Here is a 228,419-nt window from a genome sequence, read left to right as displayed (position 1 = left end):
AAATACCGCCGCCTGGCCGTTCAGCGGCAGCAGCAGCGCGATTTTATCGGCAGAGGCGGGCTTGTAGTTTTGCAGGTTAGCGAGCTGCGTCGGCAGCATTTTCGCCCCCGGATTTTGCGGGTAACGCGTCTGCCAGTCCTTCACGCCCGCCTGGAGCATTTTCGGATCGTTGCGGTTATCGAACCAGACGCGCTGCAGATCGAGCCAGCCCTGAAGCGTGTTTTCATCGGCGTTGATGACTAGCGCCTTCGCCTGATCCGCAGACATCTGCGACAGCGCCTGCCAGGTGGCGTCAATGTTTTTCTGTTTCGACGGACCCTGCAACAGCGGCTCCTGCGCAATCAGCGCACGTAGCAGTTCCAGCGACGGACGGCCCTGGCTGGCGTCGATTTTCGCCTGCCAGTAGCGGGCTTTCTGCTCGTCGTTCAGATCCGCCGGGCTGATTTTATCCAGCATCGCGATGGCACCCTGATAATCCTGCTGCGCCACTTTGATTTGCGCTTCCAGCAGCGACGCTTCGCGACGCTGGGCGTCCGTCAGGTTCTGCGGCAGCTCGCCGTAGAGCGTGATGGCGCGCTCGCGTTTGCCTTCGCCGAGCAGTGCACGTATGGCGAGTAATTGCCAGTTGGTCTTGCTATCATCACGGCTTTGTTCCATCTGGTGCAGATAAAAGCTGGAATCCGCTTTGGCTTCGCCCTGCATATGCGCAGTGCTTTGATCAGGCGTCTGCGTGCCGCAGCCTGCGAAAAACAGGGCTGCCAGCAGGACAGGCAGACAACGCGCGGCTTTAGAGCCGGAAAATTTAGAAGGTACCATACTGTATCCAGTGGGTTTTTCTGGTGAATGTTCAATTTTAAATCGGCAATACGGACGAAACAATGAAACAAAACGATTCGGCGCAGAATTCTCAGGGCCAGCTCTATATCGTCCCGACGCCTATCGGCAATCTCGGCGACATCACGCAACGCGCCCTGACAGTATTGCAGTCCGTCGATCTTATCGCCGCTGAGGATACCCGTCATACTGGTCTGTTGCTGCAACATTTTGCTATCAGCGCCCGGCTTTTTGCGCTGCACGACCATAACGAACAGCAAAAAGCGGAAACCCTGATAGCCAAACTGCGCGAGGGGCAAAATATCGCGCTGGTGTCCGACGCCGGTACGCCGCTGATTAACGACCCGGGTTACCATCTGGTGCGCGCCTGCCGCGAAGCCGGGCTGCGCGTGGTGCCGCTGCCGGGGCCGTGCGCCGCTATCGCTGCGCTTTCCGCCGCGGGCTTGCCCTCTGACCGCTTCTGCTATGAAGGCTTTTTACCGGCGAAATCCAAAGGCCGTCGCGACACGCTGAAGGCGCTGGAGCAGGAGCCGCGCACGCTGATTTTTTATGAGTCCACCCATCGTCTGCTGGAAAGCCTGGAAGATATGGTCGCCGTCTGGGGCGAGTCCCGTTACGTGGTGCTGGCGCGCGAACTGACCAAAACCTGGGAAACCATTAACGGCGCGCCGGTGGGCGAGCTGCTCGCCTGGGTGAAAGAGGATGAAAACCGCCGCAAGGGCGAGATGGTGCTCATCGTCGAGGGGCATAAAGCGCAGGAAGACGCGCTGCCGCCTGACGCGCTGCGTACGCTCGCGCTGCTGCAGGCCGAGCTACCGCTCAAAAAAGCTGCGGCGCTGGCGGCGGAAATCCACGGCGTGAAGAAGAACGCGCTCTACAAGTACGCGCTGGAGCAGCAGGCATAAACCTGCTTTGCGCCCGTTCGCCGTCGCGACTGTCAGCGCGACGGCCATAAACGCCCTGAATCACACGATTTTCAGTTCAACGCCCGTTTTCTTAAGCGACGTTTTGTCTTTGTCGCTGATGCCTTCGTCAGTGATGACACAGTCTATCTCGGCCATCGGCAACACCTGGTTAAATCCGCGACGGTTAAATTTGGTCGCGTCCAGGACGGCGATAACCTTATGGGCCGCCGCCGCCATCGCGCCGCTGACAGAATAGCCTTCGTTAAAGGTGGTGATGCCGTTAGTGGCGTCAATGCCATCAGCGCCGACAAACATCAGGTCGGCGCTGATGCCCTGCAGTGAGTGCTCCGCAATCGTGCCATGCATGGAGAGCGTTTTATGCCGCACCGTGCCGCCGCAAACCACCAGCGTAATATCTTTATTATTCGCGAGCGCGCAGGCAGCGGGCAGGCTGTTAGTGATGACCGTAATATTCGCCATCCTGGCCAGCTCGTGCGCAATGAGCAGGGTCGTGCTGCCGCTATCGAGAATGAGCGTCATCCCTTCGTTGATCATCGCAGCGGCGGCCTGCGCGATGCGTTTTTTAGGATCGCTCGCCAGCTGGTAGCGTTCTTCCAGCTTCACCTCCTGATTATCGCTTTCCGCAAGGTTGCTGCCGGGCTTCCCGGCGCCGCCGTGAAAGCGCGTCACCAGACCTTTTTCTTCCAGAAAGCGCAGGTCGGCGCGGATGGTGACCTCAGAAATGTCAAAAGCGTTCGAAAGATCCAGTACCATCACGCTACCTTGCGTATTAACCAGATCGAGAATTTTGTTCCTTCGCTCAAAAGAGTTCATATCGGTTTGCCTGATAATTGACTCCCGTCAGTGTAAACGAAGCAATGTGAAAGATGAACGCCGTATTTCGAAAGCAAATGTGAGCCAGCTCAGGTTGCTGGCTCATTGTGTCAGGCGAAGCGCAGCAGAATTTTGCCCTGCATCGGTGCGCCGTTGAGCGCCTGGACGGCGCTGACGAAGCTTTCCGCATCCCCCTGATGCGCAATCAGCGGACTGAGCGACAGCCGCTTTTCGGCAAGCAGTCGCGCGGCGGTTCGCCACTCTTCACCCGGCCAGGGCGCCGAATAGTTCATCCAGCTGCCGACCAGCGTCAGTTCATTACGTAAAATTTTGCCAAAAACCGTGGCGCAGAGCGTAAGGTCGTGATGGAGCGTCCCCACCAGCGCGACCTGCGCGCGCGGCCCGGCGATGTCGATGGCCAGTGATACCGTCTGCGGCGTGCCCGCGGTTTCCAGCACCAGTTGATCGAAGCGCTGCGTCTCCAGCGCGGCGGAAATGGCCTGTGCGGACATTTCCCGACTGTTCAGCACGCGATCGGCGCCGAGCGCGAGCGCCAGCCGGAGCTTTTCGGGATTAATATCAATGGCCGTCACGCTATTCGCGCCCAGCGCCTGCGCGCACTGCATCGCCAGCAGACCGATAGTGCCGGCGCCGACGATCACGACGTTTTTGCCTTCACACCCCTGGGCCTGGTGAAAAGCATGTAGCCCGACGGTAACAGGTTCGAGAAACGCGCCATCTTCAACCGACATCTCTGGCGGCAATCGAAAGAGGCTGGCGCGTCTGACCACAATATACTCGGCGTGGCCACCTTCGCTGCGGGAGCCGACAAACTGGTAGTGTCGGCATAGGGAAAAGTAACCGCGCGCGCATTCTTCACAGACAAAACAGGGCTGTAGCGGCACGCAGGCCACCGCATCGCCGGGCGAAAGATCGCTTACCGCGCTGCCGCAGCGCTCTACATAGCCGCTAAACTCATGGCCCAGCGTAATGGGATAGTAGTGCGCGCCGCCGGCGAAAATGCGGGGGATATCGGAGCCGCATAAACCCGAACAAACGACTTTCACCAGGACGTCGTCGTCCGCATTGATAGTGGGCATAGGGCGTTCTTCAACGCGTACGCTGCCCTCAGCATGAATTACCACTGATTTCATTGTTCCTCCAGAAATTGCAGGGGGAGCGGCGCTCCCCCGTGGTCATGAAACGCTCGGGCCTGCCTCGCTGACGGCGGCTTTTTCCACCGCGACGAACGCCCGCGCCCGACGCCACGTAAGCAGCACGCCGGTAAGATAAATGACGCCAATAACGACAAACCCCGTCACGTTCTGCCAGGTGCAGAGCTGGATCAGCAGCCAGGTCACCGGCGAGCCGCCCTGATCCATCGAGGCCACCAGCCCACCCGCTTTAAGCGCGCCCGCATTGGCGGCAAGTTGGGTATGCAGGCCGATAGTCTGTGTCGCTATCCAGAGCGTCATGCTCATGATGATGACGCCGGAGATTAGGGTGCGGAAAAGGTTCCCCTGGTGCACCGCGACCGCCATTGCCACAAAGAATCCGATGGTGGCCAGATCGCCAAATGGCAGCACCTGATTGCCCGGCACGACAACCGCAATCAGAATGGTTAAAGGAATAAAAATCAGACTGGCGGAAACCACCGAGGTGTGGCCCAGTAGCAGGGCCGGATCGAGACCAATCAGGAACTCCTGGCTGCCGAATTTCGCCTGCAGGCGCTTACGCGCCTGCTTCGCGATAGGCGTCAGGCCATCCATAATCGGTTTAATGACGCGCGGCATCAGGAGCATCACCGCCGCAGTTTTTACCGCCAGTTGCAGTACGCCTTTGACGTCATAACCTGCCAGCAGACCGATGACGAGCCCCATGACAAAGCCCACGGTGACCGGCTCGCCAAAAGGGCCGAACCGCTTCTGCACATCGTCGGCGCTAAAATGGATGCGATTAAGCCCCGGAATTTTATCAATAAGGGTATCTACCAGTACCGCGATGGGGCCGAGATAGGCGGACGTGCCGTGAGGGATGGCCATGCCTTCCAGACCAAAATAGTCGCGGGTATCTTTGGCAAACCAGTCGCCAAGCTTGTAGACAAAAGCGGCATGCGCCGCCACGCCCACAATGCCAATCCAGTAAGAGCCCGTGGCGAGATGCAACATGGCGCCGGTAAACGTCATATGCCAGATATTCCAGATATCGACATTCACTACGCGCGTCATGCGGGTCAACAGCATGGCGATGTTGACGAGAATCGCGATGGGGATCGCCACCAGCGCGATTTGCGACGCCCACGTCATGGGTGAAGATCCCGGCCAGCCCACGTCCACCACATGAAGGTTTATTTCGAAATGCTCCGCCATCGCCTTCGCCGCCGGGCCAATCGAATCCAGCATCAGGCCGATGACGAGCCCGATACCTACAAACCCGATGCCAATATGCAGGCCAGACCGGAAGCATTCGCCCGCTTTCATGCCGAGCAGCTTTGAGAAGATGATAATGACCACCGGCAGCATGACCGTGGGGCCGAGGTCGAGGATGTAACGCATGATTTCGCTAAACATGGCGTCACCCCATCAGGATCGTCAGGATTTTTTGCTGGAGCGCCTCAATGCCGACGCCAGAGACGAAGGGCATGCCGTGCACCACCGGAATATCACCAAATGTGCGTTCGACTTTTGCCGTGGTGCAGATAAGATCGGCGCCATCCATATAGGTTTCAATCTCGTTCACCCTGCACTGCACCAGATCCACTTCAATATGGTGCGCTTCGCACAGCTCTTTGATCTCTTCTGCCGCCATGGTCGATGTGGCGACCGCGCCGCCGCAGGCCACGATGATTTTTCGTTTCATAGGGTACTCCTTTTATTATCAGTAGATTATGAAGCCCGGGCGCAGGGTTCAGGCGCAAGGATGGTCTGCTCAAACCGCGTGGCCAGCTCCGCGTCGGGCGCCTGCAGCAGCGCGTCCAGCACCTCAGGGTCTTGCAACTTGCCGAATAAACGGCGCAGCAGCGTCAGCTGCGCCGCCGGGTTGTCGACTATCAGCGCGATGATGAGAGAGACGGCTACCTCGCCGTCATCGTCGGCGCGCTGGAACCACACCGGGGAATCCGGGCGGATCAGGTAAATGGCTGGCGACACGGCATGTCTCGCCTCGCAGTGCGGGATAGCGACCGCATGCCGCTCAAGCGCAATGCCCGTTGGGAAGGCCGCCTCCCGCTCCAGCAGCGCAGCGGGGTAAGTGTCGCGCACTACCCCTTTGGCCAGCATGGTTTCGCCAATGTGCGCCAGCGCATGCTGACAGCCGGAAAAGGCGATGCCGGTACGTACGAATAATTGGCTCATGGGTTCCTCTTTGTTAGTCGGCGTCAGGGGAGCAGCCGTAACGGTAGGCGCGCAGCACGTCCTGGATTTTGTCGATAATCAGGTCGTACGGCGTGGCTTTCAGCGTCCCGTCGTTCACGCTCTCAAACTGCCCCGGCAGAAACTGGCTGATAAGGCCGGGCGGGAGCGATATCTCTTCCAGATTGGCGATAAGCTTGCCCACGCTCTGGCTGATGCGCGGGTGCGGCCAGTAGTAGCGGATGCGATCGGAGAGGCTGAAGTGAATATCGACCATCGCCTGGCTCCAGGTGGGGCGGTAATACTTTTTCCAGTACGCCGGCTCGTTCAGCATCACTTCATCAATGACGTCCCGCACATGGCTGCGGCGCTCCGGCGGGATCAACGCCTCTTCCATCCAGGCCAGCCCAAAGAGGGCTTCGCGCAGCGCGAAGGTCAGCGCAGGCCCCACTTTCAGAATGGCGAAATGGTCATGGACCAGCGCCCGATACGCCTGGCGTGACTGGTAATCCGTTGAGTGGGCCTCGTACACCAGCGGCGTCTGGTTAATCCACGCGGAAAGCGCCTGCGCGGGCTGCGGCTGATAGTGAATGATCTGGGTATGATCGAACTCCACGCCGGGCTGCACCACCATCGCGATAACGCGTTCAAATGCCTCCTCCAGCCCCAGCCGGTAAAACGCCTCGCGGTGGGTTTCAAGCGTCAGCGAGGCATCCTCCACGCGCGTGACGTGTACGCTGCCGATCGTCGTGGCCTCGCCACCCGGCACGGGCACTTCCGTCCCGATGACATAGGTCAGCCGTTGCCGTTGCTCTGCGGTGGCGGCGCGCTCCGCCGCCTCGCAAAGCCGGGCTGCCCGCTCGGCCACCGTATGCGGTGCAAGCGGCACGGGATCGCCTTCGCAGGACATCGAGGCATCAAGATGAATTTTGCTAAAACCCGCCGCCACATACGCGGCGACCAGCACGACGGCTTTTTCGATTGCCGCTTCCGCGCTTTCGTTTTGCCAGCAGTTGGGGCCAAGGTGATCGCCGCCCAGAATAATGCGCTGGTGGGGGAAGCCGATCCGGTCTGCTATCTGCCAGACGAAATCGCGAAACTGATGGGGCTGCATACCGGTGTAGCCGCCAGACTGATTGACCTGGTTTGAGGTGGCTTCAATCAACACCTTTCTGTCGGTGTGAAGATCGAAACGCAGCGCCGCTTCTATTACCAGCGGGTGGGCGGAGCAGACGGAGCATATTCCAATAGGTTCTCCGGCTTTGTGTCGGGCTATCAAATCCTGCATATTCCCTCCATTTCATTTAATTTCATAAACTGTTTTTTGACTGACAAAGGGCGTATTTCGCTTTCGCGAGCGGCCTCGTAAAATTTTCGAAAATTGTCAGAAAGCGCTTAAGGCAGGAGGGAATGGGTAGCCCTGAACCGCCTGCGCGCTGTCTCAAAGCTTGCCTTCGCAGCCGCAACGATGAATGACCTGACGCACGACCTCTTTCATGGCGGCTTTCGCGGGCTGCATATAATGGCGGGGATCGCAGGCGTCGGGATGGTCGTGAAAATAGCGTTTAAGCCCGGTGGAAAAGGCCACTTTTAGCTCGGTTGCAACGTTAACTTTGCAAATGCCAAGAGAGATGGCTTTCTGTATATCGGCAGCGGATAACCCGGAGGCGCCATGCAGCACCAGCGGAACCTCAACCGCTGCCCGAATGGCGGCGAGTCTTGCAAAATCGAGCCTCGGCTCGGCGTGATAAAAACCGTGCGCGGTGCCTATCGCGACGGCAAGGGCGTCGATACCGGTCTGCTCAACGAAATCGCGGGCCTGCGCCGGGTCGGTGTACAGCGCGTCATTATCCCCGACGACCCTGTCGTCTTCCTGGCCGCCGAGCCGCCCCAGCTCTGCTTCAACGCTGGCATCATAGCGATGACAAAACGCTGTCACGCTTTTAACCAGCGCCACGTTTTCCTCAAAGGGGAGATGCGAGCCGTCAATCATGGCGGAGCGTGCGCCCGCCATGATTTTATTCTGGATATCCTGCAGCGTTTCATGGTGGTCGAGGTGAACCGCCAGCGGATGGTTATAGTGGCGCGCCATTTCGGCCGCGAGCGCGAGCAGATTGTCCGTTCCGGCACTGGCGAAGGTGCCCGGCGTACCTGCGACAATCAGCGGCGCGCGCATGTCGCTGGCCGTTTCTACCACCACTTGCAGCGTTTCAAGGTTATGAATATTAAAAGCCGGCACCGCATAGCCTTCGCGTTGCGCTTTAAGGAGCGAGTTCTTACTGGAAATAATAAACATTAATTACTCCTTTCTTTCGGAATGTTTTGATTGAAAGGAATGTATATATTATCGAAAGTTTCGGTTGTGATTTCGATCGCAAAAGGGATATTTCGAAGGGTATCGAAAGCGTTCGAAGGAAAAGTTGCGAGAGACGTTCTAAGAATGCGTGCTATGCGTGACAGAAGAGCATAAACCCTCTATACTCCGCGCCGAAGCTGACCAGACAGTCGCCGCTTCGTCGTCGTCCTTTCGGGGAGACGGGCGGAGGGGAGGAAAGTCCGGGCTCCATAGGGCAGGGTGCCAGGTAACGCCTGGGAGGCGCAAGCCTACGACCAGTGCAACAGAGAGCAAACCGCCGATGGCCCACGCAAGTGGGATCAGGTAAGGGTGAAAGGGTGCGGTAAGAGCGCACCGCGCGGCTGGCAACAGTTCGCGGCACGGTAAACTCCACCCGGAGCAAGGCCAAATAGGGGTTCATAAGGTACGGCCCGTACTGAACCCGGGTAGGCTGCTTGAGCCAGTGAGCGATTGCTGGCCTAGATGAATGACTGTCCACGACAGAACCCGGCTTACCGGTCAGCTTCACACTTTAGAAAACCCCGCTTCGGCGGGGTTTTTGCTTTTGGGGCGGGGCAAAGATGAATGACTGTCCACGACGCTTTCTATGACAAGCACGCGGCTTACCGGTCAGCTTCACACTTTAAAAAAACCGCTTCGGCGGGGTTTTTGCTTTTGGAGGGCAGGCGAATATGAATGACTGCCCACAAGGCGTTCTGTGAAAATAGTGCGGCTTAACGTTTGGTATCAGCAGGGAGGGTGAAAAGGTAAACGTGGAAAGGGAATATCAGGCTCAGAGACAGGCGAGCCATCTGGCCCGCCCGGAGAGCGTACGTCAGGCGGCTTCTTCCTCGGCCAGGCGTACTTCGGCTTCAGCGATAATGGCTTCCAGCTCGCTGAGCATGCAATCGTAGGTAAAATCTGGTTGCGCTCCGGCGCGTGTGTGCGCTTCCTGCGGGGCGGGTGTTACAGTCAACTTCGTGACTTTCTTTTGCTGTGTGATAGTACTCATTTTATGACTCCTGATGCAGCGATCTGCATCTTCTGTTACACCGGCAAATCTACCAGTAAAGCGCGCAGCGGCGAATCCGCAATAAGGGTTATGTTAGCCTCATCACGAATAAAGGCGCCGTCTCCGCAGGTTAATGCTTCTTTGTCTTCCGTTTCGGTCTTCACATGGACCGTACCGTGGATCGACTGTAAATAGGCGCGCGGCCCGTTCAGGGGCATACTCACTGATTCCCCTTCATTCAGCGCGATGTGCCACAGCCACACCTGCTGGCGCAGTTGCAGGCTGCCTTCCGCACCGTCTGGCGAGGCGAGAAGCTGGCGCGCCTGCGGGCCGACCGCGATTTTCTGCACCGTCCGGTTTTCGCGCTCCGGGCAGGCGTCGAGCCAGAGCTGCATCCGCGTCAGCGAATGGTCTTTACTCAGGTTAAGTTCGCTGTAGCTCACGCCCGGTTGGGTGGAGAGCAGCAGCGCCTCGCCCGCTTTCGCGCGCAGGTGGTTGCCTTCGCTGTCGCGGTATTCCGCTTCGCCGTCGAGGATCAGGTTGAGGATATCGACTTTCGGGTAGGTGCGCGGCTGGAACGCGGCGCCGGGCGCCAGCACTTCCTGGTTCAGTACGCGCAGTGAGGCGTAGCCCAGCAGTTTCGGATCGAAGTAGTGGCCAAAGGAAAAGGTATAGCGAGCCTGCAGCCATCCATAGTCAGCTTGCCCACACTGTTTGGCTGTTCTCGTAATAATCATAATTTTACCTCTCTTGACAGGCTTTTATGTTAAGGGTGTGGACGCTGCATTGTTAGCCAGTTAATCTGCTGGGTATATTCAAATTTCCTGAATGAGAACCTGATGGCTAAAGAAAGGGCATTGACGCTTGAGGCGCTGCGCGTGATGGACGCTATCGACCGGCGCGGCAGTTTCGCCGCCGCGGCCGACGAGCTGGGGCGCGTGCCGTCGGCGCTGAGCTACACCATGCAGAAGCTGGAAGAGGAGCTGGACGTGGTGCTGTTTGACCGCTCCGGGCACCGCACCAAGTTCACGAACGTCGGGCGTATGCTGCTGGAGCGCGGGCGTGTGTTGCTTGAGGCGGCCGATAAGCTCACCACGGATGCCGAAGCGCTGGCGCGCGGCTGGGAAACCCATCTGACTATCGTCGCCGAGGCGCTGGTGCCCACGCCGTGTTTGTTCCCGCTGGTGGATAAACTCGCCGCCAAAGCCAACACTCAACTCTCTTTCATTACCGAAGTGCTGGCAGGCGCGTGGGAGCGGCTGGAGCAGGGGCGCGCCGATATTGTCATCGCGCCGGACATGCACTTTCGCTCGTCATCGGAAATTAACTCCCGCAAGCTATATACGCTGATGAATGTCTATGTGGCCGCGCCGGATCACCCGATCCACGACGAGCCGGAGCCGCTGTCAGAGGTAACGCGCGTGAAGTATCGCGGCGTGGCGGTGGCGGATACCGCGCGCGAACGCCCGGTATTAACGGTGCAATTACTCGATAAACAGCCGAGGCTGACGGTGACGTCCATCGAAGATAAGCGCCAGGCGCTGCTCGCCGGGCTTGGCGTGGCGACGATGCCGTACCCGCTGGTGGAAAAGGACATCGCCGAAGGGCGGCTGCGCGTCGTCAGCCCGGAGTCCACCAGCGAAGTGGACATTATCATGGCCTGGCGGCGCGATAGCATGGGCGAGGCGAAAGCCTGGTGCCTGCGCGAAATCCCCAAACTCTTTAACGTGAAGCGTTAATCCGCCGGATGACGCCATTGCAGCGTGGCCGGAAGGTAGCGCTGCAGCGGCGTCGGTTCCTTGTCATCCACCAGTTGGGTGATCATCTCAAAGCAGTCCAGCGCCAGCTGACGGCAATCCTGCTGCACGGTGTCGATGCGTACCGACAGCGAATCATAGAGATAGTGATCGTCAAAGCTCGCCAGGTGGATATCGCTTTCCAGCAGACGATGCTGGCTCATGTAGCGCAGCACCCCTTCCAGCAGGCCGCAGGCGGCGGTAAACAACGCCTTTGGCGGGCGTCCCAGACGGGCGCACAGGGCGGCGAACATCTCATAGCCGCTGCTCGGATGATAATTGCCGTGAATAATCCACTCCGGGCGTAGCTCAACGCCTGCCCGCGCCAGCCCTTGCTTAAAGCCTTCCAGGCGGTCGCGGGTCGGCGACAGACGCGGCTGGCCGCCAAGAAAATAGAACTCATCCGGATGCTGCCGGGCGATGCGCTCCACCAGCTCGGCGGTTGGCGTAATGGAGTCGGTGATGACCAGCGGCAACTGGGTGTCATTCATATGACGGTCGAACAGCACTATCGGGAGCTGCTCGCTGAGCTTCACATAATCGCTGTCGCTCAACATGCTGGAAGCGACGATAAGCCCGTCGACCTGGCGCGACACCAGGTTATTGACCACCACGGTCTCCTGGCCCGGATTTTCATCGGTACAGGAGATAAGCAACTGGAGCCCCGCCTCGCGGCACAGGGTTTCCAGCTCGTAAGAAAACACCGCGAAACCGTAGTTGGTTATCTCCGGCACCACCAGGCCCAGCGTATGGCTACGGTTGTCGCGCAGCAGGCGGGCGTGGATGCTCGGCTGATAGTGGTGCTGCTGGGCGATAGCCAGAACGCGCTCGCGCGTCTCCTGCGCCACGCGCAGCTCTTTGCCTCGTCCATTGAGCACCAGGCTGGCGGTGGCTTTGGAAACCCCCGCCAGGGCGGCGATATCACTGATGGTAACGCGTTTGGTTTTTCGCACGGCTTCGGTTCGATGAGTGGTCAAACCCTCATTCTACCATGCAGGCGCGTAACGACCAGTAGCGTAGCCGGAGTTGCGCGTCGCCCTCAAAGCCAAGCTTCGCGCCGGCCGCCGGGAAATAGCGGCTGCTCATCACGCCTTCGCCGTCGTTAATGAAAATCTCGACGCTGGAGCGGTCGCACAAAATGTGCAGGCGGCGGGCGTCGCCCTGCCAGTAACGATGCATCCACTCGCTGCAGGCCAGGCTCCGGCGCGCCAGACGCAGACCGTCGCGCGTCCATTCCAGGCGCAGGGTATCGGCGAAATCGAGCGTCACCTCGCCCTGAGCCTCCAGCACCAGCTCCAGGCTTTCCGCCGCGAGCGAGGGGAGCGTGGCGGCCACGCCCTCCAGGCGCTGCTCCTCGCCGCGCAGGGCAGCGAGTTCGCGCGCCGGCTGCTGGCAGAGTTTGCCGTCGCGCAGCGTCAGTTCGCGCGGGCAGGTCATCTGGTGGATCCAGCCCTGCGCCACCGTCGGCTGCAACATCTCTTCGCCGTCCGGCACGCCCATCCAGCCGATGAGTAACCGGCGGCCATCGTCGGCCAGTGTGGTTTGCGGCGCGTAAAATTCAAAACCGGCGTCCAGCTCTACCAGCGGGCCGTGACGAAACTCCGGCTTGTCGTAGTCCAGATCGCCGCACAGGTACGCGCTCGGGTAGGTGTTGAGATAGCGTTTTTCTTCGCGCGTAACGCCCTGCGGGCAGCAGATCAGAATCGCTTTGCCGTCCAGCATGAAGAGATCCGGGCACTCCCACATATAACCCGCCTCGCCGAGCCCGCCGAGCGTGCTGCCAGCGATCTCGCCCAGGTTTTCCCAGTTCCACAGGTTGTCGGAGCGCAGCAGCAGGACTTTGCCCTGCAATGCCAGATCCTGCGCGCCCAGCACCATGTACCAGCGATCGCCGTGACGCCAGACTTTCGGGTCGCGCACGTGGCCGGTATAGCCGCCGGGCAGCGGCATCACCGGGCCGAGTTTGTCGAAACCGCCGTCGGCGTTCTGCACCGCCAGACACTGCCAGGCGGTGCGGGTGCCGTCGTCAAATTTCACGTTGCCGGTATAGCAGAGCGTCAGACGCCCGTTGTCATCCACCGCGCTGCCTGAATAACAGCCGCTGCGGTCATACTCTTCATCCGGCATCAGCGCCAGCGGCTCGTGTCGCCAGTGCGTCAGATCCGCCGAGCTCCAGTGTCCCCAGCACTTATGCTGGTGCTGGCAACCCAGCGCGTTCCACTGATAAAACAGGTGGTAACGCCCCTGAAAATGGATAAAACCGTTCGGATCGTTCATCAGGCCCGTGACCGGCGCCAGATGCCAGCGCGGGTAGTGGCGATCGCCAAGCGCGACCGGCAGGCCTTTCATCACGGCCTGTAAAATGGCAGGCAGCAGCGTGCGGATGGTCATTATTCAGCGTCCGTTTTGTATTTCCACAGGTAAGAGACCGCAAAGGCGATGCAGAAGGCGATGAGCATACCGATGGCATAGTTAAGCAGCGAGCTGGCCTGAACAATCGCCATGCCCGGAATACCGGTCAGACCGACCGCCGTCATGCCGACATGCGTCGAGACCACCCACGCGCCGCCCGCCGCGCCGCCGATAAGCCCGGAGATAAACGGTTTCACAAAGCGCAGGTTGACCCCGAAAATGGCCGCTTCGGTAATGCCGAGCAGCGCCGAAAACCCCGACGGCAGCGTAATCGCCTTCACTTTGGCGTCTTTGGTTTTGAACCACACCGCCAGACACGCGCCGCCCTGCGCCACGTTAGACATCGCCCAGATAGGCAGCAGGAAGTTAACGCCAATGGACGGGTTACCGAGCAGCCCCGCTTCAATCGCATGGAAGCTGTGATGCACGCCGGTAATCACAATCACCGAATAGAGCCCGCCGAACAGCAGCCCCGCGAGCCAGCCTGCGTGGGCAATCAGCGTGCTTAACACCAGCGAGATGCCGTCGCCGAGCGCGCGGCCCGCCGGGCCAATCACCAGCAGCGCCACGAAGCCGGAAATAATCACGGTAAAGAAGGGCGTCAGGATGAGATCCAGCGCGTCCGGGATAATCCGGCGCAGCTGTTTTTCAAGAATACTCATGAACCACACCGCCAGCAGGACCGGGAAAACGGTGCCCTGGTAGCCAATCATCGCGACCTCAATCCCGAAGAAGTTCATGGTGTGGAAGCCCGCCGCCACGCCCCAGGCGTTGGTGAGCGCCGGGTGCGTGAGAATGCCGCCAAGCGTCGCGCCCAGGTACGGGTTGCCGCCAAATTCCCGCGCGGCGGTAAAGCCAATCAGGATAGGCAGAATGATAAACGCCGCCGAGCTGCACATATCCAGCATGATATAGAGCGCGTTATCCGGGCTTACCCAGCCGTAGGTTTTCACCATGCCGAGCAGGCCCATCAGCAGGCCAGACGCCACAATCGCCGGAATAATCGGCACAAAGATGTTAGAGAGCAGACGGGCAATGCGCTGGAACGGGTTCAGTTTGCGGGCCGCCACGCTTGCGGCTTCCGATTTGCTCGATTCGCTGATCCCGGCGGCGGCGATAAACGCGGCATAGACTTTATTCACCACGCCGGTGCCGAAGATAATTTGCAGCTGGCCTGCGTTGCGAAAACAGCCTTTCACGCCTTCGACATTGCCGATGGCGGCGGTGTCGGCTTTGGCGTCATCCACCAGCACCAGCCGCAGGCGCGTGGCGCAGTGGGCGGCGCTGGCGATATTCTCTTTGCCGCCGAGCAGCGGCAGAAGCGAGCGGGCAATCTGTTCAAAGTCCATAACAACCTCAGTCTCGTGGTTTTTGTGTTGTCAGTAATACGCAGGCCCCCGCGTGGCAGGGGCCGTTATTATCAGAACCAGGTTTCCATCTGTACGCCGAAGTTCCATTCGCCGCCGGCGGTAAAGCCGCTGCTGCCGAAGGCATCATTACTGGCGTAGTTGTCCAGGCGATGATCCCAGTCCATCCAGGTGGCGAAGAGACGCAGCTCCGGACGCTTGAGGAATTCGCCCACGTCGCCTGCTTTCAGCGTCGGCGCGAAAGTCAGCTTATAGAAGTTGCCGCTGACCGCGTTGCGGGCGTTGTAGCCTTCCGGGCGCAGATCCATGTACTGGTAACTGCCTTCGTACTGCAGCTCAAAGTTCTGATTAATCTCCTGGATCACGCGCAGGTTGGCGGTCGCCCACTGGTAGCTGTCGCCTTTGACGTAGCGATCTTTACTGCTTTGCGCCAGCACCGCAGGCGCGATATGCCAGCCGCCGCCGAGCGGGGTCATGCCGTAGGTCGCCAGACGCCAGGTATCCGCCTGCGGCAGTAACGCGCCATCGGAGCCGATGGATTTCACTTCCGCGCCAAGACCGTGACCATACAGCAGCGCGGTTTTCGAGGAGCCTTCACGCAGGCCGTAGAAGCTGTCGTTATGCAGGCCGAGCAGCGCATGTACGCCATCTTCCGCCGCGTCTTTCTTCACGCGGTTACCCTCGATATCCACGCGGTCTTCGTTATCTTTGGCGCGCATCCCGCTCACCATCAGCTGTACCGGTCCGACGTAGTTGTTGAGCGTCAGGATATAGTTCTGCGCGGTGTTTTCGCTGTTCTCGATATCGCCGAAGGTGCGGCCATACAGCGAGAAGTTGCTGCGGGCGTTATCGCTCCAGCGCATGTCGTAGATACCCGCGCCCGTACCGGCGAGGAAGACCACGTCGGAGTCAATCCAGTGGATATCGAAGTTATCACGATCGAAGCGTTTACCGGCCCAGACGGTGGAATCTTTAAACGCGCCGGTGAACGTCGGCAGGTGGCCGAGTTCGGTAAACGCCTGGCGCACGTTGAGATCGCTGGTGGAGGCGGTCCAGTCGTTATAGCTGCGCTGACCGTCAGCCACCATCACTTTAAAGCGTGTGGTGGCGCCGTTCGCCAGCGTCTGTTTGTGCTCAAGATTCATCTCAAGGTAAGTGTCTGGCTCATTGCCCAGACGCCCGACGTGGCCGCCGGTTTCACCCGCAGGTGTGAAGGACGGGCCGCCCTGCGTTTTGGCGGCGGAATCGTTCATCAGCAGGCCGGAGCGGGCGTAGCCGTGGAATTCAAATCCGCTATTGTCAGCCGTTTGCGGGGCGGGCTGCGGCGCGGATTGCGCGGCGACGGGCTGAACCGGCGGCTGCGCTTTTTGCTGCGCGGCAAGCGCCTGCGCCTGGCGTTCGGCGGCTTCAGCACGGGTTTCCGCCGCGCTGGCGCGCTGTTCGGCGGCCTGAAGACGCTGTTCCAGCGCCGCGAGGCGCGCCTCAATGCTGGTCATATTGCTGTCGGCAAAGGCGGCGGGAGCGCCGGCCATTAAGCCAAGGGTAAGGGCAAGCGTACTTTTTTTAATCATGGTATGGCATCCCTGAGAAGGCGTTATCATCATTATGCAGACTTGCTAAACCGGTTTAGGCGGCAATCATAATCACGCCTTATTTTTACTGGCAATTAAATTAGCTAAACCGGTTTAGTGATTGTGATGCGGTTCGCAAAACGAGCCGCGGCGGCGGCTCACAGGATCAGGCGAGGTACGGTTGAAGAGCGTCAAGGCGGGGCAGCGCGGTCATCGCGCCTTTGGCGGTGGTGGCCAGCGCGCCGCAGGCCCGGGCTGCCGCGAGTACAGGCGCAAGCTGTGCGGCACCTTCCGGTAGGCCATGCGCCGCAAGGCTCCAGAGCAGCCCGGCAACGAAAGCGTCGCCCGCGCCGGTGGTATCGACGCACTCGACCGGCACCGCCGGGTAGTGATGCAGCGTGTCGTTAAAGCAGGCATCGACGCCTTCTGCGCCACGGGTGATCAGCAGTAGCGGGATCGCGTGGCGGCGCGCCAGCGCCAGGGCGCTCTCCTCATCATCGCGTCCGGCAATAAACGCCAGCTCTTCCAGCGAGAGTTTCACCACATCCGCCTGCGCCAGCGCGCGTTCCACGCACTCCCGCAGCTGTGCGGTATCGGGCCAGAGATCTTCACGGATATTCGGGTCGAAGCTCACAAACCCGCCCGCGCGCTTGATACGCGCCATCGCCTCAAAGGCGGTATCCCGCGAGGGCTGGGCGCAGAGCGCAATCGAGCAGACATGCAGCCACTCGCCTGCGCCGAACGGCGGTAAGTCGTCGGCGGTGAGAAACAGATCGGCGGACGGGCGCACCATGAAGGTAAACGAGCGTTCGCCGCAGTCATCCAGCGCCACTACAACCGTCGAGGTGCGGTGCGCTGGATCCTGATGCATGGCGCGGGTATCGACGTTTTCATGGCGGAGCGTCTGTGTCATAAACGCCCCGAACGGATCGCGCCCGACCCGGCCGATAAATCCGCTCGCGCCGCCGAGTCGCGCCACGCCGACCGCCACGTTGGCAGGCGCGCCGCCCGGGCATTGCAGTAACCGGCCATGGCCGTCAGGCAGCAGATCCACCACGGCATCCCCAAGGGCCCATACTTTTGCTGACATGCGTATCTCCTTCGATTCATCTTTCGCTAAACAATAGTTAAACCGGTTTAGCTAATCAACACTCTTTATGCGCTTATGGTGCTGCAAAGTGAAAGGAGGGCAGAAACGTGCCGCGCCGGAACGCGGCCAGAGGATCAGTGATGATGTTTCGGATCGGGGCCGTAGCGGTTCTCGCCGTGGGTGCCTTCCTGCGTGTTGAACGCGAGGATCATCAGCCAGCCGATAACCGGGATCAACAGGACAAACAGCCACCGGGCGGTACGATCGGTGTCATGCAGACGGCGGAACTGTACCGCCAGCGCGGGCAGCAGTACCACAAGCCCGTAAATCAGCGTGAGCAGCCCCTGCTCACCAATAATGCGCAGCCCGAGCATTGTATCGAGCGCCACCATCACGCCCGCGAGGATGAGATTTACCAGGGTGAACATCCAGTACTCTTTACGACGCGACCTGCCGGTAAAACCGAGGTAATTTTTAAACGCTTTTATGTACCAGTACATCTGTTCTCGCCTCCCTTGCCATCAATCACTTGTTTTTAAAGCGATCGCTTAACTAAATGCTAGCTGTCGGCAGGGGAAACGGCCTGGGGGAAAACGCAAAGTGTGAGCGCCGTCGGAACGGCGCATTTTTCAGAAGAGGCTTAGGGCGAAGCGGATTAGCGGAAACGCTCGTCGCGCCCGTGCGGCTCATTGAGATCCTGCCAGGGGCCGATGGAGATAATACCGGTCGGGTTAATGGTTTTGTGGCTGCAAAAATAGTGGTGGCGGATATGCCCGAAATCCACGGTGTCTGCGATGCCCGGCATCTGGTAAATCTCGCGCAGGAAGCCATGCAGGTTCAGGTAATCGCTGATGCGATGCTTATCGCATTTAAAGTGCGTGACGTAGACCGGGTCGAAACGCACCAGCGTCGTCCACAGACGAATATCGGCCTCGGTGAGCTGGTCGCCTGCGAGGTAACGCTGCTGACCGAGGATCTGCTCAAGCCGCGACAGCGAGGCGAACACCTGCTCCACCGCTTCGTCATAGGCCTGCTGGCTGGTGGCGAAACCCGCTTTATAGACGCCGTTGTTCACCGTGTCGTAGATCCAGCCGTTCAGCTCGTCGATTTCCGCACGCAACGCCTGAGGATAGTAATCGCCCGCACGGGCGCCCACCGCGTCGAAAGCGCTGTTGAGCATGCGAATGATATCGGCGGATTCGTTGCTGACGATGGTCTGGCGCTCTTTATCCCACAGCACCGGGACGGTGACGCGCCCGGAGTAGTGCGGGTCGGCCTGAAGGTACAACTGATAGAGAAAATCGTGCTGGTAAAGCGTGTCGCCGGTCGCCGCCGGGAAATCATCGGCGAAGGTCCAGCCGTTTTCCAGCATCAGCGGATGCACGACCGAAACGGAGATAAACGACTCCAGACCTTTCAGCGCGCGCAGGATAAGCGTGCGATGCGCCCAGGGGCAGGCGAGCGAGACATAGAGGTGGTAGCGGCCTTTTTGCGCCGCAAAGCCGCCTTCGCCCGTCGGGCCCGGTTCGCCGTCAGGAGTCACCCAGTTGCGATACGCCGCCGAGGTGCGTTTAAAGCGGCCGCCGGTGGATTTCGTGTCATACCAGGTGTCGTGCCAGACGCCGTCGATCAGTTGTCCCATGATGCTCTCCTGTCAGAGGTATCCCCTCAGTATGGCAAAAAGGCAGGCGGTGAGGGCCGCCTGCCGTGAAGTCAGTTACCAGTTCTTTTTCAGCAGACGATCCAGGCTGTAGGCGCCAGGACCCATCAGCGCCAGCAGCAGATAGCCGCCTGCGATAGAAAAGTTCTTCATAAACATAATCGAGTTCACGCCTTCCGCGAAGTTGCTGTGGAACAGGAACGCGGTCAGCAGCGTAAAGACAGCGGTGATCAGCGCTGTAGTGCGGGTCAGGAACCCAAAAACAATGGCCAGGCCGCCGCCAAACTCAAGCAGGACCACCAGCGGCAGGATAAAGCCCGGCACGCCCATCGCTTCCATATACTGCTGGGTTCCCGCATAACCGGTAATTTTGCCCCAGCCGGAGACGATAAACAGAATCGGCATCAGAATACGTGCCACCAGTACGCCAGCATCTTCGAATTTTTTCATTTTACTCTCCAGGAAACCCGCTTCATCACGAAAGGTTAATTATCGTTAAAGGTTTGCTTTGCGCGGGGTTATCCGCGTTCCGCCGTTGATGGAAAGCATCATAGGGCTGGCGTGATGGGAATGTAAGCAAGGAAAACTGGCAAACTTGTTCAAAAATAATGAAGAAAGAGGAGGGGATAAAAAAACGCCTCTCCGGGGAGAGGCGTCAGTGTCAGGGGAGCGGATGTTTCATGGTGGTTTTAATCAACCGCCAGGTGCTCCACGCGGCGAAACCGCGCTTGGCCCAGCGCAGCAGGAAGTTAGGATTCCTGATGCTCCAGATAGCCATCGCACTACTGCCGACCAGCGCCCAGGAGCGCAGACTGAGCAGCGTGTTCCAGCTACGATCGTAAGAGCCGGTGACGGCAAGCCATTCACGACGACCCGCGGCCATATCCAGCCGCTGCTGCTGGATTTGACTGAGCAGCAGCGCTTTGCGCTTTTCGCGCTCGGCTTTGCTCATGCTCATGACTTATCGTCCTCCAGCAACTGGCGGTCGTTAGCAAGCTCATGACGCGTATGGCGCAGAAGCGTCGACTGGCGCGATTTCTTAAGCGTCCAGATGCCGCCAATCAGCGCCAGCACAAACAGCGCGACGGTCGTGCCTATCATGACGTTAAGGCGATACTGCGGATCTACTGCCCAGATAAGCAGCACCATCAGACTCATCAGTCCAAAGGCGGCAAACAGCATCGTCAGGCCAGTCATCAGCAGCAGCTGAAAGAGATTCGCTTTCTCCTCTTCCAGCTCCACCACGGCGAGCCGTAAACGGGTTTCCACCATCTCCACAAGCACGGTGACGATACGTTGTCCGATGCCGAGAACGCTTTTACCCGGCCCTTGCGCGTGACGAGGCTCCGTCATAATCAGCGCCGCGTCAGGAGCACGCCCAGTACGACGCCGATGGCCGCACCGATACCCACGCCGGTCCACGGATTTTCACGCACGTAATCTTCTGCGCGCGCCGCCGCTTCGCGGGTCTGTTTGGCGATCACGTCACCGGTTTCGGTTAAGTGATAACGGGTGTCTTTCAGCGCGCGCTCTGCTTTATTGCGCAGTTTGCTCATCTCTTCCTTCGATTTGTCCCCGGAGGCGGTCAGCACCTCTTCCAGCGTATCGGCAAGCGATTTCAACTCAGCGCGCAGGTGGTCGGTATTTTCTTTTGACATAATGCTCTCCTGATAAGTGAGGGTTATCCATAAGCTCAGTAATCTTGAGCTTTCAACGCCTTAAGCTCTTGCTCGGCTTCAGCGAGCTTGTGGCGACGTTTGGCAATTTTATCCGCATCGCCTTTTTGCGACGCTTCATGCAATTCGGCGCGGCGTTCGGCCACTTCCGCCTGTTTCTGCGCCACTTTCTGTCGGTGTTCGGCGATAACATCGCCGTCGCGGCAGTTGGCGCGTACCTGACTTAGCGCTTTTTTCAGTCCGTCGATGCGTCCCTGGTTCTGGTGCAGTTCGGCGTAGCGGATCTCCTTTTCAATCTCCTGCGCTTTTTCTTCGCAGGGGGAGGCGGCAAGCACTGCGGCATTCCAGGAAAAAAGGGCTAAGGCCAGTACGGTGCGGTAATTCATGATTAAACCTTCCATTGTGTTGCGTAAGGCTTGCGGCCATACGCGATTCCGGTGTGTTGCGCGGACAGAACAATGGGTTGCGCTTACTCAAGCATAGTAAGTAATGGCGCAAACCCCAAAGTCCGTGAAAAGATTCAGATTCCTGGAAGGGTTAACCCAGGCGCTGGATATCGTGACGCAGGCGGGAGAGCCAGGCGGGAGTGAGGCTTTTTTCTTCCTGCTGGGCGATAACAAAACCGCGCGGCAGGGAGCGATAGAGCACTTTGCGCGCGGCTTCGCTCTGATCGCTGTTGTCGAATTTAATCAGCAGAATGTCATCCTGCGGCGTAATGCTTTTAAAGCGGATGCCGTTGGCGTCCAGATGGTGCCAGACGGAAAAGCCGTCCGGGATCGTCGCACCCTGCGACACCGCGCGGATCTCAAGCGTGGTTTCATGTTTTTGCAGCGCGGCCCAGCTCAGCAGCACCGCTGCCATTAGCGCGCCTGCCGCAAGCGTTAGCGTAAGACGACGAGAAAGCGCGCGCGTGAAGGCCATCCTTTAGCTCCGGTTTCCATGTTTTTTCTTCCATAACACCACCAGCGATCCGACCAGGCCGATAACCAGCAACACGACCGGCAGCAGCATCAGGCAGGACATCAGGGCGTCTTCATATTTAAGGAACACCGGCGTTTTGCCGAGCAGATAGCCAAGAGAGGTGAGGATAACCACCCACAGCAGGCCGCTCATCCAGTTAAAGAACTGGAAACGGGCGTTATTAAGACCAGAGAGCCCGGCAATAGTCGGCAGCAACGTGCGGACAAAGGCGATAAAACGGCCGAGCAGCAGCGCTGACAGCCCGTGTTTATGAAACAGGTGATGCGCCCGCTGGTGATAATGCGCGGGCAGATGCGAAAGCCAGTTCTGTACGATGCGCGTGTTGCCGAGCCAGCGCCCCTGGATATAGCTCACCCAGCAGCCGAGGCTGGCGGCGGCGGTTAACAGCAGCACCGTTTGCGGATACCCCAGCGCGCCTTTGGCAATCAGCACGCCCACCAGCACCAGCAGGCTGTCGCCCGGCAGAAACGCGGCGGGCAGCAGACCGTTTTCCAGAAACAGGATCATAAACAGCACAAAGTAGAGCATGCCGATCATGCCGGGGTTGGCCAGCGTTTCGAAGTCCTGGCTCCAGAGCGCGGTGAGTAATTGTGTCAAAAGTTCCATTCAGTGATCCTGGCACATCGGTTAAAGCCAATGGGGTAGAACAGATAGCATTGCGACATTTCTGAGGTATGAAGGACGTCAACAGCGCTCTGTGCGTTCCTGGCGCCGGCACGGCTCCATGTGCGATGAGTGAAGTAAGCAAGCGCTAACTTTTCACCAGGAAATGCGTCTAATTGTAACAAAGCTCTGCCTGATGCGTCACAGAAATCGTGCTTTGTTGAGGAATGATTTTGCTTTCCGGGCGTAAGGCTGGCGAGGGTATTTACACAGGCTGACACTATATATGGTTTGCTTACCCTCGCGGTAAGAAGAGGATTACTTTTCGCTGTTTGCCGCCGCGTCGAGGTGGACCACCGGATTTTCGGCAAAAAGGTAGCGGTCGGCGTTGAATTCAAAGTCGTCGCTGGTTTCGTTAAAGAGCATCTGTTTGGTATTCTCCAGATGCTGCCACATGGCGAGCTTCGCGCCGTGCGGGTCTTTGCGAATCAGGGCTTTAAGAATGTTATCGTGATCGTCGCACCAGTTATCGACCGTGCGTAAATCGATATGTTCGTGTAGTTTTTTCCAGTACGGGTTGTGAACGCGCTGAGTCCACATTTTTTCAACGATGGCGGCAAGAGCGGTATTCTGCGTGGCGAGCGCCACCTGAACGTGAAACAGGAGATCCCATTCGGAATCGCGGAAGAACTTCTCGTTACGCGCTTTCTCCTGGATCTCCATCAGCTTAATGATGTCTTGTTTGGTGACCTGGGTGGCGGCGAACTCGGCGATATTACTTTCAATGAGCTGGCGGGCCTGCAACAGCTCGAACGGGCCGTAGCTGGCGAATTCATACTCCTGCTCAGGCGCCGGGGCGCGATATTTCCCCTGGTTGGCTATCACATGGATGCCCGAGCCTTTGCGTACTTCAACATAGCCTTCGACTTCCAGCATGATGATGGCTTCGCGCACGACCGTGCGGCTGACGTTTTTTTCGTCGGCGATAAATCGCTCGGCAGGGAGTTTCTCACCTACCTGATAAACGCCTTCTTCAATGCGTTGCTTAAGCTCGGCGGCCAGTTGTTGATACAGACGACGCGGTTCTGCGATTTCCATGTGCGACTCCAGTGAACACGATACTGCTTAGATTTGTTATACCACTTTTCAGGTTTACCCTCCACTCGACGCCCATGAAAAAGCCGCCCGCAGGCGGCTTTCCAGAGGATTGATCAGTGTTGTGTGACGGGAGCGCCACTTCGCGTCTCTTGTTCCAGCTCGCTGGCCGGTTTATTTTTCAGCACCGTCCAGATAACCAGCGCGCCCATCAGGTCGAACACGGCCAGTACGGCGAACAGCGGGCTGAAGCCAATGGTATCGGCCAGCGCGCCGACCACCAGCGCAAACATTGTGCTCGCCGTCCACGCGGCCATACCGGTCAGGCCGTTGGCGGTCGCCACTTCATTACGCCCAAACACGTCAGAGGAGAGCGTAATCAGCGCGCCGGAGAGCGACTGGTGCGCGAACCCGCCGATGCACAGCAGGGCAATCGCCACATACGGGCTGGTGAACAGGCCGATCATGCCTGGGCCAATCATCAGCACCGCGCCCATCGTCACCACCATTTTACGGGAGACGATCAGGTTCACACCGAACCAGCGCTGGAACAGCGGAGGCAGATAGCCGCCGACGATACAGCCGAGATCCGCAAACAGCATCGGCATCCAGGCGAACATCGCGATCTCTTTCAGGTTAAAGCCGTACACTTTGAACATAAACAGCGGGATCCAGGCGTTGAACGTGCCCCATGCCGGTTCCGCCAGGAAGCGCGGCAGCGCGATGCCCCAGAACTGACGGGTGCGAACAATCTGCCACGGCGACATTTTTTTACCGTTGTTGGTCTGATGCTGCGCTTCCTGACCGCTAATAATGTAGTCACGTTCTTCTTCGGTCAGTTTTTTCTGGTCACGCGGGTGTTTGTAGAAAATCAGCCAGGCCATGGCCCAGGCGAAGCTCAGCACACCGGAAATAATGAACGCCAGTTCCCAGCTATGCATCACAATAGCCCACACCACCAGCGGCGGGGCAATCATGGCGCCAATAGACGAGCCCACGTTGAAATAGCCCACCGCGATAGAACGCTCTTTCGCCGGGAACCACTCGGAGCTGGCTTTCAGGCCCGCCGGGATCATCGCCGCTTCTGCAGCACCTACCGCGCCACGCGCCAGCGCCAGACCGCCCCAGCTGCCTGCCAGCGCGGTTGCGCCGCAGAACACCGCCCAGGTCACGGCGAAGAAGGCGTAGCCGATTTTCGTGCCGAGAATATCCAGCACATAGCCTGCTACCGGCTGCATGATGGTATAGGCCGCGGAATAGGCCGCGATAATATAAGAGTATTGCTGCGTGGAGATGTGCAGCTCTTCCATCAGGGTAGGCGCTGCGGCCGCCACGGTGTTACGGGTCAGATAGCCCAGCACGGTGCCCAGCGTCACCAGCGCAATCATGTACCATCGTAACCCTTTAATTTTACGCATTGGAAACCTCATCGTTTAATCGTTCGCCGCGCAGGCCGGCAGGTTGCCAGGCTTACACGGTACTCATTCAGTAACGGGAGGCGCGCCGGAAGTGTTATCGGTGCCGCCCACGCCTTGCCATACAGTATTTATGGAGCCAGGCCGGTATCCGTTCCGGCTAATGGGGTGAATCTCACCCCCTTAAAACATTCCGTGGGTTTATATGTTGCGACGGCAGAACGATAACTTGTCATACAGCTTTAAAAGTTGAGAGCCATCACAAAAGCATCTTTCTTTGTAAGGTTACGTCAGGCATGGCGCAAAGCCAGACGTGGCGCGGGCTGGGGCGGTGTTTACTTTGGAGAGGGAGGATTATTTGTGTGCTTTTATTGATCTGACTCACGAAAATAGCTTCGGTCACTAGAAATTGGTGTGATAACTTTGTCAGCATCATGCTAACGCATCTGAAATACTGGCTCAGAGGAAGCATAAAATGACCCCGTTCATGACTGAAGATTTCCTGCTCGACACCGAATTCGCCCGTCGTCTGTACCATGACTACGCTAAAGATCAGCCGATTTTCGACTATCACTGCCACCTTCCGCCGCAGCAGATTGCCGAAAATTACCGTTTTAAAAACCTGTATGACATCTGGCTGAAAGGCGACCACTACAAATGGCGCGCAATGCGTACCAACGGCGTGCCGGAGCGCCTGTGTACCGGCGATGCGAGCGATCGCGAAAAGTTTGACGCATGGGCCGCCACCGTGCCGCACACCATCGGCAATCCGCTGTATCACTGGACGCATCTGGAACTGCGCCGTCCGTTTGGCATCACCGGTAAGCTGCTGTCGCCGAAAACCGCCGACGAGATCTGGAACCAGTGCAACGATCTGCTGGCTCAGGACGCGTTCAGCGCCCGCGGTATCATGCAGCAGATGAATGTTAAAATGGTCGGCACCACTGACGATCCGATTGACTCGCTGGAGCATCACGCGACCGTCGCCAAAGACAGCAGCTTCAGCGTTAAAGTGCTGCCGAGCTGGCGCCCGGACAAAGCATTTAACATTGAACAGGCGACCTTCACCGACTACATGGCGAAGCTCGCGGAAGTGTCCGATACCGATATCCGCCGCTTCAGCGATCTGCAAACTGCGCTGACGAAACGTCTGGATCACTTCGCGGCCCACGGCTGTAAAGTGTCTGACCACGCGCTGGACGTGGTGCTGTTTGCTGACGCCAGCGAAAGCGAACTCGACAGCATCCTGGCGCGCCGTCTGGCGGGCGGGACGCTCAGCGAACAGGAAGTGGCGCAGTTCAAAACCGCGGTGCTGGTCTGGCTTGGCGCGGAATATGCCCGTCGCGGCTGGGTGCAGCAATACCACATCGGCGCGCTGCGTAATAACAACCAGCGTCAGTTCAAACTGCTGGGGCCGGATGTCGGTTTTGACTCCATCAACGACCGTCCGCTCGCCGAAGAGCTGTCAAAACTGCTGAGCAAACAGAACGAAGAGAATCTGCTGCCGAAAACCATTCTCTACTGCCTGAACCCGCGCGATAACGAAGTGCTGGGCACCATGATCGGCAACTTCCAGGGCGAAGGGATGCCAGGCAAGATGCAGTTCGGCTCCGGCTGGTGGTTTAACGATCAGAAAGATGGCATGGAGCGTCAGATGACCCAGCTCGCGCAGCTCGGCCTGCTGAGCCGCTTCGTGGGAATGCTGACCGACAGCCGCAGCTTCCTCTCCTATACCCGTCATGAATACTTCCGCCGCATTCTGTGCCAGATGATTGGCCGCTGGGTGGAAGCAGGCGAGGCGCCGGCGGATATCGAACTGTTGGGCGAGATGGTGAAAAACATCTGCTTCAACAATGCCCGCGACTACTTCGCCATTGAACTCAACTAAGGCCCTTTGAGGTTGATATGCAATACATCAGGATCCATTCGCAGGATAACGTTGCGGTAGCGCTGGCGGATCTGCCCGAAGGCTCGGTTATCGCCATTGACGGGTTATCCGTCATGCTGTTGCAGCCGGTGACGCGCGGCCATAAGTTCGCGCTGCTGCCCATCGCACAGGGAGAGAACGTTGTAAAATATGGCCTGCCGATTGGCCATGCGCTGGCGGATATCGCGCCGGGCGAACATATTCACTCCCATAATACCCGCACCAATCTCAGCGATCTGGATGAGTACAGCTATCAACCCGAAGCGCCTTACACGGGCGATCAGATGGGCGATCGCGAGGTGCAGATCTACCGCCGCGCCAGCGGCGAGGTGGGGATCCGCAATGAACTGTGGATCCTGCCGACCGTCGGCTGCGTCAACGGGATCGCGCGCCAGATCCAGAACCGTTTCCTGAAAGAGACGCACGACGCCGAAGGTACCGACGGCGTGTTTCTCTTCAGCCACACCTACGGCTGCTCGCAGCTGGGCGACGATCACATCAACACCCGCACCATGCTGCAAAACATGGTGCGCCACCCGAACGCCGGCGCGGTGCTGGTGATTGGTCTGGGCTGTGAGAACAACCAGGTGGACGCGTTTCGCGAAACGCTGGGCGATTTCGATCCGACGCGCGTGCATTTTATGGTTTGCCAGCACCAGGATGATGAAGTGGAAGCGGGGCTTGAGCACCTGCATGCGCTTTATGACGTAATGCGTCACGACAAGCGCGAGCCGGGCAAACTCAGCGAGCTGAAATTCGGGCTGGAATGCGGCGGTTCGGACGGGCTTTCGGGCATTACCGCGAACCCGATGCTTGGCCGTTTCTCGGATTATGTCATAGCCAATGGCGGCACCACGGTACTGACCGAAGTGCCGGAGATGTTCGGCGCGGAGCGCATTCTGATGAGCCACTGCCGCGACGAAGCGACGTTTGAGAAAACCGTCACCATGGTGAACGACTTCAAACAGTACTTTATCGCGCATAACCAGCCGATTTACGAAAACCCGTCGCCGGGCAACAAAGCGGGCGGCATCACTACGCTTGAAGAGAAATCGCTTGGCTGCACCCAGAAGGCCGGCGCAAGCCAGGTGGTGGATGTTCTGCGCTACGGCGAGCGCCTGCATACGCCGGGCCTTAACCTGCTGAGCGCGCCGGGCAACGACGCCGTGGCCACCAGCGCGCTGGCGGGCGCGGGCTGTCATATGGTGCTGTTCAGCACCGGACGCGGCACGCCCTACGGCGGTTTCGTGCCGACGGTGAAAATCGCCACCAACAGTGAGCTGGCGGCGAAAAAACCGCACTGGATAGACTTCGACGCCGGTCAGTTGCTGCACGGCACCGCGATGCCGCAGCTGCTGGAAAAGTTTGTCGACAGCATTGTCGATATCGCTTCGGGCAAACAGACCTGCAACGAGAAAAACGACTTCCGCGAACTGGCTATCTTTAAGAGCGGCGTGACGCTGTAGGCCCCGGACAACGTAATCATCAGACGGCGTTTCATTTATGAAGCGCCGTTTCTTTTTGAGAGGAACGCTTTATGACCGCGTATTGGCTTGCCCAGGGCGTTGGGGTCATCGCCTTTCTGATTGGCATCACCACCTTTTTTAACCGCGACGAGCGGCGCTTCAAGCTGCAACTGGCGCTCTACAGCGCCGTCATTGGGGCGCATTTTTTCCTGATGGGCGCGACGCCTGCGGGGATGAGCGCGGAGCTGAACGCGCTGCGCACGGTGATTTCGCTACGTACCCGCAGCCTGTGGATCATGACGCTGTTTATCGTGCTCACGCTGACGCTAGGCCTGGTGAAACTGCATCACCCCATCGAGCTGTTACCGATTATCGGCACCGTCGCCAGCACCTGGGCGCTGTTTCGCTGCACCGGGCTGACCACCCGCTGCGTGATGTGGTGCTCCACGGCCTGCTGGGTCACGCATAATTTCTGGATTGGTTCGATCGGCGGCACGCTGATTGAAGGCAGCTTTCTCATCATCAACGGGCTTAACATTGTTCGGTTCTGGCAGATGCAAAAGCGGGGAATCGATCCGTTTAAGGTCGAAAAAGAGATAGTGCAGAAGCGGTAAAACCCGGCGGCCCGCAGACCGCCGGTATGTCATCAGTTACGCAGCGCGTGGCTCGCGAGGCGCGCATCTTCCGCCTGGCACGCGGCCGCGGTAAAGAGCACGTCGGTGGAGGAGTTCAGCGCGGTTTCGCACGAGTCCTGCAACACGCCGATGATAAAGCCCACCGCGACCACCTGCATGGCGATATCGTTCGGAATGCCGAACATATTGCACGCCAGCGGGATCAGCAGCAGCGAACCGCCCGCTACGCCCGATGCGCCGCAGGCGCACAGCGACGCCACCACGCTGAGCAGCAGCGCGGTCGGCACATCCACCGCAATACCCAGCGTATGCACCGCCGCAAGCGCCAGCACCGTAATCGTAATCGCCGCGCCCGCCATGTTGATGGTCGCGCCCAGCGGGATCGACACGGAATAGGTATCGCGATCCAGGTTCAGTTTCTCGCACAGCGCCATGTTGACCGGAATATTCGCCGCCGAGCTGCGGGTAAAGAACGCGGTCACGCCGCTTTCACGCAGGCAGGCGAACACCAGCGGGTAGGGGTTACGGCGGATTTTCGCAAAAACAATCAGCGGGTTAATGACCAGCGCCACCAGCAACATACAGCCGACCAGCACCACCAGCAGTTGCGCGTAGCCCCACAGGGTATCAAAGCCGGTGGTGGCGAGCGTGGACGCGACCAGACCGAAAATACCGACGGGCGCGAAGCGGATCACCAGCTTCACCATAAAGGTGACGGCATCCGACATATCATTCACCAGATTTTTGGTGGTTTCATTGCCGTGACGCAGCGCGAAGCCGAGGCCCACGGCCCAGACCAGAATGCCGATATAGTTGCCTTTCAGCAGCGCATCCACCGGGTTCGCGACCATGCTGAGCAGCAGGTCGCGCAGCACGCCGACAATGCCGGTCGGCGGCGTGATATCCGTCGCGCCGGAGACCAGATGCAGCGTGGAAGGGAAGAGAAAGCTGAACAGCACGGCGGTCAGTGCCGCGGAAAACGTACCCAGCAGATAGAGCCAGAGGATCGGGCGGATATTGGTTCTCTGCCCGTGTTTATGGTTGGCGATCGACGCCATTACCAGCATCAGCACCAGTACCGGCGCCACGGCTTTCAGCGCGCCGACGAACAGCGTGCCGAGCAGACCGACCGCGATAGCCGCGGGTTTGGAAAGCCAGGCCAGCAGAATACCGAGCACCAGTCCCACCAGAATCTGTTTTACCAGACTGCCCTGTGCCAGGCGGTGCAGCAGGCCGCCGCCCTGAGATTGCGTAGTCATACTATTTCCTTCAGAAGTGATGTGGTTGCATCCCGTGCCGTGTTCTGTGCCACGTTGCATCAGGATGTAACAAAAGTTTGCACAGATGAGTATAAGGATTTGGCTACAGGGAGGAAGGGGATAGTGCTGGATTTTCTGAATTGCTCCCGTTTTTTAACTATCCATTAACGTTATTGTGACAAAATCAGCAAATCCGTCATCGGGCGCGTTGCAAAAGCGCGGGCGATAGGCAGCCCATATAAAAACGCCGCCCGCAGGAGCGCGGGCGGCGTCAAAGGCATGGCGACAAAACCTTATTCCGCCAACTTTTTCTTGTCGTTGCGATGGTTAACCCAGGCGTTAATCACAAGCGTTGTGGCAAGAATGCCGCCCACCACGCCGAGCGAAATCGCGATCGGGATGTGGTAGAAATCGACAATCAGCATCTTGATGCCGATAAACACCAGGATAATCGACAGACCATATTTCAGCATCGAGAAGCGCTCCGCCACGCCCGCCAGCAGGAAGTACATAGCGCGCAGGCCGAGGATCGCGAACAGGTTAGAGGTCAGCACGATAAACGGGTCGGTGGTGACCGCGAAAATCGCCGGGATGCTGTCCACCGCGAAAATCACGTCGCTCAGCTCCACCATGATCAGCACCAGCAGCAGCGGTGTGGCGTAGAGCAGGCCGTTTTTACGCACAAAAAAGTGCTCGTTCTCGATGCTGTCCGTCATGCGCAGATGCCCGCGCAGCCAGCGCACCAGCGGTTTATCGCCGATCCCGCCTTCGTCTTCTTTCGCCAGCGCCATCTTCACGCCGGTAAAGAGCAGGAACGCGCCGAACACATAGAGCAGCCATTCGAACTGCGTAATAAGCCAGCTGCCGGCGAAAATCATAATGGTGCGCAGCACGATAGCGCCCAGCACGCCGTAAATGAGCACCCGACGCTGGAGCGCAGGCGGCACGGCGAAATAGCTAAAGAGCATCAGCCAGACGAAGACGTTATCCACCGCCAGGGCTTTTTCGATGAGATAACCGGTCAGGAAGGCGAGCGCCTGGGTGTCTGCCACTTCACGCCCGGCGGTGCCGGTGAGATACCACCAGAAGGCAGCGTTAAAGAGCAGGGACAGCGAAACCCAGACGACAGACCAGACGGCCGCCTGCTTCATGGTCATAGCGTGCGCGCCGCGACGCCCCTGAAGCAGAAGGTCGATAGCCAGCATAATCGCCACGATGACGGCGAAGCCGCCCCACAGCAAGGGAGTGCCGACAGTATTCATAAGCAAAATCCTCTAAAACAAAAACGGCTAACGTCAGAAGACGTCAGCCGCTTTGCTTAAGAGCACCGCATAGACCTCGCCTTCCGGCAAGGTCTCACTTACAGCCGCCGCGTTATCGTTGCGCAGTCTGTGCTGCGGATAACGGGTTGGCTGCCCGACGACCGGATGCATGGCACCGTAATGACGACCGTCGGCAATGAAGTTACTCCCCTTTGCAAGTAACAAAATATTACAAGGCATTTATGTGGTCAATGACTTGCCGGGGCGCTTTTACAAAGCTTTACGCCGGGAGCGGCACGCTCACGTCATCCGCCGGGAATGTCACTCCCGTCTGGGCGCGAATTTCAGTCAGCAGTTTCGCCGTCGTGCGGCTGACCGCAAGACCCGGATGATTGACTTCGTGGGTCTCAACCAGACGCGCAAAGGTTTCGGCTTCATAAAGCATCGTATTGATGTGCTGCGGCAGCGTCAGCTCCTGCGGTTTGCCGCCGCGCGGAATAAAGGTGATGCGCTGGCATTCGGAGAGCTTTTCAATCACCAGCGAGCCCGCCTCGCCCTGAATTTCGCTCGGCAGCGTCGAGTCGCTCACTTTGGAGTGCAGCAGCGTGACGTCAAAATCGCCATAGTTCATCTGGACCACGCCGTGCGCGTCCACGCCGCTTGCCAGCAGGCTGGCGGTGGCTTTCACCTCATGCGGTTCGCCCCACAGCGCGACGGCGCTGGCGAGCGTATAGAAACCAATATCCATGATGGAGCCGTTAGAAAACGCCGGGTTAAACGTATTCGGGTTTTCGCCGTTGAGATAACGCGGGTAACGCGACGAATACTGGCAGTAGTTAAACAGCACTTTGCGAAGCGCGCCCACTTTCGGCAGCGCCTGTTGCAGCGCGATGAAATTCGGCAGGCTGGCGGTTTTAAACGCCTCAAACAGCACGACCTGGTTTTCGCGCGCGCAGGCGATGGCCGCTTCCACTTCCCGCAAGTTAGAGGCCAGCGGCTTTTCGCAAATCACATGCTTTTTATGGTTCAGGAACAGGCAGGACTGGGAAAAGTGCAGGGCGTTGGGGCTGGCGAGATAGACCGCGTCGATGGCGTCGCTTTGCGCCAGCGCCTCCAGCGAGGTGAAGAGATGCTCCACCGGGTAATCACTGGCGAACGCCTGCGCCTGTTCAAGGCTGCGGGAGTAGATCGCGGTAAGGGTAAATTTGCCCGTCTCGTGGGCGGCATCGACAAACTGGCGGGTGATCCAGTTCGTTCCAACAACGGCGAAACGTATCATAAGGGCGTGTCTTCTCCGGCAGTGAATATCTTTTCAGAGTAACACGCGAAAATGACAAAACCAGTGCGCGCGGGCGCAGATTGTTAGGGTGTGGCCGCGTAAATATTGCAGCCGCGCGGCGCGTCTTTCGGACCTATCGCCACAGTAGGGCCGAGGAAGTGCGGCTCGCGGCGCAACAGGCGGGCATCAAGCAGCGCACGCACGCGGGCGAACCGCTCGCGCAGCAGCGTATATTGCGTATGACGAAAGGCCGGATCTTCGGCGTTAAACCCGATGGCGTCGATGCCGTAATGCTGCGCCAGGTAGATAGCGCGCTGATTGTGGAACGCCTGCGAGATTATGGTAATGCGGTTTTCCTGAAACACCTGCCGGGCGCGCACCACGGAATCGAGGGTCGAAAATCCGGCATAGTCGCAAAAAATCGCGGCGGCGGGCACGCCGTGACGGTTGAGCGCTTCGGCCATCGCCGTCGGCTCATCGTAATCGGCACGGCTGTTATCGCCGCTCACCAGCAGCCACGAGACTTTCCCGGCGTGGTAGAGCGCGGCGGCGGCTTCAATACGGCGGTTGAAAAAGCGGTTGTCAGGACGCGCGCCCAGCACCAGTCCTACTTTGCGGGCTGGCGTATTGCCGACCGTGTCATATAACCTGCCTGAGGCGGCGTGCGTGACCGCGCGGTCGGCAGCGAAAATGGCCACCGCCGACAGCGCAATAACGGCCAGGAGAAGCATGGCGACGAGGGTAAAGCCGCGTTTCCAGCGAGTGAGAAGTTTCACGTTGCGTCCTTGCAAAAACTGAGGTTAAGCCGTCTGCCCGCCGCTTTGCGCCAGCGCAAGCTGGGTCAGCCACAGGCGGGTGTCGAATTCGAGCTGATGATACTGCGGTTCCATATGGCAGCACAGCTGATAAAAGGCTTTGTTATGTTCCTTTTCTTTAATATGCGCGAGCTCATGCACCACAATCATCCGCAGAAAATCCTCCGGCGCCTGGCGAAACACCGTAGCGACGCGGATCTCCGCCTTGGCCTTTAGCTTGCCGCCCTGCACGCGGGAAATCGCGGTATGCAGCCCAAGCGCGTGTTTCATGACGTGGATTTTATTGTCATACGCCACTTTATTGAGCGGTGGGGCGCTGCGCAGATAGCGGTTTTTCAGTCCCTGCGCATAGTCATAAAGCGCTTTGTCCGTGGTTATCAGATGCTTGTGCGGATAGCGCTTCTCAAGCACTTCGCCGAGGCGGTTCTGGTCAATCAGCGTGCGCACCTGGGCAAGCAGCGATTCCGGGTAGCCCTGGAGATACGTCAGTGTGGTCATCACGGCCTCAGCGGGTGAAAAAAAGGTTTACTCAGGGGTGTAATTAAGGGATAAAACGCGCGGATTTTACCATTCGGGAGGGCCGATGAGCCAGGTGGAGTTACTCAATCAAACACTGACGCTGCAGCGTTTTCCGCCAATGCCGGAAGAGACGCCGCTGCAGGCCTGGGAAGCGGCGGATGAATATTTGCTGCAACAGGTCGAACAGCCCTCCGGTCCGGTACTGATTTTCAACGACAGTTTCGGCGCGCTCGCCTGTGCGCTGGCGGATGTTCGCCCGGTCAGCGTCAACGATTCGTTCATCGCCCACCAGGCCACGCGCCACAACCTGCGCCTGAACGATATCGACGAATCCTGGGTAGCCCTGCAGGACAGCCTGAGCCCGCTGCCCGCCGCACCGGAGCTGGTGCTGATGAAGATCCCGAAACAGCTCGCGCTGCTGGAGCAGCAACTGCGAGCGCTGCGTCAGGTAGTGACGCCGCAGACGCGCATTATCGCGGGCGGCAAAGCGCGCGATATTCACACCTCGACGCTGGCGCTGTTTGAAAAAATCCTGGGGCCGACGACCACGACGCTCGCCTGGAAAAAGGCGCGTCTGATCCATTGCGCCTTCAGCGCCCCGGCGCTTGCCGACGCGCCTGAGACATTAAGCTGGAAGCTCGACGGCACGCCGTGGACGATTCATAACCACGCCAGCGTGTTTTCCCGCGCGAATCTCGACATCGGCGCGCGCTTCTTTATGCAGCATCTGCCGGAAGCGGTGGAAGGCGAGATGGTGGATCTCGGCTGCGGTAACGGCGTGATCGGCCTGACGCTGCTGGCGCAGAATCCACAGGCGCGGGTGCGGTTTGTCGACGAGTCTTACATGGCGGTGGCTTCAAGCCGTCTGAATGTTGAAACCAATCTGCCGGACGCGCTGGATCGCTGCGAGTTTCAGGTGAATAACGCGCTGACGGGCGTGGAGCCGGAAAGCTTCCACGCGGTGCTCTGCAACCCGCCGTTCCATCAGCAGCACGCCATCACCGATCATATCGCCTGGCAGATGTTCCAGGACGCCCGCCGTTGCCTGAAGTGGGGCGGCGAGCTGCGCATCGTCGGCAATCGTCATCTCGATTATTTCCGCAAGCTGAAGAAGATTTTCGGTAACTGCACGACCGTCGCGACCAACAATAAGTTTGTAGTATTGAAAGCGGTGAAGCTGCGCAAAAGCCGCTGAGAAAGGCGGTTAGTGCGGGTTTGCGGGCTGGTGGGTGCGCTTCGCTTACCCACCCTACATAATATGAATGGGCCTGGATCGTAGGGCGGGTAAGCGCAGCGCACCCGCCATCACACCATAGCGCACCCGCGATCAGGTTTTCTCTTAGATCTCCAGCGCCAGCTGCGTGCCCTGGGCGATGGCGCGGCGGGCGTCGAGCTCCAGGGCCACGTCGCAGCCGCCAATCAAATGCACCGGCTTGCCCATCGCGCGCAGCGGGGCCGCCAGCGCCTGCTGCGGCTCCTGGCCTGCGCAGATAATCACGTTATCCACCTCCAGCAACTGTGGTTCGCCGTTGATCAACACATGCAACCCGCGATCGTCGATGCGCTGATAACTCACCGCCGGGATCATCTTCACGCCGCGCGCCAGAAGCGTCGCGCGATGGATCCATCCGGTCGTTTTGCCAAGCCCGTCGCCGGGTTTCCCGGCGCGGCGTTGCAGCATCACAATCTGGCGCGGGCTTTTCGGCAACATCGGCCCTTCCGGGCGCAGGCCGCCGGGCGCGTTCAGGCTGGTGTCGATGCCCCATTCCACGCAAAATTCGGCGATATTCTGGCTGGTGGCTTCGCCCGGCTGGCTTAAATACATCGCGGTATCAAACCCGATACCGCCGCAGCCGATAATCGCCACCCGCTGGCCGACCGGCGCTTTATCGCGCAGCACGTCGAGATAAGTCAGCACGCTCGGGTGATCAATGCCTGCAATATCCGGCACGCGCGGCACAATGCCTGTCGCGAGCGCCACCTCGTCAAATTCCGCCAGCATCGCGGCGTCGGCCCGTGTGTTGAGCGCGAGCGTCACGCCGGTGACGGTCAGCATCCGGCGGAAATAGCGCAGCGTCTCGTAAAACTCCTCTTTACCGGGGATCTGCCTGGCGATAGTAAACTGCCCGCCAATCTCCGCGCTGGCGTCAAATAGCGTCACCGCGTGGCCGCGCTGCGCGGCGTTCACCGCAAAGGCGAGCCCGGCGGGGCCAGCGCCCACCACCGCCAGCCGTTTCGGCGTGCGCGCAGGCACAGAAACCATCTCCGTTTCATGGCAGGCGCGCGGGTTCACCAGGCATGACGTGATTTTGCCCGCGAAAATCTGATCGAGGCACGCCTGGTTGCAGCCGATGCAGGTGTTAATTTCCGCCTCGCGCCCGCTCGCGGCTTTGGAGAGCAGTTCGGCATCGGCCAGAAACGGCCGCGCCATGGAAACCATATCGGCATCGCCCGCCGCGAGAATCGCCTCCGCCACGTGCGGATCGTTAATGCGGTTAGTTGTCACCAGCGGCAGGGTGGTTTGCCCGCGCAGCTTGCGCGTCACCCAGGTAAACGCGCCGCGCGGCACCGGCGTGGCGATAGTCGGAATGCGCGCCTCATGCCAGCCGATGCCGGTATTCAGCAGCGTAGCGCCCGCCGCTTCAATGGCGCGGGCAAGCTGTACGGTTTCGGCGAAAGTTGACCCGCCCTCGACGAGATCCAGCATAGAAAGACGATAAATAATGATGAAATCCAGGCCCACGCGCTCGCGTACCGCGCGCACCACCTGAACGGCGAAGCGCATCCGGCGTGCGTAGTCGCCGCCCCATTCATCCTCACGCTGGTTGGTGCGCGCCGCCAGAAACTGGTTTATCAGATAACCTTCCGAACCCATGATCTCCACGCCGTCGTAACCGGCCTCGCGCGCCAGCGACGCGCACTGCGCGAAATCGTCAATCAGCGCGAGTATCTCGTCGTGGGTTAGTTCATGCGGCGCGAAGCGGTTGATCGGCGCCTGTAAAGGCGACGGCGCGACGGGGTGAGGCTGATAGCTGTAGCGCCCGGTATGCAAAATTTGCAGCGCGATTTTGCCGCCTTCGCGATGCACCGCGTCGGTGATCACGCGATGATGAGGAAGTTGATGCGCGTCGTTAAGCACCGCGCCGCCCTGAATCGCCACGCCAGCGGGCGACGGCGCCACGCCGCCGGTGACGATCAGCGCCACGCCGTGACGGGCGCGCTCGGCATAAAAGGCCGCGAGCCGCCGCGCGCCGTCCGGATGCTCCTCAAGCCCGGTATGCATCGAGCCCATCAGGACGCGGTTTTTAAGCGTGGTGAAGCCCAGATCGAGCGGGGCGAACAGCGACGGGTAGCTCATAATTGCACTCATCCAGTGTAAAATAATTGTTATGTGGTCGGATGAGTTAATGATTAAGCGATCAACGGCCAAAAGGGAAAGAGACAATCTGCTGATTGTGATGGCAATCAAATTTCAGGCGAGAGTGAAAAGGCGCCGCGCCTTCGCCGGACGAGAGCGAAGACGCGCTGCCTGAGGGTTAGCTTTCGGTGGCGACCGCCGTATCGCTGTGGGCGATGCTGAGCGTCTCAAGCGCCGTACGCGCGGCGGCAAGCACCTGCTCGCACTGCTCAACGGTCAGCGTGAGCGGCGGCTCGATGCGGATCGTTTTGGCGTTGTTGAGCGTGCCCGCCACCAGTATGTGCTGACGGAACATTTCGCTCGCGAAGCGGTAGCCGGTTTCGTTATCGACAAACTCAATGGCCATCAGCATCCCACGACCGCGCGCCTCCTGCACCAGATGCGGGTATTCACGCGCCAGCTGGCGGAAGCCGTCCAGCAACATGTCGCCTTTCTGCTCCGCCTGGGCGGGCAGGTTTTCCTCCAGCAGCACATGAATGGTGGCGAGCGCCGCCGCGCAGGCGAGCGGGTTGCCGCCAAACGTGGTGGTGTGCAGGAACGGGTTGTCGAACAGTACCGAAAACACTTCTTCCGTCGCGACCGTCGCGCCAATCGGCATCACGCCGCCGCCAAGCGCTTTGGCAAGACAGAGAATGTCCGGCTGCACGTTTTCATGCTCGCAGGCGAACATTTTGCCGGTGCGGCCCATGCCGGTCTGCACCTCGTCGAGGATAAGCAGCGCGCCGTATTCATCGCAGAGCTTGCGCACGGCCGGCAGGTAGCCCGGCGGCGGCAGGATCACGCCGCCTTCCCCCTGAATAGGCTCCAGGATCACGGCCGCCACGTCATCGCCGGTTTTCTTGCATTCACTCAGCAGCTCGCGCAGCGCGTCGATATTGCCGAACGGCACATGGCGAAAGCCTGGCAGCAACGGCATAAACGGTTTGCGAAACGCCGCTTTCGCGGTGGCGGAGAGCGCGCCGAGCGATTTGCCGTGGAAGGCGCCGCTGGCGGCCACGAAGGTGAATTTGCCGCGCGGCGACTGATACGCTTTGGCAAGCTTAATCGCCGCCTCGACCGATTCCGTTCCGCTGTTGCAAAAGAAGCTGTACTTGAGTTTGCCAGGCGTCAGCGCGGCGAGGGTTTTGGCGAGCATCGCTCTTAGCGGGTCGAGCAGCTCCTGACTGTGCAGAGGCTGTTTCGCAAGCTGATTTTCTACGGCGGATACAACAACTGGATTACGGTGCCCCACGTTAAAAATGCCAAATCCACCCAGGCAATCAAGGAACTCCTGTCCCTGGGTGTCGACAAGCGTATTAAGCCCTCCCGCCTGCCACTCTACGGCTCCGTAATCCCCGCCAGCGGTGACTGATTTTCGATACTCTAAGAATCCTGGGTTTACATGCTGCTGGAAGTAATCATGCACCTCCTGGTTAAGTGCTTTCATCTCCTCATGCGTCAGCGTGCGCTTTTCGATGAGATTCAGTGCGTGCGCGGTACAGGCAAGAGCCGAGGCGCTGTTAGGTAACCTGTTCAAAATGTGCCCCTTTGGATCGCGTATCACATGATACCGATATTAAGTATTGCAGCCTTTGCGCCACATCGCCGCAGGCCCTGAAAATCGGGATAAACCGCTGTGAAGCGCCGGGAGACGCGGCACGAAATCATTCCTAAAAAACCATTGCGGCGCTTAATGCTGCCGCCCGCGAGCGGGTTAGAGAGGTGAAAAGCGGTGTTGCACCCTGACAGGGCAGCGGTGCGCGGTAGTGGCGCATCTGCGCGCAGATATTTCAACGCAGACGTTTCTGTATATAATTCACAGAAAATATATTTTCGTGAGGTAATCACGCTATTTACTGATTTGCCGCCAGGTTATTTTCCATGCGCCTCTTTATTCTGGCGCATATGCCTGATAACCGGGGCGGTTGTTGTTTTATGAGGTCAGCATGGATTTGCACCAGATAGATTTATCGTTAAAAGAATTAAATTATGCTGTTAAATTACATTATGAATGGACCGGCAAATTCTTAGAGCTCGTATTATTAGGAAACGAGCCAGATAACACGTTTATGCATCCGCAATCCCATCTTTATTGTCGTTTCTGTCAGTGGATGACGGCCCATCAGAATATCGCTTTCCGTTACCTTCATTTCGCGAAAGCGATTAGCGAAACGCATAAAGCGATGCATGATAAAGCCCGATACTTAATAAACGCGATTGCCAGTAACCAGGTGGATTCCGCAGCGTTATATGCCTACCACGAGGCGCAACAACAGTTTGTGGCCAGCATTGATGATTACCGCCAGCAGCTCATTTCTCTGCGTAACCGGCACGATACGCTTACCGGTCTGCCGCTGCGCCAGCTGCTGTATGAAGATTTCGAGTTCCTGCACGCCCACGCGCGCGAACAGACGCTGTGGCTGCTGATTATCGATATCGACCGTTTTAAAAAAGTGAATGATACCTACGGGCATAACGCGGGTGACGACGTGCTGCGCGAGGTGGCGCAACGGTTTAAAAACGAAGCGCGTTGCTGCGAACAGGTGTATCGCTTCGGCGGGGAGGAGTTCATTGCGCTTCTGGAGTCTCATACGCAGGAAGAGGCGCGCGAAGCTGGCGTGCGGCTGTGTAGGTGCCCAGGCCAGCTTCCGCTTACGCTTGATGGCGAGACGCTGAACGTTACCGTGACGGGCGGCCTGACGTGCGTACGGCGCAATGAAACACTGCATGAGGCAATTGGTCGCGCGGACGATGCCATGTATTTCGGCAAAAATAACGGACGCAACCGCTGTATTCTGGCGCGCGCCGACGGCACGCTGGAAACGCTAAAGTAACGCGTATTAATTATTCACCATGGTAAATAATTGCGGATATAAATTATCGGCGTGATGCAGAAAGAAATGATGGGTAAATGCATAAATTGCGAGCTGAATCGTATTTAACAGCTAAAGATAATTTATATATCGCCGACATAACAAGGCAGAAAAAAGATTAACAATTGGATAACCTGCCTAAGGACGTCGTTATGTCTTCTCAGCCGTTCGTTACGCAGCGTGAAGTTACGCTCGCTAACGACACCACGCTTATGTCTACCACCGATCTGCAAAGTTATATTACCCATGCCAACGACGCTTTCGTCGAGGTGAGCGGGTATACGCTTGAGGAACTGACCGGCAGCCCGCACAACATGGTGCGCCACCCGGATATGCCGAAAGCGGCTTTTGCCGATATGTGGTACACGCTGAAGCAGGGCGAGCCCTGGACCGGCATCGTGAAAAACCGCTGCAAGAACGGCGATCACTATTGGGTGCGCGCCAACGTCGCGCCGATGGTGCGCAGCGGGAAAATTACCGGCTTTATGTCGATTCGCACCAAAGCCAGCGCGGAAGAGATAGCCGCGGTCGAACCACTCTATAAAGCGCTGCGCGAGGGGCGTAAACCGCGGCGTCTGTTTAAAGGACTGGTGCTGCGCAACGGCGTGTGGGGCAAACTCCCGACGCTGCCGTTACGCTGGCGCCTGCGCGGCGTGATGGCCGCGCTGTTTGTGGCCTGGACCGCGGTCATGGCCTGTACCGGCACGCCCCTGCTGGCCCCGACGCTTATGGCTGCGGTGATGCTGCTGCTTGGCGGCGCGGTGCTGGAGTGGCAGATTGTTCGCCCGCTTGAAAACGTGGCGCGTCAGGCGCTGCGCATTGCGACAGGCGAGTCGCAAAGCATCGCGCATATCAACCGCGTCGATGAGGTCGGCGTGACGCTGCGCGCCATCGGGCAACTGGGACTGATGTGTCGCTGGCTGATGAATGATGTTTCAGGCCAGGTCAGCAATGTACGCAGCGGCAGCGAAACGCTGGCGCGCGGCAATGAGGATCTTAACGAGCGCACCCGTCAGACGGTGGTTAACGTGCAACAAACCGTCACTACCATGAACCAGATGGCGGCATCGGTGCAAAACAACTCCGCCACGGCGGCGGCGGCGGATAAGCTCTCCAGCGAGGCGAGCGACGCGGCGCGTCTCGGCGGGCAGACAATGCAAACCGTGGTCCAGACCATGGATGAGATTGCCGACAGCACGCAGCGCATCGGCTCCATCACGGCGCTTATTAATGACATCGCGTTTCAGACCAACATTCTGGCGCTCAACGCCGCCGTCGAAGCGGCGCGCGCGGGCGAGCAGGGCAAAGGTTTTGCCGTTGTGGCGGGCGAAGTGCGCCATCTGGCGAACCGCAGCGCGAACGCCGCTAACGATATCCGTAAACTCATTGATGCCAGCGCCAGCAAGGTGGCGTCCGGTACGGTGCAGGTGCATGACGCGGGCCGCACCATGCAGGATATCGTCAACCAGGTGGAGAATGTGACGCGCCTGCTGGGGCAGATAAGCCAGGCGACCACCGAGCAGGCCGACGGGCTGTCCGATCTCACCCGCGCCGTGGCGGAACTGGACGCCATCACCCGCAAGAACGCGGCGCTGGTCGATGAAGGCGCGCAGGTTTCGTCGATGGTAAAATACCGTGCTGGCCGCCTTCAGGATGCGGTGACGGTATTGCATTAATTTCGGTTAAAGGCGGCGCCATGCCGCCTTTCTCTTTTTGCTTCACGCTTCTTCTTCACGCCACAAATTTATCAATTTGTGCCCTTTCAGGTGTTCCGCTTATTTGTTGTCTTAATGTTAAAATCAAATTAAATAAATGTATTTAATTTAACCCCTTCATTTTAAATTGTTTTTCCCATCTTCCTGAACCCACACAAAAAGTGTTTCCGCTTCGCTGTAATTAATTGCGCAATTAAGTGATCTGGCGCACATTTGGCCGATCAATAGCCGCATATTAATAGCCATAGGCTATTGTTTTTGGGGTTTATAAAAGAAAAAAACGATCAAACTCATAAAGTTACAAAAGGGCCTGACGATAACGACTTTTGTCGATCCCCGCAGGTTCGGCGGATCACGTTATCCATCGCTGCGATTTCCGTTTCGTCAGCGCAAAATAACCCGTTCAACGGAGTGAATATGTCCATCCGCGATATTAAAATTCGCACAAAGCTTATTTTCGCTTTTGCTTTTTTATTGTTTTGCTACTTATCAGCGCCGGTTTATCACTCGGCAGTCTGAGCCAGGCCAATAATAATATTCAGCAGGTTATCGCTGAGGATTATCCCACTACCGTAAAAGCCAATCAGCTTATCGAAAATTTCCAGAGCTTCGTCAGTACGCAGCAATTAATGCTGATGGACGAGAACCAGCGCTGGACGCAGCAGTCCGAGGCGCAGCTTAGCGCCATCAGCGGGCGTATTAGCGCCTTGCTTGCCGATTTGAATAAAACGCTGACCGACGACGCCTCGCGTCAGGCGCTGGCGCAAATCGCCGACGTGCGTAAGCAGTATCTGGCCTCGCGCTTTCGCATTCTCGATGCGGTAAAACGCAACGATCGCAACGCGGCGCTGGAGGAGATGATGTCCACCACGGTAACGCTTCAGAATGAATATAAATCGCGGGTACAGGCGCTGATTAAAATTCAGGACAACCATATGCGCGAGGCGGGCGTGACGGTGGCGAAAGATTTCAGCGGCAACCGCGCGCTGACCATCGGCCTGACGCTGCTATGCGTGGTGCTGGGCTCGCTGATGGGCTGGCTTATCGTGCGCGCCATTACGCGTCCTCTCGACCAGGCGGTGCGCTTTGCCGGCGCGATTGCTGAAGGCGATCTCACCCGCTCGGTGGAGGTACAGGCGCGCGATGAAACCGGCGTGTTGCTGCATGCGCTGATGGATATGAAACAGCGGCTGCAGGCGATTGTGCAGGAGGTGCAGTACAGCGCGGAAAGCATCTCCAGCGCGGCGTCGCAGATTGTCGCGGGCAACCAGGATCTGGCGGCGCGCACCGAAGAGCAGGCCAGCTCCGTAGAGCAGACGGCCGCCTCGATGGAGCAGATCACCTCGACGGTGAAAAACACCGCCGATAATACCAGTGAGGCGACGCGGCTGTCGTCTGACGCCGCCGGTGTGGTGAAGCGCAACGGCGAGATGATGCAGCAGGTGACGGACAAAATGCGCGTCATTCGCGGCACGTCTGACCGGATGTCAGACATCATCAACCTGATCGATTCCATCGCGTTTCAGACCAATATTCTGGCGCTTAACGCCGCCGTGGAAGCGGCGCGCGCGGGCGAACATGGCCGCGGTTTCGCGGTAGTCGCAGGCGAAGTGCGCCAGCTGGCGCAGAAAAGCGCCTCATCGGCGAGCGAGATCCGCGCGCTGATAGAGGACTCGACCGGTCAGACGCGCGAAGGCATGGAGCTGGTAGAAAAAGCGAGCGGTCTGCTGCATGGCATGGTCGCGAACGTTAGCGAAATGGACACGATCCTGCGTGAAATTGCACAGGCGAGCCGTGAACAGACTGACGGTATCTCGCAGATCAACAGCGCCATCGGCATGATTGACACCACCACGCAGCAGAACTCCGCGCTGGTGGAGGAATCGGTCGCGGCGGCCTCGTCGCTTAATGACCAGGCGCACCACCTGAAAGAGATGATTAAAGTGTTCCGTCTCAGCGCCTGATAACACAACGGCGGTGGCCTGCCGCCGCCGTTGCCGTTAATCGAGCTGGGAGATAGCCAACGCCGCGCGGTCTATGATGCCGATAATCTGCTTTAACGTCTCCGGGCTGATTTCCGCCTGATTCACCTTCAAATCCAGCACCGCTTTCATGTTATCGAGCGCCCGTTTCATCTGCGGATCTTTACGCAGCTTGTGCCCGATGGCGCGCGCCCGCATCCGCGCCTGAATGTGATCCAGCGCCTCGCGGTTTTCCAGAAGCCACGCGCGGCCTGCGTCGGTAATCGCGATTTTCTTCCGACCGCTTTCTTCTTCGCGCAGCACGACAAACCCCTGCGCCTCCAGCGCATCGAGCGTCGGGTAGACCACGCCTGGGCTCGGCGCGTAATGGCCTGCGGTCAGCGTTTCGATGGCTTTGATAAGTTCGTAACCGTGGCTCGCGCCAGCGCACAGGATATCCAGCATGACGAGACGCAGTTCGCCATTGCCGAAAAAGCGCGGGCGGCGATGGCCTTCCGGCCCGTGGCGGCCTTCGCGGCGAGGGGATGAAGCGTGGCGGTCGTCTGAACGCATAAGGGATCTCCGGGTTAAACAGATATATCTTAACTATATCTTTTTTATGGCTGGATGTCTTTTCTAACAGCGATAGAAATACAGGTCATTGATTATAAAAAGATAAAATCCATAATGTTGCGCGATGTGCGGTTTTTGTTCAGGCTATCGAAAAATCGCTTGCCATTTCCGTTGTTGGCAATCATTATCATTTACGACTATTTAGATATATCTAATTTACCGTTTACGTTGGCAGGTTAATGATGAATCAGACCACTCAATTTCCGCAGCGCGTGCGTAACGCGCTGCGTTTTCGCGAAATTACCGTGCTGAAAAGCGAGCGCATCAGCGGCTTTCAGCGCCTTGTGTTTGGCGGCGACGCGCTGGCGGGCTTCAGTTCGCGCGGCTTCGACGACCATATCAAAGTGTTTTTCCCGCAGGACGGCGCGCCATTTGTGCCGCCTGACGTCACCGATGACGGCATCGTCTGGGCAGGCGACGTGCGCCCGCCGTCACGCGATTACACGCCGCTGTTTGACGAGGCGCGCCAGCAGTTAACTATCGATTTTTACGTGCATGAATCTGGCGTGGCGAGCGACTGGGCCGTTGCGGCAAAACCTGGCGATACGCTCTGCATCGGCGGACCGCGCGGTTCGTTAGTGGTGCCGGAAGATTACGCCTGGCAGCTCTACGTGTGCGATGAGTCCGGGATGCCTGCGCTGCGCCGCCGTCTTGAGGCGCTCCGCGCGCAGGCGAAACCGGTGCAGGTGAACGCTATCGTGACGGTGAGGGATGAAGCGCTGAAAGGCTATCTGTCGCACCTCGGCGACTTTAACCTTCAGTGGGTGGTCGGTCATGACGTGCAGGCGGTGGAAGAGAAACTGGCCGCGCTGACGGTGCCGCAGGACGATTATTACCTCTGGATAACCGGCGAAGGAAAAGTCGTTAAACGCTTAAGCGAACCGTTTGAAGGGCGCGTGAACCCTCAGCTGATGCGCGCCGCGGCGTACTGGCACAGCAAGTAATCGCGTAGATCGGCAAAGAAGGGGGCTGGCGTTTTTTTCCGCAGAATAACCCTTCTTTTTTTGTCACTTCCGGACGTATAATCGCCGCCCTTTGTCGATCTTTTGCCTTTTTCCGGAAGCACTATGAGTTCCCTGAGCCTGATCCAGCCGGATCGCGATCTGTTCTCCTGGCCCCAGTACTGGGCGGCCTGCTTTGGGCCTGCGCCCTTTTTACCGATGTCGCGCGAGGAGATGGACCAGCTTGGCTGGGACAGCTGCGATATTATTCTCGTCACCGGCGATGCCTACGTCGATCACCCGAGCTTCGGCATGGCTATTTGCGGCCGTATGCTGGAGGCGCAGGGCTTTCGCGTCGGGATCATCGCGCAGCCGGACTGGAGCAGCAAAGACGACTTCATGCGCCTTGGCAAACCGAACCTGTTTTTCGGCGTGACCGCCGGGAATATGGATTCGATGATCAACCGCTACACGGCGGATCGCAAACTGCGCCACGACGACGCCTACACGCCGGATAACGAAGCCGGAAAACGCCCCGATCGCGCGACGCTGGTCTATACCCAGCGCTGTAAAGAGGCCTGGCGCGACGTGCCGGTCATCCTGGGCGGCATTGAGGCGAGCCTGCGCCGCACCGCGCATTACGATTACTGGTCTGACACCGTGCGCCGCTCGGTGCTGGTGGATGCCAAAGCCGACATGCTGATTTTCGGCAACGGCGAGCGTCCGCTGGTGGAAGTGGCGCATCGTCTGGCGATGGGCGAGCCTATCGCCACGATCCGGGACGTGCGTAATACGGCAATCATGCTGAAAGAAGCCCTGCCGGGCTGGACGGGCGTGGATTCCACGCGTCTCGACACGCCGGGGCGCATTGATCCGATCCCGCATCCGTATGGCGACGATCTGCCGTGCGCTGACGGCAACAAACCGGAAAAGCCCGAAGTGAAAACCGTCACCGTTCAGCCGCCGCGCCCGAAGCCGTGGGAGAAAACCTACGTGCTGCTGCCGTCGTATGAAAAAGTGAAGGGTGACAAAGTACTTTACGCGCACGCCTCGCGCATTCTGCACCACGAAACCAACCCCGGCTGCGCCCGCGCGCTGATGCAAAAGCATGGCGATCGTTATATCTGGATTAACCCGCCTGCGATCCCGCTCTCGACCGAAGAGATGGACAGCGTGTTTGCGCTGCCGTATCAGCGCGTGCCGCACCCGGTGTACGGCAAAAAGCGCATTCCGGCCTGGGAAATGATCCGCTTCTCGGTGAACATTATGCGCGGCTGCTTCGGCGGCTGTTCGTTCTGCTCCATTACCGAACATGAAGGGCGCATTATCCAGAGCCGCTCGGAAGACTCGATCATTAATGAGATAGAAGCGATCCGCGACGCGGTGCCGGGCTTTACCGGCGTGATTTCCGATCTCGGTGGGCCGACGGCCAATATGTATATGCTGCGCTGCACTTCGCCGCGCGCCGAGCAGACCTGCCGTCGCCTGTCGTGCGTCTACCCGGAGATCTGCCCGCATATGGATACCGATCACACGCCGACGATCAACCTCTACCGCCGCGCGCGCGATCTCAAGGGCATCAAGAAGATCCTGATCGCCTCCGGCGTGCGGTACGATTTGGCGGTAGAAGATCCGCGTTATATCAAAGAGCTGGCGACACACCATGTCGGCGGTTATCTGAAGATTGCCCCGGAGCATACCGAAGAGGGGCCGCTCTCAAAAATGATGAAGCCGGGCATGGGCAGCTATGACCGCTTTAAAGAACTGTTCGATACCTATTCAAAACAGGCGGGCAAAGAGCAGTACCTGATCCCGTACTTTATCTCCGCGCACCCCGGCACGCGCGATGAAGATATGGTGAACCTGGCGCTGTGGCTGAAAGCGCGCCGTTTCCGGCTCGATCAGGTGCAGAACTTCTATCCGTCGCCGCTCGCCAACTCGACCACCATGTATTACACCGGCAAAAACCCGCTCGGCAAAATCGGCTACAAAAGTGAAGACGTGGTGGTGCCGAAAGGCGATCGCCAGCGCCGCCTGCACAAGGCGCTGCTGCGCTATCACGATCCGGCCAACTGGCCCGTTATTCGCGAGGCGCTGGAGGCGATGGGTAAAAAGCATCTGATTGGCTCGCGCAGCGACTGCTTAGTGCCCGCGCCGACCACCGATGAGATGCGCGCGGCGAAACGGCAGTATCGGCACACGCAGCCCGCGCTGACCAAACACACCCCGGTGAGCCATCAGCGCCAGGGCCTGCCGAAAACGAAGAAAACGGCGCGCTGAGCCCATAAAAAAAGCACCGCTCGCGGTGCTTTTTCTTTATGTCAGGGCTGCGTTTAGCGACGAACGGCGATCGCTTCGATTTCGATTTTCACGTCTTTCGGCAGACGCGCCACTTCGACGCAGGAGCGCGCCGGGAAAGTCGCGTTATGCTCGGTGAAAAACGCTTCGTAAGTGGCGTTAACGGTGGCGAAGTCGTTCAGATCTTTGACGAATACCGTGGTTTTCACGATATCGCCGACTTTCAGGCCAGCGGCTTCGATAATCGCTTTCACGTTATCCAGCGACTGGCGCGCCTGGGCGGCGATGTCGTCCGGCACGCTGCCGGATTTCGGGTCAACCGGGATCTGACCGGAGGTGATAACCATGTTGCCCAGATCGACAGCCTGAACGTAAGGACCGATAGCGGCAGGGGCATTTTCCGTGGCGATAGTGCGGGACATAATTTCTCCTGAAGTTAACAGCGGTAAGGCTCCCGCTCATTATAGGGAGCCGCAAGGCCATTGCCAGCCACAATTAATCCGCCAGCACGACGTGACGCGCGAACTCTTTCTCACAATATTTGCACTTCAGCTGCACCGCGTCGCCGCGCGTTTTCACAGCAAAGCTGGAGGCGACCGGCTCGGTACGGCTGATGCAGTTGCCGTTCGGGCAGACCAGCACATTATCGATACGATCCGGCAGGCTCGGCTTGCTCTTGCCTACCACTTCGTAATCGTCGATGCGGTTTACCGTCGCCTGCGGCGCGTAGAGCGCGAGCTGATTGACCTGCTCGTCCGTCAGGAAGGTGTTTTCAATCTTGATTAAATCTTTGCGGCCCATTTCGCCGGAGGGCAGGTTAAGGCCGATGGTAATGCGCTGATCCGTTTCGGTAAGCTTAAACAGGGAAAGCAGCTTGAAGCCGACCTGCGCCGGAATATGGTCAATCACCGTGCCGCGGCGAATGGCTTCTACCTGAAGTTTATTGTCATGGGTCATGAGCTTCTCCTTACAGAGCTAAATCGCGATTCAGTACCAGCGCCAGCAGCGCCTGACGGGCGAAAATACCGTTGCCCGCCTGCTGGAAATACCAGGCGTGGGGCGTTCTATCCACGTCGGTAGTGATTTCATCAATGCGCGGCAGCGGGTGCAGCACTTTCATGTTGTCGCGCGCGCCCTGAAGATCGGCGGCGCGCAGCACAAACTGGGCCTTCACGTTGGCGTATTCCGACGGGTCGAGACGCTCTTTCTGCACGCGGGTCATGTAGAGAATATCCACTTCCTGGACCACGTCGTCGATGGCGCTGTGCAGGCTCCACGGAATGCCTTTTTCATCCAGCATATCGAGAATGTATTGCGGCATCGCCAGCGCGTCCGGGGCGATAAAGCAGAAGCGGTTGCCGTTGAACTTCGCCAGCGCCTGCGCGAGCGAATGCACCGTGCGGCCATATTTCAGGTCACCCACCATCGCGATGGTGAGGTTCTCAAGGCGTCCCTGCGTCTCCTGGATGGTAAAGAGATCCAGCAGCGTCTGGGTTGGGTGCTGGTTGGCCCCGTCGCCCGCGTTCAGCACCGGCACGCCGCCGGAAAACTCGGTCGCCAGACGCGCCGCGCCCTCCTGCGGGTGGCGCATCACGATGGCGTCCACATAGGTGCTGATGACAGAAATGGTGTCCGCCAGCGTTTCGCCTTTTTTGCCAAGGGACGTGTTACTGCTGTCGGAGAAGCCGACCACCGCCGCGCCCAGACGGTGCATGGAGGTCTCAAACGACAGGCGGGTGCGGGTCGAGGCTTCGAAGAAGCAGCTGGCGATCACTTTGTGCTTCAGAAGCTCCGGCTGCGGGTTCGCTTTCAGCTTCGCCGCCGTCTCCAGCACCAGCTCAAGCTCGGCGCGGCTGAGATCGTTGATGGAAATAATATGTTTTTGATAAAGCGGATTAGCCATTTTTGTCTCCTCTTTAGGCCGGCGGACAAACGCTGGACAAAAAAAAGCCCCTCATTGAGGGGCTTTTAACAGCAATTCGGGAACGGAAAGAGCAACGGCCTGGCCGTCAGCTTTCTGACGACGCGGTAAGACAAAATGTCGAACACACTGGACCATGCTTCCCTCCGGCAAATTGCCCGGCATTATACGCATGTGCGTTTAGCTGACAAGCAGGAAATGCACACTTTGCGCTCAGGAATCGATTGCTGTGAATATTAATGCATTAGAAGTAAATAATTAATACGCTTGTGAACCAGCGCGGTGCGCTTCACATCGCGCGGCGCTATCCAGACAATACTGCTACCCGCCACCACGCCTAATACCTCCGGCAAAGCGTGATAATCCAGCACTTTCGCCACCGCGCGGCCATAGCCCGCCACCGTATGAACAAGGATAAATTCGCTGTTATGTTCAACGCTCACCACCATTTCCGCGATCGAGCGTGCGGCGTCCGGCGCGGGCTGTAATAGCGGATTCAGGGAATAAATTTTTTGTCCTTTGGCGTTGCGGATTTTAATTACGCCGAGCAGTTTCAGCAGGCGTGAGACGGAGGACTGGCTGATATTGTCGAACCCCTGGCGCTGCATGTCGCGCCGGATCTCCTCCTGAGAGCAGTAGGTTTTGTTGCTGATGAGCCGCTGGCATACCGTCATTTGCTCCTGCTCTTTTCCGGAATAATCACCGTAATCCTTCATGGACAGTCACTCCTTACGTTGATGAAAGTTGAAGAAAAACGATATGGTTTTCCCGGCCCGCGTCCAGGGGGAAAACGTAATAACCTGACAATTTACGGGCTTTTGCTGAAATGATCGGCGTTTTATGCGGCGCAACGCCCTGGCTGACCGCGCCGCAACGCCATGTCAGGCTAAAACAGCGCGCCAAGACTGAGGGCGGCCATGTTCAGCACCGTCAGGATCAGTATGAGCGGCGCAACCCATTTCAGATAACGCACATAAGGTACGCGAGCGATAGCCAGGCCGCCCATCACCACGGCTGAGGTGGGCGTAATCAGATTCACGATCCCGGAGGCGGACTGATAGGCGGTGACCACCAGATCGCGCCCTACATGGGCGAAATCCGCGAGCGGCGCCATGATAGGCATCGTCAGCACGGCAAGGCCGGATGACGACGGCACCAGGAACGAGAGCACCACTTCAATCCAGTACGTCACGTTGATAAACACCGTGGTGGACAGCCCGGATACCAGGTTTTCCGCGCTGTGCAGAATCGTGTGGGTGATCATGCCGTTATCCATTACCACCACAATACCGCGCGCGATACCGATAATGAGCGCCACGCCGAGCAGATCCCGCGCGCCGTCGATAAAGGTGCTGGTGAACGCTTCTTCGCTCATGCGCGCCACCACGCCGGTGATAATCGCGGCGGCGAGGAACACGCCGGAAATCTCACCCATCCACCAGCCGCGCACCGCCACGCCGTAAATCATCACCGCAAACGAGGCGGCGAAAATGATCAGGATGATTTTGCGCGTCATGGTGAAGGGGAGCATGTCGGCAGAGCGGTTGCCGAGAAAGTGCGCGCGGTTGGCTTCCCACTGGTCCGCCACCACGGAGAGTGACGGGTCCTGACGCACGCGACGGGCGTAACGCATCACCCACAGCACGCAGATAACCCAGCCGATAACCAACAGCGCCACGCGCAGCCAGATGCCGCTGGTGAACGGAATACCGGCGGCGTTGGCGGCAATCACCGTTGCGAAGGGGTTAATGGTGGAGCCGAGCGTGCCGATGCCCGCGCCCAGCAACACCGTGGCGGCGGCGACCAGCGGGTCGAAGCGCGCGGCCATCATGACCGGCACCAGCAGGGTATAAAACGGCAGCGACTCTTCCGCCATGCCGTAGATGGTGCCGCCCGCGGCGAACAGCGCCATCAATATCGGGATCATCCACTCTTCTTTGCCGTGTAACCGCTCCGTCACGCGCTCGATCCCGGCGTCGATGGCCCCGGTTTTATTCACCACGCCCAGAAAGCCGCCGATGATCAGCACAAACAGCGCCACGTCGATGGCCCCTGCGGTATAGGTCACGTGGTTGTAAAGGCCATCCACCGGGGCCAGCAGAATGGCGGTAATGCCCTGCGGATGCGCCTCGACGGGGGCGTAAGTGCCCGCGACCGGCACCTCTTTGCCGAGCGTGTCGTTCATCGCCATCTGGTATTTCCCGGCAGGCACTACCCAGGTGAGCGCCGCCACCAGCGCGATAAGCACAAACAAAATCGTATAAGCGGAAGGAAATTTGAACCTGTGCATGAGGGTATCTCCGAAGCGGCGGGCGCACCGGCGGCGCGCCCGCAAAGATTATTCGCCAAGCGTCGCCACCATCACGGCTTTGATGGTGTGCATACGGTTCTCCGCCTCATCAAACACAATGGAGCAGGGGGACTCGAACACGTCATCCGTCACTTCCAGCCCTTTCAGGCCATAAGCGACTTCGATTTCGCGGCCGACGGTGGTGTGCTCGTTATGAAACGCCGGCAGGCAGTGCATAAATTTGACGTTCGGATTGCCGGTCGCTTTCACCACCGCCTGATTGATCTGGTAGGGTTTCATCAACGCGACGCGCTCGGCCCACGCTTCTTTCGGCTCGCCCATCGATACCCAGACGTCGGTGTAGAGGAAATCCACACCGTCCACGCCTTCGTCCACATGCTCCGTAAGAATGATGCGCGCGCCGGTCTCAGCGGCGAGTGCGCGGCATTGTTCGACCAGCGCCTCTTCCGGCCAGAAGGCTTTCGGCGCCACCAGGCGGATCTCCATGCCCATTTTCGCCGCGCCTACCATCAGCGAGTTGCCCATGTTGTTGCGCGCGTCGCCAAGATACGCAAAGCGGATCTGCGGAAGCGTTTTGCCTGGCGAGTGCTCCAGCATGGTCATCAGGTCGGCCAGGATTTGCGTCGGATGAAATTCATTGGTCAGCCCGTTCCATACCGGCACGCCCGCGAATTTGGCAAGCTCCTCAACGATCTCCTGGCCGTAGCCGCGATATTCGATGCCGTCATACATGCGTCCCAGCACGCGGGCGGTATCTTTCATTGACTCTTTATGACCAATCTGCGAGCCGCTCGGCCCGAGGTATGTCACCTGCGCGCCCTGGTCAAATGCGCCGACTTCAAACGCGCAGCGGGTGCGGGTGGAGGTTTTTTCGAAAATCAGCGCGATGTTTTTGCCCACCAGCGTTTTCTTCTCGCGCCCGGCCTTTTTATCGGCTTTCAGCTGCATGGCCAGATCGATGAGGTACTGGATCTCCGCCGGGGTGTAGTCGAGCAGTTTCAGGAAGTTGCGGTTTTTCAGGTTGATAGTCATGGTTAAATCCTTTTTGCATTAAAGCGGTGAGAAAACTTACTGGCGAATCAACGTGCCTTTATCGCCCGCGAGGATGGCCGGGCCGTCGCCCAGCGCGCCGATCCCTGCGATGCCGCCGCACTGCTCAACGAAGGCGCAGCACGCGGCCACTTTCGGCCCCATGGAGCCTGCATCGAAGTGCAGCTCCGCCAGCTGCGAGGGCGTTACGTGGGTCATGGGGCGCTGGGTCGGCTTACCCCAGTGGACATACACCGCGTCGGCGTCCGTCAGGATCAGCAGCGCGTCGGCGTGCAGCTGGCGCGCCAGCAGCGCGGCCGAGAGATCTTTATCGATAACCGCCTCGATGCCGTGGTAACCGTCGGCTTTATCCACCACCGGCACGCCGCCGCCGCCGTTGCAAATCACCAGATGGTCGCGCTCGATAAGCGCTTTGATGGCGTCGCTCTCGACAATCCGCTGCGGCTGAGGCGAAGGCACCACGCGACGGAAATAAGGCCCGTCGGCTTTCATCGTCCAGCCTTTCTCCGCGGCGAGCTGGTCCGCCTGGGCTTTGTCATATACCGGGCCGATGTATTTGGTCGGGTTCTTAAACGCCGGGTCAGCGTCATCCACCGCCACCTGCGTCAGCAGCACGCTGACTTCGCGATCCGGCAGCTGGTTTTTCAGCGACTGCTGTAACAGGTAACCAATCATTCCCTGACTTTCGGCGCCCAGAATGTCGAGCGGATAAGGCGTGACGTTCAGATAGGCGCTGTTTTGCAGCGCCAGCAGCCCGACCTGCGGGCCATTGCCGTGCACCAGCACCACGCGCCACTGGCGGGTGAGCTGAGCAATGGTGTGGGCCGCCAGTTCGACGTTATGACGCTGAATATCGGCCTCCAGCGGTTCGCCGCGTTTCAGCAGCGCGTTGCCGCCAAGGGCCACGACCAGCGTGGGTTTCATTTCCATGGGGTTCTCCTTAAATGCCGTCGCGTTCCAGCGGGCAGCTCATGCAGCGCGCGCCGCCGCGTCCGCGGCCCAGCTCGTCGCCAGGAATCGGCAGCACGGTGATGCCGGCCTTGTCATATTTCTCGTTGGTCCAGGTGTTGCGCTCATAGCCGATCACTACGCCTGGGCGCACGGTCAGCACGTTGTTGGCGTCGTTCCACTGCTCGCGCTCGGCTTCAAACGCATCGCCGCCGGTGGTGATGAGCCGTATCTGGTCGATGCCGAGCGCCTGCTCCAGGGCGTATACCAGCGTTTTTTCTTCGGTACGTGCGATGCCGCCGTGCCCGTCCGGCGTTAAGGTCCAGCACTTCACGTCAGGGCGTACGACTTCCGGATAAACGGAGAAAGTGTCGATATCGATATGCGTCATCACGGTATCGAGGTGCATACAGGAGCGGTGTTTCGGCAATTCAACGGCAATAACGCGCGTCGCCTGCTGGTGTTTAAACAGGGCGCTCGCGAGGAATTCCACACCCTGCGGCGTGGTGCGCTCAGACATGCCGATTAATACCGCGCCGCGGCCAATCACTAATACATCGCCGCCTTCCAGCGTCGCGTGGTCATAATTAATATTCTGATCGCCGAAATATTTAATAAACTCGCCATCGGCGAAGGCCGGATGCCAGCGATAAATCGCGCGCAGATTATTGGTTTCGCGCTGGCGGGCCTGTTTCGCCATTGGGTTAATCGACACGCCGTTATATATCCAGCAGGATGTGTCACGGGTAAATAAATGGTTGGGCAACGGCTCCATAATAAAATCATTGGCGCCGTGCGTGTCCACGACCATATTATGAATGGAGGCCGGGATTTCGCTGAAGGTCAGGCCGCCGCTTAAACGCCGCGCCAGCTCACGGTGCGGCAGATCGGCAAGCCAGCCGCGGACATCCGAGGCAAAAGAGGGGCCGAGGCGGTATTCAGACACCTGTGTCTCCAGCAACCAGTCTTTGGCGGCCGGGATATCCAGCGTGCGCGTCAGGAGATCCGTCAGCAATAATACTTCTACGCCCTGGTCGCGCAGCGTACGGGCGAAAATATCGTGTTCTTCACCGGCGCGTTCTACGGATAATACATCATCGAAAAGTAATTCCTGGCAATTAGACGGCGTCAGTCTTTTCAGGCTTAAATTAGGGCGGTGCAACATGACGCTGCGTAATTGTCCAATTTCCGATCCCACGTAATGCTTTTCCATATTTATTCCTTCGCTAATTTTCAGAATAAAAACGGCGGCATTATGCGAAAGGTTTTCGCATAACGAGTTACCGTGCAGATTGAATTCGAAATTAATAGTAATGGAGTGCGGGGTTTATTGTGTGATGAATATCACGGGCGACGCGGTGATTTTACTATTCCGCCATAATGATGATTTATTTCATGGAAAGTTTAATTAATTTGTCGGGGGTTATGAATCGCTACGCAGAAAACACGGCGCTTATGCAGCGTTGTTAAGAATCTGTTTTTGGACAACAAATACACAAATAATTAAATTATTGATATTAAATGCTTTTATTTGGTCCGTAATATGGTTATGCATTTATGGTGCGCGATTATTTTGAATTGCTGAAAATAAAGCAAATAACTATGACGTAACCATGCCTGTTTGTGAGGTAAGTAAAACGTGATTCCCCTGTCTTTTTTCAGATAAACACTGGTAAAACAGTGGGATATAGCGAAGCTGTAAGTGGTATTCGCCAGGGTTATGCATAAAAGATGCATAAACGCCTGATGGGTATTAACAAGCCGGTAACGCTTCGTTCGATAACCATGCGCCAGAACAGCTTTTACCCATAAACCAGTGGCGCGCCGGCGGAATTACTCGTATAACACGACAAAATGAAACGCTGTTTTATATAAGGAGCTGGCATGATTATCGGTAACATTCACGCGTTGGGCGAATGGCTGCCTGCGCCGTTTCGCGAGGCGATTGAGCAGGTGAAGCAGCAGGTGACGGCGCAGACCGCGCCGGGCAAGTACGATCTGGATGGCGATCGCCTTTTTTTTCTGCTCTCAGAAGATACGACGGAGCCGCTGGCGGAACGCCGCGCCGAATATCACGCGCGTTATCTGGACATTCAGATTGTCCTGTCGGGCCGCGAAGGGATGACCTTCAGCACGTTGCCGCCGGGCGCGCCGGACACCGACTGGCTGGCGGATAAAGATATCGCGTTCCTGCCCGAAGGCGCACAGGAGAAAACCGTGGTGCTGGAAGAGGGCGATTTCGTGATTTTCTGGCCAGGCGAGGTGCATAAGCCGCTGTGCGCGGTGGGCGACCCGGCCCCGGTGCGCAAAGTCGTCGTGAAGATGTTGATGGCGTGAGTGGCTTGTAGATGGGTAGGGTGGGCACCCACCATCCAGTCATCCGGCAAGGCGGGTGCGCGATGCTTACCCGCCCTACGGTGAGCGTGGTTCTGTCGTTTCGTAGGGTGGGTAAGCGAAGCGCAGCCACCAATCGACCATCCGACCATCCGGCAAGGCGGGTGCGCGATGCTTACCCGCCCTACGGTGAGCGTTGTTCTGTCGTTTCGTAGGGTGGGTAAGCGAAGCGCAGCCACCAGTCGACCATCCGACCATCCGGCAAGGCGGGTGCGCGATGCTTACCCGCCCTACAGTCAGCGTTGTTCTGTCGTTTCGTAGGGTGGGTAAGCGCAGCGCACCCACCAACCCCGCGAGCTTACTCAGAGAGCGTCGCCACCATCACTGCTTTGATCGTATGCATCCGGTTTTCCGCCTGATCGAACACGATACTGTGGGTCGACTCAAACACCTCGTCGGTCACTTCCATGCCGCCTTTCAGGCCATACTCCTGCGCCATCTGCTTGCCGAGCGTGGTCTGGTCGTCGTGAAACGCCGGCAGGCAGTGCAGAAATTTCACGTTCGGGTTGCCGGTCTGCGCCAGCATCTGGCTGTTAACCTGATACGGCCGCAGCAGCGCGATACGCTCTGCCCACTTCTCTTTGGCTTCGCCCATCGACACCCAGACATCGGTATAAATGAAATCCGCGCCCTTCACGCCCGCGGCGATATCTTCGGTCAGCGTGATCCGCCCGCCGGTCTCTTTGGCCAGCGCCTGGCATTCGGTCACAAGCTTCGCGGCAGGCCAGCAGCTCTCTGGGGCGACAAGCCGTAAATCCAGCCCCATCAGCGCGGCGGCTTCTAACATTGAGTTGCCCATGTTGTTGCGCGCATCACCCGCGTACACCAGCGTCATCTCGTTAAACGCTTTGCCCGGCAGATGTTCCTGCATGGTGAGCAGATCCGCCAGTAATTGCGTCGGGTGAAACTCATCGGTCAGGCCGTTCCACACCGGCACACCGGCGAACTGCGCCAATGTTTCGACGATCTCCTGGCCAAAACCGCGATACTGAATGCCGTCGTACATGCGGCCCAGCACGCGGGCGGTATCTTTAATTGATTCTTTATGCCCAATCTGACTGCCGCTTGGCCCGAGATAAGTGACGCGCGCGCCCTGGTCATATGCGGCAACTTCGAAAGAGCATCGTGTGCGGGTTGAGTCTTTTTCGAAGATGAGCGCAATGTTTTTTCCGGTAAGCTTTTGAACTTCAACGCCGTTTTTTTTATCGTTTTTAAGCTTCGCCGAAAGCTCCAGCAACATGCGGATTTGAGCGGGCGTAAAATCGAGCAGTTTTAAAAACGATTTCTGGTACAACGCAGACATGATCCCCTCGCTGGCTGACGCCACTTATTGAATTAATATTCAACATATATGTATGAATATTCATTTGCAACCCCCGGTGTTAAAACTTTGCGGTGAAAGGTGGAGGCATTCCCGCGGGTGTGTGAAAATAGAAGGTATCTGCCACACACTGAGGAACGAGCCATGGCAAACCCGGAATTACTGGAAGAGCAGCGCGAAGAGACGCGTCTGATTATTGAAGAGCTGCTTGAAGATGGCAGCGATCCTGAGGCGCTGTACACTATTGAACACCACTTTTCGGCAGACGATTTCGACACGCTGGAGAAACTGGCGGTAGAAGTGTTCAAGCTTGGCTACGAAGTGACAGACCCGGAAGAGCTGGAGCTGGAAGAGGGCGGTGAAACCGTTATCTGCTGCGACGCGCTGAGCGAGTGCGCGCTGAATGCCGAGCTTATCGACGCTCAGGTCGAACAACTGATGAACATGGCGGAGAAGTTTAACGTCGAATATGACGGCTGGGGCACTTACTTTGAAGACCCGGACGGTGAAGGCGAAGACGAAGACGACGAAGGCATGGATGAAGACGACGACGGCGTTCGTCACTAAGTCGCACTTTGCGGCAGCGCGATGCTGCCGCATTTCAGGAACCCCGCATGAATTACGACGCACTCCTCCTCCCCGTTAAAAATTTCCTTCACTGCGCCACCCCGCAAGCCTGGATAGATGAAGCCAGAGCGCCGGAAAACTTACCGCTGCTGCTGACCGACCACATGATCTGCGAGCTGAAAGCCGCGCAAACCGCGATGCTGCTCATTCGCCGCTATGTCGCGGATAAAAGCGGCTCTGACGAATTGCTCGGCTGGCTACAGCCCTATGAAGATTTCACCTATCGTGAAGGCCCGGAGCCCGATTTCCTGGCGCTGCATAAGCGCATCGGTAAAAGCGTGATGCCGCATACCGACGATCCGTGGGGCCAGGCGCTCATCGACAGCATGGTGCTGCTCATCAAAGAAGAATTACACCACTTCTGGCAGGTGCGCGAAGTGATGCAGGCGCGTAACATCCCGTATGTCAAAATCACCGCCAGCCGCTATGCGCGCGGGATGCGGCGCGAAATGCGCACGTATGAGCCTGCGACGCTGGTCGACAAGCTGATTTGCGGGGCGTATATCGAAGCCCGCTCGTGCGAGCGTTTCGCGGCGCTGGCGCCATATCTGGACGATGACCTGCAGAAGTTTTACCTGTCGCTGCTGCGCTCGGAAGCGCGTCACTATCAGGATTACCTCACGCTGGCGCAGCAGATTTCGCCGGACGACATCGCGCCGCGGGTGCAGGCGCTGGGCGAGGCGGAAGCGCGGCTGATTAATCAGCCTGATGCGGAATTCCGTTTCCACAGCGGCGTACCGGCGCACGCGTAAAGCGTTGGGCGTTATAAAAACTATCAATACCGAAGGGATAAAGGATGAACTGGAATCATGTCATGCTCTCCGCGCTGGTGGGCATCGTGCTCGCCGTGGTGGCATCAACGCTCTATAAAAAGGGCAAAGTGAATAAACTCGCTGCCATCGCGATTTTTGTCGTCGGCATCGTGCTGTGGAATATCGCGGATATCGCCTGGCTGAAAAGCGGTCAGACTTCGCCGGAGCAGGGCTTTGACGAGGCGTTTAACAGCATGCCGCTGTATAAGCTGATTAAAGAAAACGATCCGGCTTTCTATGCGCGCATGCGTGGTCAGGCGCTGGACATGGCGAAGCAAGGCAAAACGCAGCAGGATATTATCGACACGATGCAGGCGAATATGGCCGGGCTTGAGATGCAACGCATTCAGTTCGCGCCGGATGATGACGTGGTGGCGTATATGCGCGTCAATATGAAACAGACCCGTGAGATGCAGCAGCACAGCGATGACGCCTGTTTCCGCTTCCTGATGCCGCAAGTAAAAGGCGGTGTAAACCCGATCCAGATGTTATCGAAAGAGGTCATCGCGGAGCGTATGGATGTCGAAATGAAGCTGCTGTCGGCAAGCTACGGACCGAATACGCATAAGGTGACGCCGGAAGAGCAGAAACTGGCTGAAGAGTCGCTGGCCCCGATTGGTCAGGCGCTGGCGGCGAAATATGGCGACACGATTGAGGTCTTTACCGATCCGCAAAAAGGCGTCGGACAGGAAAAGCAGGTCTGCAATATGGTGCAGGAGCTCTGGCATAACGTGCTGGCGCTGCCGCCGGAAAAAGCCGGGCCGGCTATTCGCGTCTCCATGCAACAATAATAAAAAAAGCCGGGTTAGCCCGGCTTTTTTATTTCAGGATTTCACGCCTTCAGAGCGTTTTTAACATCCGTACTTCGCAATCCACATGACCCGTCGCGCCGAGCGGCTCGGAAATATGCGCAAAGCCTAAGCGCTCATACAGCGCAATCGCCTCTTTTAAAAAGGCGGTGGTTTCGAGATAGCAGCGGCGATAGCCCTGCGCGCGAGCGAAATCCATGGCCTGTAACGCCAGCTTTTTCGCAAGCCCCCTGCCGCGCGCCACGGGCAGAAAATACATTTTTTGCAGTTCGCAGATGTCCGTTTCGCTACCGACCAGCGGTGCGATACCGCCGCCGCCTACCACTTCGCCGTCCAGTTCAATCACCCAGTACGCATAGCCAGGTTTGCTGTATTGCGTATAAAGCACGTCGAGATTCGGATCCGCGACGGTGTAGCCCTTATCCGCAGTCAGCCCGCATTCTGCGGAGACCTGGCGGATCACCCGGGCGACAGCGGCGTTATCCGCCGCCGTCATCCGGCGCATAATAATGTCTACTGGCGCCTCAACATTCATCATTTGCTCTGATGTCATCTGTTCAACATAGTGTTGTGCTTAATACCACTACAAGAAGAGTGACGCAAGCCCAGGAATATTGGCTGCTATTATTCTTCTCCGGGCTTTATTACACTAAAGTACGCACTGAATTAACCCTAAAATATTAATGGTTATAACGGCGCTTTTTTCTTTTTTATAGAATAAGGATTGTTATGTCAGACGATAATAAATTCCTGGCAGGGAATAAGACACACGCATTCTCGTTTCAGGGCAGCGGCGGCGGTTATTTCCCCGTCTGGCTGGTCAACATACTGTTAACGGTGTTCACTGCCGGGCTGTTTTTGCCCTGGGCGATGGTGCGCGCGCGCCGTTATTTTTATGAAAATACTGAACTGGCAGGCGCCCGTTTTTCTTACCATGCCACAGGCGGCGCGATTTTTGTCGGCTGGATCTGTCTCGCCATTCTCTATGCCGTGTTCGTGATTAATATCGCTTTTGAAAATACCTTTTTAACCGTCTGCATGGTGCTGCTGTTTATCGCGTTTGCGCCGTTCCTCATTATGCAGGGCCTGCGCTATCAGCTGCTGATGACGAAGCTTAACGGCCTGCGTTTTAGTTTTAAAGCCAGCCCCCTGCGCGCCTGGTGGGTGATGCTCGGCTGCCCGCTGCTGATTGCGATTCTGGTGTTTATCGTGCTTTCTCTCGTTATGACCCTTGCCGGCTCCAGCGGTAGCATGACCGGCATTATTGTGGCTATCGTGCTGGCGGTTGTGGTGAGCCTTGGCGGTACCGCGCTGATGCAGGGCATTTATGCCGCGCAGTGGTACGGGCTGCTGGTCAATAACCTGCAATACGGCAAACACCGTTTCGCCATCAACCTGAACGTAAAAACCTGCACCTTCATTTATCTCAAGGCGATGCTGCTGTTTGTGCCGTTTATCGTTATCGTGATGGTGATGGTAGTCCCCATGATGACCCAGATTTTGCAGCAAAGCCTGTACGGCGCGGGAAGCGAAGAAGCGATGCTGAGCGCTGGCTTGTCCATGATCTCCACCGTGGTAATGGCTTATATGGTTTATCTTGTCGGCATACTGGTCTGCTTTAGTTTCGCGTTCGTTAAAGTGCGTAACTACGCTTATCAGCAGATGTCTCTGGAAGGCGGTATTACCTTCCGCTCCACCGTGAGTGTCGGTACGTTCGTCTGGCTGATCCTGAGTAACTTCATGGTCTGCGGTATCACCTTTGGTCTGGCGTGGCCGTGGGCAAAAGTGCGTCTGACCCGTTACCTGCTGGAAAACACCCATGTTGACGGCGAGCTGGATAACCTGGCGCTGGTCGATCACGACGAGCAGCCGCGTAACGATCCGGCAAGCGTGCTGGGCCGTGGTTTCTCCATTCTGCCTTTCGCACTCTGAAAATGAGCTCCGGGCTACGGCCCGGTAAAAGCATAACGGCGCTCAGATGAGCGCCGTTTTTTTTGCGAAACGCAGACATAAAAAAAGCCGGGTCGCCCCGGCTTTTTATTTAACATGACTTACAGCGCGCTAATGACGCCCTGCTGTTCTATCAGTTTGGCTTTCGCCTCGTGATAGCCCGCCAGTTTTTCGCGCTCTTTCGCGATAACCGCTTCCGGCGCGCGGGCCACAAAGCCTTCGTTGCCGAGTTTGCTTTCGATGCGGCCGATCTCGCCTTCGATTTTGGCCACTTCTTTCGCCAGACGCGCCAGCTCGGCGTCTTTATCAATCAGCCCCGCCATCGGGATCAGCAGCTCGGCGCCGTCGATGATTTTGGTCACCGACACCGGGCCTTTGTCATCGGCAGGCAGCACGGTAATGCTCTCAAGGCGCGCCAGCGTCTGCAGGAAGCCGCGGTTGTCGTTAACACGACGCTGCGCGTCCTGGCTGCAACCACGCAGCAGCAATTCAAGCGGTTTGCCCGGCGCGATGTTCATCTCGGCGCGAATATTACGCACGGCGACGATCGCCTGCTTCAGCCACTCGGTATCCGCCAGCGCCGCGTCGTCCACGCGGGACGCGTCAAACGCCGGGAACGGCTGGAGCATAATGGTGTCGGCGTCGATACCGGCAATCACTTTCACGCGCTGCCAGATGGTTTCCGTGATAAACGGAATGATCGGGTGCGCCAGACGCAGCAGACCTTCCAGCACGGTCACCAGCGTGTTGCGGGTGCCGCGCAGCTCGGCTTCCGAACCGCCGTTCATGACCGGCTTGGTCAGCTCCAGATACCAGTCGCAGAACTGGTTCCAGGTGAACTCGTACAGAATGCCCGCCGCGATATCGAAGCGGAAGTTATCCAGCGCCTCGCGGTACGCTTTCACCGTCTGGTTGAATTCCGCCAGAATCCAGCGATCCGCCAGCGACAGCACTTTCTCGCCGCCGTTGAAGCCGCAATCCTGATCTTCGGTATTCATCAGCACGAAACGGCTGGCGTTCCACAGCTTGTTGCAGAAGTTGCGGTAGCCTTCCAGGCGCTTCATGTCCCAGTTGATGTCGCGACCGGTGGAGGCCAGCGCGGCGAGCGTAAAGCGCAGGGCGTCGGTGCCGTGCGGCTCGATGCCTTCCGGGAACTGCTTCTCGGTGCGCTTGCGGATTTTCTCCGCCAGCTGCGGCTGCATCATGTTGCCGGTGCGTTTCTCCAGCAGCGCGTCCAGGGTGATGCCGTCAACCATATCCAGCGGGTCAATCACGTTGCCCTTGGATTTGGACATCTTCTGGCCTTCGTCGTCGCGGATAAGACCAGTCATGTAGACGGTCTTAAACGGCACCTGCGGCTTGCCGTTTTCATCTTTGATGAAGTGCATGGTCATCATGATCATGCGGGCAATCCAGAAGAAGATGATATCGAAGCCGGAGACCATGACGCTGGTCGGGTGGAACTGACGCAGCGCGTCGGTGTTTTCCGGCCAGCCGAGGGTCGAGAACGTCCAGAGCGCGGAGGAGAACCAGGTATCCAGCACGTCGTCGTCCTGGCGCAGCGCGACGTCCGCGGACAGGTTATTTTCCTGACGCACTTCTTCTTCGCTGCGGCCTACATAGACGTTGCCTTCGGCATCGTACCAGGCCGGGATACGGTGGCCCCACCAGAGCTGACGGGAGATACACCAGTCCTGAATATCGCGCATCCAGGAGAAGTACATGTTTTCGTACTGTTTCGGCACAAACTGGATATCGCCGTTTTCTACCGCTTCCACCGCCGGTTTCGCCAGCACGTCCGCGCGGACATACCACTGGTCGGTCAGCATCGGTTCGATAACCACGCCGCCGCGATCGCCGTAAGGGACGGTCAGATCGTGCGGTTTGATCTCCTGGAGCAGGCCGAGTTCATCCACCGCCGCCACGATCGCTTTACGCGCGGCGAAGCGCTCCATTTTCTGGAACTGCGCCGGGATCTCGTTTGAGTAAACGTCGGATTCGTTGCCTTTGGTGTCATAGACTTCCGCGCTTTCACGGATATCGCCGTCGAAAGTCAGGATGTTGATCATTGGCAGCTGATGACGACGACCCACGTCGTAGTCGTTGAAATCGTGCGCCGGCGTTATCTTCACGCAGCCAGTGCCTTTTTCCATATCGGCGTGTTCGTCGCCGACGATCGGGATGCGGCGGTTAACCAGCGGCAGCACGACATATTTGCCGATCAGATCTTTATAACGAGGATCTTCCGGGTTTACGGCAACGCCGGTATCGCCCAGCAGGGTTTCCGGACGCGTGGTGGCGACGACCAGGTAATCTTTGCCGTCGGCGGTTTTCGCGCCGTCCGCCAGCGGATAGCGGATATGCCACATGGAGCCTTTCGACTCGCGGTTTTCCACTTCCAGGTCAGAGATGGCGGTACGCAGTTTCGGGTCCCAGTTCACGAGACGCTTGCCGCGATAGATCAGATCTTCTTTATAAAGACGGACGAACACCTCTTTCACTGCGTTGGAGAGGCCTTCATCCATGGTGAAGCGCTCGCGCTCCCAGTCCACCGAGTTACCCAGACGACGCATCTGGCGCGTGATGGTGCCGCCGGATTCCGCTTTCCACTCCCAGATTTTCTCGATAAAGGCGTCGCGGCCGTAGTCGTGGCGGGTTTTGCCTTCTTCAGCGGCGATTTTGCGCTCGACGACCATCTGGGTCGCGATACCGGCGTGGTCGGTGCCGACCTGCCACAGGGTGTTTTTACCCTGCATGCGCTGGTAGCGGATCATGGTGTCCATGATGGTTTGCTGGAAGGCGTGACCCATATGCAAACTGCCAGTGACGTTCGGCGGCGGGATCATGATGCAGAAGCTTTCCTGGCTCTCGTCGCCGTTGGGTTTGAAATAGCCCTGCTGCTCCCAGTGCTCGTAAAGCGGCTGTTCGATATCTTGGGGGTTATATGTCTTTTCCATTTCTACTGTGTCGTTCCGGGCGCCGTGAAGGTGGCCGTGGTCAAGTGGAAACCGGCGGCGCGATAGGCTTTGTAGCGTTCGCGCGCCAGTTGTTTCTGGGATTCGTCGTAAGGTACGAAGTCTACCACTTCATAGAAAGCAGTGGCAAAAGCTGCGAATTCCGGCAGCAGGCTTATCAGGAGCTCCCGCGGGCTGCTGCCGCGTTTTTGCGGCCAGGCGATCTCCACCGGCGCGCCGCCGCGCGGCCCTTCGCCCGCGAGATTATGCGGCACGAAGCTGTCGGGGTCGCGCTTCCAGAGCGCTTCGTCGATGCGGGTCGCCTGGGCTTCGTCGACGCAGGCAATCAGGATGCGTTTCCCTGCGCGCCAGCGCGCTGCGGCAACATCGCACACCAGTTGTTCGACGGCGTTCAGGCCATCCACGGTGTCGTCGTTGTCCAGCAGGTAAAACGTTGCGTTCTTCATAAGCGATACCCGTGGTCTTTCACGTTGCCTCGTTGTTGGCTGCAAGCGTCGCCCTGGTTCGGGAAGGGCGAGTCTTTTTATCGGAATGGCGGGTTTTTGTAGGGTGGGTAAGCAAAGCGCACCCACCGTCAGTCAGCGCGTCGGGCGATGCCCCCTCTCCAGCGGAGAGAGGGAAAAGCCTTACTCTTCGCCGTTAAACCCGGCGCGGTTCAACAGGAACTGCGAGAGCAACGCGACCGGGCGACCGGTGGCGCCCTTGGCTTTGCCGGAGCGCCATGCGGTACCGGCGATATCCAGGTGCGCCCAGTTATATTTGCGCGTGAAGCGCGACAGGAAGCACCCGGCGGTGATAGCCCCGCCAGGACGACCGCCGATATTCGCCATATCCGCGAAATTCGACTCCAGCTGCTCCTGGAACTCGTCCGCCAGCGGCAGACGCCACGCACGGTCGCCCGCCTGCTCGGACGCGCCGATAAGCTCATGCGCGAGCGGATTGTGGTTCGACATCAGGCCGGTAATGTGATGGCCCAGCGCAATCACGCAGGCGCCGGTAAGGGTCGCCACGTCGATGACTACTTCCGGATCGAAGCGCTCCACATACGTCAGCACATCGCACAGCACCAGACGGCCTTCGGCGTCGGTGTTCAGCACTTCCACGGTCTGGCCGGACATCGTCGTCAGCACGTCGCCCGGACGATACGCGCGTCCGCCAGGCATGTTTTCACAGCCCGCCAGAATGCCAGTTACGTTCACCGGCAGGTTCAGCTCGGCCACCATGCGCATCACGCCATATACCGCCGCCGCGCCGCACATGTCATATTTCATCTCGTCCATCCCTTCGGACGGTTTAATCGAGATGCCGCCGGAGTCAAAGGTCAGCCCTTTGCCCACCAGCACAATCGGCCGGGCGTCCGGCTCGCTGCTGCCTTTATATTCAATCACCGACATCAGCGATTCATTCTGCGAGCCTTCGCCGACCGCGAGGTAGGAGTGCATCCCCAGCTCTTTCATCTGCTGCTCGCCAATCACGCGGGTGACGACGTTTTTGCTGAAGGAATCCGCCAGCTGGCGCGCCTGAGAGGCGAGGTACGCGGCGTTACAGATGTTCGGCGGCATATTGCCCAGATCTTTAGCGGCTTTAATGCCGGAGGCGATCGCCAGACCGTGCTGGATAGCGCGCTCGCCGCTGGTGAGTTCACGGCGGGTAGGCACGTTGAACACCATTTTGCGCAGCGGACGGCGCGGCTCGCTCTTATTCGTCTTCAGTTGATCGAAGCTATAGAGCGTCTCTTTCGCCGTTTCTACCGCCTGGCGCACTTTCCAGTACGTGTTGCGGCCTTTGACGTGCAGCTCGGTCAGGAAGCAGACCGCTTCCATGGAGCCGGTATCATTCAGAGTATTGATGGTTTTCTGAATCACCTGCTTATACTGACGTTCATCCAGCTCGCGCTCTTTGCCGCAGCCGATCAGAAGGATACGTTCTGACAACACATTTGGAACGTGATGAAGCAACAAGGTCTGGCCCGGTTTGCCCTCCAGCTCACCGCGACGCAGCAGGGCGCTGATATAGCCGTCGCTGATTTTATCGAGTTGTTCGGCGATGGGAGAGAGACGGCGCGGTTCGAAAACGCCTACGACAATGCAGGCACTGCGCTGTTTTTCCGGGCTCCCGCTTTTTACACTGAACTCCATGCACTACGCTCCTGAATCTTAAAGACAACGGCGGCGGCTACAGATAGAATTGACCACTTCGTAACTCTTGCTCCGCTGTTGCGATGACTTCGTGTTAATCTTAACGAATGTTGTTTTGGTTTCGGCTCGTCGGCAACGCTTGAAGCGCGAAGCCGTTAAGATATGTAATCTTAGCGATCTTTTCGACGACTCAAGAGAATAAATGACGTTTAAGCCATGAAACAAGCGATTTTCCTGCAAAAAGACTCGTATTCACAGGCGTATTTAATGTGATAATCATAAGATATCTGGTTCGGGAGACGCTCAAAAGCCAACTGGCGATTTTGTTCATCCTGCTGCTGATCTTCTTCTGCCAGAAGCTGGTGAGAATTCTTGGCGCGGCGGTGGACGGCGATATTCCGACAAACCTCGTGCTCGCGCTCCTTGGCCTGGGCGTGCCCGAAATGGCGCAGCTCATCCTGCCGTTAAGCCTGTTCCTCGCGCTATTGATGACGCTTGGCAGGCTCTATACCGAAAGTGAAATCACCGTCATGCACGCCTGCGGGCTGAGTAAAGCGGTGCTGGTGAAAGCCGCGATGGTTCTCGCGCTGCTGACCGGCATTATCGCTGCGGTGAATGTGATGTGGGCGGGCCCCTGGTCGTCGCGCCATCAGGACGAAGTGCTCGCGGAGGCGAAAGCCAACCCCGGCATGGCGGCGCTCGCGCAGGGCCAGTTCCAGCAGGCGACCGACGGTAACGCGGTGCTGTTCATCGAAAGCGTGGACGGCAGCAAATTCAAAGATGTGTTCCTGGCGCAGCTGCGCCCGAAAGGCAACGCGCGTCCTTCTGTGGTCGTCGCCGACTCCGGCGAACTCTCGCAGCGTAAGGATGGCTCACAGGTGGTGACGCTCAACCAGGGCACCCGCTTTGAGGGCACCGCGATGCTGCGCGATTTCCGCATCACCGACTTTAAAGATTACCAGGCGATTATCGGTCATCAGGCCGTGGCGCTGGACCCGGACGACGCCGAGCAGATGGACATGCAAACGCTCTGGCAGGCCGATTCCAAATCGGCGCGCGCCGAATTCCACTGGCGTCTGACGCTGGTGTTCGCGGTGATTGTGATGGCGCTAATGGTCGTGCCGCTCTCGGTGGTGAACCCGCGTCAGGGCCGCGTGCTCTCGATGCTGCCCGCGATGCTGTTGTACCTTATTTTCTTCCTGCTCCAGACCTCGCTGCGCTCCAACGGCGCGAAAGGCAAGCTTGATCCGCTGATCTGGATGTGGGCTGTTAACCTGCTTTATCTGGCGCTGGCCGTGGCGCTGAACCTGTGGGACACGGTGCCGGTGCGCCGCATCCGCGCCCGCTTTGCTCGTCGGGGAGTGATCGATGCTGGGATTTAGCGTTCTCGACCGGTACATCGGCAGAACAATTTTCAACACCATAATGATGACGCTGTTCATGCTGGTGTCGCTGTCAGGCATTATCAAATTCGTCGATCAGCTGAAAAAGACCGGCGAAGGCAGCTACACCGCGCTTGGCGCGGGAACATACACGCTGCTGAGCGTGCCGAAAGATATCCAGATCTTCTTCCCGATGGCCGCGCTGCTTGGCGCGTTGCTGGGCTTAGGGATGCTGGCGCAACGCAGCGAGTTGGTCGTCATGCAGGCGTCCGGTTTTACCCGTATGCAGGTCGCCGCCTCCGTCATGAAAACCGCCATTCCGCTGGTCATCTTCACGATGGCTATCGGCGAATGGGTGGCCCCGCAGGGCGAACAGATGGCCCGTAACCTGCGTGCGCAGCAGATGTATGGCGGTTCGCTGCTCTCAACCCAGCAGGGGATGTGGGCGAAAGATGGCAGCAACTTTGTTTATATCGAGCGCGTGAAGGGTGAAAACGAGCTGGGCGGTATCAGCATCTACGCTTTTAATGATAAGCGCCGTCTGGAGTCGGTACGCTACGCCGCCAGCGCGAAGTTTGACGCTGAGCATAAGCTATGGCGCCTGTCGCAGGTGGATGAGTCAAACCTCAAAAACCCGCAGCAGATCACCGGCTCCCAGACGTTGACCGGCACCTGGAAAACCAACCTGACGCCCGATAAGCTCGGCGTCGTGGCGCTGGATCCGGATGCCTTGTCGATTAGCGGCCTGCGTAATTACGTCACGTATCTGAAGGCGAGCGGCCAGGACGCCAGCCGTTATCAGCTCAATATGTGGAGCAAAATCCTCCAGCCGCTGTCCGTCGCGGTCATGATGCTGATGGCGCTGTCATTTATCTTCGGGCCGCTGCGCAGCGTGCCGATGGGCGTGCGCGTTGTGACGGGCATCAGCTTCGGCTTTATCTTCTACGTGCTGGACCAAATCTTCGGGCCGCTGAGCCTGGTGTATGGCATTCCGCCGATTATCGGCGCGCTGCTGCCAAGCGCCAGCTTCTTCCTGATAAGCCTCTGGCTGTTGATGAAACGCGCCTGACGCCTGCCGCATTCCCCCGCAAGGGGGAATGCGGTTCCTCTCTTTTCACGTTTGCAGGAAGCCATGAAAAGATTCGCCTCGCTGTTACTCCTTTTCTTCGCCCATCTCGCTTTTTTGCCTGAGGCACTGCTCCTGATTTTGATAGTGGGTGCTTACTTTTATTTTCGCGATCCACTGCCGTGGCTGGCCTTCGAAGGCGGCATGTTCGCCGTGCTGGGGCTGCTTTTCGCGCTGCTCGCGCGTCACACAGACCGCCGCAGTCTGGCGGTGGGCATCGTGACGGCAGGCTCCCCACAGGAGAAAGACGCCGACGATGTGTTGCGCCTGTTTTCGCTCGGCGAACACCTCCTTTTTGCGATAGCCAGCGCCACGCTGCCGTATTTCATCCTGAGTTTTTTCATCTTCGACGGGCGCGTCGCCTTCTGGCTGCACACCGCCTTTCTGGCAGCCGTGTTAGTGGGCGTTCACTTTGCTGGCCGCTGGCTGGATCGCCTGCAAAAGCGGCGCGGCTACGGCGAATACGGGCTCTGACCGCCGCGTGCCTGCGAAACGGCTATGCTTTGCATACCGTTCACTGATTCGCAGGAAACCATGTCCAGATTCTTTTTTGACGACCGTAAAAGCCTTATCAACGACGCTGTCGACGGGTTAATCCTCACTGCCCGCCACCAGAACCTCACCCGCCTTGATATCGACCCGGCTATCCGCATCGTGGCCCGCCGCGACTGGGATAAAAGCAAAGTGGCGGTAATCTCCGGCGGCGGCTCCGGCCACGAGCCCGCGCACGCGGGCTTTGTGGGTAAGGGAATGCTCACTGCCGCCGTCTGCGGCGATCTCTTTGCCTCGCCGAGCGTGGACGCCGTGCTGAACGCCATTGTGGCGGTAACCGGCGACCGCGGCTGCCTGCTCATCGTGAAAAACTACACCGGCGACCGTCTGAACTTTGGCCTGGCGGCAGAGAAAGCCAGGCGCCATGGGCTGAAAGTGGAGATGGTGATTGTGTCCGACGATGTGGCGCTGCCGGATAACAAGCAGCCGCGCGGCATCGCCGGCACGGCGCTGGTGCATAAAATCGCCGGTTTCGCCGCCGAGCAGGGCAAATCGTTAAGCGACGTGCGCGCGCTGGCGCAGCAGGCGAGCGACGCGGTGAAAAGCCTCGGCGTGGCGCTACAGACCTGTAGCCTGCCGGGAAGCACCGAAGACGGGCGCATTAAACAGGGCGAGGCGGAGCTGGGGCTCGGCATTCACGGCGAGCCCGGCGCCAGCACCATCAACACCCAGAACAGTCGGGAAATTGTGGCGACGCTGGTGGAGCGCCTGATGGCGCAGGTGCCCGCCGACGCGCGGCTCGCGGTGCTGATTAACAATCTCGGCGGCACGTCTGCGCTGGAGATGGCGCTGCTGACCCGCGAGCTGTCGCGCTCGGCCCTGAAAGACCGTATCGACTGGCTTATCGGCCCCGCGCCGCTCGTGAGCGCGCTCGACATGAAAGGCTTTTCGCTCTCCGTATTGCCGCTGAATGATAACGTCGTACAGGCGCTGAACGCGCCGGTGGAGACTGTGGGCTGGCTGCCGCCGGTGGCGTTTGGCGAGCCGCACGCGCAGTCGCTGCCGCTGGTGCGTGACAGCGTTGAGGCCACGCCTTCTGACAACCCGCACGTGCGCACGCTCCTGGATCGCGCCACGGCTGCGCTTATCGCGCTGGAGGCGCGCCTGAACGCGCTCGATGCGAAAGTGGGCGACGGCGATACCGGCTCCACCTTCGCCGAAGGCGCGCGGGATATCGCGCAGAAGCTTGCCAATAACCAGTTGCCGCTGAACGACGCCGCCGCGCTGTTGCAGCTTATCGGCGAGCGGCTGGCGACGGTGATGGGCGGCTCAAGCGGCGTGCTGATGTCGATTTTCTTTACCGCCGCCGGGCAAAAGGTGGCCGATAGCGCCGCGTTGCCCGACGCGCTGCTGGCGGGCCTGGCGCGGATGAAGCATTACGGCGGCGCGGCGCCTGGCGACCGGACGCTGATCGACGCCCTGCAACCGGCGCTGGAAGCGCTGAAAAACGCGGGGATTGCCGCTGCCGCGCAGGCCGCGGAGCAGGGCGCAAAAGCCACCGCGCAGATGGGCAAAGCCAGAGCCGGACGCTCGTCCTACGTAGGGAGCGATAACCTTGAAGGGGTGGAAGACCCGGGCGCCGTGGCGGTCGCAGGCGTGTTTAAGGCGATAACGCAGGGCGGGTGAGTTTTAGCATGTGAGGTTTGATGTTAAGGCAGGCGTGAGGTTTGACGTTAAGGCGGGTGCGCTTCGCTTACCCGCCCTACAAAACCCTTATCCCGTTGTAAGGTGGGTAAGCGCAGCGCACCCACCATATCACCGACCGTTTACGTAGGGTGGGTAAGCTTGCGCACCCACCACCACAATACCCACTTCCCCACCAGAATCAGGGGCATAGCCTTACGCCTCGCTATGCTACCATTCCGCCTCTTCCCCCTTAAAAAAGCGATGAGCGGCCATATCTGACGGCGGCCTGCATTTTGACGGATCATTTCGCCTGAGGACACATCATGAAAGACGCCTGGCTTGCCGCCTGCGATACCACCATTCAGACCTTCGTTCGCGACTCCACGCGCCTTGAGCCAGGCGAGCTCAGCGTGGTGCCTGTCGACTACATCGATTTTCACTACCAGATAAGCCTGCGGCTGATTTTTAACGTCCGTACCGACACGGCAAGCCAGGCGGGGCAGGTTTCCGCGGGCCTGAATATCGATGTCTGCCACTCGCGCCCGGAGTATGAGCGCGCCTTACAGGCGCAGACCAGCGCCATCCTCGCCCGCGACAAAACGCTGGATGACGCGCGGGCATCGTTGCTCTCGCGGCCTTATGGCGACTGGCAGAATGAAGAGGTCGTCTACCTTCACCCGATGCAGGTCTGCCTCACGGAAAACTGTAATAACTGCCACGGCAGCGGCTCGGTAAACTGCGGCCAGTGCCACGGCTCCGGGAAAACCTCCTGCTATGGCTGCGGCGGCAGCGGCCAGGTGATGCGCCAGCGCAGCTATTACGATAGTTACACTAAACAAAACCGTACCGAAAACTACTACGAGAGCTGCCCCACCTGTTACGGCGGTAGGGTGACCTGCAGCAGCTGCGGCGGCTCCGGCAACAAACAGTGCTCGCCGTGTAGCGGCACAGGGATTATTTCACACATCACCTCGCTGAAAGCGACCGCCACGCCGGACTACCAGCTCGTCTACCCGCAGGCGGACGTGCCGGAGTATATCCGCGAAGGGTTATACAAAGCGGGCGTACCGTCGCTCGGCCGCTATGGCCCGGTTGCGCTGACGTACAACGATGTGGATTACGCACGCCGCGACGTGCATGTCATGTATGACGCGAACGTCCCCTTTGGCCGGCTGGAAAGCCCGCTGCCGGAAGCAGGCGAGGAGCCCATTCGCTGGATCCTCTATGGCGTGACGCCGCACATTCTCGACGCCGGGCACGTTTTGCAGGCGCTGCTCAAAAACGATCTCGATATGCTGGTGCGCCAGGCGACGCCGGGGAAACGGCGCAACCCGTTTGTGGGCGGCGCCAGCCGCAAAACGGTGCAGACATTTATGGAGTCGGAAGCGCACCAGGCGATGCTTATCGAACATAGCCGCGGCAAGCGGGGCGACGCGCTGCGTGAATCGCTCAACCGCGCCTTCGCCACGCCATATCTTAACGAGGCGATCGCAAGCCTGGGGAGCCTCGTCAGCGCGGTGCAGCGCTGGTCGCTGGCGAAGTGGAGTCTTTTTACCGCGCTGGTGATGTATCTGCTGTTGCCGGTAGTAACGACCTGGCAGCGGCAGGGAATGATGAACTTCGATACCGGGCGCATTTACCTGACGGCCCCCGTCCATATCAATGACGTGTGGAACGTGCAGGCGGGGCTGCAGGGGATTGCTTTGGTGCATGGCATACCGATGCTATGCATCGCGCTGGTCGGGACGCTGATGGGTTACCTGTGGCGACGCCGCTGGCTCCGTCGCCAGTTCGGCAAACCGCTCGCCGCGTGGGGCAAACAGCAAGGGCGGTTGCGCAGCCGCTGGCTGCTCGGCTCGGTGCTCGCTATCGTTATCGCCACCGCGCTGCTGCTGGTCGCCCCGGTCTGGATCTCGCAAGACGAGATGCTCTATGGCGTGGTGCCGGTGCATGAGGTGATTCAGAAAGTGGTGGAGTTGAGGCAGTAAACGCATTGCGGACGCCGGTGGATTAATGGCGGGTGCGCGCTGCTTACCCGCCCTACGGTGAGCCCAGGGTTTTGTCGGGTGGGTAAGCGCAGCGCACCCGCCATCTCAAACGATCAAAAAAGGCGCCTCACGGCGCCTTTGCTTTTTACGCTTACCGATCAGAAATCTGCTTTCAGCACCACGCGGTAACGCGCTTTGCCGTCGCGCACATGTTGCAGCGCCTCGTTGATGCGCGACATCGGGAACTCTTCGGTCTGCGGCGCCACTTTGGCGCGTGCCGCCAGCTTCATCAGCGAGCGCAGCTCGTGCGGCGAGCCTGTCGCGGAGCCGGATACGCTGCGGTCGCCCGCAATCAGCGAGAACGCCGGGACTTCGAACGGCTTCATCACTGCGCCGACGGTATGGAAATTCCCGCCCCAGGCCAGCGCCTGGAAGTACGGGATCCAGTCGAGCGACACATTCACCGTGTTGATAATCAGATCGAACTGACCGGCCAGCGCCTGCAGCGCTTGCGGATCGCGGCTGTTCACCACTTTGTCCGCGCCCATCGCCAGGATCTCTTGCTCTTTCGACGGGTTCGAGCTGAACGCCGTCACTTCGCAGCCCATCGCGCGCAGCAGCTTGATAGCGATATGGCCGAGACCGCCGATGCCGATCACGCCGACGCGGCTGGTGGCGGTAATGTGATGCTTCAGCAGCGGTTTGAACACCGTAATGCCGCCGCACAGCAGCGGACCGGCGGACGCGGCGTCGATGCCTTCCGGCATCGGGATCACCCACTGCCAGTTCGCGCGAATTTTATCGGCGAAGCCGCCGCGGTTCAGGATCGTCGGCACGCTGCCGTGCTGACAGTTCACCTGATTGCCGCTGATACAGGCGTCGCAATGTTCGCAGCTTGACGCCGTCCAGCCGATACCGACGCGCTGGCCCACTTTCAGGCCCTTGTTCTGCGCGCTGCCGCCCAGCGCACTGACGCGGCCAATCACCTCGTGGCCCGCAATCAGCGGATACGTCGACATACCCCATTCGTTATCGATCATCGAGAGATCGGAGTGACAGATGCCGCAATACTCAACCTCAACCTCCACATCCTCAGGCTTCAGCTCGCCTGCGTCGTACTCATAGAGCTCAAGCTCTGCGCCAGCGTCGTGCGCGGCGTAACTTTTGATGATGGTCATCGCGGTTTCCTTTGTTGTGGACACTGACAAGGAGTGTAGAGCATTACGCTACCCCGGCGCAGCCCCGCCCGGCCCTGACCGCTCATATCGTTAACATCCGAACGATTAAGCGGGACTATTTCCAATGTCATGGGCCATTTTCCCGCGCCAGCGCCCGCCATCCGGCGAATATGTCGCCGGTTTCCCGCCCGGTAATGTGACTCCTGCGAATTCGCATCGCGACGTTCTTACACACTCACAGGAGTAAGCATTATGGATTCTCAATTCATTGGATCGGTCATTAATGCGCTGCCGCTGGAGCACATGATTGGCGGGCCGCTGCAGGCCATGATCAAAGCGCAGGTGCAGGCCAGCAAAGCGTATGCCGACTTCCTGCTTTCCGTCTGTATTAAAGACGGTAAGGCGGAGGCGGTGCAGTTCGACTACGACGAAACCGTGGTCGATGAAAAAGGCGTGATTCAGGGCGTGGTGAAAAAAACCATGCGCATCCCGCTGCTGGCGGCGATTTCTCACCCGAACATCAGCATCGAAGAAGGGACCATCGACTTCGAGCTGGAAGTCTCCCAGAGCGAATCCAGCAACAGCGAAACCGCGGCGGATGCGTCGCTGGAAGCGTCTGTGGGCTGGGGCCCGTTCAGCGTGAAAATCAGCGGGCGCGTCTCGCATAAAGCGCAGCAAACCCGCTCCACCGATACCCGCGCGAAATACAGCATCCACACCCAGGTGAAACGCCAGCCGCCGCCGGAAGCGCTGATGCGCGTGATCGACTTCCTGACCGATGCGGCCACGCGCCCGGCTATTTTGCCGTCCGAAGCCAAAAAGCTGGATGACAAAACGCTCGACGCCTACCCCGTCACGCCGGTCGCCCCGGCGACGCCTGCGGGAAATAACAACACTGCCCCCAACCGGGTGCCCTGATAGCTAACCCTGAGGCTGCGTTGCAGCCTCATTTCTCACGGAGCGCACTATGTCACTGAAAGACTGGATACGCGGCAACCGGGAAACGGGGGCGGGAGGCGGTCAGGCGTCATCAGGCACAGCGCCCACTCAGGGCACCGCCGCGGTGGATTCGCCGGACGATGCGGCGCTGAACCGCGCCGCCGCGCCGGATATCACTCCGCCGGACCCGGTTCCGCCTGGCCCTCCGCCAGGCGGAGGCACGCCGCCGCCGTCAGGGCCGTCGCCGCGCGGTATGCCCATCACGCTTGCGGATATCACCCGCGGGATGCAGCACGCGGCGACCTCCGCGAACCAGCTCATCGCGCATCAGTATATGCAGGCGCTGGATCCGTTCTTCGAGCACAGCGACGACGGACGGCTGGTGCCGAAAGTCATTGAGATGGAGCTCGACGACAACCACCACTTCAAACTCCCGCTGGTGGCGCTTTCGACGCCGCGCGGGCTGATGCTCGAAAAAATGAAAGTGTTCCTGACGGTGCGCACGGATGCGGTGGAACAGCAAAGCGCGCCGGCAGGCGTTTCTGATGAGGCGGTAGGGCGTTTTCACGTCAGCATGTCGCCGCAAAGCCGGGATAACCACGGGCGCGACAGCGACCACGTGGATATCGAAATGCAGTTCACCGTTCTGGAGCCGCCTGAAAGCGTGATGCGCCTGATTGAGGAATACACCAATCAGGTTCTCCCTAAACCGACAGACAGGAGTAACGACAATGGCTAATATCCCCACCAATACCGGCATACCCGGCGTGGAATTAATTAAATCCTTTGAAGGGCTGCGTCTGGATAAATACCAGGACGCCGTCGGCAAATGGACCATCGGCTACGGCCATCTTATTTTGCCGAATGAAAATTTTACCCGCGCCTTAACGCTTCAGGAGGCGGAAGATCTCCTGCGCGCCGATTTAGGCATGACCGAGCGCGGTATTCGCCAGATGGTGAAAGTGGATCTCAACCAGAACCAGTTTGACGCGCTGGTGAGCTTCGCCTTTAACGTCGGCCTTGGCAATCTGCAAAGCAGCACGCTGTTGCGATTACTGAATCAGGGCAGTTATCGCGAGGCGGCGGATCAGCTTTTACGCTGGAATAAAGCGGGCGGTAACGTGCTCGCCGGATTAACCCGTCGCCGCGAAGCCGAGCGCCTTTTATTTCTGACCGCCCTCTGACGCGCTTATTTAAGGAATAACTTATGAAACGTTTTAAATACATGCCGTTCGGCATGGGGCTTGCTGTATGCCTTTTTGCGTTACCGGGTTATGCCAGCCTGCCGGAATGCGATGTGGTGGTGAATAACGCGAATCAGGAACTGGTGGCGCAAAATAAAAAGCCCGTTAAGGATGTCACTAAACTCACCGGGTTATTACGCACGCTCAATAAAGACGACGTGCTGCCCCGTGAATATATGACGCGCGACGAGGCGCGAAAGCTTGGCTGGAGCGGCAACCCGCAGGATTCACTGTGGAACGTCTGGGCGCTCAATAAAAAGCAGCTGGGCGGGGATCGCTACACCGGCGCGCCGCTGCCGGAGTCGGGCGTGTGGTACACCGCCGATATCGACAGCGTGCGGGGCATCAGCAGCGGTCGGCATCTTATCTTCAGCGCGCAGAGTATGACGCGCTATCTCTCGACGGATAACGATGCCAGCGCGGTTGTACTTCCTCCCTGCCAGTAACCGCCGCGGCCTCAGCGCCTTGCGCGCCGGGGCCGCTTTTCCGAGGTGCCGTTATGGCGGATCAAAACATTCATGAGCTGTTAAGCCAGTGTCTCGCCGCGCTCGCCGGATTGTTTGGCGGGCTGAGCGTGTCGTTCTTCTGGCAGCCTAAAAAACTGCATCAGCATGGCCGACTGGCGGCGGGGGTGATTATCGGCGCCATTAGCGTCAGCACCACGTTTACGCTGGGTGGGTTTATTTCGCACTGGCTGGGGATGAACTTCCGGGACAGCGATATCGCCATGGGGATCGGGTATTTCGTCGGCGCGCTGAGCGTCGGGATGATCGCCTGGGTCGCTAACTTTTTTAACCGTCGCGAAGGCCACGACATTTTGCAGGTGGCGGGCGAGCTTAAGCGCGTCGCCCGCGGCGTGGCGAAACGCGCGCCCGCGCGTAAACGCTCGCCCCGACGCCCGAAATCAGGAGAAACATAATGCCATCGATAAAATTACTGTTCTGGGCCGTGACGCTAATTGATATCACCGTGGCGATTGTGATTTTTATCAGCGCGCTAAACACAAGAATGTTGTTAATTCCGCTGTGGTATCGGCTCGGGTTATTAGTCGCCGCATTTGGTTTCGCGGCCCAGAGTGGGCTTAATTTGCCGTATTTACTGCTGGATAAAAATATTATGGCGCAGACCTTGCCCTTCTGGATATTAAAAGACATGGGCGTTGGACTGGTGGCGATTTATTATTTCTGGAGCGTCATGATAAGCCGTAAAACAACGACGCCTCCGCCAGGGCGTAAAAAAGCTATCACACCTGCCCGCAAAAAATCCCCGCCCCGTTCGCCCCGTAAAAAGACCACGCCATAACCGTATCCCGGAATAGCTAAACAGGTTATTCCGGGAAATGGCCCAGGCTAAACGCCGCTGATTTCCTGCCACCCGGCGAATATTCCTGATGCCCACCTGAATTTATTTTAATCCTGCGAGTTCGCATTCCCTTTTATTTACGTGCAGGAGAGAGATATGTTCACTATTAATCTGGTTTCAGGTATGACCAAAACCCGCGTCATGTCCGGCGCTTTTGCCGCCACGTTAATGGCGTTTTCTTTTAGTAGCTGGGCCCTGAGTGGTCCCGCATGTAATTTCCCGCAGCCGGGGGAGAGGCTGCCTGGGCAGCCGCGCAGGATAATGCGGGCGGGCATCTGGTGCAGTGCCACATCGGGCAGAATCAGGCATGGCTTACGCAGCGCGTTAATGGCGGCCAGCCTGGATGCCAGCAGACGGCGACCGCGTCGGCCTGGCTTTCGGCGCAGGCGATGTGGACGCAGGTGGGGGGCGACATTCAGGCGTTCTGCGCACGACAGACACTGAATCAGAACCGCTTTGTGATTAATACTCAGATGAATGGCAATGGCGCGGCCAACGTTGGCCTGGGCGTTAATAACAACGGCGCGTTTAATATTGCCAATAACCGTACCGCGATTACCGTCATGCAAAATGTGAACGGGCAGTGGCATGTATTAACCAGCTATCCGCAGTAAATAAACAGGGGCATTGTGCAGCGCATAATGCCCCTTAATCATTGGTAAAAACTCATCGTGTGTAGACAGTCAACAAATCAACAGAGCGTTATTCATCCCCGGAATACAACATGGCCGCCTGGGTGCGATTAGTGACGTTAAGACGCCGGAATATCGACTCCAGATGGGCCTTCACCGTGCCAGCGCTGATGTTAAGATGGCGGCTGATCTGCTTGTTCGATTCCCCCGCCGCCAGCAGCTTAAGGATTTCACGCTGGCGCTCGCTCAGCCGCGCCAGCGTGCCGGGCCCGCTGTCCAGCAGCGAAATACTCTCCTGCGGGAAGCACAACATCCCCATTGCGGCGGCGCGCAGCGTCTGGACGATCGCTTCCGGCGGCGAATCGCGCCGTACAAACGCCGCCACATGATGACGCAGAAACAGCCGCAGCAGCGCAGGCTGGCACTGATTTACCAGCAGCACGACCGGAAGGGCCGGGTGACGCTGCGCTAAATCATCCAGCAAATCAATGTTTACGCTTTTGCCTGCATCACCGTCCAGTAAAATCAACGAGGCCGGAAAATAACCGAGTGTAGTATTAATCTCATCCGGATTATTTAATCCGCAGATGGTTATTTCTGGAATAAACTGCTTCAACACCGATGCCATTCCTTCAATAAATATTGATTGCTTATCAACCATTAACACATTCATTGTGAATCTCCATGCAGTAGCGCTCGTTGGGGAGTCTATTAGCAGAAAGAGTATTCAATGAGACGAAAAAAATAAAAGAGGCTATTTGCCCTAGGTCTTTTTGCCGATGGCATCAATGGCATAATTAAAAAGGGTAAAAATAATTAAAGAAATATCATATATAGAGCGGCACGGTTTTTTGTCTGTTTATTTGTGGCTGATTTTTATAGAAAGATAAAAAGGGTATTTAACGATTTATCTGTTATTAACCAAACCGGATGCGCTTGCTTAAAGACTGCGGCATTATTCAGCTCGTCGGGACATTGATCCCGGCATGTGAATAGCGTCACAACCTGAATATGAAATGCGTTTTAGCGCTTTACAAGCAACCCATTCAGCCACTGCTCGCGGCGCTCCGGGCGTTTGTCCTGCGTTACCCATAACGCCTGCGGCGACAGTTCAGGAAAGGCGGCCAGCAGCGTCGTCAGGCGCGCTTCGTTCATATCGGTAAAACGCCGGCCCTGCTGTTCGCGCTCGCCCTCGCCATATTTAAATGAGAGATACCAGATGCCGCCGGGCTTCAGCGCGGCCGACAGCTTTTGCATGGCAGCGGGCAGTTCATCATGGGAGAGATGCAGCAGCGACGCGCAGCACCAGATACCGTCGTAGCGTTCCACTGCATCAAGATCGCTAAAGGTCATCTCCTTTACCGGCAGGCCGCTGTGCGCCCGCGCCAGCGCGACCAGTTCGCCGCAGGCGTCGAACGCCTCGACCTCATAACCCATCTGACGGAACGCGAGCGCATCGCGCCCGGAGCCGCAACCCGCGTCCAGAACGCGCCCACCTGCAGGCAGGTGCGGGGTGAATGCGTCATATAACGAGGACATATCGACCGCGACGGTGCCCTCGAAAAACTCATGCGCGTGGGCCTGGTAATAATTTTGCGTCATCAGAAAATCAACTCCTGTTGCTGCTCGGGCGCCCACTGTTGCAGGCGGTTCGCAAAGGCGGCGTTCCAGGCGTCCTGCAGGAAGGTTTTACGCTGGCGCTCATTATTACCCGTCTGGTTAATGATTGCCTCATGCAGCGGCAGGCGGCTGTTAATAAAATATTCGTTACGGGCATGCAGCCGTGCCAGTAGCGCAAGCGTCGGGACGCGGGCGGATTTACCGTTTTCGCCGCGGTTACAGCTGCGACACGCAAGCACCAGATTCCAGACGCCGTTGAGATTCACGCCCGGCAGTTGAGCGGCAAGCGGCAGAAAGTGATCGACATCAGCAAGCGTCGGGTGGTGTTTCTCAAGGCTGATGGGCGCGTTGCAGTAAAAACAGTGGCCCTTCTGGTAGCCGTTCAGGCTGTTGCGACAGCTCGTCAGCGCGATGCGCGATGCGCTTAAGCGGGTGAAGAGGGTTTCCTGCTCGGGATCGTAATGGACATCCAGCAACTGCGGCGGCAGGTTCATCTGCCAGGCTTTTTCGACCAACCGCCAGCGGGCGTCTGTTTCATGCGTAAGATTCGCGAACTGCGTGGTTTCCGTGAGGCGATAAAAGTCATCGGTGAGGCGGATGGAAGGGAGAGCGGGCGATGCACTATGCTGAAATTTTCAGCATTCGACAGGGCAGTGCAAGGGCGCTGCTTGCATGGCGGGCCCTGACAGGTATAATCGCAACGTTTTCCGCATCCCTTCCGTGCCGGAGTGGCGAAATCGGTAGACGCAGTTGATTCAAAATCAACCGTAGAAATACGTGCCGGTTCGAGTCCGGCCTTCGGCACCATACGATGCAATCAAGTCGCCCAAGAGCGGCTTTTTTTGTGTCTGGAATTCGGGCAAATTAAACCTTCAGTGAACAACATTCAGTATAAATCTATCTTTCTAGTCTCTTACGACTATGGAACCGAATATAGATTTATTTGATCATAATGGCATACCGACAGCCATCTTTGTTAGATCGGATTTTTGGTAAAAGTTGACTGTATTTACAACACCGCTTCCTTCTGCATAACAATTTTCTTTTATTTTACAATAAGTTATTGGTACCTGTAAAAAAAGGCATATGGTGCTCAATTGTTACCTTCTATAGAATAAGGATATTCTTTAATTAGAGAACATGAAGTTATGAGCGCAATCACATTACGTAAAGCGTTGGGTGTCCTTGCTAAGTCATCTTCGTATTCCGTTACAACAGAGACTCATCGACAAAAGGACGTGTTTGATGATCTCAAAGAACAACTGTTTGTTAAACAAGAAATTGAAGTAGAACTACAGCGTCATCTGGATAGCGCTAAGCCCGGTGAGATCATTTTTCTATGTGGTAGTAGTGGCGATGGTAAGTCGGAAATACTTACGCGTTGTAAGTCAGACCCACGTTATCAGCAACGGTTCACTTTTCATCTGGATGCAACGCATAGCTTTGCTCCTCAGCAAACGGCTATCGACGCCCTTAATTGTTTGTTTAGCAAGCATCATCAGCAATCATCTCCTTTGCTCGTGGGGATTAATACCGGGATGCTTGCTAACTTTGCCAGAGAAGGCGCTGAGTGCCATCAGGCGCTGCGTTTAGTAATTGACAAATTTCTGGCGAAACAACAGGAGTGCAATGGGCCTATTTGTCTTAGCGATTGTACGTTTTTTGATTTTGAACATTACCAAAAGTTCAAGTTTGACGCAGAGCACGAATACTCCCCTTTTATCAAACAATTGTTAAATCACTTAACAAGTAACGATGACCAAAACTTGTTTTATACAATTTACCAACGCGATGAATCGCTTGGTAATGATTTAAAAATCATTGCTAACTTTAAAATGCTGTGTATGCCCGGCGTTCAGCATGTTTTGATTACTCAGCTGTTTAAAGCCAGGTTAATAAAAGATCAATTTGTCACTACAAGAGCATTGCTGGATTTTGTACATCACTTACTTACCGGACCAGGGTACCTTTTTGATAATCTTTTCAATAGCGTTGAAAATGATTTAATAAAAAAGATCTCTGATTTTGACCCTGCCAGACTACATACATACGAAATTGATCAATTTATTCTGCGCTATGAGCTTGGCTTAGTTGATCCTGAACTGGATGCTTTTTTGGGAACACTTAAGCAATTACATCTTACGTTTGAGCGCCAAAGTGTTAAGCCGGGAGATGCAGCCTCATTAATCCGACTCTTCTGGCTTTTACAGCATGAGTCGTTAGGGAATAATTATCACCATAAATTTTTGGCATTTTTTAAAGAGTCATTATTCGAGCATTATTCAGAGATTTGGCATCTGCATAAAAACTACACAGCAGATCTGGAACAAAAAAGACTGCTTAACCGGTTTTATTCTTTCGAACTCATAGCGGGTATCCAGCGCTATGCAAACCGTAAAGCGCCAGAGTTGAGTAAGCATAAAGAAGAATTTTTTTTGGGGGAGTTTGGCGGGGTAAAAATAACTGCGCCGGTAGCGCTGAAGCCTGACTGGGACGCTATCCGTAGTAAACATACTGCTCATCCTACTGGCTTCGATGTTCATTTAAAAGTGGGTGAAGATCCATTACCTCCCATCCGTATCGGGCTTAATCTATTCGAATTATTGAAAAAGTTAAATAATGGTTATCGTCCGAATAAATACGATAAAAATGCTATTGTTCTATTAGACGGAATTATTGAGTTAGTTTCTGATAAGATCAAGCTCAGTACTGAGATAAGATTTTATGATGGTATGCGGCGAGTATATAGTGCAAGATTGGATGACGATATGATCTCTATTAGCGGAATGGAGGGGTAACAGAATGTATCCTATTTCAGAGATCTTGGAAGTAAGGAAAAATAATCCACAACCCAGTTATCTTCCTATACGAAATAAAAATAATAATATTAACTGGCAAATAGTGACCGGTTTGGTATTAAGTTATTCTTTGAAACATAAAATTGAAGAGTCTTACGGGATTGAACAATTCAGAGATGATTGCAAAGCCCATTTTGAAAAAATAATCGACGAACCAGACTTCTGGGCCGTCTTGGAACGAATGTATTTTTCGAACCACGATATTTTTCGTGTTTCTCCTATTTTTTTATTTTTTCAATCCCAGTTTAACAATGAAAGAATAAACTCTGGTTCAGCAGCCGATAAGCGTCTTGGTGCTCTCTTCGCTAATTTAATGGGGGATTTTAATCTCAACTATCCAATGCCGGATAAGCTGAATTTTATCGAAAAGCAACTTTTGAATAAGCTTGATGAAAAGGTATATGAGTTTTCTGGTGAAAGTCCATTTACCAAAGAACAATCTTATCTTCCCTTTATTGCGAAATGTTTTCAGTCCGATTTGGCATTTCTAGCGGAATATCCACAATATCTTCTACAGGAACTAGCCAATACTTTGCGATTGTATGCTTTTAGCTGGTGCGCTCAACTTGCGCTCAATCTGGACAATTGGCAAAAGGGGGAGCCGCAAAGCAAATCACTTTTTTTCATCCTTGACTCGGAAAAAGCCAGTGCAGAACGGGAAGGTGTGCAAACCTATGGTTATAAGCTTTTTGCTCGGCATAGTAAAAATCTTTTCCCGATGCTGTCTGCGCTGGAAGTTTTACAGTGGAATGATAAAAAGCACAAAGGGCAACCCAAACGCCCGCTATGGCAGGTTTATCAAGATTGTCTCAATTACTCAGATTCATCAAAGGTACTAAATTCGCTTAACAATTACTTGCAGGAGTTTATTGTCGAGCGCGAACTTCAGGTTTGCGAACGAGCTGCAAACTTGGATGAGGCCTTTAAGCAGCTAAAATCAGTTGCTGTTGGACAGTTTCAGAATAAAAAGTCTGATAGAGCAAGAGTGAACCGAGACTACATTAATGAGCTTGAGAGCCAGATTTGCACTGACTTCATTCAGGTCCGTGGTCGGGCAGGGAAAGTGCTGGTGCTGAATCAGGATCGTCTTCTGTTACTGACCAATCTCACCGTAGGCAAAAATGACAAACTCCGCCTGCACGAGCTGCTGCGTGGTTTTGAACAGCGCGGTTTTTATCTGGATAACCAGTCGGCGCAAACGTTGGTGGCGTTTTATGAACGCATGGGAAATGTAGAGCGAATGAGTGATAGTGGAGACGCCGTGTATGTCCGTAAAACAGTATGAAACCTATCTGGCAGAAACCTTTATTGAATGGGTAGGTGGCATCATTCAGCCCGGCGAGCGCTACCAGTTCAAATCTCCCGATCCCGATAATGCCCTAAAACTATGGGAAGCATTCCTCTCTCTGGCGGACGGCCATCAGTTGGAAATTGCGCCAGGGCAATATATTGATTGCCTCCCCTGCAAGGGTGTTCAGCTTATTCCTGTACTGCACGGAGCCGAGGCTCCAGCATTCACAGAAAACTACATTTCTCATTTGCGCGATGAAGTTGCAGGGCGCAGCGGCGTTTTTGCCCAAACAGCGCTGTTGATTATTCACAACAGTATGCTCGATACCCTGATTAACAGCACGAAAGACGTAGCGGCACCAGATGCTATCTGGTACCCGCAAACTTTCAGTCATCAGTTGGAAAAGCTTATTACTACTGGTAGTAACCGTTCGGAATTGTCCCGTTGTTTGCTGGAGGATCAACTGGCGACGGTACTGGATGAAGGGGCGACTGTATTTGGTTTCTCGTCGCTGTATCGCTTGCTGGATGATGGCAATCTGGATTTCTCTGAGCTTCATCTGTTTAAAGATGATGAACTACTGAACTATAGCCAGAAGCAGCTACGCACCCGACTGAATGAAAACCGGAAATTATATCGCCAGATAGAAGATAGTATTGAACGCTACAGTGGACAGCTGGAGAATGTGCTACCTGAGTTTAGTTCAAAATTCATTCAGGAGCATTTTTACGATAAAGATGACTGGCGTGAGCTCGATTTCTCCGACTACAGGAAAGAGAAAGAACAGAATAGTGAACAAAAACTGGTGCTGGAGAACGTCTCTGTCGAAAACGGTGAGGTTTGGCAACGGGCGAAAAGCGCCAGTAAGGCAGGCAAACGAGACATCAGCCTGCTGGTGCAGGTGCAGCCTGGGCAATCAAAGGCTGAACTGGAGTTCAGTTTCCAGGGTAATGATCTTCAGGATAACCAGATAAAGATTGCCCATAATCGCCAGTTAAAGAATGCATCTTTCTGGCGCACCAGCCGGGCGGGCGGCAAGACTTCCCGCATTATGGCGTCGGTGCCTTTTGATGGGCATCCCTGCTTCTTTAGTCTCGAACTGACCAACCGCAATAATTCAGCCGAAGAGTATAAATTTCGCCTGTTGTTGGTCGAGCAGGGACAATTCTGGTTAAACGATATTCAGCACTGCTACCGCGTTGAGCCAGGTAAAGATCAAATAACCCTGCAACTGGAAGATAACACGCTGCGTATTGCCGAGTCTGGCAACTTGATCTGTACGTTGGATGACGAGAGTGAAGATATCGACTGCCAGCATTATGCTCTTGTGAATTTTGAGACGCTGGCAAATCAAAGTGACCTGGTTCAGTTTGCGCTCGTGTCCGGTGATTCCCGTCTGTCGTTTAACATCGAGGGGCCGGGAGCAGAAGAAGGGCTAACGTTGCCGTTGCTTTTTGACCAAAGTCGTTTCAATAAATTGTTCAAAGAAGAGGGCAATGCAACCTGGAACCGACTAAAAGGGCGCATCATACTCGATAATACTGAACACAACGTCGTCGGTGTACGCCAGCAGTTGTTGATACTGGAAGCCTCATTAATTGAACAACGTCTGCTGGGTAAGGGAAGTGACGATAGTGAGTTTGCGCTGGGTGAACTTCTTGCAAGTTACCCCGATCTCCATAACGCCTATGAGCAGTTATTTGCCTACTATCATCGTCGTAACACCCTACCGAGTCTGGTGTCGTGGTCAGCGGAATATCGCACACTGGTCAGCTACATTGTTACTACGTTTGAACAGTCACTCCAGCAAATCGGCCTGAGCAGAGCGCTGACAGCGCACGAGAAACGTCTTCTGCATCTGGGGATTTGCCGCAATGATAGACATGAGCGTCTCTCTCCACTGCACCCATTAGTGCTGGCCTACCATCTACAACTGGCAGAAACTATCGTTGCGGAGTCAGAACAGCACGATTCGGCTTCATTTGCCACACTACCGCCGATCACTCTTGATCGCTTGATGGTTTCCGGGTTAATGCCGTTTGTTTACCACAGTGAGCATGAATATGCGCAACTACAGCCGGTGGAGGAAAACCGCTTCTGGATTGATGTGGTTCCTCAGCGGCAGGTCAGCCATGACTACGTTAAACGTCTGGTAAAAGACAAACTCAATGAGTTCACAGACGCGTATGCCCGGTTGTTCCAGAGCGCTGAAAACAGTGCGTTGATTATCAATGCCATTAATCAAGGGAATGCCAAAGAACTATTTCTGGGATTAGTAGAATATTTTAAGCAAGAAAAAGAGCGCGCTATTTCGGTTCATGTGAACTGCTACGATGAACGTTTGCTACCCAATATGTTCGATCACTTTGCCGAAAGTGGTAGCTATGAGCAGCTTAAAAACGATCTCGATCTGAACAGCGGCGTATGGCGGGCGGAAGCCGATATGTTGATTGACCTGCTGCGTAGCCGGTTAACGTTCAGCAAATTTGTTCTGCCGTCAGAAAGAGACAAGCTGGCCTATGCACATCTGGCATTTTTCACCAATACAGCACCTGTGGATTGCCGCCAGATCCGCATTGAAGATGCGTCCAGCGGGGTATTGTGTCATGGGTTGATCGCTGGGGAAGGTGCCGAAACGCAGGGGGATGCTTACTTTACCGCGTTTGGACTGCGTGATGTGGATACTGAGCCCTACAGCACCCTGCGTCTTGCCCGACTAATCGGCTGTCTGTGGCAACCCGCACGTCAAAGCAACAGCCAGTATCATGGACAAGGGATCGGCCTGGCTGTGAGCGGCAATTTTAAACAGCTGCTCAATTACTCCTACAATAGCGCGCTCTGGACCACCATTATTGATCCAAAAGTCACCCTCGACTTTTTCACCAGTCAGAAAGATGTGGTGCTTATCCACTATTCTGACCAGTACACCAGTTGCGCAGGCTACGATGCCGTCACCGTCACGAAGCAGGTTGATTTGTTCCTGCGGTTGCTCCAGACCGGAAGCCAGTCAGGGCAACCTGCTGTTGATAGTCAGCATCTGCTGGCTGAATTTAACGCCTTTAATGGCGAATGGCTGCTGAAAATGCTGCGCTCTAGTGAAAGGGAGCGTAAAGAGAAACACGGCATTATAGGCGCGTACAAATTTGTGCAATCCATGCTGCACCAGTCCGATATTTGCTGGATTCCGCTATCGGTGGCCGAAATGATTCGCGTGTCCGGCAATGTCGGGCTGAAAATGAAAGAGACTGATTTATCGAGAAATTTACAGGGTTATCGTAAAGGTGCGATCTCTGATGATGTGCTCTTTGTGGGATTCAAAGAAGACCGCCTCTATCTGTTGCCGCTGGAAGTTAAAACCGGGGCGCGACCGGACTACAGCTATGCAGGCCAACAGGCTCGTGAGTTGAAACGCTACTTACAGCAGGACATTCTGGAACCACAAACGCTGGCATCACAATTGTACCGGGCGCTCTTTATTCGTCAGGTGCTGATGCAGGTGGAGAAACTGCGTCTGTACGGTGTGCTGGACAGCGACAAACTGGCTCCCTTACTGGAACGACGTGAATGGTGGTTAACGGGCGACTATCAGTTAGGTGAGTTGGCCGACTATGTGGACGGCTTCGTCGTGGCACATGTGGACAGTGCAACCTGCTTCGATCTCTCTTTTAAAGAGACAGCGGAGAATATCTTACAGATTGAGATCCCTTATTCACTGTTGCCTTCGCTAATTTCTGCGCAGGGGAATGAACCACCGCTGGCGGAACGTTACCGGGTGCCGGAAAAATATCGGCTTAAGCCAGAGAGTGATGCCACTCCGTCACAATCCGAAGTCGTGGTAGAAGTCACAATGCCCGCTACTGCACGGTCCATTTCGGAACCGGAGTCGTTACAGCCTACTGTACCGGTGGCGACTTCTGATATTAGCGATACTCCATTACAGATCCTGTTTGGTCATGATGCTGTGCGTCAGAGCCCGCTACATTGGGAGCCAACCAACACCGCCAAGTTCATGAATACCAATACCGGCATTATTGGAACGATGGGCACCGGTAAAACCCAGTTTACTAAATCGCTGGTCACACAGTTGATGCGTAATCAGTCCTGTAACGTTGATGGTAAACCTATCGGTTTGCTGATCTTCGACTACAAATCAGACTATGTGGATGAGGCTTTTCTTGATGCAACGGGTGCTAAAAAGTACAAGTTATTTAAGCTGCCTTACAACCCCTTATCTCTGTTTGGCGACACGCCAATGCTACCAATCCATACTGCTGGTGGACTATCGGAAACGATGGCGAAAGCCTATGGGCTGGGCCATAAACAGCAGCTCAAATTAGAAAATCTGATTTTAGAATGCTACGAAGCGGCAGGTATTTCGCCGGAAGATCCGGCAACATGGTCAAGAACTGCGCCGACGATTGAAGATGTATGGCAGCGCTTCCTTGATCAGGAGAAGGTTGAAGAAGATTCGCTTTACGCAGCACTTTCTAAACTGGCGCGTTACAAGATATTCGAAACCATCCCGGAGAAAATGACCAGCTTGTACGAATTGATTGACGGCGTCACCGTAATCGAACTGGCTGGTTACCCGCCAGAAGTGCAAAACCTGGTAGTCGCGCTCACGCTGGATCTGTTTTACGCTCAGATGCAAAAGCGCGGTAAACCGGTGGTGCGGGGGGATTATCGTCAGCTCACTAAAATGATTCTGGTGGACGAAGCCGATAACTTTATGCGTCAGGACTTTTCCAGCTTGCGTAAGATCCTTAAAGAAGGCCGTGAGTATGGCGTCGGTGCGATCCTCTCAACGCAGGAGATTACTCACTTTAAGACGGGGGAAAATAATTATGCCTCCTATATTTTAACGTGGGTAATCCATCGCGTTTCTGAGATTAGGAACGCGGATATCAAGGCGGTATTTAACGTTGATGATAAAGGTGAGCAGGAGTCTTTGATGGGGCAGATTCGGCAACTTGAGAAGCATTTTAGCCTTTATGTCGACGGGGATAAAAAAGTTAAAAAAATGCGCGATAGAGCATTTTGGGAATTGACATTATAGTGTTTGTAATTTTATAACTGGGTTGGTGAATATGTCTAAGAATAATCTTGTTCATTGGAGTAATTTGGTAAAAGATATTCGTGAGTTATATCCAAGGATTATTCAGCCAAAGTTTATATTTATATCCTTTGTAACTTTGGCTGTATCAACATGTGGTATATGGATTGGTCCTTTTTTTTTAAAAGATAACTCACAGTTAGGATTTTCAATTTTTTCATTTATTATCACTACTCTAGGAGTGTTAGCCGCTGAGCGATTGTCTAAAGATGATGAGAAAGATAATGTCATGACATTATCAGAAAGGCATCGTAAGCAAGTTATGATGTCATTCTCTATTTTTTTATGGTTTATATCATTCGTTTTTTCATTTTATGGGCTTAAGAACAATATAAATTTCATGTTGATTTTATCATTTGCTATAACTTTATTGTTGTGGCTTTCCATTACAGTCGTTAAACCCGATTTCACATTCCCTGTAACTCCAGATTCGATAGTATCTAGTGAGTTAACAAATGTAACAGTTGACGATGAACCTGGTGAGGGACTTTGATATGTCTGGACCTATAAAAATAAATGCTATTAAAGTAACTCAACCATATGGTGATTTTTTTCAGACAGTAATGTCTGCGGAGGATCTTTTAAAATGTATTTATGTAAATCAAGCTGAAGTTGATGATGGGGAAATCTCTGGAGTACAAAGAAAAGAATCGATGCCGAGGGCATTAGATATAGCAAAATTCATTGACTCTGATGAAGCTGCGTTCCCAAATTCTATTATTTTATCAGTAAATCATAATGATAATGATATTCCTGCAGCAGAAGATGAAAAATGGAAATTTGAGCAAATTGAAGGTGATTTATATAGCATAATAATTCCTAATATTAATCTTAGATTATGTTCTGTAATTGATGGTCAACATAGGTTACTGGGTTTTCGTTATGCTGAAAATAAACGAATAAAACTGCCTTGCTCAATTTATGACTCATTACCGCCATCCAATCAGGCAACTATATTTTCAACTATAAATTTCAACCAACAAAAAGTACCAAAAAGCTTAGCCTATAGACTATTTGGCTATTCATTAGATGATATATCGAGAGAGTATTGGCCTCCTGATTTGCTTGCGGTTTATTTTAGTGAAAAATTCAATAAAAACAGTGAATACCCCTTCTATCAAAGATTGAAAAATAGGGTGTTACATGAAGTCACTGCTGATGATTGGTCCATCTCATCATCAGTGTTTATTGATGGAGTTTTATCACTGATATCTAAAAACCCGAGGGCTGACAGATATACAATTAATGCCATATATTCAAGCGAAAAGGAAAAAGGACGTAAGAGACTCTTGGATACAAGCTCTAAAGATAATAGTCCATTGAGAGGTTTTTATATAAAAAATAATGACAAAGCAATTGAGCAAATACTCATTATTTTTTTTAGTACGGTCAAAGAACATTTCTGGACAGAAAAGTGTATTAATGAAGGTACCGTTCTTGTCCGTACAATTGGAATTTCGGCATTGTTTAAGTTTCTTCGTGCAAGATTGATAAGTATGTCGAAGATAGATATGGAGAATATTGAAAAGCTATGCTTTGCAATAAAAGAAATAGACCCGAGTGAATTTACTGATAATAATAAGTATACATCTACAACTGTAGGTCAGGGAAAGGTATATAGCTATTTAAATGAAAATGTAAAATTATAAACCATTAATCCAATCCACCTTCATATTTGAAGGTGGATTGGTCTTTATTAAATTAACATATTGATTTTACAAAACTCATTATACTTTTATGATTTCTGAGGGGAGCAATTCCATCTTCGACATGTGCAGCCCAAGCCTTAATCAGCATCTTCTGTTCCATCTGTGGATAAAGCATCTTCAGCACTAATTCCGTAGCTTGCAATGTTTCCCCAAGCCACGTAATTTTATCCAGCACTAGCGAACCATCCAGCTTCTTACTATCCCGTTCAGGCGAATAGCGAAACTCACTCTCAACCGAGCGGAAAAATGCCAGTCGAGCCGCGACATTGGGCGTAATTCCAGTATATCCCTTTAACTTCTTGAGCTGGTCTTCAGTCTGACGGCTAAGCACCATTCGATTTGGGAGCATTAGACAGCCTCCTTAGTTAGTTCCCAGAAATAACCGGGTTTCAGCGCAGATGATTTGGTATGTGCATTAAATACAATCTCGTAAGCATGAGAAATATCATCACGTAGTCGATCGACGAAATAACGCTCATCCACTTCAGTATCGGTTGATAGCAGCACAACCTGATGGCTGGCCTCCGGGAAATAATGATTAATCAACTTATCCCGGTGCTGAGAATCCAGACGCCCTAACGGCGTATCAATAATCACCGGGAAATCACGCCCAGAGGTTTTTGCCAACGCCTCAAGAATGGCAATCGCATAAATTTGTTTTTCACCCGCAGAAAGCAGCTTGCGATTAATCACAGAACCCTTTTCATCCACCAGTTCAACATCAAATGTCTGTGGATTTATGTGCGCATTAAGCTGTAAATCCTCTTTACGAGCCAGCTTGTGGTAGGCAATTTCAAAGTTAGCAGATAATTTTTTCACTCGTGCCTGCGTTAGTACATCGCTGTAGTAATCAAGCAGGTTAATGGTTTCCTGCGCATTTTTAAATGCGCTGCTCAAACCATGTTGGCTACGGGTGATGTCATGTGCTTTCTGTACCTGACGAACGCAGTCCAGTTGCTGCTGTTTCGTCCGTTTAGCCTCTTCCAGCAGTGAGCGGTATTTTTGCCGCTGTTTTTCACGCTTATGGTCGAGCTCGCGTAATGCTGCAAAGAGATCCATTAATTGCTCGTCTTCCGGGGCACGGGCAATATTAGCAGCGGCCTGCTCCAGTTGTTGTTCAATATCCGCTAATTGTTGGCGGTACATATCAAAACGCTGCCATGCTTTTTTGCTGTCTTGCTCAATGGACTGCTGGAGCATACCGGCTTCACGTTCAGAAATATCAAACAGCAAATCACCTTTTGGTTTGGCTGCCATATATGCGTCCAAATTATTGGTAATCGCTTCGGTAGCAATGGCTCTGGTACTGCTCTCACTACTGGAACGGAACGCGATATCATTTTTGAGTTGAGTTAAAAATTGATTTAACTCCGTCTCAAAATTTTTCGCCTGCTTGATCTGCGCTTCGTTGGCAATTTTTTCCAGCAATCGCGACAACGTATCAGGCGCTAACGCATAGGGCAACGATCCATCGCATTCCTGTCGTAACGCTTTTTCCAGACGTTCTTTTTCTTTTAACAGCGTTTCAACTTTCTGTTTTTCATGTGCTTTGGTCTGGGCAAATGCGCCGCCCTGCGCATTTAACAATCCCTCATGGCGAATAATGTCCTGGGATAAAAATTCAATCCGCGAATTGACGAAATCGGCCTCTTCCAGCAATTTCTCTGCCTGACCGGCAAGCGTTTTAATCTTTGTCTCAAGCGCTTCAACCTGCTGTTGCTGGGAGCCACCTAACTGCGCGTTTTGCTGGCGTTTGACAAAAATCATCAGGTCATTTTGCAGTCTGGCGATCAGATCCAGTCCTAACAAACGACGCACTGCTGTACGCAGAATATTGCCGGATTCATCTTCCGCCAGCTCAGCGATCTTCTCTCCATCAAAAAAGAAAAGATCGGCCACACCGTGAGGAATTAATTCATTCAAAAACCCTTGGCACTGATCATAACTGAGTTCACTACGCGGTTGTCCATCCTGCTGCAAAGAGAGACGATCTTTCTTTCCTTTCTTCCAGCTACGCGTGACGGTGAATTCAGTCTCATGACCGTTTTGGTTGTAGGTAAAGGTCAGTTCTACAGCAGCTTCATCCGGACGCTCTGCTGTATACGTCCCGTTGTGCACCAGGGCTCCGAGTTGTTCAACATACTCCTGCTGCTGCATTGCCGAGCCAAACGCTAAACGTCCATACAGTGCCAGTCGAATTGCCGACAAAATAGATGTTTTCCCTGCACCATTTAAACCACCAAATAGAACAATCGGGCGAGGGTTTACTTCATGCGGACGCTTTCTGGGAGCCAGATCGATGGTGTGTGTGCCGCAAAATACGCGAAAATTATGTAATACTAGTTGCTTAATGAGCACGTTCATTTTCCTCATCGATAAGCACAGACGATTCGCCCGCATCGATAATTCTGCGCTGTAAAGTCTGGAGTTCAGCTTCTAGCTTATCCACCTCGTCCTGATGAATATCCCGATCGTTGCGTTTTTGCAGCGATGCTTGTTGCTGCTGGATCTCTTCCAGACTGCCCCAGTCCTGCTTCAAAATTGTGCCGAGCTTGTCAAAAATCCCCTGACGACGACTTAATCCTTCCATCGAGGTTTCCAGCTCAATCAGTTTCATCACCATTTCAGGTACTACGTCGAACCCTTGCGTTATCTGCGCCAGCAAATCAGCATCGCTGGCATCAAAGCGCGACTGATCGTCAACCACCCAATTCAGATCCTGCTGATATACCTCACGGTAAATCCCCGGCAATGTGTCGTGCCAGTCTGGCTCGTTAGGATCTTTCAACCACTCCTGACGGATAGCGTGCAGCTCCGGCTGGGTAATTAACGTAATCGTGTGGCCCTGGGCGTTTAAATCACGCTCAATTTCCAGTAAGTCTTTTAACCACTGCTGGCGGTATTTGAGCCAGTAGGGGCCAGGAACATGCTTACGCTCAGCACTGCGATCTTCGCCGTCTTTAGCGTACTGATAGCTCACCTTACCGGTGCGGCGTTTATAGTTGCGATAGGTGTCTTTATTCACCGGATCGGTGGTGAACGCCAGCAGATCACGATATTTCAGCAATGGCGACATCCACTCTTCGCCATTTTTGATGAGACTTTCCATCGCTTTATCTTTGGTGACTACGGTACAGGTCCAGCAGCCAAAGCGAGAGTTCCCGCAAGAGGGGGTACTTTCGTCGATCACCAGGGGACACTCACCCTGTGCGGAAGAGTCCATATACAGCGTCCACAGAGGACGGTTGTTTCCGCCCCACGGGCTTTCCCATTCGTCGATATCTTCAGGAGCATAGCGGAACGCGCCGCGCAGCAGTTTCCAGACATCTTCTACATCCCAAGTATCAATAGGGGTATAGATAAACGCATTTGCCAGCGTGGTATGCCGGGCCAGGCGTGAGCCATCAATTTTGTGCTTTGCGATGACCTGCGCACGGGAGGCACTCTCGCTACTACGTGAGCCGAGGACAACAATCACTTCATCGAACTGGCTAACCTTATCTTTAATAAAGTCGCTCACCGGATTGATTTTCATACGCTCGGTACACCAACGGAAACTCCGGGTTGGAGCCGGATAACCTTTCCCCAGTAAATTGACCCAGAAGGTTTCATTAGTTTTAGGCGTTACCGCATGTTGAGTGATCGGCAGGCCATTACGCTTTGCGCCTGCTTCAATCTGCAACATTGTTTTTTTAATTAAATCTACTACCACTGGCGTTTCCACCAGCGTATCGGATGACACCACAAAAACATCTTTGCTGCGCATTTCCGGGGGCAGGCCGAGCAGGGCCAGATACACCAGCGTGATCACGGCGGAAGAATCTTTCCCGCCGCTATAGCCAATTACCCATGGACGCTTATCCGCACAATAAATTCTTTGAACCTCAGCAACATATTCGGCCAGAGGGCGTCCAGCGAACTGCTCCTGATTAATAAAATCTTCGTATTCGGCCAAATCGTAGGCCTGCACTAATTTACTCATGAGACAACCACTTGAGCTTCGAGCTCCTGTTCTTCAGGAGTGAGAGGAAGGGAGAGTGCGATTTTTAACGCATTGCAGGTGAGCTGGATCGCTGTACTGGTTTTACTCAGCTTACCGTGCTGCATCGCACGTTTGATCAGTTCTGGGTTGTTTCTACGCCAGTTAAAGGTTTTGAGCTCAGCGATTTTGTCCGGCCATTGCTCAGGATAATCCGTAAGCAGGGTATATCCCAGTTGTCCGAGCGCCTGCAAACCGATGCCATGAGCATGGACATAGTCCTGCCGTAGCTGAACCGGTGAAACTTCCTTTTTCGCTGCTAACTGCCAGTCCGGCATTACTTGATAAATAGCTTGCCAGTAACGTGTTGCTACTTGGGTACATTCTTCAAAATTGCCCTCTTTAGGATCTTTGCCCAACAACGCACGGGTAGCTTGTTTGATGCTGCTTAGCGTAAATAATTTATTTGACCGCTGACTGATACCTGATTTTTCCAGCTCCGTCATCCCAACGAAAGGCTCAACAGACATCGCCAGATAACGCGCCAGATTTGAACTGGCATCACGATGATCGTATAACGACGCCAGCGAAGGGCTGGGACGAATGGCGTATTTGTTCAGGTCGGCGAACATCTGTTGACTACGCTTTAAGCCTTCATCCACAAAAAACAACACTGGAATATTATCCTGTCCCAGCTCTGGACGAGCATCTAAAGCATCTTCAATTGCTTTACGGCGATGTTGACCGTCATTAATCAGAATTTGCGCATCCATTGGTACACATAATGTTCCCAGATTATTCGAGCCGGGGAACTCATCAAACTGGACGTCTACAGCAATAGAGGCTGTAAGCGCAGAGAACACATAATCTTTTGGATTTTCCAGAAGGTACCGCACCATTTCAGGGATACGAGATTTATTCAGTATGCGCTGCGCGCGCAGTTCAGGAGGTACGTCATTTTCATCAAAGCTAAAGATCTTTGGAATGATACGCATCGGGCATGTGGCAATATAGAAAGGGCGGCCTGCCTGAATGCCACGTATAGCTGGAAAAGAGTAGCAATAATCTGCATCAACACTAGCCATGCTTTGATCCGTATAAAAATTTAATCAGTGAAATTACGTGATATTTTACGTAACAAGTAGAAGGATTAACAGCTTTTTTAACGTAAAAAATTGCGTACAAGATTCCAATATTTCACATTTGACTAGTGCATTGTCACTCCCGACGCCGTATCAACTCACTCCGCTCAACCATTACACCATCTTTACAATACCTGCTCGGCCAGATGACGGAAGGGTGAACGCCTAGCGCTTCAGCGATTAAATATTCACCTTTAGGCCAGGGGCGGGTAAGCGCATTGGCGAGCGTCGAAGAACCCAGCCCTGAAGCGCGTGAAAGCGCCGTGAGTGAAGTGCCTTTTTTACGTAGGGCCGCAATGATGTCTGCCGGATGCCAGTCTGTCGTCATGATTCCCTCCTGACGAGTTTGTATGAATGATTACGTTATAAAGTGATGCTACGTTATTCGTAGTTGATTTTAAACGGCCAAAACTACGTAATTCGTAGCTTTGCGATCGAGCACAATGTTCTCTGCAACCGTTACGAAGCGCGAACACGGCGTCTTGCTACGTTTATCGTAGTATCGCGATGACTCTAAAACTACGACTATCGTAGTTATGAGCGAAACCACTAATACCCCAACTGTCTTTTGCAAACGCCTGAAAACGGCGCGTGAAGCGAAGGGCCTTTCTCAGAAGAAGCTTGGCATCCTGGCCGGGATAGATGAGTTCGTCGCGAGTGCGCGTATCAACCGCTACGAAAAGGGCGTTCATCAGGCAAGTATCGAAATCGCACGCAAACTGGCGGACGCTTTAGCGGTTCCACTGGCTTACTTTTACACTGAAGACGATGAGCTTGCAGAGTTGTTGCTCCGCTGGAAGCAGTTGGATCAAGACGTTAAAAATGCCATCCTGAGTCATATTAAATAATATTTTTCATTTAAATTAACGCAACCCTTAATTAATTATCTGAAAATAAAAACTTCAGATTTAATCTAATCAATATAATTTTTATTTGACTAATAAGGGGTTGCGAGTTTTTATAATAGTTCTTTTACTGAATCAACTAATCGCTCACCCGTTTCTTGCTTCTCTTGTCTGGTAAATACTAAATGCAAAATCATATTTGCGTTTCAGGGGCAAGACGATGCAAAACGATGTTGAAGGGTCATTACGGCTGATGACGCTTGGTGAAATTGCGATGGCGAAGCGTGTGTTTGGTCACAGTATTGTGTATAGCCGGGTATGGATACATTGTGATAGTTATTTACCTTTTGGGTTGCAGAGTACCAGGTTTGCAATGACGCCAAATGGTGAATTGTGGTTCAGAAAAGAGAAATATGCAGCCGATTACTCAGACACATCGGTTACTCCAGGCTCTAAGCACTTATTTATTCATGAGATGGGACATGTCTGGCAGCACCAGACCGGCAGGTGGGTTAGATTGCGCGGGTCGCTCAGCTGGGCTGCTGATTATACGTACAGACTTGATAAAGAGAAAATTACAGACTATACCCTCGAACAGCAGGCAGCAATTATCGCAGATTATTGGTTTTTATTAACCTACGGAATAAAGGTATGGCGTGATAATCAAGGACCCAATCTATTAGGGAATTACAGGGGAGTAGACTCTTTAAAAGATGTTCCAATGCTTTATAGAAAAATTATTTATGGACGAGTGTAGGATGAATAAATATACGTTACTTGCAATGGTGTTTCTGTTAACTGGCTGCCCGGGTCCGATGGATCCTATCCCTTTTGAGGAAGCTGCACAGGTCAGACTGGTCAGCAATCAGGTATGTATTACCACTCCAGCCAGCACGGGTGAAAAGATATTTTCTGTACATATAAGCAACGGTATCGGGCAGGAGATATATAAAACTTTCGGTCGTTATGCGCAGCAACCTGTCGTCGTCCAGGGGAAGTGCCTTCCCGCCTTTGGCTTTGAGTTTAAGCCTGGCAACAGGTATGCGGCTTTTTATCAAATAGAAAAGAACACTACTGAGCCGGGCAAGACGTATGTTGTAAGATTCTCACTGGAGCAGGATGAGAAGGGTAGTTTGAGGTTGACACCATATGGTCGAAATAACTGATTAACTGTTGAGAGTCTCTTACCGCTGTGATTTTCTCTTCGCACCACTATATATTCAGGGTAGCCAGTCAGATTAAAAACATGGCCAGGCGGTTATTCACCATGGACAGCGCACCGGGTGATGGTTCGCAATATCGCGCCTTTTATTGGCCGGACTATTCCTTTGCTCGGTGTTATTATTTTGTCGGCAGATGTCTCACAAATTATTTTCTGTACGATACGCGATTACAACGCTATCGCGAGAGGAGATGACAAAATATGGTAGACAACCTCGAAAAGCAGATTTACGAACTCATTCGGCCTTACGCTGGTACATATCTCTTCACGGGAAGGAAGCCCCGTTGACGCCGGAAACGGATTTAGATACCGATCTGCAAATAGACGAGGCTGAAATAGAAGATTTGATGGATGCCTTTTTTACGACATTTAACGTTGATCGCGCCGGATTTACGATTAAAACTTATTTTCCTGATTCGCCTTTTTCCTGGAATATCTTTAAAAAACCGGAACCCATACCGGTGCCGGATTTCACTATTGGGATGTTGATCGCCTCTGCCAGAGCTGGCCGCTGGTTATATGACTAAATCCTGAAGCTGTTTTTCGTTGTATTGGTCAGGGCTTTTCAGAGATGTAGGCCTCAGAAAGAATCAATATATGGATAAGCTTTAACGCGCCAAACCGTCAGGGCATGTATTGCGGAAAAGACAACCTGCGTGACATACCGCTGTTGTATCGCAAAATCGTAACGGGAAGAGATTAAGTGATAAGAAAAAGTGTAATGTTATTTCCGCTTTTCCTGGTGGCAGGATGCCCCGGCCCTGGCGATCGCCTGCAGGATAAGGTGCCTGCGCAAGTGACGTTTTCTGGCAACAATGTTTGCATTACCTACCCGGTGACGCCAGGCGACTATATTACGTCTGTCCAGATTGGTAGCGAACAGAATGATTTCGTCTATGACGTATTTAACGATAAGCCGGTTCATCCGGCGGGTAACCAGTGCTTGCCTCTTTTTGAATATCACTTTAAAGCGAACAAAAACTACACGCTGTATTATGGCCTGAATAATAAAGAATACGACTTCCGGAAGCTTATTCACGCTGCATTCGTGTTTCCGGATAATCGTTCTGCGAATACCGATAAAAACAACCAGCAGAAGTAATGCATAAAAATCCCCGCCGCAGCGGGGATTTCTTTAATCAATACGCTTCAAAACACAACCACTCGCCACGCTTATTCCCACTCCTCCAAAAAGCGCTGGCCGTACTGGTCGGCGACCAGCAGCGCGGCATATACCTGCTCCGGCGACACGCCACCCGGCATGTTGTGAATGGTTTCGCCCTCTGCGCACGCCGCCTGCGCCACCAGACGCATTTTGGTTTGCACATCTTCTTTAATATCGAGTTGCGCGAGCGTAATCGGCAGCCCGACGCTGTGGCAAAGCGCGGCAACCGTTTCTATCTCTTCTGACGGCGCATTTTCCAGCACCAGCTGGGTGAGCGTGCCGAAGGCGACTTTCTCGCCATGATAGTAATGATGCGCGTCCGGAATGGCGGTAAGCCCGTTGTGGATAGCATGGGCTGCTGCCAGGCCGCCGCTCTCAAAGCCCACGCCGCTCAGGTACGTGTTGGCTTCGATAATGCGCTCAAGCGCCGGGGTGACGACGTGCTGTTCGGCCGCCAGCATCGCTTTTTCTCCCTGCTCAAGCAGCGTGTTGTAGCACAGCTCGGCAAGCGCCAGCGCGGCCTGGGTGCATTTGCCGCCCGCCATGGTGGTCGCGCCGCTACGCGAGCAGGCGCGCGCTTCAAACCAGGTGGCCAGCGCATCGCCAATGCCGGACGCCAGCAGGCGCGCCGGGGCGCCCGCCACAACCTGCGTGTCGACGACAACGATATTCGGGTTATGCGGCAGCATCAGGTAGCGATCGAACTCGCCGTCGTCGGTATAAATCACCGAAAGCGCGCTGCACGGCGCGTCGGTGGAGGCGATGGTCGGCGCGATAGCGACCGGCACCGCCATAAAGTGCGCCAGCGCTTTTGCGGTATCGAGCGTTTTACCGCCGCCGATGCCCAGCACAGCGGTACAGCTGGCGCTGTCGGCGAGTTTACGCAGCCGGTCGATTTCATTTTGCGAGCACTCGCCGCCAAACGGTGCGATTTCGACGCTAAGCTCCGCCTGTTTAAAACTCTGACGCAGCGTCTCTTCTGCAAACCCGAGCACGAATTTATCCCCGACGATCAGCCAGCGTTCGGCCAGCGGTTTTAAATAGTCGCCGATGCGGGAGAGCACGCCTGCGCCCTGAATGTATTTACCGGGTGACTGAATAATGCGATCCATAACATTCCTCCTTCAGAGAGTGAGTTAACCTGCTGTGTTTCCTTGTCTTGCTCAGACTTCTCAGTCTCTGACTCTACCGCCGGGGGCGTGCGCATTTGTTGCGCTATATCTAAAGGAGGCGCGATTGCGTCATGCCTGCGGGCAGGCGAGTCAACGCGTTAAATCATTTTTATTAAACGGTATTGTCGTCATCCGTCAGAATACATAATTATTTTTGCGCTGAGCTTTTCTGACGAAGGGCTTGCAGATATTTCATGCCTTGCGCTGAAATCTGATAATGATCCATGCCCGCAGGCATTGAGGGCGTTATGTTGACTAATCCGGCCTCGTATAAATTCCTTACAAGCCTGGCAACATTGCCCACTCCCTCCATTTTTCGCTGTGACATGGCGCGATCGAGATTATACCAGGTCCACTTCACATCGTCTCTTGACGCTAAAAGCGTCAGAATATTGAATTCAGCCTCGTTGATTATCATTGTTTTCCTTTAATAACTGGTGACCTTGTGGTGATACGCGATAACGAGGCTTCAGGGCGTTCTCGGTATACACAGCGTCAACCATTCCATTATCCACGAGGCCGGTAACGATGTTCGCAACATTGCCAAACCCTTCAATGCCACGAATGGCAAGGGTGCGATCCAGCATTATCCACGTCCAGTCAGTTTCTTTTTCAGCCATGACTCTCAGGACATTAAGTTCCGTATTGGTTACTTTCATTTCAGCGCGTCCGGATGGAATAAATCACTATCTTTGATTCGGAAATCCTCAAGCGTTGCCGTATGGGCATTGTTCCATAGATCATAACCTGCAACACCTTCCGGTTCACCTGTTTCCCATCCCAGATTGCAGTAACGCTCATATTCCCTACATTCATGAGTGTAATAGTTTAAATCTACCTTTTCAGGAAAAATATTTTCTTCAACAATATTTTTTAGCCTGCTGACCATTACGTCATTCGCCGGATCGTATTCGAATCGGGACAAATGCTTTTCCACAATTTTAATTCCTTCATGAGTGATTTCCACGCCATCCGTTGTCAGATTTTCAATCGGCCCGCCAGCCAGTTCAGGCTCAAATTGTCTGTCTGACGAAACGCCTCTGGCACCAAAATGCTCAAGCTCCTCTAATTCAGTGAATCTCATCCTTCCCAGTGATAATCCGACGGTAACAGACGCCCCAGCAATGAGTAACCCTCTGTTAGTCATGATCTGGTTATAACCGTCGAGAGCCTCGCCGCCGAGATCTTCTGCTGCCTTCCTAAACCCTTCGCTATTACCGTTATAAATACCACCTGCGGCCAAAAGTCGGCCTGCACCTTTACTGTTGATCGTTTTTGTGGTCTGAGCATGCTGTACGGGAACTGCAGATGTTATGCCTTTTAACTGATGCGATATCAGGTAACTGAGCCGGGATTGCAGCAACAAAGGGAGGTCATGCCGCAGGTTTCCGGAGGCGGTAAGAACGCCGGTAATAGTATTTTCGAGGAGACTTTGTCTCAGCAAAATGACTTTACCGGATTTGATATCTTCCAGCACATCCCGATATGCCATCCATGGATATTGGTAATGAAACTGGCGACACAGATTGACGAACTGGCTATAGCCTATAGGCAGCTCCCATGCCCTGATTAACCGGTTCGGCTGTGCAGTAAAGGCAAGCTTATGTACAGCTGAATCCGGATGCAGGATATGGCAGATATCCCCGTAGCGAACATTATCGGCAGAAGTTGCCTGATAGCGATGAAGCATAATATCCCTTTTAGCACCACCGTGGGGTTTTAATTAAATAGTTAAATATGTGATCGACTTTTTATTCTTAATGATCATCCCGCATGGTTGAGCATTATTTGTTAAATAATAGGTTTAAGTGATAATGGTCTACTCTGTAACAGGTTCTTAGTGGATGAAAAAATAATACGCCTGGATTGCTATCATTGAAAATTAAAAGTGTCGACATAACGGCGATATCGAGTGCTTAAGGTTGGGATTTATCTTTGTAATAGACGCTTCATTAACGTGTTTAATTAAAAGAGACTTGATTGCTTAATTGGTTGATTATATTGAATATAATATACTGTGGATTTCAAGCAATGCATGGCTATATGCAGTTAATTACTATGTCGACTAATTCTTTTTCTGAAATTGAAATTGAAATTGTCGACTGAAGTATCTGTAACATGAGCGAGAACTGGAACAGAGTGTCTACTCAATCCTTTCTCCGATGCTTATTACTTAACAATAAAAATAATGGCTGCGTGATGCCTGACTATTAATCGTTCCTCCCATGAATCCTCTTCGCCATAGGCTCTTCTTACGTTATGCTGAGCGTTTGCGTCTGACCATTTTTTAATTTAAGTGAAATTAACAGGGAAAGAAAATGAAGTGCATCCAGTGCAATGAAAACGAGCCGAACAAAGAGTCGGGGTTATGTCACGCTTGCGAAAAAACGGAAGCCAGTAAAATTAACGGGTTACTGTACTTGCCAGCCGCCGGGCTTATATTTAGCCTGATCTTTTTGCCGGTAGAGTTTTTTGATCTGGTCAGTGCGATAAGTGCGTACTTCAGCCGCTCGGGCATTATTACGTGGTATGCCGCAGGCGCGGTGGTGCTGTTAGTGGCGCTTATCAGTATTACCGCGTATGCAAGCTGGCATTTCTTCCAGCGTAAGCGGCACACGCCCCGCGCGATGGTTATCTACTATCTGGCGGGGGTGGTAAGTGCGTTGTGGTTCGCTGTGCTGCCGGTGAGCCTGTTTGGCGCGAGCTGGGACAACAGCAGCATTCGCAGCGTCCTGTCGGCGTTTATCGGCGTCACGTGCTGGCTTCCGTACTTTTTAAAGTCCCCGCGCATCGCGCAGGTGTTCGTACGGTAATCACGGCTCAGAGCAGGTGAGGTATCTGCGACAACAGATACAGCACCAGCCCGATGGTGCCGCCGACCAGCGTGCCGTTGATGCGGATAAACTGTAAGTCTTTGCCGATGTTGAGCTCAATCTGCTGCGACATCTCGCGCGCGTCCCAGCTTTTTACCGTGTCGCTGATATGGCGCGTCAGGAATGTAGCGAACTCCGGCGCGACGGTGGTGGCCGCCTGTTCAAGATGTTCGTTAAACGAGGCGCGCAGGGCGCTGTCGGCCATCAGCGATTCGCCGAACCACTGCCCGGCATCGGCGATGCGCTGACGGGTGCGGGAATCTTCCGCCTGCATGTCGTTCTTCAGCCAGCCGCGCACGTCGCCCCACAGCTCCGCCAGGTAGCGGTTAAACGCCTCGTCCTCTTTCAGGTACGCCTTAATGCCATCGGCGCGCTCGGCCATCTCCGGGTCGCTTTTCAGCTTCTCGATGAAATCCACGGTGATGCGATCAAAGGCCAGGCGCAACTGATGCCCCTGGTCGTGGCTGATGTCGTCGAGCATGGAATTGACGGCGCTGGAGACCAGCTCGGCGCTGTGTTCGCCGAGCCACTCGGTAGGCAGAATTTTCGCTTTACGCGGGTGCTCGGTCTTCAGCCAGTGGACAATCTGGCGGGCGATGAAGTCGCGCGTGCTCTGCTTCTGCACCAGGCGAATCAGCTTGCCGATAAGCGCATCCAGCAACACCTGATGACGGTTGTTTTTGGTCATGCTCTCCAGCATCAGCGCGCTGGTCTGGGTAAGATCGACTTTATCAATCGCCTTATGCACCGCGCGCTTTAATAACCCCTGAATGCGGCTGTCGTCGGTGAGTTCCAGAAAACCGCTCATCACCTGCACCAGGTTCTGGCCCACGCGCTGCGCGTTGGCAGGCTGGCTGAGCCACTGGCCGAGCAACTGCGCCGGTTCGTGGCGACGGATCAGCGCGACCAGCGAGTCGGTATCAAGGAATTTCTCCTGCACAAACTGCCCGAGGTTCTCGCCGATGCGGTCTTTTTTACGGGGAATAATCGCGGTGTGGCGTGAGATAAAAGGGATAGGCACACGGCGAAACAGCGCCACCACGGCGAACCAGTCCGCCAGCGCGCCCACCATCGCGGCTTCCGCGATAGCCTTAACGCCGCTCACCCAGAAACCGGGCGGCAAAAACAGGGTAGTGACAAAGGTCGCCGCCGCCGTCAGCAGCAGGCCGAGCGCCAGACGCTTGGCGCGCTTTAATTCAGCTAATTTTTCCATGCGTTAAGCATATAACCCATGCGGCGGTTGCGACAGGGGATAACTCCGTAGTCTCAGCTCTCTTCCATCGCGTGATGCAGCGCCTCGCCAATCTGTTGCAGCGCCTCGCGGTGATGCTCAGTGGCAGGCAGCGCGCAGTTGATGCGCAGGCAGTTGCGGTATTTGCCCGAGGCGGAAAAGAGCGAGCCGGGGGCGACACGGATTTTCAGGCGCGTCAGCTGGCGCGCCACGCAGACGATATCGACGCTCTCCGGCAGTTCTATCCAGAGCATAAACCCGCCTTTAGGGCGCGTGACGCAGATGCCGCACGGGAAATATTCACGCACCCAGCAGGTGTAGGTTTCCATCTGGCGCTGATAGTGCTGGCGCATCCGGCGCAGGTGACGGTGATAGTGGCCGTCGCGGATGAATGCCGCTACCGCGAGCTGCGTGGCGGGCACGTTGGTGCCGCTGGCGGCGTATTTCATCTGCAGCACGCGCCCGTGGTAACGCCCCGGCGCTATCCAGCCCACCCGCAGGCCGGGAGCGAGGGTTTTCGTCACCGAGCTGCACAGGATGACGCGCCCGTCGATATCCCAGGATTTAATGGTGCGGGGGCGCGGGTAGTCGGTCGCCAGCTCGCCGTAGATATCGTCTTCAAAAATGATGATGTCGTGGCGCTGGGCCAGCGCCAGCACCGCGCGTTTGCGCGCATCAGGCATGATAAAGCCGAGCGGGTTATTGCAGTTCGGCACCAGGATCACGCCTTTAATCGGCCACTGTTCCAGCGCCAGCTCAAGCGCTTCGACGCTGATGCCGGTCTGCGAATCGGTCGGGATCTCAATGGCTTTGATATCAAGGCTTCGCAGCAACTGCATGGTGCCGTAGTAGCAGGGCGATTCCACGGCGACGATATCGCCGGGCTTGCAGACGGCCAGCAGGGCCACTGAGAGCGCGTTGTGACAGCCGCTGGTGATGATAAGTTCGTCAGCGCTGATGTTCGCGCCGCCATCCAGCATCAGGCGGGCTATCTGCTGGCGCAGTTCCGGGCGGCCCGCCAGATCGTCATAGCTAAAGACGTCCAGCTGATTGTGTTGCACCACACGGCTCATCTCGCGCCAGAGCGGTTTAAGCGTCGGGTGGGTGATATCCGGCGCGCCGCCGCCAAACGTCGTCAGGCTTTTATCGCCGCGCCCGTCAAGGAGCGTCATCACTTCATCCCACTGAGTCACCTCAACCGGGCGCTGTACCGGGCGCGTCATCGCAGGCACCGGCGGCTGCATTTTGCGCGGCGCGACAAAATACCCTGAGCGCGGGCGCGGCACGATGAGCTGCTGATTCTCCAGCACCAGATACGCCTGCTGTACGGTGCTGATGCTGACGCCGTGCTCCTGGCTCAGGCTGCGCACCGACGGCAGTTTTTCACCGTGGCGGTACAGGCCCTGTTCGATTCGCTCCGCCAGCAGACAGGCGAGGTGCTGATAACGCGTCATGCTGTATGCTCCCTTGATACAATACAGATCATCAAACCGGTACAGATAACGGCACAATACGCCTTTCAGCCGCTTATGTCGCGCTTCTGTATGGTTAACAAAGACATTTTGTGAATCTGTATTGTTACGGGCGATCCCGGCCATCATAAGGCTCAGCCTGACACAGGAGAGCGACGATGGAATTTCACGAGAACCGACCCCGCAGACCGTTTATTGGCTTCATACTGATCTGGCGCGCCTGGAAAGCCTGGCGGCTGCGCGCGCAGACCCGAAAAGTGTTCAGCAGAATGAACGAGGCGCAGCTGCGCGATGTCGGGCTGCGACGCGACGATACGTATTGAGCTTCCGGCGCGGGCGGCATGTTGCCCGCGCGCATTCACACTTTCTTTTTACGCTTGCCAGCGATCACCTCGATAAACTCCTGCACCTGCTGTTGCTTGCGCACCGACAGTTTGCAAACGCGACGCAGAGATTTCAGCAGCGGCGGATCTTCCGGCTCCGGCGCGCGCGCCGTGATGACAATACAGCCGGGCATCACCCGCACATCCGCATCGGTGCCGGTAGGGAAACCGGCTTCCTCCAGCCATCTGCCGCGAAGCGTCAGCGCGGCCAGATTGACGCCGTCATGAAAGCGGCTGGCGTAGCTCACGCGGATGCGGCGTGGCTCGGTGAGCGCGGCAGGCGCGGGATGCACTTCAGGTAATGCTTCAGGGAGCACGGATAACGTCGACATAGTTCCTCCTTAAAGGGGCAGCAAAGCTGGCCTGCAAAACACTGGTATTATATACAGTAATTAAAGGAGGGAACCTTTGTGAAATCCGAAAAGCGGCGGGAAAATCGTCGGCCTGCTAAGGCCGACGCAGGAGAACATTAATGCGCGTGCGGCACGTCGGTGTCGGCGCTGATGCGCAGGCCGTCGGCGTCAAACACCATACAGTCGCGCGGGCGAAAGCCCACTTCCACCGCCTGCCACGGACTGAAATGCACGTCGCCCGGCAGCAAAATCTTCATATTGTCATGCCCGTAACACTGGCCAAACAGATAGGTGTTGTTGCCAAGGCGTTCCACCACTTCGCAGTTAAAGGTTAATGAGACTTCCGTCTGCGCGCCGGTGGAGAGATGTTCCGGGCGAATGCCCAGCGTCACCGCATCGCCGGGCTTCAGCGGCGCGGTGTGAATGGCCAGCCGCAGCGTTTTACCCTGCGAGAGCGTGACGTCCAGCGCGCCGTCTTCCCAGCACGCCACAGTGGCAGGCAGGAAATTCATCTTCGGCGAGCCGATAAACCCGGCCACGAATTTATTAACCGGATTGTAGTAAAGCGCCATCGGCGAGCCCATCTGCTCCACTTTGCCGTAGTTCATCACCACGATTTTATCGGCGAGCGTCATCGCCTCAATCTGATCGTGGGTGACATACACCATCGTGGTTTTCAGCTCCTGATGGAGCCTCGCGATATGCAGACGCATCTCGACGCGCAGTTCGGCGTCAAGGTTGGAGAGCGGTTCGTCGAACATAAAAACCTGCGGGTTACGCACAATCGCGCGGCCAATCGCCACGCGCTGGCGCTGGCCGCCGGAGAGCTGTTTGGGTTTGCGATCCAGCAGGTGCGAGAGTTGCAGGGTTTTCGCCACCATCTCCACCTGATGACGAATCTGATCTTTCGGCACTTTATTGACCTTCAGCCCGTAGCCCATGTTCTCCGCCACCGTCATGTGCGGATAGAGCGCGTAGGACTGAAAGACCATCGCCACGCCGCGGTGCGAGGGCGCCACGTCGTTCATCACCTCATCGCCAATCAGCACCTCGCCGTCGCTCACCTCTTCAAGGCCCGCGATCATGCGCAGCAGCGTGGACTTTCCGCAGCCGGACGGCCCGACGAACACCGCAAATTCGCCGTCGGCAATATCGAGATTGATATTGTGCAGGGTTTCGGTTTTCCCGAACCGTTTGGTGACATTCCTCAGTCTTATGCTGGACATCAGGGTTCCTCGAAAGTGTAAGCCGTGTTGGCCGCTGGCGTTTCTGATGGATGCTGAACGTCTTTTTTGTATTACGTGTAACAATTCAGCGAAGTGATGCGCAACGGCTTGAAATCAGTGTCATGACTATAACTTCCCCGGATTTCGCCCCCTATCGCCGGTTTTCATTTCTGTAACGACGATCACACAACGCACAGTTTTTTGTAGAGTTATCAGGGTTGTCAGCGTAGCGTATAACAAAATGAAAATTCGCTGGGTGGGCTTTTACAGGCTGCGTGGTTACAGCGATTTGGCTTTAAAGCAGAAGTGAAGCACTCAATAAAAACAACGTAATTGTTATACCTTCACATGAGGTTGATAATGAAAAAGAACATCCTTACCGCCCTGGTTCTCTCCGCTCTGATGGTCAGCGCCGGCGCCAGCGCGGCGACCCGACAGCTTAACGTGTGGGAAGACATTAAAAAATCCGCCGGAATTAAGGATGCCGTGGCGGCATTTGAAAAGCAGTACGACGTGAAAGTGAACATGCAGGAGATGCCGTTCGCCCAGCAGCTCGAAAAACTGCGTCTCGACGGCCCGGCGGGGATCGGTCCGGATGTGCTGGTGATCCCAAACGATCAGCTGGGCGGCGCGGTGGTGCAGGGGCTGTTAACGCCGCTGACGCTTGATAAAAAGCAGACCGACGCGTTTACGCCGTCTTCCGTTGCGGCGTTCCGCATGGATAACGCCCAGTACGGCGTGCCGAAAGCCGTCGAAACGCTGGTGCTTATCTACAACAAAGATCTGGTGGAAAAGCCGTTCGACAGCCTCCAGGCCTGGTATGACTTCTCTAAAGCGCAGCGTGCGAAAGATCAGTACGGCCTGCTCGCCAAGTTCGATCAGATTTACTACAGCTGGGGCGCCATCGGCCCGATGGGCGGCTACATCTTCGGGAAAAACGACAAAGGCGGCTTTAACCCGCTGGATGTGGGCCTGAACAAGCCCGGCGCGGTGGAAGCCGTCACCTTCCTGAAAAAATTCTATGCCGACGGCGTCTTTCCGGCGGGGATCATCGGCGATAACGGCCTGAACGCTATCGATTCGCTGTTTACCGAGAAGAAAGCGGCGGCGGTGATTAACGGCCCGTGGGCGTTCCAGCCTTACGAAGCCGCAGGCATTAACTACGGCGTGGCCCCGCTGCCGACGCTGCCGGACGGCAAACCGATGAGCTCGTTTCTCGGCGTGAAAGGCTACGTGGTCTCCACCTGGAGTAAAGACAAAGCCCTGGCGCAGCAGTTTATCGAGTTCATCAACCAGCCGCAGTATGTGAAAACGCGCTATATCGCGACGCGCGAGATCCCGCCGCTGGTGGCGCTGATGGACGATCCGGTGATTAAGGGCGATCAGAAAGCGAGTGCTGTGGCGGTACAGGCGGCGCGCGCCAGCGCGATGCCGGGCATTCCTGAAATGGGCGAAGTGTGGGCGCCCGCCAACGCGGCGCTTGAGCTGAGCGTCACCGGCAAGCAGGAGCCGAAAACCGCGCTCGATAACGCGGTGAAACAGATAACCATGCAGATTGAAGCGATGCAGGCCAGTAATCAGTAAGCCGTACCCGGCGGCGTCTGCGGGCGTCGCCGGATGAACCGTTAAAAGCGGGAGGGGCGCCTCCCGTTTTCAGAAGGAGCCGTGTGTGATTATCAGTCCCAGCGAAAAGATGCCCGTAGCCCGAGGGGCGGGCCGACACGCCTGGTGCGCGCTGTTCTGCGCTCTGTTGCCGGGCGTGGGCCAGTTTTATAACCGTCAGTGGCTAAAAGGCGTCACCTTTCTGGTGCTGCTGGCAAGCTTTCTTGGGGTGTTTCACGACTTCCTGCGTGTGGGGCTGTGGGGGCTCTATACGCTCGGTGAAGAGGTGCCGCGCGACAACTCCATTTTCCTGCTGGCGGAAGGCATTCTGAGCCTGTTGGTGGTGGGCTTTGGACTGACGGTTTATTACTTCTCGCTGCGCGACGCCTGGGTGAACGGCAAGCGCCGCGACGAAGGGCTGACGCTTAATAGCGTGCGCAAACAGTACCAGCTGCTGCTCTCGGACGGCTTTCCGTATCTGATGATTGCGCCCGGCTTTATTCTGCTGGTGTTCCTGGTGGTGTTCCCAATCCTCTTTGGTTTCGCCATCGCGTTTACCAACTACAACCTGTACCACACGCCGCCCGCGAAGCTGGTGGACTGGGTGGGGCTTAAGAATTTCGTCAATATTTTCACGCTCTCCATCTGGCGCTCGACGTTCTTTGACGTCTTGCAGTGGACGGTGGTCTGGACGCTGCTCGCCACTACGTTCCAGTGCACCGTGGGCGTACTGCTGGCGATTCTGGTGAACCAGAAAGATGTGCGCTTTAAGCCGCTTATCCGCACCATTTTCATTCTGCCGTGGGCGGTGCCGGGCTTTGTCACCATTCTGGTGTTCGCCGGGATGTTTAACGACAGCTTCGGGGTGATTAACAACGCGATCCTGGCCTTTTTCAACATCGCGCCGAAGCCCTGGATGACCGATCCATTCTGGACCAAAACGGCGCTTATCATGATGCAGACGTGGCTCGGCTTCCCGTTTGTGTTCGCCATGACCACCGGCGTGCTCCAGGCGATCCCGGACGATTTGTATGAGGCTGCGAAAATGGACGGCGCCAGCACCTGGACGCGTCTGCGCACCATTACGCTGCCGCTGGTGCTTTACGCGATTGCGCCCATCATCATCACGCAATACACGTTCAACTTTAACAACTTCAACATCATCTACCTGTTTAACAACGGCGGGCCTGCGGTGGCCGGCTCCAACGCGGGCGGCACCGATATTCTGGTCTCGTGGATCTACAAGCTGACGATGTCTTCGTCCCAGTACGCCATCGCCGCGACGATAACCATCCTGCTCTCCATATTTGTGGTGGGGCTGGCGCTGTGGCAGTTCCGCGCCACGAAGTCGTTCAAAAATGACGAGACGGCATAAGGAGACATCATGGCCAAACGACAAAGCATGAAACAGGAAAAGTGGCTGCGGCTCTCGCTCTCGTGGCTGGTGATCCTGACGGTTAGCGCAGTCATTATCTATCCGCTGATCTGGACGGTGGGCGCGTCGCTGAACGCGGGCAATAGCCTGCTTAGCAGCTCGATAATCCCGGAAAATCTCTCGTTCCAGCACTACGCCGATCTCTTCAACGGTCAGGTGAATTACGTCACCTGGTACTGGAACTCGATGAAAATCAGCTTTATGACGATGGTGCTGACGTTAATCAGCGTCAGCTTCACCGCCTATGCGTTCTCGCGCTTTCGCTTTAAGGGCCGCCAGAACGGGCTGATGCTGTTTCTGCTGTTGCAGATGATCCCGCAGTTTTCCGCGCTGATTGCCATTTTCGTGCTCTCGCAACTGCTCGGGCTGATTAACAGCCACCTGGCGCTGGTGCTGATTTACGTCGCCGGGATGATCCCGATGAACACCTACCTGATGAAAGGTTATCTGGACGCTATCCCGAAAGATCTCGACGAATCCGCGCGCATGGATGGCGCCAGCAACTTCCGGATTTTCATTGAAATCATCATGCCGCTCTCTAAACCGATTGTGGCGGTGGTGGCGCTGTTCTCTTTTACCGGGCCGCTCGGGGATTTCATTCTCTCCAGCACCATTCTGCGCACGCCGGATAAATACACGCTGCCGATCGGGCTCTATAACCTGGTCGCGCAGAAGATGGGCGCGAGCTACACCACCTACGCCGCGGGCGCGGTGTTGATTGCGGTGCCGGTCGCCATTCTCTATCTGGCCTTACAAAAATACTTCGTCTCCGGTCTGACCTCCGGCAGTACCAAAGGATAATCTGATGAAACTGTGTAAACCCGCACTGCTTGCTGTCTCGCTGGCCTGCTGTTTTTCCGCTTTCGCCGCCGATATGACGCAGATAACGCCGAAGCCGCTTAACCTCCCGGCGGATTTTATCAAAGGCGCGGATATCTCCACGCTGCCGGAGCTGGAACGCCAGGGCGCGACATTCTACGACGCCCAACATAAACCCCAGGACGCGCTGACCATTCTGCGCGACAACGGCGTGAACTACGTGCGCCTGCGCCTGTGGGTCGACCCGAAAGACAGCGCGGGCGCGCCTTATGGCGGCGGCACCAACGATCTCGCCACCACGCTTGCGCTGGCAAAACGCGTCAAAGCGCAGGGGATGCGCCTGTTGCTCGATTTCCACTACAGCGATTTCTGGACCGATCCTGGCAAGCAGTTCAAGCCAAAGGCCTGGGAAAACCAGAATTACGAGCAGCTCAAAACCACGATCCACGACTACACCCGCGACACCATCGCTGAGTTCAAAAAGGCGGGCGTCCTGCCGGATATGGTGCAGATCGGCAATGAAATTAACGGCGGCATTCTGTGGCCGGAAGGCAAAAGCTGGGGGCAGGGCGGCGGCGAGTTTGACCGTCTCGCGGGCCTGCTGAACGCCGCCATCAGCGGCCTGCGGGAGAACCTGACCCAGGGCGAGCAGGTGAAAATCATGCTGCATCTGGCCGAAGGCACCAAAAACGACACTTTCCGTTGGTGGTTCGATGAAATCACTAAGCGCCAGGTGCCGTTCGATGTGATTGGGCTTTCCATGTACACCTACTGGAACGGCCCCATCAGCGCGCTCAAAGCCAACATGGACGACATCAGCCAGCGCTACAACAAAGATGTGATTGTGGTGGAAGCCGCCTATGCGTATACGCTGGAGAACTGCGATAACGCCGAAAACAGCTTCCAGCAGAAAGAGGAAAAAGACGGCGGCTACCCGGCGACGGTGCAGGGCCAGTACGACTACGTGCATGACCTGATGCAGAGCGTGGCGAACGTCGAAAACCATCGCGGCAAAGGCATTTTCTACTGGGAGCCGGCCTGGATTGCCGTACCGGGGAACACCTGGGCGACGCCTGCGGGCATGAAATATATCCATGACGAATGGAAAACCGGCAACGCCCGCGAAAACCAGGCGTTTTTCGATTGCCACGGCAACGTGCTGCCATCGGTAAAAGTCTTTAATTAATCCCTTTTATTCCATTTATACCCTGATGCTTTCACCTGGCAGGCCGTGACGCCTGGCGGGTGAGAACGGACGGGTATGCCGTATCAGGAAGCCTGTCAATGAACAAATTTGCGCCTTTAAGTCCGAAGGTCAGCGCCCTTTTGCACGGCGCGGACTACAACCCGGAGCAGTGGGAGAACTACCCCGGCACGGTGGAGAGCGATATCGCCATGATGCAGCAGGCGAAATGCAACGTGATGTCGGTGGGTATTTTCAGCTGGGCGAAACTGGAGCCTGAAGAAGGCGTGTTTCGCTTCGAGTGGCTCGACGAGATTATCGACAAGCTGTATCAGGGCGGCATTCATGTCTTTCTCGCCACGCCGAGCGGCGCGCGTCCGGCCTGGATGTCGCAAAAATACCCGCAGGTGCTGCGCGTCGGGCGCGACCGCGTTCCGGCGCTGCATGGCGGCCGTCATAACCACTGCATGAGTTCACCGGTCTACCGCGACAAAACCGCGACCATCAACCGCCTGCTGGCGGAGCGTTACGCGCACCATCCGGCGGTGCTCGGCTGGCATATCTCCAACGAATATGGCGGCGAGTGTCACTGCGATTTATGCCAGGCGAATTTCCGCGGCTGGCTGAAAGCGCGCTACGGCACGCTCGATAAACTCAACGAGGCGTGGTGGAGCACCTTCTGGAGCCACACCTTTACCGACTGGTCGCAGATTGAATCCCCGGCGCCGCAGGGTGAAAACACCATTCACGGCCTGAATCTGGACTGGCGGCGCTTTAACACCGCGCAGGTGACCGATTTCTGTCGTCACGAACTGGCCCCGCTGAAAGCGGTGAACCCGGAATTACCGGCCACCACCAACTTCATGGAGTATTTCTACGATTACGACTACTGGCAGCTCGCCGAACCGCTCGATTTTATCTCCTGGGACAGCTACCCGATGTGGCACCGCGATAAAGACGAAACCGAGCTTGCCTGCTATACCGCGATGTATCACGACCTGATGCGCACGTTAAAGCACGGTAAACCGTTTGTGCTGATGGAATCGACGCCGGGCACGACCAACTGGCAGCCCACCAGCAAGCTGAAAAAGCCGGGGATGCATATTCTCTCTTCACTGCAGGCGGTGGCGCACGGCGCGGATTCGGTGCAGTACTTCCAGTGGCGCAAGAGCCGCGGCTCGGTGGAGAAATTCCACGGCGCGGTGGTGGATCACGTCGGCCATATCGATACCCGTATCGGGCGCGAAGTGGCGCAGCTTGGCGATATCCTAAGCCAGCTTGATCCGGTGGCCGGCGCGCGGGTAGACGCGCAGGTGGCGGTGATTTTCGACTGGGAAAGCCGCTGGGCGATGGACGACGCGCAGGGCCCGCGCAACCTGGGGCTGGAGTATGAAAAGACCGTCGCCGAGCACTACCGGCCGTTCTGGGAGCAGGGGATCGCGGTCGATATCATTAACGCCGACGCTGATCTGAGCGCCTATAAGCTGGTTATCGCGCCGATGCTTTACATGGTGCGCGACGGGTTTGCGCCGCGCGTTGAAGCCTTTGTCGAACAGGGCGGCCACTTCGTGACGACCTACTGGAGCGGCATCGTCAATGAAACCGATCTCTGCCATCTCGGCGGTTTCCCCGGCCCGCTGCGCAAGCTGCTGGGCATCTGGGCGGAAGAGATAGACTGCCTTGCCGACGGCGAACGCAACCTGATTCAGGGGCTGGCGGGCAACGAGGCGGGCTTGCAGGGGCCGTATCAGGTGCGCCATCTGTGCGATCTCATCCACACCGAAGGCGCGACGGCGCTCGCCACCTACCGCGACGATTTCTATGCCGGACGCGCGGCGGTGACGGTGAACGCATTAGGCGCGGGCAAGGCCTGGTATGTGGCCTCGCGTAACGATCTTGCCTTCCAGCGCGATTTCTTCGGCAACCTCATCAGCGAGCTGTCGCTGACGCGCGCGCTGGCGGCGGATTTCCCGCCGGGCGTCACCGCGCATGCCCGCCACGATGGCGAATCCGCGTTTATCTTCGTTGAAAACTACACCGGCGCGCCGCAGTCGGTGACGCTGCCGGAGGGCTGCGCCGATATGCTGACCGGCGATGCGCTGAGCGGCAGGCTGTCGCTCGCCCCCTGGGGCTGCCGCATTCTGCGCCGCCGCCTCGCCTGAGTTTTTCCCTGCGCGCCCGTTCAACCGAACGGGCGCTTTTTTATTATCTGGTCTGAAAAAGGAGCCGCTATGGTTAGCCTGAAATCGTTTCTGCACCACGTCACCCGCCCGCAGCCCGCCAGTACCCAGGCGTTAACCGATCCGGAGCGCGCGCAGATCGCGCGTCTGGTGGCGGATTTCGGCGGACAGGAGAATATCGAAAGCGTGGACGCCTGCATGACGCGTCTGCGCGTGAAAGTTAAAGAGCTTACCCGCGTCGATACCGAAGCGTTGCAGGCGGAAGGAGCGCTGGGGGTGATTATTCTCGGCCAGGAAGTGCATGCGATTTTCGGTAAACAGTCCGACGCGCTGCGCAAACTGCTGGATGAGCGTTTCAGAAGCGAGTGATAAAAAAACGGGATAACCCTGCATAAAAGGTTATCCCGCAAAAGGCAACGAGGGTGCGCCAGCGGCCGTTACGCCGTGATGGCAGTGCCATAACTCAGAGATACAACGCTTACTTCTGCGTGTCTGCCATGAGACAACGCCTGCGGGCGGCGGTTTCGGGCCGCCGCCCGCAACGCCTGACGCGCTGTTAGCGTCAGGGACGTTTGCTTACCACCAGGCCTCCACCTGAACACCGAAGTTCCAGGTATCGTTAGCGGTGCCATCCTGTAACGCTTTATTGTGCTGCGAATCGTTCAGATAAGAGGCGAACACGCGCAGCTCCGGACGCGACATAAATTCCGGGCCATCGGCGAGGCCAAGCGCGATAGTGTATTTCTCGCCGCTTTGCTTGCCATGCGTGCCGTTACTATAGGTCTCTTTCTGGTAAAACCCGCCCACTTCCCCGATGAGGCGCACATACTGCGTGAATTGATACTGGCCGCGGCCTACCAGCGAGAGGAGGCGCGATTTATCGGTCGTAGCGGTGATGTCGTCCGCCGAACCCCAGGTCAGCACATGGTTAAACGAGAACTTATCGGTAATCGGAATTAAACCGGTATTGATGACGCGATAGCCGGTGGCGTCGTTGACGTAGTTCCACATGTCATACCAGCCGCCGCCCTGCGAGACCATGTTCTGCGCGAGGCCTTTGTTGGCATACTGCAACACCAGTTTGTTATAGCCCCCGAGCATGTCCTGGCTGATTTCGCCGGTCAGCATCACGCCGTTGTCGGCTTCATACAGGCCGCCGTATTCTTTCTGTTTGTCGGTCGGGTTCGGCATGGCGTAGTCGATGCCAAACTCCGTCCAGGCGCCTGTCCATGGCTTCCAGCCTGCGTAACGCAGATCCAGATAGTTGATGTTAACGTCGTTATCGCCATCCACGCGGTAATCAAGATCGTTGGCGTCGCCGCGGATCCACGCGAAGGAGACCGCGCCCGGGCCTACGGTGTAGTTTTCGATCCCCGCGCCGGAGCCGGAGATGTTCCAGTATTTAGTATCGATGATGTGCAGATCGTGGCGCTGGTAATAGCGCTTGCCGCCCCAGATAACCGCGTTCGGATCGCCCGGGACCAGCCCTTTAATTTGCAGGTTTAACTGACGCAGGCCGAACTGGGCGTCGTCGTTAAGGGTGCTTTCGTTATCGTTGGAGCCGTCGGACACCATGCTGACCATGCTGTCGACATAAAAGCTAACTTCATCTTTCTTGTAGACTTCAGAGCCCAGTTCAACTTCGCCGTAGGTGTCGGTTTCGTTACCGAGACGCCCCAGCTTGTTTTTCTGCCACTCTTCCTGGCCACCATCCTGCGAGACGCCCACGCCGCCACGCAAATAGCCATGAAAATCAATGGGTACAGAAGATGACGCAGCCAGCACGCAAGGTGAAGTCAGCGCGGCGGCTAACGCAACGGCCACTGTGCGTAGCGTAGTGTTCATAGTAACCTCTTTTATTGTTTTGTATTACGTTCACATAACCGCAGCCATAAAACGCCTTTGCGAAATATCAGGCAATTTTGATCTTAATTAATTGTGACTCAGTGCAAAGAAATCAGGCAGTTTTGTAACAAATGGTGATGCTTCTCACGAGTTTTATGTATTGTGAACGTAGTACTTTAACAAGAGGAAGGATAACGGGGATTTGTGCAGAAAAGGTTTTTCCGGCTGGCCCCTGTTACAATCAGCGCAGCCCACGAAAAAGGAACCGGAACATGAAGTCTAAAAGCGCCACACTGGAAGACGTCGCCCGCCACGCGGGGGTTTCCTACCAGACGGTGTCTCGTGTACTGAATAAGTCTGCCAATGTCTCTGAAGCCACGCGCCGCAAGGTAGAAGAGGCGATTGCGCATCTGCGTTATGTGCCTAACCGGCTGGCGCAGCAGCTGGTCGGCAAGCAGAGCATGACGCTTGGCCTGGTCACCACGTCGCTTGCGCTGCATGCGCCTTCGCAGGTGGCGGCGGCGGTGAAACGTTACGCAAATCTGGATGGCTACCAGGTCTTGATCTCCATGATCGATGAGAACGTCAGCCAGGGCATTCAGGATTCTATCAACGAGCTCAAGTCGCAGCTGGTGGATAAGGTTATCATCAACGTACCGCTGGAGACGCAGGCGGCGGAGAAAATCGCCGCTGATAACGACGACATCCTGTGCCTGTTCCTGGACGTGGACCCGTACAGCTCGGTGTTTAACGTCTCTTTTAATCCGGCTGACGGCACGCGCGCGAGCGTGAAGTATTTATATGAGTTAGGGCATCGCGATATCGCGCTGTTGTCGGGCCCGGAGCGTTCGGTTTCCGCCCGGCTGCGCCTCAAAAGCTGGCTGGAGACGCTGGAGAGCTACGGGTTAACGCCGGTGAGCGTACTGCATGGCAACTGGGATGCGCAGAGCGGCTATGCGGGCGCGCTGCAAATGCTGCGCGAGGCGCCGCATTTTACCGCCGTGCTGGTGGCGAACGATCAGATGGCGCTTGGCGTGCTGAGCGCGTTTCATCAGCAGCAGCTCTCCATTCCGGGGCAGAAATCGGTGATCGGCTACGATGACACTTACGAAAGCTCGTTTTTCTACCCGGCGCTGACCACCGTGTCGCTCGATCTCGATATGCAGGGTAAAGAGGCGGTGCGCAGGCTGCTTGAAGCGAGCGAAAGCGACGCCTCGCGGCTCTCTTCCATTCTCCCGGCGCGGCTGGTGATTCGTCACTCCACGGGCCCGCGTGAAGACAACACCCCGGATATGCGCAAAATCGCCGATGAACTGCGGCTTATCGCAAGCCGCCTCAGCCAGTAACCCCGCCCGCCACGGGCCGCTGATGCGTAAGCGGCGGCCCGTTCGTTTCGCAATCCATGCTTTTCTCCCGCCTGTTTCTTGATACTTACCCTGATAAGTATTAAGTTGCCCTCCCGCTAACTGAAGGGAGCCCCCGATGACAGAAGATGAACGGTTTGCCCGCCGTCCGATGGGCATGCGCATGGCGATGATTGTGCGTCAGTGGCGCGCCATTATTGATAGCGCGATAACCGACACCGGCCTGACGCAGTCTGGCTGGACGGTGCTGATGCAGCTCGATCAGCAGGGGGATAATCTTTCGGTCAGCGAACTGGCGCAGGTGCAGGGCATTGAACTGCCGCCGCTCATGCGCACCCTGACATGCCTTGAAAGCAAAGGCTATCTGGTGCGCAGTCAGTCACCCTGGGACAAACGCATTCGCCTGGTTTCTCTTACCGACGAAGGGCGGGCGATGCTCGCCACGCTCACGACGGTGATTGAGGGCTACCAGGCGCGCGTGTCACAAAATATTCCCGCGCAGGATATGGACATCTTCAGCGACACACTAAACCAGATCGCGCGTAATCTGCGCACGATCCGCGACGAAGACGCTAACAACGCACAATAACTATGATGACTCCGGAACAAAAGTTTGCCCGCTGGGTAAGGGTGAGTATTGCCACTTTCCTGGCGATGTTCGTTTACTTCATTCTCGCCGATATCTGGATCCCGCTGACGCCGGATTCCACCGTGATGCGCGTGGTGACGCCCGTCTCCTCGCGTGTTTCAGGCTACGTGGCGGCGGTGCATGTCGCCAATAACAACCATGTGAAAAAGGGCGATCTGCTGTTTGAGCTGGATGCCGCGCCGTTTACCAACCGCGTCGAGGCGGCGGACATCGCGCTGCGCCAGGCGCGGCTGACTAACGAGCAACTGGACGCGCAGATTGTCGCCGCCAGGGCTAACCTCAACACCGCCCGCCTGACGGCCCGCAACGATAAAGTCACCTTTGACCGCTACCAGCGCCTGAGCGCGCTGCAAAACGTCTCGCAGCAGGATCTTGATAAGGTGCGCACCACCTGGCAGACCAGCGATCAGGCGGTGGCGCAACTGGAGGCGAAAATCAACGAACTGACCATTGAGCGCGGCGAACGCGACGACAACCGCAACGTCACAATACAAAAATACCGCAACGCCCTGCAGGACGCGCAGCTCAATCTCGGCTGGACGCAGATCCGCGCCGAGGCCGACGGCACCGTCAGCAATCTGCAATTAAGCCCCGGCTGGTTTGCCGCCGCCGGTACGCCCGCGCTGGCGCTGGTGAGCGAGCACACCGATATCGTGGCGGATTTTCGCGAGAAGAGCCTGCGCCACACGCACGTGGGCACCGACGCCGCGGTGGTGTTCGACGCGCTGCCAGGCCAGGTGTTCCATGCGCACGTCACCAGTCACGACGCCGGGATACTCGCCGGTCAGCAGGCGGTGAACGGCCAGCTGTCGCAGCCGGAGGAGTCGAACCGCTGGGTGCGCGACGCGCGCCGTATGCGTATTCACGTGGCGCTGGACGAGCCGTTGCCTGCGTCGCTGCCGACCGGCGCGCGCGCCACCGTGCAGCTCTATAACAGCGAAGGTCCGTTTGCCCGCTTCTTCTCCGGCCTACAGATCCACCTTATCAGCCTGCTGCATTATGTGTATTAACCATGTCCATTAACACGCTGGCGCGGGTCTTCACCCCGCATGGCAACATCGTCTACACGGCGAACGATTTCCGCCAGACGCTGCGCATCATGGTGGCGGGTGTCACGGCGCTCAGTATTTCGAGCTTCTATAACACCAGTTACGGGGTCTTTTTCGTTATTTACCCGATCATGTTGCTGTCGCTGGTGCCGGTCTTTAACCGCCACGTCGCGAAGCAGTTTATCTTCAGCGCGGCGCTGAACTGCGTCGAAATGGTGATTATCGTTGGCTATCTTGCGCAATGGCCGGTCATCATGACCGGCGTGGTGTTTGCGCTCTACGTAATGCGATTTCGCTTTATGAGCAAAGGGCCGCTGTTTCTCTTCGGCTCGATGGGCGTCGTCTGCCAGAGCGTGATGCTCAACTTTATGAGCTACCCGACCAGTGACTGGCACACGCTGCTGTTTTCCAATATGGAAGCGAGCGTCATGGCCGTGGGGTTAAGCGCGCTGATGCACTATCTGCTGCCGGACGTTGAACCGCGCAAGCCGCCGCCGCTGATTGAAAAAGACGCCGCGCGAGTGCGCCATGAATACCTGCTTTCCGGCACGGTAGCGACGCTCAATTTCGTGGTGTTTCAGATGGCGGATTTGAGCGACTCGCTCTCGGCGCTGATGGCGGGCATCCTGATCCTCTTTCCCATGCACTACCGCGGCGCGGTGTTAAGCTCGCTGTGGCGCGTGGTCGGCGTGGTGATTGGCTGTCTCTATGTGCTGCTGGTGCAACTCGTGCTCTACGATCACAGCAGCCATATGGTGCTGATGATGCCGCTTATCGCGCTCGGCTTTGCCTTCAGCGCCCGGCTGCACGTGATGGAAAAAGTCGGCGCGGGCGTCGGGTTTGCCAGCATCACCACCCTTGGCATCATGTTCGGGCAGAATCTTCACCCCGACACCGATCTGGTTTTCAGCGATCTCTACCGCATCAGTTCTGTCACCGTGTCGCTGCTTATCACGCTCACGATGGTGTTTTTAGTGCACCTGATTTTAAACCGCTTCGCCGCCACCCGTTACGTGGTGAAAAGCGAGCCGTAAGGCACCTGATGCGAATCTGAAAAAGGCGGATTTTCGGCGCGTTGACAGGCGCTTTCGCGAGCAACGCGTTACTCTCACGCATCAGGAAATGCGAAGGAAAAGGGAAGATGAAACGCCTGCTTGGCGTGATGCTAACCGGTTTACTGACGGGGTGCCCTTCCGGTGCGGACAGGATATCTCTCGAAGAGCCAGCCGCGGTAATGGCGCGCGGCGATACGGTCTGTTTGCTGGTGGCGAATAAACCTGATGAGGTCATCCGCTCGGTTGAGATATACAGCGAGAAAGGAGAGTCCTTAATGGAATCGCGGCTGCCCGAAGCAAGGCGCCGCGTGGCGCGCGGGCAGTGTCTACCCGATTTGGGTTTCAGTTACCGCCCCGGCAACCGCTATTCGGCGTATTACTATTTCCAGAGCCTTAAAGGTGGTCCGCTCCGCTTATTCACCGCGCATTTCGCGACGGCTGAGGCTTTCCCGTTAAAAATCAGCGCCACTTACGAGCGGGCACAGTAAGGCCCGTTCCCCACCGAATCGCGCAGGATAAGCTCTGAAACGAACAGGTTGTCGCGTGAGAGATAACCGCCATCGAGCATGGCGATCAGGCGGTTTATCGTCTCGTGAACCATGTCGGTGACGGGGTCTTTGACGCTGGCGAGCGCCGGGCTTAAAAAGGGCGCGGTGGGGCTGTTGTCAAAGCCTATCAGCGACACCTGCTGCGGCACCTGAACCCCCGCGTCCGTCAGCGCTTTCAGCGCGCCGACCGCCATATCGTCGTTGCTGGCGATAAGCCCGCTGAATGCCACGCCACTTTCCAGCAGCGTATTCACCGCCTGCGCGCCGCTTGCCGGCGTCCATTTGCCTTCCACAATCAGCGATGGCGCGGGCGTAATGCCGTGCTGGCGCAGCGCCTCTTTGTAGCCCGCCAGACGCTCCAGCGCGGTAGGGGAGTCAGGCGAGCCGGTAATAAATGCGATCTCGCGGTGTCCGCGCTCAAGCAGCGCGCGGGTGGCGTTAAAGCTGGCGCCTTTGTGGTCGCAGCAGACGCAGTGGCTCTGATGTTTACGCAGCTTGCGGTTCACCACCATCACCGGCTGGCGGGTCTGGCTGATGATGTCGTCGATGTCGTCAACGCCGAGAAAGCGCGGGTAGAGGATGATGGCGTCGCAGCGTAAATCGAGCAGAAACTCAATCGCCTCGCGCTCTTCGCGGGCGCTGTGTTTACCGTCCACCAGAATCAACTGGCGGCCATTTTCTTCCAGCTTTTTCGCCGCGCGCGAGAGGATTTCGCTGAAGTAACTGCCGCTGTACAGCGTGTTGGTGACCACCATCCCGATACACTGGGAGGTATTGGTCGCCAGATTGCGCGCCAGCAGGTTAGGCCGGTAGCCGGTCGCGTCGATGGCTTCGAACACCTGTTTGCGGGTTTCCTCGCTCACATACCCTTTGCCGGACAGCACGCGAGACACGGTGGCCTTTGATACGCCTGCTTTTTTGGCCACTTCCTGCATTGTCGACATGTTATCCCTCCGGCTCGGCTTAGGTGCCGCACATTCTACACATTTCCCCGTAAAGCGGCAGGCATGTCGCGCACGCTTACGGCTGCTTCATGGCGATCTCCATCACAGATTTTAAAGCCAGATTAAATTTCAGTTGATCTGTTTTATAACCGCAACCACTCTAATGTGGAACCGGTTACCTATTACATCATCCTGTCAGCGCGACGCGGCGTCTCACGCCGTGATTCCTGACAAGTACCTGAATTTAAAATAATAAACGCGCAGAAGCGGCTCTGACGCTACGGCGTGTGATAACGAGAGATTTCACCATCATGTCAAAGAATTACGTAGCGCTGGCGCGCGCGGTAGTCGAGGCGATTGGCGGTGGCGGTAACGTGGCGGCGGTCACGCACTGCATGACGCGCCTGCGCTTTGTGCTGAACGACGACAGCGCCGTGGATGCGGCGCGCCTTAAGATGATCCCTGGCGTGCTGGGCGTGGTGCGCAGCGACAACCAGTGCCAGGTCATCATCGGCAATACGGTATCGCAGGCGTATGCCGAGGTCCTGAAACTGCTGCCGGAAGGCGCACGGGTCGAGCGCGCGCTGCCGCGCAACGACAAAATCACCCTGCGGCGCATCGGCGCGGGCATTCTCGATGCGCTGATCGGCACCATGTCGCCGCTGATCCCGGCTATCATCGGCGGCTCGATGGTTAAACTGCTGGCGATGGTGCTGGAGATGTCGGGCATGGTTGAGAAGGGCGCGCCGACGCTGACCATTCTGAACGTGATTGGCGACGGCGCGTTTTTCTTCCTGCCGATCATGGTGGCCGCCTCCGCCGCGATTAAATTCAAAACCAATATGTCGCTGGCGATCGCCATTGCGGGCGTGCTGGTGCACCCGAACTTTGTTGACCTGATGGCCAAAGCCGCGCAGGGGCAACCGGTGGATTTCATTGGCATCCCGGTCACGGCGGTAAAATATACCTATACCGTGATCCCGGCGCTCTGCATGACCTGGATACTTTCCTATATTGAACGCTGGGTGGACAAGATCACGCCAGCGGTGACCAAGAACTTCCTGAAACCGATGCTGATTGTGCTGATCGCCTCGCCCATCGCCATCATGCTGATTGGCCCGATTGGCATCTGGATCGGCAGCGGTATTTCGTCAGTGGTGTACACCATCCATGACTATCTGGGCTGGCTGTCGGTGGCGATCATGGGCGCGCTCTGGCCGTTGCTGGTGATGACCGGTATGCACCGCGTGTTTACGCCGACCATCATCCAGACCATCGCCGAAACCGGCAAAGAGGGCATGGTGATGCCGTCGGAAATCGGGGCCAACCTGTCGCTTGGCGGGTCGTCGCTGGCGGTGGCGTGGCGCACCCGCAACCCGGAACTGCGCCAGACGGCGCTGGCCGCGGCGGCATCCGCCATTGTGGCGGGTATTTCAGAGCCTGCGCTGTACGGCGTGGCGGTGCGGCTTAAACGCCCGCTGGTGGCGAGCCTGATTAGCGGCTTCGTTTGCGGCGCGGTGGCGGGCCTTGCGGGGCTTGCGAGCCACTCAATGGCGGCGCCGGGGCTGTTTACCAGCGTGCAGTTTTTCGATCCGGCCCACCCGATGACGATCGTCTGGGTCTTTGGGGTGATGGCGCTGGCGGTGGTGCTGTCGTTCATCCTGACGCTGGTGCTGGGCTTTGACGATATTCCCGTCGAAACGCCCGAGCCCGCCCGCGAAAACCCGCAGCCTGCGGACTTCAGCGCGCAGGCGCCCGCAGTAAAACCGAATTAATCAGAGGACGCGTATGGATAACAACACTTTTCCCGAAGGATTTTTATGGGGCGGCGCGATTGCGGCAAACCAGGCGGAAGGCGCGTGGCGCGAGGGCGGCAAAGGCCCCACGACGGTCGATATGCTGCCGCACGGCCCGAACCGCCTGGCGGTAAAGCTCGGGCTCGATAAGCGCGTCGGCTGGCGCGACGATGAGTTTTACCCGAGCCACGAGGCGATCGATTTCTATCACCGCTATAAAGAAGATATCGCGCTGATGGCCGAGATGGGCTTTACGGTGTTTCGCACGTCGATCGCCTGGAGCCGTCTTTACCCGAACGGCGATGAACAGACGCCGAACGAAGAGGGCATCGCCTTCTACCGCGCGCTGTTCAGCGAGTGCAAAAAATACAACATCGAGCCGCTGGTGACGCTCTGCCACTTCGACGTGCCGATGCATCTGGTGACGGAATATGGCTCCTGGCGCAGCCGTAAAATGGTGGAGTTTTTTACCCGCTACGCGCGCACCTGCTTTGAAGCGTTCGACGGGCTGGTGAAATACTGGCTTACCTTCAACGAGATCAACATTCTGCTGCACAGCCCGTTCTCCGGCGCAGGCCTGGCGTTTGAGCCGGGCGAAAACCATGAACAGGTGAAATACCAGGCCGCGCACCACGAGCTTATCGCCAGCGCCATCGCCACCCGCATCGCACATGAAGTGAACCCCCAAAACCAGGTGGGCTGCATGCTGGCGGGCGGCAACTTCTACCCCTACTCCTGCAAGCCGGAGGATGTCTGGGCGGCGCTGGAGAAAGACCGCGAAAACCTGTTTTTTATCGACGTGCAGGCGCGCGGGGCGTACCCGGCCTATACGCAGCGCCTGTTTCGTGAAAAAGGCATCGTGATTGAAAAAGGGCCGGAGGATGACGAGATCCTTAAAGATACCGTCGATTTCGTCTCGTTTAGCTACTACGCCTCGCGCTGCGCCTCGGCGGATATGAACAGTCAGGTGACTAACGCCGCGAACATCGTGAAATCGCTGAAAAACCCGTATATCGAGGCGAGCGAATGGGGCTGGGGGATCGATCCTCTGGGACTGCGCATCACCATGAACATGATGTATGACCGCTACCAGAAACCGCTGTTCCTGGTGGAAAACGGCCTCGGCGCGAAAGACGCCTTTAATGAAAACGGCGAAATCGAAGATGACTACCGCATCAGTTATCTGCGCGAGCACATCCGCGCGATGCGCGAAGCCATTGAAGACGGCATTCCGGTGATGGGCTACACCACCTGGGGTTGCATCGATCTGGTGTCGGCCTCCACCGGCGAGATGAGCAAACGCTACGGTTTCGTCTGGGTGGATCGCGACGACCAGGGCCGCGGCACGCTGGAGCGCAAGCGTAAGAAATCGTTCTGGTGGTATAAAAAAGTGATCGCCAGCAACGGCGCCGATCTCGACTGATCCCCGCAATCCGTTATAACGCGCGTCGCCGTCCATGGCGGCGCGCGTCTGTTTTACGCTCCCGCCAACAGTGCAAAGCGCGCCGCGTTGCACAACCGCAGGGCGTCGTTTTCACGTTATGACGAAAAACGCCCCCATTCCGCCCGCCGATTTCTGGCACATAACTTGCTGAATCTCTGTCCACCCGCGTTTTATCTTTCGCAAAGGACTCGTTATGTCAGCCAACACCGAATTCCCGTTAAGCGAGGCGCCCGCCGCCGGGCGCAAAGGCCTGCTCTCTATTTCGATGGTGCTGTTCAGCTTTACTTTTTTCACCGGCACGATGTTTGCGGGCGGCAAGCTCGGCGTCGCCTTTCCGATTGTTGAAATGCTCTGGATAGCCACGATCGGCAATCTGCTGCTGGCACTCTATGCGGCGGCGCTTGCCTGGATAGCCGCCCGCAGCGGGCTGAATACCGTATTAATGGGCCGCTTCTGTTTTGGCGAGAAGGGCAGCAAGCTCTCCGATTTCCTGCTCGGCTTCGCGGAGCTTGGCTGGTACGCGTGGGGCACCGCGACAGTCGCCATCACGCTGGTGAAACTGCTGGCGCTGCCGGAATGGCTCACCACGCCGCTGATGGTTTTCTTCGGCCTCGCGTTCTGCGTCACGGCGCTGGTGGGGTATCGCGGGCTGGATCTGCTCTCGCGCGTTTCGGTGCCGCTGATGTTTATTTTGCTGGTGGCCTCGATGTGGATTGCAACCCGCCACGCGGGCGGCTGGCAGGCGATGCAGCGCATTGAACCCACCGAAACGCTGGGCTGGTCGGCGGCCATCACGATGGTCTTCGGCACGTTCGCGAGCGGCGCGACCCAGGCCACCAACTGGACGCGCATGGCGCGCAGCAGCGGCACCGCCATTACCGGCAGCCTGATTAGCTTTCTCATCGGCAACGGGCTGATGGTGGTCGCGGGCGCATGGTGCGCGGTGGTGTATCAACAAGCGGATATCGTGGCGGTGATGACGTTGCAGGGGCTGTCGGTGGCGGCGGTCATCATGCTGTGTCTGAATTTGTGGACCATTCAGGGGCCGACGATTTATAACGTTTCTGCTGCCGCCTGTCATTTACTGCGCAGCGAACGCCGCCGCACGCTCACCGTCGCGAGCGCGGGCATCGGCATTTTGCTGGCCATCGGCGGGATGTATGAGTTGCTGATCCCGTTTCTGGTGCTGCTCGGCAGCATAATTCCGCCGGTCGGCGGGGTGATCATCGCCGACTATGTGTTTCACCGCCGCGGACGTTACCCGGCGCTCAGCGAGGCCCGTCTGCCGCGCTTCAACTATGCGGGGCTTGCCGCTTACGCGCTCGGCGCGCTGACCGCGTACTTTTCGCCGTGGGTCGCCCCGCTGGTGGGCATCGCGGTGTCGGCGACGAGCTATCTTCTGTTTGTGCGCCTGGCGCGCGGGCGGAGCCGTGAGCCGCTCTCACCGACTTACTCAAAGGAGCCGTTATGAATATCGTTAATGCCCGTTTACGCCGCCGCGAAGGCTGGTTCACGCTCGTGCTGGACGACGGGATCATTAAAGCCATTACGCCGCAGCCGGCGATGCAGGCACCCAATGAGAACGATCTGGATGCGCAGGGCGGGCTGGTTATCCCGCCGCTGGTCGAGCCGCATATTCATCTGGACGCCACCCTGACGGCGGGCGAGCCTGAGTGGAACATGAGCGGCACGCTGTTTGAAGGCATTGAGCGCTGGGGCCAGCGTAAAGCCACTATCACCCATGAGGACACCAAACGCCGCGCGCATGAGACTATCGGCATGTTGCGCGACCACGGCATCCAGCACGTGCGCACCCATGTGGATGTGACCGACCCGACGCTCGCCGCGCTGAAAGCGATGCTGGAAGTGAAAGAAGAGGCGCGCCATCTTATCGATCTGCAAATCGTCGCGTTCCCGCAGGAGGGTATCGAATCTTTCCCACAGGGCAGGGCGCTGATGGAGCAGGCCGTGGAGATGGGCGCGGATGTGGTTGGCGGCATTCCGCATTTTGAGAACACCCGCGAGCAGGGCGTCAGCTCGGTGAAATTCCTGATGGATCTGGCCGAGCGCACTGGCTGTCTCGTGGATGTACACTGCGATGAAACCGACGACGCGCAGTCGCGCTTTCTGGAAGTGCTGGCGGAAGAGACGCGCGTGCGCGGCATGGGCGCGCGGGTGACGGCGAGCCACACGGTGGCGATGGGCTCTTACGATAACGCCTACTGCTCAAAGCTGTTTCGCCTGCTCAAACGCGCTGGCTTAAGCTTTGTCTCCTGCCCGACCGAGAGCATTCATCTGCAGGGGCGTTTCGATACCTGGCCGAAACGGCGCGGCGTGACGCGCGTGGCGGAGCTGGACCGCGCGGGACTGAACGTCTGTTTCGGGCAGGACTCGATTAAAGATCCGTGGTATCCGCTCGGCAACGGCAACATTCTGCGCGTGCTCGACGCCGGGCTGCATATCTGTCACATGATGGGGTATGAGGATCTCAAACGCAGCCTGGATCTCGTGACCGACAACAGCGCACGGGCGATGAACCTTGGCGATAACTACGGCCTGTATGAAGGACGACCGGCGAATCTCGTGATACTGGATGCGCCGGATGATTACGAAGTGGTGCGCCGCCAGGCGAAGGCGCGTTATTCCGTGCGCCACGGCAAGGTGATTTTGCGCCGTGAGCCGGAAACGCTGCGCTATACGTAACAAGGCCGGTATTACTCTCTTTATTTCATCAGCGCCTGCGGGCGCTTTTTTTATCTCTCAACTGCGTTATTTCCATGAACAAACAAAATTCGGTTATTTTTTATTCATTTTTAAGAAACGTCCTAAAAGGCTGAAAATGCGCCATAGGCTTTTTTAATTTTTATTTATGCATAATTTAGAAAAGCGTCGTAAATATTATGTCTGGTAGTTTTTGATGTTTATATTTTCAAAAAATAACTATTTTTCTGCTTATAGTTCATTCATGGTAATCGGTTAATTTTACATGATTTTCTGAGAAGCAATAAAATAAGCGAAGCGGCAAATAAGCTGCGGGGCGTGATAACGCGTGCCGCGCCGGGGTTTTTTAAAGGCCGGAAACGGCGAAATCGATAGAAAAATAGTATGACGCAGCTCACCTTTTTAATTTTCACCCCTCTTTATCCGCACTGGCGCAAATAAATAAATTCTGCTTAACATTGTTATTCGCAGCGGCCGGCGAGGCCGCGCGCAATACCTATGACAATAAGGGCTGGCGCGTCTGGCCCCTTGCAAACTCACAATCAATGGACGGTCTCTGGGATGATCAACAGAAGCAGAGCAGCAGAACCTGTTCAGGCGGGATATTCGCCTGCACGGGGCGGGCGCCGTATTCGTATGAGTGCGGTGGCGATAGCGTTAGGTCTGGCCGGTATCGGGCAGGCGGCCGCGAGTAATTATATTGAGCAGGGCAAAGCGGGCGATGCCGCCAGCTGGCGCAGCAGCGAATTTAATGCGGAGTGGGGGCTTGGCGCTATTCACGCCGATGAAGCCTATGCGGCGGGATATACCGGTAAAGGCATTAAGCTCGGTATTTTCGATCAGCCGGTTTACGCAAAGCACCCGGAATTTTCCGGCACCGATAAGGTCATTAACCTCGTCACCGAAGGTATTCGTGAATATACCGATCCGTATATTCCGGTGAAAAAAGGCGATCCTTTCCGCTATGACGGTACGCCGTCTGTGGATTCCGATGGCGAGCTGGGCGCGCACGGCACCCACGTTGGTGGTATTGCGGCAGGCAGCCGCGACGGCGGGCCGATGCACGGCGTCGCGTTTAACGCGCAGATCATCAGCGCCGAAAACGGCGACCCCGGCCCGGAAGACGGGATTATTCTCGGCAATGACGGCGCGGTATATGAGGCGGGCTGGCATGCGCTGATGGACAGCGGCGCGCGCATCATCAATAACAGCTGGGGTATCGGCATTACCGAGAAATTCGATCAGGGCGGGAAAGATCCGGCGTATCCGCACTTCACCGTATCCGACGCGCAGGCGCAGTTCGATCAGATCAAAGCGATCCTCGGCACCAAACCGGGCGGCGCGTATCAGGGCGCTATCGACGCGGCCCGCAGTGGCATCGTCACCATTTTCGCCGCCGGTAACGACTACAACCTCAACAACCCGGATGCGATAGCAGGCCTCGCGTACTTTGTGCCGGATATCGCGCCGAACTGGCTGTCTGTCGCAAGCGTAATGAAAGATCCGGCCTCCACCAACAGCGTGCCGTACACCATCAGTACGTTCTCCTCCCGCTGCGGTTACACCGCAAGTTTCTGCGTCTCGGCGCCGGGCAGCCGGATTTACAGTTCGGTGATTGAGGGCACCAGCCCTGAGACGCTGACGACGGATTACGCCAACTACAGCGGCACCTCCATGGCCGCGCCGCACGTGGCGGGCAGCGTGGCGGTGCTGATGGAGCGCTTCCCGTATATGACCGGCGAGCAGATAGCCCAGGTGCTGAAAACCACCACGGTGGATATGGGCGATCCTGGCATCGACGCGCTTTATGGCTGGGGGATGATCGATCTCAGCAAGGCGATCCACGGGCCGGGCATGTTCTACACCGTGGACGATATTCCTGAAGAATTCCGTGTGCCGGACCCGGAGGGCGTGGCTTACGGCTCCTCGCAGTTTATCGCTGATATTCCGGGCATTGGCGAGGAAGTGGAAGCGGGCACCCCACTGGCGCGCACCTGTCGCGATATTCAGTGCGCGATGGATGTCTGGTCGAACGATATCTCCGGCCACGGCGGCCTGACGAAACAGGGCGCGGGCGCGCTGTGGCTCACTGGCTCAAGCACCTATTCCGGCCCGACGCTGGTGAATGACGGCCTGCTGGTGGTGAACGGCTCCGTCACTTCCGACGTGACCGTGCAGCAGCAGGGCGTGCTGGCGGGTAACGGTACGGTTGGCTCGCTCACGGCGGCGCGCGGCGGCACCGTTGCCCCCGGCAACTCCATCGGCACGCTGAATGTGAATGGCGACGTCACGTTCCAGCCAGGTTCGCGCTACGCGGTGGAAGTCTCGCCGGACGGGCGCAGCGACGTGATTAACGCCACGGGCGCTATCGCGCTGAACGGCGGCGAAGTCGCGGTATCGCTTGAGAACAGCGGTAATCTGCTGAGCCAGGCGGAGGTTCGCAGCCTGCTGGGCCAGCAATACAACATCCTGTCGGCGACGAACGGCGTGACCGGTCAGTTCGACAGCGTGGCGCCTGATTATCTCTTCCTCGGCACCTCGCTGGGCTACGCGGGCGGCCAGGTAACGCTGGATGTGGCGCGTAACGACACCACGTTCGCGAGCGTCGCGGATACCGCCAACGGCCGCGCGGTCGCCGGCGCGCTGGAAACGCTCGGCGCGGGCAACCCGCTGTATGAGAGCCTCCTCTCGACCGGTTCGGCGGCGCAGGCGCGTCAGGCGTTCCGTCAACTGGGCGGGCAGATCCACGCGGATATCGCCTCGGCGCAGATTAACGACAGCCGCTATCTGCGCGATACGCTGAATGAGCGTCTGCGTCAGGCGGAAGGGCTGACCAGCGTCTCGCCAGTCGCGGCCGATGACGGCGGCGCGTGGGCGAAGCTGTTAGGCGCGTGGGATCACGCCTCCGGCGATGCGAACGCCACCGGTTATCAGGCGTCAACCTACGGCGTGTTGCTGGGCCTTGATTCCGCGTATGCCGACGACTGGCGCATGGGGGTTGCGACCGGCTACACCCGCACCTCGCTTGACGGCGGCTACGGCGCGAATGCGGACAGCGATAACTACCATCTGGCGGTCTACGGCGGTAAACAGCTGGGCGAGCTGGCGCTGCGCGCCGGTGCGGGTTACACCTGGCACCGTTTCGACACCAGCCGTTCCGTCAGCTTTGGTTCGCAGTCTGACCATAGCGACGCGAAATATAACGCCCGTACCGAGCAGTTCTTCGCGGAGGCCGGTTATCAGCTGGCTGCAGGCATGGTGAGCGTCGAGCCGTTTGCGAACGTCTCTTACGTGAACTTTGAAAACAACCGCATCCGCGAGCAGGGCGGGGCGACGGCGCTGCATGGCGACAAGCAGCACACCGACGCCACGTTCTCCACGCTGGGCCTGCGTTCGGGCCTGGAGTGGGACGCCACCGCAGAAACCACGGTGGCGCTGCGCGGCGAAGTGGGCTGGCAGCATCAGTATGGCGAGCTCGATCGCGCCACTGGCCTGAAATTCCAGGGCAGCAGCACGCCGTTTGTCACCAACAGCGTTTCGGCCTCGCGCGACGGCACGGTGCTGAAAGCGAGCGCGGAAGTCGCGGTGAACCGCAACGCGCATCTCTCGCTCGGCTACAGCGGGCTGATTTCCGAGAACTATCAGGACAACAGCGTGAACGCAGGCTTTAGCTGGAACTTCTGATAAGCCGGCATCGCTTGCGGTAATGAATAAAGGCGCCACGGAGGGCGCCTTTATTGTTGAGAGGTATTACTGCGACAGCAGGTCGGGGATCTCATCCGTGGCAATTAATATTTTCTGCGGATTTTCTTTTAAGTAATACGTCGGCAGGGTTTTGTGGTCCTTAACGTAAATCATGCCTGGAGGCGATAACGTCGCAGAACCCACGGCCGTCGCTGGGCCATTTTCCGTCATGAAGGTGACCTTCATTTTATACGTCACGCTTCCGGAGTCCGAGGAGCTGGAGTATCTCATTTCGAGAATGCGGGCATCGACCCGGATGGCAGCGGCCTTAAACTTTGCCTCTCTTGCCATTTGAAATGAGATGATCCAATAAATAACGATAATCACCAGCACAGCGCCGGCAAGAGTAAGAAAAAACTCAGCCATTATTGCTTATTCTCCCTGTCGCTAAAATTGTCACCCGCTCTCTGCTTACGGCATCCTGGAGAGCTAAGAATATGGCGATTTAGCGGTGTCATGGTACCTACCCTTAAAAATGCCATGCTTTTATGTCAGCCAATACTCAAGCGGGCATCATACTGATAAAAAACTGTTTTATGCAGAATAAGTTATTCGTTAAAATGAATAGTTCACTCGTGTTATTATTTTAATAGCTTCAGTTTCACTATTTATGTCTGGCTTATTCTTAATCAGTCATCAGTCTGTGAACCCGATCCGTTGCCAGGTAAATTTCCACTTTTCACTTTCGAGCAAATGGCTAACACTTTGCGCTTAGGCGCGATTTCGTCATACTTAAATCCGAAATTAAGCGCTGCTTAATTTGTATTCCCGCCAGTGGCAATATGACCTGCGTCACACACTGCGTGTTTATGGCGCTTTACCCACCAAAGTTAGTACAAAAATCGGTCTGCACCGGCGCTTATCCTTATAAAGTTTTTGGTTTTCATGCCGAAACTCTCTCCATCTGTCGTATCGGGAAGAGAAACCATGTTAAACCGCATAAAAGTTGTAACCAGTTTGCTGTTTGTTCTGGCCCTGTTCGGTCTGTTGCAAATGGCTTCCGGTGGCCTGTTCTTTAATGCCATCAAAAGTGACAAGGAAAATTTTACGGTTCTGCAAACTATCCGCCAGCAGCAGTCCACGCTGAACGGTAGCTGGGTCGCGCTGATCCAGACCCGTAACACCTTAAACCGCGCCGGTATCCGTCACATGATGGATGCGAGCAACATTGGCAGCGGCGCCACGGTGCAGGAGTTGATGCAGATTGCCAGCAGCTCGCTGAAACAGGCGGAAACGCACTGGGCGGAGTACCAGGCCCTGCCGCGCGACCCGCGTCAGAGCGAAGAGTACGCGCAGGAGATCAAGCGTAACTACGACATCTATCACGGTGCGCTGGCGGAGCTGATTCAGCTGCTCGCGGCCGGGAAAATCAACGAATTCTTCGACCAGCCGACCCAGAAATATCAGGACGGTTTCGAAAAAGCCTACACCGAATATATGGCGCAGAACGACCGCCTGTATGACATCGCCGTGGAAGGCAGCAACAGCTCCTACAGCATGGCTATCTGGATCCTGGTCGGCGTGCTGGCCGTCGTGCTGGGCGTCATTGTCTGCGTCTGGTTCGGTATCCAGAATACCCTTATCGCCCCGCTGAACCGTCTTATCGACAGCATTCGCCATATCGCGGGCGGCGACCTGGCGCGTGAGATTGAGGTCGACGGCACGAACGAAATGGGCCAACTGGCCGCCAGCATTAAGCATATGCAGGGCGAACTGGTGCGTACCGTGGGTGAAGTGCGTAACGGCGCGGATGCGATTTACAGCGGCGCGAGCGAAATCTCTGCCGGTAACAATGATCTCTCTTCCCGTACTGAAGAGCAGGCCGCGTCTCTGGAAGAAACCGCCGCCAGCATGGAAGAGCTGACCGCCACCGTGAAACAGAACGCTGAAAACGCCCGCCAGGCGAGCCAGCTGGCGCTGAGCGCATCGGAAACCGCCCAGAAAGGCGGCAAAGTGGTGGATAACGTGGTGCAGACGATGCGCGACATCGCCGGCAGCTCCCAGAAGATTGCCGATATCACCAGCGTGATTGACGGCATCGCCTTCCAGACCAACATCCTGGCGCTGAACGCCGCGGTAGAAGCCGCGCGCGCGGGCGAACAGGGCCGCGGCTTCGCTGTGGTGGCAGGCGAAGTGCGTAACCTGGCGCAGCGTAGCGCCCAGGCGGCGAAAGAGATTAAAGGCCTTATCGAAGACTCCGTCAGCAAAGTGGACGTGGGCTCGACGCTGGTGGAAAGCGCCGGTGAAACCATGGGCGAGATCGTCAGCGCGGTTACCCGCGTGACCGACATTATGGGCGAAATCGCCTCTGCCTCTGACGAGCAGAGCCGCGGTATCGACCAGGTGGGCCTGGCCGTCGCCGAGATGGACCGCGTCACTCAGCAGAACGCCTCGCTGGTGGAGCAGTCCGCCGCCGCCGCCAGCGCGCTGGAAGAGCAGGCGAGCCGCCTGACGCAGTCCGTCGCCGTGTTCCGTATCAGCCAGCGCGCGCAAGACAAGCCGCGTAGCGTAAGCCCGGTTCTGGCAAGCGCCGCGCCGGTCGTTACCCAGAAGCCTGTCGTGGCTCAGGGCAGCGATAACTGGGAAACGTTCTAAGCGTTGTAATGTCATCAGCCCCCGTCGCTCACGCGGCGGGGGCTTTTTTTATGGCTGATATTCCGCGCGCAGACGCGCGCTGGAAAACGTGCGCCTGACCCGATGCATTTATATTAAGAATCGGTTAACGACTTCTATAATTTATCTGTTCAGTCAAACAATGAAACCGGGCGCCTCTCCTGCTGAGGCTTGCCTGGTCATGTTCAGCCCTCTTGTTAACGAACGGGATCCTCTGTGCGCATCGCAACCATTACCAACTTTGCCTATGGCGCGACGGTCGCGCTGACTCTCGCTTCCGGCGTGGTGCTGATGATGGCTTCCGACGCCGATAAGGCGGAGCGGGCGGCTGTGCGGCAAAGCGCGGCATTCGACAGGCTGACGGAAACGGTGGAGCAGGAAACCTACGCGCTGACCGAGCTGGCGCGCGTCTACGTGGTGGAGCGCAGGCCGGAAGATCTCGCGGCCTGGCGGGCGAAGAAAAGCCAGACCGATAAAGATGAAGCGCATCTGGCGCGGCTGCGTGATCTTGGCGCCGCGCCTGAGGAGCTGGAGCATTTACGCCAGGGCATCGCGCTGGCGCGCGAGCTTGAGGATGAACAGCACCAGGCGATGGAGGCGGTGGCGCGCGGCGATAACGCGCGCGCCCTGCAACTGATGTTTGGCGTGAACTATGAACGCGAGCTGGATCGGGTAGATTTTCAGTTCGCGCATTTCCGCAGCCTGCTGGATCAGCGCGCCGGCGCGACCATCCAGGCGGCGACGGACGCCTCGCTGCGGCTGCGCACGCTTTCAGAAATCATGGTGGCGCTGACGGCGCTGCTGTTTCTCTTTGTGCTCGGGTTTATCCTCAAGCGCCGTATTCTGCAGCCGGTGGTGAAGCTGAGCGATGTGGTCAACCGGCTGGCGACGCAGGATTACGCGGTGGAAGCGCCGCTGTTGCAGCAGGTGGATGAGATTGGCGACATGGCGCAGGCTATCCATGTGTTTCGTGAAAATGGCCTGGTGCGCCAGCGTCTGGAGCAGGAGCGCGACGCCGACTGGGCCATCCGGCGGCTGCTGTCGCGTATGACCCAGCGTCTGCAGGGCAGCGAGTCGCGCAGCGATATCATTGAGCTGGTGCGGCTGTTTGCGCCGCAAATCGCGCCGGGACTGGCGGGCAGGCTCTATGTGCTCGATGCGCGCGACCATCTGATGCTCTGCGCCGCCCGCTGGCTTGAGGCCTCCGGCGGCGACACGGCGTTTACGCCGGATGAATGCTGGGCGCTACGGCGCGGACAGACGCACAGCCCTGGCCGCGATCTGGTCGATATTCCTTGTAAGCATTTGCCGCCTGCGGCCGCCATGCGGGCCATCTGCGTGCCGCTTATCGCCCAGAATGAAACCATCGGGCTGCTGTCGTTTGAAAAAATCAGTGAGGAGCAGGAGCCGCCTTACGTCTATCTGGAGCTGATGGCCGAGACGCTGGCGCTGGCGCTCGCCAATCAGAAGCTGCGCGATGAGTTAACCGAAAAGGCGATGTTTGATTCGCTGACAGGTTTGCGCAACCGCTATCACCTGGAAGACGCGCTGCACGCCTGTATCAGCCAGGCGGAGGCGACCGGCTCGCCGGTGAGCTGCCTGATGATCGACATTGATTACTTCAAGGCGCTCAATGACCAGTATGGTCATGACGCGGGCGATGCGGTGCTGAAAGACGTGGCGCGAACTATCCGTACGGTGCCGGGCGATACGGCGCAGGTGTTTCGCTACGGCGGCGAAGAGTTTCTGGTGCTGCTGCCCGGCATGGCGCAGGCGCAGGCCCATGCGCTGGCCACCCGCATGCTGACGCAGGTGGGCGAGCTGTCGCTGCGCTATAACGGCCAGGAGCTTGGCCCGGTGTCGGTCTCTATTGGCCTCGCCACCTGGCCCGATCACGCACGGCGCGAAAGCCTGGTGAAGAACGCCGATATCGCGCTCTACCTTGCCAAAGAGATGGGCCGCTCGCGTATTGTGGTGGCGAACCGGCTCAAGCCAGGCGCCTGAGCGCGCGGCTGCGGTTAGTCTGAATTTCGCGGCGCGCAAAGAGTGGCGCAGGCGTGTGGACGTTGAAAAGTGTTACGCGAATTATCCGGCGCACGGGCTGCTGTTTCGCAAACACCTCCTTTTCCTTCCTATACTCATCCATTTACCACGATATATTTTCTGGCAGAATCCCCTTTTTGAGAGGCGGGCGCGCTGCTATTGACGCGGAGAGAGTACATGAAATTTCCTGGTATCCCGGAAAACGAAGAAGAGCGGCTGAAGTCGCTGTATATGATGGACCTGCTCGATACCAGGGATGACGAGCGTTTTGAGCGCTTAACGCGGGTGGCGAAAAAGCTGTTTCAGGTGCCGGTAGCGCTGATTAGCCTGCTCGATCGCGACCGCCAGTGGCTGCTGGCGTGTCAGGGGCTGAACACGCGCGAAACCACGCGCGACGTCTCGTTTTGCGGACATGCCATTTTGCAGGAGGGGCCGTTTATCGTGAATGATGCCCGTCTCGATGCGCGCTTTCATGATAATCCGCTGGTCACCGGCGAGCCGTTTATCCGTTTTTACGCGGGCTACCCGGTGCGTCTGCCGGACGGCGCGGTGGTCGGCACGCTCTGTATTATTGACGGCACGCCGCGCGATTTCAGCGACGAGGATATCGCCACGCTGAAAGACCTGGCGTTTATCGTCGAAGATGAGTTTCACGTGATCAGCATGGCGATGACCGACAGCCTGACCGGCATTCCGAATCGCCGCGGCTTTTACCGCAGCGGCGAAAAACGGTTTAGCGCGTTACAGGAGAACACCGAGCCATTCAGCATTCTCTATTTCGATCTTGACCGTTTTAAACCCATCAACGATTTGTGGGGCCACGCGGAGGGCGATGAAGTGCTGAAAGTGTTCGCCAGCCAGTTGCGCCAGCATCTGGGGCCGAAAGATATCGCCGGGCGGCTGGGCGGGGATGAATTTGCCGTGCTGTTGACCCGCGAGCGCGATACGCAGCCGTTTCTTAATAATCTGCGCGCGAGCCTGGACGCGCATAACCAGCGCGCCGGCAAGCCTTACAACATCAACTACTCGTATGGGATGCTGCATCGCGATTCGGGGAGTTACGATTCGCTGCTGGAGATGATCAAAGAGAGCGACAACGTGATGTATTCCGAGAAGCGCAGAAAGCGGATCGAGTAACGAGCGGGATCACCCGCTCGCGTTAATCACCTTGATGGATACCATGCCGATGCCAAGACGGCGTGGCGAATGGCCGAGAATGTTGCCTTCGTTGGTTGACTGCGGGTCCGGCGGCACAATCACCAGCGTGCTGCTGCGCGTCGGGTTCTCGAAATGCAGCGTGGTGGTGGAAACCTCATTGCCGAGCGTCAGCGTCTGTTCGCTGTCGCCCACTTTCACCGGCACCGGTTTCCCGGCGTTCGGGCCAAACGCTTTGGCGGTGATAACCAGATCGAATTTCTCCGGCAGGGGCTGGTTATATTCGATTTTCACTTCCTCGCCGAGCTGCGCGTTAGACCAGCGGCCCCAGGATTCCGGGCGGGAAATCCCGGAGAACTGTCTGACCTCTTCCGGCGCGCCCGCCACGTTGAAGATAAAGCTGTCGGCCTGATAGCGGATGTCGTTATCCATCACTTTGAGCGTTTCTACGTTGCGCTGGTAGCGCGCGGCGTCGATGACCGTATCGCGAAACGCCGCTTTGCCTTGCCACGTCGCTTTATCCACCCGCTGTACCTTCTGCTCGCCGCCAAGCTGGCCCTGCGAGACGCAGTAGTCGGTAGAGAGCGCCAGCGCGGGCGCCCACAGGCGCGCCATTTTGTAGCAGTTATCCACCCACAGGAAGTTATCGCGCGGGGCGAAATCCGCCAGCTGGAAGCGCAGCGGCGCGGAGTATTCGCTCTCCGGCAGCGGCTCGATACGTTTATCCGACACGCGCAGCAAAAGCGGCAGGCGGAAATGGCTGCCGGAGAAGGCGATGGTCTGTTTTTGCGTATCGACCGTGAAGCTGTCTATTTTCGACGGGAATTTCCACAGGCTGATGATATCGGGCTTCCACGCCAGCACTTTCGATTTCATATTCAGGAACACCGTCGAGAGCGACTGGCCGGAAAGGCTGCTGCGCCCGAGACCCAGATAGTTATCCCCGCCGAGAACATCCAGCACCGTCGCGCCGTTATCCATCGTGTTGCGCTTCACCGCGATCACATCCTGCTGCGGCTGGTCGCCGCGCAGAATAAAGAACAGGTTATTGCGATCCTGTTTGCTGAGATATTTATACGCGGTGTTGTTCATCGCCAGATGATCGGATGAGACCACGATGACGGTGTTTTTAAAATAGGGCGAGGCTTTGATTTTGTTGATAAGCGCCGCGACGTGCTCCTGGCTGCAGCTCACCGCGCTGAAAGACTGGTTCGGCTTGCCTTCAAACGGGTAGCTCTTACGTTTGCAGGTGCGCGACACGAAACCGTCCGGGTGGTGCGTGTCGACCGTCAGCGTAAAGAGTGAAAAGCGTTTACCCGCTTTTGACAGGGCTTCGTATTTTTTCCAGACCTCGTCCAGCACGGTGTCGTCATAGAAGCCCCAGTCGTTGCGATAGGCCGGGTCCGCCACCACGCCTTTTAGCTCCTCGGCGCCGTAAAGATGGTCGAAGCCGTGAGATTTCAGGAACACATCTTTTCCGGCAAAGCGCAGGTTCGCGCCCTGAATAAAGTAATTTTCATAGCCGGAGTTTTTCAGGATATCCCCAAGGCAAATGTTCTTCGGGAAGAAACTCGACATCGAGGCGGACGCGTTGCCCTCAAAGGGCGCGAAGAGCGGGATGCCGCACTGGGAGGCGACCATACCGGCGATGGTGTAGTCGGTGCCGGGCAGTTGCGCGGTGTGGCTGAAATCGATGCCTTCGTTTTTGAGCGCGCCCAGATCCGGCGTCAGGTTCGGGAATGCCTCGTCGTCAAAATAGGTGCGCTCCAGGCTCTCGCCGTAGATATAGACCAGGTTGAGCTGCGGGTTCTCGATGCGCTTTTGCGGCTCTTTATAGTACGCCGCGAAATCCGGACTGCCCTCGGCGGTCTGGGATTTCACCAGTTCCGTTATCTGGCGAAACGCCGGGCTGGCGTCCACCGAGGCGAGCGCCAGTATAAGCGCCGCGAAGCTGTAGCCGAAGTGATAAGGCAGATGGCGACGGCGGCGCAAAATCCACGTCAGCAGCCCGAAGACCGCCAGCAGCGCCGCGACCAGCCCGATGCCGGGCAGAATGTATTTACTGACGCCCGCGCCGGTAAGGCTGCTGGTCAGGGTATAGAGCACCGCGTCGGTAATGCCGTCGCCGGTGAAATAGTTGCTGGCGAGCAGCGTCAGATTCAGGATAACAAACAGCCCTAACACCACCAGGGTGGCGATAAACCACCAGGTGTTACGACCCGCCTTATAGGCGTAAATCGCCACGGAGGCGATAAAGAAAAGTACCGAAAGCCACTCTGACAACACCACATCCTCGCAGCGAAGGCGCCAGGCCCGTTGACGTTAAACCGCTTTTTTAAGGGCGAAATATAACTTTACTGTCATATTCGTACAATTTTAGCGTCATCTTTCTGTGGATCAGTTCAGACAAGGTTTAGAAATGCAAATTTTTGAACCGTGTCTCAACGCCTGTGGCGCGGCATAGCGCAGGGCGCGAGCGGGAAAAGGGTGTTTAGTAATGGACAGGGAGCAGAGACGGTGAAAAGCAGCTTCTTTTATGAAAATTTTATGACAGCGAAGATTTCACTGTAGTGGCATAAAAACGCAAGCGAGACGGCAGGGAAGGGGAGTGCCGGGGCGCAGAAAATGCGCCCCGTAAAAACGGCGTGGTTTAGTACTCTTTACCGGTGACGCGGCTGCGGTAGCTGTCCCAGTTGAAATTGACCCACAGGCTGTTGCCAAGGCGCATACGATCCATCACGCGCTCGCCGAGCAGTTTGGTCATCTCATCCATATTCTGGTTAGTCAGCATGCCGGTCGGTCGTTTGGATGATGAACGGCGATCCACCAGCTGGTTGATGATCACTTTCTCGTAGCGCGATTCGCTCTGCATACCGATCTCGTCGATCACCAGAAGATCAACGCTGCTCAGATCTTTTAAGAGCCGTTCTTCGCTGGTTTCGCGACTGCTGAAGGTGTCTTTCATGGCGGACATGATATCGGCGACGGTAATGATCATCACCGATTTGCCGCGCAGCAGCAGTTCATTACAGATGGCGGCGGCAAGATGGTTTTTGCCGGTGCCCGGTTTGCCTGCGAAGACAAAGCTCGCGATGTTATCGTCAAAGGCTTCGACATACTGGCGCGCTTTACTGAGGGCGTTCATCTGCCCGTCGTTTTCGACGCGGTAGTTATCGAACGAGCAGTTCTGATGCAGCGGACGAATGCCGGAACGGTTAAAGGTGCGCTGCATTTTCATCGCGCGGTTTTCACGCTCGATGGCCTCTGAGCGGATCCGCCCCTGCTCCTGCTGCCAGGCGATAAGCTCTTCGCCGGTTTTAAAGGCGGGCGTGACGTCGGGCGGCATCAGCCGCTTCAGGCGCATCATCAGGTCAGTGACGTTTTTCATCTTTACCCTCGAAAGCCGTCAGGAATATGGTCGTCCGGCTGCGCGATGGCGTTGACGTCGCGTCGGGCCGATGACGTAAAGGTGGCGCGGTTCATCTGAATGCTGCGCGCCAGCTTCTGCTGCCACTGGATGTGGTGGAAGACTTTGCCTTCCGCCTGCCAGTAGGCGACGAAGGAGGCCAGCTCTTCGCTGGTCACCGGCTGCGCCAGCGGGATGCCCCAGAGCGCGGCCATACGCTGAAATTCGGGATCGGGCTGCCAGCCCGGATACATGGCGAATTTGCCCATCGGCACCGGGACAGGCTGGGCGACGTCGTTGCCTTCGTCAAAAAATTGCGCTTCCAGCGCGACATCGGAGCGGGGCGCGGCGAGCTGTTTTTCCAGCGCCAGCAGTTCCGCCATGCGCGCCGGCGTCACGGCATAAAATGCGGGCGCATTGTTATCAAACACCGCCACGGCCCCACGTTCGGCGTGCGCCAGCGCGCTGCCGGGATTGCGCCGGAAGGCGTCAATATCAACGACATCTGGGGTCAGGATTCTGGAAGACATAAAACGTTCTCAATCAAAGCGTTATCAGACACTGGCGCATAAATGGCCAGCAGAGGCGATAATTCTTTCATAGTAGCATAGTCAGCGGCGGGGTTTGAGCTTATTGGCGCGCGGAAACGCACGTAAAAAAAGAGCGCGCCATGACATCTGGCGCGCTCCGCGTCCCCTGGTGAGGGCAGTTTCGTTTTTTTATTTTAAGCTTCCCCGTTAGCGGGGATAGCGTCAGGCAATGATGTTCAGTGTGACGTCGATGTTGCCGCGGGTCGCGTTAGAATACGGGCAGACAATATGCGCCGCATCGACCAGTTTCTGTGCTTCTGCCGCGTCCATCCCCGGCAGGTGAATATTCAGTTTCGCTTCGATGCCAAAACCGGTCGGCAGCGGGCCGATCCCGACTTCGCCTTCGATAAACGCGTCTTTCGGCATCGCGATTTTGTCGCGAGCGGCGACGAATTTCATCGCGCCCAGGAAGCAGGCGGAGTAGCCCGCGGCAAACAGCTGTTCCGGGTTGGTGACGTCGCCGCCCATGCCGCCCATCTCTTTCGGTACGCCCAGCTTCACATCCAGCACGCCGTCAGACGAGGTGGCGCGGCCGTCGCGGCCTCCGGTGGCTTTTGCTTTGGCACGGTAGATGACATTTTCTAAAGACATGCAATATTCCTTATTTAAGTTTTAGGCTATTTAATCGCGTGCTACTTATTTGGTGCTTTCACGCCATCCGGAGATGGCGTTTACGACTGATGCAGATTACGGCGTAAATCGTCGAGCTGAGCTTTAAGATCCAGCAAGGTGTCTTTGTCACACGCAGTGGCGCAGAGCACTGACCCCGGTATGCTGCGGGCCTCGGCCTTTAACTGCCGGCCTGCGTCAGTGAGCGTCACCATCACTTGTCGTTCATCCTGGCGCGAGCGCTGGCGCATCAGAAGCCCTGCCGTTTCCATCCGCTTTAACAGCGGCGTGAGCGTGGCGGAGTCCAGATACAGCCGCTCGCCAATCTCAGAAACCGTAACGTCGTCCTGCTCCCACAGCACCAGCATGACCAGATACTGCGGGTAGGTCAGCCCAAGCGGCGTCAGTAACTGGCGATAAATTTTATGCAGCGCCAGGTTTGTCGAGTAGAGCGCGAAGCAGAGCTGGTTGTCTAAATCCAGCGTGAGCCCGGCCGCGCCTTGTTCTTGTGTCGTCTTCATGTTTTCAATATAAGTAGTGCACGATTTAATTGCAAGTTAGTTTTTAACTGTTGCTGTGATAGGCGTTATACACGTGGACGTTTTCGATAGAGCCACAGGCCTGGCAGCGACAGTCCGATAGAGAGCGCGCCGACGGTTGAGGCTGCTTTAAGAAAGTTAGTCACCAGTGAGATCATTAACGCATCGGTGTAACCGAAGTGACTGATTTTCACGGCGGAGATCATCGCCGAATACGCCGAGATGCCGGGAAACATCGGGATCACCGCCGCGACGGTAAAGACTTTCGGGTGCGCCAGATACCAGCGCGACCACTGGATGCCAATGCAGCCAACCAGCATCGCCGACAGAAACGTGCCCCATTCGATATTCAGCCCCATCATTATCATCACGGTGCGCGAACCGTGACCGACGGCGCCCAGCAGCGCGCACCAGGGCAGAGCGCGGCGCGGTACGTTAAACACCATCGCAAAGCCCGCCGCCGGAATGGCGGAGAGCAGCATATCTTCCAGCATCAGCGTAATAATACGAATCACATCCATCCCCGAAGCCCCCATAACGCCATCGCCATAATTACCCCAATGCAGGTGGCGAGCGTCAGCAGGCTCGCCATCGCCCAGCGGGCGAGACCGGTATTTACATGACCTTTAAACATATCCGCCACCGCGTTGATGAGCGGAAACCCTGGCACCAGAAGCAGGACGCTCGCGGCCATCGCTACGGCGGAGGTACTGGCAAACGCCGGCAGCGCGAGCAGCAGGCCGGAGACGGTCGTCGCCACAAAAGCCGTCAGGCAGAAGTTGATTTGCGGATGGAGGTGGCGCTGCGTCAGCGCCTGGCGGACATACATCGCCAGCGTACTGGCGATAAACGTGACCAACGCGCCGTCCCAGCCGCCTTTATTCATTTTGCAGAAGCAGGCGCAGGAGAGGCCCACCATCAGCACCACCTGCCAGCGCGGGTAACGCAGGGGTTTGAGCTGCGAGAAGCGTTTCTCCACGTCGTGCCGGTCCAGCAGCTTATGTTCGGCCATGATGACGATGTGCTGCACTTCGGTCACCATGTGCATGTTGATGCCGCGATCGATGTTTTTCCGCGTCGTCGTCAGGCAGTGGTGATCTTTAATAGTCGTCAGGACAATCGCGTTGGCGGAAATGGAGCTCTCCACGCTGTCCATGCCCAGCGCGCGGCCAAGCCGTGTGGTGAGCTCTTCAATCAGCGCGCTTTCCGCGCCATGCTGTAATAAATAAAGCCCGCACTGAATACACAAACGGGTCACGTCCCGCTGCGCTAAAGCATCCGCTTCCATATCCGGTCCTGGTGAAAAAGGCGCCCGCGCGCCAGAAGTGTCCATTATTAACATGCGACGCGAGGCGAGGCCGTGGAGGCAGATCAAGCTTGCTGCATTTTGCAGCACGGTTTATGGGCGCGTGCGACGCGGATGGGCAGACACTGGCGCCAGTTTAAGCGGGGATGGCAGTCCGCATCCTTATTTACGCAATTAATTAAATGTACGCTGGCGACACGGTGAAATTAATTTAATCGATATTAACTTGGTGTCTATAAATAGACATTTTTTATCTTTTTACTATGAGAATATCCTTTAATCACTGGCGGCGTATTTTTCGCCTTTTTTGTCGTTGACAGTAAAATAAAGGGTTCATAGAATGCCGATGTTTACCCGGACGGGAAATTCTTTTTGTCCACTTATATACATTATCTGCATACGCTGTCTGCGCTGTTTTTTTCTTTATTTAGAGGTTGAGGTTTATTTTTATATCATCTCATAAATGATTTTTAAATATGTTTGGCCGGAAGGATATAACCGGAGGAAATATGTTACCAGGACGTTGCAAACAAGGCATTATCATTAGCCAGATCCCCGTTGTGCATACCGGGTTGGCGGCCATTATGAGCCGTCATTTTCCGGAAACCGAGCTTTATCACTACAACAGCAGCGCGGATATAACGCTGCCATTACTTAACCCGGTCGATATGGTGCTGGCCGAATTGCCCTGCGCACCGGAGGAGGCCCGCCGCGAATGTGAGGCTTACTATTCGCTGGTGGCGCAGGCGCCCGGCGTACACTGGATTTTCCTTGTGCCCGCCGCGTCGTTCAGTATGGCGGTACAACTGCTGATGCGCCCGGAGACGACGCTCCTTTCCACGGCGGAACCGGTAGAAGGCGTCGTTAACGCAGTTCAGCTCGGACGTGAAAAAGCCGAACGGGTAAGCCAGATGTTAGTAACGCCGCGTCAGGCGCAGGAAAAAGAACCTGCGGCAGCCGTGATGCTGACCACCTCTGAAAAACAAGTATTACGTCTGCTCGGTAAAGGCTGGGGAATAAATCAAATCGCCCAGATGCTGAAAAAAAGCAATAAAACCATCAGCGCGCAGAAAAACAGTGCCATGCGGCGCTTATCGTTGCGCGGCAATGCAGAAATGTATGCATGGATAAGCAGCTTGCAGGGTTTAAAGGAATTAAATTTGCTTTCATTACATAAGGAACAGGCTGAATGGAACACGGAGTCGAAAAACGAAACGTTGCGCTAATTGAAAAATGCGTAATGAGCGGCGAAGGAGTACGATCGCTGTTGCAGGTAAATAATTCGACGTCATGCCGCCTGGAAATATTCTCCGACCATCATGCGTTTATTCAGGCGCTGACATATCGCCACTTTTCCACTGTCATTTTTTCGCTAGAAGGTACGCGTGAGCACCGACGTGACTGTTTGCAGTTTGTCAGTGAAATGGCGAAAGCCTGGCCGCGCATGAAGCGTATTGTGATGGTCAATAACGTGAATGAGGCGAAACTGATAAGCCAGCTTTCTCCGACGCCGCTACAGGGGATTATTGATAAATCTGAGACGCTGTCGCGCTTTACCGATGAACTGATGTCCGCGATGAGCGATTCGGCCCGGGTGAGCGAATCGCCCCATAAAATCTGGTACGCCAGCCAGGGATCGCGGCTGTTGAGCCCGACCGAGCGGATTATCCTGCGCTACCTGACGGATGGCTATTCGGTGTCGCAGATTGCCTGCCGGCTGGAGCGCAATATCAAAACCATTCGCGCGCATAAATTTAATGCGATGCTCAAGCTCGGGGTACATACCGATGCCGGCTTGCTGAATGCGGCGGATATTCTTTTGCACCGCGCAGGTTTATTTTAAGCCTGCGGCAGGTGTGTCATCACAGGCAAACCTGACGGCGCGACGGGCGCCGGTCGGGCGTCACAGGCATCATTTACTGACAGACATCAACCCACTGCGCCTGGGTTAGTTCCGCCAGACGAGTCGGCGAAATACGCACGGCGCTGTGAATAGCGCCCGCAGCGGGCAGCACTTCGTCATACTGGCGCAGTGAAACATCGCAATAGACAGCCAGCGCGTTTTCCAGCCCAAACGGGCAGACGCCGCCGACCGGATGTCCGGTCCAGGTGACGACTTCATCGCAGCTCAGCATGCGAGCTTTCGCGCCGAACGTGGTTTTCAGCTTTTTGTTATCCAGCCGCGCGTCGCCTTTGGCGACCACCAGAATCACCTCATCTTTCACTTTCAGCGAAAGCGTTTTGGCTATCTGACCCGGTTCAACCTGATGGGCGGCGGCGGCCAGCGCGACGGTGGCGGTGCTCTGGTTGAGCTCAATGATTTCAATATCGGGGGCGTTTTCGACAAAAAATTGCCGCACGGATTCCAGACTCATTTATTTCTCCTGAAAATAGCTGTCCTAATCTGGCATACCGCACCAGGTTTTGTAAATTATCGGAAAAGCGCTTTTCTGCGGCTATCCGGCGTTTTCTGGATCTCCTTCACAATCAAAGAAACCGGTTACTGTAACCGGTTGCAGAGCAGCCATAGCGGATTAATACTGGTTAAGTAACCTCCCTCTGTAACCAATAATAAGAGCCGTCTATGAAACCTTTCTTTCTCAGTTACGCCGCTGGCAAGGCAGTTAATCACCGTTGCAGCCCGGAAGATTTCACTGCGCAGGAAGCAGAGACACGCACCCGGTTACGGTTTTCAGTTCAATGGATTATGGGATGATGCGCGTCGGCTTTTCGCCGCGTATTCACGTTGATTGCCTGACAGGAGACCGCCATGTCTGCCAACCATGCTGCCTTTGATGTGATATTTCGCTTTGTTGAAAACTATGTCAGCCCGATAGCTTCCCGCATTTCCGCGCAGCGCCATGTCATGGCCATTCGCGACGGGTTTATCTCCGCCATGCCATTTATGATTGTCGGCTCGTTTTTACTGGTGTTCGCTTACCCGCCTTTTTCACCGGACACTACGCTGGGCTTTGCCCGCGCGTGGCTGGATCTGGCGAAACAGTTTGAAGGGCAGATCCTCACGCCGTTTGATATGACGATGGGGATCATGTCTCTCTACATCTGCGCCGCTATCGCCTATAACCTCGGCAAACACTACGTGAAGTCGCATCAGCTGGACCCTTTCATGTGCGCGATGCTGTCGCTGATGGCGTTTATGCTGGTGGCCGCGCCGAAAACCAAAGGGACGCTGCCAGTAGACAGCCTCGGCGGCACGGGAATTTTCACCGCGATTCTGGTAGCGATTTATTGTGTGGAGATGATGCGCTTTCTGAAGGCGCATAACATCGGCATACGTCTGCCGGACCAGGTGCCGCCGATGATTAAAAACTCCTTCGATCTGCTGATCCCGGTGCTGGTGGTCGTACTGACGCTTTATCCGCTGAGCCTGTTTATCCAGGCGCAATTCGACCTGCTGATCCCGCAGGCGATCATGGCTATCTTCAAGCCGCTGGTCTCAGCGGCCGATTCGCTGCCCGCTATTCTGTTGGCAGTGCTGATTGGGCATCTGCTGTGGTTTGCGGGTATTCACGGCGCGGCGATTGTCTCCGGCATGCTGCAAATGTTCTGGCTGACCAACCTCGGGATTAACCAGACGGCGCTTGCGCAAAGCGCGCCGCTGCCGCACATCTTTATGGAAGCGTTCTGGACCTTCTTTATTGTGATTGGCGGCTCGGGGGCGACGATGGGGCTGGTGTTCTGCTATCTGCGAAGCCGTTCCGCGCATCTGCGCTCGATAGGGCGTCTGAGTATCGTGCCCAGCATTTTCAACATCAATGAGCCGGTGATTTTCGGCACGCCCATCGTAATGAACCCGGTTTTCTTTATTCCGTTTCTGCTGGCCCCGATGCTGAACGCGGTGCTGGCCTGGGCGGCGATGAAATTTGATTTAATCGGACGCGTGATTTCTGTTGTTCCGTGGACCGCGCCTGCGCCGATCGGCGCGGCCTGGGCGTTGGGCTGGGATTTCCGCGCCGCGTTGCTGGTGATTGCGCTTGCGGTGGTGTCGGCCATCATTTACTTCCCGTTCTTTAAAGTCTACGAGAAACAGTTGCTGGCGCAGGAAGCGGAAGAGGCGCTGAAGGAGGCGCAAGGGTCCGGCGAACAGGCGGCCTGATGAGAACACGGCGGGGAGACCCGCCGTTGACTATTTGAGCGTACAGTCGCCGCACTGCTGCACGTCAGGCAGCTTATAGCGCTGGCAGCAGGTGCGGCGCACCAGTAATCCTTCGCGCAGCACCACGGTGCGAAACAGCGGATTTTGCTGTCCATTCAGCAACGTTTTGTCGAAAAAGCAGCTCTGGCGCAGCGCGTTAACGGTCTCTTCGCCGAGCCAGTCTCGCCATTCGCCAAAACACCAGTTAATGAGATAACCGGTATTGCTCCAGATAAGCTTGCCGTTAATATCGCCGGAGGCTTCCAGCGCTTCAACGACCGGCGTTATAACATCCAGCAGCAGCTTCTCCAGCCGTTCGCGCGCCGAAAGGGTGGTTGCGCGGGCAGCTTCTTCCACCGTCAAATAAAAGCAGGCCGCGCGGCCCGTTTCGTGAAACTCGACCGCGAGATTCTCTTCACTCAGATCCAGCGCCTGCGGCTGCGTCAACAGCGCCAGCATCAGCGGCGGCACCAGCAAGCCCAGATACCACTGCGCCCAGAGCGATTTCAGCGGTTTATTTTCACGTACCGCGCCCGGCTGATTGCGGTAGATGTGATCGGAGTAGAGCGCCATTAAGGTGGCGAGCGTCGAAGGCTGCGACCATTCGCTAAAGCTCAGCGCCGCAGAAGGCGGCGTTTCGTCCAGCTTCATGATGTCGTGAAAATGCGCGCGGTGCGTCGTAAACGCGTCACGCAGACGCAACGCCAGCGTCGAAGGCGGACGATGCAGCGGAGCGCGCCAGAGTAATTCATCAACAGCGTGAAGAGAGCGATAAGCCATAGCGTTTTTTGAACAGCAAATCTAAATGATAATGATTGCCAATCCTAACTATAGGCTGAAACGATAGCAAGTTCTTTGACCAGAAACCCGGCGCCGCCGCGCCTGAGTTCAGGCGGCGCGACGGGCGTCGTGGTACAGAATGTGGTTGCGGCCTTTATCTTTAGCGGCGTAGAGCGCTTCATCGGCGCGGCGCAGCGCGTCGTCAATATCGCCATTTTCCAGCGGCGCGATACCGATGCTCAGGGTGACGTTGGTCGCCACGCTTTCATTAAACATATGCGGAATACGCAGATCGTAAACCCGCTGGCGAATGCGTTCGGCTGCAAGGCGCGCACGCGCTTCATCCGCCTCGGTTAATAACACCATAAATTCTTCGCCGCCATAACGGGTGACAATATCACGTGAGCGCACGGCATCGCGGATCGCCGCCGAGACACGCGTCAGCGCCTGGTCGCCCATCATATGGCCGTAATGATCGTTATAGGCTTTGAAATGGTCGATATCCATCAGCAGTACAAACAGTTGTCCGGCGTCGGGCGGCAGATTATCGAAGCGGTTCTGAAAGCCGCGGCGGTTACAGAGGCCGGTCAGCGGATCCATCATGCTGAGATCGTTGAGGGTCGCTTTTTCGTCTATTAACTTTTGCACCATTTTACGGGCGGAAATATCGCTGCGACTGGCGATGAAGTGCCGGATAACCAGCCCTACAAAGGGCAGGATCAATGTATAAGCATAAAGAACAGGATGCTGGGCTTTATCCAGCCACAGGATCGTAGCGGTAACCGGCACGCAAAACGCGATAAACGGACCGGGCATATTTATAAAGGACAGCGCGGCAATAAACAGCGTGCCGAGTAAAGTAATAAGCAGGCAGGTACCGTCGTGAAAAACGCACCACGGACTTTTCAGCCAGATATTTACCGACCATAACGCGCCCGTGATTAGCGCTGTCAGGTAAGTCGCCTTCAGACTAAAAACGCGCGTTCTCGCGGGCAGTAGCAGGGCGCCGCACAGCCCGATGACACCCAAGGCAGGCCAGGGAATATGCGGATAATGGTAAAGCGGATCCACGAGATTAAACAGCGCGGAAAAAAGATTAAGAAACAGAAAGAGTTTCAGGGAGAGCTGATATTTTTCTTCCGTCAGGGCTCGCCAGTTATTTGCAGTCATATCCATTGGTGACTTATTTAGCGCTATCAGGTTTTTATAAAAGCCGGATAAAACAGAGGCTTATTATACCGCGAAACAGGGAGTAAGAATTTTCTTAACCAGAGCGGCTAATTTATCACCTTCATTCCGGTATGTCATTATCTCTTAACTTAAGTAAAGCGACGCTAAACTCATATCCGCTGACAAATGAGAATTTATATCATATGATATTGTTTATCATTATCGATACGAGAGGCGAAACGATGTTGTACAGGCGACTGGAAAGTGGTTGGGCCGTCATTTTGCCAGGCACGCTGGTGGCGATGCTGGCCTGGAAGGAACTGAGCTGGGAGGCGTGGCGCGGCATTATTATACTGGCGCTGCTGGCGACTGTCGGCATGCTCTATCATCCACGCCTGCGACATTATGTGTTACTGCCGTCCTGCATCGCTTTCGCCAGCGGATTAATGCTGATCGTATCGCATCTGCATCTGGCGCTGAACTAAGACAAGCACGGGAAAACGGTTGAGGAATAACGAGAAATAAACCCAGGGAAAAGCAGAGGGAAGCAGAAGAAGTGATAAAAGAAGTGGTGCGAGGGGGGGACTTGAACCCCCACGTCCGAAGGACACTAACACCTGAAGCTAGCGCGTCTACCAATTCCGCCACCTTCGCACTGTCTCTTTTATCGTATCGCCATCGCATTGGTGCGAGGGGGGGACTTGAACCCCCACGTCCGAAGGACACTAACACCTGAAGCTAGCGCGTCTACCAATTCCGCCACCTTCGCGCAGTGCGAGCGATACTTTCTTGCGTGGTCTTTGGTGCGAGGGGGGGACTTGAACCCCCACGTCCGAAGGACACTAACACCTGAAGCTAGCGCGTCTACCAATTCCGCCACCTTCGCATACCAGCAATACCGGGAAGTATTGCAACCACGGAGGCGCATTCTAGATGTTTTCTGGACTTCGTCAACACTTAATTGCATGCCGCTTTTCTGAATGGTGCAAAAAGCGGCATTCGACGCGTGAACAGGCTTAACGCTTCGCGTTGCGGCCCATTACGGCGCGATAAACCTTAAAGCGGCCGGTTTGCGCCAGCACTTCGTGGTTGCCGAAGGTTTCGTCCAGCACATTGGGATAGGGCAGAAACGCGTTGGCCACAATACGCAGCTCGCCGCCGATATTCAGATGGCGTACAGCGCTGCGGATAAGCGTCTGCGCGGCTTCAAAACTGGTCTCCATGCCATCGTGGAACGGCGGGTTGGAGATAATCATGTCGAAGCGGCCTTTGATTTCCGAGAAGACGTTGCTCGCGATGACTTCGCCTTCAAAACCGTTCGCGGCAAGCGTCGCGCGGCTCGCCTCTACCGCAGGCGCGCTCACGTCGCACAGGGTCAGTCGCACTTTCGGCGAATGGCTCGCCAGCACCGCCGCCAGCACGCCCGTGCCGCAGCCGACATCCAGCACTTTGCCTTTGGTATGTGGCGAAAGGGTTGAGAGAAGTAGATCGCTGCCGACATCCAGCCCGTCGCGGCTGAAGACGCCCGGCAGGGTTTTGATGGTCAGCTCATCGACCTGATATTCGCCCCACCAGCCGTCGGCATTGAATTCCGGCTGTTTTTCGAGACGGCCATGATAAAGCCCGCAGCGGCGCGCGCTGTCGATTTTATTCAGCGGACAATAGGCTTCGAGCATCGCCTCGGCGCTGCGTACGCCGCTGCGGTTTTCGCCGACGACGAAAATATCGGTGCCGACCGGCAGCAGCGACAGCAGATTCATCAGCTGGAACTGGGCTTCCGGTTTGTTCTTCGGCCAGTAGTAAATAAGGGTATCGCTGTCCGCCACGATATCGGCGTCGGCGACCAGGCCGTAGCGCGCGTTATCGCCCATCGGCTTGCTCAGCACCTGCCAGTGGTGGAACTGCTGCGTATGCGCGCGGCTTTGCGCGGTATCAAAACGCGCCGGCAGGTCATCCTGCATATCGCCGGCAAACAGAACGCGGCTTTCGGTAAAATCATCACTGTGGCGCAGCAGAACTTCGCTTGCCGGGGAAAAACCAGACATGAAACACTCCTTCGGAAACTTGAGGGGCGATTATAGTGGTTTGTTGGCGCATGTTCGACGGATTTGCTATATTTGCGCCCCTTCGGCACTGATTCAGGCATCCCTATGACATCCCGACGAGACTGGCGATTACAGCAACTGGGCATTACCCAGTGGGTATTGCGTCGACCCGCCGCGCTGCTGGGTGAAATCGCCATTGTGCTGCCTCCTCATATCCGCCTGGTCATGGTGGCCGCCGAGCCGCCGCCGCTTGCACAGCCGTTCATTAAAGATGTGCTGCGCGCGCTGGCGCTTACTGCCGACCAGGTGATGCAGTTAACCCCCGATCGCGTGGCGATGCTGCATGACGCCCACTGCAACAGCTGGTGTCTGGGCGTGGACGCGACGCCTGAGTTGCCCGGTATCCGGCTGGTGACGCCGGGGCTGGAAACGCTACAGCGCAGCGGCCCGGCGCGCGCCGATCTCTGGCAACAAATTTGCGAGCATGAAGATGATTTCCTTACTCCAGAGCGCTGATCTGGCGGCGGCGTTCGCGATTGAACAGCGCGCCCATGCGTTTCCCTGGAGCGAAAAAACCTTCGCCAGCAACCAGGGCGAGCGCTATCTGAATCTGCGCCTTGATGTCGACGGTAAAATGGCCGCGTTTGCGATTACCCAGGTCGTGCTGGATGAAGCCACGCTGTTTAATATCGCGGTCGACCCGGCGTTTCAGCGTCGCGGCCTTGGCCGTGCGCTGCTTCTGCATCTTATCGAGGCGCTGGAGACGCGCGGCGTGCTGACGCTCTGGCTCGAAGTGCGCGCCTCGAATCACGCGGCGCGCGCGCTCTATGAAAGCCTGGGCTTTAACGAGGCGACGATTCGCCGCAACTATTACCCGACGTCCGACGGGCGCGAAGACGCCATCATCATGGCGCTACCGTTGGGCTGATAATCAAGAAAGGTGACGTAATGAAGTGGGACTGGATTCTTTTTGACGCTGACGAAACGCTGTTTACTTTCGACGCCTTTGGCGGCCTGCAGCGCATGTTCCTGGACTACAGCGTAACGTTTACCGAACAGGATTTTCACGACTACCAGGCCGTGAATAAGCCGCTATGGGTCGATTACCAGAACGGCGCTATCAACGCGTTACAGCTGCAGCACCAGCGTTTTCAGGGCTGGGCCGATCGCCTGAGCGTGCCGGCAGGCGATCTGAACAGCGCGTTTTTAAACGCGATGGCGGAGATCTGCGCGCCGCTGCCAGGGGCGGCGTCGCTGCTGGAATCGCTCAAGGGCAAAGTAAAGCTTGGCATCATTACTAACGGCTTCACGGCGCTTCAGCAGATCCGTCTTGAGCGCACCGGTTTTCGCGACTATTTTGATTTACTGGTTATCTCTGAACAGGTCGGCGTGGCGAAACCCGCCCCGGAAATCTTCGACTATGCGCTGGAGAAAATGGGCAATCCCGATCGCTCGCGCGTGCTGATGGTGGGCGACACGGCGGAATCCGATATTCTGGGCGGCATCAACGCCGGGCTCGCGACCTGCTGGCTTAACCACCACGGACGCACGCTGCCGGAAGATATCGCCCCGACCTGGCAGGTCACCTCGTTAAGTGAACTGGAGCAACTGCTGTGTAAACAATGATTGTCTGACCCTGGCAGATGGGTAAAATAGCCGCATTTTTCGCTCACTCGCCGCGTGGCGCCTGGCCGCGCGCTTACACAGAAGATTGATTATGACGTTGTCTCCTTATTTGCAAGAGGTGGCCAAGCGCCGCACTTTTGCCATCATTTCGCACCCGGACGCCGGTAAAACGACGATCACTGAAAAGGTGCTGCTGTTCGGACAGGCGATTCAGGTCGCCGGTACGGTGAAAGGCCGCGGATCCAACCAGCATGCCAAATCGGACTGGATGGAAATGGAAAAGCAGCGTGGGATTTCTATTACCACCTCCGTGATGCAGTTCCCTTACCATGACTGTCTCGTTAACCTGCTGGACACCCCGGGCCACGAAGACTTCTCGGAAGATACCTACCGCACGCTGACGGCGGTGGACTGCTGCCTGATGGTTATCGATGCCGCAAAAGGCGTTGAGGATCGCACCCGTAAGCTGATGGAAGTCACCCGTCTGCGCGACACGCCGATCCTGACCTTCATGAACAAACTCGACCGTGACATCCGCGATCCAATGGAGCTGCTGGATGAAGTGGAAAATGAGCTGAAGATCGCCTGCGCGCCGATCACCTGGCCGATTGGCTGCGGCAAACTCTTTAAAGGGGTTTACCACCTTTATAAAGACGAAACCTACCTGTACCAGACCGGTCAGGGTCATACCATTCAGGAAGTCCGCATCGTTAAAGGGCTGGACAACCCGGAGCTGGACCAGGCCGTCGGCGACGAGCTGGCCGCGCAGCTGCGCGACGAGCTGGAGCTGGTGAAAGGCGCCTCGCATGAGTTCGACCGTGAATTGTTCCTGAGCGGTGAAATCACCCCGGTATTCTTCGGGACCGCGCTCGGCAACTTCGGCGTCGATCATATGCTGGATGGTCTGGTGGAGTGGGCGCCTGCGCCGATGCCGCGTCAGACCGATGGCCGTGTGGTTGAGGCGAGCGAAGAGAAGTTCTCCGGTTTCGTGTTTAAAATTCAGGCCAACATGGACCCGAAACACCGCGACCGCGTGGCATTCATGCGCGTGGTGTCCGGTCGCTATGAGAAAGGCATGAAGCTGCGCCAGGTGCGTACCGGTAAAGATGTGGTTATCTCCGACGCGCTAACCTTTATGGCGGGCGACCGCTCGCACGTGGAAGAAGCCTACCCGGGCGATATTATCGGTCTGCACAACCACGGCACCATTCAGATTGGCGACACCTTTACGCAGGGTGAATCCATGAAGTTCACCGGTATCCCGAACTTCGCCCCGGAACTGTTCCGCCGTATCCGCCTGAAAGATCCGCTCAAACAGAAACAGCTGCTGAAAGGGCTGGTTCAGCTGTCGGAAGAGGGCGCGGTGCAGGTGTTCCGTCCGCTTTCCAACAACGATCTGATTGTCGGCGCGGTCGGTGTGCTGCAGTTTGATGTCGTCATGTCGCGTCTTAAGAGCGAATACAGCGTTGAGGCGATTTACGAATCGGTCAACGTGTCGACGGCCCGTTGGGTGGATTGCGACGACGCGAAGAAATTCGAAGAGTTTAAGCGTAAGAATGAGATCCAGCTGGCGCTGGACGGCGGCGATAACCTGACCTACATCGCGCCGACCATGGTCAACCTCAACCTGACGCAGGAACGTTACCCGGATGTAACCTTCCGTAAAACACGCGAGCACTAATCCCCTTCAGGACGCGGCCAGCCCGCGTCCTGTCTCGTTTCCCCGCCCTTTTTCCGCGATGCGGAATGTTCTTAAATTCCTGCTTTCTCAGCTGTTTTGGCGTTTTTTCCCGCCGTTTGCCAGGCGTTTTTGCGAAGCTGATCTATATTTAACACTGTGATGACAACGTCGTCGGGATGAAATGCCGCTAAGTGCTTCTCATCAGGTGATTAATCATCATAAACGTTAATATTGCCATATTAATAACTGAGTTTTCGCAAGGTAACGGCTGACTGTCTGACTAACCCTCTGATAATGCCTTGCCGGTACGGCGCGAATAACTCATCAGCGGGGCTTATGCCTGCTGTTAGGAAAAGCCGCTGACGTGGCGGCTTGCGGCTCAAATTCTGAGCAAACCACAGGAACGAATCGATGAACAAGACTAAGATTTCAAAAACTCTGCTGGCTGTTGTGTTGGGTTCTGTCATGGCGTCCTCTTCTGCATTCGCAGAAAACTCCGCCGTTGAAAGCACCAAATCTACCGCGGATAGCGCAGGGCAAAAAATCGATAGCTCTATGAATAAAGTCGGTAACTTCATGGACGATAGCGCCATCACCGCTAAAGTTAAAGCGGCGCTGGTAGATGACGAACAGATTAAGAGCACCGACATCTCTGTGAAAACCGAGAAAAGCGTAGTGACGCTGAGCGGCTTTGTGGAAAGCCAGGCCCAGGCCGAGGAAGCGGTGAAAATCGCCAAAGGCGTTGAGGGCGTCGCTTCTGTAAGCGACAAGCTGCACGTACGCGACGGTAAAGACAAGTCGGTGAAAGGTTATGCGGGCGACGCGGGCACCACCAGCGAAATTAAAGCGAAACTGCTGGCGGATGACATCGTCCCTTCGCGTAATGTGAAAGTCGAAACCACCGACGGTGTGGTGCAGCTTTCCGGTAACGTCGAGTCTGAAAAACAGTCTCAGCGCGCCGAAAGCATCGCAAAAGCAGTTGATGGCGTGAAAAGCGTCAAAAATGATTTAAAAGTGAAGTCGTAACAGGCAAGCCCCTCTCCTGGTTTGCGCCGGGAGGGAAGGTAAGCACTATCAGCTGGATGACACCGCCAGTGGACGCTGCGTTCATTAAGAAGCGGTATAAAGATTAACTATGGTAAAGGAGAGTCTTATGTTTCGTTGGGGCATTATCTTTCTGGTTATCGCGTTGATTGCGGCCGCTCTGGGCTTTGGTGGCCTGGCAGGCACCGCAGCAGGCGCAGCGAAAATCGTATTTGTTGTGGGTATTATTCTGTTCCTGGTTAGCCTTTTTATGGGCCGTCGACGCCCATAGTGTGATAAAAAGATAACTGACAGACGGCAAAGCCAGTCCTTGTGACTGGCTTTGCTGGTTTATGGCATCATAAAACGTTCGCGCGGCGCGCGACGATAAAACAGGAAAGCAGGGTGGGACAACGTATTCCCGTAACGCCAGGCAGCATAGCGCCTCTGGCGGTGAAACCGTTTCGTCCCGGCAAGCTGGCTATCGTCTGTGAAGGTGGCGGTCAGCGCGGGATCTTTACAGCCGGCGTGCTGGATGAATTCATGCGCGCGCAATTCAACCCGTTCGATTTCTTTCTCGGCACGTCTGCCGGGGCGCAAAACCTCTCAGCGTATGTCTGTAACCAGCCCGGTTATGCCCGGCGCGTTATCACCCGCTTTACCACCTCTCGCGATTTCTTCGATCCGGTGCGCTTTGTGCGCGGCGGCAATCTTATCGATCTCGACTGGCTCACCGAAGCCACCGCCGCCCGTATGCCGCTTCAGATGGGCAACGCGATGCGGCTTTTCGATGCCGGAAAAGCGTTTTATATGTGCGCGTGCCGTCGCGATGACTACGCCCCCGGCTATTTCGCGCCGCAGGAAAATGACTGGCTTGATATTATTCGCGCCTCCAGCGCCATTCCTGGCTTTTATCGTCCAGGCGTGGATATTGACGGCGTGAATTACTTTGACGGCGGCGTCAGCGATGCGATCCCGGTGCGGGAGGCGGCGCGCCTCGGCGCCACGACGCTGGTGGTTATCCGCACCGTACCGTCGCAGATGTACTACACGCCGCAGTGGTTTAAACGCATGGAACGCTGGCTTACCGACAGCAGTCTGCAACCGCTGCTTAATCTGGTGCAGCACCATGAAACCACTTACCGCGAGATTCAGGAATTTATCGAAAACCCGCCTGGCAAGCTGCGCATTTTTGAAATCTCTCCACCTCGCGCGCTCACCAGCATGGCGCTCGGCAGCCGTCTTCCGGCGCTGATGGAAGATTACAAACTGGGGCGTCTGTGCGGGCGCTATTTCCTCGCCACCGTGGGCAAACTGATGGTGAGCAAGCCGCCGCTGCGCCGCTACGGTACGCCGCCGTTAGTCCCGGTCGCTGAACCGGCCGTGGTTGCCGCGGCGGCGGACGTGCTGATGCCTATCGTACCGGAGACGACTATCGTGGTGCCGCCCGCGACCGTCGCCAATGACGCGCTCGACGCGCCGCTGGTGAAAGCCGAGCAGGCGAACGACGCGACGTTCAACGATGAGGATCTGGCATGATGCGACGCTTTATCGACACCCATTGCCATTTCGATTTTCCGCCGTTTACCGGCGCTGAGACAGAAAGCCTGGCGCAGGCCGCCTCGGCGGGCGTGGAACATATTATCGTACCCGCCATTGAGGCCGCGCGATTTGCGACGGTGCTGGAGCTTGCGGCGCGTTACCCGGCGCTGTGGGCGGCTATTGGTTTGCATCCCATCGTCATCGGCAACCATAACGACGCCAGTCTGGCGCTGCTGGAGCATCATCTGCAACAGCAGGCGGATAAGCTGGTCGCCATCGGCGAGATCGGGCTCGATCTCTATATGGAAAATCCGCTGTTTGAGCGCCAGGAGGCGATTCTGGACGCGCAGTTGCGTCTCGCGAAACGCTATGATCTGCCGGTGCTCCTGCATTCGCGCCGCACCCACGATAAACTCGCGATGCGCCTTAAGCGTCACGCGCTGCCCTGTACCGGCGTGGTGCATGGGTTTGCGGGCAGCCTGCAACAGGCGCAGCGCTTTGTGGATCTCGGCTACCGCATCGGCGTCGGCGGCACCATTACCTACCCGCGCGCGCAAAAGACGCGCGACGTCATGGCGCAACTGCCGCTTTCTGCGCTGTTGCTGGAAACCGACGCGCCGGATATGCCGCTGAACGGCTGGCAGGGTCAGCCGAACCGCCCCGAGCGAGTTAACGGCGTGTTTGACGCGCTTTGCGAACTGCGTCCCGAGCCGCCCGATGTCATCGCCCATACCCTCCTTGAAAACACCCGCGCGCTCTTTCCACGCCTCAAAATGTGACCGACGGTCCACGCTTGCTTAAAAAAGCGTAAAGCGTCTGGATTTCAGGCGATTCCCTGTCGTTAAATCGCCGCGCCTGCGCGCGCGGGACAACATAATTCACTCATTACACAGGGATACTGTATGCAAATATTGATGGGGCTGGTGGGGATGCTGGCGCTGCTGCTGATAGCGGTCGCACTCTCCAGTAACAGAAAAGCGATTAATCTGCGCACCGTGGTGGGCGCCTGGCTGATTCAGATAGCCATCGGCGCGCTGGTGCTCTATGTGCCTGCGGGGCGCAAAGTGCTGCTGGCGATGTCCGAAGGCGTGGCGAACGTTATCGCTTACGGCAACAGCGGCATCTCGTTTCTCTTTGGCGGGCTGGTGTCGGACAAAATGTTCGAGGTGTTTGGCGGCGGCGGGTTTATCTTCGCGCTGCGCGTCCTGCCGGTTATTGTCTTTTTCTCCTCGCTTATTGCGGTGCTCTATTACCTCGGCATTATGCAATTAGTTATCCGCCTGCTGGGCGGCGCGCTGCGCAAAGTGTTGAAAACGTCCCGAACCGAATCGCTCTCGGCGACCGCCAATATTTTTGTTGGTCAGACCGAGGCGCCGCTGGTGGTGCGCCCTTACATCGCCACGATGACCCGCTCTGAACTCTTCGCGGTCATGTGCGGCGGCCTGGCGTCTGTGGCGGGCTCGGTACTGGCGGGCTACGCCCAGATGGGCGTGCCGCTGGAATATCTGATTGCCGCGTCCTTTATGGCCGCACCAGGCGGCCTGCTGTTCGCCAAAATCATTATCCCTGAAACAGAAACCCCGCACGACGCGCCGCATCTGGACGCCGCGCAGCACGATCCTGACCGTCCGTCGAACGTGCTGGACGCCGCCGCCTCCGGCGCATCCGCCGGGATGCAGCTGGCGCTTAACGTCGGCGCGATGCTGCTGGCGTTTGTGGCGCTTATCGCGCTGCTTAACGGCATGCTCTCGGGTATCGGCGGCTGGTTTAATCACCCGGAGCTGTCGTTGCAGCTGATCCTCGGCTGGGTGTTCTCGCCGGTAGCCTGGCTGATTGGCGTGCCGTGGGATGAAGCGATGGTCGCAGGTTCGTTTATCGGCCAAAAGCTCATCATCAACGAATTCGTGGCGTATATGAATTTTGGCGAATACCTGAAAGAGGACGCCGCAGTGGCGGCGGCGGGCTTACAGGTCCTCTCCGATCACACCAAAGCGATTATCTCTTTCGCACTGTGCGGATTTGCTAACCTTTCTTCTATCGCCATCCTGATTGGCGGGCTGGGCAGCATGGCCCCCAACCGCCGTCACGAAGTCGCGCAGCTTGGGCTGAAGGCCGTGGCGGCCGGTACGCTCTCTAACCTGATGAGCGCGACGATTGCCGGACTGTTTCTGGCGCTGTAGTCTTGTGTGAAAATGTTATTATTTTCACATTTTCTGTAACGCTCAGGCTGGCTTCGCGCCAGCCTTTTTATTTTCTGCGCGTGATTCTGACTGTCATAATGTTGTGTTAATCACATATAATGGCGCAAAGTATGCAATCCTTACTTTGTAATTTGTGAAACAAGACACAAAATCAGACTGCCTGTGAGTGTTAGAATTTTAACATTGATAGCAATGATGTGCGGTGAGAAGGATCTCAGCGTGACGGCGGACGACGCCGCTCTTCTTCATGGAACCACGACCGCTCCAACGTGTTGAGTTTCTCACCCGAGATGCATTTTTTTGTTGGAGAAAGTTATGACCGATTTAACCAAAAGCAGCCTGCGTGCGCTGCAGCTGATGGACCTCACCACCCTGAATGACGACGACACCAATGAAAAAGTGATCGCCTTATGTCATCAGGCCAAAACCCCGGTGGGCAACACCGCCGCGGTCTGTATCTATCCGCGCTTTATCCCGATCGCCCGTAAAACCCTGAACGAACAGGGTACGCCGGATATCCGTATCGCCACCGTGACCAACTTCCCGCACGGCAATGATGATATCGATATCGCGCTGGCGGAAACCCGCGCGGCTATCGCCTACGGCGCAGACGAAGTGGACGTGGTCTTCCCGTACCGCGCGCTGATGGCGGGCAATGAGCAGGTCGGTTTTGACCTGGTGAAAGCCTGTAAAGACGCCTGCGCGGCGGCCAACGTGCTGCTGAAAGTGATTATCGAAACCGGCGAGCTGAAAGAAGAGGCCCTGATTCGCAAGGCGTCTGAAATCTCCATCAAAGCGGGCGCTGATTTCATCAAAACCTCAACCGGTAAAGTGTCGGTGAACGCGACGCCTGAAAGCGCGCGCATCATGCTGGAAGTGATCCGCGATATGGGCGTTGCGAAAACCGTTGGCTTTAAACCAGCAGGCGGCGTGCGTACGGCGGAAGACGCGGCCAAATATCTGGCGGTCGCGGATGAACTGCTGGGCGCCGACTGGGCCGATGCCCGTCACTACCGCTTTGGCGCGTCCAGCCTGCTGGCGAGCCTGCTTCAGGCGCTCGGCCACGGCGATGGCAAAAGCGCCAGCAGCTACTAAGCCGCGTTATGCCTGATGACGTTTCGCGCATCAGGCCAACCGATTCACCGGGCGGGGGCTTCGCGCCACCCGCCATCGTTCTTCCTTATTCACGGGGGGTACCGTGTTCCTCGCTCAAGAAATAATTCGTAAAAAGCGCGACGGCCATGCGCTCAGCGACGAAGAGATCCGCTTCTTTATTAACGGCATTCGCGATAACACCGTGTCCGAAGGCCAGATCGCCGCGCTGGCGATGACGATTTTCTTTCACGACATGACAATGCCGGAGCGAGTTTCGCTGACGATGGCGATGCGCGATTCCGGCACCGTGCTGGACTGGAAAAGCCTGAACCTTAACGGCCCGGTCGTGGATAAACATTCCACCGGCGGCGTGGGCGACGTGACCTCGCTGATGCTCGGCCCGATGGTCGCGGCTTGCGGCGGGTACATCCCGATGATTTCCGGGCGCGGACTGGGCCACACCGGCGGCACCCTCGATAAACTGGAAGCGATCCCGGGGTTTGATATTTTCCCGGACGACAATCGCTTTCGCGACATTATTAAAAATGTGGGCGTGGCGATTATCGGCCAGACCAATTCGCTGGCGCCTGCGGATAAACGGTTTTACGCCACGCGCGACATCACTGCGACCGTCGATTCAATTCCGCTGATCACCGCCTCGATCCTCGCGAAAAAACTCGCGGAAGGGCTGGATGCGCTGGTAATGGACGTGAAAGTGGGCAGCGGGGCGTTTATGCCGACCTATGCGCTGTCTGAAGCGCTGGCGCAGGCGATCGTCGGGGTGGCGAACGGCGCGGGCGTGCGCACAACCGCGCTGCTGACCGATATGAACGAAGTCCTGGCCTCCAGCGCCGGTAACGCGGTGGAAGTGCGTGAAGCGGTGCGGTTCCTGACCGGCGATTACCGCAACCCGCGTCTTCTTGAAGTGACCATGGCGCTGTGCGTCGAGATGCTGCTCTCCGGCGGGCTTGCGAAAGACGAGAGTGAGGCGCGCGCGAAACTGCAACAGGTGCTGGATAACGGCCAGGCGGCGGAAATTTTCGGGCGTATGGTGGCGGCGCAAAACGGCCCGGCGGATTTTGTCGACAACTACGATCGTTATTTGCCGGCGGCCACGCTCAGCAAAGCGGTCTATGCCGACCGTTCCGGCTTTGTCACTCAGATGGATACCCGCGCGCTGGGCATGGCGGTCGTGGCCATGGGCGGCGGTCGTCGTCAGGCGTCTGACAGCATTGATTACAGCGTCGGCCTGACCGATATGGCGCGCCTGGGCGAGCAGGTTGATGGCGAGCGTCCGCTGGCCGTTATCCACGCGAAGAGCGAAGCAAGCTGGCAGGAAGCGGCGGCAGCCGTTAAAGCGGCCATTCATGTTGACGATACGGCGGCGAAAGCGTCACCGGTTGTCTATCGCAGAATCAGCGAATAAGTGGCATACTGATCTGATCACTTTTTTACAGCGCAATAGGTACGGAGAAAATATGAAACGTGCATTTATTATGGTGCTGGACTCCTTTGGTATTGGCGCAACGGAAGACGCGGAACGCTTCGGCGACGCGGGTTCTGACACCCTTGGGCATATCGCCGAGGCCTGCGCCAAAGGTGAAGCAGACATCGGCCGTAAAGGTCCGCTGCATCTGCCGAATCTGACGAAGCTGGGCCTTGCGAAGGCGCATGAAGGCGCCACTGGCTTTATTCCTGCCGGGATGGACGGCAATGCGGAAATCACCGGCGCTTACGCCTGGGCGCATGAGCTTTCATCCGGTAAAGACACGCCGTCCGGCCACTGGGAAATCGCCGGCGTGCCGGTCCTGTTTGACTGGGGTTACTTCACCGACGAGAAAAACAGCTTCCCACAGGAACTGCTCGACAAGCTGGTGGAACGCGCGAACCTGCCGGGTTACCTCGGTAACTGCCACTCCTCCGGGACGGTGATTCTGGACGAGCTGGGCGAAGAGCACATGAAAACCGGCAAGCCGATTTTCTATACCTCCGCCGACTCCGTTTTCCAGATTGCCTGCCATGAAGAGACATTTGGCCTGGACAGACTTTACGAGCTGTGCGAAATCGCGCGTGAAGAGCTGACTGAAGGCGGCTATAACATTGGCCGTGTTATCGCGCGTCCGTTTGTCGGCGACAAAGCGGGCAACTTCCAGCGTACCGGCAACCGTCACGACCTGGCCGTTGAGCCGCCGTCGCCGGTCGTGCTGAAAAAGCTGGTGGATGAGAAGGGCGGTCACGTGGTGTCTGTCGGTAAAATCGCAGATATCTACGCCAACATGGGTATCACCAAAAAAGTGAAAGCCACCGGGCTGGATGCGCTGTTTGACGCCACCATCAAAGAGATGAAAGAAGCGGGCGACAACACCATCGTCTTCACGAACTTCGTGGACTTTGACTCCTCCTGGGGCCATCGCCGCGATGTCGCGGGCTACGCGGGCGGCCTTGAGCTGTTCGACCGCCGCATGCCGGAGCTGCTGGAGCTGGTCGGCGAAGATGACATCATCATCTTTACGGCTGACCACGGCTGCGACCCGACCTGGAAAGGCACTGACCATACCCGTGAGCACATTCCGGTACTGGTTTACGGCCCGAAAGTGAAACCGGGCTCGCTGGGTCACCGCGATACCTTCGCGGATATCGGTCAGACCGTCGCCAAATACTTTGGCTTGTCTGACATGGACTACGGCAAAGCGTTATTTTAACTGACCCTGGTCAGTTTGCAGGCCGGGTGGGCTGCCGCCGCCCGGCTACATAAAAGACTAAAAAAGGAAACAGAGATGGCAACCCCACATATTAACGCTGAGATGGGCGATTTCGCGGACGTTGTGCTGATGCCGGGCGACCCGCTGCGTGCGAAACACATCGCAGAAACGTTCCTGGAAGACGTGCGCGAAGTGAACAACGTGCGCGGCATGCTGGGTTTCACCGGGACTTACAAAGGCCGTAAGATTTCCGTCATGGGCCACGGCATGGGTATCCCGTCCTGCTCTATTTACACCAAAGAGCTGATCACCGATTTTGGCGTGAAGAAAATCATCCGCGTGGGCTCCTGCGGCGCGGTACGCGCAGACGTTAAGCTGCGCGACGTGGTTATCGGCATGGGCGCGTGCACCGATTCCAAAGTGAACCGTCTGCGTTTTAAAGATCACGATTTCGCGGCCATCGCGGATTTCGACATGGTGCGTAACGCGGTAGACGCGGCGAAAGCGCTGGGCGTTGATGCGCGCGTGGGCAACATCTTCTCTGCCGACCTGTTCTATACGCCGGACCCATCTATGTTCGACGTGATGGAAAAATACGGCATCCTGGGCGTGGAAATGGAAGCGGCAGGCATTTACGGCGTGGCGGCGGAATTCGGCGCGAAAGCGCTGACCATCTGCACCGTGTCCGACCATATCCGTACCCACGAGCAGACCACCGCGGCAGAGCGTCAGACCACGTTTAACGACATGATCAAGATTGCGCTGGAATCCGTGCTGCTGGGCGATAAAGAATAAGTTTTCGCGTGTTTAAAATGAAAGAAGAGGGCGCCGCGGCGCCCTTTTTTATTGGGCGTCGTCGGTCAGTTGAAGCTTTGGAGCGGCGGGTGCGCTGCGCTTACCCGCCCTACGTGCAGAAAGAACTATTTTTTCGTAGGGTGGGTAAGCGAAGCGCACTCACCAGGGATTCAGGGTTGTCGGTTTGTAGGGTGGGTAAGCGAAGCGCACCCACCAACAGCAGCTTACCGCACCGCCTGCGCCATCCACGCGCCCACTTCGTGGAGTTCCGCGGCCTGGGCGGGAAACTCGCTCGCTAACGCCTCGCAGGCCTGCTGTAACGCACCGGCCTGATATACGCAGCCCTGTAGCCGGTTCGCCAGCGCCTCCAGCGGCGCCGGGTTCAGGCTGTCGGTAAAAAGCTGCGTGCGGGTGATATGCCCTTTTTCCACGTCGAAATGCAGCTCCACGCCGCCCCAGACAAACCGTTCGTCCAGTTGATGCGTGAAGGCGGGCGCCTGGCCGAAATTCCACTCCCAGCTGCTCTGGCGGGCGAACGTCTCGGCAAAGCCTGGCAGATCCGGGAACGCGTCGGGCGATATAACCTCGGCGGCCACCCGCTCGCCGTAATACGTAAAAAACGCCTCCGTCGCGGCGTCGCAGATTTGCGCATGCGTCACGCCGGGTTTGAGATCGTTAATATTAGCGACGCGCCCGCGCACGGAGGTGATCCCCTTCGCCTGGAGCTTTTTCTTATCCGGGTTCAGGTAATTCGCGAGCCGGCTCAAATCGGCGTTCAGCAGCAGCGTGCCGTGGTGAAAGCCGCGATCCATCGTCTCGCGGTAGGCTGAGCCGGAAATTTTGCGCGGCCCTTCGGCGGTTTCCACCACCAGATCGTTGCGCCCGGAGGCCGTTGCCGGAATGCCAAGCTGCGCCAGCGCGTTAATGACAATCGTCGTGGAGACGCTTTTGTCATACTCCGGTTTGCCCGCCATAAAGGTAAAACAGGTATTGCCGAGATCGTGGAACACCGCGCCGCCGCCGCTGCTGCGCCGCGCCAGCCGGACATTATCTTCCTCCATCCGGCGGGTGTTGCACTCTTTCCACGGGTTCTGCGCCCGGCCAATTACGACGGTATCGGCGTTGCGCCAGAGGAACAGCACGCGCTGGGTGGCAGGCATCTGGCGGAAGATGCACTCTTCCACCGCCAGGTTAAACCAGGGATCGTAAGAATCGGAAATAAGCAGGCGTAAAGAGGACACAGGCGTTTTCCCTAAAGCATTGAAGAACGCCCATTATATCATGCGGCGTCAGGCGCGTTTGTCATCCACAGGCGTCTCAGGCTCACTCTCTTCTTCCGGTACGGATTTGCTGGCGGTGAGCAGGAACGGCGACTGTTGCCAGCGGGTACGTTTGCCCTGAAGCAGCGTGCGAGTCAGCACGATGCCGATAGCGAGCGCCAGCAGCATCATCAGGCGCAGAATATTGGTGGTGTTATCCACCTGGCGCGCTTCGGTCGGCAGGCTGTGGGTGTCGAGCGTGAGCCGCAGGTAACCCACCGGGCCGCTTTTATCCTGCACCGGCTGGACAATCTGCTGGTTAAAATAGCTGCCCGCTTTTTTGCCGTCGAGCGCCAGTCGGTCGCGCACGTTCACGCCTTCGCCCGCGCGGGCGATCAGTTCGCCCTGCTGGTCATACACGCTGGCGTCCAGGATGCGGCTCTCTTCGGTGAGCTGGCTGAGGATAGCGCCGACGCGTTTTTCATCCGGGTTTTCGCCCTTAATCAGCGGAACCAGGCTGTAGCTGACCTGGCGGGCCAGCGTGCGGGCGAGCTCTTCCATCTGGATATTGCGCGATTGCTGATGGCTCTGGCTAAACCAGGACGCGCCCTGCATCAGCGCCACCAGCAGCGCCAGACAGATAAGTACAATCACTGCGCGATGCAGCCGAAATTTGAGTTTTGCCCGGGCCATAAAGTACCTGCTTAAATTTTGAAGCTTAATGTTGCCAGAAGCGCTGCAGACAAGGTAGCCTCATGCGTTGTTTTGTCCCGCCCCGATACTATTTACAGGAGCCTGAATGCCGAACAGTCTTACCTGGTGCGACCTGCCAAACGAGGTCTCCCTCTGGCCTGGATTGCCCCTTTCTTTAAGCGGTGATGAAGTCATGCCGCTGGATTATCACGCAGGCCATAGCGGCTGGCTCCTGTACGGACGGGGTTTAAATAAGCAAAGTCTGACCCAATATCAGCACAAGCTCGGCGCGGCGATGGTTATCGTTAACGCGTGGTGCGTGGAAGATTATCAGGTGATCCGCCTTGCGGGCTCGCTGACGCCGCGCGCGACGCGGCTGGCGCATGATTCAGGCCTCGACGTCGCGCCGCTTGGCAAAATTCCGCATCTGAAAACGCCGGGCCTGCTGGTGATGGATATGGATTCCACCGCTATCCAGATTGAATGCATTGATGAAATCGCAAAACTTGCCGGTACGGGCGATGAAGTGGCGGACGTCACCGAGCGCGCCATGCGCGGCGAGCTGGATTTCGCGGCCAGTCTGAAAGCGCGCGTCGGCACGCTGAAGGGCGCAAGCGCCGATATCCTGCGCCAGGTGCGCGACGTGCTCCCTCTAATGCCTGGACTGACCTCGCTGGTGCTGAAGCTGCATTCGCTGGGCTGGAAAGTGGCGATCGCCTCCGGCGGTTTTACGTTCTTCGCGCAATATCTGCAGGACAAACTTCACCTGGACGATGTGGTCGCCAATGAACTGGCGGTGGAAAACGGCGTCTTTACCGGTGACGTGACCGGCCAGATTGTCGACGCCCAGTTTAAGGCGCAGACCCTGCAACGCCTGGCTGAAAAATATGAGATCCCGACGGGCCAGACCGTCGCGATTGGCGATGGCGCCAACGACTTGCCGATGATCCAGACGGCGGGGCTGGGAATCGCCTATCACGCTAAACCGAAAGTGAATGAAAAGACGGAAATTACTATCCGTCACGCTGACCTGATGGGGGTTTTCTGTATCCTTTCAGGCAGCCTTAACCAGAAATAAAGAGGTAAAAGGTGGCGAAAGCTCCAAAACGCGCATTTGTCTGTAACGAATGTGGTGCGGATTATCCGCGCTGGCAGGGGCAGTGCAGCGCCTGTCATGCCTGGAATACCATCACGGAAGTGCGCCTCGCCGCCTCGCCGCAAGCGGCGCGCAATGAACGGCTTTCCGGCTACGCGGGCAACGCGGGCGTAGCCAAAGTCCAGAAACTGTCGGATATCAGCCTTGAGGAGCTGCCGCGTTTCTCCACCGGCTTTAAAGAGTTCGACCGGGTGCTGGGCGGCGGCGTGGTGCCGGGCAGCGCCATTCTGATTGGCGGCAACCCCGGCGCCGGGAAATCGACGCTGCTGCTGCAAACGCTCTGTAAGCTCGGCGAGCAGATGAAAACGCTCTACGTCACCGGCGAGGAGTCGCTGCAACAGGTGGCGATGCGCGCGCATCGTCTCGGCCTGCCTACCACTAATCTCAACATGCTCTCGGAAACCAGCATTGAGCAGATCTGCCTTATCGCGGAAGAAGAGCAGCCGAAACTGATGGTGATCGACTCCATTCAGGTTATGCACATGGCCGACGTTCAGTCGTCGCCAGGCAGCGTCGCGCAGGTGCGTGAAACCGCCGCCTACCTGACGCGCTTTGCGAAAACCCGCGGCGTGGCGATTGTGATGGTCGGCCATGTGACTAAAGACGGTTCGCTGGCGGGCCCGAAAGTGCTGGAGCACTGTATCGACTGTTCCGTCCTGCTGGACGGCGACGCCGATTCGCGTTTTCGTACGCTGCGCAGCCATAAAAACCGTTTTGGCGCTGTGAATGAGCTCGGCGTCTTCGCTATGACGGAGCAGGGGCTGCGCGAAGTCAGCAACCCGTCGGCGATTTTCTTAAGCCGTGGCGATGAAGTGACTTCCGGCAGCTCGGTCATGGTCGTCTGGGAAGGAACGCGCCCGCTGCTGGTGGAGATCCAGGCGCTGGTGGACCATTCGATGATGGCGAACCCGCGGCGCGTGGCGGTGGGCCTTGAGCAGAACCGTCTGGCGATCCTGCTCGCCGTGCTGCACCGTCACGGCGGTTTGCAAATGGCGGATCAGGATGTGTTCGTCAACGTGGTCGGCGGGGTGAAAGTGACCGAAACCAGCGCCGACCTGGCGCTGCTGCTGGCGATGGTATCGAGCCTGCGCGACCGGCCGCTCCCACAGGATCTGGTAGTGTTTGGCGAGGTGGGCCTCGCGGGTGAAATTCGTCCGGTGCCGAGCGGCCAGGAACGTATTTCCGAGGCGGCGAAGCACGGTTTCCGCCGCGCCATCGTTCCCGCCGCCAACGTGCCGAAAAAGGTGCCGGAAGGCATGCAAATTTTCGGCGTGAAAAAGCTGGCGGATGCGCTGGCCGTTTTTGACGACCTATAATCATTAAACCACTGTTTTCTGGCGGGTAGCGCATGGCTTACCCGCCTTTCGTATTTTATCGATCCGGCACGCTCATTCAGCAGGAGGCTCTTGTGTCATCATTCGATTATCTCAAAACCGCGATCCGTCAAAAAGGCTGCACGTTACAGCAGGTAGCGGATGCCAGCGGCATGACCAAGGGCTATTTAAGCCAGCTTCTTAACGCCAAAATCAAAAGCCCGAGCGCGCAAAAGCTCGAAGCGCTGCACCGTTTTCTGGAGCTGGAGTTCCCGCGCCGCCAGAAACGCGTCGGCGTGGTGTTCGGCAAGTTTTATCCGCTGCATACCGGCCATATCTATCTTATCCAGCGCGCCTGTAGCCAGGTTGATGAGCTGCATATCATCATGGGCTATGACGAAAAGCGCGACCGCACGCTGTTTGAAGAGAGCGCGATGTCGCAACAGCCGACCATCAGCGACCGTCTGCGCTGGCTGTTGCAGACCTTTAAATACCAGAAAAACATCCGCATTCACGCCTTTAACGAAGAGGGCATGGAGCCGTATCCGTACGGCTGGGACGTCTGGAGTGAAGGCATCAAAGCGTTTATGGAAGAGAAGGGGATCGAACCTGACTCCATCTATACCTCCGAAGAGGCCGACGCGCCGCAGTATCGCGAACATCTCGGCATCGAGACCGTGATTATCGACCCGAAACGTACCTTTATGAATATCAGCGGCGCGCAGATCCGCGCTAACCCGTTCCGCTACTGGGAATACATTCCTACCGAAGTGAAACCGTTCTTTGTGCGTACGGTGGCGATTCTGGGCGGTGAATCGAGCGGGAAATCGATGCTGGTGAACAAGCTCGCCAATATTTTCAATACCACCAGCGCCTGGGAATATGGCCGCGATTACGTGTTTTCGCACCTCGGCGGCGATGAGATGGCGCTGCAATATTCCGATTACGACAAGATCGCGCTCGGTCATGCGCAATATATTGATTTTGCCGTGAAATACGCTAACAAAGTGGCATTCATCGATACCGATTTCGTGACCACGCAGGCGTTTTGCAAGAAGTATGAAGGGCGCGAGCATCCGTTCGTGCAGGCGCTGGTGGATGAATACCGCTTCGACCTGGTTATCCTGCTGGAAAACAATACGCCATGGGTGGCGGACGGGTTAAGAAGCCTCGGCAGTTCGGTGGATCGCAAAGAATTCCAGTCGCTGCTGGTGTCGATGCTGGAAGAGAACAATATCGAGTATGTGCATGTCGAGGAGCCGGATTACGACTCGCGTTTTCTGCGCTGCGTGGAGCTGGTGAAGCAGCTGATGGGCGAGCAGGCGTAGCGGGCGGTTGTTTTTAGGGGATGGTGGGTGCGCTGCGCTTACCCACCCTACAAACTACGTTTTGGTGATACCGGTGTGGTAGGGCGGGTAAACGACGTGCACCCGCCGAGGGTGTGAATGTTCAAAGGTGGGTGCGCTGCGCTTACCCACCCTACAAACTACGAGCAGAGAGTCGGTGTAGGGCGGGTAAACAAAGAGCACCCGCCGGGGGTGCCGTCATTAAAATTCCACGACCACTTTGCCGCGCATATGGCCTTCCAGCACCTTCTGATGCGCCTTGCTGATGCTCTCAACGCTCAGGCCGTGGAAGGTCTCGCTCAGCGCGCTCTCCACTTCGCCTGCATCCACCAGCGTCGCCACTTCATTGAGGATCTCGCCCTGGCGTGCCATATCGGCGGTCTGATACATGCTGCGGGTGTACATGAACTCCCAGTGCAGCGCGGCGGATTTTGACTTCAGCGCATCCTGATCCAACGGGTGCGCATTCTCCACGATGCTGCAAATATGCCCCTGCGGCGCGATAAGCTGGCTCACGGCCGCCCAGTGACCGTCGGTATCATTCAGAATGAAAATAAAATCGACATATTTAACCCCCTCTTTTGCAAGCTCACCCGGCAGATCGCGATAGTTCACCACCAGATCCGCGCCGCGATCGCGGCACCACTGCGCGGAATCTTCACGCGAGGCGGTGGCGATAATTTTTACCTTGCTGTGCAGACGCGCGAACGGAATGGCAAGCGAACCCACGCCGCCTGCGCCGCCGATAATCAGCAGCGTCTTGTCTTCACCCGCATCCTGAATCGCCAGGCGCTCGAATAAGCCTTCCCAGGCGGTCAGCGCCGTCAGCGGGATAGCGGCCGCCGCGGCCCACGAAAGCGTGCGCGGTTTATGCCCCACGATGCGGGAATCGATCAACTGATGGCTGGTGTTGCTGCCAGAGCGGGTGATATCCCCGGCGTAATAGACTTCATCGCCAGGTTTAAAACCGCTGACCTTGCTGCCGATGGCTGTCACCACGCCGCTGGCGTCCCAGCCCAGCACGCGCGGCTCCTGCAAGCCGTTCTTCTGCAGGCTCGCATGCACTTTCGTATCCACCGGGTTGATGGAAACCGCTTTGACTTCTACCAGCAGATCATATTCGCCCGGCTGAGGCATCGGCTGGGTTATCTCAATAAAGTGTTGCGGGGCTTGCGGGTTAACGGCAATCGCTTTAACAGACATGTCAGGTTCCTTCGGTGTGTTCAGAGAAGTATGTGTTGACTGTAGTCTATGCATGCCGCAGGAGGGTGATAAGATGGACAATCCAGAACGGCGTGTTCGTGAGAGATGAACAATCATGTTTAAGCAACTGCAGGATATGGCGCTTTTCGCGCTGGTCGCGGAGACGGGCAGCTTCACGGCGGCGGCGCAGAAAGCGGGCTTGCCGAAATCCAGCGTCAGCCAGCGCATCAGTCAGCTTGAGGCGCATGTCGGGTTGCGGCTGCTTAATCGCACCACGCGCACGCTAAGCCTGACGTTTGCGGGTGAGCACTATCTGGTGCATTGCCGTGAAATGCTTGATGCCAGCGAACGCGCCGATCTCGCCGTGCAGCGCCTGCGTGACAACCCCAGCGGCAGGTTGCGTATCACCAGCCCCGCAGGTATCGGTGCGACGCTATTAGCGCGCATGAACGCCGAGTTTCTCGCCAGATACCCGGATATCACGCTGGAAGTGTTTATCTCCGACGACGTGCGGGATCTCGTCATGGAAGGGTTTGACGTGGCGCTGCGTACCGGTAAACCGCAGGATTCTTCGCTGATTGGCCGCAAGATTGGCCACTGCCCGCGTTACTTGCTCGCCTCGCCTGCTTATCTGGCGCAGCATCCGCCGCTGACGCACCCGGCGCAACTGGCGGAGCACCGGGTTATTGTTCACCGTGCCTGGACAGAGTGGCTGCTCCAGCGCGACCGCGAGCTTTACCGCTGTCTCCTGAATCAGATGCACCAGACCGATAATCTTCTCTATGCCCGGGAAAGCGCGCTGGCGGGGGCGGGTGTGACGCTGCTGCCCGCTTTTTTACTGGATGACACGCTCAAACAAGGTGCGCTTATCAATATTCTGCCTGAATGGACTGTCACCGGTAACGACCTCTATCTGGTCTATCCGGGGCGCAAACTCAACGCCCCCGCGCTGGTCAGCTATATCAACTTCGCACTGGAATATGAAGGTGTGGCTCAGTTTTACGATAAATTATCGGGTTTTGTCTCAAAATAAATCTTTTTTATTATTTAATATATAAAAATAGATAAATGAAAAAGCATCAAAAATTAACCCCTCCAAAAAAAGAAACACACTATAAGTTATTTATGGGGATAATGCTTTGTGATATTTTACGCACATAAATTATTGTCACACACTTCTATTGCCGCAATGATAATTGCGAAAAATGAATCATTGCATTTCATTTTTATCGCTTATGAGTGCATAGGCGGTTACGTATATGTTGCTGTTATTTATTTCTGCTGGCGAGGGTGTATTCCACAAAGCTATGGGTATATCCCATAGCGGTAGCCTGTTCACAGCACTAAACCCAGGATTTTTTATGAAAAGGCATGGGCTGGATGTCCAGCGCGCCACTGTGCTGGCGCTATTTTTAAGAGAGATAAAAACGCGGTTTGGCAAGTTCCGTCTGGGCTACTGCTGGGCGCTGCTTGAGCCGTTACTGCATCTTGCCATCCTGCTGTTTGTGCTGGATTTCGTGATGGAGCGGACGCTGCCGGATATCTCATTCCCCGTCTTTCTATTAAGCGGTATTATTCCCTATTTTATTTTCAGTCATATTACGGGTCGTTCTATTAATGCCATTGAGGCGAACCAGGGGCTTTTTAATTATCGCCCGGTAAAACCCATTGATACGATCATTGCGAGAACGTTACTGGAAGCAGGGATTTATATCGTCGTTTATCTGGTGCTGCTCGCTCTGCTGGCGGTGGCGGGTGAGGCGTTTACCTGTTCGCACCTGTTAATCCTGTTCAGCGTCTGGTGTTGTCTGGTGATTTTTTCCTTCGGCGCCGGGCTAATTTTTATGGTCATCAGTAGCGCCTTTCCGGAGGCCGAAAAATTTCTGCCGCTGCTGACGCGCCCGCTCTATTTCATCTCCTGCGTGATGTATTCACTCAATACTATTCCTCAGGAGTATCAACGCTGGGTCGCGTGGAACCCACTGGTGCATGTGGTAGAGCTGACGCGTGAATCGCTGGCGACAAGCTATGAGAGTGAGGGCGCGAGTCTGACGTATCTTGCCGTCAGCACGCTGGTTGTGCTCTTTACCGGCCTCGCGCTTTATCGTCATCAGGAAGAGGCGATGCTCACCTCATGATCGCTATCGAAAATCTCACTAAATCGTACCGCACGCCGGCTGGGCGGCATTATGTCTTTAAGGATCTCAATCTGACGCTGCCGTCTGGTAAGAGCATCGCGCTGATTGGCCGTAACGGGGCGGGGAAATCCACGCTGCTGCGCATGATTGGCGGCACGGATAACCCGGACCATGGGCGAATCGTCTCCAGCGCGTCGATCTCCTGGCCGGTCGGGCTGGCGGGTGGTTTTCAGGGCAGCCTCACCGGGCGCGAAAATGTGAAATTCGTGGCGCGGCTATACGCCGCTAAAGACGAAGTGCGGCAAAAAGTCGCGTTCGTGGAGGAATTCGCCGAGCTCGGAAAATATTTTGATATGCCGGTGAAAGCCTACTCTTCCGGTATGAAAGCGCGTCTCGGGTTCGGGCTGAGCATGGCTTTCCGGTTTGATTACTATCTGGTGGACGAAGTGACCGCTGTGGGCGACGCGAGCTTTCGTAAAAAATGCGAAACGCTGTTCGAGGAGCGCTACCGCGAATCCTGTTTTTTAATGGTGTCGCATAATCTCAATTCGCTAAAACAGTACTGCGATGCGGCGGTGTTTATAGGCCGGGAAAATCACGTGCATTTTTACGACAGCGTTGATGATGCCATTGACGCGTATAAAGCTCAGGAGAACCTGTAAACATGCGCTACAGTAAAATCAAAAAACTGCTTACATCACCTGGCCTGTTCTTACGGGATTACCTCCTTAAAAAACATCCGCTCATTCTTAATGAAATAAACTGCCCGGTAACGGAAGAGAACGTGCTCATCAGGCACGATCTTGCCCTTGAAAACATGAATGATGTCACCTTCCCGGTAGACGTGGTTTTTACCTGGGTGGATAACAACGACGGCCAGTGGCGCAAAAAATTCGAGCAGTACTGGCAGCCACGACATGCAGAGCCTGGTATTGACCATGATTCAGCCCGCTTCAACAACCATAACGAAATCTTTTATTCAGTACAGAGCGTACTAACGTTTATGCCCTGGGTGCGGCGGATATATATTGTTGTCGACGGGCATTCACTCCCGTGGGCTGAAAAAATCGACAAGATAAAAATGGTGTCTCATCAGGAGATTATTCCTGAATGTTATTTGCCGACATTTAATTCCCACGTTATCGAAGCGCATTTAGATGCAATTCCAGGGCTCGCTGAACACTTTATTTACTTTAATGATGACGTCTTTGTCGCACGAACGCTCCCGGCTGGCCACTTTTTCAAAGGCAACGGCCTGGCTTCGCTTTTTATGGCCAGCAAGAGCCTGACGGCAATGGCGGGGCGTGGGCGAAAGACCTCTGCCTTATGCGCATCATTCAATTCCAGGGCGCTACTTTCTGAGGACACTGGTTTTGCACCGGATGTGCCGCTGGCGCATACATACGTTCCACTGCGTAAAAGCGTTTTTACCGAAGCCCGACAGCGATACGGCAAGCGTATTCGCGCCTTTTTGCCCTGTAAATTCAGAAGCGACATTGATTTGAATTTGCCTACCTTTCTGGTCCCCTGGCTTACCTATGCCATGGGCCTGGCCGTACCTGCGAGAGATATCTGTTACTACTTTAACGTTCGCTCGCCTGCCGCGAGGACGCACTATCGCGCGCTGATTAATGGGCAGCAGAAGGGCGTTACGCCTCACTCCTTTTGTGCCAATGATTTTTCTTCACGTAACAGAAGCACCCGGAATTATCAGGATCAATTGATTGCAATGCTGGAAACTTATTTTGAAAATGGAACTCACAAGGATGTTTAATAACAAACTTCGCAAGCTGGTAAGGGACCCCAAACTGTTCTTCAGCGATATGGCAGCCAATCAGGCGCGTAAATTAGGCAAATTCAGGTTCAAAAAAGAAGATGGTCACTATGGCTATACCGTCGTTTCGGCCGTGTATAACGTGAGCGCTTTTCTGGATGATTACTTTGAAGGCTTTGTCAGACAACGTCTGAACTTTAAGAAACATATCCAGTTGATCCTGGTCGATGATGGCTCAACCGATAGCTCTGCGGAGATAATTAAACGCTGGCAGAAGAAATACCCGCATAACATTACCTATATATATCAGGAAAATGCCGGGCAATCTGCCGCGCGTAATAACGGGTTACAGCATGTCACGACAGAATGGGTGACATTTATCGATCCGGATGATTTTGTTGATGTGAATTACTTTTACAACCTTGATAGCTTCCTTTATCAGCATCAGGATAAAGATATTAAAATGGTGGGTTGTAATACCATCATGTTTTATGAAGCTAAAAATCAGTATAAAGATGCGCATCCTTTAGGCTTTAAATTTAAAAAAGGTAATTTGCTGGTGCCGCTTTGTAGCATGGAAAAGGAGATCCAGCTGTCAGCCAGTACGGCGTTTTTTCGCACAGATATCATTGTCTCGAAAGATGTCTGTTTTGACGCCAGGGTTAAGCCTAATTTTGAGGACGCCCATTTTGTTGCGCGTTATCTGCAAGGCGATCAAGCCGGTCATGCCGCCTTCCTGGAACATTCAAAATATTATTACCGTAAGCGTGAGGATGGTTCGTCTACGCTGGATACGTCATGGACTAAAAAAGAGCGCTTTCTGAATGTTCCGGAATATGGTTATCTCGATATTTTAAAAAATTACCATGACAACGATGGTTCAGTGCCCGTAAATATACAAAGAACGGTTATTTATGAGATTGTCTGGTATCTGAAATGGCTGACTAATCATGGCGAGCGCTGCGCTTTTTTGACGGCGGATGAAAAACGCCGTTTTCTTAGCAAGCTCAGAGAAATATTCGCGTACCTGGATAAAAGTACGATTATGAATTTCGAGCTTGCCGGCGCATGGTTCTTTCAGAAAATAGCAATGCTTTCGTTCTTTAAAGGCCTACAGCCGGATGCACAAATCGTCTATATAGAAAAGTACGATCCGTATAAACATATGGTTCAGCTTCGCTATTTTACCCACACGCCAGGTCTTGAACAGATTACCGTTGATGGCCGTGACGTTATTCCGGCATACGCAAAAACTATCCGCCATGATTTTATGGATGAAACGTTGATCCTGGAGCGGCGCTTGTGGGTCGCGCTGGGTGACGCGCAGCAAATCAATATTTCCGTTTCGCAACTGCCAACACGTCTTTCATTAGGCGGTAAACAATATAAAGATGGCGTTAATGTCATTAATATAAAAAATTATTTTTCTGGAATAATGCCTAAATATGAAAAGAAAAGTGAATATCATGATGCATGGATTTTTATAGATCGGGATACTCAGGCTGATGATAATGCAGAGCATCTTTATCGCTATGTTAATAATAACTATCCTGAAAGGAAAATTTTCTTTGCTTTAAAGAGAGAATCGCATGATTGGGAACGTCTTCAAAACGAAGGGTTTAACTTAATTGATTTCGGTTCATTTGAGCACGCCCTTGCCTTAGGCTCGTGCAGTAAAGTCATTAGTTCTCATGCAAATCATTATGTTACTAATTTGCTTGGGCCGAAGATGCTTGCTGGAAGACACTTTGTTTTTTTACAGCATGGAGTCATCAAAGACGACCTTTCCTCTTGGTTGAATACCAAGGATGAAATTGATTGTTTTATCACTTCTTCTCAGGCTGAGTACTATTCAATAGTTGAGGATTTGACAAAATATAATTACTCTAAGAAAGATGTCTTTTTGACCGGCTTGCCTCGGCATGATGTTCTTATTAAAAACAAAAATATTGCGGAAAAACTAATAGTTATTATGCCGACGTGGAGGCAAAATATTGTTGGTAAAGTGCTTGGCGATGGAGATGAGCGTGCCATAAATCCATTGTTTATGGAGAGCGATTTCGCATTACGTTGGAAAAGTGTTTTACATTCAGCGTTGCTAGCGGCATATGCAAATCAATATGGCTATCGTGTGGTATTCTTCCCACACTTCAATATACTTCCTTATTTGGATTTTTTCGATGCGCCAGATTTTATCGAGATTGTTACTCATGGTTCTGGAAGTATTCAGGGGTTATTTAAACGAGCCTCTTTAATGATTACGGACTATTCATCGGTGGCTTTTGATATGGCGGTGCAAAATAAACAAAGCATATATTATCAATTTGATTCTAAGGAGTTTTTTGCGGGGCATGTCTATTCCAAAGGCTACTTCGATTATCGCAAACATGGTTTTGGTCCGGTGGTGGAAACTGAAAAAGAGTTGTTTAAAGAGCTGAATACATTATTAAAAAACAATGCTCTGCCGTCGGCGAAAATCCTCAAGCGTATCAACGAGACTTTTCCGTTCCGCGATGGCCTTAACTGCGAACGTACCTATCAGGCCATCGCCTCACTGGATGCGCCGTTACCTGAAGGCTTTGCCGATAAAGCTATCTATCAACAATACGCACAACAGGCTGCGGTAGCTCGTCGCTGGGCGCTTGCCGAAACACGCTGGCAGGCTTATCTGGCGCTTGCGCTCACGCAGGATGAAGACGCACAAGGCTGTGCAGGGCTTGCCGAGGCGCTACGTAAACAGGGCAAAACGGTCGCGGCGCGTAGTGTCATCAACGGCTGGTATGAGCGTCATCTAAAGCAGCGCCATACCGCACTTTCCGCAAGCCTCGCCCTGGTGGAAATGGCCGAGCACCACTGGCAGCAGGCGGCGTTTTACTGGCAAGAGGCAGGCGAGGCGACGCTTGATAATAACCGTTATTGTTATTGCCTGTATCGCAGCGGCCAGGCTGCCGTGCTGGAGGCGTTATGTAAGAAAGCCCGCCCTGCGGCTGGTTTCAGCTATGCCCGGTTCTGTTTACTGTTGGCGAAGCAAAAGTGGGCTGAAGGGGTTGCTTATGTAGATGAGCAGGGCGTTGATGTGACCTCAACAGAAAGCCTCGAGAATAAGCTCCTGATTACGCTGTCTTATTGTTATCAGCAGCTGAATAAACTCAACGACGCTCATCAGTGCCTGGTGAAGTATGAGAAATACATCGAAAACGATCCGCAGTGTCGTCTGAAAATCGCCCGTCTCGCCTTTTTGCGCCAGAACTGGGAGAAAATCCTCACCCAGCTGAATAAAGCCAGCGCGGATATCGATCATCTCCCGGATGAGCATCTCTATTACTACGGCGTGGCGCTGCTGCGCACCGGTAAATATAAAGAGATGTATACGCTTTTTGGTACGCTGAATGAGGCGTTAAAAAATGACGTGCGGTTCCTGAAAATTTATGCACAGGCATGCCTGGCCCTGAAAAAAACTGGGGAAGCGATTACCCTTGTTGAGGCCCGGAATAAACCAGACGATGAATTCTGTCTGATCTACGCGGAAGCCTTAAAAGAGGCCGGCCGCTTTAGCCAGGCGCTGTCGGTCGTTCGTAATAAAATCAGCAGTTATAACCAGAAAACGTGGATGCTCCGGTGCGAACTCGCCCAGCTCTGTGAGGACTGGGACGATGCCTATGAATGCTGGCTGAGTCTGTTACGCCATTACCCGCAGAACATGCCAGCCAATTCGGCGGAAAAATTGCAGAATCTGCGGCTACTGCGTGAGTTTTCCGTTAAATCGGATGTTTAACCATAAATACTAATAATTTAAAAACAGGCGCGATGGCTATTCGCGCCTGTTTTGTATGGAGCAAAAATGACAGACCAAACTGAAATTATTAATGGCGTACAGATTAAATATCGATATAAAAAGAGAAAATATGATACTCAGCATATGATTTTTATTTTTAGCGGATTTGGCGGCGCAGGAATGTTCACCTGGGATTTTGCCAATGCCCTTCAGGATTGCCCCGCGCATGTGGTCTGGATCAAAGATGATTTTGACAACGCCTGCACGTATTACTTATGCCATCACAACGATTTCTACGTTGAGCAGGCGGTAATTGCGTTTATCGACACGATGCTCATCCGCTATGGGCTTGATAAGACACAGTGCACGCTGGCGGGGTTTTCTAAAGGCGGCAGCGCCGCGCTCTGGTATGGTCTTAAATATCAGTTTAAAAATATTGTCTCCACGGTCCCGCAGTTTCATATCGGCAGTTATGCCAGAAAAAACTGGCCAGAGATTTTTACGCATATGACGGGCGAGGGGAGCGAAGCGTCAGCCCGACAACTTGATGCTTTATTACCTCGCCAGTTAAGCAGCGATACGGCGCTAGATAAAAATATCTATCTGCTCACATCCGAGGCGGATATTCAATATGAGAGCGAAGTGAAACCCTATATTTCTGACTTCAGGAAATACCACAACTTTAATCTCTTCATGGCGCAGTCACTGCTTATCCGAGAGCATAACCAGGTGACGTCTTACCATGTGCCGTTGCTGCTGGGGATTTTCTATTCGCTTTCGCAGGGCGCAGTTCCGCGCTATGGCGAATGTGAACTGGCGGCGGATAATAGCCTTTTGCCGCGCCCACTCAAGCCGCAACCGGTAGCGATATTAAAGAAAATTGCCGTCAAAGGCGCATTGTTGTTCCCGGAAGGCGTGGCGGTGCTGAAAGGACTAAACTGCGCTGAGTATCAGGATATTCAGGTCGATTTGGTTTTCAAAAAAGAAGGCTTTGAAGACGTATTCCGCATCGCGAAGGCCCATCGTTCGATTCTGTCGCGCCAGCTCTATGACGGCGGCTTTGTGAATTACGACAAAGGCTGGTTCTGTACGTCGCGCTATGAAGGGCTGTCGCTGGAGGCGTTACCCGCCGGAACGTATCAGGTCTGGCTGGATATTACGTGTCAGCAAACCCTGATGCGTAAGGCGCTTGAGGCCGAACCGGCGCTTGTTAATGGCACACTCGCCAGCAGCGAAGCGCTGGACGTCTTCAGCAACGACGGAAAAGTTTATGTCGCCCGTAAAGCACATTTATAACCCGACGAACGGGTTTTCACGGCTGTAAAACACCATATTAAGCTGCGTTTTATGCATCAGATAATAGCGAAACGTGGAAAACAACTGGTGATCGGGTCGAAAGGGCGTTTTCCAGAACGCATCCAGAGGCCCCTGAAACGTTAACCCTTCCATATCATACAGCGCCTTTCCCATTACCTTCAGGGGTTTATTGTGAATGAGCGCTGAGATCCCCGCCGTACTGTTGATGGTCACGACGCCTGCCGCATTGCTCAGCAACTCTGGTAAAGGCAGATCGTGCACATAAACCACTCGCCCGCTCACGCCATAGCGCTTGCACAGGGCGTTAATCAGCGAACGGTAAAGCCGGTGCCCTCTGTCCATCGGATGGTGCTTGATGACCAGCATTCGCGAGGCTAAAGCTCCGCGTGCAAATGAGCCGATCGTCTCCTCAATAAAATCACACATATCGCCGTAATCGCTGTGGTGCCGTAGCTGGCTGTCGTTAAAAACCTGTAGCAGGGCGAGAAAGTATCGTCCGCGATACTGCGAGGCCAGTGAACGTCGTATGCGGCGCTCCGTACAGCGATACCAGATCTTCCGTAGGGCGGCGCGCGTCCAGCAGGCGCCTTCATACCAGGGCGAGAAACATTTGTGGTGCTGGTAGCCCGGAAACGCACGGCGATGATAACAGCCCATCAGATAATACCAGGCCGCGTGACTAATACGCCTGAGGAGCGAAGGGGCGATGCGTCGCACATCAGGGACTGGCAGAAAAGGCAGAGTACGATAAAACCCTGCCTCCCGCGGCAGCCCGGAAAACCCATTCACCCCATTCTCTTCAAGCGTGATAAAACACGGGCGCAAATAGCCCTCTTCAAAAACCAGAAAACGAATCCCCAGCGTTTGCGCCCAGCGGCGGGCGGCCTGGTGTAGCGGTCGGCAGTCGCCGAAGCAGACCAGCGTATCAAATGACCACGTGCTTCGCGTTGCGGCAAGCCACGCGCCAAAACCCTCCGGCGTGCCTTGATACGGCAAGCTTTTCTCCTTGCGGCAGTAAAACCGATCGCCTCCGTTGAAAATAACCTGTCTGGCCTCGCGGCCTTTGCTTTCCAGCCAGTTGCCGAGGTCACGAAAAAACGGCCCCATCGGCCCTTGCAAAAGCAGGTATTTCTGGCCGGAAAGCAGAGTATCAAGGGCGCTGCGGTTCATGCGGTGTCACCGGGGTTAAAAAAGAGCGTGAAAGAGATTGCGGGCTTTATTGGCCAGACGCATAAGCGTTTTCCGGCGGCGCTGTAGCGCGCGGCGTCGCGCAGGCGACACGCTGAGGCGTGCGACGGCCTCTTCGGCGCTCATCGGCGTTTTACGCGTCGGGTGCAGGTAGAAGGGATAATCGATAAGCGTCGCGTGGATAAGCGCGTTAAGCGTGAGCCGCCGGGTGCGGCGCGGACAGGTATATTCATCGTGCGTCAGTCCCCATCCGGCATAGAACGGCATGCCGTAGCAGTAAACTGTTTTACCTCGCAGCAGCGCCTCAAAGCCGGTCAGCGAGGTGAGCGTATGCACCTCGTCGACCTGTTCGAGCACTCCGGCGATATCCGCCTGTGTCGCGAGGCAATCGGCCCAGCGCAGCGCGTCTTGTTCACTGGGCTCGCCCGATCGGTTACCGGCGGCCACATCCGGGTGCGCTTTGAAAACGATATACGCCCGCGGGTTTCGGGCGCGAACGAGACGCAGCAAGGCCGTGAGCGTGCGGATATCCTTCGTACCGCCGGCCAGCGAAGCGTCATCGCTCACCTGGCCCGGCACCAGCAGAACGCGGCGGCCCCATGCCGATGACGGCAGCCGCCATGCGCCGCCGGCATTGTATTTACTGACGCCGTTTTCGATTATTTGCTGACGCAGGCGTTCGGCGCGCATCTCCTGCGCGGGCGTCAGATGCGCCTCGCTAAGGGCGACTTCCAGATCGCTTGCGCGCGTGGCGTCGTAATAGAGGCCGCGTTTATCCAGCACCAGTGAAAGCGGGGCAAAGAGATCGGAGCCGAGACCCGCCGAACGCAGAAACGCATCCTCCATTCGCCATACGGGCAGACCATGCGCCTGCGCCGCCACCTGCCAGCGGGCTTCACCTGCCGTTCCCCAGACCACGCAGGCGTCGGCCTGCGGCACGCGGCGCATAAAGCGCAGCCGGTTATAGGGCGTGGCGAGAAACGGTTTCACGATACTGCGTTTCCAGAGCGTCAGCCCTGGCGTCCAGAGCGTACCGCGCAGCGCCAGTTGATGACGGCGCTGCAACGTCAGCCACGACAGCACATCAAACAGCGTGCCGGGCTCGCCGGTTTGCGGATTGAGGTAGCGTGCGTAGCGTAAATAGGCGGCGCTGAAAAGTGTGAGTAACGTGGCCTTGCCGCGCCGTGCGGCAAGCGTTGCCGCGGCCGGGTGCCTGTCGTCCGTCAGCCCCCATCCGGCATACCAGGGCTGGCCGAAGCAGACCACCGGTTTGCCCGCCATCAGCGCTTCAAAGCCGTAGTGCGACGTCACGGTGTAGACGCGCTCCACGCACCGCAGCAGCGACTGCGGGCTGGCATCCTGGGCTATCTGTCGGACGCGGCCATCCGCGCACATGTCGCGCAGATAGCCGCGCTTATGGCCGCTCACGACGTCAGGATGTGTTTTTACCCATATTTCGGCGCCAGGGTTTTCGGCGCAGGCAACCTCCAGCATCAGGCGGAACGAGGCTGCGCTGGCATTGCCGAGCGTGACCGACATATCGCCTGCGGTCTGATCCACCACCAGCACCGCGCGGGTCTCTGGCGCGCCGTCAAAGGGCGGCGCGTGGTTATACTTCGCCAGATCACCCTGCACGATAAGCCGCATCGCCTCCTGCGCCGCCTCACAGTGCGCGTCGTTGCCGGGCCGATCCTGAATCAGTTTCTCCAGCGTGCTTTGCTTACTGGCGTCGTAGTAGATGCCATCGTAATCGATAACCAGTGAAAGCGGCGGATGACCATGTACCGCCGGACCGGCAGAACGGATAAAGCCATCTTCCAGACGGATAACCGCACGCCCGGCCTGACGGGCGCGAGCCTCGGCCGCCGCCGCGCTGGGGCGATGACCCCAGACGGCGATAGCCGTAATATCGTCCGGGATAGCCCGGCGCGGCGTGAGTTTCCGGCAAGGCATTGGCAGCAGATGCGCTAAGCCGGGAATGCGCCAGATGCCCTTCGAGAAAATACCGGTTACCATTATTTTCATTGCCTTACAGCGTCAGGATAACTTTTGCTGCGACGGCCAGCTGGTACAGAATGGTCGAGATCCCGCGCGTCACTTCGATATTTTTCGACTCATACTTCGGCAGCACCATCAGCTCGTCGCCCGGCTGCATCTCATCGACCTCTTCGGCATCCAGCGCCGCGCCGTTCTGACGAATCACGATGACTTTCGCACCGCTGGCTTTTTGCGTCATGCCGCCGCATTTAGCGATGTAATCCTCAGGATCGAGCCCTTTCTCCCAGGTCACCGCGTTGGGGAACAGGACCTCGCCATGCACCATTACAAGAGAGGTTTTCTCCGGGATGGTAATCACGTCGCCATCCTCCAGCAGCACCGAATCAAGGTTGTTTTCGCTCAGCACCACTTCGCCCTGAGGCACCACGGTACGGGCTTTCGCCACGAAGCGACTCACCAGTTGCGCCTCCTGCATACGCAGGCGCGATTCTTCCTGGGTAGATGACTGCGCGGAGAGCGAGGCCTGTTCGAGCTTTTGCAGCGACAGATCCAGCATCTCTTTCTGACGCAGCGCGACCGAGCGGCGGTAAAGCTTGATGGCGTTTAGCTGCGACATGGTATTCGGGCGCAGTTTCGCCAGCACCTGACGCATCGTGGCGCCGTAAGGCAGCACCATCGCGTGTTCCCCGGAATGCGCGCCTTCCACACGTACCTGAATGGTGCCGGTATAGCGGTCAGAGCTGACCACCATTCTGTCGCCATCCTGAAGCGTGCGGCTGGCGGCCTCGCCAATCGGGAAGTATTCGCTCTGTTTCATCGCGCCTTGCTGGCGCACCAGCGTGACATGCGTGGCGCCCGGTTTAGGCCGCGCCCAGCGCAGCGCTTCGGCGACAGAGATACGCTCATCGGTGAACTCAAAGTCATAGCTGTTAAAAACATCGCCCTCGACGCCGAAAGTATGCTGGCGCGGGCCGACGATAATGGTGTCGCCGTCAGCAAACTGCGACAGGCTAAGGCTACCGTTGAGCAGGAAGTCATACAGATTGACGTGGGAGCGCGTTTTCTGGCCGCGTTTGACGGTGATGTCCACATAGCTGCCGCGATCGCTGTCCACGCCGCCCGCTTTGCTGAGGTAAGAGAGCAGGGAATCGGACGCCACGCCGCCATACAGCCCCGGCGTGCGGACGTAGCCCGTCACGAATACTTTCACCGGTTGCGCCTGGAGCAGCGAGGCGTAGACATTTACGTTGGATTGATAAACCTCTTTCACGCGCATGATTACCAGCGTATTGAGCTGGCTGTTAGTGACGCCAGCGACCTTCAGCGGGCCGACGTTTGGCAGGAAGATATTGCCTTTCGGATCGACGGTTAACGTGCCGTCATAGGCGAATGCGCCCCATAAACGCACCTGGATGGTATCGCCGAGGCCAATCACATAGTTGGGGTTAAAAGCGATGCTGGCGCCGCCCTCTGCGGCCTGTGACGTAAAGAGCTGCGCGCCGAACATACGGCTCATCACCGTGGCAGGCGCGGGCGGCGGGGTGTTATCAAAACCGTCGGCGCTAACCGGCGCGGATGACGTAGGCGTGAGTATCGGCGCTGCGCCTGTCAGCGCCGGGTCGGCGGTTAAATCAAGCGCGCTGGCGCTGGCCGACAAACAGAAAAAGATCAGTGAGGCGAATGAAACGTTTTTCATAACTCTCTCAGGGGTTAAAGCGGCAAGGTTAAGCACGATGATCGTCAATAATGGCCAGCAGCAGTTTGAGCGTGCCGAACAGCAGACCGCAGATCAGCAAACAGCTGGCTAACAGGTACAGCGTCTCGGGGTAGCGGGCTTCTTCAGCGAGCTGGGGAGAACTGATAACCGCCAGGCTTTTCAGCTTGCGGGCCGATTCCACGCGCGTTTTTTCGATGGCCGTCAGCGCCAGCTGGTACAGGTCGGTGTCGAAGGTCACGCGCGATTTAAGTTCTTCGAAATCTGCCGCCACGCGGTTAAGGCGGTTGCCTTCCGGGGCCGTAATGTTGTTTTTCTCTTTCTCAATCTGCGCGTTGATGGAGGCCAGCGTGTTTTTCGTGGTGATGACCGGCGGGGCATCTTCACGCAGATAAGTCAGCAGGGTGCGCAGCTCCGTTTCCTGACGGATTTTTTGTTCCGTAAGGTTGTTAACCGCCGAGCTTGCCGCTACAGCGGAAGCCTGCGGATCGAGCATCTGGTTGCGATTCTGGAAGGCGAGCAGGGCGCTTTTGCTGGCATCGAGCCGCTGACGGGCTTTTTCCAGCTCGCCTTCGGCAAAGGTTTGCTGATCGCGGGCAATGTGGTGCGAAAGCTCGTTGATAAACCGCTCAGACTCCTTCAGCACCGCCTGGTTGAAGCGCAGGGCGAACTGCGGCGTAAAGCCCTGCGTCTGGATGGTCAGCAGGCCGTTTTTGTTGTCGTAATCAATCGTGATGCGGTGGCGGTAGTAATCGAGAAACTCCTCCGTAGTGGCCCGGAGGAGAGGTGATAAAAGAGATCCAGCCCGCTCGCGCCAAACGCCTGCCTGAAATTAAGCTGCTTATCGAGCACGGTCAGGAGATCCGGCGAGTGCAGATACTCTTTCAGATACAGCGCGTCTTCGGCAGAGCTGGGGTTGGAGGCGCCCATCAGCAGGCCAATATTGAGGCTACCGCTGTCGATATCGCTGGCGCGCTTAATGGCGATTTGCGATTCGCTCACATAACGCGGCTGGCTGAAAATAAGCAGGTAAACGACCAGCAATAAAAACGGAGCGCCGATGACGATTTTCGCGCTGTGGCGCTGGAACAAAATAAGCAGGCGGGAAATGTCCTGACGCCGTATCCATGCTGAAAAACGCGTTATTTTAATGAGCACAGTGTGATTACCATTAATTTCATGAATAAATGACAGATATATATTTTTATAAAAAATGTTCTGACGGCGGCCCGGATTATTCCTGCGATAAAAGCGTGCGTGTGACGATAGCGCTTAACAGAAAGCCGCCAGCATAGCCGTAAGCCGCCGTCCCTGCTGGTAGTAAAACTACAAGCTGTTTGTCGTTTTTATGTATTGACGCTGAAAATGATGAAAAGCGAGGAGAGATGAGGTTAACGACGCACAGGCTACAGCCTGCTGACCCTGACAACGATTCCGTGACATTTTCAATCCATGAGAAAACAGAGCGCTAATAATAAAATTATTTGCCGTCGGAGAGCCGAAATCCGTATAAAACATCAGTGGGCAAATAGGGTTCATTAATTAACATAATAAAAATGAAGGAACAATGAGCAGGTAATAAATCAGAGTAGGGGGTGGGTATTAATCTGAATGATGTAACAGATAAAAAAACGGCCCTCTTGCGAAGGCCGTTAGCGTCATTACTTGGCGATACGTTTGTATTTGATACGCTTCGGCTCCAGCGCTTCTGCGCCCAGCGTGCGTTTCTTATACTCTTCATATTCGGTGAAGTTACCTTCAAAGAACTCCACTTTGCCTTCGTCCTGGTAATCCAGGATGTGCGTGGCGATACGGTCCAGGAACCAGCGGTCATGCGAGATAACCATCGCGCAGCCCGGGAACTCCAGCAGGGCGTTTTCCAGCGCGCGCAGGGTTTCGATATCCAGGTCGTTGGTCGGTTCATCGAGCAGCAGCATGTTGCCGCCGACCTGTAACAGTTTCGCCAGATGCAGACGACCACGCTCACCGCCGGACAGCTCGCCGACGCGTTTGCCCTGGTCCACGCCTTTAAAGTTAAAGCGGCCCACGTACGCGCGGCTCGGCATCTCAGTGTTGCCGATCTTCATGATATCCAGCCCGCCGGAAACTTCTTCCCAGACGGTCTTGCTGTTGTCCATGGCATCGCGGAACTGGTCAACGGACGCCAGTTTCACGGTTTCACCCAGCGTAATGGTGCCGCTGTCTGGCTGTTCCTGCCCGGACATCATACGGAACAGCGTGGATTTACCCGCGCCGTTCGGGCCGATGATGCCGACAATCGCGCCTTTCGGCACCGAGAAGCTCAGATCGTCGATCAGCACGCGATCGCCGTAGGATTTGCGCAGGTTGCTGACTTCCACCACTTTATCGCCCAGACGCGGTCCTGGCGGAATAAAGAGTTCGTTGGTTTCGTTACGTTTCTGGTATTCGGTGTTGTTAAGCTCTTCAAAGCGCGCCAGACGGGCTTTGCCCTTGGACTGACGACCTTTCGCGCCCTGACGCACCCACTCCAGCTCTTTCTCGATGGATTTACGACGCGCCGCTTCCTGAGAGGCTTCCTGCGCCAGACGCTGATCTTTCTGCTCAAGCCAGGAAGAGTAGTTGCCTTCCCACGGAATGCCTTCGCCGCGGTCCAGCTCCAGAATCCAGCCTGCGACGTTATCCAGGAAGTAACGGTCGTGGGTAATCGCCACTACGGTGCCTTCGAAGTCGTGCAGGAAGCGCTCCAGCCAGGCGACGGATTCGGCGTCCAGGTGGTTGGTCGGTTCGTCAAGCAGCAGCATGTCTGGTTTTTCGAGCAGCAGGCGGCAGAGCGCCACGCGGCGGCGTTCACCACCGGAGAGGTTCGCGATTTTCGCGTCCCAGTCCGGCAGGCGCAGGGCATCAGCCGCGCGCTCCAGCTGAACGTTCAGGTTATGACCGTCATGCGCCTGAATGATTTCTTCATATTTGCCCTGTTGCGCGGCAAGCTTATCGAAGTCGGCATCCGGTTCGGCGTATTTGGCATACACTTCATCCAGACCTTTCAGCGCGTTAACCACTTCGGACACCGCTTCTTCAACGGATTCGCGAACGGTGTGTTCCAGGTTGAGCTGCGGCTCCTGCGGCAGGTAGCCGATTTTGATGCCAGGCTGCGGACGGGCTTCACCTTCGATATCTTTATCGATGCCCGCCATGATGCGCAGCAGGGTGGATTTACCGGCGCCGTTCAGGCCCAGCACACCGATTTTGGCGCCAGGGAAAAAGCTCAGAGAGATATTCTTCAGAATGTGTCGCTTCGGCGGAACGACTTTGCCGACGCGATGCATGGTGTATACGAATTGAGCCACGTTGGACTTCGCCTCTTATCATGATTAAGGGTTTCTCAGCTGCGGAGTTTAGCTGTTTTCAACGCTTAATCCCAGCCAGCAACGCCGCGAATGCGGCGTAAGAGGCATTAATGCGCGAATGGTAAAAAAATGTTCGCGACATGGCGCAACGGCCTTCGCCTGGTTAGCATGAAGTATCTGAGAATTTCAGGCGGCATGAGGCTGCCGGTCAGTCAATTAACATGAGGAAGGATTGTGGGAACATCCAGACAGGTGGTCTGGCGGTGGCTGGCGGCGGGCGTCTGCCTGCTGACGCTCGGCCAGGCCGCACGCGCCGATTCGCTCGACGAGCAGCGCAGCCGCTATGCGCAGATCAAACAAGCGTGGGATAACCGGCAGATGGACGTGGTGGAGCAACTGATGCCCACCCTGCAAACCTATCCGCTCTATCCCTATTTGCAGTATCGCCAGCTCACTGACGATTTAATGAACGAGCCGACCATCGCGGTGCAGCAGTTTATCCAGGCGAACCCAACGCTGCCGCCGGCGCGCACGCTCACCTCCCGTTTTGTAAACGAACTGGCGCGGCGCGAAGACTGGCGCGGCGTGTTGGCGTTCAGCCCGCAGCCGCCGGGCAGCACCGAGGCGCAGTGCAACTACTATTACGCGAAATGGAACACCGGCGACGCGCAGGGCGCCTGGCAGGGCGCGAAAGATCTCTGGCAGACCGGCAAAAACCTGCCTGCGGCGTGCGAGCGGCTTTTCCAGGCGTGGCGCACATCCGGCGCGCAGGATCCGCTGGCTTATCTTGAGCGTATTCGGCTTGCCATGAAGGAGGGCAACACGTCGCTCGTCAGCTCGCTCGCCAGCCAGTTGCCGCCGGATTATCAGACCATCAGCAGCGCGCTGGTGAGCCTTGCGAACGATCCTAACAGCGTGATGACCTTTGTACGCAGCGTCGGAGCGACCGATTTCACGCGCCAGATGGCCGCGGTGGCGTTCGCAAGCGTCGCCCGCCAGGATGTGGAAAACGCCCGGCTGATGATCCCTTCGCTCATCCAGGCCCAGCAGCTTAATGACGCCCAGGCGCAGGAGCTGCGCGATATCGTGGCGTGGCGCCTGATGGGCAGCGATGTGACGGAAGAACAGGCCCGCTGGCGCGACGACGCCATCATGCGCTCAGAATCCACGTCGCTGATTGAGCGCCGGGTGCGTATGGCGCTCGGCGCCGGCGATCGCAGCGGGCTGAACACCTGGCTTGCGCGTTTGCCGATGGAGGCGAAAGAAAAAGACGAATGGCGCTACTGGCAGGCCGATTTGCTGATGGAGCGCGGACGCGACGACGAGGCGAAAACCATTCTACATTCGCTGATGCAGCAGCGCGGTTTCTACCCCATGGCGGCAGCGCAGCGGCTCGGCGAGGATTACCCGCTGCGTGTCGATAAAGCGCCAGCTGTTAACGGCGCGCTGTTTGAAGGCGCAGAGATGGCGCGCGTGCGCGAGCTGATGTACTGGGGGCTTGATAATACCGCGCGCAGCGAATGGGCGAATCTGGTCACCAGCCGCAGCAAGCAGGAGCAGGCGGCGCTGGCGCGCTACGCGTTTGACCGCAACTGGTGGGATCTGAGCGTGCAGGCGACGATCGCCGGTAAGCTCTGGGATCAACTCGAAGAGCGCTTCCCGCTGGCCTATAAAGATTTGTTCGCCCGCTACGTAAGCGACAAAGCCGTTCCGCAGAGCTACGCGATGGCGATCGCCCGTCAGGAGAGCGCCTGGAACCCAAAAGTGCGCTCGCCGGTCGGCGCGTCCGGCCTGATGCAGCTGATGCCAGGCACCGCCACCCACACGGTGAAGATGTTTAATCTGCCGGGCTACAGCAGCAGCGCGCAGCTTCTCGACCCGGAAACCAACATCCAGATAGGCACCAGCTATTTGCAGTATGTCTACGGAATGTTCGACAACAACCGTATTTTCGCCTCTGCCGCCTATAACGCCGGACCGGGGCGCGTGCGCACCTGGCTTGGCAACAGCGCGGGGCGTATCGATGCGGTCGCGTTTGTCGAAAGTATTCCGTTCTCCGAGACGCGCGGCTATGTGAAAAACGTGCTGGCTTACGATGCCTATTATCGCTACTTCATGGGCGGTAAGCCGGTGTTGATGAGCGATGCGGAATGGAGCCGTCGTTACTGATCGGCGGCGTTGTGCTATCCTGTCGTACTAGTGAACGAGTATGGCGGCATCTGATGACTCAACATTCAACCTATTCCGCGGCCCAGGCCGAACAGAGTAATCAGGAGTGGCTGCGCTTTGTGGCGCTCCTGAAACAATCTTTCGACAACGACCTGCATCTTCCTTTGCTGACGCTGCTGCTGACGCCGGACGAACGCGCCGCGCTCGGCACGCGCGTGCGGATCATAGAAGAGTTGCTGCGCGGAGAGATGAGCCAGCGCGAGCTGAAAAGCGAGCTGGGCGCGGGGATCGCGACGATCACCCGCGGTTCTAACAGCCTGAAAGCGGCGCCGCCGGAGCTGCGCCAGTGGCTCGAACAAGAGCTGTTACAGGCTCAGCGGTAAACTGCGTTATGAAAGGGGCTTAAGGCCAGGATCACTGCCTGATGGTAGACGCTGCTGCGCGTCAGCTTACCGGCGGTGAAAATGCCGATAGCCCCTTCTTTACGCCCAATTTCATCAATGCCTGTCCAGGCAGACATCACCGGCCCCAGCGCTTTTCCGGCGCGCACTTCATCCAGAATCGCGGCAGGCAGCGGCAGCGTCGCCGAGCGCGCTTCGCCACGCTGGTCTGCGCTTTCAATCACCACCCAGCTAAAGGTGCTGTCGTCATCGATACCGGCTTCAATCGCCACCCAGTAATCGGCTTGCGGACGCAACGCGCGGGCATTGATGACGCGCTGGCGTGCGCCCGTGCGCGTTTCGGCGCTGCCGAGCGGCTGTTCCGGTACGCCGCTATCGACGGAGACGGCGTCAATGTGGCAGGATGCTTCGCCAAAAATCTCGTTAAAAGCACGCAGAATCGCCTGAATTTTGGCTGGATTCGTCGTGGCGCAGACAACATGGTACATAATTCAATTCACACTCACAGACGTTTAAAGTCGCAGCAGTATAACGGATAAAAAGCATGTTACAGGTATATCTGGTTCGCCACGGTGAAACGCAGTGGAACGCCGAGCGACGCATCCAGGGGCAATCGGACAGCCCATTGACGGAAAAAGGGGAACGCCAGGCCATGCAGGTGGCGCAGCGCGCCAAGGCGCTTGGCATCACGCACATCATCACCAGCGATCTGGGGCGTACACAGCGCACCGCCGAGATTATCGCGCAGGGCTGCGGCTGCGACGTGATACTCGATCCGCGCCTGCGCGAGCTGGATATGGGCATCCTTGAGCGCCGCCATCTCGACACGCTCAGCGAAGAAGAAGAAGGCTGGCGCCGTCAGCTGGTGAACGGCACGCCTGACGGTCGTATTCCGCAGGGAGAGTCGATGCAGGAAGTGAGCGAGCGTATGCACGGCGCGCTGAACGCCTGTCTCGATCTGCCGCCGGGGAGCCGCCCGCTACTCGTCAGCCACGGCATGGCGCTTGGCTGCCTGGTGAGCACCATTCTCGGCCTGCCCGCGTATGCGGAGCGCCGTCTGCGCCTGCGTAACTGCTCGATTTCGCGCGTGGATTATCAGCAGAGCCCGTGGCTCGCGTCTGGCTGGGTAGTGGAAACCGCAGGCGATGTGTCGCATCTCGATGCGCCTGCGCTGGATGAGCTACAGCGTTAACGGCGGACTGGGATGAGGTACTCGCAGCGCAGGTTGATATCACGCTCCTGCGCTCTTGCTTCTTCGGTGAGCAAATAGCGCTCGATATCCTGACCACGGCGGCGCGTGAGCCCCAGCGCGGGCATACAGGTGCCGTAGACCGTCAGGATAAACTCCTGCACGCCGGTGCCCGGCCCTTCATAGGTGAACTGCACATACTCGCCGCCCTCCAGCGTCACCGGATGGGTGTGCTCCACGCAGCCCTCGGCCAGCGGCTCCGGCAGCGCCGTGGTGTAAAAGACTTCCTGTTCGTCGTCTTTTTCCACGCTCGGGCGCGATTCGTTGAGCCCGTAAAAAACCGGCGGCATGATCGGGCAGTTCGCCAGAAACTCGCGCCAGAACTGCACGCGCATCTGCTGGCGGAACACCGAGATTTGCTCAAGCGAGCAGGTATAGCTCTGGGTCAGGCCCGTGAGGTGTAGCGGCGCGAGCGTAACGAACTGGTGCGGTGGCGGCGTGAACGGCTCAAGACGGATCGGCGGACGCATGCCCTGCGCGTTCCAGTCCGGCGAGCGGCGATAGAGCGCCGGCGTCAGCGAAAACTGTTTTTTAAACGCGCGGGTGAAGGTCTGCTGTGAGTCAAAACGGTATTGCAGCGCGATATCGAGAATAGGACGAGCGGTCAGGCGCAGGGCGACAGCGGATTTCGATAACCGGCGCGCGCGAATATAAGCGCCAATCGCCTGGCCCGTCACCTCTTTGAACATACGCTGTAAGTGCCACTTGGAATAGCCGGCTTTCGCCGCCACATTGTCCAGAGACAAGGGGTGATCGAGATGGCCTTCCAGCCAGGTGAGCAGATCCCTAATGATCCCAGACTGATCCATATATAATTCTCATCCTTAAACGCAGTGCCTGAAAAAGTAGGTAGCGAATAGTAGCATTTTTGTTCTTCTGGCATTCAGTGTTTTCTTTTGGGGTTTAGACGAGATCTGCTGCTGTAAAACGGGCATTTTGAGTAACAATGTGATCTGTAAGGTTTTTTGTTCTCACAGTGAATAGTCACTAAACGTAACCTTTAATGAATGGTAACAATATGAAATATAGGACGTTATTAGTTCCGGTAATGTTTATGGCCTTAAGCGGCGGTTTACGTGCTGAAGAAATTGGATCGGTCGATACGGTGTTTAAATGGCTGGGGCCGGATCACAAGATCGTGGTGGAAGCCTTTGACGATCCGGATGTCAAAAATGTGACCTGTTACCTGAGCCGCGCCAAAACCGGCGGTATTAAAGGCGGCCTCGGACTTGCGGAAGATACCTCCGACGCGGCTATCTCCTGCCAGCAGGTCGGGCCCATCGAACTGAGCGATAAAATCAAAGCCGGTAAATCGCAGGGCGATGTGGTGTTCCAGAAACGCACCTCGCTTATCTTTAAAAAATTACAGGTGGTGCGGTTTTACGACGCGAAGCGCAATACGCTGGCCTATCTGACCTACTCCGATAAAGTGGTGGAAGGTTCGCCGAAAAACGCGCTGAGCGCCGTACCGATTATGCCGTGGGGTCAGGCCCGGTAATTCACAGGATTATTCAGGATGAATCAGACAACCGTCTGGCTGGTGGAGGATGAAACCAGCATCAGCGAAGCGCTGGCGTATGTGATGCAGCTCGAAGGTTTTACGGTACGGACGTTTGAGCGCGGGCTGCCTGCGCTCGACGCCGCCCGCCAGGCGCTGCCTGACCTTGTGGTGCTGGATGTAGGCCTGCCGGATATCAGCGGCTTTGAACTGTGTCGTCAGCTTCTGGCGGCGTATCCGGCGCTGCCGGTGCTGTTTCTGACTGCGCGTAGCGAAGAGGTGGATAAGCTTATCGGCCTTGAAATCGGCGCGGATGATTACGTCGCCAAGCCGTTTTCGCCGCGCGAAGTCTGCGCCCGCGTGCGCACCATTCTGCGGCGTTTGCAAAAACAGCAGAGCGGCGCGCAGACGGTCGTGCGGGCCGGGCGTTTCGAGCTCAATGACGATGCCGCGCAGATCGCCTTTTGCGATCAGCCGCTGCCGCTCACCCGCTATGAGTATCTGTTGCTCAAAACGCTGCTGCTGGCGCCGGGACGCGTCTACTCGCGCCAGCAACTGATGGACAGAGTCTGGGGCGATGCCAACGACAGTTTCGATCGCACCGTCGACACCCATATCAAAACGCTGCGCGCCAAACTGCGCGCGGTCAATCCTGAGGCATCGCCCATCAATACGCACCGGGGGCTGGGTTACAGCCTGGCGGTAAACTGATGCGCATCGGCATGCGGCTTCTGCTGGGCTATTTCCTGATTGTCGCCGTGGCGGCCTGGTTTGTGCTCGCGATTTTTGTACAGGAGATCAAGCCCGGCGTGCGGCGTGCGACGGAAGGATCGCTTAACGACACCGCCACGCTGCTGGCGGAAATCGCCCGTGACGATCTGCTGGCGGGCCATCCGCGCGACGGGCAACTGGCGCAGGCGTTTGAGCGGTTAAACCATTACCCGGTGAACGCCAACATCAGCGGCATCAAAAAGGAGCGCAATGAATATCGCGTTTACCTGACCGACGCGCAGGGACGTGTGGTTTTTGACTCCAGCGGCGCGGCGGTGGGGGAGGATTACTCGCGCTGGAACGATGTCTGGCTGACGCTTCGCGGCAAATATGGCGCGCGTAGTTCGCCGCTGCACCCGGACGATCCGGATAGCACGGTAATGTATGTCGCGGCCCCGGTACGCGACGCCGGACGCATCATCGGCGTGCTGAGCGTGGGCAAACCGAATATCGCGCTCGCGCCGGTGATACGGCGCAGCGAGCACCGGATCATGATGGCGGGCATCGCGCTGCTCGGTATTGCGCTGCTGACCGGCATCGTGATGGTGCTGTGGATCAACCGCTCCATCGGTACGCTGGTGCGCTACGCCGATTCCGTTACGGAAGCCGCGCCGCTGCCGCTGCCGGATCCGGGCAGTAGTGAGCTGCGGCGTCTCGCGCAGGCGCTGGAGAACATGCGCGTGCGGCTGGAAGGCAAAAATTACATTGAGCAGTATGTCCATGCGCTGACGCACGAGCTGAAAAGCCCGCTTGCGGGCATTCGCGGCGCGGCGGAGATCCTGCGCGAATCGCCGCCGCCAGCGGTGGCGCAGCGCTTTTGCGACAACATCCTGGAGCAAAACGCGCGTATGCAGGCGCTGGTGGAGAAGCTGTTGCACCAGGCCAAACTCGAAAACCGGCTGGATATCACGCCGGAGCCGGTGTTGCTGGCGCCGCTGTTCGCCACGCTCGCTGAACTGCACGCCTCGATGCTGCTGCAAAAAACGGTGCGGCTCACGGTTGATCCCGCCCCCGGCGACCTGCGCGTGGCGGGCGATGAAGCGCTGCTGCATCAGGCGCTCGGCAACCTTCTCGTGAACGCGCTCGACTTTACGCCGCCAGGCGGCGAGATAACGCTTGGCGCATGGCGGGAGGGCGATCGCGCCATCGTGCGCGTGATGGATACCGGCAGCGGTATTCCGGATTACGCGCTGGCGCGTATTTTCGAGCGTTTCTATTCGCTGCCGCGCGCAGGCGGGCAGAAGAGCAGCGGCCTCGGGCTCGCTTTCGTGCAGGAAGTGGCGCGGCTTCACCAGGGTGAGATTACGCTCGCCAACCGGCCGGAAGGCGGCGTTGAGGCGCGGCTGACGTTACCGATCGCCTGACTTCACCGACGCTTCACATAACTTCATTTCCACCCCACATAAGCCCTCTATCTTTGGCAGCATTGAAGAGGAGAGGCTTATGTTGAAATCACCACTGATGTTAAAAGGGCTGGCGCTGCTGGGCTGTATGGCGCTCCTGTTAATTCCGCTGCGCATTCTGAGCGTTATCATCGGCGAGCGCGCCGACTATCGCGACGATGTCTCACACTCGCTTGAGCAGAGCACCAGCGGGCCGCAAAAGCTGGTCGGGCCGCTTATCGCCATTCCGGTGACGGAAATCACCACCACCACGGAAGCGGGTAAAGACGTCACCAAAGAGCGTAATTTTATCCGTTACTGGTTGCCGGAGTCGCTGGTGGTCACGGGAAAGCAGGCGGTTGAGCCGCGCCACATCGGCATTTACGAAGGGCAAATCTGGCGCAGCGACGTCGCGCTGGAGGCGCGCTTTACGCTGCCAGAACAGGCGATGAACCCCGGCGCGCAGTACCGGCTGGGCGAGGCGCGGCTGGTGATGGCGGTAGGCGATGCGCGTGGCATCGGTAACGTGGGCGCGCTAAAAATCAACGGGCAGACGCTGGCGGTCGAGCCGGGTTCTGGTCTTGAAGAGGGCGGCCAGGGGCTGCATGCCAGGGTGCCTGCGGGGCTTTTGAATTCCCCGACGCTCGCCGTCAGTTTCTCGCTGGAACTGAATGGCACCGGCGCGTTTTCCGTCGTGCCGCTGGGCCGCAACAGCGAGCTGTCGCTTATCAGCAACTGGCCGCATCCGGGTTTCTACGGCAATTTCCTGCCGGCGACGCGGGAGATTTCCGCCAGTGGTTTCGCGGCGAAATGGCGCAGCAGCTGGTATGCCAATAACATCGACAGTGAATTTCAGGACACAGAGGCCGTCACGCTCCGCAACTTGCCTGCCTTTAGCGTGACGGTGGCGACGCCGGTCGATCAATATCAACTGACCGACCGGGCGGTGAAATACGCCGTGCTGCTGATAGCGCTCACCTATATGGCGTTTTTCGTCTGCGAAACGCTCAGCGGCATAACGATGCACCCGGTGCAGTATCTGCTGGTGGGGCTGTCGCTGGTGATGTTTTACCTGCTGCTGCTGGCGTTTTCTGAACATATCGGCTTTAACCTGGCCTGGCTTGCCGCCAGTCTCGCAGGCGCCGGGCTGAATACGTTGTATCTTCAGGCGGTGCTGAAAGGGTGGCGACGTAGCCTGATGTTCGCAGGCGGTCTGCTGGCGCTTGACGGCGTGCTCTGGCAGTTGCTGCGCTCGCAGGATTTCGCGCTATTGCTCGGCAGCGGGTTGCTGTTTGTCGCGCTCACAGCGGTGATGTTGCTGACGCGCCACATCGACTGGTATGCGCTGACGCCTGTGAAGCCGCGCTATAAGCAGCTAACGCCCGCGCCTCAGGAGGAGCGGTTCCGGCTCTGGAAGTAAAATACAGGCAATAAAAAAGGGCGGAATTTCCGCCCTTTTTGCGTTGCGCCGAAACGCCTTATTCCTGCAGATCGCCGCAGAAACGGTAACCTTCGCCATGAATGGTGGCGATGATTTCCGGGGTGTCCGGCGTGGACTCGAAATGTTTACGGATGCGACGGATGGTCACGTCAACGGTACGGTCATGCGGCTTGAGCTCGCGACCGGTCATTTTCTTCAGCAGTTCCGCACGGGTCTGGATCTTGCCCGGGTTTTCGCAGAAATGCAGCATCGCGCGAAATTCGCTGCGCGGCAGTTTGTACTGCTCGCCGTTAGGGCTAATCAGCGAACGGCTGTTGATATCAAGCTCCCAGCCGTTGAACTTGTAGCTTTCCACGCTGCGGCGCTCTTCGCTCACCGTACCGAGATTCATGGTGCGGGAGAGCAGGTTGCGGGCGCGGATCGTCAGTTCACGGGGGTTAAACGGCTTGGTGATATAATCATCGGCGCCGATTTCAAGGCCCAGGATTTTATCCACCTCGTTATCACGGCCGGTCAGGAACATCAACGCGACATTGGCTTGCTCGCGCAGTTCACGCGCCAGCAGCAAGCCGTTTTTACCCGGCAGGTTGATATCCATGATAACCAGATTGATATCATTATCAGAGAGGATCTGATGCATCTCGGCGCCATCGGTGGCCTCAGACACATCATAGCCTTCTGCTTCGAAAATACTTTTTAACGTGTTGCGTGTAACCAACTCGTCTTCAACGATAAGAATGTGCGGGGTCTGCATGTTTGCTACCTAAAAATTGCCAACTAAATCGAAACAGGAAGTACAAAAGTCCCTGACCTGCCTTATGCATGCCATAAATTAACATGCCCGGCGTAACATGACTAAAGTACGTAATTGCGTTCTTGATGCACTTTCCATCAACGTCAACAACATCATTAGCTCGGTCGTGGGTACTTTTCCCTCTGGACCCGACGGTGTCAAAAACGGCTGTCATCCTAACCATTTTAACAGCAACATAACAGGATGATACGATACCAACACCCAATAAAACTACTCTTCGTTGACATATATCAAGTTCAATTGTAGCACGTTAACAGTTTGATGAGATCGTCGCAGCGAAGAACTAACTTTGATTACATTTAAATAACAACACGGATAATTTCACCTCTTAATTAATAAACAAGGTGAATCCGATAAGCAAGCGGAATTTACATGGCTTTTATTGATGATAAACAGCCTGATAAAGGCGATTTTAAGGCATGATTAAACACGCGCTTTGCGTTTTATTCATAACTAATGTTTATCCTTTCTACCGCCACTTTTATGGCAAAATTGTATATAAAATGTAAATTCGCGACGCGTATTAATTAGCGTGCTGATATTTACCCCTACCACAGGATCACTGAGAGCCTTATGCGTTTGCCAATTATTCTGGTGTCTCCCGCCAGACCTGAAAACGTCGGCGCCGCCGCGCGCGCTATGAAAACCATGGGATTTACCGAACTGCGTATTGTTGAAAGCGCGGCGCATCTCGACCCGGCGGCGCGTCGCGTCGCCCACGGCGCAGGCGATATTCTTGATAATACAAAGCGCTACGACACGCTTGCCGCCGCCCTGGAAGATGTGGATTTCACGGTTGCCACCACGGCGCGCAGCCGCGCGAAGTTTCACTACTACGCGACGCCGCAACAGCTGTTGCCGCTGCTGGAAGAAAAAGCGGCCTGGCTGCCGGTGACGGCGCTGGTCTTCGGACGTGAGGATTCGGGGCTGACCAATGAGGAGCTGGCGTTGGCCGATGTGCTGACCGGCGTGCCGATGGTGGCGGACTATCCGTCGCTGAATCTGGGCCAGGCGGTGATGGTGTACTGCTATCAGTTAACCGCGCTGATGCAAAATACGCCCACCGCGGCGCCGCAGGCGGATCAACAGCAATTAAAAGCGTTACGCCTGCGTATTGACGCATTACTGACCACGCTCGGCGTGGAAGATGACCTGAAAATGGCCGACTGGTTACAGCAGCGTCTTGGACTGCTGGAGCAGCGCGACACCGCGATGTTGCATCGTTTGCTGCATGATATCGAAAAAAAAGTCGCGGTCTGAAATGCTGATAAGCCGCTACGGCATAGCATTAAATGCTAACCAGGCAGGGCGAACGCCGGTTTTTTGGGCCGTTAAGGCGGCTTTTATCGGTATCCATGGGGAAAGTTTCGGACGGTGCGTAAATGAAATATTCGTTGACTTAACCTGACGATTACTTTAACCAATAGAGATACAGGACAGAAAACAGAAAAGTACAGAGCACACAACATCCATGATCCGCATCAGCCTGACTACCATTATTACTACCACCACCATTACCACAGGTAACGGGGCGGGCTGACGCGTACAGGAAAAACTGAAAAAAGCCCGCACCTGAACAGTGCGGGCTTTTTTTTCGGCATAAAATCAAGGGGTAACAACCATGCGAGTGTTGAAATTCGGCGGTACATCGGTCGCGAACGCAGAGCGCTTTATGCGTGTCGCTGACATTCTGGAGAGCAATGCCAGGCAGGGGCAGGTAGCGACCGTTCTTTCTGCCCCCGCAAAAATCACCAACCATCTGGTGGCGATGATTGAAAAAACCATCAGTGGTCAGGATGCCCTGCCGAATATCAGCGATGCCGAACGTATCTTTGCCGAACTGCTGAAAGGCCTCAGCGACGCCCAGCCACAATTCCCGTATGCGCAGATGAAATCGCTGGTCGATCAGGAGTTCGCCCAGATCAAACATGTGCTGCACGGCATCAGCCTGCTTGGCCAGTGCCCGGACAGCATCAACGCGGCGCTGATCTGTCGCGGTGAAAAACTCTCGATCGCTATCATGTCAGCGCTGCTTGAGGCGCGCGGCCACAAAGTGACGGTCATTGATCCGGTGGAAAAACTGCTCGCAGTCGGCCATTACCTTGAATCGACGGTCGATATCACTGAATCCACCCGCCGCATCGCGGCCAGCAAAATCCCGGCGGATCATATGATCCTGATGGCCGGTTTTACCGCCGGAAACGACAAAGGCGAGCTGGTCGTGCTTGGCCGTAACGGCTCTGACTACTCCGCAGCCGTGCTGGCGGCGTGCCTGCGCGCCGACTGTTGCGAGATCTGGACCGATGTGGACGGCGTTTATACCTGTGACCCGCGCCAGGTCCCGGACGCCAGGCTCCTGAAGTCGATGTCGTATCAGGAGGCCATGGAGCTCTCCTACTTCGGCGCTAAAGTCCTTCATCCCCGCACCATTACCCCTATCGCCCAGTTCCAGATCCCTTGTCTGATTAAAAATACCGGCAACCCGCAGGCGCCAGGCACGCTGATTGGCGCGTCCAGCGATGAAGACGGTCTGCCGGTGAAGGGCATCAGCAATCTTAACAATATGGCGATGTTTAACGTCTCCGGCCCCGGCATGAAAGGCATGGTGGGGATGGCGGCGCGCGTGTTCGCGACCATGTCCCGCGCCGGGATCTCGGTGGTGCTGATAACCCAGTCGTCGTCCGAGTACAGCATCAGCTTCTGCGTGCCGCAAAGCGACTGCGCCCGCGCGCAGCGGGCGATGGAAGATGAATTCTATCTGGAGCTGAAAGAAGGGCTGCTGGAGCCGCTCGCCATCATGGAGCGGCTGGCGATTATCTCGGTGGTGGGCGACGGCATGCGTACGCTGCGCGGTATCTCCGCCAAATTCTTCGCGGCTCTCGCCCGCGCCAATATCAATATCGTGGCGATAGCGCAGGGCTCGTCTGAGCGCTCTATCTCTGTGGTGGTGAGTAATGACGACGCGACGACCGGCGTGCGCGTCACCCATCAGATGCTGTTTAACACCGATCAGGTGATCGAAGTATTTGTTATCGGCGTCGGCGGCGTCGGCGGCGCGCTGCTGGAGCAGCTTAAGCGTCAGCAGACGTGGCTTAAGCAGAAGCATATCGATTTGCGCGTCTGCGGCGTCGCCAATTCGCGCGCGTTGCTGACCAACGTTCACGGTCTCGATCTGGAGAACTGGCGCGCGGCGCTGGAAGAGGCCAACGAGCCGTTTAATCTCGGCCGCCTGATCCGCCTGGTGAAAGAATACCACCTGCTGAACCCGGTGATTGTCGACTGTACCTCCAACCAGGCGGTGGCGGATCAGTACGCCGACTTCCTGCGCGAAGGCTTCCACGTCGTGACGCCGAACAAAAAGGCCAATACCTCGTCGATGGCCTACTACCACCAGCTTCGTCACGCCGCCGCCGCATCGCGCCGCAAATTCCTCTACGACACCAACGTCGGCGCGGGGCTGCCAGTTATCGAGAATCTGCAAAACCTGCTGAATGCCGGCGATGAGCTGCAACGTTTCGCGGGCATTCTCTCCGGCTCGCTTTCTTTTATCTTCGGCAAGCTGGATGAAGGCATGAGCCTGTCTGAAGCGACCACGCTGGCGCGCAAAATGGGCTATACCGAGCCCGATCCGCGCGACGACCTCTCCGGCATGGATGTGGCGCGCAAGCTGCTTATCCTGGCGCGTGAGACGGGCCGTCAGCTTGAACTGAGCGATATCGTCATTGAACCGGTGCTGCCTGAAAGCTTTGACGACAGCGGCGATACCGAAAGCTTTATGGCGCGTCTGCCGCAACTGGACGATGAGTTTGCCGCTCGCGTGGCGCAGGCCCGCGATGAAGGTAACGTGCTGCGCTATATCGGCACCATTGAAGAAGACGGCGTCTGTCGCGTGAAAATCGCCGCCGTCGACGGCAACGATCCGCTCTATAAAGTGAAAAACGGCGAAAACGCGCTGGCGTTCTACAGCCGCTACTATCAGCCGCTGCCGCTGGTGCTGCGCGGCTACGGCGCAGGCAACGATGTCACGGCGGCGGGCGTGTTCGCCGATCTGCTGCGCACCCTGTCATGGAAGTTAGGAGTTTAAGATGGTTAAAGTGTATGCCCCGGCCTCCATTGGCAACGTCAGCGTGGGGTTTGACGTATTAGGCGCTGCGGTGTCGCCGGTGAACGGCGAGCTGCTGGGCGACTGCGTGACGGTGGAAGCAGCGGCGGAATTTTCGCTCACCAACACCGGGCGCTTCGTCAGCAAGCTGCCCGCCGAGCCGCGTGAAAATATCGCCTGGCAGTGCTGGGAGCGGTTTTGTCAGGAGATCGGCAAAACCGTGCCGGTCGCCATGACGCTTGAAAAGAATATGCCGATAGGCTCCGGGCTTGGCTCCAGCGCCTGCTCTGTGGTCGCGGGCCTGATGGCGATGAACGAATTTTGCGGCAAGCCGCTTAGCGACGACCGCCTGCTGACGCTGATGGGCGAGCTGGAAGGGCGCATCTCCGGCAGCATTCATTACGATAATGTCGCGCCCTGTTTCCTGGGCGGGCTGCAACTGATGCTGGAAGAAAATAACATTATCAGCCAGCCGGTGCCGTGCTTTGACGAGTGGCTGTGGGTGATGGCGTATCCGGGGATCAAAGTCTCCACCGCCGAGGCGCGGGCGATTTTACCGGCGCAATATCGCCGTCAGGATTGCATCAGCCACGGGCGTTATCTGGCGGGCTTTATTCACGCCTGCCATACGCGCCAGCCGCAGCTTGCCGCTAAACTGATGCGTGACGTCATCGCCGAGCCTTACCGCACAAAACTGCTGCCGGGCTTTGGCGAGGCGCGCCAGGCGGCGGCGGAGACAGGGGCGCTGGCCTGCGGGATCTCCGGCTCCGGCCCGACGCTGTTCGCGGTCTGCGATAAAACCGACACCGCGCAGCGGGTGGCGGAGTGGCTGAAGCAACACTATCTGCAAAATCAGGAAGGCTTTGTACATATTTGCCGTCTCGACACGGCTGGCGCACGAGTACTGGGATAACGCATGAAACTTTATAATCTGAAAGATCATAACGAACAGGTCAGCTTTGCGCAGGCCGTCACGCAGGGACTGGGGAAAAATCAGGGGCTCTTTTTCCCGCACGATTTACCAGAATTCAGTCTGACTGAAATCGATGAAATGCTGGAGATGGATTTTGTCTCCCGCAGCAGCAAAATTCTTTCGGCCTATATCGGCGATGAAATCCCGGCGGACACGCTGCGTCAGCGCGTGGAAAAGGCGTTTACCTTCCCGGCGCCGGTAAGCCAGGTGGCGGAAGATATCGGCTGTCTGGAGCTGTTCCACGGCCCGACCCTGGCGTTTAAAGATTTCGGCGGCCGTTTTATGGCGCAGATGCTGACGCAAATCAGCGGCGATAAACCAGTGACCATTCTGACCGCGACGTCCGGCGACACGGGGGCGGCAGTGGCCCACGCGTTTTATGGTCTGAAAAACGTGCAGGTGGTTATCCTCTATCCGCGCGGCAAAATCAGCCCGCTGCAGGAAAAACTGTTCTGTACGCTCGGCGGCAATATCGAAACGGTCGCCATCGACGGCGATTTCGACGCCTGCCAGGCGCTGGTGAAACAGGCGTTTGATGACGAAGAGCTGAAAACGAAACTTGGCCTTAACTCCGCTAACTCCATTAATATCAGCCGCCTGCTGGCGCAGATTTGCTACTACTTTGAAGCTGTCGCGCAACTGCCGCAGGAGGCCCGCAATCAACTGGTGGTATCGGTGCCGAGCGGCAACTTTGGCGACCTGACCGCCGGGCTGCTGGCGAAATCCGCCGGGCTGCCGGTGAAGCGTTTCATCGCCGCGACGAACGCCAACGATACGGTGCCGCGTTTCCTGCAGCATGGCGAATGGCTGCCGAATGCGACGGTGGCGACGCTCTCGAACGCGATGGATGTGTCACAGCCGAACAACTGGCCGCGCGTGGAAGAACTCTTCCGCCGTAAAATCTGGCGTCTGAACGAGCTGGGTGTTGCGACCATCGACGATGAAATCACGAAGGCGACCATGCGCGAACTGCGCGAGCTGGGGTATTTGTCGGAGCCGCACGCGGCGGTGGCTTACCGCGCGCTGCGCGATCAGCTGCGCCCTGGCGAGTACGGTCTGTTTCTCGGCACCGCGCATCCGGCGAAATTCAAAGAGAGCGTGGAAGAGGTGCTTGGTGAAACGCTGGAACTCCCGGCGGAGCTTGCCGAACGTGTCGATCTGCCGCTGCTGTCGCATTCGTTGCCGGCGGATTTCGCCGCGCTGCGCGAGTTTATGATGAGCAAAGCGCCGTAAGCGGCGCCTGCGACATGATGAGAAAAGCCGCCTGACTCGCAGGCGGCTTTTTTATTGCTCGTGGCGCTTAAACACCAGTTCGTTACGGCCTGAGGCCGCTTCATCAAAGAAGTAACCTTCGCTGTCGAACGCCGTGAGCTGTTCGGGGGTCGTCAGGCGATGTTCAATGATGTAACGGCTCATCAGGCCGCGCGCTTTTTTGGCGTAGAAGCTGATGATTTTAAACTTGCCGTTCTTCTCATCGAGAAACACTGGCTTGATGATTTCCGCATTGAGTTTTGCGGGCTTCACCGCTTTGAAGTATTCATCCGACGCCAGATTCACCACCACATTATCGCCCTGGGCGGCGATCGCCTCGTTGAGTTTTTGGGTGATCGTCTCGCCCCAGAAGGTATAGAGATCGTTGCCCTTCGGGTTGGCAAGGCGCGTGCCCATCTCCAGACGGTATGGCTGCATCAGATCGAGCGGGCGCAGCACGCCGTAAAGCCCGGAGAGCATCCGCAGATGCTGCTGAGCGAAATCGAAATCCGCGTCGCTGAAGGTTTCCGCCTGAAGGCCGGTATAGACGTCGCCTTTAAACGCCAGAATCGCCTGACGGGCGTTATCCGGCGTGAAATCCGGCTGCCAGTCGTTAAAACGGGTGGCGTTCAGCGACGCCAGCTTGCTGCTGATGCTCATGAGAGAAGCTATCTCTTCGTCGGTTAAGCGGCGAGCGACATCAATCAACTGCTGCGCCTGATCGAGCAGTTCAGGCTGCGTGAAACGCGTTGTAGCAAGCGGGCTCTGGTAATCCAGCGTCTTGGCGGGGGAAATAAGAATCAGCATGACGTTTCCTTTCTTCGTTTTCCCGGAACTCTACCAAAGAACGCCGCAAAGTGAACCAATGGCTGCGATTGAAGAGGTTTACTCCAGCGGCGCGCTGCGCCAGACCTCCGGTTCTACCTGACGCGCGATCTCCGGGTAGCGGTCTGAGTTAAACACCGGCTTCAGCCCCAGCCTGCGCTGGCGCAGGTAGTCGTCGGCAATACACTTCACCACGGGCGAGAGCAGCAAAATAGCGGTGAGATTCATGACCGCCATTAACGCCATCGCCACTTCGGCCACCTGGCGCAGCAGTTGAAGGTTCAGGAACGGCCCGGCGAAGACCATCGCCATGACCGCGGCGCGCAGCAGCCAGCGGTAAGGGGGCGTGTAACGGCGCAGAAACACCAGATTGTTTTCGGCGTAGGCGTAATTCGCGACGATAGAGATAAACGCGAAGAGCACAATCACACCCGCCACCAGATCTTTCGCCCAGGGGCCCGCGAGCAGGCCCAGCGATTCGCGCGCCAGTATCAGCCCATCGGTCGCTTTCGGGGAAGGGTTCGCCAGCAGCACAATAAACGCGGTAGACGAACAGATAACCAGCGTGTCGACAAAGACGCCAATCATCTGCACGATGCCCTGCGCGGCCGGGTGGGGCGGCCAGGACGTGGCTGCTGCGGCCGCGTTAGGCGACGCGCCCATGCCCGCTTCGTTGGAGAACATGCCGCGCTGAAAACCGCTGGTGAGCGCCTGGCTTATCGTCCAGGCCACGGCCCCGGAGGCCGCCTCATGCCAGCCAAAGGCGCTGCGAACAATGAGCCACAGGATCTCGGGCAGCGCAGAAATATGCATCACCATCACCACCAGCGCCGTGATAACCCAGATGCCCGCAATCGGCGGCACCGCAAAGCGCATCAGGCGCGCCACGCGGTTAAAGCCGAGCATTAGCATCGGCAGCAGGCACAAGGCCAGCAGCCCACTGCTGGTAAATACCGGGAGGGTGAGCGCGTTACTGAGCGCTTTTGAGAGCGCGCCTGCCTGGGCGGCGTTAAAGAGAAGTCCGAAAGTGAAGATTAAAAACAGCGAAAACAGCACGCCCATCCAGCGCATGCCAAGCCCGCGCTCCATATACCAGGCCGGGCCGCCGCGGAAGTAGCCGTCTCGGTCGCGCCCTTTATAGAGCTGGCCCAGCGCGTTTTCGGCAAAGGATGTCGCCATACCGATAAGGCCGGCGACCCACATCCAGAATACCGCGCCTGGCCCGCCGCTGATGATGGCGAACGCGACGCCCGCGATATTGCCGCTGCCCACGCGCGCGGCGATGCTGGTGCAGAGCGCTTCAAACGCCGTCAGCCCGCTGCCGGAGGGGCGCAGGCTGCGGCTTAACGCGCGCGGAAAATAGCGCAGGTAGCGGAACTGAATAAACCGCGTGCGCCAGGAAAACCAGAGGCCTGCGCCTGCGAGCAGGTACAGCATGGCCGATTCCCATAATATTTCGCTGATAAATAGAAGAAAATCTGACATGCCTGCTCCCCCTGGCGCTGCTCTGCTTTCCGCGTGTGGCCAACGTCGCCGACACGCCTTCCCTGAAACAGCAGAGCCTGAAATAAAAGCAGTTTATCACATGGCGACGACGCGATTGCCCCGGTTGCGCTCGAAAAGTCTCGTGTTATCATCACCGCAAACCGATTACCTTCCCTGACACGTAGTTCAAAAGAGAAACACTATCATGACGGATAAATTGACCTCCCTTCGTCAGTTCACAACCGTGGTTGCTGACACTGGAGATATCGCGGCAATGAAGCTGTACCAGCCGCAGGATGCCACGACTAACCCTTCTCTGATCCTTAACGCCGCGCAGATCCCTGAATACCGCAAACTGATTGACGACGCGGTGACCTGGGCGAAAAGCCAGAGCAGCGATCGTGCGCAGCAGGTTGTGGACGCCACCGACAAACTGGCGGTGAATATCGGTCTGGAAATTCTGAAGCTTATCCCTGGCCGTATCTCTACCGAAGTGGACGCACGTCTGTCCTATGACACCGAAGGCAGCATCGCCAAAGCCAAGCGTCTGATCAAACTCTACAACGACGCTGGTATCGGCAACGATCGCATCCTGATCAAACTGGCTTCCACCTGGCAGGGCATCCGCGCGGCGGAACAGCTGGAAAAAGAAGGCATCAACTGTAACCTGACGCTGCTGTTCTCCTTCGCGCAGGCGCGTGCGTGCGCAGAAGCGGGCGTGTATCTGATCTCCCCGTTCGTGGGCCGTATCCTCGACTGGTACAAAGCCAACACGGACAAGAAAGAGTACGCGCCGCAGGAAGATCCGGGCGTGGTTTCCGTGACGGAAATCTACGAGTACTACAAACAGCACGGCTATGAAACCGTCGTGATGGGCGCAAGCTTCCGTAACGTCGGCGAAATTCTTGAGCTGGCGGGCTGCGACCGTCTGACCATCGCGCCTGCGCTGCTGAAAGAACTGGCGGAAAGCGAAGGTGCCGTTGAGCGCAAACTGGCTTTCAACGGCGACGTGAAAGCGCGCCCGGCGCGTCTGACCGAATCCCAGTTCTTCTGGGAGCACAACCAGGATCCGATGGCGGTGGACAAACTGGCGGACGGTATCCGCAAGTTCGCCATTGACCAGGAAAAACTGGAAAAAATGGTCGAAGAGCTGCTGTAATCCCCCCGTGGCCGGTTTCGCCGGCCACGTTTCTTGCGTTCTCTCCCTGTCTGCAAACCCCGCTGGCGTGTATCATTTCGCAAAACCGCACTGATTTTCGGAAATGATATGGATACGTTACGCATAGGCTTAGTTTCAGTTTCTGACCGCGCTTCCAGCGGCGTTTATCAGGATAAAGGCATTCCCGCACTCGAAGCGTGGCTGGCGCAGGCGCTGGCGACCCCGTTTGTGCTGGAGACCCGTCTGGTGCCTGACGAACAACCGCTTATTGAACAAACGCTCTGTGAACTGGTGGATGAAATGGGCTGTCATCTGGTGCTGACCACCGGCGGCACCGGCCCTGCGCGTCGCGATGTGACGCCGGACGCCACACTCGCCATCGCCGATCGCGAAATGCCGGGCTTCGGTGAGCAGATGCGCCAGATAAGCCTCAACTTTGTGCCGACGGCGATTTTGTCGCGCCAGGTGGGCGTGATACGTAAGCAGGCATTAATCCTTAACCTGCCGGGCCAGCCCAAATCCATACAGGAAACGCTCGAAGGGCTGAAAGATGAACAGGGTAAGGTCAAAGTGGCAGGAATATTTGCCAGCGTGCCGTACTGCATCCAGCTGCTGGATGGCCCATATATTGAGACGAATGCGAATGTAGTAGCGGCATTTCGTCCCAAAAGCGCAATTCGCGATGTAAAAAACTGATTATTTGCTTTTGCTGGCATAAAGGTCGCTTGAGGGTGGCGTGGCGGTGATTTAACGTTATAGTCACTTTTAGTTTACGTTTTTGCAGTAAGCTAATTCACGCCAACCTCTTTACAAACGGTTCGTTATGGAACAGCAAACACGCCCTCTTAATCGTCAGGATTATAAAACGCTGACGCTGGCGGCCCTTGGCGGCGCGCTGGAATTCTACGATTTCATTATCTTTGTCTTTTTCGCCGCCGTGGTGGGGGAGCTTTTCTTCCCGCCGGATATTCCGGAGTGGCTGCGTCAGGTGCAGACGTTCGGGATCTTCGCCGCCGGTTATCTGGCGCGACCGCTGGGCGGGATTATCATGGCGCACTTCGGCGATCTGGTCGGGCGCAAAAAGATGTTTACCCTGAGCATTCTGCTGATGGCGGTGCCGACGCTGCTGATAGGCCTGCTGCCGGATTACGCCGCGATGGGCATAGCCGCCCCCGTGTTGCTGTTGCTGATGCGCATTTTGCAGGGCGCGGCTATCGGCGGCGAAGTGCCTGGCGCGTGGGTGTTCGTTGCTGAACACGTGCCGGAAAAACGCATCGGCATTGCCTGCGGCACGCTCACGGCGGGCCTGACGGTAGGCATTCTGCTCGGTTCCGTGGTCGCCACTATCATTAATACCAGCATGACGCAGCAGGCCATTCATGACGGCGGCTGGCGTATTCCTTTCCTGCTTGGCGGGGCCTTTGGTCTGGTGGCGATGTACCTGCGTCGCTGGCTCCAGGAGACGCCGATTTTCCTTGAGATGCAGCAGCGCAAAGCGCTGGTGCAGGAGTTGCCGGTGAAAGCGGTGGTGGTGAAACATCGCCAGGCGGTGGTCATTTCCATGCTGCTCACCTGGCTGCTGTCGGCGGGGATTGTGGTCGTTATTCTGATGTCGCCGGTGTGGCTGCAAAAACAGTACGGCTTTGCGCCAGCGGTGACGTTACAGGCCAACAGCATCGCGACGATTATGCTCTGCGTCGGCTGTCTTATCGCAGGGCTTGCCGCGGATCGTTTCGGCGCCAGCCGGACGTTTATCGTGGGCAGCGTGCTGCTGGCAGCCTCCAGCTGGGCGTTTTATCACCTTTCCGGCTCGCACCCGGAGCAGCTCTTTTTGCTCTACGGCGTGGTAGGGCTGTGCGTCGGCGTGGTAGGCGCTGTGCCTTTCGTGATGGTGCGCGCATTCCCCGCAGAGGTGCGCTTTACCGGCATTTCGTTCTCCTACAACGTGGCGTACGCCATTTTCGGCGGGCTGACGCCGGTGGCGGTAACGATGCTGATGGGCGTCTCGCCGATGGCGCCCGCGTGGTATGTACTGGCGCTTTCCATTATGGGGCTTGGGCTGGGCGTGTGGCTTGGACGAAAGCCGCGGGCTGAATCCAGAGGAGTGGCGGCAGCGCAGCCGTAATGCGGCAGGTGTTGAGAGGGCGGAGGGGGCACGGAAAGAAGAAACGTCGTACCCGCAGGCACGACGTCGGGTAAATCAGTGTTTCTCGCCGATCGGCAGTACGGTGCGACCGTACTGTTCGTTCAGCACTTCGCCCATCGCCAGCCAGATAGCGCTCGCGCCGCACACCAGGCCAATCCAGCCTGCGATATGTACGATGCTTTCATTATCCATCAGGTGACCGACAGCCAGCAGCGCGAACAGCACCGTCAGGCTCAGGAACACGAATTGCAGCATGCGGGCGCTGCCCAGCGTGCCGAAGAACATAAACAGCGTGAACACGCCCCAGATGCCTAAGTAAACGCCCAGGAAATGCCCGTTGGCCGCTTCCGCCAGACCCATTTTCGGCAGCAGCAGGATTGCGACCAGCGTCAGCCAGAACGAACCATAAGACGTGAACGCCGTTAAGCCGAACGTATTGCCTTTTTTATATTCCAGCAGACCGGCAAAAATTTGCGCGATACCGCCGTAGAAAATCCCCATCGCCAGAATAATGCCGTCCAGCGGGAACATCCCGATATTGTGCAGATTGAGCAGAATGGTAGTCATACCAAAGCCCATTAACCCCAGGGGGGCCGGATTAGCCAACTTAATGTTGCCCATAAACCCTCAAAAGAATAAGAAAATTTGCAAAAAGTAACGCCCCGGACGTTATCTTCCGTGACGGGGCGCGGCATCATAATCAGGCCGTTTCGCGCCGTCTATGATCTGGGAAGGGAGAAAATAAAAAAATTTTGCGCTTTGCCCCTTGATGGCGGACAAGCTGACCCCATCTTGTAGTCAACCGCAATGGATGAGCCTGAAAAAAAGGGCGGTGGACGGTTGAATCCCCACCGTTAGCCCGCATAACAGGTTCATACCACATGATGACGATTTTTTAGTGGAGACGTTTAGATGGGTAAAATTATTGGTATTGACCTGGGTACAACCAACTCTTGTGTAGCGATTATGGATGGCACTCAGGCTCGCGTGCTGGAAAATGCGGAAGGCGATCGCACCACGCCTTCAATCATTGCATACACTCAGGATGGTGAAACTCTGGTAGGTCAGCCGGCTAAACGTCAGGCAGTGACTAACCCGCAGAACACCCTGTTTGCGATCAAACGCCTGATCGGTCGCCGCTTCCAGGACGAAGAAGTACAGCGTGACGAGTCTATCATGCCGTACAAAATCATTTCCGCTGACAATGGCGATGCCTGGCTGGATGTGAAAGGCCAGAAAATGGCGCCGCCGCAGATCTCCGCGGAAGTGCTGAAAAAAATGAAAAAAACCGCCGAGGATTACCTGGGCGAGCCGGTGACTGAAGCGGTTATTACCGTTCCGGCTTACTTCAACGACGCGCAGCGCCAGGCGACCAAAGACGCCGGCCGTATCGCGGGTCTGGAAGTAAAACGTATCATCAACGAACCGACTGCCGCTGCGCTGGCTTACGGCCTCGATAAAGAAACCGGTAACCGCACCATCGCGGTCTATGACCTGGGTGGTGGTACGTTCGATATTTCTATCATCGAAATCGATGAAGTGGACGGCGAAAAAACCTTCGAAGTACTGGCAACCAACGGCGACACCCACCTGGGTGGTGAAGACTTCGACAGCCGCCTGATTAACTATCTGGTTGAAGAATTTAAGAAAGATCAGGGCATTGACCTGCGTAACGACCCGCTGGCGATGCAGCGCCTGAAAGAAGCCGCAGAAAAAGCGAAAATCGAGCTCTCTTCTGCGCAGCAGACCGACGTGAACCTGCCGTACATCACCGCAGACGCGACCGGGCCGAAACACATGAACATCAAAGTGACTCGCGCGAAACTGGAAAGCCTGGTGGAAGACCTGGTGAACCGTTCTATCGAGCCGCTGAAAGTCGCGCTGCAGGACGCTGGCCTGTCTGTGTCTGACATCAACGACGTTATCCTGGTCGGCGGTCAGACCCGTATGCCGATGGTTCAGAAGAAAGTGGCTGAGTTCTTCGGTAAAGAGCCGCGTAAAGACGTTAACCCGGACGAAGCTGTCGCTATCGGCGCAGCGGTTCAGGGCGGCGTACTGACCGGTGACGTGAAAGACGTACTGCTGCTGGACGTTACCCCGCTGTCTCTGGGTATCGAAACCATGGGTGGCGTGATGACTCCGCTCATCACTAAAAACACCACCATCCCGACCAAGCACAGCCAGGTGTTCTCGACAGCTGAAGACAACCAGTCTGCCGTGACCATCCATGTGCTGCAGGGTGAGCGTAAACGTGCTGCGGATAACAAGTCTCTGGGTCAGTTCAACCTGGATGGCATTAACCCGGCGCCGCGCGGCATGCCGCAGATCGAAGTTACCTTCGACATCGACGCCGACGGTATTCTGCACGTGTCTGCGAAAGACAAAAACAGCGGTAAAGAACAGAAAATCACCATCAAGGCTTCTTCTGGTCTGAACGAAGACGAAATCCAGAAAATGGTGCGCGAAGCCGAAGCGAACGCTGAAGCTGACCGTAAGTTCGAAGAGCTGGTGCAGACCCGTAACCAGGCGGATCACCTGGTGCACAGCACCCGTAAGCAGGTTGAAGAAGCAGGCGACAAACTGCCGGCTGATGATAAAACCGCAATCGAATCCGCACTGAGCGCGCTGGAAGCGTCCCTGAAAGGCGAAGACAAAGCGGATATCGAAGCGAAAATGCAGGCGCTGGCGCAGGTTTCCCAGAAACTGATGGAAATCGCTCAGCAGCAGCATGCTCAGCAGCAGGCGGGCTCCGCTGACGCTTCTGCGAACAATGCGAAAGATGACGACGTCGTTGACGCTGAGTTCGAAGAAGTTAAAGACAAAAAATAATCGCCCTGATGCAGGGTAGATAACACTGGCACGGGCGTAGGAGTTTCTCCACGCCCGTGCACGCATGTCAGGGGCAGATAAAACATGGCGAAGAAAGACTATTACGAAATTTTAGGCGTCCCGAAAACGGCGGACGAGCGTGAAATAAAAAAGGCGTATAAACGCCTGGCCATGAAATTTCACCCGGACCGTAACCAGGGTGATAAAGAGGCCGAAGCAAAATTCAAAGAGATTAAAGAAGCTTACGAAATCCTCACCGACGCGCAAAAACGCGCGGCGTATGATCAGTACGGCCACGCAGCCTTTGAACAAGGCGGTATGGGCGGCGGCGGTTTCGGTGGCGGCGGCTTTGGCAACGGCGCAGACTTCAGCGATATTTTCGGTGATGTCTTCGGCGATATCTTCGGTGGCGGACGTGGTCGTCGCGCCTCGCGCGGCGCGGATTTACGCTACAACATGGAACTGACGCTCGAAGAAGCGGTACGTGGCGTCACGAAAGAAATTCGCATCCCGACGCTGGAAGAGTGTGAAGTCTGCCACGGTAACGGCGCCAAACCCGGCAGCCAGCCGCAGACCTGCCCGACCTGTCACGGCGCGGGCCAGGTGCAGATGCGTCAGGGCTTTTTCGCTGTCCAGCAGACCTGTCCGCACTGTCAGGGCCGCGGTACGCTGATTAAAGATCCGTGCAACAACTGCCACGGTCATGGTCGTATCGAGAAAACTAAAACGCTGTCGGTGAAAATCCCGGCGGGCGTCGATACCGGCGATCGTATCCGTCTGGCTGGTGAAGGCGAAGCGGGCGAGCAGGGCGCGCCGGCAGGCGATCTGTACGTTCAGGTACAGGTGAAACAGCACCCGATCTTCGAGCGTGAAGGCAATAACCTCTACTGCGAAGTGCCGATCAACTTTGCGATGGCGGCGCTGGGCGGTGAAATCGAAGTGCCGACGCTGGATGGACGCGTGATGTTGAAAGTGCCGCATGAGACCCAGACCGGCAAGCTGTTCCGTATGCGCGGTAAAGGCGTGAAATCGGTCCGTGGCGGCGCGCAGGGCGATTTGCTGTGCCGTGTCGTGGTGGAAACCCCGGTCGGCCTGAACGATCGTCAGAAAGCGTTGCTTCAGGAACTGCAGGAAAGTTTCGGCGGTCCTACCGGCGAAAAGAACAGTCCGCGTTCTAAAAGCTTCTTCGACGGCGTGAAAAAGTTCTTTGATGATTTAACGCGTTAATACCTCGGTTTTAACGAATCATTTTTCAGCCTGAAATGGTAAATACCGTTTCAGGCTTTTTTATGCTCAGCTTTTACTTAATCTGAATAAATAGCTTCAGAACTAATATTAACATCCGCGAGTGCGAACCAACCTACAGCGGAAGGAATAATGCGGGTTACACCGCTATTTTAGACAAGACACGTTACAGAAGAGATAAATTGATTTTGCCAGAGGACGCTGAACCTTATATTTTGTTACCTCTCCCCCGGCACCAGGACACTCCGCAACATGAAGAAGAAGAAGGGTGTCAAAGAATTTGATTATAACCTGATCAAAGTCCTTGATGCGGTAATCACTGCGGGCAATGCCACACGCGCATCCCGGCAACTTCAGGTCACCCCTGCTGCCATTACACTCGCCATTCAACGATTACAGCAAACCTACAATGAAGAACTTTTTATTCGTACCCGTGAGGGCCTGACGCCGACACCGCGCGCCCACCAAATTCATCGCGCCTATAGCCGGGTACTGGATATGATTGACGCTACCTTTGAACACGACGTCAGGATAGCGCCCTGGTGTGAAATAAAAATGATGGGTGACGATGTCAGCGAGCAGTACTACATCTCGCAACTATTTGATATGGAAATGTTTGACCGTTTCCGTTTATATTACTCATCAGCTACCGGAAAAGATTATCCTCAGAGAATCAATGAGCTAAAAAACGGCAAAGCCGATCTGCTGATATCCAGCCATTATTTCAGCGACCAGGACATTGAGCAGGTCATCGTTGATCAGTACCGGAGTTATAAAGCGGTTTGCAATGTTCAGAATCCGCTTTGTGAACTACAGCAGTTGACGCTGGCGAATCTTTTTACCTCGCGGCATGCTGTTTATCATCCTTATGGGATAACACCGGCGCTAAAAAAAGATATCACGAATAATGAATCTTTCTCATTTTTTAATAGCTACTTTTCTGTCGGTTACAATACAGATTCAATAAATGGCTTATTAAGTATTATTGAAAACTCTTCCATGATCGCAATATTGCCGGAAAAGATAGCGCGTTTTTTTCAAAAGCAAGGAAGGTATCGGATTGCATTAATAGACCTACCAGACACGATAGAGTTTGAAATAATTAAAGTTTACGCTGCCTGGCATCATGGTAACCCGCAACGCGACGAGATTAGAGATGTTATTGCTATGCTACAAACTCTTATCACTTATCGTAAATAGTTTTTCTTAATCCTGTAAATCACATCATAAACCTGTCCGGTAAAAATAACAGCGAGGCTAAAGGTAAATTCGTTCCGCAATATTGATATTAAATGATTAGCCTCCTATTGGTTAGATTGCTAACTTTATCGCATCGCCAGACGGCGTAATTATTTATCGTCTACTTATTATTACCGAGGTTTATTATGTCTATTGCTGCTCATGTCGCAACGCCAAAACTGGTTCTTGTCGAACTGGAAATCTTATTAACCATTATTGCTATCGGTGGCTGGGGTGGCTTTGTCAGTTACCTGATGAAGCGTGAAAAGAACGAAACCCATAAAGACATCATGGATTGTCTGGCCCAGATAGCTATCTCCTGTTTTACCTCTTTCCTGCTGAGCGTGGCGGCGATTGACCGTAACATGAGTTTTAATATGGTGCTTATGGTCGCCGGGCTCGGGGGGTATTTGCCACCCCGATACTGCGGGTGCTGAGTGAGAAGGTGAAAAACTTCCTGACTGGCGCCTCTCTGTTGAAATAAGCAAAGAAAAAGCCCGCTGTGGTCAGCGGGCTTTTTTGCACCGGATGTCTATGAAAGGGTCACTCTCTCTCGCAGCCAGCCATAGATAAAAGCTTCGTTCGCCTCACGTTTCTCCGTGATATCCAGATAGTAGTCACCTTGCGTACAGTTCAGCGCTTTTACCAGCACGCCTTCACCTTCCTTACCGCGTTTGTCCAGGTACGCTTGCAACGCCTTCAGCGTGTTTTTTCCGATAACGCCGTCCACGGTTAAGTCCTGGTAGTTACTCTGCTGGTGATTGAAAACATTCAGCCAGCGCTGCAACCAGCGTGCGGGGATAGAAGGCCCAATATTTGTACCCGCTTCGCACAGCTCAAAGGCAATTGGCAGCGAATACTGCGCGACGCGGTCGAATCCTGGCGCCGTCCAGTAGTCTTCTTCCAGAATGCGGTAAGCCTCTTCGCGGCTCAAATCACGCATGTCGCCTTTATAGCCATGCGCTCTTGCCGTCTTCTCGGTAATTCCCCATTTTGTCAGGCCGCCGCGATCCGCCGGATGATCCACATAGCTTCCTTCAAGATTCAGAATGCCGTCGATAACAGGATTCATAATGATTCCTCGCAACAGAGATTAAGGATTACTCACATCCGTCAGGGTCAAAAGCGTCAGGACGCCAAGGATAAACATGGCAAATACCGCCACGGTCCAGAACGCGCGTTTAGGCTTTTTCTTTTTTTCTTCGGTCAGAATGTCGACCGGCACATCATCGTTTACTTTGATGCCGAGCTTGGGAATGGTGACGAAGAGGTCGTTGATCCCGAGAGCGCGCAGATCCCGGCGTAGCAGATACAGCACCTGCGTCAGGTTGGCGTCGCTGATGAACTGGCCCCGGTTTCCCCACAGGACGGCGGCGATTTGCTGCTTTTCTATTACACCGTTTTTGGCGTTTTCAATAATAAAACTTAAACATCGTGCCCGCATGGTAGTCATTTTTATAACGCATGCGTTATCAGTATTTTTTAATTCATTATTTGACTCAGTGAAAATGCAATTATGGTTAATCAGATAACTTTTCATATATCACCTGTGAACAGATATAAATATATATCGGGAGGTTCTCTGGCGCCTTTAAGAGTAGGGATGCATTTAATTAATTTCCACAGAATAAAATAAAAAAATGTTTTTATGTGGCGAAACGGTAGTCCAGATCACGCTTTTTCTGGCTTATTAACTTCCTCTTAATTGCAAATTAAAAGACACTTAATCTTTAATATATGATATATCCAATTTCAATATGCTGAATATTAAAAGGAAAAAATAAAAAGATGTCTTTTGTTTATTGTTTTGTAATGGTTATTTAAATCATTGCTGTTTTTTAATCTCATTTTTATTGATTGTGACTGGAGGAATGCAAAGCGGCCGATCATGATAGTTAGCGCAGAAAGTACTGCACTCACTTTTCACGAAGGAAAATAAACATGGCTACAAGTAAATTAATTCAGGGCGACAGCCTGACTGAAACCAGTAATGCCGCTGATGGCTTTAATCCTGCAAGCGAAGTAGAAAAATATAGTTATACCTCAGCCCGCGTGGCGAAACCGGTATATAACAAATATAAGGCTGCTAATAAACCAAAAGTGTTTGGATATTATACCGACTGGTCGCAATACGATGGGCGTCTGGAAGGGGATGACAGCCCTTCCAACCGTGGGCGCGGCTATGATCTTGCGAAGGTCTCTCCTACCGCTTATGACAAAATTGTTTTCGGCTTCCTTGGCATTGTCGGCGACAAAGGCGAAAAGCAGTACACCATTGAAAACGCCGCGCGTCAGACGAATAAAAACACCAACGAACCGACCTTCCTGGATCCGTGGGGCGATTTCCAGTCTTATGTGAACTGCGGACATACCACCAGCGGCTGGGATATCGATCCGGCAACGGTAACGCAGGCCACCACCAAAGGGCTGTTAGGCGGCCTGCGCGATCTGCAACAAAGAGCGAAGCAGCAGGGGCATACGCTGGCGCTGTCTATGAGTATCGGCGGCTGGACTATGAGTAACGGCTTCCATGAGATGTCGAAGACGGACTCCTCGCGCAAAACTTTCGCAGCCGGTGTGGTGAAACTCTTTAAACAATTCCCGATGTTCAGCGAAGTGGATATCGACTGGGAATACCCGAATGCGGAAGGTAACGGCAACCCACATGGACCGGAAGATGGCGCAAACTATGCGCTGCTTATCGCGGAGATGAAAAAACAGCTTAGCGCAGCAGGGCGCAGCGATGTCAAAATCTCCATTGCCAGCTCGGCCGTTGTTTCTACTCTGGAATATTCTAACGTTAAGGCATTGCTGAACGCCGGTCTGTACGCGATTAACGTGATGACCTATGACTTCTTCGGCACGCCGTGGGCTGAAACGCTGACCCACCACACCAACCTGACGCCGCTCACGGCGGGCGGCTGGAGTATCGAGGCGGTGGTGGATTACCTGATTGCCGAAGGCTTCCCGTCCGATCGTATCAACATCGGTTACGCTGGCTATACCCGCAACGCCCGTAACGCGGTTATTGAGAGCTTCTCACCGCTTAAAGGCGCGTATACGCCAGGCAACGGCACTACCACCGGCTCTTTCGAATCCGGCAGCACCGAATGGTATGACACCATTTACAACTACCTGGATTTGGAAAACCAGAAAGGGCGTAACGGCTTTAACGTCTATACCGATAAAGTCGCCAATGCGGACTACCTCTACAACCCGCAAAGCAAACTGTTTATGTCGCTTGATACGCCGCGTTCGGTAAAAGCCAAAGGCCAGTATGCCGCGTCACGTAACCTTGGCGGGCTGTTTACCTGGACTATCGACCAGGATAACGGCGTGCTGGTGAACGCTGCGCGCGAAGGACTGGGATATGAAATCGAAACCCAGACGGTAGATATGAAGCCGTTCTATTTCGAAGGCATTAATGTGTCCGAGCCTGATAGCAGCGGCAGCGACAGCGAGCCGCAACCGACCATCAACCATGCGCCGGTGGCGGCCATTCAGTTGCGTGTCGTCGGCGGTTCGCGCATTCAGCTTTCCGGCGAGGCGTCGCACGATGAAGATAATGACGCGCTGAGTTTCAGCTGGGGCGTGCCGTCGACGATCATCGTGGCGGATAAAAGCGCCGCCGTGATTGAGTTTGATGTGCCGGTAGTCACCCAGAGCACCGATTACCAGTTCACGCTGTTTGTACGCGACAGCAAAAATGAGCCGTCTTCGCAGCAGCGTTTTGTCGTCACCGCCGTACCGGCAAGCTCCTCATCCACCGGCGGCGATACGCCTGCGCCGACGCCGGTCCCGGATCCGGATCCGGAACCTACTCCCGTCCCCACCCCGACGCCTGATACCAGTGGTTCCGGCAGCGCGCCTTATGCGCTCTGGAATGCCAGCACCATTTATGGCGCGAAATGGGGCACTTTCGAGAAGGTTAGCTGGAAAGGGCATAACTATCAGGTGAACTGGTATTCCCAGGGCGAACAGCCCGATCTCAACAGCGGGCCTTATCAGGTCTGGACCGATTTGGGGACATATTAATCGTCTTGCTTCCTGACATATTTTTTCCGCTCCGCCCGTTATTTGAGCGGAACTCTGGCCCCGGGTAAGGATTACCGGGGCTTTTTTTATGCCCGCCTTTTATCCCGACGCAGCGTTGATAGTTCGTTTTTAACGATTATTAAACGTTGAATAAACTGCTTTTCCGATGAGTAATCCACGCTATCCTTATACCTGGTGTAAGTAAATGGAGATGTGACTCCATAATTCTGGATGGACAACGATGATAAAAACGGTACAACGTTTCTTTAAAAGTGACGCTGCGGGTGGCATTGTGCTGATTGCCGCCGCCGCGCTGGCCATGCTTCTGGCAAACCTTAATGCCACGCAGGATCTCTACTCAGGCTTTCTCAGCACGCCGGTAGAATTAAAATTCGGGGCGCTGGAGATTAAAAAGAACATGCTGCTGTGGGTGAACGATGCCCTGATGGCTGTGTTCTTCCTGGTCGTGGGGCTGGAGGTGAAGCGGGAACTGGTACTGGGCTCGCTCGCCAGCCGTCGGCAGGCTTCGCTGCCGGTCATCGCCGCGCTGGGCGGCATGGTGCTTCCGGCCGCGCTGTACCTGGCGTTCAACTATCAGGACCCGGTAACGCGCGCGGGCTGGGCTATCCCGGCGGCGACGGATATCGCATTCGCGCTGGGCATTCTGGCGCTGCTCGGCAGCCGCGTGCCGCCTGCGCTGAAAATTTTCCTGATGGCGCTGGCTATCATCGACGATCTGGGCGCGATTGTGATTATTGCGCTGTTCTATACCAGTTCGCTGTCGATGGTATCGCTGATGGTGGCGGCAGGCGCTATCGCCGTACTGGCCTTGCTGAATATCTGCAACGTGCGTCGCGTCGGCGTCTATATTCTGGTGGGCGTGGTGCTCTGGACGGCGGTGCTGAAATCGGGCGTACATGCCACGCTGGCAGGCGTGATTATCGGCTTTTTTGTGCCGCTTAAAGCGGAGAAAGGGCATTCGCCCGCAGGCTCGCTTGAGCATGCGCTGCACCCGTGGGTGGGTTTTATGATCCTGCCGCTGTTTGCCTTTGCCAACGCAGGCGTTTCGCTTGAGGGCGTCACGCTGGCGGGACTGACCTCACTGCTGCCGCTGGGCATCATCGCCGGGTTGTTTATTGGCAAGCCGCTGGGCATAAGCCTGTTTTGCGCGCTGGCCGTCAAGCTTAAGTGGGCCACGCTCCCGCCGGGCGTCAGTCAGAAAACGATTCTGGCCGTCGGCGTGCTGTGCGGTATCGGCTTTACGATGTCCATTTTCATCGCGTCGCTGGCCTTCGGTGATGTTGACGCCGCGCTGGTGACCTGGGCGAAGCTTGGCATTCTGGTCGGTTCATTACTGGCTGCGGTCATTGGGTATGCGCTGTTGCGCAGCCATTTATCCGGGGCGCGTTAACGCCCGCTTGATTATGCGGCCTTTCGGAGCGAAGGCCGCTTTGCCCTCAGGGACGCCAGAGAGAACGCGCGTTTATGTCTCATATCAATTACAACCACTTATATTATTTCTGGCAGGTTTGTAAGGAAGGATCGGTCGTGGGCGCCGCCGAAGCGCTCTACCTTACGCCGCAAACCATTACCGGACAGATAAAAGCGCTTGAGGAGAGGCTACAGGGCAAACTGTTTAAGCGTAAGGGAAGGGGCCTTGAGCCCAGTGAGCTCGGGCAACTGGTGTTTCGTTACGCCGACCGGATGTTTACGTTAAGCCAGGAGATGCTGGACATCATCAACTATCGCAAAGAATCCCATTTGCTGTTTGATGTCGGCGTGGCGGATGCGCTTTCCAAAAGGCTGGTCAGCGGCGTGCTGGACGCAGCGGTGGTGGAAGACGAGCAAATCCACCTGCGCTGCTTTGAATCGACGCATGAGATGCTGCTGGAACAGCTGAGCCAGCATAAACTCGATATGATTATTTCCGACTGCCCCATCGACTCCACGCAACAGGCGGGCCTGTTTTCCGTCAAAATCGGCGAGTGTAGCGTGAGCTTCTGGTGTCAGAGCCCGGCGCCGACAAAGCCGTTCCCGGCGTGTCTTGAAGAACGTCGGCTGTTGATACCGGGGCGTCGTTCCATGCTCGGGCGTAAATTACTCAACTGGATCCACTCACAAGGGCTGAAAGTGGAAATCCTCGGTGAATTTGACGACGCGGCGTTAATGAAAGCCTTTGGCGCGGCGCATAATGCCGTATTCGTCGCGCCAAGCCTCTACGCGCACGATTTTTATGAAGATGACAATATTGTTGAGATAGGGCGCATGGATAACGTGATGGAAGAGTATCACGCGATTTTTGCGGAGAGGATGATCCAGCATCCGGCGGTGCAGCGTATCTGTAATCGCGACTACTCGGCGCTGTTTGTCCCGCCAAAATAAATCATCAGGCATAAAAAAACCCGCAAATGCGGGTTTTTTTAACAAACTGCTTTCAACAAAGCGACAACCAACGGCGATTAAGCCAGTTTGCTAATCTGTGCAGCCAGGTTCGCTTTATGACGAGCAGCTTTGTTTTTGTGGATCAGACCTTTAGCAGCCTGACGATCCACGATTGGTTGCATTTCGTTAAATGCTTTCTGTGCTGCAGCTTTGTCGCCAGCTTCAATCGCTGCGTACACTTTCTTAACGAAAGTACGCATCATAGAGCGACGGCTTGCGTTGTGCTTACGGGCCTTTTCAGACTGAACGGCACGCTTCTTAGCTGATTTGATATTAGCCAAGGTCCAACTCCCAAATATGATCTATGTGGACAATTCAAAGGCCGAGGAATATGCCCTTTCAGCCTTCTTTTGTCAATGGATTTGTGCAAATAAGCGCCGTTGTTATGCGGTGCTCGTTACGTAGTGATGGCGCAAGATTCTACCAGCTTGCCTCGTGCGAATACAGTCTTTGTGGGACAAAATTCGCGTTCAGTGCGAAACCCTGACGCAGCGCGATGAAATCGTTGCCGGTTTATGGCTGACAGGGCCAAATCGTCGGTTAACCTTAAAGGCTGTACAAGGTATAATCCGACGATTTTCACTGTTCTGAGCCAGTCATGAAGCTGATACGCGGCATACATAATCTCACCTCTGAGCATCACGGTTGCGTGCTGACCATCGGCAATTTCGATGGCGTGCATCGTGGTCACCAGGCTTTGCTGAGCGGGCTATGCGCGCAAGGGCGCGAACGCGGCCTTCCCGTCATGGTCATGATTTTCGAGCCGCAGCCGCTCGAACTTTTCGCAGCCGATAAAGCGCCTGCGCGGCTCACCCGTTTGCGTGAAAAGCTGCGCTATCTCGCCCGTTGCGGCGTGGATTACGTGCTGTGCATTCGCTTCGACCGCCGCTTTGCCGCGCTGACGGCCCAGAACTTCGTGAGCGATCTGCTGGTAGAGCGTCTCGGCGTGAAATTCCTGGCGACCGGAGACGATTTCCGCTTTGGCGCTGGTCGCGAAGGGGATTTCTTGTTATTACAGAAAGCCGGGCGCGAATATGGCTTTGAAGTCACCAGCACGCAAACGTTTTGCGAAGAGGGCGTGCGTATCAGCAGCACCGCCGTACGCCAGGCGCTCGCGCAGGACGACTTAAGCCTCGCGGAAAACCTGCTCGGACGGCCATTCGCCATCTCCGGGCGCGTGGTCCACGGCGATGCGCTCGGGCGCACCATAGGTTTCCCGACGGCGAACTTACCGCTGCGCCGTCAGGTTTCGCCCGTTAAGGGCGTGTATGCGGTGGAAGTGCTGGGCATCAGCGATAAACCGCTGCCCGGCGTCGCCAATATCGGCACCCGCCCGACGGTGGCCGGCCTGCGTCAGCAGCTGGAAGTTCACTTGCTGGACGTTGCAATCGACCTCTACGGCCGCCATATAGATGTAGTGCTGCGTAAAAAAATACGTAATGAACAGCGGTTTGCCTCGCTTGATGAACTCAAGGCGCAAATCTCCAGAGACGTGATCACCGCCCGCGACTTTTTTGGGCTACCGACACCGGCGTAACGCCTGAATCGGCTAATTATCAAACCGAAATACGGAACCGAGAATCTGATGAGTGACTATAAATCAACCCTGAATTTGCCGGAAACAGGGTTCCCGATGCGCGGCGATCTCGCTAAGCGCGAACCGGGAATGCTGGCGCGTTGGACCGATGATGACCTGTACGGCATCATTCGTGCAGCCAAAAAAGGCAAAAAAACCTTCATTCTGCATGATGGCCCTCCGTATGCGAATGGCAGCATTCATATTGGTCACTCGGTTAACAAGATTCTGAAAGACATTATCGTGAAGTCCAAAGGGCTTGCCGGTTATGACTCTCCGTACGTGCCGGGCTGGGACTGCCATGGCCTGCCGATCGAGCTGAAAGTGGAACAAGAGTTTGGCAAGCCGGGTGAGAAATTCACCGCGGCCGAATTCCGCGCCAAATGCCGTGAATACGCGGCGACTCAGGTTGACGGCCAGCGTAAAGACTTTATCCGTCTGGGCGTGCTGGGCGACTGGTCGCACCCGTACCTGACCATGGATTTCAAAACCGAAGCCAACATCATTCGCGCGCTCGGTAAAATCATCGGCAACGGCCATCTGCACAAAGGCGCCAAGCCGGTGCACTGGTGTGTCGACTGCCGCTCCGCGCTCGCTGAAGCGGAAGTGGAGTATTACGACAAAACGTCGCCGTCCATCGACGTCGCCTTTAACGCGGTAGACGCTGCGGCGGTCACGGCGAAATTCGGCGCGCAGACCGTAAACGGCCCGGTATCGCTGGTTATCTGGACTACCACCCCGTGGACGCTGCCGGCGAACCGCGCTATCTCTCTGCATGCTGAAATCGACTATGTGCTGGTGCAGATTGAAGGTCAGGCGCTGATCGTGGCGAAAGACCTGCTTGAGAGCGTGATGAAGCGCATCAACGTCGCCGATTACACCGTGCTGGGCGAAACCAAAGGCGCGCAGCTTGAACTGATGCGCTTCACGCACCCGTTCATGGGCTTTGACGTTCCGGCTATTCTCGGCGAGCACGTAACGCTCGACGCCGGTACCGGCGCGGTGCATACCGCAGGCGGCCACGGCCCGGACGACTACACCATCAGCCAGAAATATGGTCTGGAGATTGCGAATCCGGTCGGTCCGGACGGCGCGTATCTGCCGGGCACGTATCCGGGTCTGGATGGCGTTAACGTCTTCAAAGCGAACGATCAGATCGTTGAGCTGTTGCGTGAAAAAGGCGCGCTGCTGAATGTCGCGAAAATGGTCCACAGCTATCCGTGCTGCTGGCGCCACAAAACGCCGATCATCTTCCGCGCCACGCCGCAGTGGTTCGTCAGCATGGATCAAAAAGGCCTGCGCGCGCAGTCTCTGAAAGAGATCAAAGGCGTGCAGTGGATCCCGGACTGGGGCCAGGCGCGTATCGAATCGATGGTCGCCAACCGTCCTGACTGGTGTATCTCCCGTCAGCGCACCTGGGGCGTACCGATGTCTCTGTTCGTCCATAAAGAGACGCAGGAGCTGCATCCGCGCACGCTGGAGCTGATGGAAGACGTCGCGAAGCGCGTTGAGCAGGACGGCATCCAGGCGTGGTGGGATCTCGATCCGCGCGACATCATGGGCGACGACGCCGATGTCTATGAAAAAGTGCCGGATACGCTCGATGTGTGGTTCGATTCCGGTTCCACCCACTCGTCTGTGGTTGACGTGCGTCCGGAGTTTTCCGGCCATGCGGCGGATATGTATCTCGAAGGCTCTGACCAGCATCGCGGCTGGTTCATGTCTTCGCTGATGATCTCCACCGCCATGAAAGGCAAAGCGCCGTACCGCCAGGTACTGACCCACGGTTTCACTGTAGATGGTCAGGGCCGCAAGATGTCGAAATCCATCGGCAACACGGTCTCTCCGCAGGATGTGATGAACAAACTGGGCGCCGATATTTTGCGTCTGTGGGTGGCATCGACCGACTACACCAGCGAGATGGCCGTCTCCGACGAGATCTTAAAACGCGCCGCCGACAGCTATCGCCGTATCCGCAACACCGCGCGCTTCCTGCTGGCGAACCTGAACGGTTTCGATCCGGTAAAAGACATGGTGAAACCGGAAGAGATGGTCGTGCTGGATCGCTGGGCGGTCGGCTGCGCGAAAGCCGCGCAGGACGATATCGTGAAAGCGTATGAAGCTTACGATTTCCACGAAGTGGTGCAGCGCCTGATGCGCTTCTGCTCCATCGAAATGGGCTCGTTCTATCTCGATATCATCAAAGACCGTCAGTACACGGCGAAAGCCGACAGCGTGGCGCGCCGCAGCTGCCAGACCGCGCTCTATCACATCAGTGAAGCGCTGGTACGCTGGATGGCGCCGATCCTCTCCTTCACCGCGGATGAAGTGTGGGGCTACCTGCCGGGCGAGCGCGAGAAGTACGTCTTTACCGGCGAATGGTACGACGGCCTGTTTGGTCTTGCCGATACCGAAGCGATGAACGACGCTTACTGGGATGCGCTGCTGAAAGTGCGCGGCGAAGTGAACAAGGTGATTGAGCAGGCGCGCGCCGATAAGAAAGTCGGCGGCTCGCTGGAAGCAGCGGTCACCCTGTACGCGGAGCCGGAACTGGCGGCTAAACTCACCGCGCTTGGCGAGGAATTGCGATTTGTCCTGTTGACCTCGCAGGCGAAGGTTGAGGATTATGCCAGCGCCGCCGCCGATGCCCAGCAGAGCGAACTGCTCAAAGGGCTGAAAGTGGCGCTCGCAAAAGCCGAAGGTGAGAAGTGCCCGCGCTGCTGGCACTACACCACCGATGTCGGCAAGGTGGCGGAACACGCAGAAATCTGCGGTCGCTGTGTCAGCAACGTCGCCGGTGACGGCGAAAAACGTAAGTTTGCCTGATGAGTAAACCGATTCTTTCAACCGGTCTGCGCTGGCTGTGGCTGGTGG

The 228,419-nt window shown here is 56.2% G+C and carries 201 protein-coding genes, 4 tRNA genes, 1 other RNA gene, 8 pseudogenes and 1 other annotated feature (2 of these 215 only partly in view); of the genes and pseudogenes, 114 read left to right on the top strand and 100 right to left on the bottom strand.

Translation table 11 applies throughout. From position 1 onward, the window contains the following. Positions 1-816 carry the beginning of a penicillin-binding protein activator gene (locus tag AB8W27_RS18565; RefSeq protein WP_012815043.1) on the bottom strand. The gene continues 1,233 nt to the left of window position 1, outside the view, so only the first 816 of its 2,049 coding nucleotides appear in the window; the start codon lies at positions 814-816; the stop codon falls past the left edge of the window. A gap of 62 nt (positions 817-878) precedes the next feature. Between AB8W27_RS18565 and rsmI the strand changes: the two genes are divergently transcribed. After that, positions 879-1,739 carry a 16S rRNA (cytidine(1402)-2'-O)-methyltransferase gene (gene rsmI / locus AB8W27_RS18560; protein WP_041923119.1) on the top strand — a complete coding sequence of 287 codons (861 nt, stop codon included), beginning with the start codon at positions 879-881 and terminating at the stop codon, positions 1,737-1,739. Positions 1,740-1,799: 60 nt separating this feature from the next. Here the strand turns inward: rsmI and AB8W27_RS18555 are convergent, their stop codons facing one another. The 7 genes from AB8W27_RS18555 to AB8W27_RS18525 form a co-directional block, all read right to left on the bottom strand. Then, positions 1,800-2,573, bottom strand: a complete 774-nt coding sequence (locus AB8W27_RS18555; RefSeq protein ID WP_041923120.1) for a DeoR/GlpR family DNA-binding transcription regulator — start codon at positions 2,571-2,573, stop codon at positions 1,800-1,802. A 110-nt stretch (positions 2,574-2,683) separates the two neighbouring features. Next, positions 2,684-3,727: a galactitol-1-phosphate 5-dehydrogenase gene (gene gatD, locus AB8W27_RS18550; RefSeq protein WP_041923121.1), complete on the bottom strand. Its 1,044-nt coding sequence runs from the start codon at positions 3,725-3,727 to the stop codon at positions 2,684-2,686. A 42-nt stretch (positions 3,728-3,769) separates the two neighbouring features. Beyond that, entirely contained in the window at positions 3,770-5,143 is a 1,374-nt protein-coding gene (locus AB8W27_RS18545; RefSeq protein WP_012815047.1) for a galactitol-specific PTS transporter subunit IIC, read from the bottom strand. 4 nt (positions 5,144-5,147) lie between these two features. After that, a complete protein-coding gene (gene gatB / locus AB8W27_RS18540; RefSeq protein ID WP_012815048.1) occupies positions 5,148-5,432 on the bottom strand; it encodes a PTS galactitol transporter subunit IIB in 285 nt (94 codons plus the stop codon). Between the two features lie 26 nt (positions 5,433-5,458). Continuing rightward, positions 5,459-5,926 (bottom strand): PTS galactitol transporter subunit IIA, encoded by a 468-nt coding sequence (gene gatA, locus AB8W27_RS18535; protein ID WP_012815049.1) that lies wholly within the window; start codon positions 5,924-5,926, stop codon positions 5,459-5,461. Between the two features lie 13 nt (positions 5,927-5,939). Continuing rightward, the gene (gene gatZ, locus AB8W27_RS18530; RefSeq protein WP_012815050.1) at positions 5,940-7,211 is read right to left on the bottom strand and encodes a tagatose-bisphosphate aldolase subunit GatZ; all 1,272 of its coding nucleotides are present in this window, start codon (positions 7,209-7,211) and stop codon (positions 5,940-5,942) included. Positions 7,212-7,364: 153 nt separating this feature from the next. Continuing rightward, entirely contained in the window at positions 7,365-8,219 is an 855-nt protein-coding gene (locus AB8W27_RS18525) for a tagatose bisphosphate family class II aldolase (RefSeq protein WP_012815051.1), read from the bottom strand. Positions 8,220-8,412: 193 nt separating this feature from the next. Between AB8W27_RS18525 and rnpB the strand changes: the two genes are divergently transcribed. Beyond that, positions 8,413-8,789: RNase P RNA component class A (gene rnpB, locus AB8W27_RS18520), an RNA gene on the top strand. Between the two features lie 304 nt (positions 8,790-9,093). Here the strand turns inward: rnpB and AB8W27_RS18515 are convergent. Together AB8W27_RS18515 and AB8W27_RS18510 are read right to left on the bottom strand one after the other, a co-directional pair. Next, positions 9,094-9,270, bottom strand: coding sequence for a hypothetical protein (locus tag AB8W27_RS18515; protein ID WP_007766896.1), 177 nt, complete (start codon positions 9,268-9,270; stop codon positions 9,094-9,096). A gap of 35 nt (positions 9,271-9,305) precedes the next feature. Continuing rightward, positions 9,306-10,007, bottom strand: coding sequence for a pirin family protein (locus AB8W27_RS18510; protein WP_007766898.1), 702 nt, complete (start codon positions 10,005-10,007; stop codon positions 9,306-9,308). Between the two features lie 102 nt (positions 10,008-10,109). Between AB8W27_RS18510 and yhaJ the strand changes: the two genes are divergently transcribed. After that, positions 10,110-11,009, top strand: a complete 900-nt coding sequence (yhaJ, locus tag AB8W27_RS18505; protein ID WP_004385839.1) for a DNA-binding transcriptional regulator YhaJ — start codon at positions 10,110-10,112, stop codon at positions 11,007-11,009. On the opposite strand, the gene AB8W27_RS18500 is transcribed toward yhaJ, so the two are convergent. The 16 genes from AB8W27_RS18500 to AB8W27_RS18425 all read right to left on the bottom strand — a co-directional run bounded on the left by AB8W27_RS18500 (position 11,006) and on the right by AB8W27_RS18425 (position 24,939). Continuing rightward, positions 11,006-12,019, bottom strand: coding sequence for a substrate-binding domain-containing protein (locus AB8W27_RS18500; protein ID WP_041923122.1), 1,014 nt, complete (start codon positions 12,017-12,019; stop codon positions 11,006-11,008). The genes yhaJ and AB8W27_RS18500 overlap by 4 nt on opposite strands. A gap of 28 nt (positions 12,020-12,047) precedes the next feature. Further along, positions 12,048-13,457 carry a sucrose-6-phosphate hydrolase gene (locus tag AB8W27_RS18495; protein ID WP_012815056.1) on the bottom strand — a complete coding sequence of 470 codons (1,410 nt, stop codon included), beginning with the start codon at positions 13,455-13,457 and terminating at the stop codon, positions 12,048-12,050. Continuing rightward, positions 13,457-14,827 (bottom strand): sucrose-specific PTS transporter subunit IIBC, encoded by a 1,371-nt coding sequence (locus AB8W27_RS18490; RefSeq protein WP_007766923.1) that lies wholly within the window; start codon positions 14,825-14,827, stop codon positions 13,457-13,459. Before AB8W27_RS18490 ends, AB8W27_RS18495 begins: the two co-directional genes overlap by 1 nt. Positions 14,828-14,898: 71 nt before the next feature. After that, complete coding sequence (locus AB8W27_RS18485) at positions 14,899-16,416, bottom strand: carbohydrate porin (protein WP_041923123.1); 1,518 nt, start codon at positions 16,414-16,416, stop codon at positions 14,899-14,901. 166 nt (positions 16,417-16,582) lie between these two features. Further along, on the bottom strand, positions 16,583-17,506 hold the full coding sequence (locus tag AB8W27_RS18480; RefSeq protein ID WP_012815058.1) for an aminoimidazole riboside kinase: 924 nt from the start codon (positions 17,504-17,506) through the stop codon (positions 16,583-16,585). Positions 17,507-17,640: 134 nt separating this feature from the next. Continuing rightward, on the bottom strand, positions 17,641-18,006 hold the full coding sequence (locus AB8W27_RS18475) for a DUF805 domain-containing protein (protein ID WP_012815059.1): 366 nt from the start codon (positions 18,004-18,006) through the stop codon (positions 17,641-17,643). 155 nt (positions 18,007-18,161) lie between these two features. After that, on the bottom strand, positions 18,162-19,148 hold the full coding sequence (locus AB8W27_RS18470) for a glutathione S-transferase family protein (protein ID WP_012815060.1): 987 nt from the start codon (positions 19,146-19,148) through the stop codon (positions 18,162-18,164). 75 nt (positions 19,149-19,223) lie between these two features. Further along, on the bottom strand, positions 19,224-19,616 hold the full coding sequence (locus AB8W27_RS18465; RefSeq protein ID WP_007766933.1) for a DoxX family protein: 393 nt from the start codon (positions 19,614-19,616) through the stop codon (positions 19,224-19,226). A 211-nt stretch (positions 19,617-19,827) separates the two neighbouring features. Continuing rightward, a complete protein-coding gene (locus tag AB8W27_RS18460) occupies positions 19,828-20,124 on the bottom strand; it encodes a YqjK-like family protein (protein ID WP_007766935.1) in 297 nt (98 codons plus the stop codon). Next, on the bottom strand, positions 20,121-20,519 hold the full coding sequence (locus tag AB8W27_RS18455; RefSeq protein ID WP_007766938.1) for a phage holin family protein: 399 nt from the start codon (positions 20,517-20,519) through the stop codon (positions 20,121-20,123). The genes AB8W27_RS18460 and AB8W27_RS18455 overlap by 4 nt, the downstream gene beginning before the upstream one ends. Before the next feature lie 2 nt (positions 20,520-20,521). Next, positions 20,522-20,824 carry a YqjD family protein gene (locus AB8W27_RS18450; RefSeq protein ID WP_004385819.1) on the bottom strand — a complete coding sequence of 101 codons (303 nt, stop codon included), beginning with the start codon at positions 20,822-20,824 and terminating at the stop codon, positions 20,522-20,524. Positions 20,825-20,859: 35 nt separating this feature from the next. Beyond that, positions 20,860-21,228, bottom strand: coding sequence for a DUF1090 domain-containing protein (locus tag AB8W27_RS18445; protein WP_012815061.1), 369 nt, complete (start codon positions 21,226-21,228; stop codon positions 20,860-20,862). Positions 21,229-21,379: 151 nt separating this feature from the next. Continuing rightward, the gene (mzrA, locus tag AB8W27_RS18440) at positions 21,380-21,763 is read right to left on the bottom strand and encodes an EnvZ/OmpR regulon moderator MzrA (protein WP_007766942.1); all 384 of its coding nucleotides are present in this window, start codon (positions 21,761-21,763) and stop codon (positions 21,380-21,382) included. A 3-nt stretch (positions 21,764-21,766) separates the two neighbouring features. Next, entirely contained in the window at positions 21,767-22,429 is a 663-nt protein-coding gene (gene yqjA, locus AB8W27_RS18435; protein WP_007766944.1) for a DedA family general envelope maintenance protein YqjA, read from the bottom strand. 315 nt (positions 22,430-22,744) lie between these two features. Next, positions 22,745-23,524, bottom strand: coding sequence for a transcriptional regulator ExuR (gene exuR, locus AB8W27_RS18430; protein ID WP_041923124.1), 780 nt, complete (start codon positions 23,522-23,524; stop codon positions 22,745-22,747). Positions 23,525-23,637: 113 nt separating this feature from the next. Further along, positions 23,638-24,939 carry an MFS transporter gene (locus AB8W27_RS18425; protein ID WP_012815063.1) on the bottom strand — a complete coding sequence of 434 codons (1,302 nt, stop codon included), beginning with the start codon at positions 24,937-24,939 and terminating at the stop codon, positions 23,638-23,640. Between the two features lie 472 nt (positions 24,940-25,411). Between AB8W27_RS18425 and uxaC the strand changes: the two genes are divergently transcribed. The 3 genes from uxaC to AB8W27_RS18410 all read left to right on the top strand — a co-directional run bounded on the left by uxaC (position 25,412) and on the right by AB8W27_RS18410 (position 28,943). After that, positions 25,412-26,824: a glucuronate isomerase gene (gene uxaC, locus AB8W27_RS18420; protein ID WP_012815065.1), complete on the top strand. Its 1,413-nt coding sequence runs from the start codon at positions 25,412-25,414 to the stop codon at positions 26,822-26,824. Positions 26,825-26,841: 17 nt separating this feature from the next. After that, the gene (locus AB8W27_RS18415; RefSeq protein WP_012815066.1) at positions 26,842-28,329 is read left to right on the top strand and encodes a UxaA family hydrolase; all 1,488 of its coding nucleotides are present in this window, start codon (positions 26,842-26,844) and stop codon (positions 28,327-28,329) included. Positions 28,330-28,400: 71 nt separating this feature from the next. Then, positions 28,401-28,943 (top strand): YgjV family protein, encoded by a 543-nt coding sequence (locus AB8W27_RS18410; RefSeq protein ID WP_012815067.1) that lies wholly within the window; start codon positions 28,401-28,403, stop codon positions 28,941-28,943. Between the two features lie 32 nt (positions 28,944-28,975). On the opposite strand, the gene sstT is transcribed toward AB8W27_RS18410, so the two are convergent. From sstT to AB8W27_RS18385, 5 genes are all read right to left on the bottom strand, one after another. Beyond that, positions 28,976-30,223 (bottom strand): serine/threonine transporter SstT, encoded by a 1,248-nt coding sequence (sstT, locus tag AB8W27_RS18405; RefSeq protein WP_012815068.1) that lies wholly within the window; start codon positions 30,221-30,223, stop codon positions 28,976-28,978. A 293-nt stretch (positions 30,224-30,516) separates the two neighbouring features. After that, on the bottom strand, positions 30,517-31,485 hold the full coding sequence (locus tag AB8W27_RS18400; protein ID WP_012815070.1) for a TerC family protein: 969 nt from the start codon (positions 31,483-31,485) through the stop codon (positions 30,517-30,519). Positions 31,486-31,765: 280 nt separating this feature from the next. After that, the gene (locus tag AB8W27_RS18395; protein WP_012815072.1) at positions 31,766-32,764 is read right to left on the bottom strand and encodes a Gfo/Idh/MocA family protein; all 999 of its coding nucleotides are present in this window, start codon (positions 32,762-32,764) and stop codon (positions 31,766-31,768) included. Between the two features lie 83 nt (positions 32,765-32,847). Next, a complete protein-coding gene (locus AB8W27_RS18390) occupies positions 32,848-33,495 on the bottom strand; it encodes a vancomycin high temperature exclusion protein (protein ID WP_105580848.1) in 648 nt (215 codons plus the stop codon). Positions 33,496-33,564: 69 nt separating this feature from the next. Beyond that, positions 33,565-34,077 (bottom strand): M48 family metallopeptidase, encoded by a 513-nt coding sequence (locus AB8W27_RS18385; protein WP_007766965.1) that lies wholly within the window; start codon positions 34,075-34,077, stop codon positions 33,565-33,567. A gap of 85 nt (positions 34,078-34,162) precedes the next feature. Between AB8W27_RS18385 and rlmG the strand changes: the two genes are divergently transcribed. Continuing rightward, the gene (gene rlmG, locus AB8W27_RS18380) at positions 34,163-35,293 is read left to right on the top strand and encodes a 23S rRNA (guanine(1835)-N(2))-methyltransferase RlmG (protein WP_012815075.1); all 1,131 of its coding nucleotides are present in this window, start codon (positions 34,163-34,165) and stop codon (positions 35,291-35,293) included. A 144-nt stretch (positions 35,294-35,437) separates the two neighbouring features. On the opposite strand, the gene AB8W27_RS18375 is transcribed toward rlmG, so the two are convergent. The 3 genes from AB8W27_RS18375 to AB8W27_RS18365 all read right to left on the bottom strand — a co-directional run bounded on the left by AB8W27_RS18375 (position 35,438) and on the right by AB8W27_RS18365 (position 39,343). Further along, a complete protein-coding gene (locus AB8W27_RS18375) occupies positions 35,438-37,456 on the bottom strand; it encodes an NADPH-dependent 2,4-dienoyl-CoA reductase (RefSeq protein ID WP_041923126.1) in 2,019 nt (672 codons plus the stop codon). A gap of 178 nt (positions 37,457-37,634) precedes the next feature. Further along, complete coding sequence (gene ygjG / locus AB8W27_RS18370) at positions 37,635-39,032, bottom strand: putrescine aminotransferase (RefSeq protein WP_071820259.1); 1,398 nt, start codon at positions 39,030-39,032, stop codon at positions 37,635-37,637. Positions 39,033-39,055: 23 nt separating this feature from the next. Beyond that, a complete protein-coding gene (locus AB8W27_RS18365) occupies positions 39,056-39,343 on the bottom strand; it encodes a hypothetical protein (protein WP_012815078.1) in 288 nt (95 codons plus the stop codon). Between the two features lie 98 nt (positions 39,344-39,441). Between AB8W27_RS18365 and AB8W27_RS18360 the strand changes: the two genes are divergently transcribed. The 3 genes and pseudogenes from AB8W27_RS18360 to AB8W27_RS18350 all read left to right on the top strand — a co-directional run bounded on the left by AB8W27_RS18360 (position 39,442) and on the right by AB8W27_RS18350 (position 44,047). Beyond that, complete coding sequence (locus AB8W27_RS18360) at positions 39,442-40,329, top strand: diguanylate cyclase (RefSeq protein ID WP_041924103.1); 888 nt, start codon at positions 39,442-39,444, stop codon at positions 40,327-40,329. Positions 40,330-40,520: 191 nt separating this feature from the next. After that, positions 40,521-42,044, top strand: a complete 1,524-nt coding sequence (locus tag AB8W27_RS18355) for a PAS domain-containing methyl-accepting chemotaxis protein (RefSeq protein ID WP_041923127.1) — start codon at positions 40,521-40,523, stop codon at positions 42,042-42,044. Positions 42,045-42,500: 456 nt separating this feature from the next. Continuing rightward, positions 42,501-44,047: pseudogene (locus AB8W27_RS18350) on the top strand (methyl-accepting chemotaxis protein). Positions 44,048-44,083: 36 nt separating this feature from the next. Here the strand turns inward: AB8W27_RS18350 and AB8W27_RS18345 are convergent. After that, complete coding sequence (locus AB8W27_RS18345) at positions 44,084-44,617, bottom strand: PadR family transcriptional regulator (protein ID WP_041923128.1); 534 nt, start codon at positions 44,615-44,617, stop codon at positions 44,084-44,086. Positions 44,618-44,856: 239 nt separating this feature from the next. On the opposite strand from AB8W27_RS18345, the gene AB8W27_RS18340 reads away from it, so the two are divergent. Further along, positions 44,857-45,621 carry a siderophore-interacting protein gene (locus AB8W27_RS18340; protein WP_012815084.1) on the top strand — a complete coding sequence of 255 codons (765 nt, stop codon included), beginning with the start codon at positions 44,857-44,859 and terminating at the stop codon, positions 45,619-45,621. A gap of 123 nt (positions 45,622-45,744) precedes the next feature. After that, positions 45,745-47,898, top strand: coding sequence for a YgiQ family radical SAM protein (locus AB8W27_RS18335; RefSeq protein ID WP_012815085.1), 2,154 nt, complete (start codon positions 45,745-45,747; stop codon positions 47,896-47,898). A 53-nt stretch (positions 47,899-47,951) separates the two neighbouring features. Here AB8W27_RS18335 and ridA read toward each other — a convergent pair whose 3' ends face one another. The 9 genes from ridA to arcA (AB8W27_RS18290) form a co-directional block, all read right to left on the bottom strand. After that, on the bottom strand, positions 47,952-48,338 hold the full coding sequence (gene ridA, locus AB8W27_RS18330) for a 2-iminobutanoate/2-iminopropanoate deaminase (RefSeq protein WP_004388683.1): 387 nt from the start codon (positions 48,336-48,338) through the stop codon (positions 47,952-47,954). Between the two features lie 73 nt (positions 48,339-48,411). Continuing rightward, positions 48,412-48,873: an aspartate carbamoyltransferase regulatory subunit gene (pyrI, locus tag AB8W27_RS18325; protein WP_007766991.1), complete on the bottom strand. Its 462-nt coding sequence runs from the start codon at positions 48,871-48,873 to the stop codon at positions 48,412-48,414. 10 nt (positions 48,874-48,883) lie between these two features. Then, entirely contained in the window at positions 48,884-49,819 is a 936-nt protein-coding gene (gene pyrB / locus AB8W27_RS18320; protein ID WP_012815087.1) for an aspartate carbamoyltransferase, read from the bottom strand. Positions 49,820-49,870: 51 nt separating this feature from the next. Then, on the bottom strand, positions 49,871-49,975 hold the full coding sequence (locus AB8W27_RS18315) for a pyrBI operon leader peptide (RefSeq protein ID WP_237656608.1): 105 nt from the start codon (positions 49,973-49,975) through the stop codon (positions 49,871-49,873). A gap of 98 nt (positions 49,976-50,073) precedes the next feature. Beyond that, positions 50,074-50,553: an arginine repressor gene (locus AB8W27_RS18310; RefSeq protein WP_012815089.1), complete on the bottom strand. Its 480-nt coding sequence runs from the start codon at positions 50,551-50,553 to the stop codon at positions 50,074-50,076. Between the two features lie 170 nt (positions 50,554-50,723). Continuing rightward, positions 50,724-52,127, bottom strand: coding sequence for a YfcC family protein (locus AB8W27_RS18305; RefSeq protein ID WP_012815091.1), 1,404 nt, complete (start codon positions 52,125-52,127; stop codon positions 50,724-50,726). A 48-nt stretch (positions 52,128-52,175) separates the two neighbouring features. Beyond that, on the bottom strand, positions 52,176-53,180 hold the full coding sequence (gene argF / locus AB8W27_RS18300; protein WP_012815092.1) for an ornithine carbamoyltransferase: 1,005 nt from the start codon (positions 53,178-53,180) through the stop codon (positions 52,176-52,178). 36 nt (positions 53,181-53,216) lie between these two features. After that, positions 53,217-54,128, bottom strand: coding sequence for a carbamate kinase (gene arcC / locus AB8W27_RS18295; protein WP_041923129.1), 912 nt, complete (start codon positions 54,126-54,128; stop codon positions 53,217-53,219). 10 nt (positions 54,129-54,138) lie between these two features. Then, positions 54,139-55,359, bottom strand: coding sequence for an arginine deiminase (gene arcA, locus AB8W27_RS18290; protein WP_012815094.1), 1,221 nt, complete (start codon positions 55,357-55,359; stop codon positions 54,139-54,141). A gap of 671 nt (positions 55,360-56,030) precedes the next feature. Between arcA (AB8W27_RS18290) and AB8W27_RS18285 the strand changes: the two genes are divergently transcribed. Continuing rightward, a complete protein-coding gene (locus AB8W27_RS18285; RefSeq protein WP_012815096.1) occupies positions 56,031-56,483 on the top strand; it encodes a YhcH/YjgK/YiaL family protein in 453 nt (150 codons plus the stop codon). A 355-nt stretch (positions 56,484-56,838) separates the two neighbouring features. Here AB8W27_RS18285 and argF (AB8W27_RS18280) read toward each other — a convergent pair whose 3' ends face one another. Continuing rightward, positions 56,839-57,843 carry an ornithine carbamoyltransferase gene (argF, locus tag AB8W27_RS18280; RefSeq protein ID WP_041923130.1) on the bottom strand — a complete coding sequence of 335 codons (1,005 nt, stop codon included), beginning with the start codon at positions 57,841-57,843 and terminating at the stop codon, positions 56,839-56,841. Positions 57,844-58,005: 162 nt separating this feature from the next. Between argF (AB8W27_RS18280) and rraB the strand changes: the two genes are divergently transcribed. From rraB to AB8W27_RS18265, 3 genes are read left to right on the top strand one after another with little or no spacing between them, the layout of a single operon-like run. Further along, the gene (gene rraB, locus AB8W27_RS18275) at positions 58,006-58,428 is read left to right on the top strand and encodes a ribonuclease E inhibitor RraB (RefSeq protein ID WP_041923131.1); all 423 of its coding nucleotides are present in this window, start codon (positions 58,006-58,008) and stop codon (positions 58,426-58,428) included. Positions 58,429-58,475: 47 nt separating this feature from the next. Beyond that, positions 58,476-59,240, top strand: a complete 765-nt coding sequence (gene miaE / locus AB8W27_RS18270; protein ID WP_012815099.1) for a tRNA isopentenyl-2-thiomethyl-A-37 hydroxylase MiaE — start codon at positions 58,476-58,478, stop codon at positions 59,238-59,240. A 44-nt stretch (positions 59,241-59,284) separates the two neighbouring features. Beyond that, positions 59,285-60,091 (top strand): hypothetical protein, encoded by an 807-nt coding sequence (locus AB8W27_RS18265; RefSeq protein WP_012815100.1) that lies wholly within the window; start codon positions 59,285-59,287, stop codon positions 60,089-60,091. Positions 60,092-60,140: 49 nt separating this feature from the next. On the opposite strand, the gene AB8W27_RS18260 is transcribed toward AB8W27_RS18265, so the two are convergent. Then, a complete protein-coding gene (locus AB8W27_RS18260) occupies positions 60,141-60,647 on the bottom strand; it encodes a GNAT family N-acetyltransferase (RefSeq protein WP_105538288.1) in 507 nt (168 codons plus the stop codon). 191 nt (positions 60,648-60,838) lie between these two features. Here AB8W27_RS18260 and AB8W27_RS18255 point away from each other — a divergent pair, with 191 nt between their 5' ends. Then, positions 60,839-62,041, top strand: a complete 1,203-nt coding sequence (locus AB8W27_RS18255; RefSeq protein ID WP_012815102.1) for a YjgN family protein — start codon at positions 60,839-60,841, stop codon at positions 62,039-62,041. Between the two features lie 119 nt (positions 62,042-62,160). Here the strand turns inward: AB8W27_RS18255 and AB8W27_RS18250 are convergent, their stop codons facing one another. The 3 genes from AB8W27_RS18250 to pepA form a co-directional block, all read right to left on the bottom strand. Continuing rightward, positions 62,161-65,016 carry a valine--tRNA ligase gene (locus tag AB8W27_RS18250; protein ID WP_012815103.1) on the bottom strand — a complete coding sequence of 952 codons (2,856 nt, stop codon included), beginning with the start codon at positions 65,014-65,016 and terminating at the stop codon, positions 62,161-62,163. 2 nt (positions 65,017-65,018) lie between these two features. Next, positions 65,019-65,480, bottom strand: coding sequence for a DNA polymerase III subunit chi (locus AB8W27_RS18245; protein ID WP_012815104.1), 462 nt, complete (start codon positions 65,478-65,480; stop codon positions 65,019-65,021). Positions 65,481-65,660: 180 nt separating this feature from the next. After that, on the bottom strand, positions 65,661-67,172 hold the full coding sequence (gene pepA / locus AB8W27_RS18240; RefSeq protein ID WP_007767120.1) for a leucyl aminopeptidase: 1,512 nt from the start codon (positions 67,170-67,172) through the stop codon (positions 65,661-65,663). A 269-nt stretch (positions 67,173-67,441) separates the two neighbouring features. On the opposite strand from pepA, the gene lptF reads away from it, so the two are divergent. The 5 genes from lptF (at position 67,442) to AB8W27_RS18215 (ending at position 73,846) form a co-directional block, all read left to right on the top strand. Next, positions 67,442-68,554 carry an LPS export ABC transporter permease LptF gene (gene lptF / locus AB8W27_RS18235; RefSeq protein ID WP_012815105.1) on the top strand — a complete coding sequence of 371 codons (1,113 nt, stop codon included), beginning with the start codon at positions 67,442-67,444 and terminating at the stop codon, positions 68,552-68,554. Continuing rightward, positions 68,541-69,623, top strand: coding sequence for an LPS export ABC transporter permease LptG (gene lptG / locus AB8W27_RS18230; protein WP_041923132.1), 1,083 nt, complete (start codon positions 68,541-68,543; stop codon positions 69,621-69,623). The genes lptF and lptG overlap by 14 nt, the downstream gene beginning before the upstream one ends. A gap of 63 nt (positions 69,624-69,686) precedes the next feature. Then, positions 69,687-70,154 (top strand): hypothetical protein, encoded by a 468-nt coding sequence (locus AB8W27_RS18225; protein WP_012815107.1) that lies wholly within the window; start codon positions 69,687-69,689, stop codon positions 70,152-70,154. A 60-nt stretch (positions 70,155-70,214) separates the two neighbouring features. Then, on the top strand, positions 70,215-71,858 hold the full coding sequence (locus AB8W27_RS18220; RefSeq protein WP_041923133.1) for a dihydroxyacetone kinase subunit DhaK: 1,644 nt from the start codon (positions 70,215-70,217) through the stop codon (positions 71,856-71,858). Between the two features lie 323 nt (positions 71,859-72,181). Beyond that, positions 72,182-73,846, top strand: a complete 1,665-nt coding sequence (locus AB8W27_RS18215; RefSeq protein WP_041923134.1) for a hypothetical protein — start codon at positions 72,182-72,184, stop codon at positions 73,844-73,846. 158 nt (positions 73,847-74,004) lie between these two features. Here the strand turns inward: AB8W27_RS18215 and AB8W27_RS18210 are convergent, their stop codons facing one another. Further along, positions 74,005-75,024: an NAD(P)-dependent alcohol dehydrogenase gene (locus AB8W27_RS18210; protein WP_041923135.1), complete on the bottom strand. Its 1,020-nt coding sequence runs from the start codon at positions 75,022-75,024 to the stop codon at positions 74,005-74,007. A 252-nt stretch (positions 75,025-75,276) separates the two neighbouring features. Here AB8W27_RS18210 and AB8W27_RS18205 point away from each other — a divergent pair, with 252 nt between their 5' ends. The 7 genes and pseudogenes from AB8W27_RS18205 to AB8W27_RS18175 all read left to right on the top strand — a co-directional run bounded on the left by AB8W27_RS18205 (position 75,277) and on the right by AB8W27_RS18175 (position 79,183). Next, positions 75,277-75,942 carry a DUF2589 domain-containing protein gene (locus AB8W27_RS18205; RefSeq protein WP_007705312.1) on the top strand — a complete coding sequence of 222 codons (666 nt, stop codon included), beginning with the start codon at positions 75,277-75,279 and terminating at the stop codon, positions 75,940-75,942. Positions 75,943-75,991: 49 nt separating this feature from the next. Then, positions 75,992-76,702 carry a DUF2589 domain-containing protein gene (locus AB8W27_RS18200; RefSeq protein ID WP_041923136.1) on the top strand — a complete coding sequence of 237 codons (711 nt, stop codon included), beginning with the start codon at positions 75,992-75,994 and terminating at the stop codon, positions 76,700-76,702. Beyond that, positions 76,695-77,147: a lysozyme gene (locus tag AB8W27_RS18195; RefSeq protein ID WP_041923137.1), complete on the top strand. Its 453-nt coding sequence runs from the start codon at positions 76,695-76,697 to the stop codon at positions 77,145-77,147. Before AB8W27_RS18200 ends, AB8W27_RS18195 begins: the two co-directional genes overlap by 8 nt. A gap of 23 nt (positions 77,148-77,170) precedes the next feature. Beyond that, the gene (locus AB8W27_RS18190) at positions 77,171-77,653 is read left to right on the top strand and encodes a ribonuclease (protein ID WP_041923138.1); all 483 of its coding nucleotides are present in this window, start codon (positions 77,171-77,173) and stop codon (positions 77,651-77,653) included. A 53-nt stretch (positions 77,654-77,706) separates the two neighbouring features. Further along, positions 77,707-78,126 (top strand): hypothetical protein, encoded by a 420-nt coding sequence (locus AB8W27_RS18185; protein ID WP_012815114.1) that lies wholly within the window; start codon positions 77,707-77,709, stop codon positions 78,124-78,126. Continuing rightward, positions 78,126-78,509, top strand: a complete 384-nt coding sequence (locus AB8W27_RS18180; RefSeq protein ID WP_012815115.1) for a hypothetical protein — start codon at positions 78,126-78,128, stop codon at positions 78,507-78,509. Before AB8W27_RS18185 ends, AB8W27_RS18180 begins: the two co-directional genes overlap by 1 nt. A 156-nt stretch (positions 78,510-78,665) precedes the next feature. Continuing rightward, positions 78,666-79,183 (top strand): annotated as a pseudogene (locus AB8W27_RS18175) (RNase A-like domain-containing protein). An 88-nt stretch (positions 79,184-79,271) separates the two neighbouring features. Here the strand turns inward: AB8W27_RS18175 and AB8W27_RS18170 are convergent. From AB8W27_RS18170 to AB8W27_RS18160, 3 genes and pseudogenes are all read right to left on the bottom strand, one after another. Next, complete coding sequence (locus AB8W27_RS18170) at positions 79,272-79,874, bottom strand: response regulator transcription factor (protein ID WP_041923139.1); 603 nt, start codon at positions 79,872-79,874, stop codon at positions 79,272-79,274. Positions 79,875-80,224: 350 nt separating this feature from the next. Further along, complete coding sequence (locus tag AB8W27_RS18165) at positions 80,225-80,803, bottom strand: bifunctional 2-polyprenyl-6-hydroxyphenol methylase/3-demethylubiquinol 3-O-methyltransferase UbiG (RefSeq protein ID WP_012815118.1); 579 nt, start codon at positions 80,801-80,803, stop codon at positions 80,225-80,227. Beyond that, positions 80,803-81,423 (bottom strand): annotated as a pseudogene (locus AB8W27_RS18160) (HNH endonuclease); the annotation flags it as partial. The pseudogene AB8W27_RS18160 and the gene AB8W27_RS18165, both read right to left, overlap by 1 nt. Before the next feature lie 120 nt (positions 81,424-81,543). Here AB8W27_RS18160 and AB8W27_RS18155 point away from each other — a divergent pair. The 6 genes from AB8W27_RS18155 (at position 81,544) to AB8W27_RS18130 (ending at position 91,732) form a co-directional block, all read left to right on the top strand. Further along, positions 81,544-81,628, top strand: a tRNA-Leu gene (locus AB8W27_RS18155). Positions 81,629-81,969: 341 nt separating this feature from the next. Then, positions 81,970-83,619 carry a DNA phosphorothioation-dependent restriction protein DptF gene (gene dptF, locus AB8W27_RS18150; protein ID WP_012815120.1) on the top strand — a complete coding sequence of 550 codons (1,650 nt, stop codon included), beginning with the start codon at positions 81,970-81,972 and terminating at the stop codon, positions 83,617-83,619. 4 nt (positions 83,620-83,623) lie between these two features. Then, entirely contained in the window at positions 83,624-84,964 is a 1,341-nt protein-coding gene (dptG, locus tag AB8W27_RS18145) for a DNA phosphorothioation-dependent restriction protein DptG (protein WP_012815121.1), read from the top strand. Continuing rightward, complete coding sequence (gene dptH / locus AB8W27_RS18140) at positions 84,945-90,026, top strand: DNA phosphorothioation-dependent restriction protein DptH (protein WP_041923140.1); 5,082 nt, start codon at positions 84,945-84,947, stop codon at positions 90,024-90,026. The genes dptG and dptH overlap by 20 nt, the downstream gene beginning before the upstream one ends. Positions 90,027-90,057: 31 nt before the next feature. Next, positions 90,058-90,576, top strand: coding sequence for a hypothetical protein (locus AB8W27_RS18135; RefSeq protein ID WP_158683942.1), 519 nt, complete (start codon positions 90,058-90,060; stop codon positions 90,574-90,576). A 1-nt stretch (position 90,577) separates the two neighbouring features. Beyond that, positions 90,578-91,732: a DNA phosphorothioation-associated DGQHR protein 1 gene (locus AB8W27_RS18130; RefSeq protein ID WP_071820338.1), complete on the top strand. Its 1,155-nt coding sequence runs from the start codon at positions 90,578-90,580 to the stop codon at positions 91,730-91,732. Positions 91,733-91,784: 52 nt separating this feature from the next. On the opposite strand, the gene dndE is transcribed toward AB8W27_RS18130, so the two are convergent. The 5 genes from dndE to AB8W27_RS18105 all read right to left on the bottom strand — a co-directional run bounded on the left by dndE (position 91,785) and on the right by AB8W27_RS18105 (position 97,241). Then, the gene (gene dndE, locus AB8W27_RS18125) at positions 91,785-92,141 is read right to left on the bottom strand and encodes a DNA sulfur modification protein DndE (protein ID WP_012815124.1); all 357 of its coding nucleotides are present in this window, start codon (positions 92,139-92,141) and stop codon (positions 91,785-91,787) included. After that, positions 92,141-94,150, bottom strand: a complete 2,010-nt coding sequence (gene dndD / locus AB8W27_RS18120; protein WP_041924106.1) for a DNA sulfur modification protein DndD — start codon at positions 94,148-94,150, stop codon at positions 92,141-92,143. Before dndD ends, dndE begins: the two co-directional genes overlap by 1 nt. Then, a complete protein-coding gene (gene dndC / locus AB8W27_RS18115) occupies positions 94,140-95,774 on the bottom strand; it encodes a DNA phosphorothioation system sulfurtransferase DndC (protein WP_012815126.1) in 1,635 nt (544 codons plus the stop codon). The genes dndD and dndC overlap by 11 nt, the downstream gene beginning before the upstream one ends. After that, complete coding sequence (gene dndB, locus AB8W27_RS18110; protein WP_012815127.1) at positions 95,771-96,856, bottom strand: DNA sulfur modification protein DndB; 1,086 nt, start codon at positions 96,854-96,856, stop codon at positions 95,771-95,773. The genes dndC and dndB overlap by 4 nt, the downstream gene beginning before the upstream one ends. Before the next feature lie 133 nt (positions 96,857-96,989). Next, entirely contained in the window at positions 96,990-97,241 is a 252-nt protein-coding gene (locus AB8W27_RS18105) for a helix-turn-helix transcriptional regulator (protein WP_071820261.1), read from the bottom strand. 208 nt (positions 97,242-97,449) lie between these two features. Here AB8W27_RS18105 and AB8W27_RS18100 point away from each other — a divergent pair, with 208 nt between their 5' ends. The 6 genes and pseudogenes from AB8W27_RS18100 to AB8W27_RS18075 all read left to right on the top strand — a co-directional run bounded on the left by AB8W27_RS18100 (position 97,450) and on the right by AB8W27_RS18075 (position 100,082). After that, the gene (locus tag AB8W27_RS18100; protein WP_012815129.1) at positions 97,450-97,761 is read left to right on the top strand and encodes a helix-turn-helix domain-containing protein; all 312 of its coding nucleotides are present in this window, start codon (positions 97,450-97,452) and stop codon (positions 97,759-97,761) included. Between the two features lie 217 nt (positions 97,762-97,978). Next, a complete protein-coding gene (locus AB8W27_RS18095; RefSeq protein WP_012815130.1) occupies positions 97,979-98,515 on the top strand; it encodes a hypothetical protein in 537 nt (178 codons plus the stop codon). Position 98,516: 1 nt separating this feature from the next. Further along, on the top strand, positions 98,517-98,924 hold the full coding sequence (locus AB8W27_RS18090) for a putative T6SS immunity periplasmic lipoprotein (RefSeq protein ID WP_282913952.1): 408 nt from the start codon (positions 98,517-98,519) through the stop codon (positions 98,922-98,924). A gap of 66 nt (positions 98,925-98,990) precedes the next feature. Then, positions 98,991-99,188 (top strand): annotated as a pseudogene (locus tag AB8W27_RS18085) (STM2901 family protein); the annotation flags it as partial. Next, positions 99,182-99,507 (top strand): annotated as a pseudogene (locus AB8W27_RS18080) (DUF1493 family protein). The pseudogenes AB8W27_RS18085 and AB8W27_RS18080, both read left to right, overlap by 7 nt. A 194-nt stretch (positions 99,508-99,701) precedes the next feature. Further along, positions 99,702-100,082: a putative T6SS immunity periplasmic lipoprotein gene (locus tag AB8W27_RS18075; protein ID WP_012815134.1), complete on the top strand. Its 381-nt coding sequence runs from the start codon at positions 99,702-99,704 to the stop codon at positions 100,080-100,082. Positions 100,083-100,153: 71 nt separating this feature from the next. Here the strand turns inward: AB8W27_RS18075 and AB8W27_RS18070 are convergent, their stop codons facing one another. From AB8W27_RS18070 to AB8W27_RS18055, 4 genes are all read right to left on the bottom strand, one after another. Further along, positions 100,154-101,257, bottom strand: a complete 1,104-nt coding sequence (locus AB8W27_RS18070) for a glycerol dehydrogenase (protein WP_012815135.1) — start codon at positions 101,255-101,257, stop codon at positions 100,154-100,156. 208 nt (positions 101,258-101,465) lie between these two features. Continuing rightward, a complete protein-coding gene (locus AB8W27_RS18065) occupies positions 101,466-101,735 on the bottom strand; it encodes a hypothetical protein (RefSeq protein ID WP_012815136.1) in 270 nt (89 codons plus the stop codon). Next, complete coding sequence (locus tag AB8W27_RS18060; RefSeq protein ID WP_012815137.1) at positions 101,716-101,976, bottom strand: hypothetical protein; 261 nt, start codon at positions 101,974-101,976, stop codon at positions 101,716-101,718. The genes AB8W27_RS18065 and AB8W27_RS18060 overlap by 20 nt, the downstream gene beginning before the upstream one ends. Next, positions 101,973-103,007, bottom strand: a complete 1,035-nt coding sequence (locus tag AB8W27_RS18055; RefSeq protein WP_041923141.1) for a hypothetical protein — start codon at positions 103,005-103,007, stop codon at positions 101,973-101,975. The genes AB8W27_RS18060 and AB8W27_RS18055 overlap by 4 nt, the downstream gene beginning before the upstream one ends. A gap of 628 nt (positions 103,008-103,635) precedes the next feature. Here AB8W27_RS18055 and AB8W27_RS18050 point away from each other — a divergent pair. Continuing rightward, a complete protein-coding gene (locus AB8W27_RS18050; RefSeq protein ID WP_012815139.1) occupies positions 103,636-104,130 on the top strand; it encodes a DUF2569 domain-containing protein in 495 nt (164 codons plus the stop codon). A gap of 7 nt (positions 104,131-104,137) precedes the next feature. Here the strand turns inward: AB8W27_RS18050 and AB8W27_RS18045 are convergent, their stop codons facing one another. Together AB8W27_RS18045 and AB8W27_RS18040 are read right to left on the bottom strand one after the other, a co-directional pair. Further along, complete coding sequence (locus AB8W27_RS18045) at positions 104,138-105,403, bottom strand: DUF445 domain-containing protein (RefSeq protein WP_041923142.1); 1,266 nt, start codon at positions 105,401-105,403, stop codon at positions 104,138-104,140. A gap of 53 nt (positions 105,404-105,456) precedes the next feature. After that, positions 105,457-106,875 (bottom strand): PLP-dependent aminotransferase family protein, encoded by a 1,419-nt coding sequence (locus AB8W27_RS18040; RefSeq protein ID WP_041923143.1) that lies wholly within the window; start codon positions 106,873-106,875, stop codon positions 105,457-105,459. Positions 106,876-107,051: 176 nt separating this feature from the next. On the opposite strand from AB8W27_RS18040, the gene AB8W27_RS18035 reads away from it, so the two are divergent. Further along, positions 107,052-107,216 (top strand): DUF1127 domain-containing protein, encoded by a 165-nt coding sequence (locus AB8W27_RS18035; protein ID WP_007767046.1) that lies wholly within the window; start codon positions 107,052-107,054, stop codon positions 107,214-107,216. Between the two features lie 35 nt (positions 107,217-107,251). On the opposite strand, the gene symE is transcribed toward AB8W27_RS18035, so the two are convergent. Both symE and AB8W27_RS18025 read right to left on the bottom strand, forming a co-directional pair. Further along, complete coding sequence (gene symE / locus AB8W27_RS18030; protein ID WP_012815142.1) at positions 107,252-107,608, bottom strand: endoribonuclease SymE; 357 nt, start codon at positions 107,606-107,608, stop codon at positions 107,252-107,254. Positions 107,609-107,745: 137 nt separating this feature from the next. Next, entirely contained in the window at positions 107,746-108,855 is a 1,110-nt protein-coding gene (locus AB8W27_RS18025) for an ABC transporter ATP-binding protein (protein ID WP_041923144.1), read from the bottom strand. Positions 108,856-109,215: 360 nt separating this feature from the next. Here AB8W27_RS18025 and AB8W27_RS18020 point away from each other — a divergent pair, with 360 nt between their 5' ends. The 6 genes from AB8W27_RS18020 (at position 109,216) to AB8W27_RS17995 (ending at position 116,443) form a co-directional block, all read left to right on the top strand. After that, positions 109,216-110,439, top strand: coding sequence for an extracellular solute-binding protein (locus AB8W27_RS18020; protein ID WP_041923145.1), 1,224 nt, complete (start codon positions 109,216-109,218; stop codon positions 110,437-110,439). Between the two features lie 109 nt (positions 110,440-110,548). Then, positions 110,549-111,832: a carbohydrate ABC transporter permease gene (locus AB8W27_RS18015; RefSeq protein ID WP_012815145.1), complete on the top strand. Its 1,284-nt coding sequence runs from the start codon at positions 110,549-110,551 to the stop codon at positions 111,830-111,832. A 9-nt stretch (positions 111,833-111,841) separates the two neighbouring features. Beyond that, positions 111,842-112,693 carry a sugar ABC transporter permease gene (locus AB8W27_RS18010; protein ID WP_007767065.1) on the top strand — a complete coding sequence of 284 codons (852 nt, stop codon included), beginning with the start codon at positions 111,842-111,844 and terminating at the stop codon, positions 112,691-112,693. A 4-nt stretch (positions 112,694-112,697) separates the two neighbouring features. Next, positions 112,698-113,897, top strand: a complete 1,200-nt coding sequence (locus tag AB8W27_RS18005) for an arabinogalactan endo-beta-1,4-galactanase (protein ID WP_041923147.1) — start codon at positions 112,698-112,700, stop codon at positions 113,895-113,897. Between the two features lie 98 nt (positions 113,898-113,995). Next, the gene (locus tag AB8W27_RS18000; RefSeq protein WP_012815147.1) at positions 113,996-116,056 is read left to right on the top strand and encodes a beta-galactosidase; all 2,061 of its coding nucleotides are present in this window, start codon (positions 113,996-113,998) and stop codon (positions 116,054-116,056) included. A 69-nt stretch (positions 116,057-116,125) separates the two neighbouring features. Continuing rightward, positions 116,126-116,443, top strand: a complete 318-nt coding sequence (locus AB8W27_RS17995) for a glucose PTS transporter subunit EIIB (protein ID WP_012815148.1) — start codon at positions 116,126-116,128, stop codon at positions 116,441-116,443. A 207-nt stretch (positions 116,444-116,650) separates the two neighbouring features. Here the strand turns inward: AB8W27_RS17995 and AB8W27_RS17990 are convergent, their stop codons facing one another. Next, positions 116,651-117,919 (bottom strand): maltoporin, encoded by a 1,269-nt coding sequence (locus AB8W27_RS17990; RefSeq protein WP_041923148.1) that lies wholly within the window; start codon positions 117,917-117,919, stop codon positions 116,651-116,653. A gap of 272 nt (positions 117,920-118,191) precedes the next feature. On the opposite strand from AB8W27_RS17990, the gene AB8W27_RS17985 reads away from it, so the two are divergent. The 5 genes from AB8W27_RS17985 (at position 118,192) to AB8W27_RS17965 (ending at position 122,524) form a co-directional block, all read left to right on the top strand. After that, entirely contained in the window at positions 118,192-119,265 is a 1,074-nt protein-coding gene (locus tag AB8W27_RS17985; RefSeq protein ID WP_007767072.1) for a LacI family DNA-binding transcriptional regulator, read from the top strand. Between the two features lie 136 nt (positions 119,266-119,401). Continuing rightward, complete coding sequence (locus AB8W27_RS17980) at positions 119,402-119,872, top strand: MarR family winged helix-turn-helix transcriptional regulator (protein ID WP_007767089.1); 471 nt, start codon at positions 119,402-119,404, stop codon at positions 119,870-119,872. A gap of 2 nt (positions 119,873-119,874) precedes the next feature. Next, positions 119,875-120,942 (top strand): HlyD family secretion protein, encoded by a 1,068-nt coding sequence (locus tag AB8W27_RS17975; protein ID WP_012815151.1) that lies wholly within the window; start codon positions 119,875-119,877, stop codon positions 120,940-120,942. A gap of 2 nt (positions 120,943-120,944) precedes the next feature. Continuing rightward, the gene (locus tag AB8W27_RS17970) at positions 120,945-122,015 is read left to right on the top strand and encodes a DUF2955 domain-containing protein (protein WP_041923149.1); all 1,071 of its coding nucleotides are present in this window, start codon (positions 120,945-120,947) and stop codon (positions 122,013-122,015) included. Between the two features lie 107 nt (positions 122,016-122,122). After that, complete coding sequence (locus AB8W27_RS17965; RefSeq protein WP_012815153.1) at positions 122,123-122,524, top strand: putative T6SS immunity periplasmic lipoprotein; 402 nt, start codon at positions 122,123-122,125, stop codon at positions 122,522-122,524. Here AB8W27_RS17965 and AB8W27_RS17960 read toward each other — a convergent pair. Continuing rightward, complete coding sequence (locus AB8W27_RS17960; protein WP_012815154.1) at positions 122,506-123,528, bottom strand: LacI family DNA-binding transcriptional regulator; 1,023 nt, start codon at positions 123,526-123,528, stop codon at positions 122,506-122,508. The genes AB8W27_RS17965 and AB8W27_RS17960 overlap by 19 nt on opposite strands. Before the next feature lie 311 nt (positions 123,529-123,839). On the opposite strand from AB8W27_RS17960, the gene ascF reads away from it, so the two are divergent. The 5 genes from ascF to AB8W27_RS17935 all read left to right on the top strand — a co-directional run bounded on the left by ascF (position 123,840) and on the right by AB8W27_RS17935 (position 133,173). After that, the gene (ascF, locus tag AB8W27_RS17955; protein WP_041923150.1) at positions 123,840-125,303 is read left to right on the top strand and encodes a PTS cellobiose/arbutin/salicin transporter subunit IIBC; all 1,464 of its coding nucleotides are present in this window, start codon (positions 123,840-123,842) and stop codon (positions 125,301-125,303) included. 13 nt (positions 125,304-125,316) lie between these two features. Beyond that, on the top strand, positions 125,317-126,747 hold the full coding sequence (locus AB8W27_RS17950) for a 6-phospho-beta-glucosidase (protein WP_012815156.1): 1,431 nt from the start codon (positions 125,317-125,319) through the stop codon (positions 126,745-126,747). A gap of 214 nt (positions 126,748-126,961) precedes the next feature. Continuing rightward, positions 126,962-128,239 carry a cytosine permease gene (codB, locus tag AB8W27_RS17945; protein ID WP_012815158.1) on the top strand — a complete coding sequence of 426 codons (1,278 nt, stop codon included), beginning with the start codon at positions 126,962-126,964 and terminating at the stop codon, positions 128,237-128,239. Beyond that, positions 128,236-129,471, top strand: a complete 1,236-nt coding sequence (gene codA / locus AB8W27_RS17940; RefSeq protein WP_012815159.1) for a cytosine deaminase — start codon at positions 128,236-128,238, stop codon at positions 129,469-129,471. The genes codB and codA overlap by 4 nt, the downstream gene beginning before the upstream one ends. 654 nt (positions 129,472-130,125) lie before the next feature. After that, on the top strand, positions 130,126-133,173 hold the full coding sequence (locus AB8W27_RS17935) for an autotransporter serine protease (RefSeq protein WP_041923151.1): 3,048 nt from the start codon (positions 130,126-130,128) through the stop codon (positions 133,171-133,173). Positions 133,174-133,239: 66 nt separating this feature from the next. On the opposite strand, the gene AB8W27_RS17930 is transcribed toward AB8W27_RS17935, so the two are convergent. Further along, positions 133,240-133,599: a DUF3592 domain-containing protein gene (locus tag AB8W27_RS17930; RefSeq protein ID WP_012815163.1), complete on the bottom strand. Its 360-nt coding sequence runs from the start codon at positions 133,597-133,599 to the stop codon at positions 133,240-133,242. 561 nt (positions 133,600-134,160) lie between these two features. Between AB8W27_RS17930 and tsr the strand changes: the two genes are divergently transcribed. The 3 genes from tsr to AB8W27_RS17915 all read left to right on the top strand — a co-directional run bounded on the left by tsr (position 134,161) and on the right by AB8W27_RS17915 (position 139,026). Then, positions 134,161-135,828, top strand: a complete 1,668-nt coding sequence (gene tsr / locus AB8W27_RS17925) for a methyl-accepting chemotaxis protein (protein WP_012815164.1) — start codon at positions 134,161-134,163, stop codon at positions 135,826-135,828. A gap of 234 nt (positions 135,829-136,062) precedes the next feature. Continuing rightward, positions 136,063-137,850: a sensor domain-containing diguanylate cyclase gene (locus AB8W27_RS17920; RefSeq protein ID WP_012815165.1), complete on the top strand. Its 1,788-nt coding sequence runs from the start codon at positions 136,063-136,065 to the stop codon at positions 137,848-137,850. A gap of 216 nt (positions 137,851-138,066) precedes the next feature. Then, on the top strand, positions 138,067-139,026 hold the full coding sequence (locus AB8W27_RS17915) for a diguanylate cyclase (protein ID WP_041923152.1): 960 nt from the start codon (positions 138,067-138,069) through the stop codon (positions 139,024-139,026). Between the two features lie 9 nt (positions 139,027-139,035). On the opposite strand, the gene opgB is transcribed toward AB8W27_RS17915, so the two are convergent. From opgB to AB8W27_RS17880, 7 genes are all read right to left on the bottom strand, one after another. Then, on the bottom strand, positions 139,036-141,327 hold the full coding sequence (gene opgB, locus AB8W27_RS17910; protein ID WP_012815167.1) for a phosphatidylglycerol--membrane-oligosaccharide glycerophosphotransferase: 2,292 nt from the start codon (positions 141,325-141,327) through the stop codon (positions 139,036-139,038). A 367-nt stretch (positions 141,328-141,694) separates the two neighbouring features. Continuing rightward, on the bottom strand, positions 141,695-142,432 hold the full coding sequence (dnaC, locus tag AB8W27_RS17905; protein ID WP_007767201.1) for a DNA replication protein DnaC: 738 nt from the start codon (positions 142,430-142,432) through the stop codon (positions 141,695-141,697). Positions 142,433-142,434: 2 nt separating this feature from the next. Beyond that, complete coding sequence (dnaT, locus tag AB8W27_RS17900; protein WP_012815170.1) at positions 142,435-142,980, bottom strand: primosomal protein DnaT; 546 nt, start codon at positions 142,978-142,980, stop codon at positions 142,435-142,437. A 222-nt stretch (positions 142,981-143,202) separates the two neighbouring features. Next, complete coding sequence (locus AB8W27_RS17895; protein ID WP_007767203.1) at positions 143,203-143,631, bottom strand: organic hydroperoxide resistance protein; 429 nt, start codon at positions 143,629-143,631, stop codon at positions 143,203-143,205. Between the two features lie 80 nt (positions 143,632-143,711). After that, complete coding sequence (locus AB8W27_RS17890; RefSeq protein WP_041923153.1) at positions 143,712-144,170, bottom strand: MarR family winged helix-turn-helix transcriptional regulator; 459 nt, start codon at positions 144,168-144,170, stop codon at positions 143,712-143,714. 65 nt (positions 144,171-144,235) lie between these two features. After that, on the bottom strand, positions 144,236-144,709 hold the full coding sequence (locus AB8W27_RS17885) for a threonine/serine exporter (RefSeq protein WP_007767205.1): 474 nt from the start codon (positions 144,707-144,709) through the stop codon (positions 144,236-144,238). Then, complete coding sequence (locus AB8W27_RS17880; RefSeq protein ID WP_012815172.1) at positions 144,700-145,476, bottom strand: threonine/serine exporter ThrE family protein; 777 nt, start codon at positions 145,474-145,476, stop codon at positions 144,700-144,702. The genes AB8W27_RS17885 and AB8W27_RS17880 overlap by 10 nt, the downstream gene beginning before the upstream one ends. A gap of 527 nt (positions 145,477-146,003) precedes the next feature. On the opposite strand from AB8W27_RS17880, the gene AB8W27_RS17875 reads away from it, so the two are divergent. Together AB8W27_RS17875 and bglJ are read left to right on the top strand one after the other, a co-directional pair. Further along, positions 146,004-146,720, top strand: coding sequence for a LuxR C-terminal-related transcriptional regulator (locus AB8W27_RS17875; RefSeq protein ID WP_012815173.1), 717 nt, complete (start codon positions 146,004-146,006; stop codon positions 146,718-146,720). After that, the gene (bglJ, locus tag AB8W27_RS17870; RefSeq protein ID WP_041923154.1) at positions 146,684-147,337 is read left to right on the top strand and encodes a DNA-binding transcriptional activator BglJ; all 654 of its coding nucleotides are present in this window, start codon (positions 146,684-146,686) and stop codon (positions 147,335-147,337) included. The genes AB8W27_RS17875 and bglJ overlap by 37 nt, the downstream gene beginning before the upstream one ends. Before the next feature lie 73 nt (positions 147,338-147,410). On the opposite strand, the gene AB8W27_RS17865 is transcribed toward bglJ, so the two are convergent. Then, the gene (locus AB8W27_RS17865; protein WP_007767211.1) at positions 147,411-147,869 is read right to left on the bottom strand and encodes a YbaK/EbsC family protein; all 459 of its coding nucleotides are present in this window, start codon (positions 147,867-147,869) and stop codon (positions 147,411-147,413) included. A 395-nt stretch (positions 147,870-148,264) separates the two neighbouring features. Between AB8W27_RS17865 and AB8W27_RS17860 the strand changes: the two genes are divergently transcribed. Next, positions 148,265-149,611 carry a PTS cellobiose transporter subunit IIC gene (locus AB8W27_RS17860; RefSeq protein ID WP_012815175.1) on the top strand — a complete coding sequence of 449 codons (1,347 nt, stop codon included), beginning with the start codon at positions 148,265-148,267 and terminating at the stop codon, positions 149,609-149,611. Positions 149,612-149,641: 30 nt separating this feature from the next. On the opposite strand, the gene fhuF is transcribed toward AB8W27_RS17860, so the two are convergent. Together fhuF and AB8W27_RS17850 are read right to left on the bottom strand one after the other, a co-directional pair. Then, entirely contained in the window at positions 149,642-150,430 is a 789-nt protein-coding gene (gene fhuF / locus AB8W27_RS17855) for a siderophore-iron reductase FhuF (RefSeq protein ID WP_041923155.1), read from the bottom strand. A gap of 108 nt (positions 150,431-150,538) precedes the next feature. Beyond that, entirely contained in the window at positions 150,539-151,606 is a 1,068-nt protein-coding gene (locus AB8W27_RS17850) for a sensor domain-containing diguanylate cyclase (protein ID WP_041923156.1), read from the bottom strand. A gap of 197 nt (positions 151,607-151,803) precedes the next feature. Between AB8W27_RS17850 and AB8W27_RS17845 the strand changes: the two genes are divergently transcribed. After that, positions 151,804-152,085, top strand: coding sequence for a DUF1435 domain-containing protein (locus tag AB8W27_RS17845; protein ID WP_041923157.1), 282 nt, complete (start codon positions 151,804-151,806; stop codon positions 152,083-152,085). A gap of 84 nt (positions 152,086-152,169) precedes the next feature. On the opposite strand, the gene AB8W27_RS17840 is transcribed toward AB8W27_RS17845, so the two are convergent. The 4 genes from AB8W27_RS17840 to rsmC all read right to left on the bottom strand — a co-directional run bounded on the left by AB8W27_RS17840 (position 152,170) and on the right by rsmC (position 153,645). Next, positions 152,170-152,254 (bottom strand) — tRNA-Leu (locus tag AB8W27_RS17840). Between the two features lie 30 nt (positions 152,255-152,284). Next, positions 152,285-152,369 (bottom strand) — tRNA-Leu (locus AB8W27_RS17835). A gap of 32 nt (positions 152,370-152,401) precedes the next feature. Further along, positions 152,402-152,486, bottom strand: a tRNA-Leu gene (locus AB8W27_RS17830). 130 nt (positions 152,487-152,616) lie between these two features. Further along, a complete protein-coding gene (gene rsmC, locus AB8W27_RS17825) occupies positions 152,617-153,645 on the bottom strand; it encodes a 16S rRNA (guanine(1207)-N(2))-methyltransferase RsmC (RefSeq protein ID WP_012815179.1) in 1,029 nt (342 codons plus the stop codon). Positions 153,646-153,750: 105 nt separating this feature from the next. On the opposite strand from rsmC, the gene AB8W27_RS17820 reads away from it, so the two are divergent. The 13 genes from AB8W27_RS17820 to deoD all read left to right on the top strand — a co-directional run bounded on the left by AB8W27_RS17820 (position 153,751) and on the right by deoD (position 166,310). Beyond that, positions 153,751-154,161, top strand: coding sequence for a DNA polymerase III subunit psi (locus AB8W27_RS17820; RefSeq protein WP_012815180.1), 411 nt, complete (start codon positions 153,751-153,753; stop codon positions 154,159-154,161). Next, positions 154,130-154,573 carry a ribosomal protein S18-alanine N-acetyltransferase gene (rimI, locus tag AB8W27_RS17815; RefSeq protein WP_041923158.1) on the top strand — a complete coding sequence of 148 codons (444 nt, stop codon included), beginning with the start codon at positions 154,130-154,132 and terminating at the stop codon, positions 154,571-154,573. Before AB8W27_RS17820 ends, rimI begins: the two co-directional genes overlap by 32 nt. Positions 154,574-154,593: 20 nt before the next feature. Next, positions 154,594-155,271 carry a pyrimidine 5'-nucleotidase gene (gene yjjG / locus AB8W27_RS17810; protein ID WP_012815182.1) on the top strand — a complete coding sequence of 226 codons (678 nt, stop codon included), beginning with the start codon at positions 154,594-154,596 and terminating at the stop codon, positions 155,269-155,271. A gap of 91 nt (positions 155,272-155,362) precedes the next feature. Beyond that, positions 155,363-156,952: a peptide chain release factor 3 gene (gene prfC, locus AB8W27_RS17805; protein WP_012815183.1), complete on the top strand. Its 1,590-nt coding sequence runs from the start codon at positions 155,363-155,365 to the stop codon at positions 156,950-156,952. A 411-nt stretch (positions 156,953-157,363) separates the two neighbouring features. Further along, positions 157,364-157,978 (top strand): molecular chaperone OsmY, encoded by a 615-nt coding sequence (gene osmY / locus AB8W27_RS17800; RefSeq protein WP_041923159.1) that lies wholly within the window; start codon positions 157,364-157,366, stop codon positions 157,976-157,978. Between the two features lie 127 nt (positions 157,979-158,105). Next, positions 158,106-158,267: a DUF1328 domain-containing protein gene (locus tag AB8W27_RS17795; RefSeq protein ID WP_002437547.1), complete on the top strand. Its 162-nt coding sequence runs from the start codon at positions 158,106-158,108 to the stop codon at positions 158,265-158,267. A 113-nt stretch (positions 158,268-158,380) separates the two neighbouring features. Then, the gene (locus tag AB8W27_RS17790) at positions 158,381-159,514 is read left to right on the top strand and encodes a patatin family protein (protein WP_041923160.1); all 1,134 of its coding nucleotides are present in this window, start codon (positions 158,381-158,383) and stop codon (positions 159,512-159,514) included. Then, positions 159,511-160,296 carry a metal-dependent hydrolase gene (locus tag AB8W27_RS17785; RefSeq protein WP_012815186.1) on the top strand — a complete coding sequence of 262 codons (786 nt, stop codon included), beginning with the start codon at positions 159,511-159,513 and terminating at the stop codon, positions 160,294-160,296. Before AB8W27_RS17790 ends, AB8W27_RS17785 begins: the two co-directional genes overlap by 4 nt. A 123-nt stretch (positions 160,297-160,419) precedes the next feature. Then, on the top strand, positions 160,420-161,697 hold the full coding sequence (locus AB8W27_RS17780; RefSeq protein WP_007767246.1) for a NupC/NupG family nucleoside CNT transporter: 1,278 nt from the start codon (positions 160,420-160,422) through the stop codon (positions 161,695-161,697). 336 nt (positions 161,698-162,033) lie between these two features. Next, on the top strand, positions 162,034-162,813 hold the full coding sequence (gene deoC / locus AB8W27_RS17775) for a deoxyribose-phosphate aldolase (RefSeq protein ID WP_012815189.1): 780 nt from the start codon (positions 162,034-162,036) through the stop codon (positions 162,811-162,813). A gap of 103 nt (positions 162,814-162,916) precedes the next feature. Then, positions 162,917-164,239, top strand: coding sequence for a thymidine phosphorylase (gene deoA, locus AB8W27_RS17770; protein ID WP_012815190.1), 1,323 nt, complete (start codon positions 162,917-162,919; stop codon positions 164,237-164,239). Between the two features lie 52 nt (positions 164,240-164,291). Beyond that, positions 164,292-165,515 (top strand): phosphopentomutase, encoded by a 1,224-nt coding sequence (deoB, locus tag AB8W27_RS17765; RefSeq protein WP_007767258.1) that lies wholly within the window; start codon positions 164,292-164,294, stop codon positions 165,513-165,515. A gap of 75 nt (positions 165,516-165,590) precedes the next feature. Continuing rightward, the gene (gene deoD / locus AB8W27_RS17760; protein WP_007767260.1) at positions 165,591-166,310 is read left to right on the top strand and encodes a purine-nucleoside phosphorylase; all 720 of its coding nucleotides are present in this window, start codon (positions 165,591-165,593) and stop codon (positions 166,308-166,310) included. 224 nt (positions 166,311-166,534) lie between these two features. Here deoD and lplA read toward each other — a convergent pair whose 3' ends face one another. Continuing rightward, positions 166,535-167,551: a lipoate--protein ligase LplA gene (gene lplA / locus AB8W27_RS17755; RefSeq protein WP_012815191.1), complete on the bottom strand. Its 1,017-nt coding sequence runs from the start codon at positions 167,549-167,551 to the stop codon at positions 166,535-166,537. A 48-nt stretch (positions 167,552-167,599) separates the two neighbouring features. Then, the gene (locus AB8W27_RS17750) at positions 167,600-168,262 is read right to left on the bottom strand and encodes a YtjB family periplasmic protein (RefSeq protein WP_012815192.1); all 663 of its coding nucleotides are present in this window, start codon (positions 168,260-168,262) and stop codon (positions 167,600-167,602) included. 106 nt (positions 168,263-168,368) lie between these two features. Here AB8W27_RS17750 and serB point away from each other — a divergent pair, with 106 nt between their 5' ends. The 3 genes from serB to nadR all read left to right on the top strand — a co-directional run bounded on the left by serB (position 168,369) and on the right by nadR (position 172,059). Further along, positions 168,369-169,340, top strand: coding sequence for a phosphoserine phosphatase (gene serB, locus AB8W27_RS17745; RefSeq protein WP_041923161.1), 972 nt, complete (start codon positions 168,369-168,371; stop codon positions 169,338-169,340). 11 nt (positions 169,341-169,351) lie between these two features. After that, positions 169,352-170,734, top strand: coding sequence for a DNA repair protein RadA (gene radA, locus AB8W27_RS17740; protein ID WP_012815194.1), 1,383 nt, complete (start codon positions 169,352-169,354; stop codon positions 170,732-170,734). 92 nt (positions 170,735-170,826) lie between these two features. Continuing rightward, positions 170,827-172,059 (top strand): multifunctional transcriptional regulator/nicotinamide-nucleotide adenylyltransferase/ribosylnicotinamide kinase NadR, encoded by a 1,233-nt coding sequence (nadR, locus tag AB8W27_RS17735; RefSeq protein ID WP_041923162.1) that lies wholly within the window; start codon positions 170,827-170,829, stop codon positions 172,057-172,059. Between the two features lie 219 nt (positions 172,060-172,278). Here the strand turns inward: nadR and AB8W27_RS17730 are convergent, their stop codons facing one another. Continuing rightward, the gene (locus AB8W27_RS17730) at positions 172,279-173,280 is read right to left on the bottom strand and encodes a zinc-binding alcohol dehydrogenase family protein (RefSeq protein ID WP_041923163.1); all 1,002 of its coding nucleotides are present in this window, start codon (positions 173,278-173,280) and stop codon (positions 172,279-172,281) included. Between the two features lie 115 nt (positions 173,281-173,395). On the opposite strand from AB8W27_RS17730, the gene AB8W27_RS17725 reads away from it, so the two are divergent. The 6 genes from AB8W27_RS17725 to AB8W27_RS17700 all read left to right on the top strand — a co-directional run bounded on the left by AB8W27_RS17725 (position 173,396) and on the right by AB8W27_RS17700 (position 182,263). Further along, a complete protein-coding gene (locus tag AB8W27_RS17725) occupies positions 173,396-174,313 on the top strand; it encodes a LysR family transcriptional regulator (protein WP_012815197.1) in 918 nt (305 codons plus the stop codon). 328 nt (positions 174,314-174,641) lie between these two features. Beyond that, positions 174,642-175,418, top strand: coding sequence for an ABC transporter permease (locus tag AB8W27_RS17720; protein WP_041923164.1), 777 nt, complete (start codon positions 174,642-174,644; stop codon positions 175,416-175,418). Next, positions 175,415-176,080 carry an ABC transporter ATP-binding protein gene (locus AB8W27_RS17715; protein WP_012815199.1) on the top strand — a complete coding sequence of 222 codons (666 nt, stop codon included), beginning with the start codon at positions 175,415-175,417 and terminating at the stop codon, positions 176,078-176,080. Before AB8W27_RS17720 ends, AB8W27_RS17715 begins: the two co-directional genes overlap by 4 nt. 2 nt (positions 176,081-176,082) lie before the next feature. Next, the gene (locus tag AB8W27_RS17710) at positions 176,083-177,192 is read left to right on the top strand and encodes a stealth family protein (RefSeq protein ID WP_012815200.1); all 1,110 of its coding nucleotides are present in this window, start codon (positions 176,083-176,085) and stop codon (positions 177,190-177,192) included. Beyond that, entirely contained in the window at positions 177,185-180,967 is a 3,783-nt protein-coding gene (locus AB8W27_RS17705) for a CDP-glycerol glycerophosphotransferase family protein (RefSeq protein ID WP_012815201.1), read from the top strand. The genes AB8W27_RS17710 and AB8W27_RS17705 overlap by 8 nt, the downstream gene beginning before the upstream one ends. A gap of 66 nt (positions 180,968-181,033) precedes the next feature. Next, positions 181,034-182,263 (top strand): alpha/beta hydrolase, encoded by a 1,230-nt coding sequence (locus AB8W27_RS17700; protein ID WP_041923165.1) that lies wholly within the window; start codon positions 181,034-181,036, stop codon positions 182,261-182,263. Here AB8W27_RS17700 and AB8W27_RS17695 read toward each other — a convergent pair. From AB8W27_RS17695 to ettA, 5 genes and pseudogenes are all read right to left on the bottom strand, one after another. After that, positions 182,258-183,454, bottom strand: coding sequence for a capsule biosynthesis protein (locus tag AB8W27_RS17695; RefSeq protein ID WP_012815203.1), 1,197 nt, complete (start codon positions 183,452-183,454; stop codon positions 182,258-182,260). The genes AB8W27_RS17700 and AB8W27_RS17695 overlap by 6 nt on opposite strands. A gap of 15 nt (positions 183,455-183,469) precedes the next feature. Further along, positions 183,470-185,497 (bottom strand): capsular polysaccharide biosynthesis protein, encoded by a 2,028-nt coding sequence (locus AB8W27_RS17690; RefSeq protein ID WP_041923166.1) that lies wholly within the window; start codon positions 185,495-185,497, stop codon positions 183,470-183,472. Positions 185,498-185,501: 4 nt separating this feature from the next. After that, entirely contained in the window at positions 185,502-187,166 is a 1,665-nt protein-coding gene (locus AB8W27_RS17685; RefSeq protein ID WP_041923167.1) for a polysaccharide biosynthesis/export family protein, read from the bottom strand. 28 nt (positions 187,167-187,194) lie between these two features. Then, positions 187,195-188,342 (bottom strand): annotated as a pseudogene (locus AB8W27_RS17680) (capsule biosynthesis protein). 503 nt (positions 188,343-188,845) lie between these two features. Beyond that, the gene (gene ettA, locus AB8W27_RS17675) at positions 188,846-190,513 is read right to left on the bottom strand and encodes an energy-dependent translational throttle protein EttA (protein WP_007767314.1); all 1,668 of its coding nucleotides are present in this window, start codon (positions 190,511-190,513) and stop codon (positions 188,846-188,848) included. A 234-nt stretch (positions 190,514-190,747) separates the two neighbouring features. Between ettA and sltY the strand changes: the two genes are divergently transcribed. Beyond that, positions 190,748-192,682, top strand: coding sequence for a murein transglycosylase (sltY, locus tag AB8W27_RS17670; protein ID WP_041923169.1), 1,935 nt, complete (start codon positions 190,748-190,750; stop codon positions 192,680-192,682). 53 nt (positions 192,683-192,735) lie between these two features. Next, positions 192,736-193,065: a trp operon repressor gene (gene trpR, locus AB8W27_RS17665; protein WP_007767317.1), complete on the top strand. Its 330-nt coding sequence runs from the start codon at positions 192,736-192,738 to the stop codon at positions 193,063-193,065. Here the strand turns inward: trpR and yjjX are convergent. Next, positions 193,056-193,571, bottom strand: a complete 516-nt coding sequence (yjjX, locus tag AB8W27_RS17660; RefSeq protein WP_012815209.1) for an inosine/xanthosine triphosphatase — start codon at positions 193,569-193,571, stop codon at positions 193,056-193,058. The two genes, trpR and yjjX, sit on opposite strands and share 10 nt — an antisense overlap. 56 nt (positions 193,572-193,627) lie before the next feature. On the opposite strand from yjjX, the gene gpmB reads away from it, so the two are divergent. Beyond that, complete coding sequence (gpmB, locus tag AB8W27_RS17655) at positions 193,628-194,275, top strand: 2,3-diphosphoglycerate-dependent phosphoglycerate mutase GpmB (RefSeq protein ID WP_004386285.1); 648 nt, start codon at positions 193,628-193,630, stop codon at positions 194,273-194,275. On the opposite strand, the gene robA is transcribed toward gpmB, so the two are convergent. Then, complete coding sequence (robA, locus tag AB8W27_RS17650; RefSeq protein ID WP_012815210.1) at positions 194,272-195,141, bottom strand: MDR efflux pump AcrAB transcriptional activator RobA; 870 nt, start codon at positions 195,139-195,141, stop codon at positions 194,272-194,274. The two genes, gpmB and robA, sit on opposite strands and share 4 nt — an antisense overlap. A gap of 209 nt (positions 195,142-195,350) precedes the next feature. Here robA and creA point away from each other — a divergent pair, with 209 nt between their 5' ends. The 4 genes from creA (at position 195,351) to creD (ending at position 199,403) form a co-directional block, all read left to right on the top strand. Next, complete coding sequence (creA, locus tag AB8W27_RS17645) at positions 195,351-195,830, top strand: protein CreA (RefSeq protein ID WP_007767322.1); 480 nt, start codon at positions 195,351-195,353, stop codon at positions 195,828-195,830. An 18-nt stretch (positions 195,831-195,848) separates the two neighbouring features. Beyond that, a complete protein-coding gene (creB, locus tag AB8W27_RS17640; RefSeq protein ID WP_012815212.1) occupies positions 195,849-196,541 on the top strand; it encodes a two-component system response regulator CreB in 693 nt (230 codons plus the stop codon). Next, a complete protein-coding gene (gene creC, locus AB8W27_RS17635) occupies positions 196,541-197,965 on the top strand; it encodes a two-component system sensor histidine kinase CreC (RefSeq protein ID WP_041923170.1) in 1,425 nt (474 codons plus the stop codon). The genes creB and creC overlap by 1 nt, the downstream gene beginning before the upstream one ends. 79 nt (positions 197,966-198,044) lie before the next feature. Beyond that, on the top strand, positions 198,045-199,403 hold the full coding sequence (gene creD, locus AB8W27_RS17630; RefSeq protein ID WP_041923171.1) for a cell envelope integrity protein CreD: 1,359 nt from the start codon (positions 198,045-198,047) through the stop codon (positions 199,401-199,403). A gap of 58 nt (positions 199,404-199,461) precedes the next feature. Here the strand turns inward: creD and arcA (AB8W27_RS17625) are convergent, their stop codons facing one another. Beyond that, positions 199,462-200,178, bottom strand: a complete 717-nt coding sequence (arcA, locus tag AB8W27_RS17625) for a two-component system response regulator ArcA (protein ID WP_007675752.1) — start codon at positions 200,176-200,178, stop codon at positions 199,462-199,464. 97 nt (positions 200,179-200,275) lie between these two features. On the opposite strand from arcA (AB8W27_RS17625), the pseudogene yjjY reads away from it, so the two are divergent. The 6 genes and pseudogenes from yjjY (at position 200,276) to thrC (ending at position 206,546) form a co-directional block, all read left to right on the top strand. Beyond that, positions 200,276-200,417, top strand: a pseudogene (gene yjjY / locus AB8W27_RS17620) (protein YjjY). 394 nt (positions 200,418-200,811) lie between these two features. After that, positions 200,812-201,498, top strand: coding sequence for a tRNA/rRNA methyltransferase (locus AB8W27_RS17615; protein WP_041923172.1), 687 nt, complete (start codon positions 200,812-200,814; stop codon positions 201,496-201,498). A gap of 211 nt (positions 201,499-201,709) precedes the next feature. Further along, the gene (thrL, locus tag AB8W27_RS17610) at positions 201,710-201,778 is read left to right on the top strand and encodes a thr operon leader peptide (RefSeq protein ID WP_071601047.1); all 69 of its coding nucleotides are present in this window, start codon (positions 201,710-201,712) and stop codon (positions 201,776-201,778) included. Next, positions 201,717-201,834 (top strand) — a sequence feature (Thr leader region). It overlaps the preceding gene by 62 nt. Before the next feature lie 25 nt (positions 201,835-201,859). Further along, entirely contained in the window at positions 201,860-204,322 is a 2,463-nt protein-coding gene (gene thrA / locus AB8W27_RS17605) for a bifunctional aspartate kinase/homoserine dehydrogenase I (RefSeq protein WP_012815217.1), read from the top strand. Between the two features lies 1 nt (position 204,323). Continuing rightward, positions 204,324-205,253: a homoserine kinase gene (gene thrB / locus AB8W27_RS17600; RefSeq protein ID WP_007765983.1), complete on the top strand. Its 930-nt coding sequence runs from the start codon at positions 204,324-204,326 to the stop codon at positions 205,251-205,253. Positions 205,254-205,256: 3 nt separating this feature from the next. After that, the gene (gene thrC / locus AB8W27_RS17595) at positions 205,257-206,546 is read left to right on the top strand and encodes a threonine synthase (protein ID WP_012815218.1); all 1,290 of its coding nucleotides are present in this window, start codon (positions 205,257-205,259) and stop codon (positions 206,544-206,546) included. 51 nt (positions 206,547-206,597) lie between these two features. On the opposite strand, the gene yaaA is transcribed toward thrC, so the two are convergent. Next, on the bottom strand, positions 206,598-207,371 hold the full coding sequence (gene yaaA / locus AB8W27_RS17590; RefSeq protein ID WP_012815219.1) for a peroxide stress protein YaaA: 774 nt from the start codon (positions 207,369-207,371) through the stop codon (positions 206,598-206,600). Between the two features lie 78 nt (positions 207,372-207,449). Beyond that, positions 207,450-208,874: a sodium:alanine symporter family protein gene (locus tag AB8W27_RS17585; protein ID WP_012815220.1), complete on the bottom strand. Its 1,425-nt coding sequence runs from the start codon at positions 208,872-208,874 to the stop codon at positions 207,450-207,452. Positions 208,875-209,079: 205 nt separating this feature from the next. On the opposite strand from AB8W27_RS17585, the gene tal reads away from it, so the two are divergent. From tal to AB8W27_RS17570, 3 genes are all read left to right on the top strand, one after another. Then, complete coding sequence (tal, locus tag AB8W27_RS17580) at positions 209,080-210,033, top strand: transaldolase (protein WP_012815221.1); 954 nt, start codon at positions 209,080-209,082, stop codon at positions 210,031-210,033. A gap of 108 nt (positions 210,034-210,141) precedes the next feature. Beyond that, positions 210,142-210,729, top strand: coding sequence for a molybdopterin adenylyltransferase (gene mog, locus AB8W27_RS17575; RefSeq protein WP_012815222.1), 588 nt, complete (start codon positions 210,142-210,144; stop codon positions 210,727-210,729). A 127-nt stretch (positions 210,730-210,856) separates the two neighbouring features. Further along, entirely contained in the window at positions 210,857-212,158 is a 1,302-nt protein-coding gene (locus AB8W27_RS17570; protein WP_012815223.1) for an MFS transporter, read from the top strand. 75 nt (positions 212,159-212,233) lie between these two features. Here the strand turns inward: AB8W27_RS17570 and satP are convergent, their stop codons facing one another. Then, positions 212,234-212,800 carry an acetate uptake transporter gene (satP, locus tag AB8W27_RS17565; protein WP_012815224.1) on the bottom strand — a complete coding sequence of 189 codons (567 nt, stop codon included), beginning with the start codon at positions 212,798-212,800 and terminating at the stop codon, positions 212,234-212,236. A 291-nt stretch (positions 212,801-213,091) separates the two neighbouring features. Between satP and dnaK the strand changes: the two genes are divergently transcribed. From dnaK to AB8W27_RS17545, 4 genes and pseudogenes are all read left to right on the top strand, one after another. Next, a complete protein-coding gene (dnaK, locus tag AB8W27_RS17560) occupies positions 213,092-215,008 on the top strand; it encodes a molecular chaperone DnaK (RefSeq protein WP_012815225.1) in 1,917 nt (638 codons plus the stop codon). Between the two features lie 84 nt (positions 215,009-215,092). Next, complete coding sequence (dnaJ, locus tag AB8W27_RS17555; protein ID WP_012815226.1) at positions 215,093-216,235, top strand: molecular chaperone DnaJ; 1,143 nt, start codon at positions 215,093-215,095, stop codon at positions 216,233-216,235. A gap of 270 nt (positions 216,236-216,505) precedes the next feature. Next, positions 216,506-217,453 carry a LysR family transcriptional regulator gene (locus AB8W27_RS17550; RefSeq protein ID WP_012815227.1) on the top strand — a complete coding sequence of 316 codons (948 nt, stop codon included), beginning with the start codon at positions 216,506-216,508 and terminating at the stop codon, positions 217,451-217,453. Positions 217,454-217,638: 185 nt separating this feature from the next. Next, positions 217,639-217,976: pseudogene (locus tag AB8W27_RS17545) on the top strand (phage holin family protein). Between the two features lie 48 nt (positions 217,977-218,024). On the opposite strand, the gene AB8W27_RS17540 reads toward AB8W27_RS17545, so the two are convergent. Both AB8W27_RS17540 and AB8W27_RS17535 read right to left on the bottom strand, forming a co-directional pair. Further along, positions 218,025-218,564: a glycoside hydrolase family 108 protein gene (locus AB8W27_RS17540; protein ID WP_041923173.1), complete on the bottom strand. Its 540-nt coding sequence runs from the start codon at positions 218,562-218,564 to the stop codon at positions 218,025-218,027. A 21-nt stretch (positions 218,565-218,585) separates the two neighbouring features. Beyond that, on the bottom strand, positions 218,586-219,032 hold the full coding sequence (locus tag AB8W27_RS17535; protein WP_012815230.1) for a membrane protein: 447 nt from the start codon (positions 219,030-219,032) through the stop codon (positions 218,586-218,588). A 401-nt stretch (positions 219,033-219,433) separates the two neighbouring features. Between AB8W27_RS17535 and AB8W27_RS17530 the strand changes: the two genes are divergently transcribed. The 3 genes from AB8W27_RS17530 (at position 219,434) to nhaR (ending at position 223,909) form a co-directional block, all read left to right on the top strand. Then, entirely contained in the window at positions 219,434-221,527 is a 2,094-nt protein-coding gene (locus AB8W27_RS17530) for a glycosyl hydrolase family 18 protein (RefSeq protein ID WP_041923174.1), read from the top strand. A 241-nt stretch (positions 221,528-221,768) separates the two neighbouring features. Beyond that, the gene (gene nhaA, locus AB8W27_RS17525; RefSeq protein WP_012815233.1) at positions 221,769-222,938 is read left to right on the top strand and encodes a Na+/H+ antiporter NhaA; all 1,170 of its coding nucleotides are present in this window, start codon (positions 221,769-221,771) and stop codon (positions 222,936-222,938) included. A 74-nt stretch (positions 222,939-223,012) separates the two neighbouring features. Beyond that, entirely contained in the window at positions 223,013-223,909 is an 897-nt protein-coding gene (gene nhaR, locus AB8W27_RS17520; RefSeq protein ID WP_012815234.1) for a transcriptional activator NhaR, read from the top strand. Positions 223,910-223,986: 77 nt separating this feature from the next. Here the strand turns inward: nhaR and rpsT are convergent, their stop codons facing one another. Then, the gene (gene rpsT / locus AB8W27_RS17515; protein ID WP_004386260.1) at positions 223,987-224,250 is read right to left on the bottom strand and encodes a 30S ribosomal protein S20; all 264 of its coding nucleotides are present in this window, start codon (positions 224,248-224,250) and stop codon (positions 223,987-223,989) included. Between the two features lie 317 nt (positions 224,251-224,567). Between rpsT and ribF the strand changes: the two genes are divergently transcribed. The 3 genes in view from ribF to lspA are tightly spaced (at most 48 nt apart) and all read left to right on the top strand, a layout consistent with a single transcriptional unit that may run on beyond the window. Continuing rightward, positions 224,568-225,506: a bifunctional riboflavin kinase/FAD synthetase gene (gene ribF, locus AB8W27_RS17510; protein ID WP_012815237.1), complete on the top strand. Its 939-nt coding sequence runs from the start codon at positions 224,568-224,570 to the stop codon at positions 225,504-225,506. 48 nt (positions 225,507-225,554) lie between these two features. Next, a complete protein-coding gene (ileS, locus tag AB8W27_RS17505; RefSeq protein WP_012815238.1) occupies positions 225,555-228,371 on the top strand; it encodes an isoleucine--tRNA ligase in 2,817 nt (938 codons plus the stop codon). Beyond that, positions 228,371-228,419, top strand: the beginning of a protein-coding gene (gene lspA, locus AB8W27_RS17500) for a signal peptidase II (RefSeq protein ID WP_007699831.1). Its footprint extends 449 nt past the window's final position; only the first 49 of its 498 coding nucleotides appear in the window; its start codon is at positions 228,371-228,373; its stop codon lies off the right edge, out of view. The genes ileS and lspA overlap by 1 nt, the downstream gene beginning before the upstream one ends.

This window comes from Cronobacter turicensis (genome assembly GCF_041222865.1).
In the GTDB taxonomy this organism is placed as follows: domain Bacteria; phylum Pseudomonadota; class Gammaproteobacteria; order Enterobacterales; family Enterobacteriaceae; genus Cronobacter; species Cronobacter turicensis.
This window is presented reverse-complemented; position numbering and strand designations above follow the sequence as displayed.

What these genes read in the sequence shown, in the direction of transcription:
- rsmI (WP_041923119.1), top strand. Translation starts at nt 879, where the DNA reads ATGAAACAAAACGATTCGGCGCAGAATTCTCAGGGCCAGCTCTATATC.
- AB8W27_RS18555 (WP_041923120.1), bottom strand. Translation starts at nt 2,573, where the DNA reads ATGAACTCTTTTGAGCGAAGGAACAAAATTCTCGATCTGGTTAATACG.
- gatD (WP_041923121.1), bottom strand. Translation starts at nt 3,727, where the DNA reads ATGAAATCAGTGGTAATTCATGCTGAGGGCAGCGTACGCGTTGAAGAA.
- AB8W27_RS18545 (WP_012815047.1), bottom strand. Translation starts at nt 5,143, where the DNA reads ATGTTTAGCGAAATCATGCGTTACATCCTCGACCTCGGCCCCACGGTC.
- gatB (WP_012815048.1), bottom strand. Translation starts at nt 5,432, where the DNA reads ATGAAACGAAAAATCATCGTGGCCTGCGGCGGCGCGGTCGCCACATCG.
- gatA (WP_012815049.1), bottom strand. Translation starts at nt 5,926, where the DNA reads ATGAGCCAATTATTCGTACGTACCGGCATCGCCTTTTCCGGCTGTCAG.
- gatZ (WP_012815050.1), bottom strand. Translation starts at nt 7,211, where the DNA reads ATGCAGGATTTGATAGCCCGACACAAAGCCGGAGAACCTATTGGAATA.
- AB8W27_RS18525 (WP_012815051.1), bottom strand. Translation starts at nt 8,219, where the DNA reads ATGTTTATTATTTCCAGTAAGAACTCGCTCCTTAAAGCGCAACGCGAA.
- AB8W27_RS18515 (WP_007766896.1), bottom strand. Translation starts at nt 9,270, where the DNA reads ATGAGTACTATCACACAGCAAAAGAAAGTCACGAAGTTGACTGTAACA.
- AB8W27_RS18510 (WP_007766898.1), bottom strand. Translation starts at nt 10,007, where the DNA reads ATGATTATTACGAGAACAGCCAAACAGTGTGGGCAAGCTGACTATGGA.
- yhaJ (WP_004385839.1), top strand. Translation starts at nt 10,110, where the DNA reads ATGGCTAAAGAAAGGGCATTGACGCTTGAGGCGCTGCGCGTGATGGAC.
- AB8W27_RS18495 (WP_012815056.1), bottom strand. Translation starts at nt 13,457, where the DNA reads ATGACCATCCGCACGCTGCTGCCTGCCATTTTACAGGCCGTGATGAAA.
- AB8W27_RS18490 (WP_007766923.1), bottom strand. Translation starts at nt 14,827, where the DNA reads ATGGACTTTGAACAGATTGCCCGCTCGCTTCTGCCGCTGCTCGGCGGC.
- AB8W27_RS18485 (WP_041923123.1), bottom strand. Translation starts at nt 16,416, where the DNA reads ATGATTAAAAAAAGTACGCTTGCCCTTACCCTTGGCTTAATGGCCGGC.
- AB8W27_RS18480 (WP_012815058.1), bottom strand. Translation starts at nt 17,506, where the DNA reads ATGTCAGCAAAAGTATGGGCCCTTGGGGATGCCGTGGTGGATCTGCTG.
- AB8W27_RS18475 (WP_012815059.1), bottom strand. Translation starts at nt 18,006, where the DNA reads ATGTACTGGTACATAAAAGCGTTTAAAAATTACCTCGGTTTTACCGGC.
- AB8W27_RS18470 (WP_012815060.1), bottom strand. Translation starts at nt 19,148, where the DNA reads ATGGGACAACTGATCGACGGCGTCTGGCACGACACCTGGTATGACACG.
- AB8W27_RS18465 (WP_007766933.1), bottom strand. Translation starts at nt 19,616, where the DNA reads ATGAAAAAATTCGAAGATGCTGGCGTACTGGTGGCACGTATTCTGATG.
- AB8W27_RS18460 (WP_007766935.1), bottom strand. Translation starts at nt 20,124, where the DNA reads ATGAGCATGAGCAAAGCCGAGCGCGAAAAGCGCAAAGCGCTGCTGCTC.
- AB8W27_RS18455 (WP_007766938.1), bottom strand. Translation starts at nt 20,519, where the DNA reads ATGACGGAGCCTCGTCACGCGCAAGGGCCGGGTAAAAGCGTTCTCGGC.
- AB8W27_RS18450 (WP_004385819.1), bottom strand. Translation starts at nt 20,824, where the DNA reads ATGTCAAAAGAAAATACCGACCACCTGCGCGCTGAGTTGAAATCGCTT.
- AB8W27_RS18445 (WP_012815061.1), bottom strand. Translation starts at nt 21,228, where the DNA reads ATGAATTACCGCACCGTACTGGCCTTAGCCCTTTTTTCCTGGAATGCC.
- mzrA (WP_007766942.1), bottom strand. Translation starts at nt 21,763, where the DNA reads ATGGCCTTCACGCGCGCGCTTTCTCGTCGTCTTACGCTAACGCTTGCG.
- yqjA (WP_007766944.1), bottom strand. Translation starts at nt 22,429, where the DNA reads ATGGAACTTTTGACACAATTACTCACCGCGCTCTGGAGCCAGGACTTC.
- exuR (WP_041923124.1), bottom strand. Translation starts at nt 23,524, where the DNA reads ATGGAAATCGCAGAACCGCGTCGTCTGTATCAACAACTGGCCGCCGAG.
- AB8W27_RS18425 (WP_012815063.1), bottom strand. Translation starts at nt 24,939, where the DNA reads ATGCGTAAAATTAAAGGGTTACGATGGTACATGATTGCGCTGGTGACG.
- uxaC (WP_012815065.1), top strand. Translation starts at nt 25,412, where the DNA reads ATGACCCCGTTCATGACTGAAGATTTCCTGCTCGACACCGAATTCGCC.
- AB8W27_RS18415 (WP_012815066.1), top strand. Translation starts at nt 26,842, where the DNA reads ATGCAATACATCAGGATCCATTCGCAGGATAACGTTGCGGTAGCGCTG.
- AB8W27_RS18410 (WP_012815067.1), top strand. Translation starts at nt 28,401, where the DNA reads ATGACCGCGTATTGGCTTGCCCAGGGCGTTGGGGTCATCGCCTTTCTG.
- sstT (WP_012815068.1), bottom strand. Translation starts at nt 30,223, where the DNA reads ATGACTACGCAATCTCAGGGCGGCGGCCTGCTGCACCGCCTGGCACAG.
- AB8W27_RS18400 (WP_012815070.1), bottom strand. Translation starts at nt 31,485, where the DNA reads ATGAATACTGTCGGCACTCCCTTGCTGTGGGGCGGCTTCGCCGTCATC.
- AB8W27_RS18395 (WP_012815072.1), bottom strand. Translation starts at nt 32,764, where the DNA reads ATGATACGTTTCGCCGTTGTTGGAACGAACTGGATCACCCGCCAGTTT.
- AB8W27_RS18390 (WP_105580848.1), bottom strand. Translation starts at nt 33,495, where the DNA reads ATGCTTCTCCTGGCCGTTATTGCGCTGTCGGCGGTGGCCATTTTCGCT.
- AB8W27_RS18385 (WP_007766965.1), bottom strand. Translation starts at nt 34,077, where the DNA reads ATGACCACACTGACGTATCTCCAGGGCTACCCGGAATCGCTGCTTGCC.
- rlmG (WP_012815075.1), top strand. Translation starts at nt 34,163, where the DNA reads ATGAGCCAGGTGGAGTTACTCAATCAAACACTGACGCTGCAGCGTTTT.
- AB8W27_RS18375 (WP_041923126.1), bottom strand. Translation starts at nt 37,456, where the DNA reads ATGAGCTACCCGTCGCTGTTCGCCCCGCTCGATCTGGGCTTCACCACG.
- AB8W27_RS18360 (WP_041924103.1), top strand. Translation starts at nt 39,442, where the DNA reads ATGGATTTGCACCAGATAGATTTATCGTTAAAAGAATTAAATTATGCT.
- AB8W27_RS18355 (WP_041923127.1), top strand. Translation starts at nt 40,521, where the DNA reads ATGTCTTCTCAGCCGTTCGTTACGCAGCGTGAAGTTACGCTCGCTAAC.
- AB8W27_RS18345 (WP_041923128.1), bottom strand. Translation starts at nt 44,617, where the DNA reads ATGCGTTCAGACGACCGCCACGCTTCATCCCCTCGCCGCGAAGGCCGC.
- AB8W27_RS18340 (WP_012815084.1), top strand. Translation starts at nt 44,857, where the DNA reads ATGATGAATCAGACCACTCAATTTCCGCAGCGCGTGCGTAACGCGCTG.
- AB8W27_RS18335 (WP_012815085.1), top strand. Translation starts at nt 45,745, where the DNA reads ATGAGTTCCCTGAGCCTGATCCAGCCGGATCGCGATCTGTTCTCCTGG.
- ridA (WP_004388683.1), bottom strand. Translation starts at nt 48,338, where the DNA reads ATGTCCCGCACTATCGCCACGGAAAATGCCCCTGCCGCTATCGGTCCT.
- pyrI (WP_007766991.1), bottom strand. Translation starts at nt 48,873, where the DNA reads ATGACCCATGACAATAAACTTCAGGTAGAAGCCATTCGCCGCGGCACG.
- pyrB (WP_012815087.1), bottom strand. Translation starts at nt 49,819, where the DNA reads ATGGCTAATCCGCTTTATCAAAAACATATTATTTCCATCAACGATCTC.
- AB8W27_RS18315 (WP_237656608.1), bottom strand. Translation starts at nt 49,975, where the DNA reads ATGGTCCAGTGTGTTCGACATTTTGTCTTACCGCGTCGTCAGAAAGCT.
- AB8W27_RS18310 (WP_012815089.1), bottom strand. Translation starts at nt 50,553, where the DNA reads ATGAAGGATTACGGTGATTATTCCGGAAAAGAGCAGGAGCAAATGACG.
- AB8W27_RS18305 (WP_012815091.1), bottom strand. Translation starts at nt 52,127, where the DNA reads ATGCACAGGTTCAAATTTCCTTCCGCTTATACGATTTTGTTTGTGCTT.
- argF (WP_012815092.1), bottom strand. Translation starts at nt 53,180, where the DNA reads ATGACTATCAACCTGAAAAACCGCAACTTCCTGAAACTGCTCGACTAC.
- arcC (WP_041923129.1), bottom strand. Translation starts at nt 54,128, where the DNA reads ATGGAAATGAAACCCACGCTGGTCGTGGCCCTTGGCGGCAACGCGCTG.
- arcA (WP_012815094.1), bottom strand. Translation starts at nt 55,359, where the DNA reads ATGGAAAAGCATTACGTGGGATCGGAAATTGGACAATTACGCAGCGTC.
- AB8W27_RS18285 (WP_012815096.1), top strand. Translation starts at nt 56,031, where the DNA reads ATGATTATCGGTAACATTCACGCGTTGGGCGAATGGCTGCCTGCGCCG.
- argF (WP_041923130.1), bottom strand. Translation starts at nt 57,843, where the DNA reads ATGTCTGCGTTGTACCAGAAATCGTTTTTAAAACTGCTCGATTTTACG.
- rraB (WP_041923131.1), top strand. Translation starts at nt 58,006, where the DNA reads ATGGCAAACCCGGAATTACTGGAAGAGCAGCGCGAAGAGACGCGTCTG.
- miaE (WP_012815099.1), top strand. Translation starts at nt 58,476, where the DNA reads ATGAATTACGACGCACTCCTCCTCCCCGTTAAAAATTTCCTTCACTGC.
- AB8W27_RS18265 (WP_012815100.1), top strand. Translation starts at nt 59,285, where the DNA reads ATGAACTGGAATCATGTCATGCTCTCCGCGCTGGTGGGCATCGTGCTC.
- AB8W27_RS18260 (WP_105538288.1), bottom strand. Translation starts at nt 60,647, where the DNA reads ATGATGAATGTTGAGGCGCCAGTAGACATTATTATGCGCCGGATGACG.
- AB8W27_RS18255 (WP_012815102.1), top strand. Translation starts at nt 60,839, where the DNA reads ATGTCAGACGATAATAAATTCCTGGCAGGGAATAAGACACACGCATTC.
- AB8W27_RS18250 (WP_012815103.1), bottom strand. Translation starts at nt 65,016, where the DNA reads ATGGAAAAGACATATAACCCCCAAGATATCGAACAGCCGCTTTACGAG.
- AB8W27_RS18245 (WP_012815104.1), bottom strand. Translation starts at nt 65,480, where the DNA reads ATGAAGAACGCAACGTTTTACCTGCTGGACAACGACGACACCGTGGAT.
- pepA (WP_007767120.1), bottom strand. Translation starts at nt 67,172, where the DNA reads ATGGAGTTCAGTGTAAAAAGCGGGAGCCCGGAAAAACAGCGCAGTGCC.
- lptG (WP_041923132.1), top strand. Translation starts at nt 68,541, where the DNA reads ATGCTGGGATTTAGCGTTCTCGACCGGTACATCGGCAGAACAATTTTC.
- AB8W27_RS18225 (WP_012815107.1), top strand. Translation starts at nt 69,687, where the DNA reads ATGAAAAGATTCGCCTCGCTGTTACTCCTTTTCTTCGCCCATCTCGCT.
- AB8W27_RS18220 (WP_041923133.1), top strand. Translation starts at nt 70,215, where the DNA reads ATGTCCAGATTCTTTTTTGACGACCGTAAAAGCCTTATCAACGACGCT.
- AB8W27_RS18215 (WP_041923134.1), top strand. Translation starts at nt 72,182, where the DNA reads ATGAAAGACGCCTGGCTTGCCGCCTGCGATACCACCATTCAGACCTTC.
- AB8W27_RS18210 (WP_041923135.1), bottom strand. Translation starts at nt 75,024, where the DNA reads ATGACCATCATCAAAAGTTACGCCGCGCACGACGCTGGCGCAGAGCTT.
- AB8W27_RS18205 (WP_007705312.1), top strand. Translation starts at nt 75,277, where the DNA reads ATGGATTCTCAATTCATTGGATCGGTCATTAATGCGCTGCCGCTGGAG.
- AB8W27_RS18200 (WP_041923136.1), top strand. Translation starts at nt 75,992, where the DNA reads ATGTCACTGAAAGACTGGATACGCGGCAACCGGGAAACGGGGGCGGGA.
- AB8W27_RS18195 (WP_041923137.1), top strand. Translation starts at nt 76,695, where the DNA reads ATGGCTAATATCCCCACCAATACCGGCATACCCGGCGTGGAATTAATT.
- AB8W27_RS18190 (WP_041923138.1), top strand. Translation starts at nt 77,171, where the DNA reads ATGAAACGTTTTAAATACATGCCGTTCGGCATGGGGCTTGCTGTATGC.
- AB8W27_RS18185 (WP_012815114.1), top strand. Translation starts at nt 77,707, where the DNA reads ATGGCGGATCAAAACATTCATGAGCTGTTAAGCCAGTGTCTCGCCGCG.
- AB8W27_RS18180 (WP_012815115.1), top strand. Translation starts at nt 78,126, where the DNA reads ATGCCATCGATAAAATTACTGTTCTGGGCCGTGACGCTAATTGATATC.
- AB8W27_RS18170 (WP_041923139.1), bottom strand. Translation starts at nt 79,874, where the DNA reads ATGAATGTGTTAATGGTTGATAAGCAATCAATATTTATTGAAGGAATG.
- AB8W27_RS18165 (WP_012815118.1), bottom strand. Translation starts at nt 80,803, where the DNA reads ATGACGCAAAATTATTACCAGGCCCACGCGCATGAGTTTTTCGAGGGC.
- dptF (WP_012815120.1), top strand. Translation starts at nt 81,970, where the DNA reads ATGAGCGCAATCACATTACGTAAAGCGTTGGGTGTCCTTGCTAAGTCA.
- dptG (WP_012815121.1), top strand. Translation starts at nt 83,624, where the DNA reads ATGTATCCTATTTCAGAGATCTTGGAAGTAAGGAAAAATAATCCACAA.
- dptH (WP_041923140.1), top strand. Translation starts at nt 84,945, where the DNA reads ATGTCCGTAAAACAGTATGAAACCTATCTGGCAGAAACCTTTATTGAA.
- AB8W27_RS18135 (WP_158683942.1), top strand. Translation starts at nt 90,058, where the DNA reads ATGTCTAAGAATAATCTTGTTCATTGGAGTAATTTGGTAAAAGATATT.
- AB8W27_RS18130 (WP_071820338.1), top strand. Translation starts at nt 90,578, where the DNA reads ATGTCTGGACCTATAAAAATAAATGCTATTAAAGTAACTCAACCATAT.
- dndE (WP_012815124.1), bottom strand. Translation starts at nt 92,141, where the DNA reads ATGCTCCCAAATCGAATGGTGCTTAGCCGTCAGACTGAAGACCAGCTC.
- dndC (WP_012815126.1), bottom strand. Translation starts at nt 95,774, where the DNA reads ATGAGTAAATTAGTGCAGGCCTACGATTTGGCCGAATACGAAGATTTT.
- dndB (WP_012815127.1), bottom strand. Translation starts at nt 96,856, where the DNA reads ATGGCTAGTGTTGATGCAGATTATTGCTACTCTTTTCCAGCTATACGT.
- AB8W27_RS18105 (WP_071820261.1), bottom strand. Translation starts at nt 97,241, where the DNA reads ATGACGACAGACTGGCATCCGGCAGACATCATTGCGGCCCTACGTAAA.
- AB8W27_RS18100 (WP_012815129.1), top strand. Translation starts at nt 97,450, where the DNA reads ATGAGCGAAACCACTAATACCCCAACTGTCTTTTGCAAACGCCTGAAA.
- AB8W27_RS18095 (WP_012815130.1), top strand. Translation starts at nt 97,979, where the DNA reads ATGCAAAACGATGTTGAAGGGTCATTACGGCTGATGACGCTTGGTGAA.
- AB8W27_RS18090 (WP_282913952.1), top strand. Translation starts at nt 98,517, where the DNA reads ATGAATAAATATACGTTACTTGCAATGGTGTTTCTGTTAACTGGCTGC.
- AB8W27_RS18075 (WP_012815134.1), top strand. Translation starts at nt 99,702, where the DNA reads ATGTTATTTCCGCTTTTCCTGGTGGCAGGATGCCCCGGCCCTGGCGAT.
- AB8W27_RS18070 (WP_012815135.1), bottom strand. Translation starts at nt 101,257, where the DNA reads ATGGATCGCATTATTCAGTCACCCGGTAAATACATTCAGGGCGCAGGC.
- AB8W27_RS18065 (WP_012815136.1), bottom strand. Translation starts at nt 101,735, where the DNA reads ATGATAATCAACGAGGCTGAATTCAATATTCTGACGCTTTTAGCGTCA.
- AB8W27_RS18060 (WP_012815137.1), bottom strand. Translation starts at nt 101,976, where the DNA reads ATGAAAGTAACCAATACGGAACTTAATGTCCTGAGAGTCATGGCTGAA.
- AB8W27_RS18055 (WP_041923141.1), bottom strand. Translation starts at nt 103,007, where the DNA reads ATGCTTCATCGCTATCAGGCAACTTCTGCCGATAATGTTCGCTACGGG.
- AB8W27_RS18050 (WP_012815139.1), top strand. Translation starts at nt 103,636, where the DNA reads ATGAAGTGCATCCAGTGCAATGAAAACGAGCCGAACAAAGAGTCGGGG.
- AB8W27_RS18045 (WP_041923142.1), bottom strand. Translation starts at nt 105,403, where the DNA reads ATGGAAAAATTAGCTGAATTAAAGCGCGCCAAGCGTCTGGCGCTCGGC.
- AB8W27_RS18040 (WP_041923143.1), bottom strand. Translation starts at nt 106,875, where the DNA reads ATGACGCGTTATCAGCACCTCGCCTGTCTGCTGGCGGAGCGAATCGAA.
- AB8W27_RS18035 (WP_007767046.1), top strand. Translation starts at nt 107,052, where the DNA reads ATGGAATTTCACGAGAACCGACCCCGCAGACCGTTTATTGGCTTCATA.
- symE (WP_012815142.1), bottom strand. Translation starts at nt 107,608, where the DNA reads ATGTCGACGTTATCCGTGCTCCCTGAAGCATTACCTGAAGTGCATCCC.
- AB8W27_RS18025 (WP_041923144.1), bottom strand. Translation starts at nt 108,855, where the DNA reads ATGTCCAGCATAAGACTGAGGAATGTCACCAAACGGTTCGGGAAAACC.
- AB8W27_RS18020 (WP_041923145.1), top strand. Translation starts at nt 109,216, where the DNA reads ATGAAAAAGAACATCCTTACCGCCCTGGTTCTCTCCGCTCTGATGGTC.
- AB8W27_RS18015 (WP_012815145.1), top strand. Translation starts at nt 110,549, where the DNA reads ATGCCCGTAGCCCGAGGGGCGGGCCGACACGCCTGGTGCGCGCTGTTC.
- AB8W27_RS18010 (WP_007767065.1), top strand. Translation starts at nt 111,842, where the DNA reads ATGGCCAAACGACAAAGCATGAAACAGGAAAAGTGGCTGCGGCTCTCG.
- AB8W27_RS18005 (WP_041923147.1), top strand. Translation starts at nt 112,698, where the DNA reads ATGAAACTGTGTAAACCCGCACTGCTTGCTGTCTCGCTGGCCTGCTGT.
- AB8W27_RS18000 (WP_012815147.1), top strand. Translation starts at nt 113,996, where the DNA reads ATGAACAAATTTGCGCCTTTAAGTCCGAAGGTCAGCGCCCTTTTGCAC.
- AB8W27_RS17995 (WP_012815148.1), top strand. Translation starts at nt 116,126, where the DNA reads ATGGTTAGCCTGAAATCGTTTCTGCACCACGTCACCCGCCCGCAGCCC.
- AB8W27_RS17990 (WP_041923148.1), bottom strand. Translation starts at nt 117,919, where the DNA reads ATGAACACTACGCTACGCACAGTGGCCGTTGCGTTAGCCGCCGCGCTG.
- AB8W27_RS17985 (WP_007767072.1), top strand. Translation starts at nt 118,192, where the DNA reads ATGAAGTCTAAAAGCGCCACACTGGAAGACGTCGCCCGCCACGCGGGG.
- AB8W27_RS17980 (WP_007767089.1), top strand. Translation starts at nt 119,402, where the DNA reads ATGACAGAAGATGAACGGTTTGCCCGCCGTCCGATGGGCATGCGCATG.
- AB8W27_RS17975 (WP_012815151.1), top strand. Translation starts at nt 119,875, where the DNA reads ATGATGACTCCGGAACAAAAGTTTGCCCGCTGGGTAAGGGTGAGTATT.
- AB8W27_RS17970 (WP_041923149.1), top strand. Translation starts at nt 120,945, where the DNA reads ATGTCCATTAACACGCTGGCGCGGGTCTTCACCCCGCATGGCAACATC.
- AB8W27_RS17965 (WP_012815153.1), top strand. Translation starts at nt 122,123, where the DNA reads ATGAAACGCCTGCTTGGCGTGATGCTAACCGGTTTACTGACGGGGTGC.
- AB8W27_RS17960 (WP_012815154.1), bottom strand. Translation starts at nt 123,528, where the DNA reads ATGTCGACAATGCAGGAAGTGGCCAAAAAAGCAGGCGTATCAAAGGCC.
- ascF (WP_041923150.1), top strand. Translation starts at nt 123,840, where the DNA reads ATGTCAAAGAATTACGTAGCGCTGGCGCGCGCGGTAGTCGAGGCGATT.
- AB8W27_RS17950 (WP_012815156.1), top strand. Translation starts at nt 125,317, where the DNA reads ATGGATAACAACACTTTTCCCGAAGGATTTTTATGGGGCGGCGCGATT.
- codB (WP_012815158.1), top strand. Translation starts at nt 126,962, where the DNA reads ATGTCAGCCAACACCGAATTCCCGTTAAGCGAGGCGCCCGCCGCCGGG.
- codA (WP_012815159.1), top strand. Translation starts at nt 128,236, where the DNA reads ATGAATATCGTTAATGCCCGTTTACGCCGCCGCGAAGGCTGGTTCACG.
- AB8W27_RS17935 (WP_041923151.1), top strand. Translation starts at nt 130,126, where the DNA reads ATGAGTGCGGTGGCGATAGCGTTAGGTCTGGCCGGTATCGGGCAGGCG.
- AB8W27_RS17930 (WP_012815163.1), bottom strand. Translation starts at nt 133,599, where the DNA reads ATGGCTGAGTTTTTTCTTACTCTTGCCGGCGCTGTGCTGGTGATTATC.
- tsr (WP_012815164.1), top strand. Translation starts at nt 134,161, where the DNA reads ATGTTAAACCGCATAAAAGTTGTAACCAGTTTGCTGTTTGTTCTGGCC.
- AB8W27_RS17915 (WP_041923152.1), top strand. Translation starts at nt 138,067, where the DNA reads ATGAAATTTCCTGGTATCCCGGAAAACGAAGAAGAGCGGCTGAAGTCG.
- dnaC (WP_007767201.1), bottom strand. Translation starts at nt 142,432, where the DNA reads ATGAAAAACGTCACTGACCTGATGATGCGCCTGAAGCGGCTGATGCCG.
- dnaT (WP_012815170.1), bottom strand. Translation starts at nt 142,980, where the DNA reads ATGTCTTCCAGAATCCTGACCCCAGATGTCGTTGATATTGACGCCTTC.
- AB8W27_RS17895 (WP_007767203.1), bottom strand. Translation starts at nt 143,631, where the DNA reads ATGTCTTTAGAAAATGTCATCTACCGTGCCAAAGCAAAAGCCACCGGA.
- AB8W27_RS17890 (WP_041923153.1), bottom strand. Translation starts at nt 144,170, where the DNA reads ATGAAGACGACACAAGAACAAGGCGCGGCCGGGCTCACGCTGGATTTA.
- AB8W27_RS17885 (WP_007767205.1), bottom strand. Translation starts at nt 144,709, where the DNA reads ATGGATGTGATTCGTATTATTACGCTGATGCTGGAAGATATGCTGCTC.
- AB8W27_RS17880 (WP_012815172.1), bottom strand. Translation starts at nt 145,476, where the DNA reads ATGGAAGCGGATGCTTTAGCGCAGCGGGACGTGACCCGTTTGTGTATT.
- AB8W27_RS17875 (WP_012815173.1), top strand. Translation starts at nt 146,004, where the DNA reads ATGTTACCAGGACGTTGCAAACAAGGCATTATCATTAGCCAGATCCCC.
- bglJ (WP_041923154.1), top strand. Translation starts at nt 146,684, where the DNA reads ATGGAACACGGAGTCGAAAAACGAAACGTTGCGCTAATTGAAAAATGC.
- AB8W27_RS17865 (WP_007767211.1), bottom strand. Translation starts at nt 147,869, where the DNA reads ATGAGTCTGGAATCCGTGCGGCAATTTTTTGTCGAAAACGCCCCCGAT.
- AB8W27_RS17860 (WP_012815175.1), top strand. Translation starts at nt 148,265, where the DNA reads ATGTCTGCCAACCATGCTGCCTTTGATGTGATATTTCGCTTTGTTGAA.
- fhuF (WP_041923155.1), bottom strand. Translation starts at nt 150,430, where the DNA reads ATGGCTTATCGCTCTCTTCACGCTGTTGATGAATTACTCTGGCGCGCT.
- AB8W27_RS17850 (WP_041923156.1), bottom strand. Translation starts at nt 151,606, where the DNA reads ATGGATATGACTGCAAATAACTGGCGAGCCCTGACGGAAGAAAAATAT.
- AB8W27_RS17845 (WP_041923157.1), top strand. Translation starts at nt 151,804, where the DNA reads ATGATATTGTTTATCATTATCGATACGAGAGGCGAAACGATGTTGTAC.
- rsmC (WP_012815179.1), bottom strand. Translation starts at nt 153,645, where the DNA reads ATGTCTGGTTTTTCCCCGGCAAGCGAAGTTCTGCTGCGCCACAGTGAT.
- AB8W27_RS17820 (WP_012815180.1), top strand. Translation starts at nt 153,751, where the DNA reads ATGACATCCCGACGAGACTGGCGATTACAGCAACTGGGCATTACCCAG.
- rimI (WP_041923158.1), top strand. Translation starts at nt 154,130, where the DNA reads ATGAAGATGATTTCCTTACTCCAGAGCGCTGATCTGGCGGCGGCGTTC.
- yjjG (WP_012815182.1), top strand. Translation starts at nt 154,594, where the DNA reads ATGAAGTGGGACTGGATTCTTTTTGACGCTGACGAAACGCTGTTTACT.
- prfC (WP_012815183.1), top strand. Translation starts at nt 155,363, where the DNA reads ATGACGTTGTCTCCTTATTTGCAAGAGGTGGCCAAGCGCCGCACTTTT.
- osmY (WP_041923159.1), top strand. Translation starts at nt 157,364, where the DNA reads ATGAACAAGACTAAGATTTCAAAAACTCTGCTGGCTGTTGTGTTGGGT.
- AB8W27_RS17795 (WP_002437547.1), top strand. Translation starts at nt 158,106, where the DNA reads ATGTTTCGTTGGGGCATTATCTTTCTGGTTATCGCGTTGATTGCGGCC.
- AB8W27_RS17785 (WP_012815186.1), top strand. Translation starts at nt 159,511, where the DNA reads ATGATGCGACGCTTTATCGACACCCATTGCCATTTCGATTTTCCGCCG.
- AB8W27_RS17780 (WP_007767246.1), top strand. Translation starts at nt 160,420, where the DNA reads ATGCAAATATTGATGGGGCTGGTGGGGATGCTGGCGCTGCTGCTGATA.
- deoC (WP_012815189.1), top strand. Translation starts at nt 162,034, where the DNA reads ATGACCGATTTAACCAAAAGCAGCCTGCGTGCGCTGCAGCTGATGGAC.
- deoB (WP_007767258.1), top strand. Translation starts at nt 164,292, where the DNA reads ATGAAACGTGCATTTATTATGGTGCTGGACTCCTTTGGTATTGGCGCA.
- deoD (WP_007767260.1), top strand. Translation starts at nt 165,591, where the DNA reads ATGGCAACCCCACATATTAACGCTGAGATGGGCGATTTCGCGGACGTT.
- AB8W27_RS17750 (WP_012815192.1), bottom strand. Translation starts at nt 168,262, where the DNA reads ATGGCCCGGGCAAAACTCAAATTTCGGCTGCATCGCGCAGTGATTGTA.
- serB (WP_041923161.1), top strand. Translation starts at nt 168,369, where the DNA reads ATGCCGAACAGTCTTACCTGGTGCGACCTGCCAAACGAGGTCTCCCTC.
- AB8W27_RS17730 (WP_041923163.1), bottom strand. Translation starts at nt 173,280, where the DNA reads ATGTCTGTTAAAGCGATTGCCGTTAACCCGCAAGCCCCGCAACACTTT.
- AB8W27_RS17725 (WP_012815197.1), top strand. Translation starts at nt 173,396, where the DNA reads ATGTTTAAGCAACTGCAGGATATGGCGCTTTTCGCGCTGGTCGCGGAG.
- AB8W27_RS17720 (WP_041923164.1), top strand. Translation starts at nt 174,642, where the DNA reads ATGAAAAGGCATGGGCTGGATGTCCAGCGCGCCACTGTGCTGGCGCTA.
- AB8W27_RS17715 (WP_012815199.1), top strand. Translation starts at nt 175,415, where the DNA reads ATGATCGCTATCGAAAATCTCACTAAATCGTACCGCACGCCGGCTGGG.
- AB8W27_RS17710 (WP_012815200.1), top strand. Translation starts at nt 176,083, where the DNA reads ATGCGCTACAGTAAAATCAAAAAACTGCTTACATCACCTGGCCTGTTC.
- AB8W27_RS17705 (WP_012815201.1), top strand. Translation starts at nt 177,185, where the DNA reads ATGTTTAATAACAAACTTCGCAAGCTGGTAAGGGACCCCAAACTGTTC.
- AB8W27_RS17700 (WP_041923165.1), top strand. Translation starts at nt 181,034, where the DNA reads ATGACAGACCAAACTGAAATTATTAATGGCGTACAGATTAAATATCGA.
- AB8W27_RS17695 (WP_012815203.1), bottom strand. Translation starts at nt 183,454, where the DNA reads ATGAACCGCAGCGCCCTTGATACTCTGCTTTCCGGCCAGAAATACCTG.
- AB8W27_RS17690 (WP_041923166.1), bottom strand. Translation starts at nt 185,497, where the DNA reads ATGAAAATAATGGTAACCGGTATTTTCTCGAAGGGCATCTGGCGCATT.
- AB8W27_RS17685 (WP_041923167.1), bottom strand. Translation starts at nt 187,166, where the DNA reads ATGAAAAACGTTTCATTCGCCTCACTGATCTTTTTCTGTTTGTCGGCC.
- trpR (WP_007767317.1), top strand. Translation starts at nt 192,736, where the DNA reads ATGACTCAACATTCAACCTATTCCGCGGCCCAGGCCGAACAGAGTAAT.
- yjjX (WP_012815209.1), bottom strand. Translation starts at nt 193,571, where the DNA reads ATGTACCATGTTGTCTGCGCCACGACGAATCCAGCCAAAATTCAGGCG.
- gpmB (WP_004386285.1), top strand. Translation starts at nt 193,628, where the DNA reads ATGTTACAGGTATATCTGGTTCGCCACGGTGAAACGCAGTGGAACGCC.
- robA (WP_012815210.1), bottom strand. Translation starts at nt 195,141, where the DNA reads ATGGATCAGTCTGGGATCATTAGGGATCTGCTCACCTGGCTGGAAGGC.
- creA (WP_007767322.1), top strand. Translation starts at nt 195,351, where the DNA reads ATGAAATATAGGACGTTATTAGTTCCGGTAATGTTTATGGCCTTAAGC.
- creB (WP_012815212.1), top strand. Translation starts at nt 195,849, where the DNA reads ATGAATCAGACAACCGTCTGGCTGGTGGAGGATGAAACCAGCATCAGC.
- creC (WP_041923170.1), top strand. Translation starts at nt 196,541, where the DNA reads ATGCGCATCGGCATGCGGCTTCTGCTGGGCTATTTCCTGATTGTCGCC.
- creD (WP_041923171.1), top strand. Translation starts at nt 198,045, where the DNA reads ATGTTGAAATCACCACTGATGTTAAAAGGGCTGGCGCTGCTGGGCTGT.
- arcA (WP_007675752.1), bottom strand. Translation starts at nt 200,178, where the DNA reads ATGCAGACCCCGCACATTCTTATCGTTGAAGACGAGTTGGTTACACGC.
- AB8W27_RS17615 (WP_041923172.1), top strand. Translation starts at nt 200,812, where the DNA reads ATGCGTTTGCCAATTATTCTGGTGTCTCCCGCCAGACCTGAAAACGTC.
- thrA (WP_012815217.1), top strand. Translation starts at nt 201,860, where the DNA reads ATGCGAGTGTTGAAATTCGGCGGTACATCGGTCGCGAACGCAGAGCGC.
- thrB (WP_007765983.1), top strand. Translation starts at nt 204,324, where the DNA reads ATGGTTAAAGTGTATGCCCCGGCCTCCATTGGCAACGTCAGCGTGGGG.
- thrC (WP_012815218.1), top strand. Translation starts at nt 205,257, where the DNA reads ATGAAACTTTATAATCTGAAAGATCATAACGAACAGGTCAGCTTTGCG.
- yaaA (WP_012815219.1), bottom strand. Translation starts at nt 207,371, where the DNA reads ATGCTGATTCTTATTTCCCCCGCCAAGACGCTGGATTACCAGAGCCCG.
- AB8W27_RS17585 (WP_012815220.1), bottom strand. Translation starts at nt 208,874, where the DNA reads ATGTCAGATTTTCTTCTATTTATCAGCGAAATATTATGGGAATCGGCC.
- tal (WP_012815221.1), top strand. Translation starts at nt 209,080, where the DNA reads ATGACGGATAAATTGACCTCCCTTCGTCAGTTCACAACCGTGGTTGCT.
- mog (WP_012815222.1), top strand. Translation starts at nt 210,142, where the DNA reads ATGGATACGTTACGCATAGGCTTAGTTTCAGTTTCTGACCGCGCTTCC.
- AB8W27_RS17570 (WP_012815223.1), top strand. Translation starts at nt 210,857, where the DNA reads ATGGAACAGCAAACACGCCCTCTTAATCGTCAGGATTATAAAACGCTG.
- satP (WP_012815224.1), bottom strand. Translation starts at nt 212,800, where the DNA reads ATGGGCAACATTAAGTTGGCTAATCCGGCCCCCCTGGGGTTAATGGGC.
- dnaK (WP_012815225.1), top strand. Translation starts at nt 213,092, where the DNA reads ATGGGTAAAATTATTGGTATTGACCTGGGTACAACCAACTCTTGTGTA.
- dnaJ (WP_012815226.1), top strand. Translation starts at nt 215,093, where the DNA reads ATGGCGAAGAAAGACTATTACGAAATTTTAGGCGTCCCGAAAACGGCG.
- AB8W27_RS17550 (WP_012815227.1), top strand. Translation starts at nt 216,506, where the DNA reads ATGAAGAAGAAGAAGGGTGTCAAAGAATTTGATTATAACCTGATCAAA.
- AB8W27_RS17540 (WP_041923173.1), bottom strand. Translation starts at nt 218,564, where the DNA reads ATGAATCCTGTTATCGACGGCATTCTGAATCTTGAAGGAAGCTATGTG.
- AB8W27_RS17535 (WP_012815230.1), bottom strand. Translation starts at nt 219,032, where the DNA reads ATGAAAAGTTATCTGATTAACCATAATTGCATTTTCACTGAGTCAAAT.
- AB8W27_RS17530 (WP_041923174.1), top strand. Translation starts at nt 219,434, where the DNA reads ATGGCTACAAGTAAATTAATTCAGGGCGACAGCCTGACTGAAACCAGT.
- nhaA (WP_012815233.1), top strand. Translation starts at nt 221,769, where the DNA reads ATGATAAAAACGGTACAACGTTTCTTTAAAAGTGACGCTGCGGGTGGC.
- nhaR (WP_012815234.1), top strand. Translation starts at nt 223,013, where the DNA reads ATGTCTCATATCAATTACAACCACTTATATTATTTCTGGCAGGTTTGT.
- ribF (WP_012815237.1), top strand. Translation starts at nt 224,568, where the DNA reads ATGAAGCTGATACGCGGCATACATAATCTCACCTCTGAGCATCACGGT.
- ileS (WP_012815238.1), top strand. Translation starts at nt 225,555, where the DNA reads ATGAGTGACTATAAATCAACCCTGAATTTGCCGGAAACAGGGTTCCCG.